At 69.3% G+C, this 225,839-nt stretch carries 200 protein-coding genes, 5 tRNA genes, 1 other RNA gene, 1 pseudogene and 2 riboswitches (2 of these 209 only partly in view); of the genes and pseudogenes, 81 read left to right on the forward strand and 126 right to left on the reverse strand.

The window, feature by feature from the left end:
- The 20 genes from rpoB to AB3X07_RS18010 all read right to left on the reverse strand — a co-directional run.
- Window positions 1–2,747, reverse strand: partial view of a DNA-directed RNA polymerase subunit beta gene (rpoB, locus tag AB3X07_RS17915; protein WP_369940049.1) — the 5' portion only. The gene continues 1,405 nt to the left of window position 1, outside the view; the window shows 2,747 of its 4,152 coding nt (coding positions 1–2,747); the start codon lies at window positions 2,745–2,747; its stop codon lies off the left edge, out of view.
- A gap of 302 nt (window positions 2,748–3,049) precedes the next feature.
- Window positions 3,050–3,418: a 50S ribosomal protein L7/L12 gene (rplL, locus tag AB3X07_RS17920; RefSeq protein WP_010341338.1), complete on the reverse strand. Its 369-nt coding sequence runs from the start codon at window positions 3,416–3,418 to the stop codon at window positions 3,050–3,052.
- Between the two features lie 63 nt (window positions 3,419–3,481).
- On the reverse strand, window positions 3,482–4,024 hold the full coding sequence (gene rplJ / locus AB3X07_RS17925) for a 50S ribosomal protein L10 (RefSeq protein WP_010341340.1): 543 nt from the start codon (window positions 4,022–4,024) through the stop codon (window positions 3,482–3,484).
- A gap of 484 nt (window positions 4,025–4,508) precedes the next feature.
- Window positions 4,509–5,207 carry a 50S ribosomal protein L1 gene (rplA, locus tag AB3X07_RS17930; RefSeq protein ID WP_369940051.1) on the reverse strand — a complete coding sequence of 233 codons (699 nt, stop codon included), beginning with the start codon at window positions 5,205–5,207 and terminating at the stop codon, window positions 4,509–4,511.
- Window positions 5,208–5,210: 3 nt separating this feature from the next.
- Window positions 5,211–5,639 (reverse strand): 50S ribosomal protein L11, encoded by a 429-nt coding sequence (gene rplK, locus AB3X07_RS17935; protein WP_145699993.1) that lies wholly within the window; start codon window positions 5,637–5,639, stop codon window positions 5,211–5,213.
- Between the two features lie 200 nt (window positions 5,640–5,839).
- Complete coding sequence (gene nusG, locus AB3X07_RS17940) at window positions 5,840–6,397, reverse strand: transcription termination/antitermination protein NusG (protein WP_145699991.1); 558 nt, start codon at window positions 6,395–6,397, stop codon at window positions 5,840–5,842.
- A gap of 13 nt (window positions 6,398–6,410) precedes the next feature.
- Window positions 6,411–6,824, reverse strand: a complete 414-nt coding sequence (gene secE, locus AB3X07_RS17945) for a preprotein translocase subunit SecE (protein WP_369940052.1) — start codon at window positions 6,822–6,824, stop codon at window positions 6,411–6,413.
- Window positions 6,825–6,874: 50 nt separating this feature from the next.
- Window positions 6,875–6,950, reverse strand: a tRNA-Trp gene (locus AB3X07_RS17950).
- Window positions 6,951–7,114: 164 nt separating this feature from the next.
- Window positions 7,115–8,305 (reverse strand): elongation factor Tu, encoded by a 1,191-nt coding sequence (gene tuf, locus AB3X07_RS17955; protein ID WP_369940045.1) that lies wholly within the window; start codon window positions 8,303–8,305, stop codon window positions 7,115–7,117.
- A 45-nt stretch (window positions 8,306–8,350) separates the two neighbouring features.
- A tRNA-Thr gene (locus AB3X07_RS17960) sits at window positions 8,351–8,426 on the reverse strand.
- Window positions 8,427–8,456: 30 nt separating this feature from the next.
- Window positions 8,457–8,530 (reverse strand) — tRNA-Gly (locus AB3X07_RS17965).
- A 32-nt stretch (window positions 8,531–8,562) separates the two neighbouring features.
- Window positions 8,563–8,648, reverse strand: a tRNA-Tyr gene (locus AB3X07_RS17970).
- Between the two features lie 156 nt (window positions 8,649–8,804).
- Window positions 8,805–9,896, reverse strand: coding sequence for a redox-regulated ATPase YchF (gene ychF / locus AB3X07_RS17975; protein WP_369940053.1), 1,092 nt, complete (start codon window positions 9,894–9,896; stop codon window positions 8,805–8,807).
- An 80-nt stretch (window positions 9,897–9,976) separates the two neighbouring features.
- Window positions 9,977–10,558, reverse strand: a complete 582-nt coding sequence (gene pth, locus AB3X07_RS17980; protein ID WP_369940055.1) for an aminoacyl-tRNA hydrolase — start codon at window positions 10,556–10,558, stop codon at window positions 9,977–9,979.
- Between the two features lie 54 nt (window positions 10,559–10,612).
- On the reverse strand, window positions 10,613–11,260 hold the full coding sequence (locus AB3X07_RS17985) for a 50S ribosomal protein L25/general stress protein Ctc (protein ID WP_369940056.1): 648 nt from the start codon (window positions 11,258–11,260) through the stop codon (window positions 10,613–10,615).
- 169 nt (window positions 11,261–11,429) lie between these two features.
- Window positions 11,430–12,389 (reverse strand): ribose-phosphate diphosphokinase, encoded by a 960-nt coding sequence (locus AB3X07_RS17990; protein ID WP_369940057.1) that lies wholly within the window; start codon window positions 12,387–12,389, stop codon window positions 11,430–11,432.
- Window positions 12,390–12,528: 139 nt separating this feature from the next.
- Window positions 12,529–12,605 (reverse strand) — tRNA-Gln (locus tag AB3X07_RS17995).
- 14 nt (window positions 12,606–12,619) lie between these two features.
- Window positions 12,620–13,486, reverse strand: coding sequence for a 4-(cytidine 5'-diphospho)-2-C-methyl-D-erythritol kinase (gene ispE, locus AB3X07_RS18000; protein ID WP_369940059.1), 867 nt, complete (start codon window positions 13,484–13,486; stop codon window positions 12,620–12,622).
- Window positions 13,483–14,136 carry a lipoprotein insertase outer membrane protein LolB gene (gene lolB, locus AB3X07_RS18005; RefSeq protein WP_369940060.1) on the reverse strand — a complete coding sequence of 218 codons (654 nt, stop codon included), beginning with the start codon at window positions 14,134–14,136 and terminating at the stop codon, window positions 13,483–13,485. The genes ispE and lolB overlap by 4 nt, the downstream gene beginning before the upstream one ends.
- Complete coding sequence (locus tag AB3X07_RS18010) at window positions 14,133–15,830, reverse strand: tetratricopeptide repeat protein (RefSeq protein WP_369940061.1); 1,698 nt, start codon at window positions 15,828–15,830, stop codon at window positions 14,133–14,135. Before AB3X07_RS18010 ends, lolB begins: the two co-directional genes overlap by 4 nt.
- Window positions 15,831–15,896: 66 nt before the next feature.
- Between AB3X07_RS18010 and hemA the strand changes: the two genes are divergently transcribed.
- From hemA to ppk2, 7 genes are all read left to right on the forward strand, one after another.
- Window positions 15,897–17,180, forward strand: a complete 1,284-nt coding sequence (gene hemA / locus AB3X07_RS18015; protein WP_369940063.1) for a glutamyl-tRNA reductase — start codon at window positions 15,897–15,899, stop codon at window positions 17,178–17,180.
- Window positions 17,158–18,243 carry a peptide chain release factor 1 gene (gene prfA / locus AB3X07_RS18020; protein ID WP_369940064.1) on the forward strand — a complete coding sequence of 362 codons (1,086 nt, stop codon included), beginning with the start codon at window positions 17,158–17,160 and terminating at the stop codon, window positions 18,241–18,243. Before hemA ends, prfA begins: the two co-directional genes overlap by 23 nt.
- Window positions 18,244–18,268: 25 nt before the next feature.
- Window positions 18,269–19,978, forward strand: a complete 1,710-nt coding sequence (locus AB3X07_RS18025; protein WP_369940065.1) for a tetratricopeptide repeat protein — start codon at window positions 18,269–18,271, stop codon at window positions 19,976–19,978.
- A gap of 434 nt (window positions 19,979–20,412) precedes the next feature.
- Window positions 20,413–21,024: a hypothetical protein gene (locus tag AB3X07_RS18030; protein ID WP_369940066.1), complete on the forward strand. Its 612-nt coding sequence runs from the start codon at window positions 20,413–20,415 to the stop codon at window positions 21,022–21,024.
- Between the two features lie 210 nt (window positions 21,025–21,234).
- Window positions 21,235–21,753, forward strand: coding sequence for a molybdenum cofactor biosynthesis protein B (moaB, locus tag AB3X07_RS18035; RefSeq protein WP_369940068.1), 519 nt, complete (start codon window positions 21,235–21,237; stop codon window positions 21,751–21,753).
- A 13-nt stretch (window positions 21,754–21,766) separates the two neighbouring features.
- Window positions 21,767–22,105, forward strand: coding sequence for a helix-turn-helix domain-containing protein (locus AB3X07_RS18040; protein ID WP_369940069.1), 339 nt, complete (start codon window positions 21,767–21,769; stop codon window positions 22,103–22,105).
- Window positions 22,102–22,878: a polyphosphate kinase 2 gene (gene ppk2, locus AB3X07_RS18045; protein ID WP_369940070.1), complete on the forward strand. Its 777-nt coding sequence runs from the start codon at window positions 22,102–22,104 to the stop codon at window positions 22,876–22,878. The genes AB3X07_RS18040 and ppk2 overlap by 4 nt, the downstream gene beginning before the upstream one ends.
- A 74-nt stretch (window positions 22,879–22,952) precedes the next feature.
- Here ppk2 and AB3X07_RS18050 read toward each other — a convergent pair whose 3' ends face one another.
- From AB3X07_RS18050 to AB3X07_RS18065, 4 genes are all read right to left on the reverse strand, one after another.
- On the reverse strand, window positions 22,953–23,876 hold the full coding sequence (locus AB3X07_RS18050; RefSeq protein ID WP_369938742.1) for an IS110 family transposase: 924 nt from the start codon (window positions 23,874–23,876) through the stop codon (window positions 22,953–22,955).
- 377 nt (window positions 23,877–24,253) lie between these two features.
- The gene (locus AB3X07_RS18055; RefSeq protein ID WP_369940072.1) at window positions 24,254–24,520 is read right to left on the reverse strand and encodes an acylphosphatase; all 267 of its coding nucleotides are present in this window, start codon (window positions 24,518–24,520) and stop codon (window positions 24,254–24,256) included.
- Complete coding sequence (locus tag AB3X07_RS18060; RefSeq protein WP_369940073.1) at window positions 24,520–25,143, reverse strand: TlpA family protein disulfide reductase; 624 nt, start codon at window positions 25,141–25,143, stop codon at window positions 24,520–24,522. Before AB3X07_RS18060 ends, AB3X07_RS18055 begins: the two co-directional genes overlap by 1 nt.
- Window positions 25,140–26,414 carry a YihY family inner membrane protein gene (locus AB3X07_RS18065; protein WP_369940074.1) on the reverse strand — a complete coding sequence of 425 codons (1,275 nt, stop codon included), beginning with the start codon at window positions 26,412–26,414 and terminating at the stop codon, window positions 25,140–25,142. Before AB3X07_RS18065 ends, AB3X07_RS18060 begins: the two co-directional genes overlap by 4 nt.
- Before the next feature lie 80 nt (window positions 26,415–26,494).
- Here AB3X07_RS18065 and wrbA point away from each other — a divergent pair, with 80 nt between their 5' ends.
- The 4 genes from wrbA (at window position 26,495) to ybaK (ending at window position 28,484) form a co-directional block, all read left to right on the forward strand.
- Window positions 26,495–27,091 (forward strand): NAD(P)H:quinone oxidoreductase, encoded by a 597-nt coding sequence (gene wrbA, locus AB3X07_RS18070; RefSeq protein ID WP_369940075.1) that lies wholly within the window; start codon window positions 26,495–26,497, stop codon window positions 27,089–27,091.
- Window positions 27,088–27,444, forward strand: coding sequence for a DUF2069 domain-containing protein (locus AB3X07_RS18075; RefSeq protein ID WP_369940077.1), 357 nt, complete (start codon window positions 27,088–27,090; stop codon window positions 27,442–27,444). Before wrbA ends, AB3X07_RS18075 begins: the two co-directional genes overlap by 4 nt.
- 74 nt (window positions 27,445–27,518) lie before the next feature.
- Entirely contained in the window at window positions 27,519–28,004 is a 486-nt protein-coding gene (locus tag AB3X07_RS18080) for an asparaginase domain-containing protein (RefSeq protein ID WP_369940078.1), read from the forward strand.
- A 6-nt stretch (window positions 28,005–28,010) separates the two neighbouring features.
- Complete coding sequence (gene ybaK, locus AB3X07_RS18085) at window positions 28,011–28,484, forward strand: Cys-tRNA(Pro) deacylase (RefSeq protein ID WP_369940079.1); 474 nt, start codon at window positions 28,011–28,013, stop codon at window positions 28,482–28,484.
- A 382-nt stretch (window positions 28,485–28,866) separates the two neighbouring features.
- On the opposite strand, the gene AB3X07_RS18090 is transcribed toward ybaK, so the two are convergent.
- From AB3X07_RS18090 to sufT, 3 genes are all read right to left on the reverse strand, one after another.
- Window positions 28,867–30,627 (reverse strand): S8 family peptidase, encoded by a 1,761-nt coding sequence (locus AB3X07_RS18090; protein WP_369940081.1) that lies wholly within the window; start codon window positions 30,625–30,627, stop codon window positions 28,867–28,869.
- A gap of 693 nt (window positions 30,628–31,320) precedes the next feature.
- Window positions 31,321–32,421: a branched-chain amino acid aminotransferase gene (locus AB3X07_RS18095; RefSeq protein ID WP_369940082.1), complete on the reverse strand. Its 1,101-nt coding sequence runs from the start codon at window positions 32,419–32,421 to the stop codon at window positions 31,321–31,323.
- Window positions 32,422–32,521: 100 nt separating this feature from the next.
- Window positions 32,522–33,073 carry a putative Fe-S cluster assembly protein SufT gene (gene sufT, locus AB3X07_RS18100; RefSeq protein WP_369940083.1) on the reverse strand — a complete coding sequence of 184 codons (552 nt, stop codon included), beginning with the start codon at window positions 33,071–33,073 and terminating at the stop codon, window positions 32,522–32,524.
- A 106-nt stretch (window positions 33,074–33,179) separates the two neighbouring features.
- Between sufT and AB3X07_RS18105 the strand changes: the two genes are divergently transcribed.
- A complete protein-coding gene (locus tag AB3X07_RS18105; RefSeq protein ID WP_369940084.1) occupies window positions 33,180–33,599 on the forward strand; it encodes a hypothetical protein in 420 nt (139 codons plus the stop codon).
- 94 nt (window positions 33,600–33,693) lie between these two features.
- Here the strand turns inward: AB3X07_RS18105 and AB3X07_RS18110 are convergent, their stop codons facing one another.
- The 3 genes from AB3X07_RS18110 to AB3X07_RS18120 are packed head-to-tail and all read right to left on the reverse strand — an operon-like array spanning window position 33,694 to window position 35,911.
- Window positions 33,694–35,142 (reverse strand): NAD(P)(+) transhydrogenase (Re/Si-specific) subunit beta, encoded by a 1,449-nt coding sequence (locus tag AB3X07_RS18110; protein ID WP_369940086.1) that lies wholly within the window; start codon window positions 35,140–35,142, stop codon window positions 33,694–33,696.
- Window positions 35,139–35,615 (reverse strand): hypothetical protein, encoded by a 477-nt coding sequence (locus AB3X07_RS18115; RefSeq protein ID WP_369940087.1) that lies wholly within the window; start codon window positions 35,613–35,615, stop codon window positions 35,139–35,141. Before AB3X07_RS18115 ends, AB3X07_RS18110 begins: the two co-directional genes overlap by 4 nt.
- Window positions 35,612–35,911: an NAD(P) transhydrogenase subunit alpha gene (locus AB3X07_RS18120; RefSeq protein WP_145705660.1), complete on the reverse strand. Its 300-nt coding sequence runs from the start codon at window positions 35,909–35,911 to the stop codon at window positions 35,612–35,614. The genes AB3X07_RS18115 and AB3X07_RS18120 overlap by 4 nt, the downstream gene beginning before the upstream one ends.
- A gap of 229 nt (window positions 35,912–36,140) precedes the next feature.
- On the opposite strand from AB3X07_RS18120, the gene AB3X07_RS18125 reads away from it, so the two are divergent.
- Genes AB3X07_RS18125 through AB3X07_RS18135 form a run of 3 tightly spaced genes read left to right on the forward strand, consistent with a single transcriptional unit; the run spans window position 36,141 to window position 37,602 of the window.
- The gene (locus AB3X07_RS18125; protein WP_369940088.1) at window positions 36,141–36,722 is read left to right on the forward strand and encodes an RNA polymerase sigma factor; all 582 of its coding nucleotides are present in this window, start codon (window positions 36,141–36,143) and stop codon (window positions 36,720–36,722) included.
- 38 nt (window positions 36,723–36,760) lie between these two features.
- Window positions 36,761–37,114, forward strand: a complete 354-nt coding sequence (locus tag AB3X07_RS18130; protein ID WP_369944801.1) for a hypothetical protein — start codon at window positions 36,761–36,763, stop codon at window positions 37,112–37,114.
- A gap of 5 nt (window positions 37,115–37,119) precedes the next feature.
- Window positions 37,120–37,602: a DUF3106 domain-containing protein gene (locus AB3X07_RS18135; protein ID WP_369940089.1), complete on the forward strand. Its 483-nt coding sequence runs from the start codon at window positions 37,120–37,122 to the stop codon at window positions 37,600–37,602.
- A 132-nt stretch (window positions 37,603–37,734) separates the two neighbouring features.
- Here the strand turns inward: AB3X07_RS18135 and AB3X07_RS18140 are convergent, their stop codons facing one another.
- The 4 genes from AB3X07_RS18140 to AB3X07_RS18155 form a co-directional block, all read right to left on the reverse strand.
- Window positions 37,735–38,814 (reverse strand): NAD(P) transhydrogenase subunit alpha, encoded by a 1,080-nt coding sequence (locus tag AB3X07_RS18140; RefSeq protein ID WP_369940091.1) that lies wholly within the window; start codon window positions 38,812–38,814, stop codon window positions 37,735–37,737.
- Between the two features lie 235 nt (window positions 38,815–39,049).
- Window positions 39,050–39,529, reverse strand: a complete 480-nt coding sequence (locus AB3X07_RS18145) for a hypothetical protein (protein ID WP_369940092.1) — start codon at window positions 39,527–39,529, stop codon at window positions 39,050–39,052.
- A 294-nt stretch (window positions 39,530–39,823) separates the two neighbouring features.
- Window positions 39,824–42,148, reverse strand: a complete 2,325-nt coding sequence (locus tag AB3X07_RS18150; protein ID WP_369940093.1) for a DUF1631 domain-containing protein — start codon at window positions 42,146–42,148, stop codon at window positions 39,824–39,826.
- Between the two features lie 222 nt (window positions 42,149–42,370).
- A complete protein-coding gene (locus AB3X07_RS18155) occupies window positions 42,371–44,614 on the reverse strand; it encodes a DUF1631 family protein (RefSeq protein ID WP_369940094.1) in 2,244 nt (747 codons plus the stop codon).
- 155 nt (window positions 44,615–44,769) lie between these two features.
- Between AB3X07_RS18155 and AB3X07_RS18160 the strand changes: the two genes are divergently transcribed.
- Window positions 44,770–45,345, forward strand: a complete 576-nt coding sequence (locus tag AB3X07_RS18160; protein ID WP_369940096.1) for a nitroreductase family protein — start codon at window positions 44,770–44,772, stop codon at window positions 45,343–45,345.
- On the forward strand, window positions 45,342–46,265 hold the full coding sequence (locus tag AB3X07_RS18165; RefSeq protein WP_369940097.1) for a 5'-3' exonuclease: 924 nt from the start codon (window positions 45,342–45,344) through the stop codon (window positions 46,263–46,265). Before AB3X07_RS18160 ends, AB3X07_RS18165 begins: the two co-directional genes overlap by 4 nt.
- A gap of 19 nt (window positions 46,266–46,284) precedes the next feature.
- Here AB3X07_RS18165 and AB3X07_RS18170 read toward each other — a convergent pair whose 3' ends face one another.
- Entirely contained in the window at window positions 46,285–47,118 is an 834-nt protein-coding gene (locus AB3X07_RS18170) for an SDR family oxidoreductase (protein ID WP_369940098.1), read from the reverse strand.
- Window positions 47,119–47,217: 99 nt separating this feature from the next.
- Here AB3X07_RS18170 and AB3X07_RS18175 point away from each other — a divergent pair, with 99 nt between their 5' ends.
- The 4 genes from AB3X07_RS18175 (at window position 47,218) to AB3X07_RS18190 (ending at window position 50,600) form a co-directional block, all read left to right on the forward strand.
- A complete protein-coding gene (locus tag AB3X07_RS18175) occupies window positions 47,218–48,135 on the forward strand; it encodes a LysR family transcriptional regulator (RefSeq protein ID WP_369940099.1) in 918 nt (305 codons plus the stop codon).
- Between the two features lie 163 nt (window positions 48,136–48,298).
- Window positions 48,299–48,850 carry an NUDIX hydrolase gene (locus AB3X07_RS18180; protein ID WP_369940100.1) on the forward strand — a complete coding sequence of 184 codons (552 nt, stop codon included), beginning with the start codon at window positions 48,299–48,301 and terminating at the stop codon, window positions 48,848–48,850.
- A complete protein-coding gene (locus tag AB3X07_RS18185; RefSeq protein ID WP_369940101.1) occupies window positions 48,843–49,637 on the forward strand; it encodes an N-formylglutamate amidohydrolase in 795 nt (264 codons plus the stop codon). Before AB3X07_RS18180 ends, AB3X07_RS18185 begins: the two co-directional genes overlap by 8 nt.
- 75 nt (window positions 49,638–49,712) lie before the next feature.
- Window positions 49,713–50,600 (forward strand): transglutaminase domain-containing protein, encoded by an 888-nt coding sequence (locus AB3X07_RS18190; protein ID WP_369940102.1) that lies wholly within the window; start codon window positions 49,713–49,715, stop codon window positions 50,598–50,600.
- 60 nt (window positions 50,601–50,660) lie between these two features.
- On the opposite strand, the gene pip is transcribed toward AB3X07_RS18190, so the two are convergent.
- The 5 genes from pip to prmC all read right to left on the reverse strand — a co-directional run bounded on the left by pip (window position 50,661) and on the right by prmC (window position 56,481).
- A complete protein-coding gene (gene pip / locus AB3X07_RS18195) occupies window positions 50,661–51,602 on the reverse strand; it encodes a prolyl aminopeptidase (RefSeq protein WP_369940103.1) in 942 nt (313 codons plus the stop codon).
- A 120-nt stretch (window positions 51,603–51,722) separates the two neighbouring features.
- Window positions 51,723–54,017, reverse strand: a complete 2,295-nt coding sequence (locus AB3X07_RS18200) for a lipase family protein (protein ID WP_369940104.1) — start codon at window positions 54,015–54,017, stop codon at window positions 51,723–51,725.
- Between the two features lie 24 nt (window positions 54,018–54,041).
- Window positions 54,042–54,896, reverse strand: coding sequence for a hypothetical protein (locus tag AB3X07_RS18205; RefSeq protein ID WP_369940105.1), 855 nt, complete (start codon window positions 54,894–54,896; stop codon window positions 54,042–54,044).
- A 204-nt stretch (window positions 54,897–55,100) separates the two neighbouring features.
- The gene (locus AB3X07_RS18210; RefSeq protein ID WP_369940106.1) at window positions 55,101–55,511 is read right to left on the reverse strand and encodes a hypothetical protein; all 411 of its coding nucleotides are present in this window, start codon (window positions 55,509–55,511) and stop codon (window positions 55,101–55,103) included.
- A 136-nt stretch (window positions 55,512–55,647) separates the two neighbouring features.
- Window positions 55,648–56,481, reverse strand: a complete 834-nt coding sequence (prmC, locus tag AB3X07_RS18215) for a peptide chain release factor N(5)-glutamine methyltransferase (protein WP_369940107.1) — start codon at window positions 56,479–56,481, stop codon at window positions 55,648–55,650.
- Between the two features lie 316 nt (window positions 56,482–56,797).
- On the opposite strand from prmC, the gene ahpC reads away from it, so the two are divergent.
- From ahpC to AB3X07_RS18245, 6 genes are all read left to right on the forward strand, one after another.
- A complete protein-coding gene (ahpC, locus tag AB3X07_RS18220; protein WP_369940108.1) occupies window positions 56,798–57,361 on the forward strand; it encodes an alkyl hydroperoxide reductase subunit C in 564 nt (187 codons plus the stop codon).
- A gap of 193 nt (window positions 57,362–57,554) precedes the next feature.
- Window positions 57,555–59,144 (forward strand): alkyl hydroperoxide reductase subunit F, encoded by a 1,590-nt coding sequence (ahpF, locus tag AB3X07_RS18225; RefSeq protein ID WP_369940111.1) that lies wholly within the window; start codon window positions 57,555–57,557, stop codon window positions 59,142–59,144.
- 98 nt (window positions 59,145–59,242) lie between these two features.
- Window positions 59,243–60,211, forward strand: coding sequence for a LysR substrate-binding domain-containing protein (locus AB3X07_RS18230; RefSeq protein WP_369940113.1), 969 nt, complete (start codon window positions 59,243–59,245; stop codon window positions 60,209–60,211).
- 196 nt (window positions 60,212–60,407) lie between these two features.
- Window positions 60,408–60,836 (forward strand): nucleoside diphosphate kinase regulator, encoded by a 429-nt coding sequence (gene rnk / locus AB3X07_RS18235; RefSeq protein ID WP_369940115.1) that lies wholly within the window; start codon window positions 60,408–60,410, stop codon window positions 60,834–60,836.
- A 45-nt stretch (window positions 60,837–60,881) separates the two neighbouring features.
- Window positions 60,882–61,850 (forward strand): transaldolase, encoded by a 969-nt coding sequence (locus tag AB3X07_RS18240; protein ID WP_369940117.1) that lies wholly within the window; start codon window positions 60,882–60,884, stop codon window positions 61,848–61,850.
- Between the two features lie 291 nt (window positions 61,851–62,141).
- The gene (locus tag AB3X07_RS18245) at window positions 62,142–62,726 is read left to right on the forward strand and encodes a type 1 glutamine amidotransferase family protein (RefSeq protein WP_369940119.1); all 585 of its coding nucleotides are present in this window, start codon (window positions 62,142–62,144) and stop codon (window positions 62,724–62,726) included.
- Between the two features lie 100 nt (window positions 62,727–62,826).
- On the opposite strand, the gene AB3X07_RS18250 is transcribed toward AB3X07_RS18245, so the two are convergent.
- From AB3X07_RS18250 to AB3X07_RS18270, 5 genes are all read right to left on the reverse strand, one after another.
- The gene (locus AB3X07_RS18250) at window positions 62,827–63,732 is read right to left on the reverse strand and encodes a hypothetical protein (RefSeq protein ID WP_369940120.1); all 906 of its coding nucleotides are present in this window, start codon (window positions 63,730–63,732) and stop codon (window positions 62,827–62,829) included.
- 100 nt (window positions 63,733–63,832) lie between these two features.
- Window positions 63,833–64,741 (reverse strand): WD40/YVTN/BNR-like repeat-containing protein, encoded by a 909-nt coding sequence (locus AB3X07_RS18255; protein WP_369940122.1) that lies wholly within the window; start codon window positions 64,739–64,741, stop codon window positions 63,833–63,835.
- Window positions 64,742–64,898: 157 nt separating this feature from the next.
- Window positions 64,899–65,549, reverse strand: coding sequence for a peptide-methionine (S)-S-oxide reductase MsrA (gene msrA / locus AB3X07_RS18260; RefSeq protein WP_369940124.1), 651 nt, complete (start codon window positions 65,547–65,549; stop codon window positions 64,899–64,901).
- 155 nt (window positions 65,550–65,704) lie between these two features.
- Window positions 65,705–65,932 carry a DUF2007 domain-containing protein gene (locus AB3X07_RS18265; RefSeq protein ID WP_369940125.1) on the reverse strand — a complete coding sequence of 76 codons (228 nt, stop codon included), beginning with the start codon at window positions 65,930–65,932 and terminating at the stop codon, window positions 65,705–65,707.
- Window positions 65,933–65,941: 9 nt separating this feature from the next.
- Window positions 65,942–66,583 carry a glutathione S-transferase family protein gene (locus AB3X07_RS18270; protein WP_369940126.1) on the reverse strand — a complete coding sequence of 214 codons (642 nt, stop codon included), beginning with the start codon at window positions 66,581–66,583 and terminating at the stop codon, window positions 65,942–65,944.
- 98 nt (window positions 66,584–66,681) lie between these two features.
- Between AB3X07_RS18270 and AB3X07_RS18275 the strand changes: the two genes are divergently transcribed.
- The 7 genes from AB3X07_RS18275 (at window position 66,682) to rlmM (ending at window position 72,679) form a co-directional block, all read left to right on the forward strand.
- Window positions 66,682–68,436 carry a glutamine--tRNA ligase/YqeY domain fusion protein gene (locus AB3X07_RS18275; protein WP_369940128.1) on the forward strand — a complete coding sequence of 585 codons (1,755 nt, stop codon included), beginning with the start codon at window positions 66,682–66,684 and terminating at the stop codon, window positions 68,434–68,436.
- Between the two features lie 119 nt (window positions 68,437–68,555).
- Entirely contained in the window at window positions 68,556–69,107 is a 552-nt protein-coding gene (locus AB3X07_RS18280) for a CPBP family intramembrane glutamic endopeptidase (RefSeq protein WP_369944802.1), read from the forward strand.
- 92 nt (window positions 69,108–69,199) lie between these two features.
- Complete coding sequence (locus AB3X07_RS18285; RefSeq protein ID WP_369940129.1) at window positions 69,200–70,159, forward strand: DMT family transporter; 960 nt, start codon at window positions 69,200–69,202, stop codon at window positions 70,157–70,159.
- A gap of 46 nt (window positions 70,160–70,205) precedes the next feature.
- Window positions 70,206–70,583 (forward strand): STN domain-containing protein, encoded by a 378-nt coding sequence (locus AB3X07_RS18290; RefSeq protein ID WP_369940131.1) that lies wholly within the window; start codon window positions 70,206–70,208, stop codon window positions 70,581–70,583.
- A gap of 59 nt (window positions 70,584–70,642) precedes the next feature.
- A complete protein-coding gene (locus AB3X07_RS18295; protein ID WP_369940132.1) occupies window positions 70,643–71,044 on the forward strand; it encodes a hypothetical protein in 402 nt (133 codons plus the stop codon).
- The gene (locus tag AB3X07_RS18300) at window positions 71,044–71,604 is read left to right on the forward strand and encodes a nucleoside deaminase (RefSeq protein WP_369940133.1); all 561 of its coding nucleotides are present in this window, start codon (window positions 71,044–71,046) and stop codon (window positions 71,602–71,604) included. Before AB3X07_RS18295 ends, AB3X07_RS18300 begins: the two co-directional genes overlap by 1 nt.
- A gap of 34 nt (window positions 71,605–71,638) precedes the next feature.
- Window positions 71,639–72,679 (forward strand): 23S rRNA (cytidine(2498)-2'-O)-methyltransferase RlmM, encoded by a 1,041-nt coding sequence (gene rlmM, locus AB3X07_RS18305; protein ID WP_369944803.1) that lies wholly within the window; start codon window positions 71,639–71,641, stop codon window positions 72,677–72,679.
- Window positions 72,680–72,821: 142 nt separating this feature from the next.
- On the opposite strand, the gene AB3X07_RS18310 is transcribed toward rlmM, so the two are convergent.
- Window positions 72,822–73,937 carry a Gfo/Idh/MocA family protein gene (locus AB3X07_RS18310; protein ID WP_369940135.1) on the reverse strand — a complete coding sequence of 372 codons (1,116 nt, stop codon included), beginning with the start codon at window positions 73,935–73,937 and terminating at the stop codon, window positions 72,822–72,824.
- A 397-nt stretch (window positions 73,938–74,334) separates the two neighbouring features.
- On the opposite strand from AB3X07_RS18310, the gene AB3X07_RS18315 reads away from it, so the two are divergent.
- The 3 genes from AB3X07_RS18315 to AB3X07_RS18325 all read left to right on the forward strand — a co-directional run bounded on the left by AB3X07_RS18315 (window position 74,335) and on the right by AB3X07_RS18325 (window position 76,277).
- Window positions 74,335–75,057: a hypothetical protein gene (locus tag AB3X07_RS18315; RefSeq protein WP_369940136.1), complete on the forward strand. Its 723-nt coding sequence runs from the start codon at window positions 74,335–74,337 to the stop codon at window positions 75,055–75,057.
- A gap of 42 nt (window positions 75,058–75,099) precedes the next feature.
- On the forward strand, window positions 75,100–75,498 hold the full coding sequence (locus AB3X07_RS18320) for an EF-hand domain-containing protein (RefSeq protein ID WP_369940138.1): 399 nt from the start codon (window positions 75,100–75,102) through the stop codon (window positions 75,496–75,498).
- Window positions 75,499–75,956: 458 nt separating this feature from the next.
- On the forward strand, window positions 75,957–76,277 hold the full coding sequence (locus AB3X07_RS18325; protein WP_369940140.1) for a hypothetical protein: 321 nt from the start codon (window positions 75,957–75,959) through the stop codon (window positions 76,275–76,277).
- A 237-nt stretch (window positions 76,278–76,514) separates the two neighbouring features.
- Here the strand turns inward: AB3X07_RS18325 and comJ are convergent, their stop codons facing one another.
- From comJ to ubiH, 3 genes are all read right to left on the reverse strand, one after another.
- Window positions 76,515–76,994 (reverse strand): competence protein ComJ, encoded by a 480-nt coding sequence (gene comJ / locus AB3X07_RS18330; protein WP_369940143.1) that lies wholly within the window; start codon window positions 76,992–76,994, stop codon window positions 76,515–76,517.
- Window positions 76,995–77,068: 74 nt separating this feature from the next.
- Window positions 77,069–78,247 (reverse strand): UbiH/UbiF family hydroxylase, encoded by a 1,179-nt coding sequence (locus tag AB3X07_RS18335; protein WP_369940144.1) that lies wholly within the window; start codon window positions 78,245–78,247, stop codon window positions 77,069–77,071.
- On the reverse strand, window positions 78,244–79,458 hold the full coding sequence (gene ubiH, locus AB3X07_RS18340) for a 2-octaprenyl-6-methoxyphenyl hydroxylase (protein WP_369940146.1): 1,215 nt from the start codon (window positions 79,456–79,458) through the stop codon (window positions 78,244–78,246). The genes AB3X07_RS18335 and ubiH overlap by 4 nt, the downstream gene beginning before the upstream one ends.
- Before the next feature lie 177 nt (window positions 79,459–79,635).
- Here ubiH and AB3X07_RS18345 point away from each other — a divergent pair, with 177 nt between their 5' ends.
- The 9 genes from AB3X07_RS18345 (at window position 79,636) to AB3X07_RS18385 (ending at window position 89,092) form a co-directional block, all read left to right on the forward strand.
- Entirely contained in the window at window positions 79,636–80,220 is a 585-nt protein-coding gene (locus AB3X07_RS18345) for a hypothetical protein (protein WP_369940147.1), read from the forward strand.
- Window positions 80,221–80,242: 22 nt separating this feature from the next.
- Entirely contained in the window at window positions 80,243–80,797 is a 555-nt protein-coding gene (locus AB3X07_RS18350) for a cob(I)yrinic acid a,c-diamide adenosyltransferase (RefSeq protein WP_369940148.1), read from the forward strand.
- Window positions 80,798–80,834: 37 nt separating this feature from the next.
- Window positions 80,835–81,740, forward strand: coding sequence for a histone deacetylase family protein (locus AB3X07_RS18355; protein WP_369940149.1), 906 nt, complete (start codon window positions 80,835–80,837; stop codon window positions 81,738–81,740).
- Between the two features lie 112 nt (window positions 81,741–81,852).
- A complete protein-coding gene (gene lptD, locus AB3X07_RS18360; RefSeq protein ID WP_369940150.1) occupies window positions 81,853–84,210 on the forward strand; it encodes an LPS-assembly protein LptD in 2,358 nt (785 codons plus the stop codon).
- Window positions 84,207–85,571, forward strand: a complete 1,365-nt coding sequence (locus tag AB3X07_RS18365) for a peptidylprolyl isomerase (protein WP_369940151.1) — start codon at window positions 84,207–84,209, stop codon at window positions 85,569–85,571. Before lptD ends, AB3X07_RS18365 begins: the two co-directional genes overlap by 4 nt.
- Before the next feature lie 3 nt (window positions 85,572–85,574).
- Window positions 85,575–86,549 (forward strand): 4-hydroxythreonine-4-phosphate dehydrogenase PdxA, encoded by a 975-nt coding sequence (pdxA, locus tag AB3X07_RS18370; protein WP_369940152.1) that lies wholly within the window; start codon window positions 85,575–85,577, stop codon window positions 86,547–86,549.
- Window positions 86,550–86,663: 114 nt separating this feature from the next.
- A complete protein-coding gene (gene rsmA, locus AB3X07_RS18375) occupies window positions 86,664–87,464 on the forward strand; it encodes a 16S rRNA (adenine(1518)-N(6)/adenine(1519)-N(6))-dimethyltransferase RsmA (RefSeq protein ID WP_369940153.1) in 801 nt (266 codons plus the stop codon).
- Between the two features lie 301 nt (window positions 87,465–87,765).
- Complete coding sequence (gene apaG / locus AB3X07_RS18380; RefSeq protein ID WP_369940155.1) at window positions 87,766–88,149, forward strand: Co2+/Mg2+ efflux protein ApaG; 384 nt, start codon at window positions 87,766–87,768, stop codon at window positions 88,147–88,149.
- Window positions 88,150–88,159: 10 nt separating this feature from the next.
- Window positions 88,160–89,092: a symmetrical bis(5'-nucleosyl)-tetraphosphatase gene (locus AB3X07_RS18385; RefSeq protein ID WP_369940156.1), complete on the forward strand. Its 933-nt coding sequence runs from the start codon at window positions 88,160–88,162 to the stop codon at window positions 89,090–89,092.
- 293 nt (window positions 89,093–89,385) lie between these two features.
- On the opposite strand, the gene AB3X07_RS18390 is transcribed toward AB3X07_RS18385, so the two are convergent.
- The 8 genes from AB3X07_RS18390 to AB3X07_RS18425 form a co-directional block, all read right to left on the reverse strand.
- Complete coding sequence (locus AB3X07_RS18390) at window positions 89,386–89,880, reverse strand: dihydrofolate reductase (RefSeq protein WP_369944804.1); 495 nt, start codon at window positions 89,878–89,880, stop codon at window positions 89,386–89,388.
- 92 nt (window positions 89,881–89,972) lie between these two features.
- Entirely contained in the window at window positions 89,973–90,767 is a 795-nt protein-coding gene (locus tag AB3X07_RS18395; RefSeq protein ID WP_369940158.1) for a thymidylate synthase, read from the reverse strand.
- Window positions 90,764–91,672, reverse strand: coding sequence for a prolipoprotein diacylglyceryl transferase (gene lgt, locus AB3X07_RS18400; RefSeq protein ID WP_369940159.1), 909 nt, complete (start codon window positions 91,670–91,672; stop codon window positions 90,764–90,766). Before lgt ends, AB3X07_RS18395 begins: the two co-directional genes overlap by 4 nt.
- A gap of 450 nt (window positions 91,673–92,122) precedes the next feature.
- Window positions 92,123–92,614, reverse strand: coding sequence for a TPM domain-containing protein (locus AB3X07_RS18405; protein ID WP_369940160.1), 492 nt, complete (start codon window positions 92,612–92,614; stop codon window positions 92,123–92,125).
- On the reverse strand, window positions 92,614–93,579 hold the full coding sequence (locus tag AB3X07_RS18410; protein WP_369940162.1) for a TPM domain-containing protein: 966 nt from the start codon (window positions 93,577–93,579) through the stop codon (window positions 92,614–92,616). The genes AB3X07_RS18405 and AB3X07_RS18410 overlap by 1 nt, the downstream gene beginning before the upstream one ends.
- Before the next feature lie 175 nt (window positions 93,580–93,754).
- On the reverse strand, window positions 93,755–94,405 hold the full coding sequence (locus AB3X07_RS18415; protein ID WP_369940163.1) for a LemA family protein: 651 nt from the start codon (window positions 94,403–94,405) through the stop codon (window positions 93,755–93,757).
- A gap of 75 nt (window positions 94,406–94,480) precedes the next feature.
- The gene (locus AB3X07_RS18420; RefSeq protein ID WP_369940164.1) at window positions 94,481–95,230 is read right to left on the reverse strand and encodes a TerC family protein; all 750 of its coding nucleotides are present in this window, start codon (window positions 95,228–95,230) and stop codon (window positions 94,481–94,483) included.
- 40 nt (window positions 95,231–95,270) lie between these two features.
- Entirely contained in the window at window positions 95,271–95,651 is a 381-nt protein-coding gene (locus tag AB3X07_RS18425) for a diacylglycerol kinase (RefSeq protein ID WP_369940165.1), read from the reverse strand.
- A 202-nt stretch (window positions 95,652–95,853) separates the two neighbouring features.
- Here AB3X07_RS18425 and AB3X07_RS18430 point away from each other — a divergent pair, with 202 nt between their 5' ends.
- Entirely contained in the window at window positions 95,854–96,561 is a 708-nt protein-coding gene (locus AB3X07_RS18430) for an SGNH/GDSL hydrolase family protein (protein WP_369940166.1), read from the forward strand.
- A 31-nt stretch (window positions 96,562–96,592) separates the two neighbouring features.
- Here AB3X07_RS18430 and AB3X07_RS18435 read toward each other — a convergent pair whose 3' ends face one another.
- From AB3X07_RS18435 to AB3X07_RS18445, 3 genes are all read right to left on the reverse strand, one after another.
- A complete protein-coding gene (locus AB3X07_RS18435; protein ID WP_369940167.1) occupies window positions 96,593–97,876 on the reverse strand; it encodes a sensor histidine kinase in 1,284 nt (427 codons plus the stop codon).
- Between the two features lie 109 nt (window positions 97,877–97,985).
- Window positions 97,986–98,699 carry a response regulator transcription factor gene (locus AB3X07_RS18440; RefSeq protein ID WP_003481607.1) on the reverse strand — a complete coding sequence of 238 codons (714 nt, stop codon included), beginning with the start codon at window positions 98,697–98,699 and terminating at the stop codon, window positions 97,986–97,988.
- Between the two features lie 92 nt (window positions 98,700–98,791).
- Window positions 98,792–99,457 (reverse strand): arylesterase, encoded by a 666-nt coding sequence (locus AB3X07_RS18445; protein WP_369940169.1) that lies wholly within the window; start codon window positions 99,455–99,457, stop codon window positions 98,792–98,794.
- A gap of 125 nt (window positions 99,458–99,582) precedes the next feature.
- Here AB3X07_RS18445 and AB3X07_RS18450 point away from each other — a divergent pair, with 125 nt between their 5' ends.
- From AB3X07_RS18450 to AB3X07_RS18460, 3 genes are all read left to right on the forward strand, one after another.
- The gene (locus AB3X07_RS18450) at window positions 99,583–100,185 is read left to right on the forward strand and encodes an ABC transporter ATP-binding protein (protein ID WP_369940171.1); all 603 of its coding nucleotides are present in this window, start codon (window positions 99,583–99,585) and stop codon (window positions 100,183–100,185) included.
- Window positions 100,182–102,665: an ABC transporter permease gene (locus AB3X07_RS18455; protein WP_369940174.1), complete on the forward strand. Its 2,484-nt coding sequence runs from the start codon at window positions 100,182–100,184 to the stop codon at window positions 102,663–102,665. The genes AB3X07_RS18450 and AB3X07_RS18455 overlap by 4 nt, the downstream gene beginning before the upstream one ends.
- Window positions 102,666–102,828: 163 nt before the next feature.
- Entirely contained in the window at window positions 102,829–103,737 is a 909-nt protein-coding gene (locus tag AB3X07_RS18460) for a S1 family peptidase (RefSeq protein ID WP_369940175.1), read from the forward strand.
- A 282-nt stretch (window positions 103,738–104,019) separates the two neighbouring features.
- On the opposite strand, the gene AB3X07_RS18465 is transcribed toward AB3X07_RS18460, so the two are convergent.
- The 5 genes from AB3X07_RS18465 to AB3X07_RS18485 form a co-directional block, all read right to left on the reverse strand.
- Window positions 104,020–104,955: a DUF6607 family protein gene (locus tag AB3X07_RS18465; protein WP_369940176.1), complete on the reverse strand. Its 936-nt coding sequence runs from the start codon at window positions 104,953–104,955 to the stop codon at window positions 104,020–104,022.
- A 46-nt stretch (window positions 104,956–105,001) separates the two neighbouring features.
- A complete protein-coding gene (locus AB3X07_RS18470) occupies window positions 105,002–105,595 on the reverse strand; it encodes a Hemin transport protein (RefSeq protein ID WP_369940178.1) in 594 nt (197 codons plus the stop codon).
- 6 nt (window positions 105,596–105,601) lie between these two features.
- Window positions 105,602–107,821, reverse strand: coding sequence for a TonB-dependent hemoglobin/transferrin/lactoferrin family receptor (locus AB3X07_RS18475; RefSeq protein ID WP_369940179.1), 2,220 nt, complete (start codon window positions 107,819–107,821; stop codon window positions 105,602–105,604).
- A gap of 166 nt (window positions 107,822–107,987) precedes the next feature.
- Window positions 107,988–108,188, reverse strand: a complete 201-nt coding sequence (hemP, locus tag AB3X07_RS18480) for a hemin uptake protein HemP (protein WP_009577197.1) — start codon at window positions 108,186–108,188, stop codon at window positions 107,988–107,990.
- 182 nt (window positions 108,189–108,370) lie between these two features.
- Window positions 108,371–109,342: an aldo/keto reductase gene (locus AB3X07_RS18485; RefSeq protein ID WP_369940180.1), complete on the reverse strand. Its 972-nt coding sequence runs from the start codon at window positions 109,340–109,342 to the stop codon at window positions 108,371–108,373.
- A gap of 257 nt (window positions 109,343–109,599) precedes the next feature.
- On the opposite strand from AB3X07_RS18485, the gene AB3X07_RS18490 reads away from it, so the two are divergent.
- The 5 genes from AB3X07_RS18490 (at window position 109,600) to AB3X07_RS18510 (ending at window position 114,682) form a co-directional block, all read left to right on the forward strand.
- Window positions 109,600–110,898 carry a NupC/NupG family nucleoside CNT transporter gene (locus AB3X07_RS18490; RefSeq protein ID WP_369940181.1) on the forward strand — a complete coding sequence of 433 codons (1,299 nt, stop codon included), beginning with the start codon at window positions 109,600–109,602 and terminating at the stop codon, window positions 110,896–110,898.
- 43 nt (window positions 110,899–110,941) lie between these two features.
- Window positions 110,942–111,895 carry a ribokinase gene (locus AB3X07_RS18495; RefSeq protein ID WP_369944805.1) on the forward strand — a complete coding sequence of 318 codons (954 nt, stop codon included), beginning with the start codon at window positions 110,942–110,944 and terminating at the stop codon, window positions 111,893–111,895.
- A 93-nt stretch (window positions 111,896–111,988) separates the two neighbouring features.
- On the forward strand, window positions 111,989–112,594 hold the full coding sequence (locus AB3X07_RS18500) for a DUF4893 domain-containing protein (RefSeq protein WP_369940182.1): 606 nt from the start codon (window positions 111,989–111,991) through the stop codon (window positions 112,592–112,594).
- Window positions 112,595–112,830: 236 nt separating this feature from the next.
- Entirely contained in the window at window positions 112,831–113,829 is a 999-nt protein-coding gene (dusB, locus tag AB3X07_RS18505) for a tRNA dihydrouridine synthase DusB (RefSeq protein WP_369940184.1), read from the forward strand.
- Between the two features lie 25 nt (window positions 113,830–113,854).
- The gene (locus AB3X07_RS18510; protein ID WP_369940185.1) at window positions 113,855–114,682 is read left to right on the forward strand and encodes a class I SAM-dependent methyltransferase; all 828 of its coding nucleotides are present in this window, start codon (window positions 113,855–113,857) and stop codon (window positions 114,680–114,682) included.
- A gap of 382 nt (window positions 114,683–115,064) precedes the next feature.
- Here the strand turns inward: AB3X07_RS18510 and AB3X07_RS18515 are convergent, their stop codons facing one another.
- Together AB3X07_RS18515 and AB3X07_RS18520 are read right to left on the reverse strand one after the other, a co-directional pair.
- A complete protein-coding gene (locus AB3X07_RS18515) occupies window positions 115,065–115,745 on the reverse strand; it encodes a hypothetical protein (RefSeq protein ID WP_369940186.1) in 681 nt (226 codons plus the stop codon).
- A gap of 471 nt (window positions 115,746–116,216) precedes the next feature.
- Complete coding sequence (locus AB3X07_RS18520) at window positions 116,217–117,290, reverse strand: metal-dependent hydrolase (RefSeq protein WP_369940187.1); 1,074 nt, start codon at window positions 117,288–117,290, stop codon at window positions 116,217–116,219.
- A gap of 420 nt (window positions 117,291–117,710) precedes the next feature.
- On the opposite strand from AB3X07_RS18520, the pseudogene AB3X07_RS18525 reads away from it, so the two are divergent.
- Window positions 117,711–118,353 (forward strand): annotated as a pseudogene (locus tag AB3X07_RS18525) (DUF1629 domain-containing protein).
- Between the two features lie 111 nt (window positions 118,354–118,464).
- On the opposite strand, the gene AB3X07_RS18530 reads toward AB3X07_RS18525, so the two are convergent.
- Window positions 118,465–119,139, reverse strand: a complete 675-nt coding sequence (locus AB3X07_RS18530; protein WP_369940189.1) for a hypothetical protein — start codon at window positions 119,137–119,139, stop codon at window positions 118,465–118,467.
- A gap of 377 nt (window positions 119,140–119,516) precedes the next feature.
- On the opposite strand from AB3X07_RS18530, the gene AB3X07_RS18535 reads away from it, so the two are divergent.
- The gene (locus AB3X07_RS18535; protein ID WP_369940191.1) at window positions 119,517–119,903 is read left to right on the forward strand and encodes a hypothetical protein; all 387 of its coding nucleotides are present in this window, start codon (window positions 119,517–119,519) and stop codon (window positions 119,901–119,903) included.
- A gap of 24 nt (window positions 119,904–119,927) precedes the next feature.
- On the opposite strand, the gene AB3X07_RS18540 is transcribed toward AB3X07_RS18535, so the two are convergent.
- The 3 genes from AB3X07_RS18540 to AB3X07_RS18550 all read right to left on the reverse strand — a co-directional run bounded on the left by AB3X07_RS18540 (window position 119,928) and on the right by AB3X07_RS18550 (window position 125,041).
- Entirely contained in the window at window positions 119,928–121,985 is a 2,058-nt protein-coding gene (locus AB3X07_RS18540; RefSeq protein WP_369940193.1) for a tetratricopeptide repeat protein, read from the reverse strand.
- A 525-nt stretch (window positions 121,986–122,510) separates the two neighbouring features.
- The gene (locus tag AB3X07_RS18545) at window positions 122,511–123,329 is read right to left on the reverse strand and encodes a UDP-2,3-diacylglucosamine diphosphatase (protein WP_369940194.1); all 819 of its coding nucleotides are present in this window, start codon (window positions 123,327–123,329) and stop codon (window positions 122,511–122,513) included.
- The gene (locus AB3X07_RS18550; protein WP_369940196.1) at window positions 123,326–125,041 is read right to left on the reverse strand and encodes a lysophospholipid acyltransferase family protein; all 1,716 of its coding nucleotides are present in this window, start codon (window positions 125,039–125,041) and stop codon (window positions 123,326–123,328) included. The genes AB3X07_RS18545 and AB3X07_RS18550 overlap by 4 nt, the downstream gene beginning before the upstream one ends.
- Window positions 125,042–125,246: 205 nt before the next feature.
- Here AB3X07_RS18550 and metK point away from each other — a divergent pair, with 205 nt between their 5' ends.
- Entirely contained in the window at window positions 125,247–126,458 is a 1,212-nt protein-coding gene (metK, locus tag AB3X07_RS18555; RefSeq protein WP_369940198.1) for a methionine adenosyltransferase, read from the forward strand.
- A 393-nt stretch (window positions 126,459–126,851) separates the two neighbouring features.
- On the opposite strand, the gene AB3X07_RS18560 is transcribed toward metK, so the two are convergent.
- From AB3X07_RS18560 to ppc, 7 genes are all read right to left on the reverse strand, one after another.
- A complete protein-coding gene (locus AB3X07_RS18560) occupies window positions 126,852–128,135 on the reverse strand; it encodes a histidine-type phosphatase (RefSeq protein WP_369940200.1) in 1,284 nt (427 codons plus the stop codon).
- Complete coding sequence (locus AB3X07_RS18565) at window positions 128,114–129,205, reverse strand: Ca2+-dependent phosphoinositide-specific phospholipase C (protein WP_369940202.1); 1,092 nt, start codon at window positions 129,203–129,205, stop codon at window positions 128,114–128,116. Before AB3X07_RS18565 ends, AB3X07_RS18560 begins: the two co-directional genes overlap by 22 nt.
- A 71-nt stretch (window positions 129,206–129,276) precedes the next feature.
- A complete protein-coding gene (locus AB3X07_RS18570; protein ID WP_369940204.1) occupies window positions 129,277–132,060 on the reverse strand; it encodes a TonB-dependent receptor in 2,784 nt (927 codons plus the stop codon).
- A gap of 388 nt (window positions 132,061–132,448) precedes the next feature.
- Window positions 132,449–134,323: an esterase/lipase family protein gene (locus AB3X07_RS18575; RefSeq protein WP_369944806.1), complete on the reverse strand. Its 1,875-nt coding sequence runs from the start codon at window positions 134,321–134,323 to the stop codon at window positions 132,449–132,451.
- 80 nt (window positions 134,324–134,403) lie between these two features.
- Window positions 134,404–135,429 (reverse strand): DUF4105 domain-containing protein, encoded by a 1,026-nt coding sequence (locus AB3X07_RS18580; protein ID WP_369940206.1) that lies wholly within the window; start codon window positions 135,427–135,429, stop codon window positions 134,404–134,406.
- 59 nt (window positions 135,430–135,488) lie between these two features.
- A complete protein-coding gene (locus tag AB3X07_RS18585; RefSeq protein WP_369940207.1) occupies window positions 135,489–136,055 on the reverse strand; it encodes a TetR/AcrR family transcriptional regulator in 567 nt (188 codons plus the stop codon).
- A gap of 115 nt (window positions 136,056–136,170) precedes the next feature.
- Window positions 136,171–138,888 (reverse strand): phosphoenolpyruvate carboxylase, encoded by a 2,718-nt coding sequence (gene ppc, locus AB3X07_RS18590; protein ID WP_369940209.1) that lies wholly within the window; start codon window positions 138,886–138,888, stop codon window positions 136,171–136,173.
- 355 nt (window positions 138,889–139,243) lie between these two features.
- Window positions 139,244–139,342: riboswitch (S-adenosyl-L-homocysteine riboswitch) on the forward strand.
- Between the two features lie 33 nt (window positions 139,343–139,375).
- On the opposite strand from ppc, the gene ahcY reads away from it, so the two are divergent.
- The 5 genes from ahcY (at window position 139,376) to AB3X07_RS18615 (ending at window position 143,404) form a co-directional block, all read left to right on the forward strand.
- Window positions 139,376–140,821 carry an adenosylhomocysteinase gene (gene ahcY, locus AB3X07_RS18595; RefSeq protein ID WP_369940211.1) on the forward strand — a complete coding sequence of 482 codons (1,446 nt, stop codon included), beginning with the start codon at window positions 139,376–139,378 and terminating at the stop codon, window positions 140,819–140,821.
- Window positions 140,822–141,049: 228 nt separating this feature from the next.
- A complete protein-coding gene (locus AB3X07_RS18600; RefSeq protein WP_369940212.1) occupies window positions 141,050–141,460 on the forward strand; it encodes an MAPEG family protein in 411 nt (136 codons plus the stop codon).
- A gap of 300 nt (window positions 141,461–141,760) precedes the next feature.
- The gene (locus AB3X07_RS18605; protein ID WP_369940213.1) at window positions 141,761–142,423 is read left to right on the forward strand and encodes a hypothetical protein; all 663 of its coding nucleotides are present in this window, start codon (window positions 141,761–141,763) and stop codon (window positions 142,421–142,423) included.
- A 265-nt stretch (window positions 142,424–142,688) separates the two neighbouring features.
- Entirely contained in the window at window positions 142,689–143,108 is a 420-nt protein-coding gene (locus AB3X07_RS18610) for a hypothetical protein (RefSeq protein WP_369940214.1), read from the forward strand.
- Between the two features lie 8 nt (window positions 143,109–143,116).
- Window positions 143,117–143,404: a hypothetical protein gene (locus AB3X07_RS18615; protein WP_369940216.1), complete on the forward strand. Its 288-nt coding sequence runs from the start codon at window positions 143,117–143,119 to the stop codon at window positions 143,402–143,404.
- A 336-nt stretch (window positions 143,405–143,740) separates the two neighbouring features.
- Here the strand turns inward: AB3X07_RS18615 and AB3X07_RS18620 are convergent, their stop codons facing one another.
- A complete protein-coding gene (locus AB3X07_RS18620) occupies window positions 143,741–144,523 on the reverse strand; it encodes a TorF family putative porin (RefSeq protein ID WP_369940217.1) in 783 nt (260 codons plus the stop codon).
- The gene (locus AB3X07_RS18625) at window positions 144,520–147,063 is read right to left on the reverse strand and encodes a methyl-accepting chemotaxis protein (protein WP_369940218.1); all 2,544 of its coding nucleotides are present in this window, start codon (window positions 147,061–147,063) and stop codon (window positions 144,520–144,522) included. Before AB3X07_RS18625 ends, AB3X07_RS18620 begins: the two co-directional genes overlap by 4 nt.
- Window positions 147,064–147,634: 571 nt before the next feature.
- Between AB3X07_RS18625 and AB3X07_RS18630 the strand changes: the two genes are divergently transcribed.
- Entirely contained in the window at window positions 147,635–148,189 is a 555-nt protein-coding gene (locus tag AB3X07_RS18630) for a transglycosylase domain-containing protein (protein WP_369940219.1), read from the forward strand.
- 119 nt (window positions 148,190–148,308) lie between these two features.
- Here the strand turns inward: AB3X07_RS18630 and AB3X07_RS18635 are convergent, their stop codons facing one another.
- On the reverse strand, window positions 148,309–151,146 hold the full coding sequence (locus tag AB3X07_RS18635; RefSeq protein WP_369940220.1) for a TonB-dependent receptor: 2,838 nt from the start codon (window positions 151,144–151,146) through the stop codon (window positions 148,309–148,311).
- Between the two features lie 147 nt (window positions 151,147–151,293).
- Between AB3X07_RS18635 and AB3X07_RS18640 the strand changes: the two genes are divergently transcribed.
- Complete coding sequence (locus AB3X07_RS18640; protein ID WP_369940221.1) at window positions 151,294–152,073, forward strand: DeoR/GlpR family DNA-binding transcription regulator; 780 nt, start codon at window positions 151,294–151,296, stop codon at window positions 152,071–152,073.
- A 7-nt stretch (window positions 152,074–152,080) separates the two neighbouring features.
- On the opposite strand, the gene AB3X07_RS18645 is transcribed toward AB3X07_RS18640, so the two are convergent.
- The gene (locus tag AB3X07_RS18645; protein WP_369940223.1) at window positions 152,081–153,205 is read right to left on the reverse strand and encodes an amidohydrolase family protein; all 1,125 of its coding nucleotides are present in this window, start codon (window positions 153,203–153,205) and stop codon (window positions 152,081–152,083) included.
- A 134-nt stretch (window positions 153,206–153,339) separates the two neighbouring features.
- On the opposite strand from AB3X07_RS18645, the gene AB3X07_RS18650 reads away from it, so the two are divergent.
- The 5 genes from AB3X07_RS18650 to AB3X07_RS18670 are packed head-to-tail and all read left to right on the forward strand — an operon-like array spanning window position 153,340 to window position 159,730.
- Window positions 153,340–155,424, forward strand: coding sequence for a glycoside hydrolase family 36 protein (locus AB3X07_RS18650; RefSeq protein ID WP_369940224.1), 2,085 nt, complete (start codon window positions 153,340–153,342; stop codon window positions 155,422–155,424).
- Window positions 155,421–156,338 (forward strand): EamA family transporter, encoded by a 918-nt coding sequence (locus tag AB3X07_RS18655; RefSeq protein WP_369940225.1) that lies wholly within the window; start codon window positions 155,421–155,423, stop codon window positions 156,336–156,338. The genes AB3X07_RS18650 and AB3X07_RS18655 overlap by 4 nt, the downstream gene beginning before the upstream one ends.
- Before the next feature lie 11 nt (window positions 156,339–156,349).
- Window positions 156,350–157,639, forward strand: a complete 1,290-nt coding sequence (locus tag AB3X07_RS18660) for a D-tagatose-bisphosphate aldolase, class II, non-catalytic subunit (RefSeq protein ID WP_369940227.1) — start codon at window positions 156,350–156,352, stop codon at window positions 157,637–157,639.
- Complete coding sequence (locus AB3X07_RS18665; protein WP_369940228.1) at window positions 157,626–158,786, forward strand: SIS domain-containing protein; 1,161 nt, start codon at window positions 157,626–157,628, stop codon at window positions 158,784–158,786. Before AB3X07_RS18660 ends, AB3X07_RS18665 begins: the two co-directional genes overlap by 14 nt.
- Entirely contained in the window at window positions 158,783–159,730 is a 948-nt protein-coding gene (locus AB3X07_RS18670; protein ID WP_369940229.1) for an N-acetylglucosamine kinase, read from the forward strand. Before AB3X07_RS18665 ends, AB3X07_RS18670 begins: the two co-directional genes overlap by 4 nt.
- A gap of 155 nt (window positions 159,731–159,885) precedes the next feature.
- Here AB3X07_RS18670 and AB3X07_RS18675 read toward each other — a convergent pair whose 3' ends face one another.
- Window positions 159,886–160,443, reverse strand: a complete 558-nt coding sequence (locus AB3X07_RS18675) for a DUF3228 family protein (RefSeq protein WP_369940230.1) — start codon at window positions 160,441–160,443, stop codon at window positions 159,886–159,888.
- Between the two features lie 443 nt (window positions 160,444–160,886).
- Window positions 160,887–161,825, reverse strand: a complete 939-nt coding sequence (locus AB3X07_RS18680) for a M14 family metallopeptidase (protein ID WP_369940231.1) — start codon at window positions 161,823–161,825, stop codon at window positions 160,887–160,889.
- A 432-nt stretch (window positions 161,826–162,257) separates the two neighbouring features.
- On the opposite strand from AB3X07_RS18680, the gene AB3X07_RS18685 reads away from it, so the two are divergent.
- The 3 genes from AB3X07_RS18685 (at window position 162,258) to AB3X07_RS18695 (ending at window position 165,960) form a co-directional block, all read left to right on the forward strand.
- Window positions 162,258–163,631, forward strand: a complete 1,374-nt coding sequence (locus AB3X07_RS18685; RefSeq protein ID WP_369944807.1) for an alpha-amylase family protein — start codon at window positions 162,258–162,260, stop codon at window positions 163,629–163,631.
- A gap of 382 nt (window positions 163,632–164,013) precedes the next feature.
- Entirely contained in the window at window positions 164,014–164,838 is an 825-nt protein-coding gene (gene metF / locus AB3X07_RS18690) for a methylenetetrahydrofolate reductase [NAD(P)H] (RefSeq protein WP_369940232.1), read from the forward strand.
- Between the two features lie 501 nt (window positions 164,839–165,339).
- Complete coding sequence (locus tag AB3X07_RS18695) at window positions 165,340–165,960, forward strand: DUF4124 domain-containing protein (protein WP_369940234.1); 621 nt, start codon at window positions 165,340–165,342, stop codon at window positions 165,958–165,960.
- 212 nt (window positions 165,961–166,172) lie between these two features.
- On the opposite strand, the gene AB3X07_RS18700 is transcribed toward AB3X07_RS18695, so the two are convergent.
- From AB3X07_RS18700 to AB3X07_RS18715, 4 genes are all read right to left on the reverse strand, one after another.
- On the reverse strand, window positions 166,173–167,135 hold the full coding sequence (locus AB3X07_RS18700) for a Nudix family hydrolase (RefSeq protein WP_369940236.1): 963 nt from the start codon (window positions 167,133–167,135) through the stop codon (window positions 166,173–166,175).
- A gap of 468 nt (window positions 167,136–167,603) precedes the next feature.
- On the reverse strand, window positions 167,604–167,978 hold the full coding sequence (locus tag AB3X07_RS18705; protein WP_369940237.1) for a VOC family protein: 375 nt from the start codon (window positions 167,976–167,978) through the stop codon (window positions 167,604–167,606).
- A 303-nt stretch (window positions 167,979–168,281) separates the two neighbouring features.
- The gene (gene secA, locus AB3X07_RS18710; RefSeq protein WP_369940238.1) at window positions 168,282–171,020 is read right to left on the reverse strand and encodes a preprotein translocase subunit SecA; all 2,739 of its coding nucleotides are present in this window, start codon (window positions 171,018–171,020) and stop codon (window positions 168,282–168,284) included.
- Window positions 171,021–171,182: 162 nt separating this feature from the next.
- Window positions 171,183–172,130, reverse strand: a complete 948-nt coding sequence (locus tag AB3X07_RS18715) for a peptidoglycan DD-metalloendopeptidase family protein (protein WP_369940240.1) — start codon at window positions 172,128–172,130, stop codon at window positions 171,183–171,185.
- Window positions 172,131–172,140: 10 nt separating this feature from the next.
- On the opposite strand from AB3X07_RS18715, the gene AB3X07_RS18720 reads away from it, so the two are divergent.
- Entirely contained in the window at window positions 172,141–172,617 is a 477-nt protein-coding gene (locus tag AB3X07_RS18720) for a DciA family protein (RefSeq protein ID WP_369940242.1), read from the forward strand.
- A 149-nt stretch (window positions 172,618–172,766) separates the two neighbouring features.
- Here AB3X07_RS18720 and lpxC read toward each other — a convergent pair whose 3' ends face one another.
- The 15 genes from lpxC to AB3X07_RS18795 form a co-directional block, all read right to left on the reverse strand.
- Window positions 172,767–173,678 carry a UDP-3-O-acyl-N-acetylglucosamine deacetylase gene (lpxC, locus tag AB3X07_RS18725; RefSeq protein ID WP_369940243.1) on the reverse strand — a complete coding sequence of 304 codons (912 nt, stop codon included), beginning with the start codon at window positions 173,676–173,678 and terminating at the stop codon, window positions 172,767–172,769.
- A 368-nt stretch (window positions 173,679–174,046) separates the two neighbouring features.
- The gene (ftsZ, locus tag AB3X07_RS18730; RefSeq protein WP_369940245.1) at window positions 174,047–175,267 is read right to left on the reverse strand and encodes a cell division protein FtsZ; all 1,221 of its coding nucleotides are present in this window, start codon (window positions 175,265–175,267) and stop codon (window positions 174,047–174,049) included.
- A 293-nt stretch (window positions 175,268–175,560) separates the two neighbouring features.
- Complete coding sequence (gene ftsA, locus AB3X07_RS18735; protein ID WP_184413574.1) at window positions 175,561–176,796, reverse strand: cell division protein FtsA; 1,236 nt, start codon at window positions 176,794–176,796, stop codon at window positions 175,561–175,563.
- Window positions 176,793–177,635: a cell division protein FtsQ/DivIB gene (locus AB3X07_RS18740; protein WP_369940246.1), complete on the reverse strand. Its 843-nt coding sequence runs from the start codon at window positions 177,633–177,635 to the stop codon at window positions 176,793–176,795. Before AB3X07_RS18740 ends, ftsA begins: the two co-directional genes overlap by 4 nt.
- Before the next feature lie 121 nt (window positions 177,636–177,756).
- Window positions 177,757–178,698: a D-alanine--D-alanine ligase gene (locus AB3X07_RS18745; protein ID WP_369940248.1), complete on the reverse strand. Its 942-nt coding sequence runs from the start codon at window positions 178,696–178,698 to the stop codon at window positions 177,757–177,759.
- Window positions 178,695–180,131 carry a UDP-N-acetylmuramate--L-alanine ligase gene (gene murC / locus AB3X07_RS18750; protein WP_369940249.1) on the reverse strand — a complete coding sequence of 479 codons (1,437 nt, stop codon included), beginning with the start codon at window positions 180,129–180,131 and terminating at the stop codon, window positions 178,695–178,697. The genes AB3X07_RS18745 and murC overlap by 4 nt, the downstream gene beginning before the upstream one ends.
- The gene (murG, locus tag AB3X07_RS18755) at window positions 180,128–181,393 is read right to left on the reverse strand and encodes an undecaprenyldiphospho-muramoylpentapeptide beta-N-acetylglucosaminyltransferase (RefSeq protein WP_369940250.1); all 1,266 of its coding nucleotides are present in this window, start codon (window positions 181,391–181,393) and stop codon (window positions 180,128–180,130) included. Before murG ends, murC begins: the two co-directional genes overlap by 4 nt.
- Complete coding sequence (gene ftsW, locus AB3X07_RS18760; protein WP_369940252.1) at window positions 181,390–182,712, reverse strand: putative lipid II flippase FtsW; 1,323 nt, start codon at window positions 182,710–182,712, stop codon at window positions 181,390–181,392. Before ftsW ends, murG begins: the two co-directional genes overlap by 4 nt.
- A complete protein-coding gene (gene mraY / locus AB3X07_RS18765; protein ID WP_369940253.1) occupies window positions 182,712–183,797 on the reverse strand; it encodes a phospho-N-acetylmuramoyl-pentapeptide-transferase in 1,086 nt (361 codons plus the stop codon). Before mraY ends, ftsW begins: the two co-directional genes overlap by 1 nt.
- Complete coding sequence (locus AB3X07_RS18770; RefSeq protein ID WP_369940254.1) at window positions 183,787–185,277, reverse strand: UDP-N-acetylmuramoyl-tripeptide--D-alanyl-D-alanine ligase; 1,491 nt, start codon at window positions 185,275–185,277, stop codon at window positions 183,787–183,789. The genes mraY and AB3X07_RS18770 overlap by 11 nt, the downstream gene beginning before the upstream one ends.
- The gene (locus AB3X07_RS18775) at window positions 185,274–186,770 is read right to left on the reverse strand and encodes a UDP-N-acetylmuramoyl-L-alanyl-D-glutamate--2,6-diaminopimelate ligase (protein ID WP_369940256.1); all 1,497 of its coding nucleotides are present in this window, start codon (window positions 186,768–186,770) and stop codon (window positions 185,274–185,276) included. Before AB3X07_RS18775 ends, AB3X07_RS18770 begins: the two co-directional genes overlap by 4 nt.
- Window positions 186,767–188,638 (reverse strand): peptidoglycan D,D-transpeptidase FtsI family protein, encoded by a 1,872-nt coding sequence (locus AB3X07_RS18780; RefSeq protein ID WP_369940257.1) that lies wholly within the window; start codon window positions 188,636–188,638, stop codon window positions 186,767–186,769. Before AB3X07_RS18780 ends, AB3X07_RS18775 begins: the two co-directional genes overlap by 4 nt.
- Entirely contained in the window at window positions 188,635–188,898 is a 264-nt protein-coding gene (gene ftsL, locus AB3X07_RS18785) for a cell division protein FtsL (RefSeq protein WP_369940258.1), read from the reverse strand. Before ftsL ends, AB3X07_RS18780 begins: the two co-directional genes overlap by 4 nt.
- Window positions 188,895–190,007 carry a 16S rRNA (cytosine(1402)-N(4))-methyltransferase RsmH gene (gene rsmH / locus AB3X07_RS18790; RefSeq protein ID WP_369944809.1) on the reverse strand — a complete coding sequence of 371 codons (1,113 nt, stop codon included), beginning with the start codon at window positions 190,005–190,007 and terminating at the stop codon, window positions 188,895–188,897. Before rsmH ends, ftsL begins: the two co-directional genes overlap by 4 nt.
- 14 nt (window positions 190,008–190,021) lie before the next feature.
- Window positions 190,022–190,423, reverse strand: coding sequence for a division/cell wall cluster transcriptional repressor MraZ (locus tag AB3X07_RS18795; protein WP_010344444.1), 402 nt, complete (start codon window positions 190,421–190,423; stop codon window positions 190,022–190,024).
- A 370-nt stretch (window positions 190,424–190,793) separates the two neighbouring features.
- Here AB3X07_RS18795 and AB3X07_RS18800 point away from each other — a divergent pair, with 370 nt between their 5' ends.
- Together AB3X07_RS18800 and rnpB are read left to right on the forward strand one after the other, a co-directional pair.
- Entirely contained in the window at window positions 190,794–191,600 is an 807-nt protein-coding gene (locus AB3X07_RS18800) for an NRDE family protein (RefSeq protein WP_369940260.1), read from the forward strand.
- Window positions 191,601–191,639: 39 nt separating this feature from the next.
- Window positions 191,640–192,005: RNase P RNA component class A (gene rnpB / locus AB3X07_RS18805), an RNA gene on the forward strand.
- Window positions 192,006–192,057: 52 nt separating this feature from the next.
- Here the strand turns inward: rnpB and AB3X07_RS18810 are convergent.
- Both AB3X07_RS18810 and rsmI read right to left on the reverse strand, forming a co-directional pair.
- Complete coding sequence (locus AB3X07_RS18810) at window positions 192,058–192,432, reverse strand: hypothetical protein (protein ID WP_369940261.1); 375 nt, start codon at window positions 192,430–192,432, stop codon at window positions 192,058–192,060.
- Between the two features lie 168 nt (window positions 192,433–192,600).
- Window positions 192,601–193,425 (reverse strand): 16S rRNA (cytidine(1402)-2'-O)-methyltransferase, encoded by an 825-nt coding sequence (gene rsmI / locus AB3X07_RS18815; protein WP_369940262.1) that lies wholly within the window; start codon window positions 193,423–193,425, stop codon window positions 192,601–192,603.
- A gap of 80 nt (window positions 193,426–193,505) precedes the next feature.
- Between rsmI and AB3X07_RS18820 the strand changes: the two genes are divergently transcribed.
- The 4 genes from AB3X07_RS18820 to AB3X07_RS18835 are packed head-to-tail and all read left to right on the forward strand — an operon-like array spanning window position 193,506 to window position 197,523.
- Window positions 193,506–195,230, forward strand: a complete 1,725-nt coding sequence (locus AB3X07_RS18820; protein WP_369940263.1) for a penicillin-binding protein activator — start codon at window positions 193,506–193,508, stop codon at window positions 195,228–195,230.
- A complete protein-coding gene (locus AB3X07_RS18825; RefSeq protein WP_369940265.1) occupies window positions 195,220–195,588 on the forward strand; it encodes a YraN family protein in 369 nt (122 codons plus the stop codon). The genes AB3X07_RS18820 and AB3X07_RS18825 overlap by 11 nt, the downstream gene beginning before the upstream one ends.
- Before the next feature lies 1 nt (window position 195,589).
- Window positions 195,590–196,141, forward strand: coding sequence for a metal-dependent hydrolase (locus AB3X07_RS18830; protein WP_369940266.1), 552 nt, complete (start codon window positions 195,590–195,592; stop codon window positions 196,139–196,141).
- Window positions 196,138–197,523 carry an FAD-binding oxidoreductase gene (locus AB3X07_RS18835; protein ID WP_369940267.1) on the forward strand — a complete coding sequence of 462 codons (1,386 nt, stop codon included), beginning with the start codon at window positions 196,138–196,140 and terminating at the stop codon, window positions 197,521–197,523. Before AB3X07_RS18830 ends, AB3X07_RS18835 begins: the two co-directional genes overlap by 4 nt.
- Before the next feature lie 764 nt (window positions 197,524–198,287).
- Here the strand turns inward: AB3X07_RS18835 and AB3X07_RS18840 are convergent.
- The 21 genes from AB3X07_RS18840 to AB3X07_RS18940 form a co-directional block, all read right to left on the reverse strand.
- Window positions 198,288–199,084, reverse strand: a protein-coding gene (locus AB3X07_RS18840; RefSeq protein ID WP_369940269.1) for an IS5 family transposase whose coding sequence is annotated in 2 segments (ribosomal slippage) — window positions 198,288–198,754 and window positions 198,754–199,084 — 798 coding nt in all. Because the reading frame shifts where the segments join, the coding sequence is not laid out codon by codon here.
- Window positions 199,085–199,129: 45 nt separating this feature from the next.
- On the reverse strand, window positions 199,130–199,525 hold the full coding sequence (locus tag AB3X07_RS18845) for a hypothetical protein (protein ID WP_369940270.1): 396 nt from the start codon (window positions 199,523–199,525) through the stop codon (window positions 199,130–199,132).
- Window positions 199,513–204,294 (reverse strand): RHS repeat-associated core domain-containing protein, encoded by a 4,782-nt coding sequence (locus AB3X07_RS18850; protein ID WP_369940271.1) that lies wholly within the window; start codon window positions 204,292–204,294, stop codon window positions 199,513–199,515. The genes AB3X07_RS18845 and AB3X07_RS18850 overlap by 13 nt, the downstream gene beginning before the upstream one ends.
- A 638-nt stretch (window positions 204,295–204,932) precedes the next feature.
- Window positions 204,933–205,661 carry a response regulator gene (locus AB3X07_RS18855; protein ID WP_369940273.1) on the reverse strand — a complete coding sequence of 243 codons (729 nt, stop codon included), beginning with the start codon at window positions 205,659–205,661 and terminating at the stop codon, window positions 204,933–204,935.
- Window positions 205,651–208,329 (reverse strand): ATP-binding protein, encoded by a 2,679-nt coding sequence (locus tag AB3X07_RS18860; protein ID WP_369940274.1) that lies wholly within the window; start codon window positions 208,327–208,329, stop codon window positions 205,651–205,653. Before AB3X07_RS18860 ends, AB3X07_RS18855 begins: the two co-directional genes overlap by 11 nt.
- Before the next feature lie 66 nt (window positions 208,330–208,395).
- On the reverse strand, window positions 208,396–209,019 hold the full coding sequence (gene kdpC / locus AB3X07_RS18865) for a potassium-transporting ATPase subunit KdpC (protein WP_369940275.1): 624 nt from the start codon (window positions 209,017–209,019) through the stop codon (window positions 208,396–208,398).
- A gap of 40 nt (window positions 209,020–209,059) precedes the next feature.
- Window positions 209,060–211,129, reverse strand: coding sequence for a potassium-transporting ATPase subunit KdpB (kdpB, locus tag AB3X07_RS18870; protein ID WP_369940277.1), 2,070 nt, complete (start codon window positions 211,127–211,129; stop codon window positions 209,060–209,062).
- 10 nt (window positions 211,130–211,139) lie between these two features.
- Window positions 211,140–212,858: a potassium-transporting ATPase subunit KdpA gene (gene kdpA, locus AB3X07_RS18875; protein WP_369940278.1), complete on the reverse strand. Its 1,719-nt coding sequence runs from the start codon at window positions 212,856–212,858 to the stop codon at window positions 211,140–211,142.
- A gap of 16 nt (window positions 212,859–212,874) precedes the next feature.
- Window positions 212,875–212,967: a potassium-transporting ATPase subunit F gene (locus AB3X07_RS18880; RefSeq protein ID WP_369940279.1), complete on the reverse strand. Its 93-nt coding sequence runs from the start codon at window positions 212,965–212,967 to the stop codon at window positions 212,875–212,877.
- An 18-nt stretch (window positions 212,968–212,985) separates the two neighbouring features.
- The gene (locus AB3X07_RS18885; RefSeq protein WP_369940281.1) at window positions 212,986–213,714 is read right to left on the reverse strand and encodes a TorF family putative porin; all 729 of its coding nucleotides are present in this window, start codon (window positions 213,712–213,714) and stop codon (window positions 212,986–212,988) included.
- A gap of 179 nt (window positions 213,715–213,893) precedes the next feature.
- Window positions 213,894–215,474, reverse strand: a complete 1,581-nt coding sequence (locus AB3X07_RS18890; RefSeq protein ID WP_369940282.1) for a CocE/NonD family hydrolase — start codon at window positions 215,472–215,474, stop codon at window positions 213,894–213,896.
- A 408-nt stretch (window positions 215,475–215,882) separates the two neighbouring features.
- Window positions 215,883–216,857 (reverse strand): thiamine-phosphate kinase, encoded by a 975-nt coding sequence (gene thiL, locus AB3X07_RS18895; RefSeq protein ID WP_369940283.1) that lies wholly within the window; start codon window positions 216,855–216,857, stop codon window positions 215,883–215,885.
- 130 nt (window positions 216,858–216,987) lie between these two features.
- On the reverse strand, window positions 216,988–217,455 hold the full coding sequence (nusB, locus tag AB3X07_RS18900; RefSeq protein ID WP_369940285.1) for a transcription antitermination factor NusB: 468 nt from the start codon (window positions 217,453–217,455) through the stop codon (window positions 216,988–216,990).
- Window positions 217,452–217,919: a 6,7-dimethyl-8-ribityllumazine synthase gene (gene ribH, locus AB3X07_RS18905; protein ID WP_369940287.1), complete on the reverse strand. Its 468-nt coding sequence runs from the start codon at window positions 217,917–217,919 to the stop codon at window positions 217,452–217,454. The genes nusB and ribH overlap by 4 nt, the downstream gene beginning before the upstream one ends.
- A gap of 120 nt (window positions 217,920–218,039) precedes the next feature.
- Window positions 218,040–219,167 carry a 3,4-dihydroxy-2-butanone-4-phosphate synthase gene (gene ribB / locus AB3X07_RS18910; protein ID WP_369944811.1) on the reverse strand — a complete coding sequence of 376 codons (1,128 nt, stop codon included), beginning with the start codon at window positions 219,165–219,167 and terminating at the stop codon, window positions 218,040–218,042.
- Between the two features lie 106 nt (window positions 219,168–219,273).
- Entirely contained in the window at window positions 219,274–219,873 is a 600-nt protein-coding gene (locus AB3X07_RS18915; RefSeq protein ID WP_369940289.1) for a riboflavin synthase, read from the reverse strand.
- A gap of 79 nt (window positions 219,874–219,952) precedes the next feature.
- Window positions 219,953–220,116: riboswitch (FMN riboswitch) on the reverse strand.
- Between the two features lie 344 nt (window positions 220,117–220,460).
- A complete protein-coding gene (gene ribD / locus AB3X07_RS18920) occupies window positions 220,461–221,564 on the reverse strand; it encodes a bifunctional diaminohydroxyphosphoribosylaminopyrimidine deaminase/5-amino-6-(5-phosphoribosylamino)uracil reductase RibD (protein ID WP_369940291.1) in 1,104 nt (367 codons plus the stop codon).
- Window positions 221,561–222,061 carry a GNAT family N-acetyltransferase gene (locus AB3X07_RS18925; protein ID WP_369940293.1) on the reverse strand — a complete coding sequence of 167 codons (501 nt, stop codon included), beginning with the start codon at window positions 222,059–222,061 and terminating at the stop codon, window positions 221,561–221,563. Before AB3X07_RS18925 ends, ribD begins: the two co-directional genes overlap by 4 nt.
- Window positions 222,058–222,588, reverse strand: coding sequence for a transcriptional regulator NrdR (gene nrdR, locus AB3X07_RS18930; protein ID WP_003466200.1), 531 nt, complete (start codon window positions 222,586–222,588; stop codon window positions 222,058–222,060). Before nrdR ends, AB3X07_RS18925 begins: the two co-directional genes overlap by 4 nt.
- Before the next feature lie 207 nt (window positions 222,589–222,795).
- A complete protein-coding gene (gene glyA, locus AB3X07_RS18935) occupies window positions 222,796–224,064 on the reverse strand; it encodes a serine hydroxymethyltransferase (protein ID WP_369940296.1) in 1,269 nt (422 codons plus the stop codon).
- A gap of 122 nt (window positions 224,065–224,186) precedes the next feature.
- On the reverse strand, window positions 224,187–224,696 hold the full coding sequence (locus AB3X07_RS18940; protein WP_369940298.1) for an RcnB family protein: 510 nt from the start codon (window positions 224,694–224,696) through the stop codon (window positions 224,187–224,189).
- 225 nt (window positions 224,697–224,921) lie between these two features.
- Between AB3X07_RS18940 and ettA the strand changes: the two genes are divergently transcribed.
- A protein-coding gene (gene ettA, locus AB3X07_RS18945) for an energy-dependent translational throttle protein EttA (RefSeq protein ID WP_369940300.1) crosses the window boundary here: on the forward strand, window positions 224,922–225,839 show its 5' portion. 744 nt of this gene lie beyond the right edge of the window; only the first 918 of its 1,662 coding nucleotides appear in the window; it begins with the start codon at window positions 224,922–224,924; its stop codon lies beyond the right edge, outside the window.

A 225,839-nucleotide genomic window follows, 5' to 3' on the forward strand; every position in this document is an offset into this window, starting at 1 on the left:
ACCTTGCCGACCATGATGTCGCCGGCGCGCACTTCCGCACCGATGTACACCACGCCGCTCTCGTCCAGACGGTTCAGCGCCTGCTCGGACACGTTGGGGATGTCGGCGGAGATTTCCTCCGGCCCCAGCTTGGTGTCGCGCGCCACACAGGTCAGCTCTTCGATGTGGATCGTGGTGTAGCGATCCTCTTCCACCACGCGCTCGGAGAGCAGGATGGAGTCTTCGAAGTTGTAGCCGTTCCACGGCATGAACGCGATCAGCATGTTCTGGCCCAGGGCCAGCTCGCCGATGTCGGTCGAGGGGCCGTCGGCCAGCACGTCGCCGCGCGCGATCACGTCGCCCACGTTCACCAGCGGACGCTGGTTGATGCAGGTGTTCTGGTTGGAACGCGTGTACTTGATCAGGTTGTAGATGTCGACGCCGGCGTCGGTGCCGCCGCCGATCTCGGCCTCGTTGACCTTGACCACGATGCGGCCGGCGTCGATCTGCTCGATCACGCCGCCACGGCGCGCGTTCACGGTCACGCCCGAGTCGCGCGCCACCGCGCGCTCGATGCCGGTACCGACCAGCGGCTTCTGCGCACGCAGCGTCGGCACGGCCTGGCGCTGCATGTTCGCGCCCATCAGCGCGCGGTTGGCGTCGTCGTGCTCAAGGAACGGCACCAGCGCGGCCGCGATCGACACGGTCTGCATCGGCGACACGTCCATGAAGTGCACTTCCGCCGGCGGCTTCAGCAGCGACTCGCCCTGGTAGCGGCACGGCACGAACTGCTCGGTCAGGCGGCTCTTGGCGTCGTGCAGCGCGTTGGCCTGGGCGATGACGTACTCGTTCTCTTCGATCGCCGACAGGTATTCGACCTCGTCGGTGATCTGGCCGTCCACGACCTTACGGTACGGCGTCTCCAGGAAGCCGTACTGGTTGGTGCGGGCGTACACCGCCAGCGAGTTGATCAGGCCGATGTTCGGGCCTTCCGGGGTTTCGATGGTGCAGACGCGGCCGTAGTGGGTCGGATGCACGTCGCGCACTTCGAAGCCGGCGCGCTCGCGGGTCAGACCGCCCGGGCCCAGCGCGGAGACGCGACGCTTGTGCGTCACTTCCGACAGAGGGTTGTTCTGGTCCATGAACTGCGACAGCTGCGAGGAGCCGAAGAACTCCTTGATCGCGGCGGCCACCGGCTTGGCGTTGATCAGCTCCTGCGGGGTCAGGCCTTCGGACTCGGCCATCGACAGGCGCTCCTTGACCGCGCGCTCGACGCGGACCAGGCCCACGCGGAACACGTTCTCGGCCATTTCGCCGACCGAACGCACGCGACGGTTGCCCAGGTGGTCGATGTCGTCGACCACGCCGCGGCCGTTGCGGATCTCGGTCAGGACCTTGATCACGTCCAGGATGTCGGAGCTGTCGGCGTGCTCGGCGACCAGGCGCTTGGACTCCTCGTCGTTGCGCTCGCCGAAGTACTTCTTGTCGTACAGCACCGACTCGCCGGTGACTTCCTTGCGGCCGACACGGCGGTTGAACTTCATGCGGCCGACCGTGGACAGGTCGTAGCGCTCGAAGGTGAAGAACAGGTTGTGGAACAGGTTCTGCGCGGCGTCCTTGGTCGGCGGCTCGCCCGGACGCATCATGCGGTAGATCTCGACCAGCGCTTCCAGCTGCGTCTTGGTCGGATCGATGCGCAGGGTGTTGGACAGGTACGGACCGCGATCCAGATCGTTCACCCACAGCGTGCCCACGGCGTCGACGCCGGCCTTGCGGAACGCGGTCAGCTGGTCTTCGCTGATCTCGTCGTTGGCGCTGGCCAGCAGTTCGCCGGTCGCCGCATCGACCACGTCGTGCGACAGGATGCGACCGACCAGATACTCGTCGGGCACGGCCAGCGCGGCGACGCCGGCGGCTTCGAGCTGCTTGACGTGGCGCGCGGTGATGCGCTTGCCGGCTTCGACGATGACCTTGTCGCCATCGGCCAGATCGAAGTTCAGGGTCTCGCCGCGCAGGCGCTCGGGCACCAGCTCCAGCTGCACGCCTTCCTTCGGGTCGATGTGGAAGGTGTTGATCTCGAAGAACTCCGAGAGCATCTCCTCGTTCGAGTAGCCGAGCGCGCGCAGCAGGATCGACACCGGCAGCTTGCGGCGGCGGTCGATACGGGTGAACAGCGCGTCCTTCGGGTCGAACTCGAAGTCCAGCCAGGAGCCGCGGTACGGAATGATGCGGGCGCTGTACAGCAGCTTGCCCGAACTGTGGGTCTTGCCGCGGTCGTGGTCGAAGAACACGCCCGGCGAGCGGTGCAGCTGCGAGACGATGACGCGCTCGGTGCCGTTGACGATGAAGGTGCCGTTGTCGGTCATCAGCGGGATTTCGCCGAGGTAGACCTCCTGCTCCTTGACGTACTTGATCGCCTTGGTCGAGGACTCGCGGTCGTAGATCACCAGGCGCACGGTCACGCGCAGCGGCGCGCCGTAGCTCATGCCGCGCTGGCGGCATTCACGCTCGTCGAACACCGGTTCGCCGAGCTTGTAGCCGACGTACTCCAGGGCCGCGTTGCCGCTGTAGCTGGAGATCGGGAACACCGATTTCAGGGCCGCGTGCAGGCCGTGGTCCGAACGCTTGTTCGGGTCGGTGTTCTCCTGCAGGAACTCGCGGTAGGAATCCACCTGGATGGCGAGCAGGAACGGCACTTCGAGGATCGAGCGCTGCTTGCCGAAGTCCTTGCGGATACGCTTCTTTTCGGTGAACGAATAAGACGTCATGAGGTATCACCTTGGCTGATGCGGGCCACGCGTCCGCGGCCCTGAGTGAACATAAATTGTCAGTTGGAAGTCGCTGGTATTGCCGGCACCAGCACGCCTTCTCCCGCTACTTCCAACTACCAACTCGGTGGTGAAGCGGGGAATGGGGAATGGGGAAAGGGGAATCGTGGAGCGCACGCGACGCGGCTTTCCGATTCTCCATTCCCTATTCCCGATTCCCGCCTGAAACGGCCAAAGGCCGGGGGCTTTCGCCCCCAGCCTTCAGTGCATCGCCTTGTACGGCTGGCGATGCAAGGGACTGCTTACTTGACTTCGACCTTCGCGCCAGCGGCTTCCAGGTCCTTCTTGAACTTGTCGGCGTCTTCCTTCGACACGGCTTCCTTCAGCACGCCGCCGGCCTCGGTGAGGTCCTTGGCTTCCTTCAGGCCCAGGCCGGTGATGGCGCGGACGGCCTTGATGACGTCGACCTTCTTGGCGCCGGCGTCGATCAGGATGACGTTGAACTCGGTCTGCTCTTCGACCGGCGCGGCGGCCACGGCCGGACCGGCAGCGGCGACCGGGGCGGCGGCGGAGACGCCGAACTTGTCTTCGATGGCCTTGACCAGCTCCATCACTTCCATGAGGGTCTTTTCGGCGATTGCGTCGACGATCTGCTCGTTAGACAGGGACATTGTGATTACCTTTGGAATTTTTTCTGGATGAGGTTCTAGTGAACCGTTTCAGGTGTCGCGAACTTAAGCCGTTTCGGCCGGGGCTTCCGCTTCGGCGTCGGCGGGAGCGGCGTCGCCGCCACCCTGCTTGTCGCCCACGGCCTTGACCGCGCGGGCGAACATGCTCGCCGGCTCGGCCAGCACGCGTGCCAGCATGGCCAGCGCCTGCTCGCGGGTCGGCAGCGACGCCAACACCTCGAGGTGAGCGGCCGGATACAGCTGGCCACCCAGCGACACGACCTTGGCCTGCAGCTTGTCGTTACCCTTGGCGAATTCCTTGATCAGACGACCGGCAGCGCCGGGTTCTTCCGTCGAGAACGCATACAGCAGCGGACCGACCAGCGCGTCCTGGACGCACTCGTATTCGGTACCGGCAACGGCACGCGCGGCCAGGGTGTTCTTGACAACACGCAAGTACACACCGGTTTCGCGCGCCTTCTTGCGCATCGCGGTCATTTGCGAGACCGTGATGCCGGCGTACTCGGCAGCAACCAAGGAGTGGGCCTTCGCGGCGACGTCGGCCAGTTCGGCGACGACTTCTTGCTTCTGGGACAGATTGAGAGCCATTGCACTCCTCCGTTAAAGCTGGGAGTTGGGATTGGTGATTCGGGATTCGTCAGGAGCCGCAACGCCGCTCTTGCCAATCCCCAATCTCTAATCTCGTATCCCCGCTTCAAACTTACTCCGCTCGCGGCTCCTGCCGCTTGCGGTCCTGGGCGGCCTCCATCCTGGATGCCGGGGATGCCGCATGGCATCCCAGTTGGTGGCCGTTCCAGACCTGGCCTGAGCGCGCCCGGGACACCGGACTGGCCTGCACCAGAAAAACTCCAGAAAGGCGGCACCATCTACGCCGGCGCGTCCCCGAGGGGACTGGATTAAGCGATCCCGCTGGACCGACGGCGACTCCTTGCCGTGTCGAGCTTCCGTGCCCGTCGTCGGTATGCGCAGACCGCGCCTGCGGTCTTTGACGGCTTCGCTTCGGGTTGCCCCTCGGCGACGCCTTCAAAAGGTGACACCGGCGCCGCACCTTGCGGGCGGCGCCGTGTTGCGATTACTTCAGGGACAGCGAGGCCTGATCGACGGTGACGCCCGGACCCATGGTCGAGCTCACCGAGATCTTCTGCAGGTAGGTGCCCTTCGAGGTCGCCGGCTTGGCCTTGACCAGGTCCAGCAACAGCGCCTGCAGGTTGTTCTTCAGCGCTTCGTCTTCGAAGCTGGCCTTGCCGATGGTGCAGTGGATGATGCCGGCCTTGTCGGTACGGTAACGCACCTGACCCGACTTGGCGTTCTTCACCGCCTCGGCCGGGTTCGCGGACACGGTACCGACCTTGGGGTTCGGCATCAGGCCGCGCGGGCCCAGCAGGGTGCCCAGCTTACCGACGACGCGCATCGCGTCCGGGGTGGCGATGACCACGTCGTAGTTCAAGTCGCCGCCCTGCATCTTCTCGGCCAGGTCGTCCATGCCCACCGCCTCGGCACCCGCGGCCAGGGCTTCGTCAGCCTTGGCGCCGGCCGGGGCGAACACCGCCACACGCACGCTCTTGCCGGTACCGGCCGGCAGCACGGTGGAACCGCGCACCTGCTGGTCGGACTTCTTGGCATCCACGCCCAGGCGCACGGCCACGTCGACGGCTTCGACGAACTTGGCCTTGCTGGTGGACTTGACGATCTTCAGCGCTTCGTCGATCGAATACGCCTTGCCCGGCTGCACGGCAGCACGGATTGCTTTCTGTCGCTTGGTCTGTGCCATCGCTTAACCCTCCACCGTCAGGCCCATGCTGCGGGCGGAGCCCGCAATCGTCCGCACCGCCGCTTCCAGCTCGGCCGCCGTCAGGTCGGCTTCCTTCGCCTTGGCGATCTCTTCCAGCTGCTTGCGGGTGACCTTGCCCACCTTCTCGGTGTTCGGGCGCTTGGAACCGGAGGTGACGCCTGCGGCCTTCTTCAACAGCACGCTCGCGGGGGTGCTCTTGGTGATGAAGGTGAAGGTACGGTCCGAATAGGCCGTGATGATGACCGGAGTGGGCAGGCCCGGCTCCAGCTTCTGCGTGGCGGCATTGAACGCCTTGCAGAATTCCATGATGTTCAGGCCGCGCTGACCCAGCGCAGGACCGACCGGCGGCGAGGGGTTGGCCTGACCGGCCTTCACCTGCAGCTTGATGTAACCGACGACTTTCTTTGCCATTTTAGTGTCTCCGGGTGCTAGCGCCCAAACCGCAGGCTCCCCATCGCGACGGGAAAATCACGTGTCCCGCCATCACGTTTTTGAAGTGCGCAGAAAGCCGCCTCGCGGCGGCTTCCGTTCTGCCCGGCGGCTTGCCTGGACAGGGAGCCGCGCAGTATAGCAGAGATTTTGGCGCCCGGCGCAGCCGCGCCGGGGCGGGCTCAGGCCTTCTCGACCTGGCCGAACTCCAGCTCCACCGGGGTGGAACGGCCGAAGATCAGCACCGCCACGCGCAGGCGGCTCTTCTCGTAGTTGACTTCCTCGACCACGCCGTTGAAGTCGTTGAACGGGCCATCGGTGACGCGAACCATTTGGCCCGGCTCGAACAGCACCTTCGGACGCGGCTTCTCCACGCCATCCTGCACGCGCTGCAGGATCGCATCGGCCTCTTCGTCGCGGATCGGCAACGGACGGTCGGCGGTGCCGCCGATGAAGCCCATCACCTTCGGGGTTTCCTTGACCAGGTGCCAGCTTTCGTTGTCGATGCGCGGGATGCCGCCTTCCTCGTGGGTCTCGATCTGCACCAGCACGTAGCCCGGGAAGAACTTGCGCTCGGAACGGCGCTTCTGGCCGGAGCGCATCTCGATCACTTCCTCGGTGGGCACCAGCACGTCGCCGAAGCGCTCCTGCATCTCGTCACGCACAATACGGTCGCGCAGCGCTTGCGCCACGGACTTCTCGAAGCCTGAATAGGCGTGAACGACATACCAACGCTTCACTGCTGCACTCTCCTCAACGACTCACGAACCACTGCATCAGCTTCTGGATCAGGAAATCGAACCCGCCCAGCAGCAGACTCAGAATGATCACCACCACGATCACGACCCAGGTGGTGCGGATCGCTTCCTGGCGGGTCGGCCACACCACCTTGCGCAACTCGAAGCGGGACTCGGAGATGAACTCGCGGGCCTCGCGCCCCTTGGCGGTCAGCAGGAACACCGCGGCCGCTGCGACCAGCCCGACGATGACCGCCAGACCACGCAACGGACCGGACCAACTCCCCAGCTGTGCCGCGCGACTCGGCTCGCCGAACCAGAACCAGACAAACAGGCCAGCGACCACCAGCAGCGCAGCGATGACGTACTTGACGATATCGCCACCCGAGGAAGCGGTGGTGCCTTTGGAATGCTCGATCTTGCTGTTCATCCGACTCTTGCGGCTATGCGACCAAGGTCACTGGATAGGGAGCGGCAGATTGGCACGCCAGGAGGGACTCGAACCCCCAACCTGCGGTTTTGGAGACCGCTGCTCTGCCAATTGAGCTACTGGCGTGTACTAAGAACGCTGCACTTCCCTTAGACGGCGAAGGCGGACCGAAGGTTCCGGCCCGCCCTTCGCTGAACCCGACGGCCGAAGCCGCCTGTACTTCGCCACACTTCGGCGACCGAAGTCGCCGTCATATGGACGCATCCGGCGGCCAAGGCCGCCGGAGGGCATTACTTGATGATCTTGGCCACCACGCCGGCGCCGACGGTGCGGCCGCCTTCGCGGATCGCGAAACGCAGGCCTTCGTCCATCGCCACCGGGTTGATCAGCGTCACCACCATCTTGACGTTGTCGCCCGGCATCACCATCTCCACGCCTTCCGGCAGCTGGCACGCGCCGGTGATGTCGGTGGTACGGAAGTAGAACTGCGGACGGTAGCCCTTGAAGAACGGGGTGTGACGGCCGCCCTCGTCCTTCGACAGCACGTACACCTCGGCTTCGAACTCGGTGTGCGGCTTGATCGAACCCGGCTTGCACAGCACCTGGCCGCGCTCCACGTCGTCACGCTTGGTGCCGCGCAGCAGCAGGCCCGCGTTGTCGCCCGCCTGGCCCTGGTCCAGCAGCTTGCGGAACATTTCCACGCCGGTCACGGTGGTCTTCTGCGTCGCACGGATGCCGACGATTTCGATTTCGTCGCCCACCTTGATGATGCCGCGCTCGATACGGCCGGTCACCACGGTGCCGCGGCCCGAGATCGAGAACACGTCTTCCACCGGCATCAGGAACGGCTTGTCCACGTCGCGCTGCGGCTCCGGGATGAACGAGTCCAGCGCCTCGACCAGCTTCAGGATCGACGGCACGCCGATCTCGCTCTGGTCGCCTTCCAGCGCCAGACGCGCCGAACCGTGGATGATCGGGGTGTCGTCGCCCGGGAAGTCGTACTTGCTCAGCAGCTCGCGCACTTCCATCTCGACCAGCTCGAGCAGCTCGGCGTCGTCGACCATGTCGGCCTTGTTCAGGAACACCACGATGTGCGGCACGCCGACCTGGCGCGACAGCAGGATGTGCTCACGGGTCTGCGGCATCGGGCCGTCCGCGGCCGAGCACACCAGGATCGCGCCGTCCATCTGCGCCGCACCGGTGATCATGTTCTTGACGTAGTCGGCGTGACCCGGGCAATCCACGTGCGCGTAGTGGCGCGTCGGGGATTCGTACTCGACGTGCGCGGTCGAGATCGTGATGCCGCGCGCCTTCTCTTCCGGCGCCGCGTCGATCGCGTCGTACGCCTTGAACTCGCCGCCGAAGCGCTCTGCGCCGATCTTGGTCAGCGCCGCCGTCAGCGTGGTCTTGCCGTGGTCGACGTGACCGATGGTGCCGACGTTGACGTGCGGCTTGGTGCGCTCGAACTTACCCTTGGCCATGGCTGCTTCTTCTCGGTGATCGTAGAAAGATGTGACGACTGAATATGGTGCTCACGAAAGGAATCGAACCTTCGACCTCCTCCTTACCAAGGAGGTGCTCTACCGACTGAGCTACGTGAGCGTTGTTCTATTGTGACACAAGCGCGTTCAATGGAGCGGGAGACGGGAATCGAACCCGCACCATCAGCTTGGAAGGCTGAGGTTCTACCGTTGAACTACTCCCGCTACGGGATGCCGCACTGCCACAACAAAAAAACTGGTGGAGGGAGGTGGATTCGAACCACCGAAGGCGTAAGCCAGCAGATTTACAGTCTGCCCCCGTTGGCCGCTTGGGTATCCCTCCAACTGCCCACTCGGACCCGGCTGCGAAGCCGAAATCAGAGAGGGGTGAAACAGCCCGCTATTCTTCCCTGACATCCCCGCCTTGTCAACAGTATTTTGACGCGATGTCGCAGGAAATCGTCGTTGCCCGCACGCGCCCGGCCAGGGCGCGCGCGCATCAGACGTTGAAGCGGAAATGCAGGATATCGCCTTCCTGCACGCGGTACTCCTTGCCCTCCAGGCGCAGGCGCCCGGCTTCCTTGGCGCCGGCCTCGCCCTTGTACTTGATGAAGTCGTCGTAGGCGATGGTTTCGGCGCGGATGAAGCCCTTCTCGAAGTCGGTGTGGATCACCGCCGCGGCCTGCGGCGCGGTCGAGCCGGCCTTCACCGTCCAGGCGCGCACTTCCTTCACCCCGGCGGTGAAATAGGTCTGCAGCCCCAGCAGCGTGTAGCCGGCGCGGATCACGCGGTTCAAGCCCGGCTCGCTCAGGCCCAGGTCGGCCAGGAACGCGTCGCGGTCGGCGTCGTCCAGTTGCGACAACTCTTCCTCGATCGCCGCCGACACCGGCACCACCTCGGCGCCCTCGGCGGCGGCATGCGCGCGCACCGCGTCCAGGTGCGGGTTGTTCTCGAACCCGTCCTCGAGCACGTTGGCGATGTACATCACCGGCTTGAGGGTCAGCAGGAACAGGTCGCGCACCAGCGCCTTCTCTTCCTCGTCCAGGCCGGCGTTGCGCCCGGCCTTGCCTTCGGCCAGCGCGGCCTGCAGCTTGGCCAGCACCGGCTTGCGCGCGGCCGCGTCCTTGTCGCCACCCTTGGCGCTACGCTCGGCGCGGTTCAGCGCCTTCTCGACGCTGTCCAGGTCCGCCAGAGCCAACTCGGTGTCGATGGTCTCGATGTCGGAGATCGGATCGACCTTGTTGTTGACGTGGATGATGTCGCCATGCTCGAAGCAGCGCACCACGTGGGTGATCGCATCGACCTCGCGGATGTGCGCCAGGAACTTGTTGCCCAGGCCCTCGCCGCTGGCCGCGCCGGCGACCAGGCCGGCGATGTCGACGAACTCCACCGCGGTCGGCACGACCTTCTGCGGATTGATGATCTTGGCCAGCTCGTTCAAGCGCGGATCCGGCACCGGCACCACGCCCACGTTCGGCTCGATGGTGCAGAAGGGGAAGTTGGCCGCGGCGATGCCCGCCTTGGTCAGCGCATTGAACAGGGTCGACTTGCCGACGTTGGGCAGGCCGACGATGCCGCATTTGATGCCCATGTTTGTAATCCGGGAATGGAGAATCGGGAATGGGGAATCGGAAAGCATAGCCGCCTTTCCCATTCCCCATTCCCCATTCCCTATTTCCCCTGCGTATGCAACCGCTTCATCGCCTCGTTGAAATCGCCCTGCACCGCCAGCGGCAGCACCGCGATGGCGTCGTCGATGGCGCGGTCGATGAGAATCTGGTCGTCCTTGCTGGCGCGTCCCAGCACCCACGGCACCACCTTGTCCTTGTGCCCGGGATGGCCGATGCCGATGCGCAGCCGGTGGAACCCGGCATGCCCGAGCAGACGGATGGTATCGCGCAGACCGTTCTGGCCGCCGTGGCCGCCGTCGAACTTGAGCCGCGCCGTGCCCGGCGCAAGATCCAGTTCGTCGTGCGCCAGCAGCGCCTGCGCCGGCTCGATCTTCCAGAAGCGCAATGCGGCCGTGACCGACTTGCCGCTGAGGTTCATGAAGGTGGCCGGCTTCAGCAGCCACAGCGCCTGCCCCGCCACCTCGACCCTGGCGGTCTCGCCGAACAGCTTGGCGTCCACGCTCCAGCGCGCGCCGGCCCGCTCGGCCAGGTGTTCGACAAAACGAAACCCGGCGTTGTGCCGGGTGTTCGCGTGTTCGGCGCCGGGATTGCCCAGACCGACGATCAGACGCAGACCAGTCATGCCGCAGCATCGCCGCAGCGCCCGAACCGGAAGGTCCGGGCGCTGCGCAGGCGATTACTTGCCGTCCTTCTTGGCCGGCTCGGCCGCCGCCGGGGCTTCGGCCGCTTCCGGCTCGGCTTCGACACGGCCGTGCTTGGCGATGACCACCGCCACGTCATGCTCCTTGCCCAGCTTCAGCTCCGGCAGTTCGACGCCGGCCGGCAGCTTCAGGTCGGACAGGTGGATCACGTCGCCGACCGACAGCGAGGACAGGTCGACTTCGACGAATTCCGGCAGGTCCTTCGGCAGGCACACGACCTGGATTTCGTTCAGCTCGTGGGTGACGACGACTTCGGCCGACTTGCCGGCCGGCGAGGTGTCCTCGTTGAGGAAGTGCAGCGGCACCGAGGCGTGCAGCGCCTCGTTGTCGTTCACGCGCTGGAAGTCGATGTGCATGATCAGCTGCTTGAACGGGTGACGCTGCATATCGCGCAGCAGCACCTTCTGCACGTCGCCGTTGAGGCTCAGGCTGAGGATGGACGAGTAGAACCAGTCGTTCTGGCTGGCCAGCCAGACTTCGTTGTGGTCGAGCTGGATGTTGACCGGCTTCAGGTCGCCACCGTAGACGATGGCCGGGATCAGGCCGTCGCGACGAAGGCGGCGGCTCGCACCCTTACCTTCGACTTCGCGGCGCTGAACCTTGATTTCATGCGTGGTTGCCATTTGCGTTCACTACCTTGGTTGAATGAACCGCCTCGCGGCGGTTTTGATGACTCTTCCGCGACCAGAAGAGTCTGGAGGGCCGGGAGTGGGGAATCGGGAATGGAGAATCGGTCAAAGCGCGACACTGCGCCGTTGCGATTCCCTATTCCCGATTCCCCATTCCCAGCCTTTAATCGACGTACAACGAACTCACCGACTCGCCGAAGGCGATGCGGCGGATGGTTTCGGCCAGCAGCTCGGCCACGCTGAGCTGACGGATCTTGCCGCAGGCGCGCGCGGCGTCCGACAGCGGGATGGTGTCGGTGACGACCAACTCGTCGAGCTGCGAGTTGGTGATGTTGCTCACCGCCGGGCCGGACAACACCGGATGCGTACAGTACGCGGCGACCTTCAGCGCCCCCCGCTCCTTCAGCGCGGCCGCGGCGGCGCACAGGGTGCCGGCGGTGTCGACGATGTCGTCGACCAGCACACAGGTCTTGCCTTCGACGTCGCCGATGATGTTCATCACCGTGGACACGTTGGCGCGCGGACGGCGCTTGTCGATGATCGCCAGGTCCGCATCGTCCAAACGCTTGGCCACGGCGCGCGCGCGCACCACGCCGCCCACGTCCGGCGACACCACGATCAGGTTGTCGGTGCCGTAGGCGCGCCAGATGTCGGCCAGCAGCAGCGGCGAGGCGTAGACGTTGTCGACCGGGATGTCGAAGAAGCCCTGGATCTGGTCGGCGTGCAGGTCGACGGTCAGCACGCGGTCGGCGTTGACCGCGCTGAACATCTTGGCCGCGACCTTGGCGGTGATCGGCACGCGCGAGGAGCGCATGCGCCGGTCCTGCCGCGAGTAGCCGAAGTACGGCACCACCGCGGTGACGCTGGCGGCGCTGGCGCGCTTGAGCGCGTCGATGATCACCAGCAGCTCCATCAGGTTCTCCGCGCTGGGCGCGCAGGTCGGCTGGATCACGAACACTTCCTGCCGGCGCACGTTCTCCTCGATCTCCACCTGCACTTCGCCGTCGGAGAAGCTGGAGACCATCGCCTTGCCCGGGCGCACGCCCAGCTCGCGGCAGATGCTCTTGGACAGGGGCTTGTTGGCGTTGCCGGAGAACACCAGCAGGTTGCGTTGATCTTGCATGAGGGGCGTCTCGGGCGGCGGCGAAGAACGTGGAGCGAAGTGACAGCGTGAATCGAAAAGCCAGGCGGAGCGACGCTCTTACCTGTTGAATCCCCGCACATGGATGTGCGGGCTCTTGCAGAAGGATCTGCATACACAATGGCAGGGGCGGTAGGATTCGAACCTACGAATGCCAGGATCAAAACCTGGTGCCTTGGGCCTCTTGGCGACGCCCCTGCGTAAAACGGTTGCTATGCCTCCAGCGCGTCGAGCAGCGGCGAGCGGGTCACGCCGCCAGCCACCCAGGCGCGCAACCCGTCCGGCAAGTCCGCCAGCGCGCGCTCAGCGGCGGCGCGATCGGCGAACTCGACGAAACATCCGCTCCCCGATCCGGTCAAACGCGGCGTACCGATCCGAGCGAGCGCCTGGAACGTGGCCTGGACGGCCGGTTCGCGGCGAAGCAGGACCGGCTCGAACGCGTTGCCGAGCAGGAAACCTGAAACGAAGTCCGCTATTTTCGCGGGCGCGGCATCCCGCGTCAAATCGGGGGACTGGAACAGCGCCGCGGTGGGCACGTGCACCCCCGGATCGGCCAGCACGTACCAGGCCGGCGGCAGCGCGAGCGGGGTCAACTGCTCGCCCACGCCTTCGGCCCAGGCGTCGCGCCCGCGCACGAACACCGGCACGTCCGCGCCCAGCGACAGGCCCAGGCGCGCCAGGGCCTCCTCGTCCAGACCGGCGCCCCACAACGCGTTCAGCGCCACCAGCGCGGTGGCCGCATCGGACGACCCGCCACCGAAGCCACCACCGGCCGGAATGCGCTTTTCGACGCGAATATCCGCACCTTGCGCGACATTCGCCTCTTTTTTCAGCAGCCGCGCGGCCCGCACCAGCAGGTCGTCGGCCTCGGCGACGCCGGCCACGGACGGACCGACGCGTGCCACCACGCCATCGGCGCGTGGCCGCAGGTACACCGTATCGCCCCAATCCAGCAGGCGAAACACGGTCTGCAATCGGTGATAGCCGTCCAGCCGGCGGCCGGTGATCTGCAGGAACAGATTCAGCTTCGCCGGGGCCGGCCAGCGCGACCAGCCCGCCTCCCAAACCTCCGCGCTCATTGCGCAGGAATGTCCCAGCGGTCCACCAGCAGGCGCACCTTCGCGTCGCCGCTGCGCGCCTCGATGCGCCGCGGCAACGCCGGCCGGCCATCGCCAGGCGGGTACCAGTCCTGGAACTCGATGTCCCAGCCCATCTGCCGCAGCGTGTGCGGCCGCCCCTGCGCGTCGTAGTCGACGCGCTCGGGTTCTTCGGTATCGAACGCCACCTGCCCGCGCACCCACTGCGGCAGCAGGTTGACCGGGATCTCCCAGCCGGTCGCCTCCCGCAGCAACTCCTCGGCGTTCTCGCCTTCGCGCGGGCCGCCTTCCAGGCCTTCCAGGCGCCCGGCCTCGTAGTGCGTGTCGCCGAACAGGCGCCAGCTCTGCCGGGTCACCGGCGCACTGAGTTCGACCTCGTACTGCCGGTGCTGCTGCTTCCAGTCGATGCGGCCGCTGCCACCGTTGCGGCCGCTGCTGATCGCGACCCGGCCCTGGAACGCCCAGTCCGGATGCGCCTGCAGCCACTGCGCGCGCTCCGCCTCGGCCTGCTGCGCGGCGGCATCCGGCGCCGTCGCTGGCGCTGGTGCCGGCGCGCGCGTCGGCAGCGCACTGCAGCCGGCCAGCGCCAGTCCCGCCAGCAACGCCCAGCCGCCGCGCAGCGACCGGATCATCGCTGCAGCTCCTGCATCGCCCGCTGCAGCGCGCGGTTCTTCGGATCCAGCTTGCGCGCCTCGTCGAAGTACTTGTTGGCCTCTTCGCGCTTGCCCTGCTGCCACAGCACCTGGCCCAGGTGCGCGGCGATCTCCGGGTCCTTGAACAGGGTCCAGGCGCGGCGCAACTGCACCAGCGCTTCCTGGGTCTTGCCCAGCCGGTACAGGACCCAGCCATAGCTGTCGATGATCGCCGGGTTGTCCGGATCGGCGGTGCGCGCGCGGTCGATCAGCTGCAGCGCCTCGCGGTAACGCTGGGTGCGGTCGGCCAGGGTGTAGCCGAGCGCGTTCAGCGCGGCCACGTTCTCCGGCTCGGTCACCAGGATCTTGCGCAGGTCGGCCTCGGCGCGGTCGATGCGGTCGCGCCGCTCCCAGGCCAGGCCGCGCGCGTACAACAAGGCGTTGTCGTCCGGATACGCGGCCAGGCCGCGCGCGAACACGCCCAGTTCGCCGTCGTCGTCGCCGTTGCGCTGGCGCAGCTCGGCCTCCAGCACGTAGGCGTCGCGGCGCGCGGCGTCGTCGGCCTCGGCATCGTCCTGCAGCGCGCGCGCCTCGGCGAAGGCGGCATCCTTCTGCCCCAGTTCGTACAGCGCCCCGGCGGTGCGCAGCCGCGCCTCGCTGCGCTGCGGGCCGCCCGGCACGCCGTGGTACCAGTCCACCGCCTCCTGGTAGCGCTTCAGGAACTCGGCGATCTTGCCGAGCAACAGCCGCCGTTCCGGATCGGGCTTGGCCGCGCCCTTGCGCAGTTCCTCGTACAGCGCGGTCAGCGCCGTGTTGTCCTGCAGCTTGGCCAGCATCGAGGCGCGCAGGCCGTAGTTCTGGGTGTCCTGCGGGCCCAGCGCCAGCACCCGCGCCGCGGCGGCGGTGTCGCCGATCGCGTCGTAGGCGTACGCCAGCGCGCCGCGCAGTTCCGGGTCGCCCGGCGCCTTCGGCTCCACGCCCTGCAGCAGGGTGCGGGCCTGCTCGACCTTGCCGGCCTGTTGCAGTTGGGTGGCGTGCAGCAGGGCCACCCGGGGCTCCTCCGGGAACCGCTTGACCAGTTGATCGACGATGCGCTCGGCCAGCTTGGGCTGGTCCAGGCGCAGCGCCAGACGCCCGAACTCCTGCCAGGCCTCGAGCTGGTCGGGGATGGCATTGGCGTCGAGCAACTGATCCAGCACCTTCGCCGCCACCTCCGGATCGCGGTTGCCGCCGACCAGCGCCACCAGCGCATAGCGCCAGCCGCGCGTGTCCGGGTCGCGCAGCAGCGCCACCAGCAGGCTGCGGGCCTGGCGCAGATTGCCGTTGCGCAGCGCCAGCGAGGCCTCGGCGCCGCGCATCGCCAGCGACTCGGGGGCGCGCTCGCGCCACAGCGCCAGGGCCTTGGCGGCGGCCTCGGTGTCGTTGGCCAGCATCGCGATGCGGGTCGCGCGCTCGGCCAGGCCGGCATCGCCGGGCGTCGCGCTGGCCGCCTCCAGGTACCAGTGCGAGGCATCGGCCAGCTGCCCGGCCTGCAGCGCGAATTCGCCGGCCAGCACCGGGGTCAGCGAGGACGCGGCGGCGCGCGGCGGCAGCTTGGCGGTGGCCGTCGGCGCGGCCGCGGCGGCGGCGAAGGCCGGCAGCGCGACGAACGTGGACAGCAATAGAAAGGTACGGATGCGAATCAATGCGGGCATCGGGGGCAACCGGGCCGTAAAATGGGGCCCTGAATGGCCAGCAGCTTATCGCAAGCAACTGAACAGATGACGTTGTGGGTGCTCGGATTGAACCACCAGACCGCGCCGGTCGACCTGCGCGAACGGGTGGCGTTCGCCGGCGATGCGCTGCCGCACGCGCTGCAATCGCTGCGCGCCTTGCCCCAGGTCGCCGAGGCGGCACTGCTGTCCACCTGCAACCGCACCGAGCTGTATGCGATCACCGACGACGCCCAGCGCCTGGCCGACTGGCTGGAGACGCATGCGGCCGGCCTGCATGGGTATCTGTACCAGCACCAGGACGCCGATGCGGTGCGGCATCTGTTCCGGGTCGCCACCGGGCTGGATTCGATGGTGCTCGGCGAGCCGCAGATCCTCGGCCAGGTGAAGGACGCCTGGGCGCTGGCGCGCGAACACGGCGCACTGGGCAGCCGCCTGGACCGGCTGTTCCAGCAGACCTTCTCGGTGGCCAAGCGCGCGCGCACCGACACCCGGGTCGGCGCCAATCCGGTCTCGGTCGCCTCCACCGCGGTCCGCCTGGCGCAGAACTCCTTCGCCCGGCTCAGCGAATCGACGGTGCTGCTGGTCGGCGCCGGCGAGACCATCGAACTGGCCGCCAAGCATCTGAGCGAAGGCCGGGTGCGGCGCCTGCTGATCGCCAACCGGACCCTCGCCCATGCCCAGGAACTGGCCAGCCGCCACGGCGGCGTGGCGCTGCCGCTGAGCGAGCTGGAACGCCACCTGCACGAGGCCGACGTGGTGTTCTCGGCCACCGCCGCGCGCGAGCCGGTGGTGACCCGGGCGCAGGTCGAGCAGGCGCTGCGCGCGCGCAAGCACAAGCCGATGCTGCTGTTCGACCTGGCGGTGCCGCGCGACATCGAGGCCGGCGTCGCCGACCTGGCCGACGCCTACCTGTACACCGTCGACGACCTGGAGCGCGCGGTCGAGGACAACCGGCGCGGCCGCCGCGAAGCCGCCGAAGCCGCCGAGGCGATCATCGACCTGCAGGTGCTGCGCTATATCGAGACGCTGCAGGCCAGCACCCGCCAGGCGCCGCTCAAGCGCCTGCGCGCGCACGGCGACAGCACCCGCGACGACGTGCTGGCCAAGGCGCGGCAGCAACTGGCCAACGGCAAGCCGGCCGACGAGGTGCTGGAGTTCCTCGCCAATACCCTGACCAATCGCCTGCTGCATCCGCCCACCGCCGCGCTGCGCGAGGCGGCGCTGAGCGGCGACGCCGAGCTGGCGCGCGCCGCCGAGCGCCTGTTCCCGGAAAAGCCGGGCTATTCCCATCCGATCCTGAAGACCGATGACACCGACCCTGCGCCGTAAGCTGGAGGCGCTGGCCGAGCGTCGCGAAGAACTCGAACGCCTGCTGTCCTCCCCCGAAGTGGTCGGCGACAACGCCCGCTTCCGCGACTACTCGCGCGAATTCGCGCAACTGGAACCGGTCGCCACCGCGCTGGCCGACGAAGCCGCGGCCAAGGCCGACCTCGCCGCGGCCGAGGCGATGCGCGCCGATCCCGAACTGCGCGAACTGGCCGACGAGGAAATCGCCGCCGCGCAGGCGCGCCTGGCCGCGCTCGACGAACAACTGGCGCTGCTGCTGGTGCCGCGCGACCCGCGCGACGACGGCAACCTGTTCCTGGAGGTGCGCGCCGGCACCGGCGGCGACGAGGCGGCGATCTTCGCCGGCGACCTGTTCCGCATGTACGCGCGCTACGCCGAGCGCCAGGGCTGGAAGGTGGAAGTGGAATCGGACAGCCCCGGGGAGCACGGCGGCTACAAGGAGATCGTGGCGCGCATCGTCGGCCGCGGCGCCTACTCCAAGCTCAAGTTCGAGTCCGGCACGCACCGCGTGCAGCGGGTGCCGGCGACCGAGTCGCAGGGCCGCATCCACACCTCCGCGGCGACGGTGGCGATCATCCCCGAGGCCGACGACGTGGAGGAAATCGCGATCAACCCGGCCGACCTGAAGGTGGACACGTTCCGCTCCTCCGGCGCCGGCGGCCAGCACGTCAACAAGACCGAATCGGCGATCCGCATCACCCACGTGCCGACCGGCGTGGTGGTCGAATGCCAGACCGAGCGCAGCCAGCACGCCAACCGCGACAAGGCGATGAAGCGGCTCAAGGCGCAATTGCTGGACGCCGAGCGCAGCAGGCAGGCCGCGGCCGAGGCGCAGGATCGCAAGCTGCAGGTCGGCAGTGGCGACCGCAGCCAGCGCATCCGCACCTACAGCTTCCCGCAGGGGCGTATCACCGACCATCGGGTCGAAGGCCTGACCCTGTACGACCTGCCGAACGTGATCGAAGGCGATCTCGACGCGCTGATCGAACGCCTCAGCCACGAGCACCAGGTGGACGAACTGGCGCGACTGAGCGCCAGCCCGTGAGCGCCGGCGCGCGCCACGCCCGCGCGTGAGCGGCCGCAGCGCGGCGGACGAATTGCGCCAACTGCAGGACGCGGTGCGCCGCGACCCGCAGCACTTCATCGCCTGGGTGATGCTGGCCGACGCCGAACTCGGTGCCGGCGCGGTCGCCGCCGGCGAGGCCGCGGCGTTGCGCGCCCTGCACCTGCGCCCGGCGCATCCCGAAGCGCTGGCGCGGCTGGGGCGGGTGCGCTGGACCCAGGGCCGCCACGCCGAGGCCGCCGCCGCGCTGCGCCAGGCGCTGCAGGGCGCGCCACAGCATCCGGGCATCGCGCTGTGGCTGGGCCATGCACTGGAGGACAACGGCGAAGCCGAAGCCGCCGCACAGGCCTATGCGCATGCGCACACGCTGCTGCCGCAGGAGCCGTCGATCGCCGCGCACCTGCTGAACTGGCGGCGCAAGCTGTGCGACTGGCGTGACCTGGACGCGTTGTCGGATCAGGTCCGCGCCGCCGTGCGCCAGGGCCATCCGGCGATCGAGCCGTTCGCCTTCCTCAACGAGGAGGCCGAGGCCGCCGAACAACTGCACTGCGCGCGCAACCGCGCCCGCGCTCTGGCACAGACGCTGACATCCTTGCCGGCGACGGCGCTGCGCCGGCATGGACCGCTGCGGGTCGGCTTCCTGTCCAACGGCTTCGGCGCGCATCCCACCGGACTGCTGACCGTGGCCCTGTTCGAAAGGTTGCGCGCACACGCCGAGCTGCAGGCGCACCTGTTCGCCCTGAACCGCGACGACCGCAGCGCGATCCGCGCGCGCCTGCGGGGCGCGGCGCACGCCTGGCACGAGGTGGCCGGGCAGCCGCACCGGGCGATCGCGCAGCGCATCCGCGACGCCGGCATCGACGTGTTGTTCGACCTGCGCGGCTGGGGCGGCGGCGGCACGCCGGAAGTGCTGGCGCTGCGCCCGGCGCCGCTGCAGATCAACTGGCTGGCCTACCCCGGCACGTCGGGCGCGCCATGGATCGACTACGTCGTCGGCGATGCGTTCGCGCTGCCCGATGCGCTGGCCGCGCACTACAGCGAGCGGGTGCTGCGCCTGCCGCGCGCGTTCCAGCCCTCGGACGACAGCCGCCACGTGCCGGCGCCGCCCTCGCGCCAGGCCTGCGGGCTGCCCGAGCAGGGCACCGTGTTCTGCTGCTTCAACAACAGCTACAAACTGAGCCCGCGCAGCGTGGCGCGGATGCTGGCGGTGCTGCGCCAGGTGCCGGACAGCGTGCTGTGGCTGCTGTCCGGTCCCGGCCAGGCCGATGCGCGGCTGCGCCAGGCCGCGGCGGACGCCGCGCTGGATCCGGCGCGGCTGCGCTTCATGCCCAAGCTCGCGCATGCCGACTACCTGGCCCGCTACCGGCATGCCGCCCTGTTCCTGGACACCCATCCCTACAACGCGCACACCACCGCCTCCGATGCCCTGTGGGCTGGCTGCCCGGTGCTGACCTGTCCCGGCACGACCTTCGCCGCGCGGGTGGCCGGCAGCCTCAACCATCACCTGGGCATGGACGCGATGAACGTGGCCGACGACGCCGCCTTCGTCGCCAAGGCGGTGCAACTGGGCCGCGATCCGGCGGCGCTGCGCGCGCTGCGCGACACGCTGCGGCAACGCCGCGCCAGCGCCGGCCTGTTCGATATGCAGGGCTTCGCCGCGGACTTCGCCGCGCTGGTCTGCGACACGGCGCGGCGGCATGGCTGGGACGGGCCGTAGCGGGACGGCGCGTCGCCCGCACGACGCCACTGCAAAGTGCATGTGTGGGGCCGCACGCAACGTGTCCGCTCTAGCCATTAAAAACTGACCGCGATGCAGGCCCAGGCTGGCCGCGTGCTGTTCGGTGCGCCGCGACAGGTCATCGTTGCCGGCGGTGATCTCGCTGGCAACGGTGTTTGATCGCGTCGGAGGCGCCCTGGATCTGGCGCACGATCGCCGCCAGTTGTCCGGCGGTGGTTGGCGTGGACCTTCATGCGGCCGTAGACACCTTGCAGGCCGGCGTCGCCACGGACTCGGCCGACAGTCGCTGAGAACGCGAGCAGCGCCACGCGCGCGCCGCTCGTTCTACTGTTCGGTCCATGTGGAAGCGCGGCGCTTGACCTCAAGCAAGGTCGAGGTTCGACACTGCGCACATCCCTCCCGCGCACGCCCCGATGTCCGCACGCCTGTCGCCCGATCTCACTTCCCCGCACGCGCGCAGCGTGCTGGTCGCCCATGCCCCCGCACACCTTTGCGCGGCGCTGCTCGCGCGCTCGCGCGACCGCCACGACGCGGCGTGCGCCGTGTGCTGGCTGGAATCGCTGAGCGCAGCGCCGGACCTGCTGTACGCGCACGACTGCGCCGCCGCGCTGTTCGACCGCGGCGCGCATCCGCGCGCGCCGGCATTGGCGTTGCGCCGCTACCGGCGCATCCGCAGCGGGGTCTCCGATCCGCAGCGCCAGCCCGGCTGCGTCGTGGTGACGCTGTTGCCGACCCGCGACGCGGCGCAGGCGCAGGCGCTCGCCGACGCCGCGTTCGCCGCATTGCAGGATGGCGCGCATGCGCTGCGCGGCCTGATCGCCTCGCATCTGCACCTGTCCGACGATGGCCGCAGCCTGCTGGACTATGCCGAATGGAACAGTGCCCAGGCGCAGCGGCGCGCCCTGCGGTGCGAACCGGAGCGACTGCCGCTGGCCTCGCATCCCGCCGCCCACGTACGCCACTACCGGCCACGCGCGCCGGCCTGGCCCGACGCGTTGGCGTCGCCTGCGCGCGCTTGGGCCTGAGGCGTCCGCGCGGCATGCGCGCAGGCGCCGAGCACACCCACGTCGATCGCCGTGGCGCAGCGAAGCAAGAGCAGCGTCCGCTTGGCCGGCCCTGGCACGAGCCGTTCCTGCCCTGCATCGTGGCGCGCTCCCCCAACCTACGCTGCACGGACCGCGCCGATCCGCCACCGCAGGCTGTACGCCGGCCGGGCGAGCCGCTAGGCTGCCGCCATGAGCGCCAACGCCGATTTCATCGCATTGAACCTGTGCGTGCTGACCGTGTCGGACACCCGCAGCCTGGCCGAGGACAGCTCCGGCGACTATCTGGTCGCTGCGCTCGGCGAGGCCGGCCACCGCCTGTACGCGCGCGAGTTGCTGCCCGACGACCGCTACCGGCTGCGCGCGGTGGTCTCGGCGTGGATCGCCGACCCGCAGGTCGACGGCATCCTGGTCACCGGCGGCACCGGCTTCACCGGCCGCGACTCCACTCCCGAAGCGCTGCTGCCCCTGCTGGACAAGCAGATGCCCGGCTTCGGCGAACTGTTCCGCGCGATCAGCGTCGAGGAGATCGGCACGTCCTCGCTGCAGTCGCGCGCCTTCGCCGGCCTGGCCAACGCCACCTTCCTGTTCTGCCTGCCCGGCTCGACCTCGGCCTGCCGCACCGCCTGGGAGAAGATCGTCGCCGCGCAACTCGATGCACGCACCAGACCGTGCAACCTGGCCACCCTGCGCCCCCGCCTGAAGGAATGACCTGGAACCGCGCATGCCCCTGGACACCACCCTGCGCCTGCTGGCCAAGGCCAGCGGCATGACCGCCGCGGACATCGCCGCCGCCATCCCGCGCGCCGGCGCGGCCACGGTGAAGGCCTGGCTGGCCGGCGAGAAAATGCCCGGCCGCGACCAGCTCAACGCGCTGGCGCGCGCCTTCGGCGTCCCCGCCGGCGCCCTGCTCGGCGAACTGGCCAGCCAGCTCGACCCGGCCCGCACCCGCGGCGAACACGACCTGTTGCAGGCCTATCGCGCCCTCGACGCGCGCCAGCAGGGCGCGTTGCTGGAAGTGGCGCGCAGCATGGCCGGCACCCGCGCCAGGCGCGGCAAATGAGCAAGCTCAGGCGCAAGCAGTACAAGACGCTGATGCAACCGCTGCAACTGGAGCTGGCGGCGCTGGCGCAGGCGCTGCAGCACAGCGGCGAACGCGTGCTGGTGCTGTTCGAGGGCCGCGATACCGCCGGCAAGGGCGGCGCGATCCAGGCCATCGCCGAGCACCTCAATCCACGCCAGTGCCGGGTGGTGGCGCTGCCCAAGCCGACCGATCGCGAAAGCACCCAGTGGTATTTCCAGCGCCATGTCGCGCACCTGCCGGCCGCCGGCGAGATGGTGCTGATGGACCGCAGTTGGTACAACCGCGCCGGCGTGGAGCGGGTGATGGGGTACTGCAGCGATGCGCAGTACGCCGCGTTCCTGCGCCAGGCGCCGCTGTTCGAACGCCTGCTGGTCGACGACGGCATCCGCCTGTTCAAGTACTGGCTGTGCGTGGACCAGGACCAGCAGGAGAAGCGCTTCGCCGAACGCCTGCACGACCCGCTGAAAGGCTGGAAGCTGTCGCCGGTGGACCTGCAGTCGCGCGCGCAGTACGCCCACTACACCCAGACCCGCGAGGCGATGCTGGAAGCCACCCACAGCGAGCACGCGCCGTGGACCCTGGTCGACTTCAACGACCAGAAGCGCGGCCGCCTGACCCTGATCCGGCACCTGCTCGACCAGTTACCCGACGCCCCGCTGCAGGAGCCGGACCTGGACCTGCCGCCGCTCAAGCACAAGCCGCGCAAGGAGACGTTCGGCGTATTGCAGCCGATCGCCTCGTATCCGGGGTGAAGCGGGATTGGGGATTGGCAGCGATGCTGCGGCCCGCGACTGGCGGCGAACTAACATCCTGTAGGAGTCAACTGTCATGCAGCAGCGATGACGGGAGGCGCGTAAGAAGCCTGATCGCGCGCGATGGCATTGAGCCAGCGTAGGTACTTGTGCATGCAGGCGACGATGGCGACCTTGGCCGGTTTGCCGGCCGCTTGCAGGCGCGCATAGGTTTGGGCCAAGGGGGATTTGGCGCGGATGCTGGCCCAGGTGGCCATGTACAGCGCGCGGCGCACGTCGCTGCGCCCGCCTTTGATGCGGCGCTGGCCTTGCCAGCGGCCGCTGTCGTGATTGAACGGCGCCAGCCCGACCAGGGCGGCCAGCTTGCGCGGCGGCAGCGTTCCCAGTTCCGGCAGGCGTGCGGCCAGGGTGGCGCGCAGGATCGGCCCCAGCCCCGGCACCTTGGGCAGGGTCGAACACGCGTCGGCCTGCTGCTGAAGGTCTCGCTTCAGCGCATCGCTCTGCCGCTTCAGTAGGTCGATCGCTTCCTGGCAGTGGCGCCGCACCTCCGGGCTGGTGATGTGCTCCAGACGCCGCCGCAGGGCGTCGTGCTGGCCGACCAGAGCATTGCGCAGATCCAGCAGTTCGCGCAGGTGCTGCAGGTGCTCGGGCAACACGTCCGTCGGGGGGGCCACAATGGCTTGGGCTGTCACGGCCAACAGACGCGCGTCCAGGGCGTCGGTCTTGGCCTTGATGCCCAGCGCCTTGGCCAACGCACGTGGGCGCTGCGCACACATCCGCACCGCCGGCAGGTTGGCCTGCCGCAGCGTCCGCAGCACCTCATGTTCGTAGCCGCCGCTGGCTTCCAGCACGATCCGTTCGCACTCCAGCCTCGCCAGACGCTGGACCAGCTCAACGCGCCCTTGCGGCGTGTTGGGCTGGGTCCAGGCCAGTCCGTCCGGCAGCACATGAATGACCAGTTCGGCCTTGGCAACATCGATCCCGACAAAGCGCCGCATAGACGTTCTCCGCAGTAGACTTAGGGTCGAGAGCGCTCCTGCCAATGCCCAGGCTTGTGATGTTCGAGCTCCCGGCTCAGGCAACTGTTCGGGCTTGTCAGGCAGGAGAACCGGGGTGCGGCGGCGCTGACTCCTACTCGTGCTCGCTTGGCACTGCGGCTTAACGGCCTGCCGCACCCCGCTCTCACCTTCAACGATAGACCCTCTTTTGACACAAGCGGCTTCAGCCGCGACAGACCGCATCCGTAGAAGACGGACCAACACCTCGCCATCCCCCAGCGGCACCCACCTGTGGGAGGCGCTTCGCTCCCGACGCGCGACGGGCAACGCCTCGCCAGCACCGACCTCGCGCTCAGCGCATCAAGGCGCCTAGTCAGTCACCCGATCGAGAAACCCGCCGCCACCGGCTCCGGCCACGGTTCGCGCAGCACCTGCTCCACCCGCGCCGCTGGCGGGCCATGCTGCAGCCAGCCGGCCAGCGTCTCCAGCGCCGCGGCCGCGCCGGCGGCGACGACCTCGACCCGGCCGTCGGCCAGATTGCGGGCATGGCCATCCAGTCCCAGCGCCTGCGCGCGCTCACGGGTGGAGGCGCGGAAATACACGCCCTGCACCCGGCCGGAGACCAGGAAGCGCGCCGCCGCCATCAGCGCGCGGCCTGCACCTTGCCCGGCGCCGGACCGCCGGCCGCGGCGATCGCCGCCTCGATATCGTGCGCGTTCACCGGCCCCAGGAACTGCTTGGCGAGCTTGCCGTCCGGCGCGATCAGGTAAGTCATCGGCAATCCGCGCGGGGTGGCGAAATCCGGCGGCGGCGCGTAGGTGTCGACGATGACCACCGGGTAGGCCACCGGATGCGCCTTCAGGAACGCCTGCATCTCCGCCGGCTCGATGTCCTCGTAGGCCAGGCCCACCACTTCGATGTTGTCGCGCATCACGTGCAGCGCCGACAGCTCCGGCATTTCCTTCAGGCACGGCGCGCACCAGGTCGCCCAGAAATTCACCACCACCCATTTGCCGCGATGCGCGGCCAGGTCGTAATCGCTGCCGTCCACCGCCTTCATCTTCAGCGTCGGCTGCTGGCGGGTTTCCTGCACCACCTGCGGCGTGGTGCCGGCCGCCGGTGCGGTGGGCGCCGGCGGTGGCGCGGCAGGAGCCGCCGGTGCATCGGCCGCGGGGCGCGCCGCGCCATCGGCGGGCGCGGTCTGCCGATCGCAGCCGGCGAGCAACGCGGCGGCGGCGAGCAACGGGAACAGGATGCGCGGGGTCATGCGGAGTCTCCGAGAGCGGTGTAAAGATCGCCGACGCGCCGTTTCAGCACGTCGCGCAGCGGCAGGCGCAGTTCGTCCAGGGCCCGGCACGCCGCCTGGCCCAGCGCGTCGTCGCGGCACGGCAGGTAGGTTTCGTCGATGGGAATGCGCAACTGGCAGTTTTCGTACAGCTCGGTCAGCGGCACGTCGGCCAGGTCGCGCGCCAGCAGCCACTCGCCGTGCTCGACCCGGCTGAGCAGGCGGATGCGCTCCAGCTCGCATAGCAGTTCCTGCACCAGCGAATCGGTCAGCATCGGCTCCAGTTGCAGGATCTGGTCTTCGTGCAGGCCCCTCCCCTCCTTGCGCGCCTGCGCGAAGCGCCCGAGCAGGCGCAGCAGCCCGTAGATCTCGTAGCCGGCCGGCAGCCGCATCGACGCCGGCTGGTAGCGGAATGCGGCGATCGAGGACGCCAGCGAGGCGCCGAGCAGGATCCCGATCCAGCTCAGGTAGATCCACAGCAGGAAGATCGGCACGAACGCGACCGTGCCGTAGATGCGCTGGTAGGACTGGAAGCTGCCCAGGTACAGGCTCAGCCCCCACTTCACCAGTTCCAACAGGGCCACCGCCAGCAGCGCGCCCGGCACCGCGTGGCGCAGCTTGACGGTGTGGTGCGGCACCACCCGGTACACCAGCACGATGCACACGAACTCGATCAGCACCGGCGCCAGCGACAGCACCAGTTGCGCCAGCAGGCGGCCCTCGCTGGTCTTGAACAGCGGCAGCGCGAAGAACTGCGCCGATGCGGCCAGCGACGCGGCGGCCAGCAACGCGCCCAGGGTCAGCACCGTCCAGTACACCAGGAAGCGGGTCAGCCGCGGCCGCGCCGAGACCACCCGCCAGATCCGGTTGAAGGTCTGCTCGACGCTGTTCAAGGTGATCAGCAGCGACACCATCAGCGCGATCGTGCCGGCGCTGGTCAGTTGCCCGGCGCTGGCCGAGAACTGGCGCAGATAGGCCTCCACCGAACGCGCCGCGGCCGGCACGAAGTTGGAGAAGATGTAGTCGCTGAGCCGGTCGCTCCACTCGTTGAACACCGGGAACGCGGACAGCACGCCGAACACCACCATCGCCAGCGGCACCAGCGCGAAGATGGTGGTGTAGGCCAGCGAGGCGGCGGCCTGGAACAGGCGGTCGTCGAGGAAGCGGTGCCACAGGAACCCCGCGAAGCTGCGCATCCGCGCGCGGTCGCGTACCCGCTCCGTCCAGAGATTGACCGTGTCCAAAGGCTGCATCGGGCAAGGGTACCCGATGCGCGCGGATGCCGGCATCGCCGATACTGGCGGCCGTTCTGGTGCAAGCAAGCGAGGGCCCCGTGGCCGAGATCCTGGTCCTGTACTACAGCCGTGGCGGTTCGGTGGCGCGCCTGGCGCGGCAGATCGCGCGCGGCGTCGGCGAGGTGCCGGGCATGGCCGCGCGCCTGCGCACCGTGCCGCCGGTGGCCGCGGTGACCCAGGCCAGCGCGCCGCCGGTCCCCGACAGCGGCGCGCCCTACGTGGACGCCAGCGACCTGCGCGCGTGCGCGGGCCTGGCGCTGGGCAGCCCGACCCGGTTCGGCAACATGGCCGCGCCGGTCAAGCACTTCATCGATGGCCTCGGCGCCGACTGGGCCAGCGCCACCCTGGCCGGCAAGCCGGCCGCGGTGTTCACCTCCACCGCCTCGCTGCACGGCGGCCAGGAGGCCACGCTGCTGTCGATGCACCTGCCGCTGCTGCACCACGGCTGCCTGATCGTGGGCATTCCCTACACCGAACCGCTGCTCAGCAGCACCCGCAGCGGCGGCACGCCCTACGGCGCCAGCCACGTCGCCGGCGCCGACGACGACCCGCAGCCCAGCGAGGAAGAGGCGCAACTGGCGCGCGCGCTGGGCAAGCGCCTGGCGGGCATCGCGCAGCGGCTGGCGACGCCGTGAGCGCGGCGCGCCTGGCGCTGGGAGCGACGCTGCTGGCGCTGGCGGCGCTGTATGCGGCCTGGTTCCACGCCGACCGCGATCGCGTCGCCGCGCTGCTGGTGTTCGCGCTGCCGCCGCTGCTGTTGGGTATCGGCGCATTGCGCGGGTCGGCGGTGGCGCGCTTCTGGGCCGGCGTGTTCGGGCTGTTCTGGTTCAGCCACGGGGTGATGGCCGCCTGGAGCTATCCGCCGCAGCGCGGCTACGCCTGGGCCGAACTGCTGCTGGCCTTGCTGACGATCGGCCTGGCCAGTGCGCCGGGCCTGCGCGCGCGCTTCGCCGGCAAGCGCGGCGCCAAGGGCCGCGACGCGTCCTGAGCCGCCGCCACGCAGCCGGTATCATGGCGCCCTGCGCGGCCTCGGCGGCGCCCCGTCATGTCTAGGAACCGGCAATGGAAGAACTCCTGATCGTCACCACCGGCGGCACGATCGACAAGATCTACTTCGACGACAAGTCCGACTACCAGATCGGCGACCCGCAGATCGGCCAGATCCTCAAGGAACTGGGCGTGACCTTCCGCTTCAGCGTGATCCCGATCATCCGCAAGGACTCGCTGCACATCACCGACGAAGACCGCGAACTGATCCGCGCCACCGTCGCCGCGCAAGCCGCGCGCCACGTGCTGATCACCCACGGCACCGATTCGATGGTGCAGACCGGCAAGGTGCTGCAGAGCATCGCCGACAAGACCATCGTGATGACCGGCGCGCTGAACCCGGCGCGCTTCCGCGGCTCCGATGCGGAATTCAACATCGGCTGCGCGGTCGGCGCGGTGCAGTCGCTGCCGGCCGGGGTCTACATCGCCATGAACGGGCAGATCTGGGATCCGCAGAAGGTGCGCAAGAACGTGGCCGCCAACCGCTTCGAGCCGGCCTGAGCCGGCATGTCCAAGGCCACCCGCGCGACCCGCGCGCTGGATGCGGCCGGCGTCGCCTACCGGCTGCATCCCTACGACTACGAGGCCGAAGCCGGCGCCAAGGGCTTGCAGGCGGCGCAGGCGCTCGGCCTGCCGCCGGCGCGGGTGCTGAAGAGCCTGATGGCCTGGGTCGACCAGCGCGCGGTGTGCGTGGTGGTGCCGTCGGACCGCCGCGTGCAATTGAAGAAGCTGGCGGCGGCCGGCGCCGGCAAGGCGGCGCGGATGATGGAAGTGGCCGACGCCGAGCGGCTGACCGGCTACAAGGTCGGCGGCATCAGTCCGCTGGGCCAGCAACGGCAGGCGCCGGTGCTGGTCGAACAGGCGGCGCTCGCGCCGGGCAGCGTGTGGTTCAACGCCGGGCAGCGTGGCCTGCTGCTGGAACTGGATGCGACGCAGTTGCTGGACGTCTTGAAGGCACGTGCCTGCGACCTGTGCGAGTGAGCCGCGTGACGCGTGACGTCCCGCTGCTGCAAGCGCATTATCGCGACACGATGCGAACATCGGGCCGACACCCGCGAGCGCTGCGGCAGGGCGGCCCCCATCCTCGTCTCCGATCTTTGCCTGCGCTCTCCAGCCTCCAGTAGCTGTTTCGCTGCTTGCTGCTTGCTGCTTGCTGCTTGCTGACAGCATGAGACCCGGGACGCGGTAGCTGAGCCCGTAACGCGCTGGATCGCCGGCGCGTGCCGGAGTACCGGCATAAAAAAACCCGCGTCGGAACGCGGGCAATCGCATTTCAGCTGCGGGCGCTGCGGCCCCGCCGACTGCGCTGGAGGGAAAGCGGCGCTGACGCGGCGGCCACGACGGCCGCCGCGCAGCAGGCGGATCAGTAGCTCGCGGTCAGGGTGACGCCCGAGAACGTGCTGTACGCCTTGACCCGCACGTAGTACGTGCCGCTCGGCGCGCTGAAGGTGCAGGTCTCGTTGTTGCCGTTGAGGTAGGGCCGGCAGTTGTAGCTGCTGTCGGTCGGCGCGCTGCCCTGGCGCACGTACAGATCGGCATCGCCGCTGCCGCCGGAGATGCTCACGCTCAGCGAGCTGCTGCCGGACGGGACCGTCACCGTGTAGTTCAGCGACGCGCCGGAGCTGGCGTTGAGGCCGGTGACCGGCACGCCGTTCTGCAACGTGTTGCCGCTCGGCGGCGGCGTGGTGGTGCCACCGCCGGCGGCGGCGGTCACCGCCGCGTTGGCGTCGAGCAGGCCGGCGCCGCAGCCCTGCGAGCAGGAGAAGCTGGCGGCGGTGCTCTTGATGGTGCTCTCCACCTGCGCCGGGGTCAGCGGGGTCGAGGCCACCGATTGCATCAGCGCGACCACGCCGGCCACGTGCGGGGTCGCCATCGAAGTGCCGTTGTACGAGGCATAGCTCGGGTTGCCCGGGGTGGTGGTGCCGTCGTTGAGCGTGGACAGGATGTTCGAACCCGGCGCGGAAATGTCGATGCCGCTGCCGTAGTTCGAGTAGCTGGCCTTGGCCCGCGACGAGGTGGTGGCCGCCACCGCGATCACGTTGCTGCAGTTCGCCGGCACCGAGCTGGACACGTTGGTCGAGCTGTTGCCGGCCGCCACCACCACGGTGGTGCCGCGGTTGACGGCGCCATTGATCGCGTTCTGGTAGGTGGTCGAGCAGGTGCCGCTGCCGCCCAGCGACATGTTGATCACTTCGGCCGGGGTGGTGTTGGTCGGAATGCCGCTGACGGTGCCGCCCGAGGCCCAGGTGATCGCGTCGGCGATGTCGGAGGTGTAGCCGCCGCACTTGCCGAGCACGCGCACCGGCAGGATCTTGGCCTTGAACGCGGTGCCGGCGACGCCGGTGCTGTTGTTGGTCACCGCGGCGATGGTGCCGGCCACGTGGGTGCCGTGCCAGCTGGAGTTGGACGCCGGCGAACCGGAATAGCATTCGTTGGCCGCCGACCAGTCGCCTTCGTCGGCCGGATTGCTGTCGCGACCGTCGCCGTCGCGCGCGTCGGTCCCGTCGCTGATGAAATCGTAGCCGGGCAGGACATTGGCGTTGAGGTCCGGATGGCTGGTGATGCCGGTGTCGATCACCGCCACGACCACGCCGTCGCCGGTGGCCTGGTCCCAGGCCGGGCGCACGTTGATGCCGGCGGTGCTGGTGCCGAAGGCCCACTGGTTGGACAGGCTGGGATCGTTCGGGGTCAGCGCGATGGTCATGCGCTGGTCGACCTCGACGTATTCGACGTTCGGATCGGCGGCCAGGCGGCGCATCAGCGTCTCGGCTTCGGCGCGGTCCAGCGGCCGGTCGGCCTTGACCACTTCCGGACCGACCGCCAGGCGGCGCAGGCTGGTCAGCCCCAGCGCGCGGCCATTCTTGGCCGGCATCGCCGCGGCCACCGATTGCAGCGTCGAACGCAGCGTCGGCGAGGTGGCGGCGGACGCGCTGGCGACGCCGACGGGAGCGGCGTCGCGGGTCTTGACGATGAAGCGTTGCACGGTGGGTTCGGCGGACAGGCCGGAAAGGTTGACATCGCCTGCGAACGCAGGCGTCGCCAGCAGCAGAGACGTCACAGCGGACGCTCCCAGCACCACCAGCCAAGGACGCTGGCGCGAACCACGTTGCGAAATTTCGGTCATTCGGAACTTCCTTTCGTTGATTGCCGCCTGATGGCGATATACCCACGCTGCGGACACCCGAAACGGCCATTGCGTCTGGCGCAGCGCGGTCCCTGGCCGGCCCCCTGTTGCCGGCCGTTCATCCGACGCTATCTCAGTACAGACGCGTATGGAGTAGAAATGTGTCGTCCAAAGCCAATATTTGCGACATTCGTCACTCTATGACACCCCGTGTCTTCAACTTTTCTCGACACGCAAGGGCATCCGCTGTCTTGAGAAGACAGTCTCAGGACATTTTTGCGCGGCGCGACGCGACCGAGCGCGGATCGCGGGCGTCATCGACAGGGTCCCGTGCGACACCATTGATGTGCGGCACTGACGCGCTGCGGGGCGCATGGGCGGGAAGCAACCGCCTGGAGGCGACATGCACGCCCAGGGGTGTCCAGGCGGCAGCTGACGCAACGTCTGCCGCGTCCGAGGTCGCGATGCCGTCGGCACGTCGAATGGGATCGCGCATGGATCGCACACCTGATGCCTGTGCGCGGGAGCGCACGCGGACGATGACGTCCGCAACGCGTATTGGATCGTGAGCCGCACAAGGCACCGCGGATCCCGAAGACATCCTCGGAGACTTGCCGGCTACGCACTCATCCGCGCGACGCCGTGGCGTGCGCCGCCTCGCGCCGCGGAGCGGCGCAAGGCGGCGACGCGGGCTCAGCCCAGCCGCACCAGCCAGCCGTGGCGATCGGCGACGCGGCCGTACTGGATGTCGGTCAGTTCCTGACGCAGCGACAGGGTCACCGGGCCGGCCGGGGCGGTCAGGTCGCCGACCGCGAAGTCCTTGCCCTTGAGCTGCCCGATCGGGGTCACCACCGCGGCGGTGCCGCAGGCGAACACCTCGGCGATCTCGCCCGAGGCCACGCCGTCGCGCCACTCGTCGATGCTCACCTGCCGCTCCACCACCTGCATGCCGCGGTCGCGGGCCAGTTGCAGGATGCTGTCGCGGGTGATGCCTTCCAGGATGCTGCCCGACAGCGCCGGGGTGACCAGGCTGCCATCGCGCATCACCAGGAACACGTTCATGCCACCCAGTTCCTCGATGTACTTGCCCTCGACCGGATCGAGGAACAGCACCTGCGAGCAGCCCTGCGCCTGCGCCTGCTGCTGCGGCAGCAGCGAGGCGGCGTAGTTGCCGCCGCACTTGGCCGCGCCGGTGCCGCCCTTGGCGGCGCGCGCGTAGTCGGTGGACAGCCAGATCGCCACCGGCGCCACGCCCTTGGCGAAATACGCGCCGGCCGGGCTGGCGATGACGTAGTAGCCGGCCTTCTGCGCGGCGCGCACGCCCAGGAACGCCTCGTTGGCGATCATGAACGGACGGAAATACAGGCTGGTCTCCGGCGCCGACGGCACCCACGCCGCATCCACCGCGATCAGCTGCCGCAGCGACTCCACGAACAGTTCCACCGGCAGCTCCGGCAGCGCCAGGCGCTGCGCCGAGCGCTGCAGGCGCTTGCCGTTGGCCTCCGGGCGGAAGGTCCAGATCGAGCCGTCGGCATGGCGGTAGGCCTTGATGCCTTCGAAGATTTCCTGACCGTAGTGCAGCACCGAGGCGGCCGGGTCCAGCGCCAGCGGGCCGTAGGCACGCACTTGCGCGTCGTGCCAGCCCTGCTCGCGGCTCCATTCGATGGCGACCATGTGGTCGGTGAAGTAGTTGCCGAAGCCCGGCGCGGCGAGGATCTGCGCGCGCGCCTCGGCGCTGCGCGCGGCGGTGGACGGGGTCAGGCGGAACTGCGAAGACGGCTCGGTAGCGGACACCGGGGATTCCTGTGGTAGTCGAGGGACGGCCGTGCCGCCGCGGCATTGCGGCGCAACGGCGGCGCCTCGTCCCGGCCCCAGGTCGGCGCAGTCGCGCGGCTCAGAGCATGCCGGTTTCGAGGCGGGCGGCCTCGGACATCATATGCCGGCCCCACGGCGGATCGAACACCAGCTCGACATCGGCCTCGGCGATGGTCGGGATCAGCTCCAGCTTGCTGCGCACGTCGTCGACCAGGATGTCGCCCATGCCGCAGCCCGGCGCGGTCAGGGTCATCTTCACCTCGACGTTGCGCTGCCCGTCCTCGCGCGGCTGCACGTCGACCTCGTAGACCAGGCCCAGATCGACAATGTTGAACGGGATCTCCGGATCGAAGCAGGTGCGCAGCTGCTGCCAGATCAACGCCTCGACCTGCTCGTCGCTGGCGCCGTCGGGCAGGTCCAGGCCCGGCGGCGGCTCCTTGCCGATCGCGTCGCCGTCCTTGCCGGCGATGCGGAACAGGTTGCCCTCCACGAACACCGTGTAGCTGCCGCCCAGCGCCTGGGTGATGTAGCCGTAGCTGCCGGCCGGCAGGGTCACCGCGTCGCCCTGCGGCACCATCACCGCGGCGCAATCGCGTTCGAATTGGACAGGTTCGCTGCTGCGTGAGTACATGGGGGCGATATGGGGGCAGGCCGCCCCGGTGCAAGTCGCCCAGTTTATCCGAGTGCGCGGGACGCGTGCCGGAGGGTATCCTGTGCGGATTCTTCGAGACCTCCGCATGCCCCCCTCCTCCCCGCCGGCCAGGACCGCGCACTGGCTATGGCCCTCGCTGCTGTGCCTGGGCTGTTTCACCGCGCTGATCGCCTGGATGCTGGTCGCCTTGAGCCTGGGCCACCAGGCCGGCTGGATGGCGGTGCCGGTGGCGCTGGAGATCGCCTGGATGCTGCGCCTGGGCACGCTGCCGCGCGGCAAGCTGCGCATCGCCGTGGCGGTGCTCGCCACCGCGCTGGTCATCGTCGCCGCCAACTGGGGCATCGCTGCCGCGCAGATGGGCGCGGGGATGGGGCTGGACCCGTGGGATTCGTCGCTGAAGATGGGCGCGCGCTACGCCTGGACCCTGAGCGTGCTGGCCAACCGCCCCAGCGACCTGCTGTGGCTGGGCATCGGCCTGGTCGTGGCCTACTTCAGCGCGCGCTGAGGGGACATGGTCGCGGCTGAAGCCGCTCCTACAACAGCCCCGCACCCCCTGTAGGAGCGGCTTCAGCCGCGACAGATTCCACGCCGGTGCCGCCTCAATGCCCGCCGTCGAGCGCCTTCAGTTCGCTGACCAGCGCACCGGCCGCCTCGGCGCCATCGCCGTACAACATGCGCGTGTTGTCGGCGTAGAACAGCGCATTCTCGATGCCGGCGAAGCCGGTGCCCTTGCCGCGCTTGATGACGATGACGTTCTTCGAATTGACCACGTCCAGGATCGGCATGCCGTAGATCGGGCTGGCCGGGTCGGTCTTGGCCACCGGATTGACCACGTCGTTGGCGCCGATCACCAGCGACACGTCGGTGCTGGGAAACTCGGGATTGATGTCGTCCATGTCCGCGATCAGGTCGTAGGGCACGCCAGCCTCGGCCAGCAGTACGTTCATGTGCCCCGGCATGCGCCCGGCCACCGGGTGGATCGCGAACTTGACCTTGACCCCGCGCTCGATCAAGCGCTGCGCCAGCTCCCAGATCTTGTGCTGCGCCTGCGCCACCGCCATGCCGTAGCCGGGCACGATCACCACGCGCTCGGCGTAGGCCATCATCGCCGCCACGTCGCCGGCCTCGATCGGCTTCTGCGCGCCGCTGATCGCCTGCGCCTGGCCGCCGCCGCCGAAGTTGGAGAACAGCACGCCGCTGATCGGCCGGTTCATCGCCTTGGCCATCAGCCGGGTCAGCAGGATGCCGGCCGCGCCGACCATCATGCCGGCGATGATCAGCGCCTCGTTGCCGAGCACGTAGCCCTCGAACGCCACCGCCAGGCCGGTGAAGGCGTTGTACAGCGAGATCACCACCGGCATGTCGGCGCCGCCGATCGGCAGCGTCATCAGCACGCCCAGCGCCAGCGCCACCGCGAAGAACGCCACGATCGCCACCGGGCTGAGGGTGGTCGCGGCCCAGGCGCCCAGGCCCAGCATCGCCACGAACACCAGCAGGTTGAACACCTGCTGGCCGGGGAAGGTCACGCGCTTGTCCAGCCGCCCATCGAGCTTGGCCCAGGCGATGATCGAGCCGGACAGCGAGACCGCGCCGATCGCCGAGCCGACGATGGCCAGCGCCAGCGTGGTCGCATCGGGCTGGCGCGCGGCCAGCGCGGCGATCGCGCTCTCGCTCCAGTGCGAGGTGTCTCGGTTGGCCAGGAACGAGAAGCGCAGCAGCTCCACCGCGCCGATCGCCGCGGCCGAACCGCCGCCCATACCGTTGTACAGGGCCACCATCTGCGGCATATCGGTGATGGCGACCTTCTTGGCCGAGATCCAGGCCGCGCCGGTGCCGATCACGATCGCCAGCAGGATCAGGGGCAGGTTGTGCAGGCCCGGCAGCAGGAACGTCGCCGCCGTCGCCAGCAGCATGCCGCAGCCGGCCCAGTGAATGCCGCTGCGCGCCGTCTTGGGCGAGGCCATGCGCTGCAGGCCGAGCAGGAACAGGGTGGCGGCCACCAGGTAGCTGGCCTTGACCAGCCAGGACAGTGCTTCGGCGGTGCTCATACGGGTTCCCCTGCCAGCGGCGCCGCGGCAACCGGCTGACGATCCAGGCGATGATGCTCGAACATCTCGATGGCGGTCTTCAGCAGCCCGACCATACCAAGCCCGAACGCGACCAGGCCCAGCGACAACTGGTTCAGTGCGGTGGAACTGGCCAGGTAGACGCCGACCAGGCCGATCACGATCGGCAACAGCGCCTCGATCGAAAGCAGCATCAGCATCAGCCGCCCCTTGCGCGGGTCCTGCCACACCTTGCGCGACATCTTGTTCTGGGTCCGGGCGGGATCCTGCAGCGAGGACAGGCCCACGCCCACGCCGGCATACAGCAGCGCATAGTTCCAGTCGTCGAGCGCGCCAGCCATGCCATTGAACAGCGGCCGGGCGGCGTAGACCGCGGTCACGACCATCGCCGGATACTGCAGGTAGCTGAGGATCTGGAACCATGCCCTGGGGCCCAGCGACCGCGCACCGCTCATGGCTTGTCTCCGGGCTTCTTCGAACTCTTGAACATTTCCAGCATGCGCTCGGTCACCACGTAGCCGCCGGCGGCGTTGCCGGCGCCGAGCAGCACGGCGAGGAAGCCCACCGCCTTCTCCAGCGTGGTGTCGGCGTGGCCGAGCACCACCATCGCGCCGATCAGCACGATGCCGTGGATGAAGTTGGAACCGGACATCAGCGGGGTGTGCAGGATCACCGGCACCCGCGAGATGATCACATGGCCGGCGATCGCCGCCAGCATGAAGATGTACAACGCCACGAAACCGTCGCTCATTCTTGCTTCTCCCGGGGCGCGCGCCCGACCCTCGCAATCATAACCGCGTGCTGAATCCGTGGGCGACACGCGGCGCCGGGGCCGCACGGCGTCCGCGGTGTGGCCCGGGCGGCGCGGCGACCGACGGCGCTCTGTGCCCCGTGGCGGCGCGCGCATCGGTGGCGCGGCCAGGTCAACCGCGACGGCGGCGCTGCGTTATCCACGGCATGTCCCGTCCGGAAGCTAAGCTGTGCTGGTGAGCACGCCCGCCCTCGACCCCGCATCGACCGAGCCCGACACCGGCGACGCCGCGCGTCCGCCGCCGGCGTCGCTGGATGCGTTCCTGGCCGAGATCGGCCCGCGCGCGTTCCGCTTCGCCGAGGCCGGCCTGCGCCAGCGCGAAGACGCGCTGGATGCGGTGCAGGACGCGATGATCAAGCTGCTGGCCTACCGCGAGCGCCCGGCGCAGGAATGGACGCCGCTGTTCTGGAGCATCCTGCGCCGGCGCATCATCGACCTGCAGCGCCGCCGCGGCTTCCGCCTGCGCTTCTGGGCGCCGGCCAGCGAGCGCAGCGAGGACAGCCAGCCGGACTGGGCCGACGAGGGCCCGACCCCGGCGCAGCGCCACGAACAGCGCCAGACCCATGCGCGGCTTGTGGCTGCGTTGCGCGCGCTGCCGGCACGGCAGCGCGAGGCGTTCACCCTGCGCGTGCTCGAGGAGCTGGATGTGGCCACCACGGCGCGCGCCATGGGCTGCTCCGAAGGCTCGGTCAAGACTCACCTGTCGCGCGCCCGCGAGGCATTGCAGAAACATCTGGAGGACGTCCGGTGAAACCCGACACCACCCAAGCCGTCGCGTTCGACGCGCAAATGCGCCAGGCCCATCAGGCCTCGCTGCAGGCGCTGCCGGCGCAGACCCTGGCGCGCCTGCGCGCCGCCCGCCACAGTGCCGGCCACGCGCGTACCGCGCCACGCCGGGGCTGGCTGTTGGCGGCAGCGGCGCCGGCCGTGCTTGGCGCCGTGTTCGGCGTGCACCTGTTGCTCGGCCCGGCACCCTCGCCGGCGCCGCCGGCCACGCACATCGCCAACGCGTCCGTGGTGACTGCGCCGTCCGCCGGCATCGCCGCCCGGGACGACGGCGACGACGCCTCGGTCGACCTGCTCGACGAAAATCCCGACCTGTACCTGTGGCTGGGCTCCGATACCTCGCTGGCGATGGAATGAACCCGATGAACCGCCTGATCCGCCTCTCCCTCGCGCTGGCGCTTCTGGCCGGCGCTCCGCTCGCGGCTTCGGCCGCCCCGCCACCGCCGCCACCGCCCCCGACGGACGCCGATGCCGGGCCACCGCCGCCGGACTGGGAGCACCTGAGCGCGCAGCAGCGCGAGTTGCTGATCGCGCCGCTGCGCCAACGCTGGAACGACGCGCCGCAGCAGCGGCGCCGCATGCTCGAGCATGCGCAGCGCTGGCAGGCGATGACGCCCGAGCAACGCGCCAAGGCGCGCAAGGGCGCGCGCCGCTACGAGGACATGACCCCGCAACAGCGCGAACAGGCGCGTGTGCTGTTCGAGCGCATGCGTGCATTGCCGCCGGACCAGCGCCGCGCGCTACGCGATCGCTGGGACGCGATGACGCCGGCGCAGCGCGACGCCTGGATCAAGGCCAACGCCGGCCCGGCGGCGCAACCGACGCCCGGGGCGGATGTCAGATAGGTCTTCCGCGCGAACGCCGGGACCGCCTGCCGCACTGACGCGGCTGCCGACCGCGCGCAACATGGCCGGCGCGCCCGCATGCCGCGGCGGCGGCCGCTCGGCACGCGGCCTGCCCGCCGCGCGGGCCGCCGCTCACGCGCTCCAGCGTGTCTTCGCCAGCAACTCGTCGTCCCAGTCGTAGGCGATCGCCCCGTCCTTCAGGAACAGCGCGACGAAGTTGTAGACGTTGCGCGCGTACATCTCGCTGGCGTGCACCGCGCCCATGCTGGCCAGGTCGAGCGGGCCGGCGATGGTCACGCCGGCATGCTCGATGGTCTCGCCGGGCCGGGTCAGTTCGCAGTTGCCGCCGGTCTCGGCGGCCAGGTCCACCACCACGCTGCCCGGCTTCATGCCCTCCACCATCGCCGTGCTGAGGATCTTCGGCGCCGGGCGCCCTGGCACCGCGGCGGTGCAGACCACCACGTCGATGCCTTTCAGGTGCTCGGCCAGGCGCCGCTGCTGCTCGGCACGCTCCTCCTCGGTCAGTTGCCGCGCGTAGCCGCCCTCGCCCGCGGCGCTGACGCCGAGGTCGAGGAACTTGCCGCCCAGCGACTCGATCTGCTCGCGCGTCTCCGGACGCACGTCGAAACCTTCGACCTGCGCGCCCAGGCGCTTGGCGGTGGCGATGGCCTGCAGGCCGGAGACGCCGGCGCCGACGATCAGCACCTTGGACGGGCGGATGGTGCCGGCGGCGGTGGTCAGCATCGGGAAGAAGCGCGGCGCCAATTGCGCGGCGATCAGGGTGGCCTTGTAGCCGGCCATGCCGGCCTGCGAGCTGAGCACGTCCATCGCCTGCGCGCGGGTGGTGCGCGGCAGCCGCTCCAGCGGGAACGCGACCAGCTCGCGCGCCTGCATCGCCTCGGCGCGCGCCGGATCGGCCTGCGGCTGCAGGATGCCGACCACCCCGGCGGCGGGCTTGAGCTGCAGCAGCGCCGCCACCGGCAGCGGTTGCACGCACAGCACCAGGTCGGCCTGGGCCGGAGTCGCGGCATCGGCGAGCTGCGCGCCGGCCGCCAGATAGGCCGCATCGACGAAGCCGGCCGACGTGCCGGCGCCGGGCTCGACGTGGACCTGCGCGCCGAGCGCGCCGAGCTTCTTCACCGTCTCCGGCGTCGCCGCCACGCGGCGCTCGCCCTGCGCCGACTCCTTCACCACCAGCACCTGCACTGCCATGCGATTCCCCGTGCGTTGCCTGCCTCAGTCGGCGCCGATGCTACAGGGTCCGCGCGGAGATGACAGCGCTGGGCCGTCCGGCCACGCGTCCTGGCCGATCAGGCCACGCGGCGCGGGCACGCGTAGGGAGCGAATCGCCTGTGAGAGCGCCCACTGACATGAAGGCCTCTCACGGGACCGCCCGTGCCGACGCGCGATGGTGCTCCCAGCGAACTGTGGATCGCTGCAACCAGCATTACGGTGAAGCGCGAACGCCCTGCTCGATCATCTTCTTCATCAGCTTCTCGGAGTTGACGTCGTACCGAAACAGCAGGGGCTTGCCGTCCGCGTTTTCCAGGTAGAAGGATTCGGTGCCCTCACCTTGCGCGAAGCGAGTGGTGTACAGCAGCAGGGTAAGCGGCTGCCCGGTATCGGCCTTCACGGAAGACCGGCCCACCAGCCGGGTTTCTTCCACGTCACCCAGCCCGCGCTTCACCACCGTCAGAAGATCGACGAATTCCTGCTCGCTGGCATTGGACTTCAGCCCGGGCGAGGACGCCTGGTAGATCGCCGCGTAGCGGCCTTGCCGCACATCCTGGTGGAACTGCTCCACGTATCCACTGCCTGCGCTGACGAAGGCATCGTCGCGTCCCGAGCAACTCATCAACAGCACACAGCTCAGTGCCGCAAGCGCTTTACCGATTCCAGTCATATCAATCTCTTCGAACGCATCCAATTCTCTCCATAGACCCTCACCGCGCCGGAGACAACTGCTCCGACACTGGCTCGATGGGTTTGCCTATTCTGGACTTCACGCTGACGCCGATTCGCCGAGGCGCCGCTGCCAGACACCCAAATGTTCCAGGTGGTTTCCACTGGTTGAGGGGCATTGCCGACATGTTTCCGGCAACGCCGAAGGAGGCCAGGACCCTGCGACCCACACGTCGTGCAATGCATGCACAGCGTCAATCATCGGCCTTTCTTTTGCAAAACGGACGTCTCGCAACAACGCGTGGATCGCAGCGGAACCTCAATGCAGCGTCGCGTTCTGCGGGTCGAGGCGGTCGATGACGCCCTGCATCGCACTGTCGAAGGCGCCGTCGTTGACGTGGCTGCGCAGCCGGCCCAGCCGCACCATCACCGCCAGTTCCTCCGGCGAGGCCACGCAGAAGCGCACGCCGCGGCGGTTGACGAACAGCAGCCGCGCCGAGATCGGGCTCACCCACGACAGCTTGCCGGTCTGCACCTTGCCGTCGCGATCGATGAAATCCAGCCAGGTGCCGATTGGCATGGCGCGGAAACGGTCGGCGTCGGCGTTGTCGTAGTCCTCGACCTTCTCCGCGGCGGCGACCTCCACCGACTGCGCCTCCTGCACCGGCGGCTGCGGCAAGGCCACCTGCGGCAGCTCGGGCAGCGGGCGCTCCAGTTCCGGGCGCAGTTCGGCCACGGCCTGCAGCGTGTCGTGCAGCACGTTGATCGCCGCCGCCGCGGCTTCGGCATGCAGGCCGACGCTGGCGAAGACCTTCTGCAGCGGCTCCTGCCAGGCCTGCAGCCAGGGCTTGCCGACGATGTGCCGACGCGCCTCGGCCGCTTCCTCGAGCACGCCGTCGGCCAGCGCCAGCGCGTCGCGCACGCCGGGGCCCTCCTCGCCTTCGCGCAGCATCGCCATGGTCAGGTGGTGCTGCCACGGCTGGCGCAGGAAGTCCTCCAGCGCCTGCGGCAGCGGCTGGCCGTGCAGGCGCGCCTGCAGTTCGGCCTCGGCGCGCTGCCGCGCCAGTTCCAGCTTCTCCTGGCCGCGCTGGGTCTCGGCGGCGCGGCGCTCGGCGATCTCGATGCGGCGCCGGTGCTGGGCCAGGAAATCGCGGAACTCCTCCTCCAGGGTCAGGAAGATCGCCAGGTTCTCGTTGAACTCGGCGACCAGGCGCTCGATGATCTCCTCGACCTTGCCCATCAGCACGCGCTCAGCCGGGCTCTCGCCGGTATTGCCCTCGCACGCCTCGGCCAGCGAATTGAGCAGGCGCCGCGCCGGATGGGTCTTCTGCACGAACATGCGCCGGTCCAGCAGCGCGACCTTGACGAACGGCACCACCAGCCGGCCGATCAGTTCGCGCGAGCGGCCTTCCAGGTCGCGCTCGTCGAGCATCACGTCGAACAGCATGCCGACCAGGTCGATCGCGTCCTCGTCGACCGGGTCCAGCCGCGCGTGCGCCGGGTCCACGCCGAACTGGGTGGCGTTGGACAGCACCTCGCTCTTGAGCCGCTGCGCCAGCGATTCGCCGTCGTCGCCGATCGCCGCGCGCAGGGTGGCGCTGGGCGTGGCCTGCAGCAACGACAGCACCGACAGCATCTCGCGCTGGCTCAACGGCCGCTGCTGGCCGACCGCGGCGGTGGCCGCGGAGGTGGCGCTCTCGCGCACGCTGCGGGTCTGCTGCAGCAGTTCGTGCAACGCCTCCAGCAACACGCCCTGGCTGCCGCCGGGCAGGTTGGCGCCGGCCTCGGCGTAGCCTTCGCCGGCCTGCAGGCGGCCGCGGCTCTCGGCCCAGCGGTTGACGAAGCGGCTGGCCCAGGCCGGTGCGTAGTGCTCGTCGTACTCGCCCGCCTCGCCGCCGGCACCGCCGTCCTCGCCGAAGCCGGCGGTGTCGCCGCGCGCCTGGCGCTCCTCCGCGGCCGGCGCGCGCCGCGCCGGCGGCGGCCGCGGCCGCGAGATTTCCGGCATCACCCCGGCCTGCGCCAGGCTGTCGTCCAGTTGCTGGTAGAGCTTGCCGATCCCGGCGGTAAGGTCGCGTTCGCACAGTTTGATCAGCACCAGCCGCACTTCCGGGGCCAGGTCGCTGGTGGAGAACGCAGCGTGTACCGCCACGCCGATGTGTTCGGGGCCGACCGGATTGGTGTCGGCGTCCAGTTCCAGGCCGCCGGCGATCCAGCCCAGGCGGCGATCGATGCGGGTCAGCACCGGCTTCCACTCGCGCAGCAGCACGCTGGCCAGGTTGCGCACGGCCAGCCGCGATTCCAGTTCGTGCTCGGACACCAGGCTCAGGCCCTGGCCGTAGCCGGCCAGCGCCACTTCCGCCGACAGCGGCGTGCCGGCTTCCAGCGCCTGCCAGGCCTGCTCCAGTTGCGCGCGGAAGCGCGCGGCGATTTCCTCGCGGCGGCGGCGCAGTTCGCGCATGCCGTCCAGGAACAGCAGTTGCGAGGCGCCGGCGCTCTCGGCGCGGTCGAACAGCACGTCGTCGAAATGCGCCAGTGCCCCGGCGAACGCCTGCCCCAGGACCGGCAGCATGCCGTCGCGCGCCTGCATCAGCAGATGCGGAGCGCGCGCGGGATGTGCGTGCGGCGAGCTGGGGCTGAAACTCATGCGCGAAGGCTCCGCGCCGCGAACGGCGCAAGGAAAAAAACTAAAGGAAGTGGAACGGACGCGGCCCCTGTTTCCGCCTCTGCATGGTAGGCAAGGTACCTGAACAGCAACCGTGATGCATAGCGCATTTCGTACTCCGGAGTGTGACCGCGCCCCTCATCCTAGGCCGCTCAGGCGTAACCCCGCCTGCAGCGGCCTGCGACCGGGTGCGGTCGCCGGCGTTCAGGCCGCGGCAGCGACCCGTTCCAACCGGTCCACCGCGCCCTGCATCGCGCTATAGAACGCATCGTCGTCGCGATGCAGCCGCAGCCGATCCAGCCGCACCAGCATCGCCAGCGCCTCCGGCGAGGCCACGCACAGACGCCCGCCGCGCCGGTTCACGAACATCAGCCGGGCCGAGATCGGACTCACCCAGGACAGCTTGCCCGGCTGCACCCGGCCTTCGCGATCGACGAAGTCCAGCCAGGTGCCCAGCGCCAGGGTGCGGAAGTAGTCGGCGGTGACATGGTCGAAATCGGCAGGCTGCGCCGGCTCGGGCAGCGCCGGCACCGGCTCGGCCGGCGGGGTCTCCGACGCGACGACCGGAGCGGGCGTCGGCACCGGCGTCGGCAGAGGCCGCGCATGCGCCAGGTCGTCCAGCGTCGCGTGCAGCGCCTGCCAGGCGCCCTCGGCGGCGGCCGCGTCCAGGCCGACGCTGGCCCACAGCCGCAACAACTCGGCGCGCTGCGGTTGCAGCCAGCCCGCCGGGGGCGCGGCGCCGCCGGCCTGCGCCTGGCGGCACTGCGCCAGCACCGCGTCGCCGAGGGCGAGCGTCGCGGTCACCGCCGCGCCGTGCCCGTCGTCGCGCAGCGCCGACTGCTGCAGGTATTGGCACCACGGCTCGCGCAGGAAGCGTTCGATCGGCGCCGGCAATGGCGCGACGTGCGCGTCGTCCTGCAGACGCTCGTCCAGCGCCTGCGCGGCCAGACGCCGCGCGCGCTCGCGGCGCTCCTCGGCGCGCTGCAGCTCGGCCGCGCGGCGCTCGGCGATCTCGACCCGGCGCCGGTACTGCTCGTAGGCGCTGCCGAATTCCGCTTCCAGGCTCAGGAACACCGCCAGGTGTTCGTCGAAGTCGCGCACCACCCGCTCCACCACCGCCTGCGCCTGCGCCAGCAGCGCCTGCTCGGCGGCGGTGTCGCCGGCGTTGCCGTCGCAGGCGTCGGCGAGCAGGTTGAGCAGGCGCCGCGCCGGATGCGCGTCGCGCACGAACAGGCGGCCGTCGATCAGCGCCACCTTGGCCAGCGGCACCAGCATCTGCCCGAGCAGGTCGCGCTGCGCCGGCTGCAGCACGCACTCCTCGAGCATGACCTCGAACAGCAGCCCGACCAGTTCCAAGGTATCGGCATCGGCCGGTTCCAGCCGGGTCGTGCCCGGATCCAGTCCCAGCGAGGTGCCCACCGCCACCACTTCGCGGTGCAGCGCCTGCGACAGCGGCGCGCGGTGCTCGCCGATCGCGGCGAAGCCGGCCAGCGGCGTGGTCTGCAGCAGCGACAGGATCGACAGCAGTTCGCGCGGCGACAGGCTGCGCCGCGCGTCGTCGTCAACGTCGGGCGCATCCGGATGCGCGTCGTGCAGCAAGCGGCGCAACGCCGGCGGCAGCACCTCGTGGTCGTCGCGCGCGTGCGCGTCCAGCGCGCGCGCGGCGCGGCGCTGCGCGGCCGACAGCGGCGCGGCGGCGTGCCAGGTCTCGAAGAACCGGCTGATCCAGTCCGGCGCCGAGTCGTCGCCGCTGGCGCCATTGCGCGGAATCGCGCGGCGCCGCGCGCGCCCGGTCGGCAGCGCGCGCGCCCGCGCGACCTGATCCAGACGCTGTTCCAGCCGCGCGTACAGTTCGCCGACGCGCTCCTGCAGTTCCTGTTCGCAGATCTTGACGATCGCCAGTTGCACCTGCGGCGCCAGCACCAGGCCGTGCAGCGCCGCGTAGACCGCCGCGCCGACATGTTCGGGACCGAACGGGTTGTTGTCGGCATCGATGCGCTGGCCGCCGGCGATGAAACCGAGGAAGCGGTTCAGCCGCATCAGTTCCGGACGCCAGCGGTGCTGGATCGCGCCGGCCAGGTTGCGCACCGCCAGACGCACGTCCAGTTCCTGCTCGGACACCAGGCTCAGATCGCCGCGCTCGCGCGCCAGGGTGCGCTCCACCGACAGCGGCCGGCCGGCTTCCAGCGCCTGCCAGGCCTGCGCCAGATGGGCGCGGAAGCGCGCGGCGATCGGTTCGCGCTGCTGGCGCAGCAACTGGATCGCCTCGAAATAGTCGTTCTGCGCCGGCCCCGCGCGTTCGGCCATGCGGAACAGCGCATCGGCGAGCACGTCCAGCACCTCGCCGAACGCCCCGGCCAGCGGCACCGAGACCACGTCCCGGACCTGATCCAGCAGGTCCGAGTTGCGGCTGGGCAGCAACTCCTCGGCATATTCGGCGATTGTCATGGCAGTGTGATACGCAAGCGCAAGTGAGATCGACGTCAATTCGGAAGCTAGCGGCAGATCGAGAATGAAACGTGACGCTGCGTGTAACCGCGGCATCCGCTGCCGCTGTCGGACGCCCGACTATAATTCGGCGCCCGCCCCACGGAATCGAGACTATGCGCACACTTCACTCGCTGCAAGCGCTGGATGAACGCCGCTCGGTGCCGTCCAAGCAATTGGGCGAACCCGGACCCGACGAGGCCACCTTGCTGGCGATGCTGCGCTCGGCGGTGCGGGTGCCCGACCACGGCAAGCTGGTGCCGTTCCGGTTCCTGCGCATCGCCGGTCAGGCACGGCTGGCGCTAGGCGACGTCCTCGCCGAGCGCACGCTGCAGCGCGACCCGGCGGCGCCGCCGGCCGCGGTGGAGAAGGACCGCGGCCGCTTCGCGCATGCGCCACTGGCGATCGCGGTGATCGTGCGCCTGCAGCGCGAGGCCAAGGTGCCGGAAATCGAGCAGTGGCTCACCGCCGGCTCGGTCTGCTTCGCCTTGCTGCAGGCCGCGCAGGCCTACGGCTTCGGCGCGCAATGGCTGACCGCGTGGATGGCGTACGACGCCGCGGTGGCGGCGCGATTGGGCCTGGCCGAGAACGAGCGCATCGCCGGCTTCATCCATATCGGCACCCCGCGCATGCAGGTGCCGGAACGCGAGCGCCCGGATCCGCGCGAGCTGCTCAGCGACTGGACGCCGTGAACGCACCCGTGCCGACCTCGCGGCCGCTGTACCTGGTCGATGCCAGCCTGTACGTGTTCCGCGCCTGGCACTCGATCCCGGACGAGTTCCAGGACGCGCAGGGCTGGCCGACCAACGCGGTGCACGGCTTCGCCCGCTTCCTGCTCGACCTGCTCGAGCGCGAGCGCCCGCAGCACATCGTGATCGCCTTCGACGAGGCGCTGGACACCTGTTTCCGGCACCGCCTGTACGCGGCCTACAAGGCCAACCGCGCGCCGGCGCCGGAAGCGCTGCGGCGCCAGTTCGCGCACTGCAAGGCGCTGTGCGCGGCGCTCGGCCTGGGCGTGCTGGCGCATCACGACTACGAGGCCGACGACCTGATCGGCAGCGCCCTGCACAGCATGCGCGGCGCCGGCTTCCACGGCGTGATCGTGTCCGCCGACAAGGACCTGTCGCAGCTGCTGCTGGAGTGCGACGAACAGTGGGACTACGGCCGCGGCCAGCGCTGGGGCGCGGCCGGGGTCAAGGCGCGGCACGGCGTGCACGCGCACCAGATCGCCGACTATCTGGCGCTGGCCGGCGATGCGATCGACAACATCCCCGGCGTGACCGGCATCGGCGCCAAGTCGGCGGCGATCCTGTTGGCGCACTTCGGCGACCTGGATACGCTGCTGGCGCGGGTCGACGAGGTGGCGTTCCTGCGCTTGCGCGGCGCGGCGCAGATGGCGGTGCGCCTGCGCGAGCAGCGCGAGCACGCGCTGCTGTGGCGGCAACTGGCGACGATCGCGCTGGACGCGCCGCTGCACTCGGCCGCGCCCGGCTTCGCCCGCGGCCAGGCCGACGCCGACATGCTGCACGGCCTGTGCGAGGCCTTGCGCTTCGGCCCGCTGACCCGGCGCCGCTTGCTGCAGGCGGCTGGGCTGACGACCGTCGGCGAGTAGAGCGCGGCGCCGCTGCCGCTCACTGCGCCGGATCGAACTGCGCGCGCATGAACGCCATGTAGCGTTCCTCGGAGGTCTCGCGGCGCGCCGTCACCAGCGGGAGGATGTCCTGGGTCGCCACGTAGCGCAGGCGCGGGCCGGTATCGGTCGTGGCCTGGAAGATCACTTCCGCGACCTGCTGCGAGGTCGAAGCACGCGTTGCGCGCAGGCCTTCGAACACCTTCAGGCTGTGCGCCATGAAGTCGGCATAAGCGTCCGGCGGCGCGTCGCCGGATGTGGCTTCCTGCGCCGAGCGCCGGCCGAAGCCGGTCTCCAGCACGCCGCCCGGCTCGACGATGCGCACCGCGATGCCCAGCGCCCGCAGTTCGTAGGACAGGGATTCGGAGAAGCCTTCCAGCGCGAACTTGCTGGCGTTGTACAACGAGATCATCGGCAGGCCGAACACGCCCGCGCCGGAACTGACGTTGACGAGGGTGCCGGCGCGGCGCGCGCGGAAATGCGGCAGGATCGCCCGCGTCGTCTCCATCACGCCGAACACGTTGACGTCGAACTGCTCCTGGATCTTCGCGCGCGAGGTGGACTCGAACACACCGAACAGGCCGAAGCCGGCGTTGTTGATCAGCGCATCGATGGCGCCGAACCGCGCGATGCCGGCATCGATCGCCGCGGCGATGCTGTCGCGGTCCCGCACGTCCAGGCGCGTGACCAGCACCGCCGCGCCGGTCAGGGCGGCGCCGGCCGCCGGATCGCGCATCGTGGCGACGACGTTCCAGCCGCGCGCGGCGAACAGGTGCGCGCTGGCCAGCCCGAAGCCGGAAGACGCGCCGGTGATCAGGACGGTGGGAGTGCGCATGGCGGTGGTCCTTTCGGTGGGAGATCGCCAATGGTTGGCCCCGCCGACTCATGAGACAATCCGCTCAATCCCGCATGCGGTGCTGAGCAAGATCGCACAATGATCCGTCCCGCCCTGAGCGAATTGCAGGCGGTCGTCGCCGTCGCCAAGCAGCGCAGCTTCCGCCGTGCCGCCACCGAACTGGGCGTCTCCGCGTCCGCCCTGAGTCACGCGGTCGCGGCGCTGGAGCAACGCCTGGGCGTGCGCCTGTTCCACCGCACCACCCGCAGCGTGTCGCTGTCCGACGCCGGCGAACGCGTTCTCTCCCGCATCGCGCCCGCGCTGCGCGAGATCGATGCGGCGCTGGAAGACGCCAATGCGTTCCGCGACAGCCCCGCGGGGACCTTGCGCCTGAACACCTCCGAAGGCGCCGCGCGCCTGCTGATGCCGGCGATCCTGGCGTTCCTGGCGCACTACCCCGAGGTGCGGCTGGACATCGTCACCGACGGCCGCCTGGTGGACATCGTGGCGGAGGGCTTCGATGCCGGCATCCGCCTCGGGGAGTTGGTACCGCAGGACATGGTCGCCATCCCCTGTTCGCCGCCGCTGCGCTTCATCGTCGCCGGCGCACCGGACTACTTCGCCAGGCACGGCACGCCGCGCACGCCGGCCGATCTGCGCGGGCAAGTCTGCATCCGCAGCCGCCATCCCCAGGGCGGCTCGGTCTACCGCTGGGAATTCGCCAAGCGCGAACAGCAGCAGTGGGTCGATGTGGAAGGCAGATTGACCCTGGACAATTCCAAGCTGCTGATCGACGCCGCGCTGGCGGGCGTCGGCCTCATCTGGACCCATGAGGCCTCGATCGCCCACCACCTCGCCCACGGCGACCTGGTCGCTGCGCTGGAAGACTGGTGCCCCCGGTTCCCGGGCCTGTGCCTCTACTACCCCGGCCATCGCCACGTCCCCGCCGCGCTGCGCGCCTTCGTCCAGACGCTGCGCGAGCACGACGCCGCGCACGTCTTCCTGGTGGGACAGTGACGCGAGGCGTCCAGATGACGGGATCTTCCGCCGTATCGAGCACCGGGCACGGCGCGATGCGCCATGGCATCGTCGCGACGGCGATGGTTCTACACTTCGGCCATCCGGCGATCGCGTTCCGCGGCGCCAATCCCCCTTCTCCTCAGCAGAGCGAACGCCCGCCATGACCCGTCCCGATTCCCCGCCCCGCGTCGTCTACGAAGGCAAGTACCAGCGCATGGTGGTGCGCGGCACCTGGGAATACTCCGAACGCGTGCACGCCGGCGGCCTGGCCGCGATCATCGTCGCGGTGACCCCGGACGACGACGTGCTGTTCGTCGAGCAGTTCCGCGTGCCGCTGCAGGCGCGCACCATCGAGATGCCGGCCGGTCTGGTCGGCGACATCGACGCCGGCGAGTCGATCGAGGTCTCGGCGATCCGCGAACTGGAAGAAGAAACCGGCTGGACCGCCGACCACGCCGAGGTGCTGCTGATCGGCCCGACCTCGTCCGGCGCCAGCAGCGAGAAGATCGCCTTCGTCCGCGCCAGCGGCCTGCGCAAGGTCGGCAGCGGCGGCGGCGACGCCAGCGAGGACATCACCGTGCACGCGGTGCCGCGTACGCGCGCGGCGGCCTGGCTGGTGCAGAAGATGGGCGAAGGCTACGAACTGGACGCCAAGCTGTGGGCCGGGCTGTGGATGATCGAGCACCAGTTGGACGGCACCCCGCGTGGCTGACCCGGCCACGCCCGGCGGATCCGTGTTGCTCGGCCCGGCCGATCCGCCGCCGTATCGCGTCTACCAGCCGCAGGGACGGTCGCCGTACCTGCTGATCGCCGACCATGCCGGGCAACGGGTTCCGCAGACGCTGGCCGACCTCGGCCTGCCGCAGCACGAACTGGACCGGCACATCGGCTGGGACATCGGCATCGACGGCGTCACCCGCGCACTGGCGTTGGCGCTGGACGCCTGCGCGATCGTGCAGACCTATTCGCGGCTGGTGATCGACTGCAACCGGTCGCTGACCGCGCCGGGCTCAATCGTCGACACCAGCGACGGCACCGTGGTGCCGGGCAACCAGGGCCTGGACGCCGCGGCGCGCACCGCTCGCGCCAGCGAGATCTTCGCGCCCTACCACGCGCGCATCGGCGCCGAACTGGACCGGCGCCGCGATGCCGGCATCGCCACCATCCTCATCGCCATGCACAGCTTCACCCCGGTGATGGGCGGCATCGCCCGGCCCTGGCATGCCGGCGTGCTGTACCAGCGCGACGCGCGCTTCGCGCAGGCGCTGCTGGCGGAACTGCGCGCCGAGCCAGGCATGGTGGTGGGCGACAACCAGCCATACGCGGTCAGCGACGCCACCGACTACGCGATCCCGGTGCATGCCGAGGCGCGCGGCCTGGCGCACGTGGAGCTGGAGATCCGCCAGGACCTGATCGCCGACGCCGCTGGGCAGGACGAATGGGCGCGGCGCCTGCTCAGCATGCTGAATCGGCTGCAGGCCGCCTTCACATCGAGCTGAGTGCGCGCTGCGCACTCTCAGGGCGACGCCGTCCGCCCGGAGGGCCTTCGCTGCACGCACCGGATCCCGCCCCCCATGCTCATCCGTCTCGGCTACGAGATCCGCTACCGCTTCCCGCAGCCGACCCCGCTGCTGGCCATGCTCGACATCCACGACATCCGCCGCACCGACATCGTCGTGGCCACCGCGCTGCAGACCGAGCCGGCGATCGCGCTGCGCGGCTACCGCGACCAGTTCGGCAACAGCTGCACGCGCATGCTGGCCCCGGCCGGCATGCTGACCCTGCGCGCCGACGCGGTGGTGCGCGACAGCGGCCTGCCCGACCAGTACCGCTACGACGCGTCGCAGACGCCGGTGGAGCAGTTGCCCGACGACACCCTGGTGTACCTGCTCGGCAGCCGCTACTGCGAAACCGACCTGCTCAGCGGGATGGCCTGGGACCTGTTCGGCAACGCGCCGAGCGGCTGGGCGCGGGTCCAGGCGATCTGCGACTACGTGCATGCGCAGATCGAATTCGGCTACGCCCACGCGCGACCGACCAAGAGCGCCGCGCAGGCGCTGCAGGAAGGCCGCGGCGTGTGCCGCGATTTCGCCCATGCGGCGATCGCGCTGTGCCGCTGCATGAACATTCCGGCGCGCTACTGCACCGGCTACCTGGGCGACATCGGCGTGCCGGCCTCGCCGGCGCCGATGGACTTCTCCGGCTGGTTCGAGGCGTTCCTGGACGGACACTGGTACACCTTCGACGCGCGCCACAATCTGCCGCGCATCGGTCGGGTGCTGATCGCGCGCGGCCGCGACGCGGCCGACGTGGCGATCAGCAACACCTTCGGCGCCAACACGCTGGAATCGTTCGTGGTGTGGACCGAGGAAACCGACCAGGCGCAGTTGGGTCCGCGCCCCGTCCCCGACGGCAGCGCCGACGCCCAGGCGCCGCGCGCCGAAGCGATCTCCCTCTCCTAGCGCGCCACGCGCGGGCGATGGCGGCGCGTGCCGCCGTGGACGGCGGCACGCGGCTGTGGGTCAGGCGAACGCGTCGGTGGCGCGCACCAGGGCATCGACGTTCTCCGCCTCGAACGCGGAGTGGCCAGCGCTGGGCGTGATCGTCAACGTCGCCTTCGGCCAGGCCTTGTGCAGTTCCCACGCGCTCTGCACCGGGCACACCACGTCGTAGCGGCCCTGCACGATCACGCCGGGGATGTCGGCGATCTTCGGCGCATCGCGCAACAACTGATCCTCGACCTCGAAGAAGCCGCCATTGACGAAGTAGTGGTTCTCGATGCGCGCGAAGGCGAGCGCGAACTGCGCGTCCTCGTGACCGTCGACGAAGTCCGTATCCACGTGCAGGAAGCTGGTGGCGCCTTCCCACACGCTCCAGGCGCGCGCCGCGGCCAGACGCACGGCCGCGTCGTCGCCGGTGAGACGGCGGTGGAACGCGGAGATCAGGTCGGCGCGCTCCACCGGCGGAATCGCGGCCACGTAGTGCTCCCAGGCGTCGGGGAACAGCCGGCTGGCGCCTTCCTGATAGAACCACTCCAGTTCCCAGCGCCGCAGCATGAAGATGCCGCGCAGCACCAGTTCGGTGACCCGCTGCGGATGGGTCTGCGCATAGGCTAGCGCCAACGTCGAGCCCCAACTGCCGCCGAACACCTGCCAGCGCGCGATGCCCAGCGCCTCGCGCAGCTTCTCGATATCGGCCACCAGGTCCCAGGTGGTGTTGTCCACCAGGTCGGCGTGCGGCGTGGAGCGGCCGGAGCCGCGCTGGTCGAACAGCACGATGCGGTACTTGGCCGGATCGTGGAAGCGACGCATCTTGGCGTTGCAGCCGCCACCCGGGCCGCCGTGCAGCAGCACCACCGGCTTGCCTTGCGGATTGCCGCACTGTTCGTAGTACAGCGTGTGGCGCCCGTCCACCGGCAGCATGCCGCTGTCGAACGGTTCGATCTCGGGATATAGCGTGCGCATGGCCGCTCCTGCGGAAAATCCCGATTCTACCCATGCGCGCCACAGACAGTGGCGGTGCCCAGCGCCGCCCAGCCGCGAACTGGCCTGGCGCCAGCGCGGAGCGGCCGACCGGGGGCCGGACTAACCGAGCGCCGGCGCGCCTCTGCCTTGAGTCTCCTGCAGCCGCTGCGCGTCCATCGCCAGGCGCTGCTCCCGCTGCTGGTTGAACGCCTGCGCCTGCTGCACCGTCTCCTGCATCGGCGCGCCGGCTTGCGACACATCGGTCGCGGCGCGAAACCCCGGCGTGGTACCGGACACCCACAGCTTGTCGCCGGCCATCTGTACCCGGTCGATCTTGTCCGCATCGGCGATGCCGGCCTGCTTGGCGCCGAGCATCGCCTGCGCGACGTGCGCATCGTCGATATGCGCCGGCACGTCCTTGCGGATGCGCGCGAACATCGCCTGATCGGAGGCCGACAGCGCGGCGATGCCGTGGGCCTGATCGCCAGTGCGCGCCGCCTGCGGCGAGGATTGGGTGGACGCTGGCGTGTGCACGTGGCCGGCATTGGCATGCGGCGCGCGGTGGACGTCGGACGCCGGCGCTTGCCGATGTGGCGTGGCAGGCGCGGGCGCCTGGGCCGGCGTGTCGTGCCGGAACCACTGGCCAGGATGGGTCAACGTATCGTAGGCCTGCCCCGCCGCGTGTTTGGCCGCGTCGACGCCCTGTGTGACGGTTTGCTTCGAAGTTTCGAACAGTTGCGTGCCGGCGCGCGCGGCGCCGTCGGCCGCTTGCGAAACCGCATGCCTGGAGGCGTCGTAGGTCTGCGTGGCCACACGTTCGGCCCGCTCCACGCCATCGGCGACCGCGTGCTTGGTCGCGTCGTAGGTCTTGGCGGCGGCACGCTCGGCGTGCTGCACGCCTTCGGCGACGGCATGCTTGGTCGCGTCGTAGGCCGCGCTGGCCGCGCGCTCGGCCCGGTCCATGCCGTCAGCGACCGCATGCTTGGTCGCATCGTAGGTCTGCGCCACCGCGCGTTCGGCCCGATCGACCCCATCCACGATCGCATGCTTGCCGTCCTGGTACGTCTGCGCGGCGGTTTGCGCCACGACCCGCGCGCCGTCGTAGGTATCGACGATGTGGTTGACGACGTTGGCCGCGCCCGCCTGGACGCGAGGATCATGGATACGCTCCACCACGGCATCGGCGGCCGCATGCACGCCCCGCTCCACGACGCCCTTGGCCGCTTCGAAGCCATCGCCGACGATGCGGCCTGCGGCGTCGACGCCCTGCCCGTGCAGATGCATCGCGTCACCCACGAGGCCGCCCAGCGGCGCGGCCGCCGGGAAGACCGGAGCCCCCAAGACACCAGCCGCGCGCGCCGACGCCGCCACGCGTTCGTCCAGGCCCTGCGCGGTACGCCCGGCCGCACGGGCGACATCGGCGCCCTGTTGCAGGTGGTCCTGGGCACCGAGCACAGGCCCATTGCGCTCGATGGAGTTGCGGATGGCGGGGTCGGCATTCAGTGCCAGATATTCGTTCAATTGCCGCTGGAGATTGGGCGACAGGTCGCCCCGGCCGCCGTTGCCGCGCATCTGCCGCAGCGACTCGGAAAGCTCGGCGCGCGCGCGGAACACGTCGTTGCCGAACTGGTCGATGGCACCCTTGTGCTCGGCGTAGCGTTGCGAGGCTTCCTGGAAGCGATGCGGCTCCAGGATGTTGTCCGGACTCTTGCTGTGGAAGTGCTGCTGGCCACCGTGATCGCCCAGCCGCATCGCGATCAGCGCGTTGGGCGGCGCCGACCCGGCCGGCGCATCCACATAGCGGCCGGCCCTCAGGCTCTGGATATCCTCCTCGCTGGCCAGCGACACCACCTCGCCGACGTGCGGACTGGCCGCGCTCACCACGTCGCCGGCCATGCGGTAATTGGTCATCTGAAAGCCCGGCTGCGGCGGGCCATCGATCATTTCTGCCGCGCCGAAGCCGTTGTAGGTGGCACCGCGCAAGCCGTACTTGGCGGCCTCGATTTCCGCCACTGCGCCGCCCAGCGAGTGGCCGGCGACATATATTTGGCTATGGGGGATTCCAAGTGCCTCCGCCTTGGCGATCATCTGGGCGGTAAACGCATCGGCTGCGGATTTTTGCGCATTGACAGTGTCCCGCACCATCTTGGCATCGACGGCGATATCCTGCAGCGTCGTGAGCGCGTGATCGGCTTTTTCTGCACTGGTTTCGCCGGAGAACAGACCAGGATCGGTTCCGCGATAGGCGATAATAATATCGTTTGTTTGCCTATCTCGATACGCCGTGGCATGGAGTCCAGTCGTCGGATCGCTCACATAGCCGAATACCTCACATTTTTTTCCATCGAGCTCGACGATCTTCTGCGTATCAACGTCACTCCGAGGACGGTTGACATATGAATCATTTAGCCGCATCGGCGAGCACTTGATTAATCATCCTCATGGCTTGACTTCCTTGACAGCGATGATGGCAGAGAAATAGGCATCCGGATGCTGGAGCACCTCAGGATCGGCGGGATCCAAATCCAGCGTGCCATATTGGAATAAAGATTGATCTCCATATGCACTTTTCTTTAAATACCTTTCTGTATCTCCATCACGCAGAAGTGAATCAAGCATGTCCCCCCAATTGAATCGCACCCCCTTGGCAACCGCGGCGACGCCTACGCTCGTGACATCCCAGTGGCATACGCCAAGCTTGAAGTAGTCCTCATCCTGCAGGGCATCACGATAGAAGTACCCCTTCCATGTATGCTCATCCACGCGAGCCATGGAAACATCCAGCCCAGCATCTGGCAGATGCTGTGTACCAAGGAGCCGGATCATCGGCACGCACTCTTTATTGACAACTTCGTAGCTGATGTACGCCTTAATAGAATCCCAAGGCCCTGGCGCATGAGACGTAGCGATGACCTCATAACGCTTGACCGGGTGTGGATTCAAATGACCGGTTGCGTCATCGTTTCCAATATCGATGCCTTTCGAACAACCGGCGGTGGTCGCGGCCAGAGGCATGATGGCGGCAGCGGCCAGGTGGTGCAGTTTCATCGGATCGTCCTCGGGGGGATGGGCCGCGGGTACCGCGACCGTGGGGGCTGGAGGTAGTGGCAGTGTCGGCTTGCGCCGGGGCTTTACCGACAATCCGCCATGCGGCAGAGCACCGAGCCTGGCGTGGACGTCCGCGTTGATGCTGCCCATGTCACGCAGGAGTTGCGCGTCGTGAAGTGGATCGTGCATCGCGCGCGCTCGCGGACGATAGGGATTGTCGGGGTACTCGTTCTTTTCATGGCTCATCGCGCGTCACCTCTCCTTTTTCCCATTCTTCCAAGTTGCGCTTTAGATATTACTAACACGGAATCACACCATCAGTGTCGGCGGTGCAGTTGCGCCGACATAGCCACCGATGACAGCCGCGACCGGGTCGATCTGCGGAATAAACTCAGCTGCGGCGCACCTGCCGGCTCACTACAGACGATTTTATGCAAGCTCATGACCAGATCAGCGAGGTTTAGAGAATAGACTTGAAAGCACACTTTCCTTGATAGAGATGGTGACGGGAAAGAAGTCGCCTGGTTCACGCTTGTATTCCGGCCGAAGATGGGAGCAGTCAGGCGCACCATAGGGAGCAAAAGACCTGTCCCCATACGCGCTCTTCTTGAAATAGCTCGTTTGTGTGCCGTCACGAAGAAGCTCTTCAAAAGAACCACTCCAAGCGAAACGTACACTTTGGAACATCGCGCTGGCACTAACGCTGGTGACATCCCACTGACACATGCCAAGTTTGAAGTAGTTCTCGTCTCGCAAGGCATCACGATAGAAATAGCCCTTCCAAGTGTGATCGTCCACTTGCACCATGGGCACATTGAGCCCGGTATTCGGCACATGTTGCGTGCCAAGGAATGGGATCATCGGCACGCATTTCGTATTGACGACGTCATAGCCGATGTAGGCGCCTTCGAACGAATCCCATGGCCCCGGCGCATGCGACGTGGCGATGACCTCGTAGCGCTTGACCGGGTGCCGATTACGCCAGGCGGCGCCCGGTTCAGGCGAGCGGCCAGCGCCCCAACGTGACCCGATCGCGCGCTTCCAGGTCCTGGTGGGTGGTCACGTCGGTGAAGCCCGCCGCCGCCAGCACGGCGCGCACCGCGTCGCCCTGGTCCCAGCCGTGCTCCAGCAGCAGCCAGCCGCCCGGCAACAGGTGGGCCGGCGCGGCGGCGGCGATCTGGCGGATGTCGTCCAGGCCGTCGGCGCCGGAGGCCAGGGCACTGGCCGGTTCGTAGCGCAGGTCGCCCTGCGCCAGGTGCGGGTCGTCGGCGGCGATGTAGGGCGGGTTGCTCGCGATCAGGTCGAAGCGCTGCCCGGCCAGGGGCGCCAGCCAGGCGCCATGGGCGAAGGCGACGTTGTCCAGGCGGTGCGCCCGCGCGTTGGCCTGCGCCACCGCCAGCGCCGCCTCGCTCAGGTCGGTCGCCAGCACCTGCGCCCGCGGCCGCTCGCTGGCCAGCGCCAAGGCGATCGCGCCGCTGCCGGTGCCCAGGTCGGCGATGCGCCGGCCCGGTGCGGTGTCGACCCGTTCCAGGGCCAGTTCGACCAAGCGCTCGGTCTCCGCACGCGGGATCAGCGTCGCCGGCCCCACCGCCAGGTCGAGCGTCCAGAAACCGCGGCGGCCGGTCAGGTAGGCCACCGGCTCGCCGTGCACGCGTCGCGCCAGCAGGTCGGCGAAGCGGTGTGCCACCGGCGCCGGCAACGGGTCGCGGGCATGCGCGAACAGCCAGGCGCGGTCGCGCTGCAAGGCGTGGATCAGCAAGGCTTCGGCATCGGCGCGCTCGACCTGCTGGCAGGCCGAGCGCAACAGGGATTCGGGGGTGTGCGCATTCATCGGCGTCACGATGACGCAGTGGTCCGGAAAAGCCAACGTGGTAGAACGAAGCCGGCATGTCGCGCGGCACCACCGCATTGCCGATGGGCAGGCCCGGCATACCAACCAGACAGCGGGCCGCCTACCCCGCGGACTTGGCACACGCGGAAGCGCTCCCGCACGGGCTTCCCGCAGCGCAGCAAAGAGCCAGGCTTGAATAACGATAGACGAAATCTATCTATTCAATTCCATCAATCGATTTGAGATATCTATCGCCCCCTCCTATGATGAGCCTCGTTCCATCCCCCGCCCCCTTTTCCAACCACGAGGAAACTCCATGTCTTTGATCAACACCCCGGTCGCGCCATTCAAGGCCAACGCCTACAAGAACGGCGAATTCATCGAAGTCACCGACGCGGACCTGAAGGGCAAGTGGTCGGTGCTGATCTTCATGCCGGCCGCCTTTACCTTCAACTGCCCGACCGAAGTGGAAGACGCCGCCGACAACTACGCCGAGTTCCAGAAGATCGGCGCCGAGGTCTACATCGTCACCACCGACACGCACTTCTCGCACAAGGTGTGGCACGAGACCTCGCCGGCGGTGGGCAAGGCGCAGTTCGCGCTGGTCGGCGACCCGACCCACCAGCTGACCCGCGCGTTCGGCGTGCACATCGACGAGGAAGGCCTGGCCCTGCGCGGCACCTTCGTGATCAATCCGGAAGGCGTGATCAAGACCCTCGAGATCCACGACAACGCCATCGCCCGCGACGTCACCGAGACCCTGCGCAAGCTCAAGGCCGCGCAGTTCGTCGCCGCGCATCCGGGCGAAGTGTGCCCGGCCAAGTGGAAGGAAGGCGAAAAGACCCTGAAGCCGTCGCTGGACCTGGTCGGCAAGATCTAAGTCGCGCCACGCTCCCATCTCCGCCGTCCCGGCGGGGGTGGGGGTGAACCGCAGCCCGCGCCGCCCACGCCCGCCTCGCGCCAGCCACCGGCCGCGTCGGCTGCGGTTCACCCCTCCTCCCAATTCTTCACGGCGGTCTGCCCCTGTGGCAGCAACGCCTCCCCTTCGCTTTGCCCATCGTCAGGAGTCCGCCATGTTGGATGCCGATCTGAAAACCCAGTTGAAGGCTTACCTGGAGCGGGTCGTCCGGCCCATCCACATCACCGCGTCGGTGGACGACGGCGCCAAATCGCGCGAGATGCTCGATCTGCTCGAGGATCTGGTGCTGCTGTCGGACAAGATCACGCTGGACGTGCACCGCGACAGCGGCGAGCGTACGCCGTCGTTCGCGCTGACCAGCCCCGGCCACGATATCCACCTGCGCTTCGCCGGGCTGCCGCTGGGCCACGAGTTCACCTCGCTGGTGCTGGCCTTGCTGCAGGTCGGCGGGCACCCGTCCAAAGCCACCGCCGAGTTGATCGAGCAGGTGCGCAACCTGCCCGGCGAGTACCGCTTCGAAACCTATTTCTCGCTGTCCTGTCAGAACTGCCCGGACGTGGTGCAGGCGCTGAATCTGGCCGCGGTGCTGAACCCGAACATCCAGCACGTGGCGATCGACGGCGCGCTGTTCCAGGACGAAGTGGAAGCGCGGCAGATCATGTCGGTGCCCACCGTGTACCTCAACGGCGAAGTGTTCGACCAGGGCCGCATGAGCCTGGAGCAGATCGTGGCCAAGCTCGACACCGGCGCGGCCAAGCGCGATGCGGCCAACCTCGCGGCCAAGGCGCCGTTCGACGTGCTGGTGATCGGCGGCGGCCCGGCCGGCGCGGCGGCGGCGATCTATGCCGCGCGCAAGGGCATCCGCACCGGCGTGGCGGCCGAGCGCTTCGGCGGCCAGGTGCTGGACACCATGGCGATCGAGAACTTCATCTCGGTGCAGGAGACCGAAGGCCCGAAGATGGCCGCGGCGCTGGAGCAGCACGTGCGCCAGTACGACGTGGACATCATGAACCTGCAGCGCGCCGAACAGCTGATTCCGGCCGGCGCCGACGGCCTGGTCGAGGTCAAGCTGGCCAATGGCGCCTCGCTGAAGAGCCGCAGCGTGATCCTGTCCACCGGCGCGCGCTGGCGGCAGATGAACGTGCCCGGCGAAGACCAGTACCGCAACAAGGGCGTGGCCTACTGCCCGCACTGCGACGGCCCGCTGTTCAAGGGCAAGCGCGTGGCGGTGATCGGCGGCGGCAACTCCGGCGTGGAAGCGGCGATCGACCTGGCCGGCATCGTCAGCCACGTCACCCTGGTCGAGTTCGACAGCAAGCTACGCGCCGACGAAGTGCTGCAGCGCAAGCTGCGCAGCCTGGGCAACGTGGACATCCTGGTCAACGCGCAGAGCACCGAGGTGCTGGGCGACGGCAGCAAGGTCACCGGCCTGGTCTACAAGGACCGCGTCGGCGGCGACGTCCACCGCGTGGCGCTGGAAGGCATCTTCGTGCAGATCGGGCTGTTGCCGAACACCGAGTGGCTACAGGGCACGGTGGCGCTGTCGCCGCGCGGCGAGATCGTGGTCGACGACCGCGGCCAGACGTCGCTGCCGGGCGTGTTCGCCGCCGGCGATGCGACCACGGTGCCGTACAAGCAGATCATCATCGCCATGGGCGAAGGCTCCAAGGCGGCGCTGAGCGCGTTCGACCACCTGATCCGCAGCAGCGCGCCGGTCAACGGCGCGGTCGCCGAAGCGGCCTGATCCGCGACCGCCCCGCGCCGCGACCCGGCGCGGGGCCTATGCTGTCCCGGGGCGATCGGCCCCACGCCGCGCCGAGTACACCGCCAAGGAGCCTGCCGATGAACCTGCGTGATCTGAAGTACCTGGTGGCGCTGGCCGATCACAAGCATTTCGGGCGTGCCGCGGCGGCCTGCTTCGTCAGCCAGCCGACGCTGTCCACGCAGATCAAGAAGCTCGAGGACGAACTCGGCGTGCCGCTGGTCGAGCGTGCGCCGCGCAAGGTCATGCTGACCCCGGCCGGACGCGAGGCGGCCAGCCGCGCGCGCGGCATCGTCGCCGAGATCGAGCAGATGAAGGAAGCGGCGCGGCGCAGCCAGGACCCGGAAGCGGGCACGGTGCGCCTGGGCATCTTCCCGACGCTGGGCCCGTACCTGCTGCCGCACGTGATCCCGGGCATCCGCGAACGCTTCCCGCACCTGGAGCTGCTGCTGATCGAGGAAAAGAGCGACGTGCTGCTGACCCGATTGCGCGAAGGCCGGCTGGATGCGGCGCTGCTCGCACTGCCGCTGCACGACGACCAGCTGCATACCGAATTCCTGTTCGAGGAACCGTTCGTGCTGGCGGTGCCCGATACCCATCCGCTGGCCAAGCGCGATTCCCTGAGCCTGAGCGAACTGCACCAGCAACGGCTGCTGCTGCTGGAGGATGGCCATTGCCTGCGCGAGCAGGCCCTGGACGTGTGCCACCTGTCCGGCGCGCTGGAAAAAGCCGAATTCCAGGCCACCAGCCTGGAAACGCTGCGGCAGATGGTGGCCGCCAATGTCGGCGTGACCCTGCTGCCGCTGCTGGCGGTGCAACCGCCGGTGACCAATTCGTCCAACATCCATCTGCTGCGCTTCGACGATGCCTCCGGCCCGAGCCGGCGCATCGCGATGCTGTGGCGCCGCAGTTCGGCGATGAGCGATTTCCTGGAGCAGCTGGCGACGCTGTTCAAGGCGCTGCCCGAGACGCTGCTGTCGGCCAGGGCCGCGCCGAGCGCAGTAGCAGCCCCCGTCGTCGACACGCTGCCGCGCGTCGCCGCGCGTTGAGCGCGGCACGGCGGGCGTCGCCGCCACTGGCGCTGGCGGCGCTAACGCCGGTTTACGGCCGGACGATGCGACAATCCTGGGTCAGCGCTGCCTGTAGCGCCGCGTTCGTGCCCCCGTGGCCGACCGCGTGCGACCGCCAGCGCCCTCCCGGCGGCGCCTCGCAGCGCCGCCTTTTTCATGACCCAAGGAGTTTGCCATGTCCTCTCACCCGCAAAGCGGCCTACCCCCTTCGCTGATCGTGTCCAGCCACGACCTGGCCCGTCTGGAGGCCTTGCTCGAATCGCCCGCATTGAAGCAACACCCGGCCGCGCTCGCGCTGGGCGAAGAACTGGGCCGCGCCACCGTGGTGCCGCCCGAACAGATTCCCGCCGGCATCGTCGCCATGCACGCGCGCGTGGAATGCGAAGACGAACTGCACGGCGAACGCCACCAACTCACCCTGGTCTACCCGCACGAAGCCGATGCCGCGCAAGGCCGCGTCTCGGTGCTGGCGCCGGTCGGCAGCGCCCTGCTCGGCCTGGCCGTGGGCCAGTCGATCGACTGGCAGGCCCCGGGCGGCCGCGCGCTGCGGCTGCGCGTGCTGGCGGTGCAGCCGGCCGGCGACTTCGCGCACGCGACGGGTTAACGTGCGCGGGCTTATCCTCCATTCCATCCGTTCCGAGAACTATCGATGACGTCTTCCGCTCCTTCCAAACTGGCTCAGCTGCGCGAGTTGTCCGTGGTCGTGGCCGATACCGGCGACTACGATGCGATCAAGCGGCTCAAGCCGGTCGATTGCACCACCAATCCGACCCTGGTGAAGAAAGCGCTCGACCTGCCGGTCTACGCCGACCTGATCGACGAAGCGCTGGCCTGGGCGCGCGGTCAGGACGGCGACCATGCCGCCCTGGTCGACGAGATCGCCGACCGCCTGACCATCGGCGTGGGCACCAAGCTCAGCGCGCTGGTGCCCGGGCGCGTATCCACCGAAGTGGATGCCGACCTGGCGCACGACACCGCCGCCACCATCGCCAAGGCGCACAAGTTCATCGCCATGTACGCCGAGCACGGCGTGTCCAAGGACAAGGTGCTGATCAAGGTCGCCGCGACCTGGGAAGGCATCGAGGCCGCGCGCCAGCTGCAGAAGGACGGCATCGACTGCAACCTGACGCTGATCTTCAACCGCACCCAGGCGCTGGCCTGCGCCGAGGCCGGCGTGTTCCTGATCTCGCCGTTCGTCGGCCGCATCCTCGACTGGTACGTGGCCCAGGGCCAGACCCCGGCGACGATCGACGACGACCCGGGCGTGCAGTTCGTGCGCGGCGTCTACGACGAGTTCAAGCGCCGCGGCTCGCCGACGGTGGTGATGGGCGCCTCGTTCCGCTCCACCGCGCAGATCGAAGCGCTGGCCGGCTGCGATCGCCTGACCATCTCGCCGGACCTGCTGGAGAAGCTCGACGCCGACCATGGCGAACTGCCGCGCAAGCTCTCGCCCGGGCAGGCCGATGGCGCCAAGGTGGAGCCGATCGACGCGCAGCGTTTCGCCGCCGACCTGGCCGCCGATCCGATGGCGACCGAGAAACTGGCCAGCGGCATCGACACCTTCGCCAAGGACCTGCAGGCGCTGCGCGAGACGATCCGGCACAAGCTGGCGGCCTGACCGCTGTGCAGCACCACAAGAGCGGTGAGGCCGCTCTTGTGGTGGGGGGAATAGGGAAACGGGAATAGGGAATCGGCGAAGCGGGTGCCCGTCGCGAAGCCGGCTCCCCGATCGAATCAGATGCCGTCGGTGCAGGCCGTTGTATCGCGCGAGCACAAACGCCTCTACACACGGAAAGCGGGAAACAAGCCTGGCTAAATCGCACATCGCCGGCGGCGTTCGCGACACCGCGTTGGCGCCGCCGCAACTTTTCGCCGGCTATGCTGCGCTTTCCACAGCAGAGGAACGGCAATGGCGACGATCGCGGTAGTGATGGTGGACGGCGTGGCGGACTGGGAAATCGGCATCGTCCTGCCGGCGGCGCGGGCCTGGTTCGGCGACGCGGGCCAGGGCGACACGATCCAGATCGCCAGCATCGACGGCAAGCCGGTCACCTCGATCGGCGGTCTGGCCATCCATCCTGCCTACGCCTTGTCGGATCTGGCGCCACTGGACGCCGACCTGTGGCTGCTGCCCGGCAGCGACCGTTGGCAGGCCGGCGAGATTCCAGGGCTGAGCGCGCTGCTGCAGCAGCGTCTGGAGGCCGGCCGCGGCGTCGCCGCGATCTGCGGCGCGACCCTGGCGCTGGCCTATGCCGGCCTGCTCGACACGCGGCCGCACACCAGCAACTCCGAAGCCTTTCTGCGCGAGCACGTCGGTGTCTATGCCGGCAGCGCGCACTACCAGGCGCGCCGCGTGGTCAGCGCCGGCGGCCTGATCACCGCGCCGGGCACCAGCCCGGTCGGCTTCGCCGAGGAATGCCTGCGCCTGCTGCATCCCGAGCGCGAGGCGCAGATCGCGCAACTGCGGCAGATGTTCGCCGCCGAGTTCGACTAGGGCGTGTCCCCACTCCCCGAGCATGCCGCGCTCGGGGACTGGGGACGCGCCCCAGGGGCTGCGCCGCCGGCGCAAGGACGCCGGCCGAGGCGCATCGCGATCAGCCGGCCACGCGCGTCCAGGCCTGGCCGTCGAATGCGGAGATCGCCTGGTCGCCAATGGACCAGAGCACCCCATCGGCGCTGCTGAGGCGATGACAGCTGTCAGGAGCCAGGCCGCCGCCGACCGGCTCGAGCCGATCGCCACGCAATGCGTAGACGGCATCGCGCGTGGACACATGCAGCGTGTCCGCGAACCACGCCAGATCCCAGAAGTCCGCATCGGTGGCGTGATGGCCGATGATCTGCCATTGCGCGCCGCGGCCTCTGAGGAGCACCCCACCCATGCCGCAGGCATAGACCCAGCCGTCGCCGGCGCAGCAGACACGTGTGAGATGCGCTTCGGTGGGACTGGCACAGCGGCTCCAGGCGGCGCCGTCGAAGCACCAGATCTCGCCATGCCACCCCACCGCGTAGAGACTACGCTCGCTGTCGCCGTGGATGGATTCGAAGCCGAACACCAGGTCCTTCGCCGGCTGTTCCGGCATGTCGCCATGCAGCGCCAGCCAGGTGCTGGGGGCCGTGCGCCTGAACACCTGGCGATCCATGCCGCAGACGTAGGCGTAGCCGGCGACGTTGCGGATTTCGCGCAGGATGCCCGGCGCCACGCCCTCGCAGGCGATCCGCTCGTCGTAGTCGTCGCCGTTGCCCATCACGCGCACGTCGCCGTGTTCGCCCAGGGCGATGGCCTGCTCTTTGGGATATTGCACGATGCAGACCGAGTGGGCATTCCAGCGGCCGATCTCGAACATGCACCAATCGCCCGCATCCAGGGCGTAGAACGCGGTATGCGGCAATTGCGCTTCGGCCAGGCCAGGATCGATGCACAGCACGTACACCAGGTCGTGGTAGCGCACGGCAGCGCTGCGGAAGCGGTATCCGATGCGCTCGAAGTCGAAGTCGGTCATTGCATGCTCTCCATGTGCCGGCGGCCAAGCGAATACGCCGTTTGCCCAGGGACTACCCTGCGCCCATACCGACGCCGCACGTCACACTCCCCTGGACGCGTCATAGCGTCACGTCGATCCAACGTTGGCCGTCTTCCGTCCATACCACATGCTTGGGCCCGCACGACCACAGCACGCCGTCGCTGGCGTGAAGGTGCCGGCAACTGGGCGTCGGCGACAGTTGCATGTCCACCGCCACTAGGTGGTCCTGGCTGTCGAGCTTGAACAGTCCGCTGTCGCACGCCAGATACAGTTCGCCGTTGAACCATTCCATGCCCCAGAAATCGTCGCGGGTCGCATCGTGCTCGATGCGCTGCCAACGCATGCCGTCGCTGCGCAGCAATGTTCCCATCTGGCCGCAGGCATAGACCAGGTCGTCACGGATCACGCGAACCCGGTGCAGTACGAGCGGGGTCGGACTGTCCTGTTGCTGCCACTGCCCGCGATGGCGCAGCCAGATCTCGCCGTTGAAGCCAACGGCATAGAGGCGCTCCTCGCTCAGGCCGTCGATCGCGTTGAAGCCGCATAGCGCGGGCTCACCGCGCGGCAGGACCGTCCCGTGATCCTGGCGCGTCCACTGGCCATCCGCTTCCCGACGGTAGACCTGGCGCCCCATGCCGACGACATAGGCGACACCCGCGATCACACGCAGGTCCCGAATGGGACCTCGCCGCGAAGGGCCGTCGGCAGAAGCATCGATGACTTCCTCGCTGGCGCCGTCCGCCGTGCTGACCGAAACGAGCCCATCGGGACCAACGGCGAGCAGGGTGGGTTCGGTATGCTCGACGAAGCAGACGCGCGTGGCGTGCCAGCCCAGTTCGAAGTAGAACCACGCGCACTGGGCTCGGTCCCACTTGAGCAGGAGCGTCTCGGTCGCACCGTGATCCTTCAACGCATCGATTTGCGCAATGACACGACCGATGCCACGGCCTTGCATGAAACCGGAGAGAAAAGAGAGTTCGTTGGACATGCGTGCTTCTACTGACCCCGGGAACCAGGGTGCCGGATGCGGCTAGCGCAGGCAACCACGCCCACGCTGGCGGCCTCGCCCACTAGGGCGTGTCCCCACTCCCGGAGCATGCCGCGGGGAGTGGGGACACGCCCTAGCGCTCGGGGGGCCTGACCGCTCAGGCCTCCAGCCCGATCGGGCAACTCACGCCGGTGCCGCCCAGGCCGCAGTAGCCGCCCGGGTTCTTGGCCAGGTACTGCTGATGCTCGTCCTCGGCGTAGTAGAACGGCGGGGCGGGAAACCGGATCTCGGTGGTGATGGGACCGTAGCCGGCGGCATCCAGACGCTGCTGGTAGGCATCGCGGCTGGCGATCGCCGCGTCGTACTGTTCCTGCGTGCTGCAGTAGATCGCCGAACGGTACTGAGTGCCGGTATCGTTGCCCTGGCGCATGCCCTGGGTTGGGTCGTGACTTTCCCAGAAGGTCTGCAGCAACTGCGCAAAGCTCACCTCACGCGAGTCGTACGCGACCAACACCGCCTCGGTATGACCGGTCTGGCCGGAACACACCTCGCGATAGGTGGCATTGGGCGTCTCGCCGCCGGCGTAGCCGACCGCCGTGCTGAACACCCCCGGCAACGACCAGAACTTGCGCTCGGCGCCCCAGAAGCAGCCCAGGCCGAACTGCACCTGCTCCAGGCCGGCGAACGCGTCGCGCAGCGGGTTCCCGTTGACGAAGTGGCGGTTGTGCAGCGGCAGCGGTTCGCTACGGCCGGGCAGGCTTTCGCCCGGACGCGGCAGGCGCTGCTTGAAGGCACCGATTCCCAACATGGCGCGAACTCCTGGCATCGAAAGGGATGCCTTGTGGATGGCGCTGCTGAACCGCCTTTTCAAGGCGGAGATTGGGGAGTCGGGAGTGGGGGATTGGCAAAAGCGGCGCGCTTTTTCGAATCCCCACTCCCGACTCCCCAGTCCCGGCCCCTCCCCTACATCGCCCGCGTCACCTGGCCGCCAAGGCCCAGTGTCATCAGCACTTCCTGGGCCTTTTCCAGCAGTTCGTCGGCCACGCAGACCTGGACCACGCCGAACGGCAGTTCGCCGGTGCCGCCAAGCAGCGCTTCGCCGAACACGAAGGCGGTGATGCCGGCGTCCTCCAGCGCATGCTTGGCCAGGTGCGCATCGATCAGGTGCTGGGCGCGATAGGCGATCTGCATAGTCCGCCCTCAACCGCGCGCGGCGACTTCGGCGACCGCGCCGGCGCGCCATTCGCGCATCGCCGGCAGCGCCTCCAACGCGGTCAGGTAGGCCGCGGCCTCCGCCGGCACCTCCACCCCATATCCGGCGAAGCGCACCGCAATGGGCGCGAACATCGCATCGACGATGCCGAAGTCGCCGCACAGGAAGGCGCCGCCGGCGCCATGGGCGGCGCGCAGCGTGGCCCACAGCTGCACGATGCGCGCGATGTCGTCCTGCGCCTCGGCATCCCAATGGCGCCCGTCGGGCCGGCGACAGGCCTGCATCGGCAACTGCCGGCGCAGGGCGGCGAACCCCGCATGCATTTCGCAGGCCGCCGCACGCGCCTGCGCCCGCGCCTCCGGCGCCGCCGGCCAACCACGCCCGTCCAACCAGCGCTCGTTGGCGTATTCGCAGATCGCCAGGGAATCCCAGACCTGCAGGTCGCCATCCCACAGCACCGGCACCCGCCCGGTCGGCGAGTACGCGCCGATGCGTTCGGCGAACTCGGGCGTGTTCAGCGGCAGCGCCAGTTCCTCGAACGGCACCGCGAAGTGCCGCAGCAGCAGCCACGGCCGCAGCGACCAGGAAGACAGGTTCTTGTCGCCGATGACCAGACGGGGAAGCGGCATGACGGATCTCGCGCTTGGACGGACCCGCAGCGTACGCGGCGGGGCGGGCAGCGGCCAGCTCGGCTAAACTGGCTGTCTACCAATTTGCTGACGCGCGCATGTCCGACACCCCCGCCACCGACGCCTCCGCCCCGGCCGAGAAGAAAGACTTCATCCGCCAGATCGTCCGCGAGGACCTGGCCAGCGGCAAGCACGCGGCCATCCGCACCCGCTTCCCGCCCGAGCCCAACGGTTACCTGCACATCGGCCACGCCAAGGCGATCTGCCTGGACTTCGGCATCGCCGCCGAGTTCGCCGGGCGCTGCAACCTGCGTTTCGACGACACCAACCCGGCCAAGGAAGACCCCGAGTTCGTCGCCGCGATCCAGGACGACGTGCGCTGGCTGGGCTTCGACTGGGCCGAGCTGCGCCACGCCTCGGACTATTTCGAGGTCTATTACCTGGCCGCCGAGAAGCTGATCCGCGACGGCCACGCCTTCGTCTGCGATCTCTCCGCCGAGCAGGTGCGCGAATACCGCGGCACGCTCACCGAGCCGGGCCGCAATTCGCCGTACCGCGAGCGCAGCGTCGAGGAGAACCTGGACCTGTTCCGGCGCATGCGCGCCGGCGAGTTCCCCGATGGCGCGCGCACCCTGCGCGCCAAGATCGACATGGCCAGCGGCAACATCAACCTGCGCGACCCGGCGCTGTACCGGATCAAGCACGTCGAGCACCAGAACACCGGCAACGCCTGGCCGATCTACCCGATGTACGACTTCGCGCATTCGCTGGGCGACGCCGTGGAGGGCATCACCCATTCGCTGTGCACGCTGGAGTTCGAGGACCACCGCCCGCTGTACGACTGGTGCGTGGACAAGGTCGACCTGGCCGGCCACCCGGAACTGCTGCAGCCGCTGCTGGACAAGGGCCTGCCGCGCGAGGCGGCCAAGCCGCGGCAGATCGAGTTCTCGCGGCTCAACATCAACTACACGGTGATGAGCAAGCGCAAGCTGACCCAACTGGTGACCGAAGGCCTGGTCGACGGCTGGGACGACCCGCGCATGTACACCCTGCAGGGCCTGCGCCGCCGCGGCTACACGCCGGCCGCGCTGCGTCTGCTGGTCGACCGCGTCGGCATCAGCAAACAGAACTCGGTGATCGATTTCTCGGTGCTGGAAGGCTGCCTGCGCGAAGACCTCGACGCGCACGCGGCGCGGCGCATGGTGGTGATCGACCCGCTCAAGCTGGTGCTGAGCAACCTGCCGGAAGGCCACAGCGAAACTTTGACCTTCTCCAACCATCCCAAGGACGAGAGTTTCGGCACCCGCGAGGTACCGTTCTCGCGCGAACTGTGGATCGAGCGCGAGGACTTCGCCGAAGTCCCGCCCAAGGGCTGGAAGCGGCTGGTGCCGGGCGGCGAAGTGCGCCTGCGCGGCGCCGGCATCGCCCGCGTCGACGAGGTGATCAAGAACGCCGCCGGCGAGATCGTGGAGCTGCGCGGCTGGCTCGACCCGGAATCGCGTCCGGGCATGGAAGGCGCCAACCGCAAGATCAAGGGCACCATCCACTGGGTTAGCGCCGCGCATGCGGTGGCCGCGGAAATCCGTCTGTACGACCGCCTGTTCTCGGTGGAGAAGCCCGACGACGAATCCGACGGCAAGACCTACCGCGACCACCTCAACCCCGACTCCAAGCGCAGCGTGCGCGGCTACGTCGAACCGGCCGCCGCGCAGGCCGCACCGGAGCAGGCGTTCCAGTTCGAGCGCACCGGCTACTTCGTCGCCGACCGCTACGACCACAGCGCGACCACGCCGGTGTTCAACCGCAGCGTGACCTTGCGCGACACCTGGAGCGGCGGCCAGGGCGCGGCGTGAGCACGGCGGTACCGCACGCGGCGACAGCGCGCGCGCTGTCGCATCCGCTGCTGCGGCTGGCGCTGATCGCCGCGATCCTGGCGCTGGCGCATTTCCACTGGCTGCCGTTCCCCTGGCGGATGCCGGCGGTCGGCGCGATCGGCCTGGGCCTGGTGTGGCTGGAAACGCGTTCGCTGCAGGCCTGCGGCCTGCGGCGGCGCTCGCCGCAGGCATGGCTGGGCTGGACGCTGCTGCTGGTCGCGCTGGTGGTGGGCCTGGTCGATCCATGGCTGGAACCGCTGATCACCCAGCTCACCGGCAGCGCCACCGACTACAGCGGCTACGGCGCGCTGCGCGGCAATCTGCCGGCAGCCGCGAAGCTGATCGCCCTGGCCTGGCTCAGCGCCGCGATCGGCGAGGAACTGGTGTTCCGCGGCTTCCTGATGCACCAGCTGAGCGCGCTGCTGCGCGGCGTCCGCGGCGCCAACCTCATCGCCGCGCTGCTCGGCGGTGTCGCCTTCGGAGTGATGCACGCCGGCCAGGGTGTCTCCGGCATCGTGTTGACCGGGATCGTGGGCAGCCTGTTCGGCTATGTCTATCTGCGCTCGGGCCGTCACCTGTGGGCGATGATGCTGGCGCACGGGCTGATCGACAGCTGGGGCGTCACCAGCCTGTACCTGGGCTGGTACTGAGCGCCGGCGGATCCGCCACGGGGCCGCGCCATGCGCGCCGTCGCCACGGCGGCGCCGATGCGGCGGCGACACCAACGGAAACGGGACACGGCATGCGCGAGCGTTTGTGGGCGGGAGTGGGCAACGGCATGGCCGCCGGCGCGCTGTGGGGACTGGTGTTCCTGGCCCCGCAACTGCTGTCCGGGTTCTCGCCGCTGCAGTTGTCGGTGTCGCGCTACCTGGCCTACGGCGCGATCGCCGCGCTTGTGCTCGCGCCGCGCTGGCGCGCCGCCACCGGCGCACTCGGCGCCGCCGAATGGTGGGCGCTGCTGCGCCTGAGCCTGCTCGGCAACATCGTCTACTACGTGCTGCTGGGCAGCGCGGTGCAGTGGGCCGGCGGTGCCGCCACCGCGTTGATCATCGGCCTGCTGCCGGCGGCGGTCACCGTGATCGGCTCGCGCGCGGCCAGCGCGGTGCGGCTGCGCCGGCTGGCCGCGCCCTGCGCGCTGTGCGTGCTCGGGGTGGCGCTGGTCGCGGTGCAGACCCTGGCCGTCGCACGCCCGCACATCCCCGCCAGCGTCGGCCTGCGCGCGGCGGGACTGGCCTGCGCGGTTGGCGCGCTCGCGTGCTGGACCGCCTACTCGATCAAGAACGCGCGCTGGCTGCGGCGGCGCCCGGACCTGTCCGGCCGCGACTGGTCGCTGCTCACCGGCGTGGTCACCGGCGCGCTGGCCCTGGCGTTGGCGTTGCCGGCCTTCGCGCTGACCGGCAACGCGCATGCCGGCGCCGACTGGGCACGCTTCTGGGGGATGGCGCTGGTGCTGGCGCTGTTCGCCTCGGTGATCGGCAACGCCTGCTGGAACCGCGCCAGCCGACTGCTGCCGCTGACCCTGGTCGGGCAGATGATCGTGTTCGAGACGGTGTTCGCCTTGCTGTACGGCTTCCTGTGGGAACAGCGCTGGCCGACCGCGCTGGAACTGCTGGCGATCGCCTGCCTGCTCGGCGGCGTGCTGTGGTGCACGCTGGTGCACGCGCAGAAGCCGCCGCCGGGGCGCGAAGCCAAGTCCGGTTAAGCCCCGCCGCCTAGACTGCGCATTTCCACCCCACGGAAATCGCGCCATGCGCCTCGCCCTGCTCCAGCGCTGCACCGCGTTTGCCCTGACCGCCGCGCTCGCCGGCTGCGGCGCCAGCTCGACCGCCCCTTCCGACCGCACGTCCGGGTCGGCCTCCGCCACCGTGGCGACCACCGGCAAGTGCGATGCGCTCCCCGACCAGGCCTACGCCCTGCCGGCGGGGCGCTTCGACGAAACCGCCCAGCAATTGGCCCATGCCACCGGCTGCATGGTCGTGTACCGCGATCCCGCCCTTGCGCCACTGCAGGTCAAGGCAGTGAACGGGCGAATCAGCATCCGCCAGGCGCTGCATCAGGCGCTGGACGGCACTGCGCTGCGGATCGCGCAGGAGAACCCGGACACGCTGACCGTCGTACGCCGCTGACCCGGCGGCGGCGTGGTGGATTGCTACCATGGCCGCAGTCCACCGCACGGAAGGTCGCCATGCCCCGCCATCTCGCGTCGTTGCTGTGTTCCCTGTGCCTGGTCGCCGGCATGCTGCTGTCCAGCGCCTGCGCGCGCAGCGAAACCGCCAAGCCGGCGGTACCGGCAGCGGCCGCGGCCGCGCCGGGCCTGCCAGTGAAGGTCGATACCAGTTGCCGCACCGATGCCGATTGCACGGTCAAGAACGTCGGCAACTGTTGTGGCGCGATGCCGGCCTGCGTCAACCGCGATAGCCCCACCGACCCGCAGGGCGTGATGGCGCAATGCCAGGCCAGCGGCCGCATGAGCGTGTGCGGCTCGCGCGCGATCGCCGGCTGCCAGTGCGTGGCCGGACAGTGCACCGCGCAGGGCGCCCAAGCCGATACACTGCGCGCCCCCACGCCTGCCGAACCCGTCCGCTGATGCTCTACGCACAAGTCCACCTCACCCTGCCCGCCTGGATCCACGAGGCGGTCGATCCGCAGGCGGTCCACGCCAGCGACGCCGACAAGGTCGCGCTGGCGGTGGAACTGTCGCGCCTGAACGTGGAGGCGGGCAGCGGCGGGCCGTTCGGTGCCGCCGTGTTCGGCCCGGACCACCGCATCATCGCGGTCGGCGTGAACCGGGTGGTGCCGCAGACCACCTCGCTGGCGCATGCCGAGAACATGGCCTACATGCTGGCCCAGCAGCGCCTGCAGACCCCGCGCCTGAACGCGGTGCTGTCGCCGGTGACCCTGGCCACTTCCTCGCAGCCGTGCTGCCAGTGCTACGGCGCGACCATCTGGGCCGGCATCGACCGCCTGCTGATCGGCGCCAGCGCCGAGGACGTGATGGCGCTGACCCCATTCGACGAAGGCCCGCTGCCGGCGGACTGGGTCGGCGAACTGCAGCGCCGCGGCATCGAGGTGGTGCAGGGCCTGCATCGCGACGCCGCCCGCGCGGTGCTGCGTCGCTACGGCGAGCTCGACAGCCCCCGCTACTGACCGCCGTCCGGCGAAGGCCTCCTCCATGTCCTCCCTGAACGGCCTGCTGTGCTATTGCCGGCAAGGCTTCGAGCCCGAGCTGGCGGCCGAGCTCAAGGACCGCGCCGCGCGCGCCGAACTGCCTGCCTATGCGCGCACCGAGCGCAACAGCGGCTACGCGCTGCTGCTGTGCGAGGAGGCGTTGCCGCCGCGCGCGCTGCCCTGGCGCGGCCTGATCTTCGCGCGGCAGAAACTGCGCCTGCTTGCCGAACTGCGCGACCTGGATCCGGCCGACCGCATCGGTCCGATGCTGCAGGCGCTGGCCGGCCGCGGCCGCTTCGGCGATCTGTGGGTCGAGCACCCCGATTCGGACGAAGGCAAGCAGCTGTCCGGTCTGGCGCGCAGCTTCGGCAATGCGCTGCGCCCGGCGCTGCGCAAGGCCGGGCTGCTCAGCGACAAGCCGCAAGCGGCGCTGCCGCGCCTGCACGTGTGCTTCCTGGCCGGCACCCACGCCTTGCTGGCGATCGCCGACAGCGACGACAGCGCGCCGTGGCCGCTGGGCATCCCGCGGCTGAAACTGCTGTCCGACGCGCCATCGCGCTCGGCGTTGAAGCTGGAGGAAGCACTGCTGGCGCTGCTGGCGCCGGACGAGCGCGAGGCACTGCTCAAGCCCGGCATGCGCGCCGCCGACCTGGGCGCCGCACCCGGGGGCTGGACCTGGGTGCTGACCCGCCAGCACCTGCACGTGACCAGCGTGGACAACGGCCCCCTGCGCCAGCACGTGCTCGACAGCGGCCTGGTCGAGCACCTGCGCGCCGACGGCTTCCACTGGAAGCCGCCGCAGCCGCTGGACTGGATGGTCTGCGACATGGTCGAACAGCCGCGCCGCGTGGCCGAGCGCATGGGCACCTGGTTCCGCGAGGGCTGGTGCCGGCATGCGATCTTCAATCTCAAACTGCCGATGAAGAAGCGTTGGGACGAGACCCAGTTGTGCCTGGACCTGTTCGCCGAACGCGCCGAGCGTCCGCTGCAGATCCGCGCCAAGCAGCTGTACCACGACCGCGAAGAGATCACCGTGCTGGCGATGTCGGCCTGAGGGGCGCGCCACGCTGCCCCTGTGGGAGCGGCTTCAGCCGCGACAGCATCTCGCCGGACACATCCTGTCGCGGCTGAAGCCGCTCCTACAGGAAGCGAAGCAGCCGCGAAAGAACCGCCAGGCATCGCACGACGCGCATCCGCTACAGCACGATCCGCTTGCCGCCCTCGCGCGCCGAACGCTGGATCGCGTCGACCACGCGCATGTCGCGCAAGCCCTCCTCGCCCGGCACGCGCAGGGGCGTGCCCTCGAGAATCGCCAACGCGTCCTCGTCCATCTGCAGCGCCTGCTGGTGGCGCACCTTCGCGTCGAACACGCGCCCGTCGCTGGCGCTGCCGCGGATGCCGTCGTAGCTCTGGAACGGCGCCAGTTCGTACCAGCCGCGCTCGCACTCGGCGCGTAGCCGGTTCATGGTGCGGCCGAAGCTGGTGGCGCACTCGGCGATCACCTCGTGCGGAAACTCCAGCTTGAACTGCATGTGCTCGTCGACCTCGTCGAACAGCGCCGGGCGCTCGGTGCTGCGGGTGGCGCTGACCGCCAGCGGCTCGGCGCCGGTGGTGTAGCGCGCCGCGTTGAGCGCGTACACGCCCATGTCGTACATCGCGCCGCCGCCGAACTGCGCGCGCAGCCGCCACGGCCGCTGCGCCGGATCGGTGTCGTGGTAGCCGTTGTAGCCGGCCTCGGCGCGCACCGTGCGCATCGCCCCGAACGGGCGCTCGCCGGCCAGGGCGATGATCCGCCGCGTGTTCGGCTCGTGCTGCATCCGATAGCCGATGCTCAACCGCACCTTGTTGCGCGCGCAGGCGGCGATCATCGATTGCGCCTCGTCGGCATGCATCGCCATCGGTTTCTCGCACCACACGTGCTTGCCGGCGGCCGCGGCGCGGATGCTCAGCGGCGCATGCAGCGAGGTGGGCGTGACCACGTAGACCACGTCGATGTCCGGGTTGTCGGCGATACGCTCCAGCTCGTCGTAGCCGTACACGTTGCGATCGGGAATGCGGTAGCGCGCCTGCCACTGCGGAATCTTGTGCGGGGAGCCGGTCACGATGCCGGCCAGCCGGCAGTGCCTGGTCAGCGCCAGCCCCGGCGCCAGGCGCTCGCTGGCATAGCTGCCCAATCCGACCAGAGCCACCCCAAGCGGTTTCTTCGGCTTGCCGCGCGGGGCCGCCAACAGCGGCGATCCCAACAGGCCGGCGCCCGCCGCAGACACTCCGGCGAGCAGCAAACGGCGACGATTCGGCGATGACAGCGACATGCGGATCTCCCTGGCGGCCGGACACGGACCGCCCGACCTTAACGCATCCCGCGTGCGCCGTTGTGAGCGCTATCCCGGCCGCACCGGCGCTCCGGCACACTGCCTGGCCGTGCATCGCGCCGATCGCTCCATGCAGGACCGCGGCGCGATCGAGACCTTCCGCAGCGATCGCCCCGGACGCGAAACCGGCCGCCCAGGCATGGCATCGCCTTCCAGATAGCGCGCCATGCGTGCCAGCGCGCCCCCTTGCCTGTGTCGACGAGCCGCGCACGCACGGTGCAGGATTCGATGCGCCGCCCAAGGCCCTACAATGCCGATGGGATGCGCATCGCATCGCGGTCTCAGCCCGCGCAATCGGCATCGGGCATCCTGCCTGCACTGACTGGAGACCGCACACATGCAGCCGATCGAACTGAAGGACCCGGCCGGCTTCGCCGACGAGTTCCTGCGCCTGACCCTGTTGCAGGGCTTCCAGTCGCTGACCAAGCGCGACCTGGAGTTGCTGATCTTCGTGTTGCTGGAACGCGATGGCGCGATCTCGCGCAGCGACTCCAACAACGCGGTGGCGCTGCGCCTGCGCGTGACCCCGGCCAAGGTGAAGGGCCTGCGCCGCGACGGCTACGCGCGCTGGCGCGCGCTGGTGCCCGAGGACGGCGACGCGGCGCTGGAGCGCATCGTGGCCACCGTGCTGACCGAGGACAACCTGCGCGCCGGGGCCAAGCACGTCAGCGAACGCAGCAAGAAGGACGGCTTCCTGGCCATCCGCATCGAGCATCCGGACGACCAGCAGCGCTTCGAGCAGGCCATCGTCGAGGTCGGCGCGATGCCGGTGTACGAGCGCAACCGCGACGTGGTCGCGGTGCGCTTCGACACCCTGCTGAAGATCGCCGAGCGCTGGGGCTACCTGCAGCCGGAGCCGGAAAAGGTGGCCCGCGAACTGGAAAAGCTCACCCCGACCGCCGAGGAAGTGGCCGACCTGTTGAAGAAGGACGTCGGCAAGCTACGCTGGGAGGACGTGCGCCGCGCGCTCAACAGCCTCGGCGCCAAGGCCATCGCCAGCACCGCCGAGGGTGGGCTGAAGGGACTGCTAAAACTGGCGTTCCCGTTCATCCCCGGCTGAGCCCACCCTATCCCGTTTCCATCATCGGAGTCCGTCGTGTCCATGCAGCACCGTTTGTCCTTCCTCGCCGCCGGCCTGCTCGCCGCCGCCCTGGCCCCGGCCGCCGCGCAGAACCTGCAGGCCACCTCCAGCGCGGTCACCGAGCCGCTGCGCGACGTGCCCGCGCTGGTGCAGGCGCAGCCGCTGAGCAGCGGCGAGGTGACCCATCAGGTACGACTGGAGGTACCGCAGGGCGCCGCGCCGGTCACCGTGCGCACCATCCAGCCCGACCGCGTCGCCGGCAACTACCGCATCGACTTCGATGCGATGGACAGCGATCACGACGGCTACATCAGCCGCAGCGAGGCGCAGGCCAACCCGTCGCTGGCCGACGAATTCGATGCGCTGGACACGAATCGCAGCGGGCGCCTCAGCCGCGCGCAACTGGCCGGCTGGCTGTAGGGCACCTCTACCCCCCCCAGCATGTCGATGCATTTCGAGCCGCCGATGCGCCCACCCGGCGCCGAGGCGCTCGGGGTGTCCAGGCGCATTGGCGATGGGACTCGGTGGCGTTGAGACCGTGTTTCCCATGGATGCCTCGGCATCACGGCCACTTCGTTCTCCTGTCGCGGCTGAAGCCGCTCCTACAGGGGCACTGCGCGCGGTTGTAGGAGCGGCTTCAGCCGCGACAGGAAAACGACATGCCATCGGCACACGCAGCGTGCAGCTTCCGGACTGAAGTTGTTCGAGGCGCCCTGTGCCGCGGCACGCCGCGCGTGAGCTTCGCCAACCGCGCCGCCGCATTGGAAACGCTTGCTAAACAGCACCGGCGCGCGCGTGCGCAAGCCCGATTTTTTTAGTCCCGATTAATTCGATCGGGCCTATGTTCTTGACTCCTTCCCAGCAACAGGAGTCGCGCCATGAACCGCAACGTTCCTCGTCTCGTCCCGTTCGCATTGGCCTTGCTCGCCGCACCGGCGCTGGCGATGGCGCAGTCCGCGCCGGATGCCGTGACCCTGCATCAGAACGGGCAGATCGTCCATGTCACCTCGGTCGAGCCGGACTCGATCGTCGGCGGCTACCGCATCGATTTCGCCAAGCTCGACCGCAACCATGACGGCTACATCAGCCGCGCCGAGGCCAAGGCCGATCCGACGCTGTACGCCGAATTCGATGCGGTCGACGTGCACCACCACGGCCGCCTGAGCAAGACCGATCTGCAAGGCTGGATGTCGACGTGACGCGTCGCACGCGTCCGCCCATCCGCGTCCTTTCACCCCCATGCGCCGCCTGCGGCCTCTCCGCCGCGGGCGGCGCGATTGTTTTCTGAAGCAGCAGCACCGCGGACACCGGCAACGCGACAACCGGAGCGTCGCGCACCGCTTCATCGCATCTGCCACCGCCGGCCGCACCGATCGCCGCGCCACGCGTGTCATCCGCGCTCCGCCGCCGGCCTTCGCCCGCTGCGCTGACGCCTGCTACAGCGCCCCTTCCAGCAATGGCGCATCCTGCGTCCCGCCCCAGGGATCGTCCAACAGATAGCGCGCCGCCACCGGCTGCGCCGCCGGCACCAGGGTGAACCGGTAATACACCTCGTCGCCTTCGCAGATCTCGTAGTACAGCGCGTAGTCGCAGGCCTGCAGCGCCAGGGTCACCTCGAACGCCTCGGCCGCTGACGCGACCTGCACAACGTCGCCCGCGCGCACCCGGAATGGCACCTGCATGCGCCGCTGCGCGCACGGATCGGATGCGAATGCCGCAGCCAGCGTCACGTGCACCTGCGCACCGAACGCGTCCTCGGGCAGCGGATCGAACACCACGTAGTCGCGGTGCAGGATCGCGCCCTGCTGCAGATTCCGAGGCCCCCAGCGGCAGGCGGCCTCGTCGAAGCCGCGCGCACGCAGCTGTAGTTGGCTGTGCGAGATCAGCAGGTCCACGGTTTGCGTTGCGGTTTGCATCGTTGTCTCTCTGCCAGGATGGCGGCGCGTGGCGAACACGCTGCGCGCGTGGCGCAGCGCCGGTCGGCGCGCGCTCACACGCCGGAGGCGCGCTTCCAGAACCCGTGCATCAGCATCGGGAGTTTGCCGGCCAGGCCCAGCAATGGGCCGCGCAGTAGGGTCAGGGGCATGTCGTCGTTGGAGAACAGGCGATTGATCGCATCGAAGCCGTAGGCGGCGAAGGTGTTGTCGCTGCGCCGTCCGCGCGCCCAGCGTGCCAGCCGGTGCGACGCCGACCAATCGACCCGCCGCGCTTGCGCCTGGCGCACCTGCGCGGCCAGCGCGGCGACGTCGCGCAGGCCCAGGTTGACGCCCTGCCCGGCCAGCGGATGCACCACGTGCGCGGCGTCGCCCAGCACCAGCAGGCGGCCGCGGTGATAGTCCTCCACCAGTTGCCGGCGCAGCGGAAAGCCGACCCGCGGCGACAGTGCGCGCACCGCGCCCAGGCGCGCGCCGAAGGCCTGGGTCAGCTCGGCGCCGAACGCGGCGTCGTCCAGGGTCAGCACCCGCGCCGCCTCGGCCTCGGGCAGCGTCCACACGATCGAGCTGCGGCCGTCGGCGAACGGCAGGAACGCCAGCGGCCCGCCGGGCAGGAAGCGCTGCCAGGCGGTGTCCTGGTGCGGCTGCTCGCTCTGCACGAAGGCGACCACGCCGCGCTGGCCGTAGTCGTGCGCCGGCGCGTCCAGCCCGGCCAGGCCGCGCAGGGTGGAGTCGGCGCCGTCGGCGGCGATCGCCAGGCGCGCGTCCAGGCGGCTGCCGTCGTCCAGGCGCAGGCGGACGCGTTCCTCGGCCATCTCCACCGCCTCCACCCGCGCCGGACAGTGCAACTGCACCCCGGCCGCCGGCAGCGCCGCCCACAGTTGTTCGACCAGCAACGCATGCTCGACGATCCAGCCCAACTGGTCGCGCCCCAGCGCGTCGGCATCGAACTCCAGTTCGCCGCCGCCACCGGCGTCCCACACGCGCATGCGCCGATAGGCCTGCGCGCGCCGCGCCAGCACCTGCGGCCACACGCCCAGCGCCTGCAGCAGCGCGGCGTTGTCCGGGGCGAACGCGTACACCCGCAAGTCCGGCTCGGCCGCCGACCAGCGCGACGGCTCGCGGCCCTCGACCAGCGCCACCGCCAGGCCTTCGGCGGCCAGCGCCAACGCGCAGGCGGCGCCGACCACGCCGCCGCCGACCACCACCACGTCTAGCACGCCGCGCCGGCTCATGCCGTCGTCTCCCGGCACAGCTGCGGCACGTCGCCGCGGAACCCCATCGCGCCGCCGACCAGGAACGACTGCAGCGGCGCCGCCTGCGCGGCCGCCAGCAGGCCCAGGCTGCGCAACGGGCGCAGCAGCGGCGCCGGGTTGGCGGTCAGCCGCGCCAAGCCGCCGGAGAAGGCGACGGTCCGTTGCCGGTCCTGCTCGCGGCGCTGGGCGTATTGCTGCAGCAGCGCCGGCGCGCCCGGATCGGTGCGGTCGCGCTCGATCAGCTCGGCCAGGGTCAGCGCGTCGCGCAGGCCCAGGTTGAAGCCCTGCGCGCCCAGCGGGTGCAGCGTCTGCGCGGCATTGCCGAGCAGCACCGCGCGCGCATCGGTCAGCCGCCCGGCCAGCACCTGCACGATCGGGTAGGCGCTGCGCTCGCCGCTGCCCAGCAGGCGGCCGACGCGCCAGCCCAGCGCTTGCTGCAGGCGTTGCAGCCAGGCGGCCTCGTCGAGCACGGCCACCGCGTCGGCCTGCTCGGCGGCGACCGCGTGGATCGCGCCGTAGTGGCGGTCGCCGCGCGGCAGCAGTGCGGTCGGGCCTTCGTCGCGGAAGCGCTCGTAGGCGCTGCCGTCGGGCTGGCGGCTGCCGCGTACCCGCGCCACGAACAGGGTCTGCTGGAAATCGTGGCGCTCGGCGGCGATGCCGAGCGCCTCGCGCACCGCGCTGGCGCTGCCGTCGGCACCGACCAGCAGGCGCGCCTGCAGCACCTCGGTGGCGCCGTCCAGGGCGATGCGCAGCCGCCGCGACGACGCGTCGTCGCCGGCCTCCAGCCCCAGGAACTGCGCCGGCCGGTAGCGGCGAACGTGCGCGGCGGCGGCCAAGCCCGCTTCCAGCGCCTCGCCGAAGTCGCGCGCCACCACCACCTGCCCGAACGCCTCGCGCCCGTAGTCGGCCGCGTCCAGCCGCACCCGTCCGAAATCGCCCTCGCGGCTGACATGGATGCGCCGGATCGGCCCGGTCGGCGCGCGCAGCCGCTGCATCACACCGAGCGCGCGCAGCGCATTGACCGTGGCCGCGGCGAAGCTGAGGTTGCGCTGGTCGAACACCGGCGGCAGCGCGCCCGGCGGCGCGGCCTCGACCAGGCCCACGTCCACGCCCAGGCGGTCCAGGGCGATGGCCAGGCTGGCGCCGACCAGGCCGCCGCCTACGATCACTACGTCATGTCGTTTGCTCATCCGGCCATGATACGGCCGGCACCGGAATCGGCGGTGATCCGCACGCGGTGCGGCGCTGCGCCCGCAGCATCCCCGTGCGGTTCCCGGCGTCCACGCCGCACCGTCGGCGCGGGGCCTCACTCGCCGGCCCGCCGCTTCCAGTAGAATCGGCGTTCTCCGTACCGGTGCCCGCCCGCCATGACGCCTTCCACCCACCGCCTGCCCGTCCTGCTCCTGCTGGTGTCGCTGCTGGCCGCGACCCGCATCAACCACTTCGGCGCGATCCCGGACGCGTCATGGGCGGTGTTCTTCATCGGCGGCTTCTACCTGCGCGGCTGGACCCGCTGGGCGTTCCCGCTGCTGATGGGGCTGGCGGTGCTGATCGACTACCTGGTGATCCGCGGCCAGGGCCTGGACTTCTGGCAGCACTATTGCGTGTCGCCGGCCTACTGGTGCCTGATTCCGGCCTACCTGGCGCTGTGGACCGGTGGCGCCCTGGCGGCGCTGGGCTACCGCGGCGCCGACTGGCGCGCGCTGCGCAGCACCGCGGGCAATTTCGTGGTCGCGGTGGCGCTGTGCCACCTGATCGCGCAGGGCAGCTTCTACTGGATCAGCCGCAGCGTGCCGAACCCGACCGTGGCCGGCTGGTGGCAGAACTACGGCGACTGGCTGCTGCCGTACATGGGCAGCGCGGCGCTGTACGTCGGCCTGGCCGCGGCGATCCAGGTCGGCATCGAGCAGTGGGCGCGGCTGGGCCGGCGCGGCCAGTCGGTCAACCCCTGAGGCCGGCGGACGCCGCGCGGCGATGGGCAACCGCCTCTCCAAGATCTACACCCGCACCGGCGACGACGGCAGCACCGGGCTGGGCGACGGCAACCGGGTCGGCAAGGACTCCGCGCGGGTGGCCGCCTACGGCACCGTGGACGAGGCCAACTCGGCGATCGGCGTGATCCTGGCCTGTCCGCTGACCGAGGACGTGCGCACCCTGCTGACCGCGATCCAGCACCAGTTGTTCGACCTCGGCGGCGAACTGTGCATTCCCGGCCATGCGGCGATCCACGATGCCGACATCGACGCACTTGAGCGGCATCTGGACCGCTACAACGACACCCTGCCGGCACTGAAGGACTTCATCCTGCCGGCCGGCGGCGAGGCCGCGGCACGCTGCCACCTGGCCCGCACCATCGTGCGCCGCGCCGAGCGCGAGACCGTGGCGCTGTCGCGCCAGGACGCGGTGCGGCCGGAAGCGGTGCGCTATCTCAACCGCCTGTCCGACCTGCTGTTCGTGCTGGCGCGGGTGCTGGCGCGGGCCGACGGCCACGGCGAAGTGCTGTGGCGCCACGAACGCCGCCAGGCCTGAGCCAGGCTCGCGGCGGCGCGCAGGCGGCAGGGCTCGCATGCTGATCTACACCCATCCCGCGTGCCTGGGCCATGCCCCGGGACCCGAGCATCCGGAACGGCCGGAACGGCTGCAATCGGTCACCGACGCGCTGCGCGCGGCCTTCCCCGCGCTGGAATGGCGCGAGGCGCCGCTGGCCAAGCTCGGCGACCTGGCCCGGGTCCACGACCGCGAGCTGATCGACACGGTCCTGGCCGACATCGACGGCCGGCGCATGCTCGACGTGGACACGGTGATCGCGCCGGGCTCGCGGGCCGCGGCGCTGCGCGCGGCCGGCGCCGGCGTGGCCGCGGTGGACGCGGTGATGCACGGCGAGAGCGACACCGCCTTCTGCGCCGTGCGCCCGCCCGGGCACCACGCCACCGCCGGCACCGCGATGGGCTTCTGCCTGTTCAACAACGTCGCCGTGGCCGCCGCCCATGCCCGCGACAGCCACGGCCTGGAGCGCATCGCCATCGTCGATTTCGATGTGCATCACGGCAACGGCACGCAGGCGATCTTCGAGCGCGATCCGCATGTGCAGTATCTCAGTACCCACCAGTCCGGGCTATTCCCGAACTCGGGCGGGGTCCACGACCGCGGCGTGGGCAACCTGCACAACGCGCTGCTGCCGCCGGGCAGCGGCGGCTTCCGCTTCCGCAACACCTGGGCCGACCAGATGCTGCCGCTGCTGGACGCCTTCAAGCCGCAACTGCTGCTGGTCTCGGCCGGCTTCGACGCGCACATGCGCGACCCGCTGGCCGACCTGATGCTGGACGCCGAGGACTTCGCCTGGCTCACCGCGGAACTGCGCGCGCTGGCCGAACGGCACGCGCGCGGCCGCGTGGTGTCGCTGCTGGAAGGCGGCTACGACCTGCAGGCGCTGGGCGAATGCAGCGTGGCCCACGTCGACGCCCTGCGCTGACGTCCCGACCCTGGGCGGATGAACCCCGCCCCCGCGCCCCGGAACGCCTTCATTGCCCCCATGCACCGGATGGGGCAAGCTAGCGACCGTTTTAGCCCGATACCTGACGCGCGTGCGCCGAGCCCTCCGCCTGCTACCCCTTCCGTTCAGTATCGCCCTCTGTCTGCCGGCGATGGCGGCCGAGAAGCCACCCAATTGGGGACTGTGCCCGACCCCGGACGTGCTGCCCAAGTTCGATGACGCGCCCAAGGTCGATCCCAAGCTGGCGGCGATCCGCGACCAGCAGCCGACCGACATCGAAGGCGACCAGCTGTCGGGCACCACCACCGTCCCGAACTACACCGGCAACGTCGCGCTCAAGCGCGGCGACCAGTTCATGGGGACCGACAGCCTGCGGGTGGACACCGAGACCGGCAACTACATCGCCGAGGGCCACGTGCGCTACCAGGATTCGTCGATCCGCATGATCGCCGACCGCGCCGAAGGCAACCAGGACACCGACACCCACAAGATCTCCAACATCCGCTACCAGCTGATCGAACGCCGCGGCAACGGCAAGGCCGATTCGGTCGACCTTCAGGGCGCACTGGGACAGATGCACCGCTCCACCTACACCACCTGCGATCCCTCGCAACAGGTGTGGGAACTGCACGCGCCGGAGATCGACGTCGACAACGACGAGGGCTTCGGCACCGCGCGCAACGCGATCCTGAAGATCTACAACGTGCCGATCCTGTACGCGCCTTGGTTCAAGTTCCCGATCGACGATCGGCGCAGCAGCGGCTTCCTGTTCCCGGCGATCGGCATGTCCAGCCGTAACGGCTTCGACTACATGCAGCCGTACTACCTGAACCTGGCGCCGAACTACGATGCCACCCTGTATCCGCGCTACATGAGCTCGCGCGGCTTCATGCTCGGCAGCGAGTTCCGCTATCTGTACGAAGGCGGCAAGGGCGAGATCGAGGCCACGTACATGCCCTCGGACCAGTTGCGCGACAAGGACCGCGGCAAGTTCGAGTACCAGGGCTACCACAACATCAATCCGCAATGGCAGGCGCGCGCCTCCATTGCCTGGGTCAGCGACGAGCGTTACACCGAGGATTTCTCCAACCGCCTGCTTGGCAATGCGGTCTCCAACCTGCAGAGCACGATCGGCGTCTACGGCACCGGCGAGACCTGGACCGCCGGGTTGATGGCCGATCGCTGGCAGTTGACCGATTACACCCTGACCGAGGCCGCGCTGCCGTACAGCCGCCAGCCGCGCGCCTTCTTCACCTGGGACCAGTCGTTCGGCAGATGGTTCGAGGCCGGCGTCTACTCCGAGGCCGTGCGCTTCGTGCACGACGACATCCACGTCAAGGGCCCCACGTTCGAACGCACTGGCGATGTGATCGAGCAGCCCGGCGGCAGCCGACTGGACGTCAAACCCTACATCTCGATGCCGCTGGCCGGCGCCGCATGGTTCCTGAAACCCACCCTGGCCTGGCGTTATACCGCCTACCAACTGGACAAGGACCTGGCCGCGCCCCTGGGCGGGGACACCTCGCCCTCGCGCAGCCTGCCGATCACCACCGTCGACGCCGGGCTGTACTTCGATCGCGACGCCAAGTTCGGCGGCACCAACTATCTGCAGACCCTGGAACCGCGGCTGTTCTATCTGTACACGCCGTACCGCGACCAGAACGACCTGCCGATCTTCGACACGCGCGAATTCACCTTCAGCTGGGGCCAGTTGTTCCGCGACTCGCGCTACACCGGCGCGGATCGCCAGAACGACGCCAACCAACTGACCATGGCGCTGAGCTCGCGCCTGCTGCGCCAGGACGACGGCAAGGAGAAGCTGGCCGTCAGCTTCGGCCAGATTCTTTACTTCAGCGACTCCAGGGTCAGCCTGCCGACAACGAATGGCGCGCCCAGCACATCCATCGAGCAAGGCAAGTCGGCCTGGATCGCCGACGCCAATTACATGCTCAACGACCGCTGGACGATGGGCGCCACCTACCAGTGGGATCCCAAGTACCGGCGCAAGGACCTGGCCAGTTTCCGCACCCGCTACCTGCTGCCGGGCGACGGCATCATCAACGTCAGCTACCGCTTCCGCCGCGACCTGCTGGAGCAGACCGACGTGTCGGTGCTGTATCCGATCAATCCCACCTGGAGCCTGGTCGGGCGCCATTACTACTCGCTGGAAGACAGCAAGCCGCTGGAAATCATCGCCGGCGTGCAGTGGGACAGTTGCTGCCTGGCCGTGCGCGCGTTGGCGCGGCGCTACGTGCGCAATCGCGAAGGCGACCTGGACACCGCGTTCCAGGTCGAGTTCGTGCTCAAGGGCCTGTCCTCGCTGGGCCAGGACACGGACCGCGTTCTGCGCCGTGCTATTCTCGGCTACAACCGCGACGACCTGTACTTGGTCCCGCCCAGCAATACCACGACCGATCCGGACGCTTACGATCCGAACCTGATTCCATGACCAAGACCCTCTCCGTTTTCCTCGCCACCTTGCTGGCGATCGCCGGTGTGTCCGCTCCGGCCGCCGCGCAACAAACCCAACCGCTGGACCGCATCGCTGCGGTGGTCGACGAGGATGTCGTGCTGCAGAGCGAACTGGATCGTGCCGTGCGCAACGTGAAGGCGCAGTATGCCGGCCGCGAGGGGCAATTGCCGCCGGACAACGTGCTGCAGCGGCAGGTGCTCGAGCGCCTGGTGCTGGTCAAGTTGCAGGTCGCGCGCGCCAACAGCACCGGCATCCGCGTCGGCGACGACGAACTGAACCGCGCCATCGCCAGCATCGCCCAGCAGAACGGCACCGACGTGGACGGCCTGCGCCAGAAGCTGGCCGCCGACGGCATGGCCTTCGACGACTTCCGCAACTCGGTGCGCGACGAAATCACCGTGCAGCGCCTGCGCCAGAGCTTCGCGCAGAGCCGCATCAACGTCAGCGAGAGCGAAGTGGACGCGGCGCTGGCGCAGCAGGCCGCCACCGGCGCCCAGTACCACCTGGCGCACATCCTGATCGGCCTGCCGGAAGGCGCCACCGCCGAGCAGATCAAGACCGGCCAGAGCAAGATCGACGGGGTCAAGAGCCTGATCGACAAGGGCGAGATCGACTTCAGCGCGGCCGCGGTGCGCTATTCCGACAGCCCCAACGCGCTGGAAGGCGGCGATCTGGGCTGGCGCAGCCTGGACGAGATCCCGAACGCGTTCGCGCAGCTGATCCGCGACATGAAGCCGGGCCAGGTCGCCGGCCCGCTGCGCGGCCCCAGCGGCTTCCAGCTGCTGAAACTGGTCGAAGTGCGCGATGCCTCGGCCAACCCGGAAAAGAAGACCGTCACCGAGTACCACGCCCGGCACATCCTGATCCGGGTCAACGAGGCGCAGCCGGATGCGGCCGCCAAGGCCAAGATCGAGACCCTGCGCGCGCGCATCGCCGGCGGCGCGGACTTCCAGGCCGTGGCCAAGGAATCCTCCGACGATGCCAACAGCCGCGGCCAGGGCGGCGATCTGGGCTGGTTCCCGGCCGACGCGTTCGGCCCGGACTTCGGCCGCCAGGTCGAAGGCCTGAGCGACGACCAGGTCTCGCAGCCGTTCCGCACCGAAGCCGGCTGGCACATCGTGCAGCGCGTCGCCTCGCGTCAGACCGACGTGACCAGCGACAGCCAGCGCGCCCAGGTCCGCGAGACCATCGGCCGCCGCAAGCTGGAAGAGGAATACAACCGCTTCCTGCAGGAAATGCGCGGCGAAGCCTATGTGAACCTGCGCGTCGGCGGCGACAGCGCCGCCGCCCCGGCCGCCGACGCCAGCACTCCGGCACCGGCCGCCACCAAGCCGTAAGCCGTGCTGCCCGCGCTCGCGCTGGTGCCGGGCGAGCCGGCCGGGATCGGCCCGGAGCTGTGCGTCAGGCTGGCGCAACAGCCGCGCCACGATTGCCAACTGCTGGCCTTCGCCGATCCGGACACCCTACGCGCCGCCGCCGCGGCGCTGTCGCTGCCGCTGCAACTGCTCCCCGAATCCGCCGTCGCGCAGGCGCCTGGCGACCTGCGCCTGCGCGCGGTCGCCAACGCCGTGCCCAGCCGCTTCGGCCGCACCGACGCGGCCAATGCCGGCGCGGTGATCGGCGCCCTGACCCAGGCCGCGGACGCCTGCCTGCGCGGCGAACTCGCCGGCCTGGTCACCGGCCCGGTGCACAAGGCCGCGATCAACGACGGCGGCATCGCCTACACCGGCACCACCGAACTGCTGGCCCGTCACGCCGGCCGCGAGGTGGTGATGATGCTGGCCAACGCCATCGTACGCGTCGCCCTGGTCACCACCCACCTGCCGCTGCGCGCCGTCGCCGACGCACTGACCCCGGCGCTGCTGGAGCGCAGCCTGCACATCGTCCACACCGCGTTGCGCAGCGAATTCGGCATCGCCGCGCCGACCATCGCGGTGCTCGGGCTGAATCCGCATGCGGGCGAGGACGGACATCTGGGGCGCGAGGAAATCGAGGTCATGCAGCCGGTGCTGGATGCCCTGCGCGGCGAAGGCATGCGCCTGCTGGGTCCGCTGCCGGCCGACACCGCGTTCCTGCCGCAGAAGCTGGCCGGGGTCGACACGGTGCTGGCGATGTACCACGACCAGGGCCTGCCGGTGCTCAAGTACAGCGGCTTCGAGCAGGCGGTGAACCTGACCCTGGGCCTGCCCTACCCGCGCGTGGCGGTCGACCACGGCACCGCGCTGGAACTGGCCGGCCGCGGCAGCGCCGATCCCTCCAGCCTGTTCGCCGCGGTCGCGCTGTGCGCGCGCCTGGCCGCGCGCGGCGCCCTGTAGAAGCGGCTTCGGCCGCGACCGGGCTTTCCCGATAACGCCGGGTCGCGGCTGAAGCCGCTCCTACCCAAGCGCCCGCGCGCGCCTTCCCGCCCCCATCCCGATAAGATTGCCCGCATGACTTCCCATCCCGGCTTCAGCGCCCCGGCCAAGAAATCGCTTGGCCAGCATTTCCTCAGCGACCGCCACTACATCGACAGCATCGTGCGCGCGGTGAATCCCAAGCCGGACGACCTGCTGGTCGAGATCGGCCCCGGCCAGGGCGCCATCACTTTCCCGCTGCTGCGCCGCCACGGCCGCCTGACCGTGATCGAATTCGACCGCGACCTGATCGCGCCGCTGACCGCCGCGGCGGAAGGGGTCGGCGCGCTGACCATCCTCAACCGCGACGTGCTGTCGGTGGACTTCACCGCGCTGGCCGGCGCCGCCGGCAAACTGCGCCTGGTCGGCAACCTGCCCTACAACATCTCCTCGCCGATCCTGTTCCATGCGCTGGACCACGCCGCCGCGATCGCCGACATGCACTTCATGCTGCAGAAGGAAGTGGTCGATCGCATGGCCGCCGCGCCGGGCAGCAAGGTCTATGGCCGGCTCAGCGTGATGCTGCAGGCGTACTGCGAGGTGACCTCGCTGTTCGTGGTGCCGCCGGGCGCGTTCCGGCCGCCGCCGAAGGTGGATTCGGCGGTGGTGCGGCTGGTGCCGCATGCGCCGCAGCGCGTCGGCATCGCCGATCCGCGGCGCTTCGCCGACGTGGTCCGCGCCGCGTTCGGGCAGCGCCGCAAGACCCTGCGCAATGCCCTGAACGGGGTCTGCGATGCCGCGCAGTTCGAGGCCGCGGACGTGCGCCCGGACGCGCGCGCCGAGCAACTCGAGGTCGCCGACTTCGTGCGCCTGGCCAACGTCGCTCAGGCCACCTGACGCCTGCGCCGCGGCGAGCGGCGCGCGCCGCGGTGCGCTCGCGCACTCCGACACTGCCTCCCAGCGCGCCTCCCTGCACGCGGCGACGACTGCGAAGCGCGCCGGACTGCCTCGCGGCACGCGCATCGCGCAGAACGATGCGCCGAGACCGCCGTCCCGCCGCCTGTTGCCCGCTGCACGCTGCACGCCCATGCGATCCGCCTGGGCGGCCGACGCGAGTCCGCCACGCGATAGCCACGCCGTATCGCGAACCTCCGCCATATCTCGCCTCAAACGGCAAAACACGCTCTAAACTGTCGACATGAACAATGACGCCCCCTACCGGATCGAGGTCGAAGTATCGCCCCGCTTCCTCGACGACCAATCGGCGCCGGAGGACGGACGCTACGCGTTCGCCTACACGATCCGCATCCGTAACCGCGGCCGCGTCGCCGCGCGGCTGATCGCCCGGCACTGGGAGATCACCGACGGCAACGGCCGCGTCGAACGCGTGGACGGCGACGGCGTGGTCGGCGAACAGCCGCGGCTGCGTCCCGGCGAGGATTTCCGCTACACCTCCGGGCTGATGCTGGAGACCGAGCACGGCACGATGCGCGGCCACTACGACATGGAAGCCGACGACGGCACCCAGTTCGTCGCGCCGGTCGCCCCGTTCGTGCTGACCGTGCCGCGGACCCTGCACTGATGGCGGCGGCATGAGCGTCTGGGCCATCGGCGACCTGCAGGGCTGCTACGACGTCACCCAGCGGCTGCTGGAGAAGATCCGTTTCGACCCGGCCGTGGACCGGCTGTGGTTCTGCGGCGACCTGGTCAACCGCGGCGGCCAGTCGCTGGAGACCCTGCGCCTGGTGCACTCGCTGCGCGCGCACAGCGAGGTGGTGCTGGGCAACCACGACCTGTCGCTGCTGGCGATCGGCGAGCGCAGCCCGGACGAACAGCGCAAGGTCAATCCGGACCTGCAACGCATCGTGCTGGCCGAGGACCGCGACGAACTGCTCACCTGGCTGCGCATGCAGAAGCTGCTGCACGCCGACCGCCAACTTGGCTGGATGATGATCCACGCCGGCCTGGCGCCGAAGTGGACCACCACCCTGGCGGAGAAGCATGCGCGCGAGGTCGAGCAGCAGTTGCACGGCAGCGGCTACCGCAAGCTGTTCCGCAACATGTACGGCGATCGCCCGGCGTGGTCGCCGGGCCTGACCGGCTACGACCGTTCGCGCGCGATCATCAACCTGTTCACCCGCGCCCGCTATTGCACCCCGCGCGGGCGCATCGCGATCGAGGAGAAGGGCACGCCGGGAACCCAGGCGCAGGGCCTGTATCCGTGGTTCGAGGTGCCGGGCCGCGCCGAGCGCGACCTCAAGATCGTGTGCGGCCACTGGTCGACGCTGGGCCTGACCATCACCCAGGGCGTGCACGCGATCGACACCGGCGCGGTCTGGGGCGGCAAGCTCACCGCGCTGCGGCTGGACAGCGAGGACCTGCAGGTCGTGCAAGTGCCCGGGCGCCCGGTCGAGGGTCCGCCGCCGGCACCGCGCGCGCGGCCGCCACGGCGGCGTTCGGGCGGCGGGCGTGGTGCGGGTACGGCGGCCGGCGCAGCGCCGGCGCCGGCGCCGGCACAAGACTGACGGCACGCCATCGAGGAAGGGCGCGGTGGCCACCGCGCCTTGCCGACCAGAACCCTCGCACTGTAGGCGGCTTCAGCCGCGACAGGCACCATCCATCGCCGATCGTCTGCATCACATGCATGGCTTCTGTCGCGGCTGAAGCCGCTCCTACAAAAGCGCCAGCCAAGCCAGGAATGCGGCAGCCAAGGGCATCACGCCTGCAACGCGTGCTGCAGGAGAATGCCCGCTCGCCTCATGCCAGCAATACCTTCGGCGCCGCATCCGATCGCTCGCCCGGCTGCGCTACGCACGCCTCACCTGCGCCGGTAATCGACAAACTCGAAGGCCAGCGCATGCCTGGCATCGGCCGCGTGCGCCTGCCGCGCCACGACTTCCCACTGCGCCGGATCGAACGCCGGGAAATGCGCATCGGCGCCTTCGACCAGCGTGTCCACGTGGGTCAGGTACAGCATGTCGGCATGCGGCAGGGCCAGGGCGAAAATGTCGCCGCCGCCGATCACCGACAGTTCCTCGGCGCCGCCGGCCTGCGCGATCCCGAGCGCCGCCTGCAGCGAGGCGACGGCCTGCATGCCCTCGAACGGCACCTGCCCCGAGCGGGTCATCACCAGGTTCATCCGCCCCGGCAACGCGCGGCCCAGCGACTGCGCGGTCCTGCGTCCCATCAGCACCGGCTTGCCCAGGGTCAGCGCCTTGAAGCGCTTCAGATCGTCGGGCAGGCGCCACGGCAGGTCATTGTCGCGACCGATCGCATTGGCACGGTCGAGCGCGGCGATCAGGGTCAACCGCAATCCAGAGCGCGTGGCCGAGGCATCCGCATCCGTCAGCGCCACTGCCGTTGTCTTTGCCGATTCCCCATTCCCCATTCCCGACTCCCCGCCCCTCACACCGCCACCGGCGCCTTGATCGCCGGATGCGGGTCGTAGCCCTCGATGGCGATGTCGTCGTAGGTGAAGGCGAACAGGTCGGTGACCGCCGGGTTCAGCCGCAACCGCGGCAACGGCCGCGGCGTGCGCGCCAGTTGCTCGCGCGCCTGATCAAAGTGATTGGAGTACAGGTGCGCATCGCCCAGCGTGTGCACGAAATCGCCCACGCCCAGGCCGGTGGCCTGCGCCACCATGTGGGTCAGCAGCGCGTAGCTGGCGATGTTGAACGGCACGCCGAGGAAGATGTCGCCACTGCGCTGGTACAGCTGGCAGCTGAGCTTGCCGTCGACCACGTAGAACTGGAACAGGCTGTGGCACGGCATCAGCGCCATCTGCGGCAGCTCGGCCACGTTCCAGGCGCTGATCAGCAGCCGCCGCGAATCCGGGTTGCGCTTGATCTCCTCCACCAGCCACTGCATCTGATCGATCTCGCGGCCGTCGGCGCCGGTCCAGCGCCGCCACTGCTTGCCGTAGACCGGGCCCAGTTCGCCCTGCGCGTCGGCCCACTCGTCCCAGATGCTGACCTTGTTGTCCTTGAGATAGGCGATGTTGGTCTCGCCCTTCAGGAACCACAGCAGCTCGTGCACGATCGAGCGCAGGTGCAGCTTCTTGGTGGTGACCAGGGGAAAACCATCATCGAGGTTGAAGCGCATCTGCCAGCCGAACACGCTGCGCGTGCCGGTGCCGGTGCGGTCGGATTTCTCCGCGCCGTGTTCCAGCACGTGCTGCAGCAGTTCCAGATACTGCTTCACTTGGCCACCTCCGGCGGCGGCACCGGCTGCAGCACCGGCGCGCGGCGCGAGCGCCACAGCAGGTACAGGCCGAGCACGATCAGCGGCACGCTCAACTGCTGGCCGCGGGTCAGCCAATGGAAGGCGAGATAGCCGAGCTGCGCATCGGGCACGCGCACGAACTCCACCGCGAAGCGGAACACGCCATACAGCAGCGCGAACAGGCCGGACACCGCATAGCGCGCGCGCGGCTTCATCGAGAACGTCCACAGCACCACGAACATGACCAGGCCTTCCAGCACCGCCTCGTACAGCTGCGAGGGATGGCGGGCGTAGCGGTCCAGCAGCCCGGCGGCATACTGCCGCTGCAGTTCCGTGGCGCTCATCAGGCTGTCCAGCGCCTGCGCGCCGGCGACCTGGTCCTGCATCGGCGCGCGCGGGAAGATCACGCCCCAGCCGGCGTTGGTCAACTTGCCCCACAACTCGCCGCCGACGAAATTACCGACGCGGCCGAAGCCCAGCCCCAGCGGCACCAGCGGGGCGACGAAATCCATGGTGTCGAAGAAGTGCAGGCGCGCCTTGCGCGACCACCAGGCCGCGGCGACCAGCACGCCGATCAGGCCGCCGTGGAAGCTCATGCCGCCGTCCCACACCTTGAAGATCAGCAGCGGATCGGCCAGGAAATCGGACAAGGCGTAGAACACCATGTAGCCCACGCGCCCGCCCAGCACCACGCCCAGCATCGCGTAGAACAGCAGGTCGGAGAATCCCTCCATGTCCACGCCGGGCAGGCGCCCGGCGCGGATGCGCAGGCGGCCCAGCCACCAGGCCGAGGCGAAGGCGGCCAGGTACATCAGCCCGTACCAATGCACCTTCACCGGGCCGAGCGAGAAGGCGATGGGGTCGATCTGGTGGAGATAGGTCATGCGCGAGCGTCGGCCGGGGGGCGAAGGTCGCCTATTCTGCCACCGACTCCGCTGGTTGCCTCGACTGGGAGACCGTGTAATGGGGGTGGTCCTTCATCTGCTGGCAGGCGCACGCGTCTGCCACCGGCGCCGCTGGTTGCCTCGATTGGGGACGGCGTAACGGGGAAGCCCTTCATCTGCTCGCAGGCGCACATGCGCCACCGCGGCGACGTTGGAACGGCGGCGCCATCGATACCTCCCGAGCCAGACGCGCGCGCCCTGTAGGAGCGGCTTTAGCCGCGACAGGCGTTCCCAGGAATGCCTGTCGCGGCTAAAGCCGCTCCTACAGCGGATCTCGGAGGCGGCCGCGTCAGCGCATGGAACAGGCCAAGGCTGCCTGGGGAGCCGACCGGCGCCAGGCGCAGCGGGCGCCTCATCTGCCGTCAGCACAAACCCACCATCGCCGCAGGCTCAGTCCAGCACCCGCGGCAAGTTCGGCAACTCGTCCTCGCCGTCCTGGCCCGGCTGCGCCGGGAAGTGCGTAGCTAGCAACGCCGACACCGCGCCAACGCCGGCGATCACCGCCTGCTCGGGCTGGCCCGCGCGCATATCGCGCTCGATCACCGCGCAGACCTCGCGCCATTGCGCCGCGTCCACGCGCCCGCGCAGACCGCGGTCGGCGACGATCTCGATGTGGTGATCGGCCAGCAACAGATAGATCAGCACGCCGTTGTTGGCGTCGGTATCCCAGGTGCGCAACTGGGCGAAGGCGTGCTCGGCGCGCAGCCGTGGCGCCATGCCGCGCAGCACCTGCGCCGGCGCCAGGCCCGCCTCCACCGCGAACATCACCTGCCCGCGGTGCAACCGCTCTCCCTCGGCGATCGCCGCGCCGATGCGCTGCAGGCTGGCGTCGGGGAACACGGCACGCGCCGAGGGCGCGAACAGATGGCGGAGTATGCGCATCACCAACTCCCCGAGGCGCCACCGCCTCCCGAACTGCCGCCGCCTCCGCCCCAACTACCACCGCCACCACCACCGCCGCCGAAGCCACCGCCACCGCCACCGCCGAATCCGCCGAACCCGCCACCGAAACCACCACCACCCCAGCCGCCCCCGCCCCAGCCGCCGCCACCGGCCGACCGGCCAGGCGACAGGCCAGACAGCAACCCCAGCACCAGCCCGATCGCACCGGTCAGGGCGCCGACGAACAGCGACAGGCTCAACAGCAGGCCCACGCCACCGCCAGCCGCCCCCACCAGCACGGCACGCAAGGGCCGCGGCGCGCGCGCGAAGATCAATTGCGCGACGAAGGCGGCGAACAGCCCTGCGAAAAAGCCCAGCGGCAGCCTGCCGCCGGAACGCGATTCGCTCGCATGGGTACTCACCGGTGCCGGCAACTGTTCGCCGTCGATCAGCTTGACCAGCATCGCGGTGGCCTCGGCGATCCCGCCGCTGTAGTCGCCAGCGCGGAAGCGCGGCACCAGGTACTCCTGGATGATGCGGTTGGCGGTGGCGTCGGGAATCGCGCCCTCCAGGCCGTAGCCGGGCTGGATGCGTACCCGGCGGTCGTCCTTGGCCACCACCAGCAGCACGCCATCGTCCACGCCCTTGCGGCCGAGTTTCCACTGGTCGAACACGCGCTGGGTGTACTGCTCGATGCTCTCCGGCGCGGTGCTCGGCACCACCAGCACCTGCAGCTGGCTGCCCTTGCGCTGCTGCAGCTGCACCGCCTGACGGTCCAGCTCCAGGCGCTGCTCGGGCGTCAGCGTGCCGGTGGTGTCGATGACCGGCGCGTCCAGCGGCGGAATCGGCGCCTCGCTACCGGCCTGCGCCCAGGCCAGCAGCGGCAGCAGCGCGAGCAGCAGCACGCCGATCCAAGTCGCCCGGCCCAGCCGCGCGCGCCACGGGCGGATCGTCGCATCGCTCATTGCAGACTCCTGCCGGCGCGATCGCGCGGCAGCATCGAAGGAAGGAAAGCGCGGCGGTCCTGCCGCCGAACACGCCAGGCCGGGCGGCGGCCGACGCGGTGCGGATGCCGCTGCCGCACACCGCGACCCGGTCGGCACGCAGCGACGCCGACGCCGCTGCGCACCGGCGCCGCGCCTACTGCGCCGGCGCTGGCTGCGGCGCCTGTTGCGGCTGCGGCTGCGGCTGCGGTTGCGGCGCCGGTTGGCCGCCGAAGTTCACCGCCGGCGCCTCGGAAATCTGCGCCTCGTTGGCCACCGAGAAGTTGGGCTTTTCCTTGTAGCCGAAGATCTTCGAGGTGATCACCTGCGGGAACGAGCGGATGTAGGTGTTGTAGTCCTGCACCGCCTGGATGTAGCGGCCGCGGGCCACGGTGATGCGGTTCTCGGTGCCTTCCAGTTGCGCCTGCAGGTCGCGGAAGGATTGGTCGGACTTGAGGTTGGGATAGTTCTCGGTGACCACCAGCAGCCGCGACAGCGCGCTGGACAGCTCGCCCTGCGCCTGCTGGAACTGCTGCAGCGAGGCGGCGTCGTCGGCGTTGACCTGCACCTGGCCGACCCGCGCGCGCGCATTGGTCACGTCGGTCAGCACCTGTCGCTCCTGGTCGGCATAGCCCTTGACCGTGTTGACCAGGTTCGGGATCAGGTCGGCGCGGCGCTTGTACTGGTTCAGCACCTCGGACCAGCCGGCCTTGACCGCCTCGTCCTTCTGCTGGATCGCGTTGTAGCCGCAGCCCGACAACAGCGCCACCACTGCGGCGAGGAACAAAGAACGGGACAACAGGCGCATGGCGCTCTCCGGCATGAAGACTGGGCGCAGCTTGCCACGCCCTCCGTGAAAACGCAGCCGCGGCCCGTCAGCCGTTCACCATTGCCCGGCCCCCGGCACGTTGTGCGCGGCGGCGCGGCGGCGCATCAGCAGGTTCAGCCATTCCACCAGCACCGAGAAGCCCATCGCGGCGTAGATGTAGGGCTTGGGCACGTGCACGTCCAGGCCATCCAGGATCAGCACCACGCCGATCATCAGGATGAACGCCAGCGCCAGCATCTTCACCGTCGGGTTGGCGTCGATGAAGCGGCCCAGCGGGTTCGCCGCCAGCAGCATCACCGCCACCGCCAGCAGCACCGCCGCGACCATCACCGGGATGTGCTGGGCCATGCCGACCGCGGTGATCACCGAGTCCAGCGAGAACACGATGTCGATCACCGCGATCTGCGCGATCACCATCCAGAACACGCCCGAGGCCTTGCTGGTGGTGGGGTCTGAGTCCTCGCCGCCGGTGATCAGCTCGCGGATCTCCATGGTGCCCTTCACCAGCAGGAACAGGCCGCCGATGATCAGCACCAGGTCGCGGATCGAAATGCCCATGCCGGCGACGCTGAACAGCTCGCCCTGCATCCGCGCCAGGAACGCCAGCGAGACCAACAGCGCGATGCGGGTCAGGCACGCCACCGCGATGCCGAACTTGCGCGCCGCCGGGCGCTGCGCCTCGGGCAGCTTGCCGACCGCGATGGAGATGAACACCAGGTTGTCGATGCCCAGCACGATTTCCAATGCGCTCAGCGTCAGCAGCGTCAGCCAGGTGTTGGGATCGGCGAGAAACTCGAAAGCCATGGGGTGGAATCCTTTGACGATAAGAAAGACGAAGCGGGCCTCACAGCACGCGCGGCAGCAGGATCAGCCCCCAGCACAGCACCACGTTGGCCAGCATCAGCAACACCGCGGCCGAGCCCATGTCCTTGGCGCGTCCGGCCAGTTCGTGATGCTCCGGCCCGTAACGCTCGATCACCGCCTCGATCGCGGAATTGAGCAGTTCCACCGCCAGTACCAGCAACAGCGAGCCGATCATCAGCGCCTGCTGCACCGGCCCCTGCCCCAGCCACAGCGCCAGCGGCGCCAACGCCACGAACAGGCACACTTCCAGCCGGAACGAGGATTCGTGCAGCCAGGCGGCGCGCAGGCCCTGGTACGACCAGCGCAGCGCCATCAGCATGCGCCGCGGTCCGCGCGGCAGGTGCCCGAATTGGTCGGCCATGGCTCAGGCCCGGCCTGGGGAACGGGGACGCGACAGCGACGGCCGGAAGGGAACGGTCATGGGTGATGGCGAAGCGGGCTAGGCGCCGATTTTGCCACAAGCCCCCCTTCCCCGCCGAAGCGCGCCGCCGCCGGCCGCGGATTTGCCTGCGGCGCACCGCCTGCGGCACCATCGCCGCTCCCCTGTCCCAGGAGGCGCCACCATGCCCCGTTCGCCGCTGCGCGCCGCGCTGCTCGCCCTTTCCCTGTCCCTGCTCGGCCTGCAATCGGCCCTGGCGCTGACCCCGCCGCCGCCACCACAGATCCCGCAGCAGGTCTCCAACGCGGAGTGGGAACAGGACATGCAGCGCTTCGCCCAGGCCGACGCCGCACACCCGCCCAAGCCCGGCGGCGTGCTGTTCGTCGGCAGTTCCTCGATCCGCTTCTGGACCTCGCTGGCCAAGGACTTCCCGGGCGTGAACACGCTCAACCGCGGCTTCGGCGGCTCGGAGATCCGCGACAGCACCTGGTACGCCGACCGCATCGTGGTGCCATACAAGCCGCGCCTGATCGTGTTCTACGCCGGCGACAACGACCTCAACAGCGGGCGCAGCCCACAGCAGTTGCGCGAGGACTTCCTCGCCTTCGTGACCCGGGTGCGCCGCGACCTGCCGAACGTGCGCATCGCCTACATCGCGATCAAGCCCAGTCCGGCGCGGGCGGCGCTGCTGCCGCAGGTGGCCGAGGCCAACGGACTGATCCGCGCGGCGGCGGCGTCGCTGAAGCAGGTGGACTTCATCGACGTGTACACGCCGATGTTGGCCGCCGACGGGCAACCGCGCGCCGACCTGTTCGGCCCAGACCACCTGCATATGAACGCCGCCGGCTATGCGTTGTGGCGCGACATCGTGCGGCCGTACCTGAAGCGCTGAACGCGCCTTTCGCTGTCCCCGCCCCGGCCGCTTACTTGGCCGGGTCGAAGCGGATCGTGGCGGTGGTACCGCCGCCTTCCGCGCTCTCCAGTCCGATCCGCCAGCCGAAGCGCTCGCACAGCCGCAGCACGATCGACAGGCCCAGCCCGGTGCCCTGCGGGCGGTCCGGCTCGGCGCGGAAGAACGGTTCGAACGCGCGCTGCAAGGCCTCGGCGGACATGCCGATGCCGGTGTCGCGGATGCTGATCCGGTCGGTGTCGACCTCGACCTCGATGCCGCCGGCATCGGTGTAGCTGCAGGCGTTGCGCAGCAGGTTGCTGACCACCACGTGCAGCACCCGTGGCGGCGCATGCAGGCGCGCGACGGTGCGCACGGTGACGGTCAGCGTCACCGGCTTGCCGGTCAACAGTTCGCGCGCGTTTTCCGCCTCGTACTCGACCACGTCGGCGACCTCGAAGGTCTCGCTCTGCGGGATCACGTCGGCTTCGCGCGCCAGGATCAGGAAGGCATCGATCACCGCCTCCATGTCGCGGCCGGCGCGCTGGATCCGCTGCAGGCTGCGGCCCAGCCGCGGCGGCAGGTCCGGATCGGTCATGGCGATGTCGCTGGCGACGCGGATCACGGTCAGCGGCGTGCGCAGTTCGTGGCTGGCGTCGCGGGTGAAGTTGCGTTCGCGCGCGACGTGATCGGTGACGCGCAGCGCCAGCGCATGCAGCGCGGCGGCCAGTTGCCGCGATTCGCCCTGCACGTCGGCCGGCAGGTTTTCCGGCGCCAGGTCGGCGGTGGACGGATGCCGCGGATCCCATTGCGACACGCGCCGCGCCAGCCAGTTGACCGGCGACAGCAGCCGGCGCGAGGCGCGGTAGGTCAGCCAGCCCACCACCACCACCGCGACCAGGGTCAACAGCGCCGGCACGATGCCGAACCAGAACGCCAGGCGCTGCGCCTGCGCGCGCAGGAACACCAGGTACAGGCGCCCGGCCTTGGTCTCGTCGACCAGCACCATCTCGCCGCCCGGGAGGTGTTCGTGCAGGCCCGGCCGCAGGTCACGCAACGCCACCGGCACCGCCGTGGGCGATTGCCCGGCCGGCACCAGATAACCATGCAGGGTATGGCTGTTGGGCGGCGGTGGCGGCGAAGGCGATTGCGCGTACAGGCGCCAGTAGTGCGCGGCTTCCTCGCGCATCACCGAACCCACCAGCGAATGCTGCACCACCGCCACGACCAGGTAACTGCCCAACGCGACGATGCAGCCCGCGAACAGGATGCGGGCGACGAGCGCGAGGCGGATTTTGCGCGGTAACCCGTGCGGCATACAGCTTCCGTGTCGTTTCGCCGCCGATTATAGAAGCGCGGATCGTGAATCCGCCGTGCAAGCAGGCGCCGTTCCTCGGCACCTGCCCGCACGGCAAACGCGGGATCGCTCAGCTCATCGGCTGGGCGATGTCGGCGATGCGGTAGCCGGCGCTCTGCACCGTGTGCAGCAGCGGGCGGTCGAACGGCTTGTCGATGATCTTGCGCAGGTTGTACAGATGGCTGCGCAAGGTGTCCGAGTCCGGCAGGCCGTTGCCCCAGATCTCGCGCTCGATCTCCTGGCGGGTGACCACGCGCGGCGATTCGCGCATCAGGATGGTCAGCAGGCGCAGGCCGATCGGCGACAGCTGCAGCTCGGTGCCGGCGCGGGTGGCGCGCATGCTCACCGGATCCAGCACCAGGTCGGCCACCTTCAGCACTTCCGATCCGACCTGGCGGCGTTCGCGGCGGATCAGCGCGCGCAGCCGCGCTTCCAGTTCCTGGATCGCGAACGGCTTGGTCAGGTAGTCGTCGGCGCCGAAGCCCAGACCGGTGAGCTTGTCGTCGAGCGTGTCGCGCGCGGTCAGCATCAGCACCGGGGTGGACTTGCGCGCGTCGTTGCGCAGGCGGCGGCACACTTCGATGCCGTCCAGGCGCGGCAGCATCAGGTCCAGCACCACCACGTCGTAGCTGTTTTCCGCCGCCAGGCGGTAGCCGTCCAGGCCATCGCAGGCGTAATCCACTTCGAATCCGCGGCCTTCCAGGTATTCGCCGATCATCTCGGAAATGTTGCGGTTGTCCTCGACGACCAGGACGAGTCCGGAGGTTTCCTTGGTCTGACGCATAGAGCTTCCTCAGTCTTCAGCTTTGTGAAACATGCCGCAAGCGCGGTGGTGACGGCGTGAAGATCGCTTCATGTGTCTGACCGTTGCGGAAATCACCCGCCGATCAAGGGTTTGAGCTTGGGCCAGACGTTGTCCAGCACCTTCGGCTGGCCGGCCGCGGTGGGGTGCAGGCCGTCCTCCTGCATCAGCGCCGGGTTCAGCGCCACGCCCTCGAGCAGGAACGGCAGCAGTCCGGTCTGGTACTGCTTGGCCAGATCGGCATAGACCGCGCGCAAGCGTTGCCGATAGGCTGGGCCGTAGTTGGGCGGCACGTCGATGCCCAGCAGCAGCACCTTGGCGCCGGCGGCGCGGCTGAGCACGATCATCTTCTCCAGGTTGCCGCGCAGTTCCGCCGGGGTCAGCCCGCGCAGCGCATCGTTGCCGCCCAGTTCGATCACCACCACCGCCGGGCGGTGCTTCTGCAGCAGCGCCGGCAGCCGGGTCAGCGCACCGGAGGAGGTCTCGCCGCTGATGCTGGCATTGACTACCGCCGGCGGCGCCTGCATCTGTTGGTGCAGGCGGCGCTCCAGCAGCGCCACCCAGCCGGACTGGACCGGGATGTTGTGCGCGGCGCTGAGGCTGTCGCCGACCACCAGCACCGGCCCCGTCGCACCTTTGGCACAGGCGATGGCGGGCAGCAGCAGACACCATGCCAGACAGGCCAGGAGCCAGGCGCTGCGCGTCCAGGCAGGCGTTCCTTTCGTATCGTTGCCACGCATCCGGAGATTTCCTCATCGACAGTCTGGCCCCCACTCCCCGCACCGGCATCGCGATCGACGTACGCGATGTCGGCAAATCCGTCAGCGGACCGGAGGGCACGGTCCACATTCTCGACAAGGTCGGATTGACCATCGGTGAAGGCGACAGCGTCGCCATCGTCGGCGCCTCCGGCTCCGGCAAGACCACCCTGCTCGGCCTGCTTGCCGGCCTGGACCTGCCGACCCAGGGCGAGATCGTGCTCGCCGGGCAGTCGCTCAACGCGCTGGACGAGGAGGCGCGGGCCGCGTTGCGCGCGCGCGCGGTCGGCTTCGTGTTCCAGAGTTTCCACCTGCTGCCGTCGCTGACCGCGGCGGAGAACGTCGCGCTGCCGCTGGAACTGGCCGGGCGCGAGGACCCGGCGCGGGTGCGCGAGGTGCTGGAGGCGGTCGGACTGAGCGCGCGTGCGCGGCACTACCCGCGGCAACTGTCCGGCGGCGAGCAGCAGCGCGTGGCGCTGGCGCGCGCGTTCGTGGCGCGGCCGCGGATCCTGTTCGCCGACGAACCGACCGGCAGCCTCGACCAGGCCACCGGGCAACAGATCAGCGACCTGCTGTTCGCGCTCAACGCCGGCAGCGACACCACCCTGGTGCTGGTCACCCACGACATGCGCCTGGCGCAGCGCTGCGAGCACCGCTACCGGCTCGACGGCGGCCGCCTGCGCCAGGCCGACGCGGCGGCCGACGCATGAACGTGCTGCGCCACGCCGTGCGCGCGCTGCGCCGCGAGCTGTTCGCCGGCGACCTGCTGACCGTGTTCGCCGCGCTGGTGCTGGGCGTGGCGGTGATGACCGCGGTCGGCACCCTGGTCGATCGCGTCACCCTGGCGCTGACCGGCAGCGCCGCCGAGGTGATCGGCGGCGATCTCGGCGTGACCGGGCGCCAGGACATTCCCGCCGCGTTCGCCGCGGAAGCGCAGCGCCGCGGCCTGCGCCACACGCGCCTGGTCAGCTTCCCGAGCGTGCTGTTCCACGGCGACGCGAGCCAGATGGCCAACATCAAGGCAGTCGCCGACGGCTATCCGCTGCGCGGCGAACTACTGGTCGCGCGCGACACCGCGGGCGCGGGCGGCGAGCGTGCCGGCGCGCCGCCGCGCGGCCAGGCCTATGCCGACCCGCGCCTGCTCGAGGCGCTGGGGCTGAAGCTCGGCGACGACCTGGAATTCGGTGCCGGCACGTTGCGCGTGACCCGCGTGCTGCGCGCCGAGCCGGACGCCTCCGGCGAACTGATGCAACTGTCGCCGCCACTGCTGGTCAACCGCGCCGACGTCGATGCCGCCGGCCTGCTCGGCCCCGGCAGCCGCGCCTCCTACCGCTTGATGTTCGCCGGTGCGCCGGAGGAGATCGCCGCATTGCGCGCATGGCTGCAGCCGCGCGCCAAGGCGTTCCGTCTGGTCGGCATCGAGGACACCCAGCGCGGCGTGCGCGGCGCCTTCGACCGCGCCGGGCGCTTCCTGGCCCTGGCCGCGTTGCTGGCGGTGCTGCTGGCCGGCGTCGCCACCGCGCTGGCCGCCAACCGCTTCGCCTTGCGCCGCATCGACAACGTGGCGGTGCTGCGCTGCCTGGGCGCGCGCCAGCGCGACATCCTCGGCGCGCTGGCGCTGCAGTTGCTGCTGCTGGCGATCCCCGCCTGCGCGCTGGGCGTGGGCCTGGGCATGCTGGCTCAGATCGGCCTGGTCGAGGCGCTGGGCAGCCTGATCCCGAACCGGCTGCCGCTGCCGCAGGCGACCCCGGCGCTGGCCGGCGCCGGCATAGGCCTGTTGCTGCTGCTCGGCTTCGGCCTGCCGCCGCTGCTGCGGCTGCGCAACGTGCCGCCGATGCGCGTGCTCAACCGCAGCTTCGCCGCGCTGCCGCCGACCTCGCTGCTGGTCTATGCCGCCGCCCTGGTCGCCACCGTGGTGCTGGCGGTGTACGCCACCGGCGACGGCGTGCTGGCGGCCTGGGTGCTGGGCGGCCTGACCCTGCTCGCCGCGCTCGCCGCGGCGGTCGGCGGCCTGCTGCTGGCCGTGCTGCGGCGGCTGCAGTCGCGGCTGCGCGGGCCATGGAAGCTGGGCCTGGCGGCGCTGACCCGGCGCCGCGCGCTGAGCGTGGTGCAACTGGTCGGGCTGTCGCTGTCTCTGTGCGCGTTGCTGCTGCTGGCGGTGATCGGCCCGGGCCTGCTCGGCCAATGGCGCGACCGGCTGCCAGCGGACACGCCGAACTACTTCCTGATGAACATCCAGCCCGACCAGGCCGAGCACGTGCTCGGCACGCTGCGCGGACTCGGCGTCGCCGACGCGACGGTGGAACCGTTCAGCACCGGCAAGCTGGTGGCGATCAACGGCAAGCCGCCGCAGCGCCAGGACCAGGGTCCGGAAGACGACGGCGACGGCGTCGATCGGCCGATCAACTTCTCCTGGCGGCACCAGTTCCCGGCCGCCAACCGGCTGCTGTCCGGCCGCTTCTGGGCCGCCGACAGCACCGCGGCGGAGGCCTCGGTGGAGGAAGGCTGGGCGCAGCGCTACGGGCTCAAGCTGGGCGATCGCATCACCCTGCTGCTCGGCGAGCAGCAACGCAGCTTCACCGTGACCAGCGTGCGCAAGGCGGACTGGGACTCGTTCCGGGTCAACTTCTTCCTGCTGCTCAACGCCGGTGCGGTGCAGGACGCGCCGTACAACCTGATCTCGGCCTTCCATTTGCCGCGCGGATCGGCCACGCAGTTGAGCGGGCTCAGCCGCACCTATCCGAACGTGTCGCTGCTGGACATCGACGCGATCCTGCAACGGGTGCGCGAGGTGATCGACCGCGTGGCGCAGGCGGTGCAACTGGTGATGGGCTTCAGCCTGCTGGCCGGCGCGCTGGTGTTGCTGGCGGCGCTGCAGGCCACCGCCGGCGAGCGCCGCTACGACAGCGCGGTACTGCGCACCCTGGGCGCGCGCCGTGGGCAACTGCGCGGCGCGGTGCTGGTGGAGTTCGGTGTGCTCGGCCTGCTCGCCGCGATCCTCGCGGTCGGTGCCGCGGCGATCATTGGCGTGGTGGTGGCCAAACAGGCCTTCGAGCTGACACTTTCGCCGCCATGGCCGGCGCTGCTGCTGGGCGGCCTCGGCGGCGTGGCGCTGAGCCTGCTCGCCGGCTGGTCGGGCACGCGTCGCATCCTGCGCACGCCGCCGGCGCTGGCGTTGCGCGAGCCGTGAGGGGGCCGGGATTGGGGATTCGGGATTGGGGATTTGGAAAAGCGTCGCGGTTGCGCGGACGTGGCGCGTTCGCCGCCGGCGCTCGGCGGTGGTCTTTCGCGACGATGGGAGCGATGCGTGCCGCGCCATGGATAAATCGCAGTGCATCGATAAGGAGACCCGCATGAAGTGGTTTGTCGCGTGTTGCCTGCTGGCCGTCGCCAACGCGGCCGGCGCGGTGGTGGTCAGGGCGGACGTGGACGACGCCCGCTACCGGATTCCGGAGGCGGCATTTCCGGCACTGGCCGACCTGCCCGGCGAAGGGCACGGCGTGCTGATCGCGCCGCAGTGGGTGGTCACCGCCGCGCACGCGGCGCCGATGCAGATGCCGGGCATGGAGCAGGACGTGACCATCGGCGGCGTGGCGCACAGGATCAAACGGATCGTCGTTTATCCCGGCTACGAGAAGCTGCCCGACCCACTGGTGAAGGAGGCCCTGGCCTCGCGCGACTTCTCCAGGCTCTACGCGTTCCTCGACGCATCCGACGATATCGCGCTGATCGAACTGGCGGCGCCGGTGGCGGAGGTGGCGCCGGTGACGCTGTACCGCGGCGACCGGGAAGCGGGCATGACCGCCGAGCTGCTCGGCAAGGGCGCCAGTGGCGACGGCAACGTGGGCCAGGATCCGCATGGCGCGCATCGCGGCGTGTTGCGCCACGCCTTCAACACGATCGCCGGCGCCGACGCGCGTTACCTCTGGTATCGCTTCGACCCTCCCGCCTCGGCGTTGCCGCTCGAAGGCATCACCGGCAGCGGCGACAGCGGTGGTCCGTTGCTGATCGGCGACGGCCATGCGCGGCAACTGGTCGGCCTGGCATCGTGGGGCCAGTATCCGCCGGAGCATCCGTTCTGGAAGACCTGGACCGCGGATCGCCCGTTCGTGCAGGGCCTCTACGGCCAGATCGTGCATGCGGTGCGCATCTCGCACTACGTCCCGTGGATCGAGCAGGTGATGGCTGCATCCGCGCGCACCGAGCCACCGCCCGCGCCAGCGCAGGCCGCGCCCCAGCCAGCGCGCGAGGCGACGCCCTGATCTCCGGTGGCCGGCGCTCCGGCGGATGGCAGGTCGTTGCACTGGCGCGAACGCCCACACTGCCGCGTTGCGTGGGGCCGGCGCTGCGCCGTCGCTGGCGCGCGGAGCTGGCGCGCGGAGAGTGCACATGATCGCTGCATGTGGCTGAGCGCGCGCGATAGCCGCGGGATCGCGCGCGATCGCCAACTGATGGCCGCCGCCGACCGATCCACTCCATGAAAAAAAAGGGAAGGCGCCATACCGGCCGCCTTCCCCACCCTGGCTGTGTTGTCGGCGCTGTGCTCAGCGCGCGGCCGGCGCCGGCTCCGTCCATTGCGCGAACACCGCATCGATCTGCGCGTCGGTCACCGGTTTGCCCTGCTGTACCGCCTCGGCCTGCTCGAACAGCGGCACGATCATCGCCATGCCGTCGAGCTTGGTCTTCAAGTGCACGCCCGGCGGCTTGCCGAGCCACCCGTCCCAGCGCGCGCGCACCTTGGCCCAGTAGCCCTGCGTCGCCTTCCAATAGGCATACGCGGGCGCGAAATCGACCTCGCCGGTTTTGACGTAGTCGTTGAAGCCGAACTCGCGCGCGATCGACTGCTGGCTGCCGTCGGGCTTGCGCAGCACCTTGGTGTTGAATTGCTCATGGGTCCAACCGGCCGGGGTGAGGGTGTGCCGGTTGATCACCGCCAGCGCGTTGTAATCGCTGCGCCTGGTGTACTCACGCCGCGGCAGCGGCCGCCAGCTCAGGTCGCTGGTCCAGGTCGCATGGCCGTCGGCATAGTCCCAACGGCCGGTGCCGCAATAGCGCGGCGCGTCGCTGACCTCGAACACGCACTGGGTCCAGGCACCGCGCGTGGTCGCGGCGGCGAGCGGACGCACCTGCCAGGTCTGGTCTGCGCTGAACTCGAAGCGCTGCGCCGCCTCGTAGGTCCAGTCCTGGCGCCAGTGCTTGGTCACATGGCCACTCTTGGTATCGACCAGCAGATGTTGCAGTACCACCTTGCGCGGGCTGTCCTCGACCACGATCACCACTTCGTTGGCGCCGCTGCGCATCGCCGGCGCGCGCTCGTAGCCCGGCTTGAGCAGTACCGTCTCGTCGAAGGCGAAGTCCACCAGGTATTCGCCCTGCATCGCCAGGATGCTGGCGCGATCGCGTGCCGGATCGGCGCCCTCGGCGTGGACGGGGAGACTGCCGGCGAGCAGCAGGACGTAGAGCAGGGAAAGTGGTTTCATCATCGAAAGGTAGAGTGGTGGAAGCGAGAAAGACGCCATGCGCCGGTCATAGCCGGATCAGCGGCCATGACCGATCCGGATCCGGACGCGGCGCAAGTCGAGCGGCACGGGCGCAGCAGCAGTCGTCGACCAGCACGTCGCCCTCGGCCGCTTCCAGGCGGGCGATGCGCCGGGCGATGCTGGCGCCGAGCGGCGACACGCTGGCGACGCTGGCCGCCAGCGCGCCGTCGGCCGCATGCAGGCGCAGCGCCCCTGCGTGCCAGCCATCGCCGCGCAGGCGCCCGGCGACGCGCCGCCACAGCCGTTCGGCGACACCGCCGTCGGTGGCGTCCTGCGCCGTCGGCAGCGCCGACAGCAGCATGTCCCAGGCGACGAAGTCGCTGTCGGGCAACAGATACAGGCGCCAGCAGCAGTGCTGCTGGCGGTCGTAGAAGCGCAGGCTCTCCAGCACGCCATCGCTGTCCACGTCCAGATGCGCGGCGACACTGCGTGCGTGCCGCCAGCCGACCAACTCGGCGCCGGCACGTGCGCGGTACAGGCACAGCACGGTGCCCAACGCGGCCAGCTGCGCCGGGCGCGGCAGCGCCGCGGAGGCGGCGCTCCGCTCCGGACCGTGCTGCGCTGGCGCCGCCTTGCGCATGCGCCGCTACCAGTCCAGCGCCAGGCTGACCGACACGTTGCGGCCGGCGCCGGTATAGCGATCGAGCACCGTGCTGCTGGCCAGCGTCGCCCCGGGCAGCGCGTTCCAATCGATGTAGCGGCGATCGGCGAGGTTGAACACGCCGACGTTGAGTCGGGCGCCAGGGGTGAAGTTCCAGTGCGCGAGCAGGTCCAGCGTCGCGTAGCCCGGTGGCGTGTAGTAGCTCGCCGACGCCGGGCGCTGCTTCTTCGCCACGAACGTGCCGACCAGTTGCGCGCCCCACAGGTCGCGGTCGTAGGCCAGCCCGAGCACGCCGCGCAGCGGGTCGACCGCGTTCAGCGGCGCTGCATCGGTCTTGTTGTCGCCGTGCGCATAGGCGGCGCTGGCATGCAGCGACCATCCCGCCCAGCGCGCCGACAGCGCGCCAAAGTCCACCCCGGCCTTGGCCTCCACGCCCTTGATCACCACGTGGTCGACGTTGCGCGACTGGTACAGCATCAAACCGTCGGCGTTGAAGCCGACGAAGCTGTAGGACTCGATGAAGTCGCGATAGTCGTTGTAGTAGCCGCTGAGGCCGGCATAGCCGGCCGCGCCGACGTAACGCAGGCCGAGCTCGGCGCCCTTGCTGGTCTCCGGCTTCAGATCCGGATTGGCGATCGCGGTGTAGCCGACCACCAGATTGGTGAAGCCGATATTGACGTCGTTGTACGGCGGCGCGCGGAATCCGTACGCGTAGTTGGCGTACAGCGACCACGCCTCGTCGATGCGCCAGAGCGCGCCGAGCTTGGGCGAGACGTTGTGGTCGGTGATCTTCTTCGCCGCCACGCCCGGATTGTCGCCGGCGAAGATGGCGTCCACCTCCGGCGAGAGCCGGTAGTAGTCCACGCGCACGCCCGGAATCAGGCTGACGCGGCCGTCGGCCAGGCGCATCTCGTCCTGCAGGTAGAGGCCGGCCTTGGTGGTCTCGGTGACCGGGAAATCGCGCACCGGGAAGGTCTCCAGGCCCACCGTCTTGCTGATCGCGCCGGTGCGCAGGTTCTGCGTGTGGCCGTCGCGCTTCTCGTGGGTGTCGCTCCACGACAGGTCGAGCCCGTAGCTGATGTCGTGGACCACGCGGCCCTGGTCCACCCGCTTGTGCAGGTTCGCCTGCAGCCCGTACAGGCGCTGGTCGAAGTTGTGCTCGTTGTGGCGCAGGGTGTTGTTGCTGCGGCGTTCGTCGGTCCGCTGCAGGCTCTCGCTGTCCTGCCGGTACAGTTGCCACTGCAGGTCGTCGGCGAACGGCGTGTCCCACTGGTCGATCTCGTGCGCCAACGACACGCGCGCCCGGGTCTTATGATCGCGGCCGCGCTGCGACAGGATCGCCGCGGTGACGTTGCTCAGCGCATCGATGCGGCCGTAGTCCTCGTTGCCCTCGACGGTGAGCTTGAAGCGCTGATTCGCGCTCGGCGCGTAGACCAGCTTGCTGAGCAGGCTGCGGCCGTCGCTGCTGAGCGGGTTGGGCGCGGTACGCGTCGCGCCGGTGCTGCGGTTGTCGCCCTGGGTTTCGCTTTCCTGGCCCTGGCGATGGCTGAGCGCGGCCATGCCGCTCCAGCGCGCGCCGCCGAAGGCGACCAGCGCGCCGGCGAACAGACCGTCCCAGTCGCCCTCGTACCCGAACTTCAGTCCGACGTAGCGGTCCTTGCCCGGTGCCAGGTAGTCGGCCGGATCCTTGGTGACGTAGGCGACCACGCCACCGAGCGCATCCGAGCCGTACAGCGAACTGGCCGGGCCGCGCACGATCTCGACCCGCTTGAGCGTTTCCATGTCGACGAGATTGCGGTTGGCGTTGAGATAGCTGCCGAAGCTGAAGCCATCCGCGACCGGAATGCCGTCGGTCTGGATCAGCACGCGATTGCCGTCCAGGCCGCGGATGCGGATCCCGCCGACGCCGCTGAAACGGCCGCTGTTGCCGGTGACCGAAACGCCCGGCGTGTAGCGCAGCAGATCCTTCAGGTCGTGCACCAGTTCCTGATCCATCTGTTCGCGGTCGATCACGTCCACGCTGGCCGGGACGTCGACGATGGCGCGCTGGGTGCGGGTGGCGGTGACCTGCAGGCGGTCGAAATCGCGCGGCGTGGCGGCATCGGCGGCGGCGCCGGTCGCAGTGTCGGGGGCGGCGTGCGCGCAGGCGGCCAGGGCCAGCCACAGCGCGCCGGCGAGCGGAGCGGGACGAAGAAGGAAGGTCATCGGTAGGTCGCGAAAGATCCCGGCCCACGCCGGCACGCAGGCCGGCGCAAGGGCCGAGAGGAGAGACGGTCGCGACTGCGAGCGGCCGCGGCGGACGCGTGCGGTCCGGCCAGGTGGCGGCAGTGTCGAGCGGTGGGCCGTGCCGCGCGCTGCGCGGCCAGGCGGTTTACTTGGTCAGGATCAGCTTGTCGTTGCTGGTGTGGCGCAGGCGATAGACGCGGTCGCCATGCTGGATCAGCACCTCGCGGCGCCCTTTCAGCAGCGCCTCGCTGCTGATCGTTTCCTCGACCGGAACGGCGCGCGGCAACGCGCGCTCGCGCAGGCTCAGGGTTTCCGGGTGACGCAACAGCACGGGTTGGGCGGTCATGGTCGAGCTCCGTACACAGGGGTCGATACGGATGATAATGATTCTCAATAATTTCGCAAGAGGCATTCTCGTTTGCAGCCATTGAAGGTGCGAATGAAATGCAAGCCTTCGACAGCCAGGATGAATCGGCGACGCATCCCTACCTGATCGCGTTCAACCACTCCCCTGCCCCCAGGCCCGACTCAGGCGACCGCCGCCTCGACCTGCGCCCACCACGCCGGGTCGTCGCGGGTGGCCAACTGCAGCGCCTCGAGGTTCTGCAGCAACTGGGCGACGCGGCTGGCGCCGAGGATCACCGTGGACACGTGCGGGTTGCGCAGGCACCAGGCGATCGCCAGCGCCGCCGGCGCCACGCACTGCGCGGCGGCCAGCGTGGTGAAGCGCCGCGCGCGCTCGATCCGGCGCTGCGCCGGCGGCCCGATCACGTCGTCCTGCAGCCAGGCGTTGCGCGCCTGGCCCAGGCGCGACGCCGGATCGATGCCGTCGTTGTACTTGCCGGTCAACAGGCCCGAGGCCAGCGGCGACCAGATCGTGGTGCCCAGGCCGAGCTCTGCGTACAGCGGCGCGTATTCCTGCTCCACGCGCTGGCGGTGCAGCAGGTTGTATTGCGGCTGCTCCATCGACGGTCCGTGCAGGCCCTGCGCCTGCGCCACCTGCGCCGCTTCGCGGATGCGCTCGGCCGGCCACTCGGAGGTGCCCCAGTACAGCACCTTGCCCTGGCGGATCAGCGCATCCATCGCGCACACGGTTTCCTCCACCGGCGTGTCGGCATCGGGACGGTGGCAGTAGTACAGGTCCAGATAGTCCACGCGCAGGCGCTTGAGCGCGGCGTGGCAGGCATCGGTGACGTGCTTGCGCGACAGCCCGCGCTGGGTGGGGCGCGGCGCTTCGACCGCGCCGAAGTAGACCTTGCTGGACACGCAGTAGCCATCGCGCGGCAGGCGCAGGTCGGCGATCACGTCGCCCATCACCTGCTCGGCGCGGCCGTGCGCGTAGACCTCGGCGTTGTCGAAGAAGTTGATGCCGTGGTCCCAGGCGGCGGCGATCAGGTTGCGCGCTTCGTCGCGGCCGATCTGCCCGCCGAAGTTGATCCAGGCGCCGAACGACAGCGCCGACAGCTGCAGCCCGGTGGCACCGAGGCGACGGTAATGCATGGCAACTCTCCTGCTGAGCGGACCCGCGGCACGGCCGGCGGGCGGCCGCACAGTGTAGCGGCGGCGCTGGCGAGGCTTCGCCCACGACGCCCTCCGCCCGCGCCGGTCCGCTACCGGCGACGCGACCGATCCAAGGCGCCAGGCCGTTCCCAATCCCCAATCCCGCCTCCCGAATCCCCGACTGAACACGGCTCGCCTTGCCGCCCGTCACCCCCTGCACTAGGCTTCCTCTCTTTGGCCGGAACCCGGGGACGCAGATGGTCGAAGGATTGGGAAGGATCGGCTTCGGCCTGTTCGGGTTGGCGGTGTTGATCGGGATCACCTGGCTGTTCTCGAACAACAAGCGCGCGGTCGATTGGAAGCTGGTCGCCACCGGCCTGATCCTGCAGATCGGCTTCGCCTCGCTGGTGCTGCTGGTACCGGGCGGCCGCGAAGTGTTCGACTGGCTGGGAAAACTGTTCGTCAAGGTGCTGAGCTTCGTCAACGAAGGCTCCAGCTTCATCTTCGGCAGCCTGCTGGACACCAAGACCTACGGCTTCATCTTCGCCTTCCAGGTGCTGCCGACCATCATCTTCTTCTCCGCGCTGATGGGCGTGCTCTATCACCTGGGGGTGATGCAGGCGGTGGTGCGGGTGATGGCCTGGGCGATCACCAAGGTGATGCGCGTGTCCGGCGCCGAGACCACCAGCGTCTGCGCCAGCGTGTTCATCGGCCAGACCGAAGCGCCGCTGACGGTGCGCCCGTACATCCCCAAGATGACCGAATCGGAACTGCTGACGATGATGATCGGCGGCATGGCGCACATCGCCGGCGGCGTGCTGGCCGCCTACGTGGGCATGCTCGGCGGCACCGATCCGGTGGAGCAGGCGTTCTACGCCAAGCATCTGCTGGCGGCCAGCATCATGGCCGCGCCGGCGACGCTGGTGGTGGCCAAGCTGCTGATCCCGGAAACCGGCACGCCACTGACCCGCGGCACGGTCAAGATGGAAGTGGAGAAGACCACCAGCAACGTCATCGACGCCGCCGCCGCCGGTGCCGGCGACGGCCTGCGCCTGGCGCTGAACATCGGCGCGATGCTGCTGGCCTTCATCGCCCTGATCGCGCTGGTCAACGCGCCGCTGACCTGGATCGGCGACGTCACCGGCCTGGCCGCGGCGATCGGTCGCCCGACCAACCTGTCCACCATCTTCGGCTATGTGCTGGCGCCGATCGCCTGGGTGATCGGCACCCCGTGGGCGGATGCGACCACGGTCGGTTCGCTGATCGGGCAGAAGGTGGTCATCAACGAATTCGTCGCCTACAGCGAACTGGCGCAGATCGTCAAAGGCCAGGTGCCTGGCATGAGCCTGAGCGCCGAGGGCCGGCTGATCGCCACCTACGCGCTGTGCGGCTTCGCCAACTTCAGTTCGATCGCGATCCAGATCGGCGGCATCGGCGGCCTGGCCCCGGAGCGCCGCCACGACCTGGCGCGGTTCGGCCTGCGCGCCGTGCTGGGCGGCTCGATCGCCACCTTCATGACCGCCACCATCGCCGGCGTGCTGTCGCACTTCAGCTGATGCAGTCCCTTTCCAGTCCCCCGTCGAGAAGCAGCACATGTCCATGAGTTCCGTCATCGTCGTCGGTTCGTTCAATGTCGACCACGTCTGGCGCTGCGACACCCTGCCCGCCGCGGGCGCCACCATCGCCGGCCGCTACAGCACCGGCCCCGGCGGCAAGGGCTTCAACCAGGCGGTGGCGGCGGCCCGCGCCGGCGCCCGCACCACCTTCGTGTGCGCGCTCGGCGACGATGCCGGCGGCGCGATGGCGCGCGCGCTGGCCGCGCAGGACGGCATCGCCCTGGCCGCCGAGGCCAGCAGCGAACCGACCGGCACCGGCGGCATCTACGTCGATGGCCATGGCCGCAACACCATCGTCATCGGCGCCGGCGCCAACGCCGCGCTGAGCCTGGGCTTCGTGCAGGCGCAGCGCGCGCTGCTGGGATCGGCGCGGGTGCTGCTGGCGCAGTTGGAGTCGCCGATCGAGACCATCGAGGGCACCCTGGCGCTGGCCCGCGAAAACGGCGTCACGACCGTGCTCAACGCCGCGCCGGCCAATGCGCAGACCAGCATCGGCCTGCTCAAGCTGGCCGACGTGCTGACCCCGAACGAGACCGAGTTCGCCGCGCTGCTGGCGCGCCACGTCGGCGAACGCGTGGAGGCCGACGACGTCGCCGCCACCGACGGCGGCAGCCTGCACGCGCTGTGCCGCAAGCTGCTGCCCGGCGGCACCGTGGTGGTGACGCTGGGCGCGGTGGGCGCGTTCATCTCGCACCCGGAGGAGCGCCAGCGCGGCGATGCGCAGCCGTACTACCGCATCGGCGCGGAAGCGGCGCACACCGTGGACACCACCGGCGCCGGCGATGCCTTCAACGGCGCGCTGGTGGCCTCGCTGGCGCAGTCGCCGAATGCGACCTTCGCCACCCACGTGCGCTTCGCCAACCATTACGCGGCGCGCTCGACCGAGCACGAAGGCGCCGCCGCGTCGATGCCGCGGTTGGTGCCGGAGGCCAGCTGAGCCATCCGCCGCCGACGGCATCCGCCACCATCCACACCACCGTTCCCCATCGCCCGTCGCCGTGACGGGCCGCATCCCGACAAGGAGTTTTCGATGCCCCGTGTTTCCCTGACCTCGTTCGGCGCGCTGTGCGCGCTGCTCGCCCCGCTGTCGCTCGCCGCCGCGCCGCGCTGCGACTGGAACAGCATTGCCAACGACGCCGACCGCGCCGCGGTGACCGTCTCCGCGGACAACCTGCAACAGGCGATCGCGCCGCAGTACGACGAGGCCGACTTCCAGGAAAGCGCGGCGCTGGCGCGCACCCTGCTGCAGCGCGCGCAGTCGCCGCAGGTGCCGGGCAAGCTGGAAGGCCACTGGAAGGTGCGTTCGATCCAGGTCGACCAGCGCTTCGCCTACGCCTACCCCTATTTCAAGGCCGAGATCAGCCGCGATGCCTGCGGCTACCATTTCAGCAAGACCAGCGGCTCGCAGCGCCGCAGCGGCACGCTGTATCCGCTGGCCAAGGACAGCCGCGAGTTCGCGTTCCTCGGCGCCAGCACGGTCAACGACGATCCGGAAGGCCAGTACATCCCCGGCAAGGTCTCCGACGGCACCCGGGGCAGCAGCGTCGGCCGCCTGGTCGCACTGGGGCCGAACGAGCTGCTGCTGATCCTGGACGGCAGTGCCAAGGGCTTCGAGCTGTACCAGCTGATTCGCTGAGCCGGGAATCGGGAATCGGGAATCGGGAATCGGGAATCGGGAATCGGGAATCGGCCAGGATCGCCCAGGTGCGGCCCTGGTGTGAACCCGACAGGCGTTGGCCGGCCCGCGACATGCCGCGCTCGCGCGATCCGGGCGGCGGTCGCCTGGCGCTCTCGGACCGCGTTCCCATGGCGCCGCGTCTCTCGGCCGCGCGCCGAGTTGGCAGCGTCCGCGGCGGCGGCGACAATGGCCGCATGCGTATCGGCCCCTACACGATCGAACCGAAGGTAATCCTGGCGCCGATGGCCGGCGTCACCGACAAGCCGTTCCGGCTGCTGTGCAAGCGCCTGGGCGCCGGCCTGGCGGTGTCGGAGATGACCATCTCCGACCCGCGCTTCTGGCAGACCCGCAAGTCGCTGCAGCGCATGGACCACGCCGGCGAGCCGGACCCGGTCAGCGTGCAGATCGCCGGCACCGAACCGCAGCAACTGGCCGAGGCCGCGCGCTACAACGCCGACCACGGCGCGCAGCTGATCGACATCAACATGGGCTGCCCGGCGAAGAAGGTGTGCAACGCCTGGGCCGGCTCGGCGCTGATGCGCGACGAGGCGCTGGTGGCGCGCATCCTCAGCGCGGTGGTGAAGGCTGCGCCGGTGCCGGTGACGCTGAAGATCCGCACCGGCTGGGACTGCGACCACCGCAACGGCCCCATCATCGCGCGCATCGCCGAGGACTGCGGCATCGCCGCGCTGGCGGTGCACGGGCGCACCCGCGACCAGCACTACAGCGGCCAGGCCGAGTACGCGACGATCGGCGAGATCAAGGCGATGCTGCGCATCCCGGTGATCGCAAACGGCGACATCGATTCGCCGCAGAAGGCGGCGCAGGTGCTGGCCGCGACCGGCGCCGACGCGGTGATGGTCGGGCGCGCGGCGCAGGGCCGGCCGTGGATCTTCGGCGAGATCGCGCACTACCTGGCCACCGGCGAACTGCAGCCCGCGCCGTCGCTGACGTTCGTGCGCGACACCCTGCTCGGCCACCTGCAGGCGCTGCACGATTTCTACGGCGAGGCGCAGGGCGTACGCATCGCGCGCAAGCACCTGGGCTGGTACGCCAAGGACCGCCCCGAGAACGCCGCGTTCCGCGCCGTGGTCAACCGCGCCGAGAGCGCGCCGGCGCAACTGGCGCTGACCGCCGAGTATTTCGATGCGCTGATCGCCGGCGTGCCACCGACGCTTTCCGCTGCGGCCTGACGTTTTCTTCTCCTGGAGCACCGCCATGCGCTCGCCTGCCGAGACTCCGACCTATCTGCACGGCTATTCCGACACCGAACAGGCGCGCCTGCTGAAACAGGCGCGTTTGCTGGAAGCCACCCTGTTCAACCAGATCGACTACACCGGCGCGCGGCGGCTGCTGGAAGTGGGCAGCGGCGTCGGCGCGCAGACCGAAGTGCTGCTGCGACGCTTCCCGGAACTGCACGTCACCGGCATCGACCTGAGCGAAGCGCAGCTGCATGCCGCGCGCGACAACCTGCAGCGCATGCCCTGGTGCCAGGACCGCTACACCCTGCAGCAGGCCGACGCCGGCGACCTGCCGTTCCAACCGCGCAGCTTCGATGCGGCGTTCCTGTGCTGGGTGCTGGAGCACGTGCCGTCGCCGGCGCGCGTGCTCAGCGAAGTGCGGCGGGTGCTGGCGCCGGGATCGCCGGTATATGTGACCGAGGTGATGAACGCCTCGTTCCTGCTGCACCCGTACTCGCCGAACGTGTGGCGCTACTGGATGGCGTTCAACGACTTCCAGTACGACCATGGCGGCGATCCCTTCGTCGGTGCCAAGCTCGGCAACCTGCTGCTGGCCGGCGGCTATCGCGACGTCAGCACCGAGATCAAGACCGTGCACCTGGACAACCGCGAACCGGCGCGGCGCAAGACCATGATCGGGTTCTGGGAGGAACTGCTGCTGTCGGCCGCCGAGCGCTTGCTGCAGGCCGGCGCGGTGGACGAGGAAACCGTGGCCGGCATGCGCCGGGAGATGGCGCAGGTGCAGAGCGATCCGGATGCGGTGTTCTTCTACTCGTTCGTGCAGGCGCACGCCACGGTCTATTGAGCCGTTTTCAAAGCGACGCTGATGCCTGCGCGCTGACGACGCAGGTTCGGCCAGGATCCGCCACACATCCGTGCCGGCGCTACGCCGCGTTGCCCACGCGCACAGGCGCGCGGTAGACGGCCTGCAACTGCCGTGGCGCAATCGTCTCCCCGGCCATCGCCGTGCTGCCGTACCACCACAACGTTGAAATCAAAGTCACTTTGCAGGCGCTTCGAAGCACGGCTTGGCTCAGCTCCCTCCGGAAACGCGGGTCAGCGCCGCGCCCGCACACAGAAGCGGCGACATCCCCGCATGCTCATTTGCCTGATAGAGAAAGGCGTCCCCGTCGGGAACGCCTTTCTCTATTTCATCTGCACTGCCTGGAGCACGATGATGGGGAAGATCATCGGTCTGCGTAGAGTGGGAAATATCCTTCTGAAACGAGGATGTTGAAGGCTGCATAGGAGGTGGAGGCCGCCAATTCGCTGTTGCCAAAGGCGAGGTAGCCCACCGCATCGCACGCTGCGACAATCAACCAGCCCGAGCCTGGAGACGCGGTTTTTTTCGCTGTGCTGCCGGCAGCATGGGTGGACCAGTAACGCGCGGAATGTCTGACCACGCTCAGCGCGCCCAGAACCAGCGCGCCATTCTTCGACTTGGGATCGAGCCGCGCGATGCCTTCCCGCTCCAGTTCCTCGAACTGCATCGCGGCCGCGTCCATATCCTTGGCGCCCTCAACGATCTGGTCCATGCGCACGATGAACGAGAACTCGTAGGCACTGAGCTGCTGGCGCAGTCCGGCCAGGTTCTCGGTCATCGGCCGGATCGGGTCGACCGCGTCGACGATGGGCTGGTGTGTGGCGATGAAGCGCTCCAGCGGCATGCCGGGGTTGTAGCCACACTTCTGGACCAGGACGGCGAGGGCCTCGTCGGGCGAGGCCTTCGCCTCCATCAGGCAGCCCAGGTACATGTTGTGCCGGATGCCCGCCTGATCGATCGGGTTCTCGGCCGCCAGCGTGGGGGCGGCACCGAAGGCACTGCCGACCAGGAGAGCGACAGTCGCGGCGAAGAGCTTTTTGTTCATACGCGTTCTCATGCAATGGGTGGATGGAGGGTGGGCCAGGTCTCGCGACTTTCCGGCGGAGGACCCCTGCGAGCGGCCACCACCGCAGCGGCACATGGCGCGATGCGGCGGTTTCAGGCTAGGCGGGTCTGCGGCGACGCACGAGGGCGAAACCGGGTCGCTACGGGAGCAAACAGGGTGGAATTGGCAAGCCCGATGGCACAGCCGGCACATCGCGGCGACGCGATCCTGGGGCTGCGACAGGGCGACCATGATCGAAGAATCAAAGCGTTACGCCGATTCGTTCCCGATCCATACCCGCGGAGGCGCTGGAATCCGCTGCGCCGTTGCAACTAGGCTGATGCCATCCGAGGCTTGCGCGGCAGCTTGAACACCGCCAGGCAAGGCGTCATCGCCCTTGCGCGCAGGCAGCCGTCGCTGGATCGGCGTCGGCAATGAAGGCGCATCACGCCACGATCCATTGCGATGTGCTCAACGCGCCGCTGCAGGCACCTGCGCACCGACCGGCGCGGGCGACGCCGGTTCGATCCAGATCCGTTGCCACATCCGCGCCAGCGCCGCGCGGATCTGTCCACGCGCCACCGGCGCCCGGTACGCGGCCTGCAACTGCCGCGGCGCGATCGCTTCCCAGCCATCGCCGCGCTGCCGCGCTACCGCGAAGTTGAAGTTGTAGTCCGGCTCAAGGCCCATGCGCAGGTCGCTGAGCACCAGTTCGCCGTCCTTGACCTGCGCGCGCATGAAGCCGCGGTTGAACCAGGTCAGCCGCTGCACCGCCGGCAGGTCGCGCACCTGCGCCAACGCCTGGGTGTTGGACGGATAGCCCTGAAAGCGCATCGGCCCGTGATCGGCGACCAGCGAGCGCTCGCCGATCACGTAGCCGTTCGGGGTCATCGCCACAACCCGCCACAGCAGCGTGTTGAACGGCATCGGCACCGAGAAGCGCGGCGCGTGCTGCAGCCCCATCGCCGCCAGCGCGCGATCGGCCTGGCGGTCGACCAGGTGCTTGGCCAGCAGCGACCAGCCCAGGTAGGCGCTGCTCAGGATCACCCCCGCCAGCAGCGCCTGCTGCGCCACGCGGCGTGCGCGCGCCCACCAGGCGATGACGCAGGCCAGGATCAGCCACAGCGTGTAGGCGGGATCGATGATGAACACGCTCGACCACATCGCCGGCGGCGGCCGCAGCGGCCACCACAGCTGCGTGCCGTAGACGGTGAACGCGTCCAGCAGCGGGTGGGTGATCAGCCCCAACTGGATCGCCCAGAACCAGCGCCGTGGCGCTTCGGCCACCCGTCCGTGGCCGAAGCGGCGGAACAGCCACCAGAGCAGCCAGCCGAGCAAGGGCAGCACGAACAGCGAATGGCTGAAGCTGCGGTGCACCGTCATCAGCGTGACCGGGTCGCGGGTCAGCGGCAGCAGGAGCAGCGAGTCGAGGTCGGGCACGGTGCCGAGCGCGGCGCCGGCGAGCAATGCGGCGCGGCGATGCGCGGCGGGGGCGATGGCGGCAGCGATGGCGCCGCCGAGCACGATCTGGGAGAGGGAATCCATCGGGCGATGCTAGCAGCGATGCGACGGCGGCTGCGCGGCCTACCGGCGCACCACGCGTGAGCCGGCGGCGCGCCAGGTGCCGGTGGCCGCATCGCCGGTGCCGGGCGGATGCCGCAGTACGGGCGATCTCGCCCGCCATGCAGTACGGGCGATCTCGCCCGCCATAGCGAGACGATGACGCTCACGTGCCAGGCCAGCGGGATCACGCGCACACACCGGCATCGGCCAGGCATGTGTCGAGCGTCTGCGCCGCCGCCGTGAGGAGGCGGTTGGGCAGGGTCGCACCCCAGCAACGCGCCACTTCCCCCGGGCGCACGAAAGCCGCAGCGCACATCGGCCCTGCCTACCCAGTCGGCAACCGTGGCGGTAGACTCCGGCCGCCAAGGTGGAAGCCAGCCCCAACTGGACGGGACCCGACGCATGCAAACAACGACGTCCCATCCACCCGAGAAGGGAACATTCTTCCAACTGCGTCCGGACGTTCGGCGTGGGGGCAAAGGTCACGGGGTCGTCTTTCAGAACGAGAACGCCCTACGCACGCCGCCGCGTCTCATGGTGAAGCCACCGAAATGGCGGGTTCCCGCCATTGCGCGAAATCCCACGCTTGCTCTACCGCCCCAGCGAGGGCGTGCCCCCGCAGGACCTGGAGGGTGGCTTCAGCGGCTACTGGCTGGTGTCCGAGCGGCTGCGCCGGGTGATGGAGTCGGTGGACGCGGCGGCCTTCGCCTTCGCCGATGCGGACTATCGCCTGACCGACGGTTCCCAGGGGCCGAGCGTGTTCCTCTGCGATGTGGTCCGCACCCTGGACGCGCTGGACGAGGACGCCTCCCTGCTCCACATCGAGATCAGCGACGACTTCGAAGCGGGAAAGCACTACGACCTCACCGGCGACATCCGGCTGGCCTTCAGGCGCGACGTGTTGGGGCCGGCGCATGTCTTCAGGTTGCCGTTCCATGGAGGCGTCTTCTGCGACAACGTGTTCAAGGAGGCAGTCGAGTCGGCGGGCATCGTCAAACCGTACAGGTCCAATGGGCTCTGGTTCTCCGACATGGTGAACTGCTGAGCAGGTGAGGCAGCCGGCAAAGCGACGCCCAGCGTGGAAAAGGCGCCCGTCAGGGCGCCCTTCCCGTTCGGCGCACAGCGCCGGACCACCGGCCTCAGAACGTAGACCGATTCAGTTCGCCGGCGGAGGGGTGGTACCCGTGCCGAAGATCATGCCGTGGGCGGAGTTGGAGAAGGAGGATGCCCCGCCGACATCGTTATCCGCGGCGAAAAAGCCCGCCACGTCCGCCGCGACGACGAGCAGCCATTTCCAGAAGCGCCCTTTCGCAGCGACACCGCTCTCGGCTGCCTGCTCGGCCCAGTAGCGGTTGGAGTGCCTGGCCACGCTCAGCCCGCCCAGGATCAGCGCGCCGTTCTCGGACTTGGGATCGAGCCGCGCGATGGCCTCGCGCTCCAGCGCCTCGAACTGCGCCGCCGCGGCGTCCATGTCCGCGGCGTTCTCGACGATCTGGTCGATGCGGACCACGAACGAGTACTCGTAGGCGGTGAGCCTTTGACGCAGTCCGGGCAGGTTTTCGGTCATGGGCCGCGTCGGATCGTAGGCGTCGAGGAGCGGCTGCAGCGTGGCGACGTACCGCTCCAGCGGCACGCCGGGGGCATAGCCGCACTTCTTGACCAGAAGGCTCAGCACATCGTCGGGCGAGGCGTTCAGATCCATCAGGCACCCCAGGTACATGTTGTGCTGGATGCCGGCCTGGTCCATGGGGTTCTCCGCCGCCAGCGCGGGGGCCGCGAAGGCGCTGCCGGCCAGAAGGGCGAGCGTTGCGACAAAGAGCTTGTTCTTCATGAAACGTTCTCCTGCAATGGATGGGTTGAGGGTGGCCAGGTTTCCCGAGGTCTCGCGTCCCGGCAGGCCATCGGGCGATGCGGCCACCGCGGCATCGGCACGCGGTGCACCGCGGCGGGATCAGGCTAGGCAGGCCTGCGCCGTGGGACGAGGGCGAAGCCGGGCCGCCGCGGGCGCGAACCGGGTCGAATTGGCCCAGTCAGGTCGGCACCACCGCGCCGCGGCCACACGCCGACCGGGCGATGCCGCGAATGCCTCCATCGATAAATCAACGGTTTATGTTGATTTATTCCCGATCTATTCCCGTGGACGCGCTGGAATCGGTGGCATGGCCGCTCTTACCCTGCCGATCCCGTATCCGCCCTTGCGAGGCTCCCATGCTTGCCTGCCGCCCCCACGTCGCCACCGCCCTCGCCGCGCTCCTCGCGGCCCTGCCCCTCGCCGCCCACGGCCACGACACGCTGCCGCCGGACTGGTGCCTGGAGGAGGACCAGGACCCGGAGATCGTGGTGAAGTTCGATTTCGACGGCGGGCAATTGCGCCAGGTGATGGACAAATGCGGCGTGGTCGACAGTCACGAGCCGTATACGAATGCACTGAACACCATCGGTGCCTATTGCGAGGTCGTGGCCCCTTCGCGATCGGCCAAGCCCGTCGTCCTCGGCCCCAGCACCTTCCTATCCCGCGACCACCACAGCGCGTACCGCATGGAACATGGCCTCAAGGGCGCCTGCGTGGTGTGCCCCGCCAAGCGCGGCCGCTAACGGTTCGCGATGCCGCGTTCGCCGTCAGACGAGCGCGTCGCGGCGGGTGTAGGCCAGTACCGCATCGACCCGCGCCTGCAGCGCGGCGCGCGCATCGGCCTGCAGCCCGTCGCACTGGGCGAGCACGAAGTAGGCCGAGCGCAGCACGTCGCGCCAGCGCGGGTTGCGCGGCAATTTGGAGACCGCCAGGTAGCGCTCCATCGCCCGCGCGCGCAGGCGCCCGTCGTCGATGTTCACGCGCCAGATCCGGCTGCGCTCGGCCAGTTCCAGGCGGCCGGTGCCGGTGGCCCGCTCCCAACTGTCGATGACCGCCAACATCAGTTCCACCAGCGTGCGCCGGAACGCGTCGCGGGCCGGCGGTGCGGCCGCAGCGTCAGGCGGGTCCGCGGCCTGTCCGGTGTCGGCCACGGCATCGCCCTCGCGTTGCCGCAGCGCGAGGATGACCAGGCCGTCGCCGCCTGGCCACGGCGCGAAGGTGGCCACCAGCGCGACGCCGTGCTGGGCAACGACATCGACCTGCTGCGCCGCGCTGTCCTCCATCCGCTCCAGCGCGCCCTGCAACGCGCCACGGTCTGCAGCGCGCACGAAACCGGCAATGGGCTGCCCCACCGGTTCGGCGTCCTCGGCGCCGGCCAGCCACAGGCGGCCGGCACGATTGGCGACCAGGACCTGGCCTTCGGCATCGAGCAGGCAGACCGCATCCTCGCGGCTGTCGAGCAGGGTCTGCAACAGGCTGCGGTCCTCGGCCAAGGCGTCGGCCTCGCGCCGGTAGCGGGCCAGTTCCTCCTCGTGGCGGACCCGCCGCGCTTCCTCCAGCAGGCGCGCGCGCTGCCGGCGCCGCTGCAGCAGCAGCCAGCCGCCGAGCACCGCCGCAAGCGCGGACACCAGCACCAGCCACAGCAGCAGCGTGCGTTGGCGCAGTTGCGCCTTGCGCAGGCTGTTCTCGCTTGCCAAGCGATCGATGGTGCGCTGCTGCTCGGCGCTCTCGAAGCGGATCCGCAACCAGTCCAGTTGGCGATCGTGCTGCGCGCGCAGCAGCGCGGCGGCTTCCGTGTTCGCGCGCCGCAGCGTGGCATTGGCCGCCACCGCGTCGCCCGCGCTTTCCTGCAGCCGCGCCAGTTCCTCCAGCAACGGCACCCGCGCCGGATCGCCGCTGACGGCGGCCGCCAGCGCCTGGCGCAGGCGGATCGCCGCGGCGGCGGTGTCGCCGTGGAGCCGCGCGGTCCGCGCCAACTGCAGTTGCAGCGCCGACGGCAGCGGCAGCGTCCATGCCTCGGCCAGCGCCAGCGCGCTGGAACTCCAGCGCCGCGCCTGCGCCACATCGCCCAGCGCCAGTGCCGCGCGGATCAGGCCGTCATGGACCCGCAACTGGTAGACGCGGTTGCCCTGCGCGCGATAGACGCCCAGGGCCTCCTGCAGCCAGGCCAGCGCCTGCCGCGTGTCGCCGTTGTCGAGCGCCAACTCGGCCATGGTTTCCTGCACGTGCGCCGCCTCGATGGCGTCGCCCTTGGCGCGGTTGGCGGCGAGCGCATCGCGGTAGTAGCGCAGCGCGGTGTCGGGTTCGCGCAATTCGCGGTACACGTCGGCGATGTTGGTGAGCACGGACGCCGAGGCCTCGCCCTGCGCGCGCTGGAGGTCGAGGCTGAGCGTCAGGTGGCGCAGCGCGCCGCGGAAGTCGCCGAGCCGGCGCAGCGCGGCGCCGACGTTGTTCAGATCGCGCGCCTCCGCGCCGCGATCGCCCAGCGCCCGGGACAGGGTGGCCGCGCATTCGAAGCGCTCCAGCGCCTGCGCGATGCGTTCGCGGCGAAACTCCAGAATGCCGCGGCGACGCGTGAGCTCGTAGCGCAGGCGCGCATCGTCGCGATCGACGATGTTGGCCTCGGCGCAGTCCAGTGCCTGTTCGGCGGCGGCGAAGCGCCCGGCATCCTGGCGCGCCCTGGCCTGGGCGAACAGCGCCTCCACCCGTGCCTCGCCCGCGGTCGCCGATGGCGCAAGTCGCGCGTGCTGGACGCACAGCGCCGCGTCCGGCAGCGGGCGCGGCGGCTTGGCCTCCGCACAGCCGTAGGCCGCATCGCGTGCCATCGCCGGCGCGCTCGCCGCGAGCAGGAGGCATAGCCACGCCAGGGCGTGACGTGCAGGCGAGCGGGTGCTGGCAGGGGTGGAAGGCGCATGGACGAGGAAGCCGGCGAGCGCTGACACGGCCCGGAACATCCCGTTGCATGCGGGGTGCCGCGACCGGCCGGACACCTGCGTCCCTGCTTCCACCGTCTCCATGACTCCCGGATCGATCGAGATGCGAAATGCGTGCGCCACGACGTTCGGCGCGCCAGTCACGCCCGGCGGTGGAGCCTGACCTGCGCTTGCCGCTACGACGGAACGCAGTAGAGCCGATGGGAGAGGTGTCGATCAAGCGAATGCCACATTTGCGCACGTGGCGCGTCGATCGCGGAATGCGTGTCACAGCGCGATGTGCTGCTGCATTCCAGCGGACGGCGGGAGGTCGCTGGCAGTGGCACACGTGCGTGCCCATGCGGCGCGCATCGGCAGGACGCAAGCGTTTGGTCAGGCGTCCCGCGCCGTGGATCGTCGACGCGAACGCCGTCGGTTTCAGGCCGCGCGCGGCCAGGTGCTGTCCTGCAGCAGGCGCGGGCGCGGCGGCAACTCGCGCAGCACCTCGCCGCGATGCGACAGCAGGCGCAGCGTGCCGTCGGCCTCTTCCGCGAGCGCGGTGAGGCTCTCGACCCAGTCGCCGTCGTTGGCGTAGACCAGGTCGTCGCGCTCGAACAGCCCGGCGCGGTGCACGTGGCCGCAGATCACCCCGTCCAGGCCGCGACGGCGTGCGTCGTCCAGTCCGGCGGCGACGAAGCGCTCGATGTAGCGTTCGGCCGCTCCGCTCTGCCGCTTCAGGTAATCGGCCAACGACCAGTAGCGCATGCCGAAGCGGCGACGCACGCGGTTGGTCAGTTGGTTGCCGGTGAGAATGCGGTAGTACAGCCAGTCGCCGAACTTCTCCTGCAGGCCGCCGAACTGGGTCACGCTGTCGTAGTCGTCGCCGTGCACCACCAGCAGGCGGCGGCCGTCGGCGGTGGCGTGCACCGCGCGCCGGCGCACCTGCATCGCCGGCAGCGCCAGCCCGCAGAAGCGGCGGATCGGCCGGTCGTGGTTGCCGGGCACGTAGATCAGTTCGGTGCCGCCACGGGCCAGCGCGTGCAGCGCATCGATCACGCGCTGGTGCGCCGCGCTCCACACCGCGCGGCGCTGCGCCATCCACCAGAAGTCGACGATGTCGCCGACCAGATACAGCTGTTCGCAGCGCAGGCCGCCGAGGAAATCGGCCAGTTCGCGCGCGTGGCAATGCGGCGCGCCCAGGTGCACGTCGGAAACGAACACCGCGCGGCGCGGCGACGGACTGCTGACCGGCTTCATGCCACCACCTCTGCTTCGTTGCGGGGACGTTCGAGGTAGCGCGCGCGCTTCTTGCTGCGGATGCGCTGCAGGTCCAGCTCGATCAGGCCGTCGACGGCGTCGTTGAACGCGGGATCCACGCCGAAGGCGAGGAAGCGCGCGCCGCCGGGCTCGCACAGATCGGTGTACTGCTTGTAGAGCATCGGCACCGCCGCGCCCAGCGCGTCGAGGTTGCCCTTGAGCACCTTGAAGGCGGTGTCGGCGTCCAGCTCGTCGAACGCCGGCGGCGCCTCCGGATAAGGGAACGGCCGCGCCGAGGCCGCTTCGCCGCTGGCGTCGCCGAAGTAGCGGGCGTAGTAGGCGACGATCTGCTCGCGCGCTTCATACGGCAGCGCGGCGCTGATCGACACCGCGCCGAACAGATAATGCACCTGCGGGTGGTCGCGCAAATAGGCGCCGATGCCCTGCCACAGGTAGTCGATGCTGCGGCTGCCCCAGTAATCCGGGACCACGAAGCTGCGGCCCAGTTCCATGCCGGCGGCGATGCGCGGCAGCATGGCCTCGCCGTAGCGGAACAGGGCGGCGGTGTAGAAGCCGGCCAGGCCGCGCTCGGCCAGCACCGGCGCGCCGCGCGCGACCCGGTAGGCGCCGACCACGCGCGTGGCGGCGCCGTCCCACAGCACGATGTGCTCGTACCAGGTGTCGTAGTCGTCCAGGTCCAGGCGCCGACCGGTGCCCTCGCCCACCGCGCGGAAGGTCAGCTCGCGCAGACGGCCGATCTCGCGCAGCAGCGCCGAGCCGGCGCGCAGCCGGCCGACGCGGATCTGCTTGCCGTCCAGGGTGTGGCCGAGGCTGCGCAACGCCGCCACTTCCATCGCCAGTTGCGCCGGCTCCTCGGCGGCGACCAGCGCCTCCTCGCTCGGCGCGGCCTGCCCGCCACTGCGGCCCAGCGCGTACAGCTCGCTGCGCAGGCGCCGCATCAGTTCGGTTTCGGGCAGGTCCTGCGGCAAGGCCCGGGCACGGCCCAGGCTGAGCGCGATGCGGCGCTCGCGGCGGGCGAACATCTCCCGCGCCAGCAGCGCGGTGCCGGCCGGCTTGAACAGCGCCGAGGCGCCATAGAACAGTGCCGAGTTGCGCGCGTGGATGCGCACCGGCAGCACCGGCGCGGCGGTGCGCAGGGCGAAGCGCAGGAAGCCGCGGCGCCAGCGCCCGTCGGCGACGCCGCCCCAGCCCAGCCGCGAGACCTCGCCGGCCGGGAACACGATCACGCATTGCTCCTGCGCCAGCGCCTGCTCGATCGCCCGCACGCTGGCCGGCGACGGCGCGCCGCCGAGGATGCGCACCGGCAGCAGCAGCTCGCGCAGCCCTTCCAGCGCCCACAGGAAATCGTTGGCGACGATCTTCACGTCGCGCCGCACCTGGCCGACGCAGTCCAGCAGCGCCAGCGCGTCCAGCGCGCCGGAGGGGTGGTTGGCGACGATCAGCAGGCGCCCGCGCGCCGGGATGCACTCGGCCGGGGTCGGCCCGACCACGTAGCGGGCCTGCAGGAAATCCAATCCGGCCTGGACCAGGGCGAACCCGCGGAGGTCGCGATTGGCCTCCAGGAACGCGTCCAGCGCGTCCAGTCCCGACCATTTTTGCAGGCCGCGCAGCAACGGCCGGACCAGCCGCGAGCGGCGTCCGGCAAACCAGTGCGGGTAGCGGTCCTGAAGACGGCGTTCGAGTGCGAGCACGGCAAGTCCCCTTGCTGACTGCGCACAGCTTCGGCCGTGGCGGCGACACCGATCTTGCAATATGGCTACGGCAACATGACGGCCACCGCCGCGCCGGCTGACCGGTTAACCTTGCCCAACGCGGCGACGGGCACAATGCACGGCGCCGCGCGCCCGTGTATCATGCGCGTCCATCTTTTCATCCGAATACAAGGATATAGCCGCGATGTCCAGCTATCTCTTCACCTCCGAGTCGGTCTCCGAAGGCCACCCGGACAAGATCGCCGATCAGATCTCCGATGCCGTGCTCGACGCGATCCTGGCCCAGGACAAGCGCGCGCGCGTGGCCTGCGAAACGCTGGTCAAGACCGGCGTGGCGATCGTCGCCGGCGAGATCACCACCAGCGCCTGGATCGACCTGGAAGCGCTGACCCGCAAGGTGATCCTGGACATCGGCTACAACAGCTCCGACGTCGGCTTCGACGGCGAAACCTGCGGCGTGCTGAATCTGATCGGCAAGCAGTCGCCGGACATCAACCAGGGCGTGGACCGCAAGAAGCCGGAAGAACAGGGCGCCGGCGACCAGGGCCTGATGTTCGGCTACGCCACCCGCGAGACCGACAGCTTCATGCCGGCCGCCATCCACCTGTCGCACCGCCTGGTCGAACAGCAGGCCAAGGTGCGCAAGAAGAAGAACTCGCCGCTGGCGTGGCTGCGCCCGGACGCCAAGAGCCAGGTCACCCTGCGCTACGAAGACGGCGTGGCGACCGCGATCGACGCGGTGGTGCTGTCCACCCAGCACGATCCGGACATCAAGCAGAAGCACCTGGTCGAAGCCGTGCGCGAGGAGATCCTCAAGCCGGTGCTGCCGGCCAAGTGGCTGCACAAGGGCACCAAGTTCCACATCAACCCGACCGGCAAGTTCGTGATCGGCGGGCCGGTGGGCGACTGCGGCCTGACCGGGCGCAAGATCATCGTCGACACCTACGGCGGCTGGGCGCGCCACGGCGGCGGCGCGTTCTCCGGCAAGGACCCGTCCAAGGTCGACCGTTCGGCCGCCTACGCCGCGCGCTACGTCGCCAAGAACGTCGTCGCCGCCGGCCTGGCCGACCGTTGCGAAGTGCAGGTCTCCTACGCCATCGGCGTGGCCGAGCCGACCTCGATCTCGGTCACCACCTTCGGTACCGGCAAGATCGCCGACGACCAGATCGAGAAGCTGATCCGCAAGCACTTCGACCTGCGTCCGTACGGCATCCTGCAGATGCTCGACCTGATCCACCCGATGTACCAGCAGACCGCCTCGTACGGCCATTTCGGCCGTACCCCGAAGGCCTTCACCTACACCGACGGCACCGGCGCCCAGCACCAGGCCACCGCGTTCTCGTGGGAGAAGACCGACCGCGCCGAGGCGCTGCGCGCGGACGCCAAGCTGAAGTAAGCCGGGTTCGCCCGCGCTTGCACGAAGAACGGGCCGCACTGCGGCCCGTTCTTCGTTTGGGGCATGGAACGTGGCCGGTAGCTGGAGTTGGCGGAGGCCACGCAGCGATGGCATCCCTGCTGCCAGAATGCTTTCGCGCAGGAGCGGCTTCAGCCGCGATGGGCTTTCATGGGAACGCGCGTCGCGACGGAAGTCGCTCCTACAAGGGCAGTCGTGTCTGTCGGGAGACTGGGAAAGTGAACTGCTGGCGCAGACCGCTGCGCGGCATGAACCGCCCCACCCCCGAGGACTCCTGTAGGAGCGGCTTCAGCCGCGACAGCCTTCCTGGGAACGCCTGTCGCGGCTGAAGCCGCTCCTACGAAGGGCAGAAGAGCGGAAAAGCAGCGAGCCGCCTCAACCGCGTCGTTGCAGCGCCGCCTGCAGCAGCGACTGGAACTGCGGCAGCGGGCACAGCCCGGTCCGTGCGTCGCTGCAACCAGGGATCTGCAGGGTTTGCAGCAGCGGCGGGTGGCGCAGGCTCAACGGGGTCAGTGCGCGCAACTGGTCCAGCGACTGCGCCTGGTAGCGCGCGCGCACGTAGCGCCGGCCGCTACGGGGATCGCGCAGTTGCTCCAGCACCAGCGCGCCGCCCGGGGGCGCGTCGTCGCGGCCGAAGCCGGGCAGATGGAAGTGCAGGTCGAGCAGGCCGCTAAGTGCGGCGATGTGGGTGTCGCTGGCGACCAGCACGCTCAGCCGCGGTGCGTCGGCGGCGCCCAGCGTGTCCAGCAGGCGGTGCGCCAGCGGCGCACCGGCGCGCGCGGCCATGTACTGCGGCCGCGCGTAGATCTCGAACAGCAAGGCGTGCAGCCGCGACACGGCGGCGATGCGTGTCGGCGTCGCGCGGCCCCAGCCGACCTGATCCAGCGGCAGGCCCTCGGCGTATTGCAGGATGAACACCTCGGCGGTGCCCGAGGTCAGGTCCAGCGGTCCGGGCAAGGCCAGGCTGCGCCCGTTCTCACCCGCGGTCAGCGACGAAGGCATGTGCGCGAAGTCGCAGGTCTCGCTGCAGCCAAGGATCTCCTGCATGGTCCGCAGTTCGCGCGCATACGGCGCCAGCACCGCGCCCGGGCCGCCGGTCTGGCGCTGGATCGATGCCACCGCGGCGGCGGCATCGAAGTCCACCGCACCGGCTTCCACCGGGCGGAACAGCGGGTCGTCGCTGCCCTCGGGCTGGTGGCCGGCCTGCAGATGGCAGCCGGGCGCCAGCGTGTCGGCAAGCACCTGCGCGCTGACGATGGTGCGCTGGTCGGTGTTGGCGTAGATGCTGACCGTGCCGTCGGCGGGGCAGCCCTGCGCCGGCAGCACGCCGTCGCGCTGCAGCCATTGCCGCGTGTAGTCGCCGCTGCGCTCCACCGCGGTGCGGCCGTGCGCGGTGAGCAGGCTCGGCGGCGTGTCCCACACCGGCCAGGGCTGCGGCGCCAAGGCGGCGGCTGCGGCCTCGCCCGGCAATGGCGCGCGCACACCGTGGCGGAACAGAATCCAGACCTTTTCCACCTGCAACGCGGGCGCGGCCTTGGGCGCCGGCCGCGCCTGCGCGCCCAATGCGGCAACCAGCAGCACGACCCACAGCATCCAACGCGTACCTGTTTTCATCATCGTCCCCAACATGGAAAGTCTCACGGTGCGGTCGTGCCGCACGCGGCCGTGACCGGGTCGCAGCGCAGCCCCGTGGCGATGCCGAGCCAGTAGCGCAGCCGCTGCGGATCCGGCGCGCCGGCGTAGTAATCGGTGCTGATCCATTGTGCGCCGGCCTCCAGTGCCGCCTGCGCGCGGTGGCGGTCATGCGCGCGCGCCTCGCGGCCGTCGGCGTCGGCACGGGTGCGCACCACGAACCCCTGCGCGACCAGCGCGCGGATCCGCGGCGCCTGCGCCAGCGGATCCTCGATCGACAGCACCGCGGCCTCCGGCTGGTCCGGCGCGTACCAGCCGAACATCATGCGGCCACGCAGCGATGGATGCTCCTGCCGATACAGCGCCTCGTGCCGCGGATTGCCATCGAGCACGAACAGCAGGCGGCCACGCGCCTGCGCCACGCGCGGCCAGGCATGCGCCAGCACCGCCTCGCGCAGCGTTGGCGCATCGCCGCGCACGTCGTCGGGCACGATCAGGCGCGCGCGTCCGACGACCGCGACGATGTCGCGGTCCAGCGTGTCCAGGTCGTTGGCGTCGAAAGCGGCACGGTGCGGCCACAGGCCCGGCACTGGATCGAAATCCACCGCGTTGACCAGCACCACCAGCGGCGTGTGCCGCGGGTGCGCGCGCGACCAGGCGGCGAGGACCGCCAGGCAGTCGCGAAAGCGCAGGCAATGGCTGGCGTAGTCCAGGCCCGGCTGGTGCAGGACCTTGGCGCCGGGTGCCTGCATGCGGGCCCGGGTCGTTGCATCGGCCCGCGCATAAGGCGCGGCGTACAGGCCGCCGTGCGGATCGGCGGCCACGTCGAGTTCGAGTTGCCGCAGCCCCAACGCGAGTTGCGCCTGCAGCGATGGATGGCCATAGGCCAGTGCCGGCCATTCGGCGGCATCGTGCGCCTGCAGGCGCCGCCGCACCTGCGCGGTCGGCACCGGGCGATAGCTGTTGTGCGAACCGAGCAATTGCACCTGATCCAGGCGCAGGTCGTCGATCGGCACCGTCACCGGTGCCTCTGTCGCCCTCGCCTCTCCCGGCAGGCCGATCAGCGCCAGCCAGGCGAGCAGTGGCGCGATGCCCACAACGCGCCACCCACCGCGCGACACGAGGCCGCGCGGCGGACGGCGACGCCTGGTATGCGCCGATGCCCGGTTCAGAACGTGTACTTCACGTTCAACAGCGCGGTGCGGCCGGCATCGACGATGTCGGAGATCGCAGTGCTGTTGTGGCCCACGTGCGCCCAGTAGCTCAGGCGGTTGGTGAGGTTGGCCACCGACAGGTCGGCGCGCAGGCGCGCGTTGAAGGTGTAGCCCACGTGCAGGTCCACGCGGGTGATCGGCTTGACCCACAGGTCGTCCCAGGTCGCGCCGCGGTTGTAGTAGTCGTACACCGAGACGTATTCGCCGGAATAGTGATAGGCCAGGTTCACCGACAGCGGGCCCTTCTCGTAGAACAGTTCGGCGTTGGCCATCAGGTCCGGCGCGTTCTGGATGCGCTCGTCGTGGAAGCCGTCCATGCCCAGGTCGACGCGGGTGGTCTGGCGGGTGAGGTTGGCGCCGATGCCGAAGCCGTCCAGCGGTGCCGGCAGGCCCTGCAGGGTCTGCCGTACCGTGGCTTCCACGCCGAGCACCTTGCCGTCGCCGCCGTTCTGCGGACGCACGTAGCGCACGTTGCCGGTGCCGGCGCTGCTGCCGGCGTTGGCCGGATCCGAGCCGCTCTCGTAGATGTAGTCGGTCAGGCGCTTGTAGTAGCCGGCCAGCATGGCGTGGCCGCCATGGCCGTTGTCCCACTCGCCGGACAGATCGACGTTGAGCGACTTGATCGGCTTCAGGTCCGGGTTGCCCTCGGTGATGACCGTGGTGCCGTCGCTGGAGACGTCGTAGTTGGCGCCGCCGCCGAGCTGCACCAGCGCCGGCCGGGTGTAGCTGGTCCACACCGAGGCGCGGTACACCGAGTTGCCGGCGCCCGGGCGGTAGTTCAGGAACACGCTCGGCAGCGGCATGTCGTAGCGGGTGCGGTTGCTGCTGAAAAAGCCGGGCAGCTCGTTGCCGCTGGCGTCTTCGGGCATGGTCCAGAAGGTGTTGCGGATGCTGGTGTGCTCGAAGCGCACGCCCGGGATCACTTCCAGGTCGCCGCTGCGGAACGTGGCCATCGCATACGCCGAGGTCACCGCTTCGTCGCCGCGCATGGTCGCGCAGTTCTGGTTGTTGATCGCCAGGCTGCCGCAGGTGTCGAAGCTGGCCGCGGTCAGGTGCTGAGCGATCATCGCCTTCAGCCCGCCGTTGCTGAGCTTAACCGTCGGCCACGCGTACTTGCCCGGGTAGACCGAATCGTACTGGCCGACCACCAAGCCGGTGTCGCGCAGCAGGGTGCCTTCGGTGAACTTGCTGTTGGTCCAGTCGCGCGAGGTGAAGTCGCGGGAGCTGTCGACGTACTTCACGCCGAACTGGATGTTGCTCAGCGCGCCTTGGTCGAGGTCGTAGCGCACGTCGAACTTGGCGCCGCCCTTGGTCTGGCCGCTGTAGGACTTGGTCAACTGGCCGTAGCGGCGCGCGTACAGGCCGCCGATGTCGCTGGCCTGGGCCTGGATCGCCGGGGTCAGCAGCGGCTTGGGGAAGCCTTCGCTGTCGTAGCCGGAGAAGGTCGTGGCGCCGTACGGGAACTGGGTGGAGGTGTACTGGTCCACGCGCGCGGAGATTTCCACGTGGTCCGGGCGATCGTTGTCGCCATAGCTGTAGAACAGGTTCGGCGACAGTGTCCAATTGCCGAGCTGCTTGTCGGCGCCGAACTGGAAGGTGGCCAGGTCGGCCACTTCCGGGTTGGTTTCGTACCAGTAGCGCACCGCCACGCGGTCGATCCGCGGCTGGTACACGCCGGTGCTGCCGATCTGCACCAGGCTCACGTTGGCCGGCACCAACTGCGTGTAGCCGGTGTTCTGCTCGGTCTTGGCGTAGGCGTAGGTGGCGCGCGCGTACAACTGCAGGCTCGGGTCGACATGCCAGTCGAAGGACACGTTGCCGCCGTAGCGCTTGGTGTCGCCGGCGGAGTAGCCGATGTTGGCGCCGGTGGCCATCAGCAAGTCCTGCGGATCGTAGCCAGTCGCAGGCTGGCCGCTGGCGGTGGTGCGCGAGAAGTACTTGCCCGACCAGTCGCCGCGCGAGGCGGCGGCGTTGGCCACTTCGCTGTTCACGTAGTGGCGCTCGTCGTAGTAGGCGCTGGCGTAAACGCCGAACTGGTGGTCTGCGCCGAACTTGGCGTGGAATTCGCCTGCCGCGCCTTCACCCAGGCCGTCGTCGCCGTAGTCGCGGGCGCGGCTTTCCATGCGCCCGCTGGCGGTGACGCTGCCGCCCGTCGCCTCGCTGTAGTCGAAGCCGCTGGGGGTGCGGTAGTCGATGGTGCCGCCGATCGCGTCGCCGTCCATCGCCGCGGTGGAGGTCTTGTTCAACACGATGGTCTGCAGGCCCGACGGCGGCAGCAGGCTCAGCTGCACGCTGCGGCTGTACGGCAGGCCCTGGGCGACGTTGACGCCATTGATCAGGTTGACGTTGTACTCGGCGTTGAGGCCGCGCACCGAGGCGAACATGCCCTCGCCGCGCGCGGCGCCGTCGACGCCGCCGAAGTACGACTGCCCGGTGTTCACCACGTTGACGCCGGGCAGCAAGCCCAACGCCTCGGCGATGTTGTGCACGGCGGTGTACTTCAGGTCGTCGGCGGACAGCACGTTGGCCGTGTTGGTCGCCGCCATCTGCATGTCCGCGGCGTTGTAGCGGGTGGCGGCGACGGTGACCTTGTCCAGGGTCTTGGCGCTGGCGTCGGACGCGGCGCCGCGCGTGTCCTGCGCATCCTGCGCCTGGGCCAAGGCCATCGGCGCGACACCGAGCAACGCCGCGGCGATCGCCCATGACAGGCGTTTGGGAAGATGGATCGAGTGCGACATGGAAAGTCCGGACGGAGGCGCGGCCGACGGAAGGCTCCGCAGGCCGGGCGATGGAGGGAGAGGCGCCGCGATCGCATTCACGGCGGCGCGCATTGTTGGCGCCGGCCGCTGCAATTTGATGACAACGATGTCATCAAGAAGCAAGGCCGCACAATTCCCTCGGTTTCATGCGCAACTCCGCATGATCGTGATGGCCGGCGGCGTCCGGAGGAGCGCGTCGCGCGGTGAGCAAGGGCGCATGCAGAACGCCACATCGGCCACCTGCGGCAGGCGCAGGATCACAACGGGGATCTCTGGCGACCTCAGCTACAACAGCGCGCCGCGTTACGGCGACAGCGCGGGCGTCGCGATGCGCGCAGGCCCAGCCCAGGCCGCGGCGCGCCCCCCGTCAGTGCGCCACGTCGCCTTCGGCCTGCAACTGCGCATGCAGGATGCGGCGGATCTCCAGGATCGCCTGCGGCGTCTCCTGCACGCTGTGCCCGGAGGTGATGACCAGTTCCGAGGCGGCACCCTCCAGATGCGCGCTGCGGTACGGCACCAGGCCGTCGTCGGAGTCGGCCAGCGGCACCGCCGGATCGCGGCGGGCGATGATCGAGTGGTAGCGCACCGCCGGCGAGATCGGCAGATCGGCCGCCGCGCGCACGAACGGGTCGGTGTCGCGCAGGTTGTCGATGCCGTTGGGCACGCGCGCCGGCACGCCGTCGTCGCCGCCGATATCGCGCATCACGTCGGCGAAGCGCGCCAGCAAGGCACCGGGCAGGCGGATCAGCCCGCCGACCAGGCGGCCGATGCCGCCTTCGGCGAACGCGGTGCCGCGGTGCGGCGCGGCGATGAAGATGGCGCGATCCACCTGCGGCTGCGGCGCGAAGCGCAGCAGCGGCTGCAGGCGCTCGCGGATCCGCGCACCACGTTCGCCGCTCAGGTCGCGGTTGGCCAGCAAGTCGTTCCAGATGCGGTCGCCGGTATCGCTGACCAGCAGCCGTGCGATGACGCCGCCCATGCTGTGGCCGATCAGCACCATGTGCTGCGAGGCCGGCGCCTGCCCCTGCGGATCGAAGTTGCGCAGGGTCCGCTGCAGCAGCGTCTCGATCTGCGCGCGGTTCCAGGCGATGGGCATGTTGGTCGGGTAGTAGACCTGCCAGATCTGGTAATGGCGGCGCAACTGCTCGTCGCCCATGATCTCGTTGGCGACGTTGACCCAGGCTTCCGGGCTGCTGGCCAGGCCATGCAGCATCACCACGATGCGCCGGTTCGGATCGTAGGGCTGCATCAGGTACAGATGCGGCTGCTCGAGGCCGTACTGGCGCCCGAGCGCCGAGCGCAGCGACTGCTTGGCGAACCCGGAGCGCGCCAGCCACAGCCCGTAGGCGGCGGTGAAGTTGGCCGCCAGCGGCAGCCGCTGGCCGTGCACCACGACCTCGTTGTCGCGGTAGGGATCGTAGGGCGCGATCACCACGCTGTGCGTGTCCAGCACCTGCGCCAGATCGTCGCCCTCGAAGCGTAGCAGTACCGTGGTCGGCGCGTAGGACAGTTCGCTGTAACCGGGGGTATCGGCGGCGGCCTGGCCAGGATGCGCGGCGGCCAGCACCGCGGTCGGATCGCCGACCTGCGCCGGCGACACTTCCGCCACCAGCTCCGCGCCGAAGCCGTCGCGGCGATAGGTGCTGCGCAGGCCGTCGAACCGCAGCGAGGCGGCCGGCACCATCGCGTTGGGCCGCGCCACGCCGCCCGGCAGGCGGAAGCTGTCCAGTTCCGCGCGTGCCTGCCAGCCGGCCGCGGCCAGCGTGTCGTCGTCGTGCAGGTCGCCGTTGGCGCTGCGCGCGCGCCAGCGCTCGAACAGACTGCCGACCACGTACTGCACCGCGTAGTTGTAGTAGTCGCGCACCTGCGTCTGCCGGTCCTCGAAGGCGCGCGCGCTGGCCGGGCGCTCGCTGTAGAACAGGTAGGCGTAGGCGTAGCGCGCGGTTTCCAGCCATGCCTGCAACGCCGCGTCGTCGAGCGCGGCGGCGCGCTTGGGCGAGCGCGTCATCGCCGCGCGCAGCCACAGTTCCGACAGCGTCGCCAGGCGTCGCTCCTCGTCCGGGCCCTGCACCGTGCGCAGTTGCGCGGCGCAGGCGGGAACGTCCGCTTCGCAGGTCTTGCGCTCGATCGCGACCACGCGCAGCGTCTCCTGGCTGGCGTCGCTGAGTTGGCCGGTACTGAGCACGTCGCCGCGCTTGGTCGCGATGTAGTCGTCGGCCGGACGCGATTGCACGGTGACCATGGCGCAACCGGAGCCGGCCAGCAGGCCCGTCGCCAGCAGCGCGCGCGCCGCCAGTTGCAGCACTGCGCGCGCGGCGCGGCTCACGGCGCCGCTCCGGCGGCATCGGCGCCGGGGATGCCGACGCGGATGCGTTGCGAGAAATCGGCGCCGGCGCCGGCCTGCCGCGCGCGCGCGGTGATGCGTCCGCGCGCCTGCAGCGTGGCCAGCGTGTAGCCGGGCACGAAGCCGTGCTGCGCGTAGACATACGACGGCAGATAGCCGGACAGCAGCAGCCGGTAGTCCAGCGGCAGCTGCGGCTCGAACTTGCGCACCAGCTCGAACACGATGGTGGTGCAGTTGCTGGTGGCGGTGTTGTAGAACCTGGGCGTGCGTTGCAACTGCTGCGCCCGCGCCACGTAGCCCATGAACAGCTGGCGCAGCTGCGCGCGCGGGATGTTGAGCCGGTACAGGTAGACGTCCTCGCCGCGCACGTTGCTGCGCACCGCGAGGATGTCGCGCTCGTCGGCGGCGACCATGATCTGTTCGAAATTGCGGAAGAAGCCGGCCAGCGCCGAGAACGCCTCGCCGCGCTCCTTGCGGATCTCCAGCGAGAACACCACCCGGCGCCCGTCGTCGAAGCCGAACGAGACCAGGGTGTGGGCGATCGCCGGCCCCATCCAGTAGGACAGCGCCAGATCCGCCGAGACCAGCCGGTCCAGGTCGTACTGGCGGGTCTCCCAGCGCGGGGTGTAGTCGCTGTCGCTGCGCCAGGCGAAGTTGCGTACGTTGTGCAGGGTGACCAGGTGGCCGTCGACCTGCGGCTGCAGGGTCCGCGCCACGTCGTCGGCCCAGTCGCGGTCCTGCTCGGGACGGATCTGCGACCAGCCGTACAGCAGCCCGGCGCAGCCGATGGCGAAGATCAAGGGCAGCACGCGGAACTCGCGCGAGTGGCGCAGGCCCCACAGCGCGGCGCCGCCCATCGCCAGCCACAACAGCGCCGAGGCGTAGCGCACCCCCGTGCCGGTATGCGGCAGGTAGGCCAGGAACAGCCCGCCCCAGACGCTGGCCAGCACGATCGCCAGCGCCGCGGCGGCGCGCAGCAGGCGCAGCGGCCAGCGCCGGCGCACGGGCGCGCGCGCATCTTCGCCGCGGGCCTGGCCACGGCGCTCTCGCCCGCGACGCGCGCTCACAGGGCGGCCGCCGCGGCGGGGGTGGCCAGCGCATGGCTCAACATCCGGCACGCGCGCAGCGCCAAGGCCTTGCGTTCAGCCTCGTTGGCACCGCGCTGGCAGGCGCCGAGCATGTCCAGCAACAGGCTCAGGTCCTCGCGTCCCAGGTCGGGACGGCACAGGCCCGCCTCGGTGGCGCGCTGCAGGAACGGCAGCAGGATGCCCATCACCCGCTCGTGCGCCAGCTCGACCGCCGGATGCTCGCGTGGCATCGAGCGCCAATAGTCGGCCAGCGGCGCGGACATCGCGATGTGCTCGGCCAGGTCGCGCAGCAGCAGGAACAGGCCGTCGGGGCGCTCGCCGATCTCGCGTGCGCAGCCCTCCAGCCCGTCCAGGGCGCGATGTAGCAGCGCCAGCATCAACTCGGTGCGATCGGCGAAATTGCGGTACAGGGTGGCGCGGCCCAGGCCGGCGCGCTCGACCACCAGTTCCAGGGGCGCCAGGACGCCGTGTTCGCAGAAGATATCGTCGGCCGCGTCGAGCAGCAGGCGGCGGCGGTGGGCGGCATCGGCACGGAGTTCCATGCCGCGAATTATCGGACAATTTTGTCCGCTTGCAAGCGCAGCGACGCGACGGGCGCGGCGCGCGGCCCGCCGGCGGCCTCGCCACGGGCCGTTCCGGCGCACGCGGGCCGCAACGTCAGCCGGTGTTCTGCACGCCCTGCGCGACCCCGTTGACGCAGGCCACCAGCGCCCGCAGCAGATCCTCGTCCTCGCCGTCGGTGGCGCGCCAGCGCTGCAGCAGGTCCACCTGCAGCACGCTGATCGGATCGATGTAGGGATTGCGCAGGCGGATCGACAGGGCCAGCCGCGGATCGTGCTGCAGCAGCGCGGCCTGCCCGGTCAGCGTCTTCACCCAGCCCTTGGTCAACGCCAGTTCGTCGCGGATACGCGGGAAGAAGCGCGCATGCAGCGGCCCGGCCAGGCGCGAGAACATCTCGGCGATGTTGAGGTCGCCCTTGGACAGGACCATGGCGATGTCGTCGAGGAAGGTACGGAAGAACGGCCAGTGCGCGGCCATCTCGCGCAGCGTGTCCTCATGGCCGGCCTCGACCGCCGCGCGCAGGCCGCTGCCGACGCCGTACCAGCCCGGAATCACCGCGCGCGCCTGGCTCCAGGCGAACACCCAGGGGATCGCGCGCAGGTTGCCCAGCGCCGCGTCCTGGCCCAGCCGCCGCGACGGCCGCGAGCCCAGGGTCATGCGCTCGATCACGTCGATGGGCGTGGCCAGGCGGAAATAGCGCATGAACTCGGCGTCGCCGACGAAATCGCGATACGCGGCGGTGCTGTGCTCGGCGACGATGTCCATCACCGGCCGCCATGCGTCCTCGCGCGCGTCCGCCGCGCGCGGGCGCAGGCTCGACAGCAGCACCGCGCCGGTCATCTGCTCCAGCGAGCGCAGCGCCAGCGCGCGGATGCCGTACTTGCGGTGGATCACCTCGCCCTGCTCGGTCACGCGCAGGCGGCCGTCGACGCTGCCGCGCGGCGCCGCCTCCAGCGCGCGCGTGGTCTTGCCGCCGCCGCGCACGATCGAGCCGCCGCGGCCGTGGAAGAAGGTCAGGCGGATGCCGAGGTCGGCCGCCGCCTCCAGCAGTTCCACCTGCGCGCGCTGCAGGCCCCAGCGCGAGGCGGCGATGCCGCCGTCCTTGCCGCTGTCCGAATAACCCAGCATCACCATCTGCACGTCGTCGCGCGCGGCCAGGTGGCGGCGGTAGACCGGGTCGGCGAGCAGATCGCGCAGGGTCGCGGTGCCGCCGCGCAGGTCGTCCACGGTCTCGAACAGCGGCACGATGTCCAGCGGCACCGCGCCGGCGGCGTCGGTCAGGCCGCCGCGCCGCGCCAGCGCCAGCACGGTCAATACGTCGGCGCGGTTGTGCGCCATGCTGATGATGTAGCTGCCCAGCGCGTCGGCGCCGTGGCGCGCGCGCGCGTCGGCGAGCGCGGCGAACACCGCGTCCAGGCGCGCGTTGCCGGCATCGTCGGGCGCCGTCTGCAGGGTCTGCTCGCCGCCGGCGTAGGCGCCGAGCACGCTGGCGCGCTCCTCGGGCGTCTTCGCCTCCCAGTCGTCCTCGCCCAGCGCCGCGGCCACCGCGCGCGCATGCACGCTCGATTCCTGGCGCACGTCCAGCCGCGCCAGGTGGAAACCGAAGCTGCGCACCCGCCACAGCAGCCGGCGCACCGCGAACCAGCCGGCGTGCAGGCCCTTGTTGGCCTGCAGGCTGTCCAGGATCAGTTGCAGGTCCTGCTCCAGTTCGGCCGGCGCGGTGTAGGCGCCGGGCGCATCGTCCAGCGTGGCCTGCAGCCGCGCCCGCATCAGGTCGTTGAGCAGGCGGTACGGCATGTCGGCGTGGCGCGGCCGCGACCGCGCGGCGGCCTCGGGCAGCAGTTGCCGGTAGCGCTGCAATTGCGCCAGCAGCGCGTCGCTGACCGCGACCAGGGTGGTCGACTGGCTGAGCAGGCTGGCCAGTTGCCACAGTTCCTTCAGATAGCGGTCCAGCACCGCGCGCCGCTGCGCGTCGAGCGTGGCGGTGATGGTGCCGGCATCCACGTTCGGGTTGCCGTCCATGTCGCCGCCGACCCAGGTGCCGAAGCGCAGCAGCCGCGGCAGCGGCAGCGCCGTGCCGTAGGTTTCCTGGATCGCGTGCTCCAGGGTTTCGTACATCACCGGGATCACCCGGTACAGCACCTGGGTCAGGTAGAAGCCGACGTGCTCGCGCTCGTCGTCCACGGTCGGCCGCACCGGCGAGGAATCGGCGGTCTGCCACGAGGCGGTCAGGGCCATGCGGAAGCGCGCCGCGTCGGTGGCGCGCTCGCCGGGCGTGCGCATGCCGTCGAGGTTGTCGACCAGGCTGGCCACCATCAACTGCTCTTTTTCCAGCAGCGCGCGGCGCACCGCCTCGGTCGGGTGCGCGGTGAACACCGGCTCCACGTCGATGCGCGGCAGCCAGTCGCCCAGTTCCTGCACGCTCACGCCCTGCGCCTTGAGCCGGCGCAAGGCGTCGTGCAGGCCGTCCGGCTGCGGCGTATCGGCGCTGCTGCGCTGGTAGTCGCGGCGGCGGCGGATGCGGTGCACGCGCTCGGCGATGTTGACCACCTGGAAGTAGGTGCTGAAGGCGCGCACCAGCGCCTCGGCGTCGCGCGGGGCACGGCCGGACAACTGCTCGCTCAGCGAGGACGGCGGCGCGTCGCTTTCGCGGCGCGCGATCGCGGTGGTGCGGATGGATTCGATCTCGTCGAGGAACTGCGCAGACACCTGTTCGGCGAGCAGGTCGCCGACCAGGGCCCCCAATCGGCGCACGTCGTCGCGCAGGGGAATGTCGGGTGTGGCGAACACGATGCTGCTGCGGTACTCGTTCATCGGAAAACGCATGGCTCGGCGAGGGGGGCGCCGCAAGCCTAACCCAAAAGTATTAGACGCTCGCCCGGAGCGGCGACGGTTTCAAAGCGAACCATCGTGGCCAGCGCCCTTGGCACGACGGTGTGGCGAGGGGCAGCGCAGCGGTAGCGTGCCGAGCACTCGCGACACGATCGCCGCAAGGACGCGAGCAGCACGCCGGGCGATGCCCGGGGAGCCTGTGCACCGACACCCGCCCGGCCACCGGGGCCGGCCGACGGTGCGGCCTGCCGCGCCGGACCGATGGTGAGCACCGCGTCCCAGCCCGCCCGCCCGCGTTCAAGCGCCGCGCACAGCAGCCGCTATAATCGACCACCCCTCCGCCGAGGGGCGCTGCGACCGTGTCGATGCGGGGCTCTCGCCCCCCGACCCGGCCAGGCTCGGCGGCAGGCTTGAGCGACAACGGCGCCCGGACTTCGCGAGTTTCTCGCCATTGACCGGAGCTTTATCGATGAACGCTGCACTCAAGAGCTTTTCCACCGAGGGCGACTACAAGGTCGCCGACATTTCCCTGGCCGATTGGGGCCGCAAGGAACTGGACATCGCCGAGCACGAGATGCCGGGCCTGATGTCGATCCGCCGCCAGTACGCCGCCGCCAAGCCGCTGGCCGGCGTGCGCGTCACCGGCTCGCTGCACATGACCATCCAGACCGCGGTGCTGATCGAGACGCTGAAGGACATCGGCGCGGACGTGCGCTGGGCCTCGTGCAACATCTTCTCCACCCAGGACCACGCCGCCGCGGCCATCGCCGCCACCGGCACCCCGGTGTTCGCCTGGAAGGGCGAGACCCTGGAGGAATACTGGGATTGCACCCTGGACGCGCTGACCTTCACCCTGGCCGACGGCACCCAGACCGGCCCGGAGCTGGTGGTGGACGACGGCGGCGACGTCACCCTGCTGATCCACAAGGGCTACGAGCTGGAGAACGGCTCCAAGTGGGTGGACGAGCCGGCTTCCTCGCACGAGGAGCAGGTCATCAAGAACCTGCTCAAGCGCGTGGCGGTGGAGCGCCCGGGCTACTGGACCCGCGTGGTCAAGGACTGGAAGGGCGTCTCCGAGGAGACCACCACCGGCGTGCACCGCCTGTACCAGTTGGCTGAGGCCGGCACCCTGCTGGTGCCGTCGATCAACGTCAACGACTCGGTGACCAAGAGCAAGTTCGACAACCTGTACGGCTGCCGCGAGTCGCTGGCCGACGGCCTCAAGCGCGCGATGGACGTGATGCTGGCCGGCAAGGTCGCGGTGGTCTGCGGCTACGGCGACGTCGGCAAGGGCTCGGCGCACAGCCTGCGCGCCTACGGCGCCCGCGTCATCGTCACCGAGATCGACCCGATCTGCGCGCTGCAGGCGGCGATGGAAGGCTTCGAGGTCAACACCGTCGAGGACAGCCTGGGTCTGGCCGACATCTACGTCACCACCACCGGCAACAAGGACATCATCCGCATCGAGCACCTGACGCAGATGAAGGACCAGGCCATCGTCTGCAACATCGGCCACTTCGACAACGAGATCCAGGTCGAGGCGCTGTACAAGTACCCGGGCGTGCAGAAGATCAACATCAAGCCGCAGGTGGACAAGTTCGTGTTCCCCAACGGCAACGCGATCTTCCTGCTGGCCGAGGGCCGCCTGGTCAACCTGGGCTGCGCCACCGGCCACCCGAGCTTCGTGATGTCCAACAGCTTCGCCAACCAGACCCTGGCGCAGATCGACCTGTGGCAGAACAAGGACAGCTACGAGAAGCAGGTCTACCGCCTGCCGAAGAAGCTGGACGAGGAAGTGGCGCGCCTGCACCTGGAAAAGATCGGCGTGAAGCTGACCAAGCTCAGCGACGACCAGGCCGCCTACCTCGGCGTGTCGGTCGACGGGCCGTACAAGCCGGAGCATTACCGCTACTGAGTGTGCGGCGGTTGGTTCGCCGAACACGAAGAGCCAGCGAACGGGCGCCGAAAGGCGCCCGTTTTCCATTGGTGGCGGATTCCCCATGGCCGTGCGCGGCACAGGCGGCAGGCAGGCGGCGCGGCGTGTCATCGCTCACGCACATCGCTCTTTCGCTGCTGCCACCACCCGCGAAGATCCGCTAGAGTCCGGCCACAGCCGTCCGCTGCGGCAATGAGATGACCACTAATGCCGCACTCGCTCATACTCCCGATGGCTGCGCATGTCGCACTCGTTGCCTGTCTCTACGTCCTGCTGACGGTTGCCCGCGCCCCGGTGGCCTGGGGCATCGGCTGGCGAGCGGATGGGGGCAGCCCCTGGGCTTCCGTCGAGCCACGGATCGGTGCGAACCTGTCCAATCAGTTCGAGTGGCCGTTGTTCTTCCATGTCGCCTGTCTGATCCTCCTGCAGTTGCAAGCCGCGACGGCGACCGCGGTGATGCTGGCCTGGATCTTCGTGTGCGGTCGCTTGCTGCATAGCGCGGTGCAGATCCTCACCGCCAATGTGAGGCTCCGGGGTGTCGTGTTCACCATCAACTTTCTCGCGGCGCTCGGTCTTTGGACCCAAGTCGTGCGCGCAGCGGCCACGGCGGCGCCCTGACGATGCAACTGGCGCGCCATCGGCCGACCATGTGCGATCGGATCCCGGTCTTCGGCGCCTGCAGATCGCGCGCGGTGGCGGCAGACATGCCACGGCGCCGACGCTGACGACGATCGCGGAACGTGCGCTGGTGCTGGCCGCGGCAGTGCGACGACCAGGCCGCCTATCTCGGCGCGTCGGTCGACGGGCCATACAAGCCGGAGCATTGACGCGATCGATCGGCCGATTGGATGGACCGGCATGGTGTAATGCAAAGGCGCGACCGATCGGTCGCGCTTTTTTCATGGAGGAGAGATCCAGTTGAACACCCCTCACGACGCCGTCAGCCGACACCACAACACCGCTGCGAGCACCACCACTGCCCATGCCTTGCAACTGCTGGACATCGGCAGCGACTGGCAGCTCCTCCGAGGCCCGCAGCACGTCACCGGTGGCGCCTGGCGCCTACCTGCGGCCTTCGTGGTGATCGACGGCGACCTGCGGATCGACGGCAACCTCATCGTGGCAACCGGCCGGCATGATCAGGGCGCGCTGATCGTGCTGGGCAATGTCCACTGCCGCAACCTGATCACCGGCCACGACCACCATCTTGCGATCAGCGGCGATCTGGTGGCGACCGAAGCCGTCCTCGCCTGCCTTGGCGACAGCACCACGCACGTCGGCGGCAGCGTCCGCGCCGATACCGTGATCTCCGGCGCCGGAGCGTGGCTCACCCTGGCATCCGCCGACGCGTTCCAGGCCTCGCGTTGCGACGACTACGTCATGATCGGGCAGACGCCATCGAAGCTGGTCACGCCCACCCCCTTGGCCGACCTCGTGGTCGACGCAGTCCTCGATCGCGACGACTGGGACGCGATGGACGCCGACGAGCGCGACGACGAGGACATCGGCGACTACGTGGTACTGGACGAAGCGGCTGCACTTTCGGCCCTCGCAAAGGGCCAAGGAATCCTGCGCGGCTGAGTCCCGTGGGTGGCGCACCGCAGATGCCCTTCCACATCCCCGGTTCCGCTCAGGCTTGCGTGCATCCCGCGCTGGCGGCGCGCGACACTGCGCGGCGCCGGCTTGGGTGACGCCGGGACCGATCACGCGCCCTTCTTGTTGCCGAAGCGTGGTGCGTTGGCTGCGACGCGACGGCGGCAGCAGCCAACGCCCGCATCGGCACAGTGCTTGTTCGCAGCGCGGGCGAATGCTAGCGTCGCGTCGGCCTACAACCAGGGACGGCAGCATGAGCGAACATGACAGTTCAGCAGGCGGATCGTCGCGACGGCTTGTGCGCGATCTTCGCCATCCACAGGGCTCCTGGAGGACGCCGCGATCGCCCTCGATCCTGTGGCGTAGCTTGTCGTGCCTTACTGCGCTCGTGCTGCTCGCCGGCTGCGCCAAGAATCTGCAGCACGCACAACTGAACAACATTCCGTTGGCCGAGAAGCCGGCGATCCCCGCGACGCAGTCCGCCTGCGAGGCGGCGGGGCAGTTCTGGACGCAGCAAGGCCTGTCTGGCGGTCCGAAGTCGTGCGCGTTCAAGACCACGAACGACCTTCCCGAAGGCGCCCAGGCGATCGGCAGTTGCTCGGAATGGGTAACGACCTTCGGCTGCTACAAGTTCATCGACGGCGGACGGGTCAGCATGATCTGCGCCGACTGAGCTCGGGCATGACGCACTCGCCAGGCAGTTCAACCGTCGCCCGCCGCTCATCGGCCATCTGGAACAGCACGAGACCGGGCACGCCCAGAACGTCGTGGCGAGATCGTCAGCGCATCGAATGTGCTCACGGACAATCCGCTGATCGGGCACAGAAGCACAACGATTCACGCGAACTGGTCATTGGCCAAAGCGCTCGCGGATATACTTCCCTCTACCGGCATCTGATCGCGCTGGATACCGTGTTTGTTCTGGCGATCCGCGCGCAACGCGATGCAGGCGATGCACGCGATGCGTGAAACCGGGGGCCGGCACCCGCGCCAACCGCATCGACCCCGTGCTTCGCGATGCGACCTGAAGCGCGGCCCTCACGTCCTGTAATCGGCCGCGAACCTGTGCCAGGGCTTGTCGTTGTGGGACGCGCCGATCGACAGGGAGGCAAACCTGGAAACGCTGTTCGCCGGTTATGTCGCCACCGTCGCCCCTCCCGGCTACTCCTTCCAGGACGAGTTGATCGCGCGCTATCCGCAGGCCACGGGTAATCCCCGGCGCAACTGGAAAGCCTGCGCACCTCGCCGGGTGGCGCGCCTTGGCGGCGCCCGCGTCCACCCGCCGACGCCTGAGCGCGCGTCCCGCTACAGCGAGAAGCTACGCTTGATGGTGAACGACCAGGCGCCGTCGATCGGATTGGAAACATGCACCCGCCCATCGCCGTCCGCCACGCCGGTGGTGTAGCGGCGATAGACGCCAGCGCTGTTCCAGGCCCGTGCGTAACTCAGGCCGAACTCGGTGCCGCGCCAGGTGCGGGTCACGCCCACGCGCGCGTCAGTCCACCCGTAATCGGCGAAGTTGCGCACATGCTGGTGACCGGCATGCACGCTGGCCTGCCAGTCCGATGCCAGCGGCAGCGTGGCGTCCAGCGCCAGATAGCCGGAACCGCGCGAGTGCCGGCCCTGGCCGACGCCCAGCGTGGCGCTGTTGTAGCCGAAGTAGTCGCGCGTCCAGGTGCTGGCGTAGGACAGCTCCACTGTGCGCCAATGGCCGGCGACGATGGCCTCGCCGTAGTCGTAGCGGGTGTCGCTGGCGCTCATGCGCGCGCCGGGATAGGCGTAGTGGTAGACGCCGGCGCGCCAGCCCCAGTCGCCGTGGCTGGCCGCGTAGCCGGCGTACACATCCCATTCCAGGTGCCCGCCTTCGATGAAGTACGGGCTCACTCCCGAGGCCCAGGTGCCGGCATACCAGCCGCTGTCCGCGGCCACATCCAGCCCGCCCTGCAGCACCGGCCGGCCCCAGCTCTGCTCGAATCCGCGCGAGACGTAGTTCGAGGTCGCCGCCAGGTTGGCGCTGGCGGTGCCGGCCCAGGCCGGCGCGGCGACACCCAGCGCCAGCAGCAGCGCAACAGCGCGCACGGCCCTCACGACACCAGCTCCAGCCGCGCGCGGCCCGGCGTGGCCGTGCCGCCCGACGATGACGCGGCGAGTTTGAACAATGCCACCGCGTGCTGCAGTTCCTCGGCCTGATCCTCCATCGCCCGCGCCGCCGCGGTGGCCTCCTCGACCAGTGCGGCGTTCTGCTGGGTGACCTCGTCCATCTGCACGATGGCCTTGCCGACCTGTTCGATGCCGGCGCTCTGTTCCTGCGAAGCGGCGGCGATCTCGCTCATGATGTCGGTGACCCGACGCACGCTGGTCACCACCTCGCGCATGGTGTCGCCGGCGCCGTTGACCAGCGCGGTGCCGTCGTCGATCTTGCCGACCGAGGCGTCGATCAGGCTCTTGATCTCGTGCGCGGCGGTCGCCGACCGCTGCGCCAGCGCGCGCACCTCGCTCGCCACCACCGCGAAACCGCGACCCTGTTCGCCGGCGCGCGCCGCCTCCACCGCGGCGTTGAGCGCCAGAATGTTGGTCTGGAAGGCGATGCCGTCGATGACGCCGATGATCTCGGCCATCTTCTTCGAGGCCGCGGCGATACCGGACATGGTGTCCACCACCTGCTCCACCACCGCGCCGCCGCGCGAGGCCACACTGGCGGTGTCCTGCGCCAGGCGGTTGGCCTGATGCGCGTGCTCGGCGTTCTGCTTCACCGTGGCGGTCAGTTCCTCCATCGAGGCTGCGGTCTCTTCCAGGCTGGCCGCCTGTTGTTCGGTGCGGCGCGACAGGTCGTCGTTGCCGGCGGCGATCTCGCCGGCGGCGGTGTTGATCGCGGTGGTGGCCTGCTGGATGCGGCCGACGATGCCGGTCAGCTGTTCCACCGTGGCGTTGGCGTCGTCGCGCATCTGCGCGAACACGCCATGGAACTCACCGTGCATGCGCGCGGTGAGATCGCCCTGGGCCACCGCGCGCAACAGCGACGACAAGGCCGACAGGTTGCCCTCGGTCAGTTCCATCAGGCGGTTCAGCCCGACCACCATGCCGCGGAAGTCGTACTGGAAGCGGTCGGCATCGCCGCGCCGCGCGAAGTCGCCGGAGGCCGCGGCCTGCGCCAGTTCGGTGATGGCGTGGTTGATCGCCTGCAGGCTGCCCTTCGTGGTGCGCATCGCTTCGGTGATCGCCGCCTTCTCGCCGGGCAGCGGTTCCATGTCCACCTGCATGTTGCCGATCGCGTACTGCGACATCACCTCGACCAGGCGCCGCTGCACGTCCACATGCGCGGCGACCAGCGCGTTGGTGCCGTGGACCATGCGCCCGTACTCGCCAGGGAAACGCTCGGCATCCATCCGGTAGCTCATCTCGCCGGCGTCGTGGCGCTGCGCCATCTCCGCCTGCGCCTGCATCACCGCCTGCAACTGGGTCTGCATGCCGCCCATGGCGTCCAGCAACTGGCCCAGTTCGTCGTCGCGGCGGTGGCGGACCTGGCTGTCCAGGCGCCCGGCAGCGACGGCGGAGGACACGCGCACCGCCTCGGCCAGCGGGTCGAGCACCTGCCTGCGCAGCAACAGATACAGCGCGCCGCTCAGCAGCAGCGCCGAGAGCAGGCCGACCCCGGCGATGGCCCACAGCAGCGCACGCGCCTTGGCCATCACCAGCGCGTACGGCACCGAGACGCCCAGCGCGAACGCCTGCGGCGCATTGCCGATCTTCAGCGGCACGAACACGCTCAGCGCGTCCTCGCCGTCTGCGCGGCGATGGTCGACCACCACCTGTCCCTTGGCCACGCGCGCGAGCATGTCCCTGGACCAGGGATCGGTGCGGGTCTTGCCGATCTGCCGCGGATCTCGGCTGGCCATCACCACGCCCAGCGGCGACAGCAGGCTGGCGTGGCCCTCGCCCATCGGGCGCAGCGCGGCGATGCGCTGCTGCAGGGTGTCGAGGGTGAAGTCGACGGTGACCACGCCGAGGAAACGGCCGTTCTCCAGGATCGGCGTGGCCAAGGTGGTCATCAACGTGTCCTTGCCGGCCACCGGGTAGTAGTACGGCTCGATCACCACCGGCTTGTGGGTGTTGCGCGCCAGCAGGTACCAGTCGCCGTCGCCGGGTTTCTCGTAGTCGCGCAGCGCCTCGCGTACCAGCTTGCCGTTCTGCCGCGACCACCAGGTCATGTAGCGGCCGGTGGCGTCGTGGCCCTCGGCGCCGACGAAGGCCTTGTCGTTGCCGTCGAAGGCATCGGGTTCCCACATCGTGCTGATGCCCAGCCACGTCGGATGCGCGTCGAGCTGGCTGCGCAACACCGCGGTGGCGGTATCGCGCGACAGGCCGCCGGCGGCGTGCTGCACGCGGAAGCTGTTGGCCAGCGCCTCGCTGGCGTCGAAGGCGACGCCGATCTCGCGCGAGACGCGCTGCGCTTCCAGTTGCGCCAGGTTCTCGATACTGGCGCGCGAGGTGGACAGCAGCGCGTCGCTGCTGCGCCAGTAGATGATCAGCGCGGTCAGGCCGAAGCAGGCCAGCGCGAGCAGGCCGGTCCCCAGCATGAGGCGCTTGGCGACGCTACCTCGGCGGCGGTACGGCGACGGAGTGGACATGCGGATTCCTTGGCGGGAGGGAGGGACTGACGCGGCCAGACGCCACGTGCAGGTCGCCATGGACGCGGCGCGAGCGCCGTGTCCGTAACCGATGACCTGCCCGCGACATTCCCCGCGGGGCCACGGCGCGGTACCGGAACGCGCGTCCCGGCACGCCGCATCACGGCCCACTCCCTCGCTATCGTCACGGCACCCGTGAACTTGATGGCCATTCCACAACGGGCCGACGAACGGCCGGGTGTCCGCAGCGTAGGAATTCGGTAACACATCCGAGCCGAACGCGTTGCCGACGTAGCCGGCGGGTGCCGCTGGCGGCCTCGCTTGTGCGGCACGCAGGCGAATGCTAGCGTCGCGACGGCATGCGACCACGGACGGGCACCATGAGCGGACACGACAGCGGGAAAAGCGGACGGTCGCGACGGCCTGCCCACGCGCGCGCACTGCGCCAACTACCGGCCTTCTCCGCAACGCGTCGGTCACTGGCAGTTCGGTTTCGCAGACAGCTCGGCGTTGCGGTGCTCTTGCGTCCGACGTACTGCAGCGGCAGCCCGCAACACACGCGTGGCGTTCCATGAGGCGTATCGCAACGTCGGGGCTGGCAGCGATCGCGGCCCTGCTGCTGGTGGCGTTCGCCGCGTTCGTGTCCTACGACATGCGGGTGTTCCAGCCGCGCCAGGCGCAGATCCAGGCGCTGCTACAACGCGCGCCGGCGGAGGAGCGCGTCCCGCCGGCGTTGATTCGCCGCTACATTCTTGCCACGTACGCGACCGGCGCGTCTCCCTCCAGCAGCGTCGCGCGCATGTTGCTGGGACGCCTGGAGGTCACGCGCGAGCAGAGCATGCTCGGCTGGCACACGCACGAAGTGCTCTGGGACCTACTGGTCAGGCTGCACCTGTCGCAGGACGAGATCCTGGGGCTGTACGCCACCTTGTCCTACAACGGCGCCGGCTATGGCCTCAGCCAACTGTCGCAGCGGCTGTACGCCAAGCCCTTGAGTGCGCTGTCCGAGCCGGAAGCGGCCACCGTCGTGGCGGTGCTCTGGTGGCCGCAGGCCTACCTGCGCGACCGCGCGCGCCTGGAGCGGCGCCGCGATCTGCTGATGGCGAGAGCGCGCGAGGCGCGCTGATGTTGCGATGGGTGTTCGCTTCGGGTGCGGATGGCGCCGAGTGGTTCAGCCACGTGCTTGCGGCCGGACCCTCACCCCAACCCCTCTCCCGATGGGAGAGGGGCTAAGCTCTGGTTGTTTCAGAACCGCAGGCTCACGCCCAGGGTGAACGCGCGGCCATAGCGCGAGTAGCCCTGGGACAGCAGCGGATTGCCGTTGATGCTGTAGGTCTGTTCGTCGTCCAGCAGGTTCTGGCCTTCCAGGCTGAGGCTCAGCATGTCGTTGACCTGGTAGGACACGTGCGCGGTCAGCCAGGTGATCTTGTCGGCCTGTTCGTTGTAGCCGGCGCCCAGCACGTTGACCGCGCTGACGAAGCCGTCGGTGTGGTCGGCGGTGGCGCCGATCGACCACGGCCCCTTCTCGTACATCAGGCCCAGCGAGTACACCGCCGGGGCGATGCCTTCCAGCGGCCGCTCCTCGCCGTTGACCCAACTGCGCGACCAGTTGCGCGTGTACTGCGCGCGGAAGCCCAGGCCGTTCTCCCAGAAGTGCTGCAGGCCGGCCTCGATGCCGCGGACCTTGGCGTAGTCGCCGTTGATCGGACGCATCACGTTGAACAGGTGGCCAGGCACGCCGATGTCCTGGCCCGGTTCCCAACTGGTGGTGATCTGGTTTTCGATGCGCTTGTAGAACACCGCCACGTTGGCGATGGACTGTTCGGCGAAATACCACTCCAGCGACAGGTCGCCCTGCTTGGCGCTGTAGGGTTTCAGGTTCACGTTGCCGCCGTAGACCTGGGTGAAGTCGCCCCAGGACACGCTGGCGGTGGTGTTGGTCGGCGCCAGCTTGTCCACCGAGGGCCGTGCCATGGTCTTGGCCGCGCCCACGCGCAACAGCAGATCCTCGCTGAAGCGCCAGGTGAAGTTGCCCGACGGCAACACGAAGGTGTAATCGCCGTCCTGCACGATCGGCGTCGGTTCGGCGTACTCGGCGGTGTAGTTGAACGCACCGTTCTCGGTGATGCTGAGGATCTTCGCGTCCCAGGCCTGGGCGCGGGTGCGGGTCTTGACCAGGCGCACGCCGACGTCGGCGTTCCAGCGCTCGCCGGACAGGTCGGCCTGCACGTAGAAGGCGTTGGTCTTCTCCTCCACGCGGTAGCTTTCCAGCGGATTCCATTGCGGCGCGGCCAGCGCGTAGTCGTAGGTCCCGCCGTCCGGGCGCGGCTGGCCGTTGTAGGCGCGCAAGCGGGCCAGGTAGTTGGGCACGTCGAAGGCCAGGAAGGTGCGCGGGAAGGTCGAGCCGACCTTGTCCATGAAGTGGGTCAGGGCGAAGGTGTGGTCCAGCACCTCGCCGCCCAGCGCGCCGACATTGATCGCGTTGGCGCCGGAGTAGTAGTCGGCGCCGCCGTTGAGCGTGTTGTTGACCAGATCGCGGCGCTTGCTGCGCTCGGTGCGGGTCACGCCGAAGTGCAGGTTGTCCACGCCCCACTGGCCCACGTACAGCTTGCCGCCGATGGTGCCGCCGGTGATCTCGTCGGCGATGTTGTCGCCGCGCAGTTCCATGTAGTGGGTGTTGAAGTCGCTGTCGCCGAACTGCCCGTTGGCCAGGCCGCTGGCCAGGTCGCGGCCGTCGTCGAAGGTGGTGACGACGTTGGGCACGGCGTTGCGGCCGACGGTGATGCGGGTGGTGTTGGGCTGGTTCATGCGCAGCACCACGTAGGTGTCCTGCCCGCCGGAATAGCGCTTGGAGGTGGAGCGGTACAGGTCGCCGGTCAGGGTCAGGTCCTCGCTGGCCTTCCATTGCCCGTTGATGCCGTACAGGTCGGTGTCCACCACCCGGTGCTCGGTCTGGTTGAGCAGTTCCGGGTTCATCCGCAGCTCCGGATCCGGGTTGTCCAGGGTCAGGCCGGTGACGATGCCGTTCTGCACGGTGATGTCCGACCAGCGCCCCGGCGCGAAGAGCGGGTAGTAGGACTGCTGGTAGGACACCTGCGGCGAATCGAGGCGGGTCTTGAGGCCGTCGACGACGATGCGCACGTCCTCGTTCGGCCGCCACTCGAGCTTGCCGGAAAAGGCACGGCGCTTCTTGTCTTCCAGCGTCGAGCCGACCCGGAACTGGCCCGGCGCGATCAGCCCGTACTCGTCCGGATCCAGCTGGCCGTTGCCGTTGGGATCGATGTTGCCGCCCCAGGCGTTGCCGCTCCAGCTCGGATCGTTCGGGTCGGGATTGCGGGTCCAGCCGCCGTCGTTGCCGGCGATGTCGGTGCGGTCCTTGCGCGCGGCGTAGACCACGCCCAGCAGCACGCCGACGGTGTCGTCGAGGAAGGTGTTGCTGTAGGCGGCCGAGAACTTGCGCCCGTTGAGTTCGGACATCTGGTTGCGGTCGCCTTCGGCGCGCACGATCGCGTGCTGGCCCTTCTGGTCGAACGGGCTGGCCGAGCGCAGGTTGATCAGGCCGCCGATCGCGCCTTCGCTCAGCACCGCCTGCGCGCCCTTGACCACGTCGGCGCCGCTGATCACGTCCGCCGGCAGCACGTCGTAGGCGAAGTCGCGGCCGGCGCCGTCGGTGGCCAGGAGGCGACCGTTGAAGGTGGTGAGCGTGTACTCCGGGCCCAGGCCGCGCACGCTCACCTTCTGCCCCTCGCCGCCGGCGGTGCGGCTGATCGACACGCCGGTGATGTGGCTGAGCGAATCGGCCACGTTGTCGTCGGGGAAGCGGCCCAGTTCCAGCGCGCTGATCGAGTCCTGCACCGTCGCCGCATCACGCTTGAGTTCGGTGGCGCGCGCCAGGCTGGCGCGCACGCCGGTGACCTGGATCGCCTCCAGGTCGACCGGATTCTGGGTGGCCTCGGCGGTGCCCGCCGGCTGCGCCTGCGGCGAGACCGGCACGGCCTCCTGGGACCACGCGGTGGCCGGCATCAACAGGGCGAGGGCGATGGCGTGGAACAGGCTGTGGCGATGCGGGCGAACGGCATTCACGGGCGGTCTCCTGGGGCTGGCGAGCGTAGGACGGCGGTGCGGGGGCCAGATAAGCAACGAAACCGAGCCTATATTAGGTTTCGTTTTGTATCAATAGCGAAATGTAACGAACTGTCGCATACTCTGGGCCGTTTGCAAGGAGCCTCCATGTCCGTCACCCGCGACACCAGCCAGCGCCGCCTCCAGATCAGCGAATTGGTCCGCCAGCACGGCAGCGTGCAGGTGTCCGCGCTGGCGCAGCAGTTCGGGGTGAGCCTGCAGACCGTGCGCAAGGACCTGCGCTACCTCGCCGAACGCGGGGTGATGGCGCGCGCCTACGGCGGCGGCATCGACAGCAGCGCGGTCAACGCCGCGCCGGTCGAGCCGCATTACGACGCCAAGCGCACCGTGCACCTGGAGGAGAAGCGCCGCATCGGCCTGCGCGCGGCGGCGCTGGTGCAGCCGGGCAATACCATCGCCATCGATTCGGGCACCACCGCGATCCAGTTGGCCGAGGCGCTGCCGGACATCGACATGACCGTGGTCACCAACGACTTCGGCGTGCTCACCGCGCTCAGCCCCAAGACCCACATCAACCTGGTGATGCTGGGCGGCGAACTGCGGCGCAAGAACATGGCCTTCTACGGCGGACTCACCGTCGAGGCGCTGGACGCGCTGCACGTGGACCTGCTGTTCCTGGGCGTGGACGGCTTCGACCTGGAACGCGGCATCACCACCCACTACGAGCCCGAGGCGATGCTCAACCGCAAGATGGTGGAGGCGGCACGCGCGGTGATCGCCATCACCGACAGCTCCAAGTTCGGCAAGATCTGCCTGCACCGGATCATCCCGGTGTCCGAGCTGGACGCGCTGATCACCGACACCGGCGCGCCCGAGGACGTGGTCCACGCCTGCCAGGCGCTGGGCGTGGACCTGGTGCGCGCCTGAGCCCGGCTCACCGCGCCGCGGTGGCGGGCGCGGCGAACTCGCGCGCCGCATTGCGATAGTAGATCTTGTCGATCACCGCGCGCGGCAACGCGAGGCCGCGCACGTCGGCCTCCAGCACCTCGATGCGCTGCGTTTCATCGGTGGCCAGGTAGCGCCAGTCGGATCGCCAGACGCCGTGCGCCTCGGCGCGGAACTGCGCCGGGTCGGTGTTCGGCGCGTAGGTCAGGTCGGTGCCGTAGAGCAGCCTGTCCTGGTAGCGGATGAAGAACGCGCGCACCTTGCGCCAGTCGCGATTGGACTGGTACTGCACCTGGCTCATGCGCGCGGCCAGGTCGACCGTGGCGTTGGGAAAGCGGTCGAGGAACTCGGCCAGGCGATCGACGTCGTACTCCAGGCTGGCCATGTGCGCGCCGACCACGCGCAACTGCGGATGCGCGGCGACGAAGCGGTCGCGCGCGGCCATCAGGGTGGCGTGCGAGGGCATCTCCGGATGCAGGTACATGTGGTACTGCGGATGCTTGGCGAAGTATTCGCGGTCGTTGTTGGTGGTCATCTGCTGCAGCGGCAGCCAGCAGTTGTAGGGCTCGCCCTGGTGCGCGATCAACGGCACGCCCAGCGCGCGGATGTGCTCGGCCACCGGCGCCAGGCCCGGATCGTCGAGCATGATCAGCCGGCCCTGCGCATCCTTCTCCACCATGCCGATGTTCTTCCACACCTTCACCGCGCGCGCGCCTTCGCGCACCGCCTGGTCGAGGCCGGCGTCGACGCGCGCGGCCCAGCCGGGCGTGGCATAGCCCTGCATCGAGAACGTGGTCGCCCAGTGGAAGCGCGCCGGATCGGCCTTGGCCAGGCGCAGCGCGGCGCGATGCTGCGCGGCGACGCTGGGGAAATCCGGGTAGTCGACGTTGATCGACAGCAGTTCGAAGTTGTCGGCGCGCGCCAGGTCGAGGAAGGCGCGATCGGCACTGTTGGCGTGGACATGCGCGTCGTACTTGCGGACCTTCGCGAAATCCTCCATGGCATAAGGCGCGTCGGCCGCGCCATCGTCGGGGACCGGCTGCGCGCGTGCGGGCGCGACGCCCGCGGGGATGACGGCCAGCAGCACCACGAATCGGAACAGAATAGCCTTCATCACCCACCTCGGCGTTATCGAAACAAGTAGCAACATAACGAAACAAAACGCTTGCATCAATCCCGGCGCCGTGCGCAGAATGCCGCAACGCCACCGGACCTGTTGCCATGCCCCCGATTGGACGCCGCAGTCTCTTGAAATACGTCGCCGGCAGCGTGGCCGGCGCCGCCGCCTGGAGCGTGGCGCCGTGGGCGCGCGCCGCGGCCACCGACACCGCGGTGGCCGCCGATGGTGCGCCGGCGATCGCCGATGCGGTGCTGTCCATCGCCTTCGATCGGCGCATGCACACGCAACTGTCGGCGCGCGGCAAGCGCCTGACCGGCTACCAGCCCAGCGAAGCGCTGCTGCTCGCCGACGGCAGCGCGCTTGCCGACTTCGCCCTGAGCGGGCAGCGCACGCACGCCCTGGACGACCCACGCCATGGCCGCGGCCGCCAGACCGTGTTCAGCGGCCGCGCGGCCAAGGCGGGGATCGAGAAGCAGGTGGCGGTGAGCATGTTCGACGCCCTGCCCGGCCTGGCCCTGCTGCAGGTGCGCTACCGCAACCTGGGCGACACCGCGCTGGCGGTGGCCGGCTGGCGCAACGCCGCGCACGAACTGCCGCCGATCGACGGCGGATTCTGGAGCTTCTCCGGCGCCACCCACACCGACCGCCGCGACTGGGTGCAGCCGCTGGGCGACGGCTTCGCGCAACGCAACACGCTGGCGATGGACTCCTCCGACTACGGCGGCGGCACGCCGGTGGCCAACCTCTGGCGCCGCGACGTCGGCCTGGCCGTGGGCCACGTCGAACCGGTGCCGCGGCCGCTGGACATGCCGGTGCGGCGCACCGCCGGCGGCGCCGCCATCGCCATCGAATCGCAGCAGGCGACGACGCTGGCGCCCGGCCAGGAACTGGTCACCGAGCGCACCCTGCTGGCCGTGCATCGCGGCGATTTCTTCGCCCCGCTGCAGCAGTACCGGGAGTTCATGCGCGCCGAAGGCATCGAGGGTCCGCTTCCGCCGGAGTCCGCGTTCGCGCCGATCTGGTGCGCCTGGGGCTACGAGCGCGACTTCACCGTCGCGCAGATCCTCGCCACCTTGTCCAAGGCGCGCGCGCTGGGCTTCGAGTGGGCGGTGCTGGACGACGGCTGGCAGACCAACGAAGGCGACTGGAAGATCGATCCGCGCAAGTTCCCGCGCGGCGACGCCGACATGCGCGCGTTCACCGCCGCGGTGCGCAAGCACGGCATGCGCCCGCGCCTGTGGCTGGCGCCACTGGCCGCCGATCCCGGCAGCGACGTGCTGCACGATCACGTTGACATGCTGCTGCTGGACAAGGAGGGCGCCTTCCAGACCGTGACCTGGTGGAACGCGCTGACCCAGTGCCCGGCCTACCAGCCGACCATCGACTTCTACGTCGCGCTGGTGAAAAAGGCCATCGGCGACTGGGGCTTCGAGGGACTCAAGCTCGACGGCCAACACCTCAACGCCGTCGCCCCCTGCTACAACCCCGCGCACCATCACGCCAGCCCGAACGATTCGGTCGAGGGCCTGGCCAGGTTCTGGGACGCGATCTACCGCGCCGCGCACCAGGCCAATCCGCAGGCGGTGGTGGAGCTGTGCCCATGCGGCACCGCGTTCGCGTTCCACAACCTGCCGGCCACCGACCAGTACCCCTCCTCCGATCCGCTGTCCTCGTGGCAGGTGCGCAGCAAGGGCAAGTCGATCAAGGCGTTGATCGGCGCGCGCAGCAGCTACGCCGGCGACCACGTGGAACTGTCGGACAACCACGACGATTTCGCCTCCAGCGTCGGCATCGGCGCGGTGATCTCCAGCAAGTTCACCTGGCCCAAGGACACCGAGCATCCGTCGGTGCCGTTGCCGCCGGGCGGGTTCGTGCTGACGCCCGAGCGCGAAGCGCTGTGGCGCAAGTGGGTGGAGCTGTACACCACGCACATGCTGCCCAAGGGCGAATACCTGGGCACGCTGTACGACATCGGTTTCGACAAGCCCGAAGCGCATGTGGTGCGCAAGGACGGCGCGCAGTACTACACCTTCTATGCGCCGCAGTGGGACGGCAGGATCGAACTGCGCGGCCTGGCACCCGGCCGCTGGCGGCTGCGCGACCTGTTCAACGCGCGCGACCTGGGCGTGGTCGATGCCGCGCACGCGGTACTGCCGGCGCGCTTCGAGCGCTTCCTGTTCCTGCAGGCGACGCCGGCCGGGAGCCAGGCGTGAGCGCGCCGCCGGTGTCCGCCGCGCAGCGCCGCCCGTGGCTGGTCTTCGCCCTGACCACGGTGCTGCTGTGGGGCCTGTGGGGCGCGCTGTCGCCCCTGTCGGCCGCACACGGCTTCCCGGACACGCTGGTGTATTGCGTGTGGGCGCTGACCATGCTGCCGCCCGCGCTCTACGTACTGTGGCGCAACGGCTGGCGACTGGAACGCTCGCCGCGCGCGATCGGCTATGGCCTCACCATCGGCCTGCTCGGCGCCGGCGGGCAGATGCTGCTGTTCCACACGCTGACCATCGGCCCGGCCTACTTCGTGTTCCCGATCATCTCGCTGTCGCCGGTGGTGACCATCGCGCTGTCGTTCCTGCTGCTGCGCGAGCGCACCGGCTGGCAGGGCACGCTGGGCATTGTGCTGGCGCTGCTGGCGCTGCCGCTGCTGGACCTGTCGTTCGGCCGCGGCAGCGGCGGCCTGGGCTGGTTCCTGCAATCGCTGCTGATCATGCTGGCCTGGGGCGTGCAGGCCTTCTTCATGAAGCTGGCCAACGACAGCGTGCGCGCGGAAAGCATCTTCGCCTACATGGCGCTGGGCGCGCTGCTGCTGGCGCCGGTGGCGCTGGCGATGACCGACTGGCGACAACCGATCAACACCGGGCTGGACGGGCCGTGGATGGCCGCCGCCATCCAGTTGCTCAACGCGGTGGGCGCGGCGACCCTGGTCTACGCCTTCCGCTACGGCAAGGCGATCGTGGTCGCGCCGCTGAGCAACGCCGGCGCGCCACTGGTCACCGCGGTGCTGGCCTTGCTGTTCGCCAGCGTCGTGCCGGGTCCGCTGAAGACGGTCGGCCTGGCGCTGGCGCTGATCGCCTCGCTGCTGCTGGTGCTCGAACCCGAGCGCGCGCCGCCACCGCCCTCCTCCCCCTGACTGGATTTTCCATGCACGCTCTGCTCGACCTGATCGCGCGGCATCGGCAAGGCCACGCCCGCGGCGTGACCTCGATCTGCTCGGCCCATCCCCTCGTCGTCGAAGCCGGATTGCGCCACGCGCAGCGCAGCGGCCAGGCGCTGGTGCTGTTCGAGGCGACCTGCAACCAGGTCAACCAGGACGGCGGCTACACCGGCATGCGCCCGGCCGACTTCGTCGCCTTCGTCCATGCCATCGCCGACCGCGTCGGCGTCGCCCGCGCGCGCGTGGCGCTGGGCGGCGATCATCTCGGCCCCAACCCGTGGACCGCGCTGGACGCGGACGCGGCGATGGACAAGGCCGAGGCGATGGTGGCCACCTACGTCGCCGCCGGTTTCCGCAAGATCCACCTGGATTGCTCGATGGCTTGCCACGGCGATCCCGAGCCGCTGCCCGAAGCGGAGATCGTGCGCCGCGCGGTGCGCCTGTGCCGCGCCGCCGAAAGCGCCTGGGCGCAGGCCGGCGGCGAAGCGCCGGTGTACGTGATCGGCACCGAAGTGCCGGTCCCCGGCGGCGCCACCGAAAGCATCGAGGGCCTGGCGCTGACCACGCCGCAAGCCGCGCTGGCCACCATCGATGCGCACCGCCGCGCCTTCGCCGAGGCCGGGCTGGACGCCGCCTGGGAGCGGGTCATCGCCTCGGTGGTGCAACCGGGCGTGGAGTTCGACCACCACGCGGTCGTCGACTACGACAGCGGCAAGGCGCGCGCGTTGAGCCAGGCGCTGGACGCGGTGCCGGGCATGGTGTTCGAAGCGCACTCCACCGACTACCAGACGCGTGCCGCACTGGACGCGCTGGTGCGCGACCACTTCGCCATCCTCAAGGTCGGCCCCGGCCTGACCTTCGCCCTGCGCGAAGCGCTGTGGGCGCTGGACGCGATCGAGCGCGAATGGATCGACGCCGCGCAACGCGCCGACCTGCGCGCGGTCACCCTGCGCCGCATGCAGGCCGCGCCTGGTCACTGGCAGCGCTACTACCACGGCCAGGGTCGCGCCCTCGCCATCGACCTGCAATACAGCCTCAGCGACCGCATCCGCTACTACTGGCCGGATGCGCAGATCGACCAGGCGTGCATGCGCCTGTTCAACAACCTGCGCGCCGATCCGCCGCCGCTGCCGCTCATCGGCCAATACCTGCCCCACGCCTTGCACGCCATCCGCGCCGGGACCGCCACGCGCGATCCGCAGGCCCTGGTCATGGCCCACATCAGCGCCGTACTCGACGACTATCACCATGCATGCCATGCCCATGACCCCGCCTGATGCCCTCGGCATCGCCGAATCCGACCTGCACGCCAGCGGCGCCCTGTGGACCGCGCGCGAAATCGCGCAGCAACCGCGCCTGCTCGAGCGCACCCACGCGCTGGTGGCCGAGCTGCATGCGCAACTGCAGGCCTTCGCCGCGCCGATCGCCGACGATCCGCGGGCGCGGGTGATCCTCACCGGCGCCGGGACCTCGGCCTACATCGGCCAGTGCCTGGCGCCGCTGCTGGACCGCGCGCTGGCCGCGCGCGTGGACGCGGTGCCCACCACCGACATCGTCTGCGCGCCGCAGCTGTACCTGGATCCGGCGCAGCCGCTGCTGCTGGTGTCCTTCGGCCGCTCCGGCAACAGCCCCGAGAGCCTGGCCGCGGTGGAACTGGCCGAAGCGCTGGTGGCCGACGTGCGCCACCTGGTGGTGACCTGCAACCGCGACGGCGCGCTGGCACGGGCGCCGGTGGCCGCGGCGATGACCCTGCTGCTGCCGCCGGAAACCCACGACGTCAGCTTCGCGATGACCTCCAGCTTCAGCTGCATGATGTACGCCACGCTCGCCGCGCTGCTGCCGGCCGGCGCGCTGGACGACCGCATCGGGCCGATCGCGCGCGCCGTGGATGCCGTGCTGCTGCATGCGCGGCCGCTGCTGGAGACGCTGGCGCACGGCGGTTTCGAGCGTGTCGTATACCTGGGCAGCGGCCTGCTGCAGGGCCTGGCGCGCGAAGCCACGCTCAAGCTCGGCGAACTCACCAACGGCGCGGTGGCCACCTGCTACGACTCGCCGCTGGGCTTCCGCCACGGGCCCAAGACCTTCGTCAATGCGCGCACCCTGGTGCTGGTGTTCGTGTCCAACGATCCCTACACCCGCCGCTACGATCACGACCTGCTCGACGAACTGCGCCGCGACGGCTGCGCGGCGCGGGTGATCGAGATCACCGCGCAACCGCGCCTGGGCCTGGACGCGGACACGCTGGCGGTGCCCGGCCTGCGTACCGCCGCGGACGCGGACCTGCTGTGGCCGTACATCGCCGCCGCGCAACTGTTCGCCTTCTTCAGCGCGCGCGCGCGGGGCGTGACGCCGGACAATCCCAATCCGTCCGGCATGGTCAACCGCGTCGTGCAGGGCGTGCGTCTGTACGCGCTGGACGCATGAGCGCAGCGCTCTATCTCGGCGTCGACGGCGGCGGCAGCAAGACCCGCTTCGCCGCGATCGACGCCAGCGGCGCGCTGCTGGCCGAGGCGCAACTGGGCACCACCTATCATCCGCAGGTGGGCCTGGACGGCGTCCGCGCCACCCTGGCCGCAGGCATCGGCCAACTGCTCGCGCCGTTGCGGCGCACGCCGGCCGACGTCGCCCAGGCCTTCTTCGGCCTGCCCGCCTACGGCGAGGACAGCCGCGCCACCGCCGCGCTGCAGGGCATTCCGGCGCAGGTGCTCGGCCACCACCGCTACGCCTGCGACAACGACATGGTGTGCGGCTGGGCCGGCTCGCTGGCCTGCGCCGATGGCATCAACATCATCGCCGGGACCGGCTCGATGGGCTACGGCCGCCGCGCCGCCGCCGCCGCGCGCTGCGGCGGCTGGGGCGAGGCGTTCTCCGACGAAGGCTCCGCCTACTGGATCGCGATCCAAGGCCTGAACGCGTTCTCGCGGATGAGCGACGGGCGTCTGCCGCGCGGTCCGCTGCACGCGCTGCTGCGCGCCCATTTCCAGTTGGGCGCGCACGACCTGGACCTCTGCGCGCACGTCTATGGCGAAGGCGTCGGCAGCCGCGGCGACCTGGCCGCCCTGTCGCCGCTGGTCGCGCGTGCCGCGCAGGCCGGCGACGCGGTGGCCGCGGCGATCTTCGAACGCGCCGGCCAGGAGCTGGCGGCGATCGCCGCCGCGTTGCGCGTCGCGCTTGGATTCGAGGCCGGCGAGCCGGTGCCGGTGTCCTACTCCGGTGGCGCGTTCAGCGCGGGCGAGCTGCTGATGCATCCGTTCCGGCAGGCGCTGGCGGCGGCCGACCACGGCTTCGACCTGCGCGCGCCATTGCACGCCCCGCACTACGGCGCCGCGCTCTACGCACGGCAACTGGCCACCGCGGCAGCGCACTGACCTGCGCTGCGCATCCCGGTCGCGCCCGCTGTCGTGGGCACGCCGGTCGCAACGCTGCACATGGGGCCTGCGTGCCCGTTCCCGTTGAAGGATGCGACAACAGGTGGCGCGACCACCGGGCGCGGGGTATTGCTGTCGGGCCAGCGGGCGGCCACCTACGGCCGCCAATTCGCATTGCATTCCCAGAACGCCACACTGCGCCGGTAGGCCTCGCGGTCCAGCGCCACGCCAGAGCCGCCCTCCTCCACGCCCAGCGCATTGCGCAGCATGGTGATCGGCGCCATCGGGATCTCCTGCGGCTCGGCGGTGTAGAGACAGCCGACCACGCCCCAGTCGGCCTCGATCGGCGTTCCTTCCTGCGCCAGTTGCGCGCGACTGTAGAGGATCGGCAACAGATACGCGGCGACCGGCGGTTCGACGCCCTCGAACCAGCGCACCAGTACCGGCAGTTCCTGCCTGCTGCGCGCTTCGTAGCCCGAGCGCAACAGATGCCGATTGGCCTCGGTGATCGGCACGGTCAGGCAGCGGGTCGAGGTCCAGTTGCGATGCACGTGCAGCTTGCAGAATGGCGCGTAGCCGTCGAGCACCTGTAACGGCGCGGTTTCGTTGAGATGCTGTTCGAACTGCTCGGGCGTGCAGTCCTGGATCGCGTTGCGGCGACGGTCGCGCGGAAACAGGCGGATGCGGGCGAAGGCGGTGAGGACGATGGACATGGCGGAATCAGGCGCAGGAAGCGGGCAAGCGTAACGCGCCCGGCGGATGCTGGACACTGCGGGCGGCCATGGCCGCGCAGCGATGGCAGGGTATTGCGCAACGCGCCGATCCCAGCGCTTGCTGCAGGAGGGGTGTCGACTCCGACGCATTACCGGTAGAGCGTCGAAGTTGAAGTCCCTCTCACCAACGGCCGGCGTGGCGTTGCGGCACCCGCCATCGCAAACACGGAAACGCGCTCCATCCGCCGCATGCGGCGTCTATGGCAGGCCCTTCTGTGGGAGCGACTTCAGGGCACCTCCAATAGCCTCGGAAAGTGCCCTGTAGGAGCGGCTTTAGCCGCGACGAGGCGTTCCGGGTAAAGCCTGTCGCGGCTAAAGCCACTCCTACAGGGCAAACTGCATCTGACTTGATTGTGGCGAAAGCAGGTTGTTGGAGGTGCCCTTCAGTCGCGACGCGACTGCGCTGGATGCGCCAACGCATAGTCGATCGCCGCGCGCACCGCCGCCACCTGCGCCGCATTGCATTGCGCAGGCGTGGCGGTGGCGCTGTCCGGATACACCTCGGTGGTGGTGACATAGCGCGCGCCGCTGATACCCGCGCACAAGCCGAGCTGTTTCACCGGGTAGTTGATCACGCCAGGCGCCACCAGCGGCGCGCCGATGATGTTGCCGTCGGCATCGGCCGGCGCGATATGCGTGACCTGCGCCACCGCCGCGATCACCGCCTGCTGGAACGCCGGCTGCGGATTCTCGCTGTCGCCGACCAGATAGAACCCATCCGGAATGCCATCGGGTTCGTAGATCGCGCCGTCGCGTGCGGCCAGCGCCGGGCGGAACTCCGATTCGTCGCTGTCGGTGGTTTCGTGCAGGTCGATATGCATCGCGATCCGCCCACGCAGCGGCGCGACCAGCCGCCACAGCGCGGCCGACTCCTGCGCCGGGCTGTTCTCTCGAAACGAGCGGTTGGGATCGATCGCCTCCGCGTTCCAGCGGTGGATCCGCTCGTAGGCCCACGGACTCACGCACGGCGCGACCAGCACATTGGCGCGGCCCGCATAGGCGTCCATGTGCTGCTCGGCGAACTGCAACGCGCCGTGCACGCCACTGGTCTCGTAGCCGTGCACGCCTCCGGTCACCAGCATGCACGGCAACGCGTCATGCCAGTCGCGGCTGCGCAGCGCCAGCAGCCGGTATGCGTCCGGCGCATAGCGCAGCACGCCATAGTCCACCACGTCGCAGTGTCCGCGCAGGCGTTCGACCACGGCCTCCACGTCCTCCTGATAGCTGCGCTGGCGCCGCTGCCGGGCCAGCCAGGCGGCCTTTTCCGCCGCGCCCCAGGGCGTGCCGGGCGTGCCGATCGGATAGAAGGCGTCGGGTGTCATCGTGCGGCTCCGCATCTGCAATGAAGCCAATGACTTTAGCACCGCGCACCGGAAGCACGTGGCGCGCGCGCGGCCGGCGGCACGCGGGACCGGCACCCCGCGCCCAGGCGATGTCACCGTTGCCGCGGCGCGGCGGTCCGCGTGCGATCACGGCGCGCCGGTAGGCCGATGGGCAACGGGCACCGTCACCAGAACCGGATACCGATCCCGCTTTCGCACGGCACTGCAATGAATACGTATGTGGCGCACGCATGTTGCGCCGCGATGCGCGCTTAGCATCGCCGCTCGCCGCATCGCCTGCGCCGCCCTCGCGGCCAGGCGAGACGGTGCCGCCCCGCAGGCGCGTTCGCCTGCGCACATTCCATGAGGAGACCTGTGATGCGCGACACGACCGCCGCTCCGATCGTCCCGCTGCGCCTGCCCCGCTGGCGCATGTTCCTGGTCGGCCTGCTGCTGGCGCTGACCACCGCCAGTGCCCAGGCCGACGTCATCCTGCATGCCTTCAACTGGCCCTACGCGACCGTGGAAGCGCGCGCGGCGCAGATCGCCGCGGCCGGCTACCGCAAGGTGCTGGTGGCGCCCGCCTACCGCTCGCAAGGCAGCGCGTGGTGGGCGCGCTATCAACCGCAGGACATGCGCGTGATCGACAACCCGCTGGGCGACACCGAGGACTTCGCCAGCATGGTGCACGCGCTGGCCGACGTCGGCGTGGAAACCTATGCCGACGTCGTGCTCAACCACATGGCCAACGAAGCGGCAACACGCCCGGATCTCAACTACCCGGGCAGCGCGGTGTTGGCGCAGTACGCCGCCGACCCGTCGCGCTACGCCGCGCTGCGGCTGTTCGGCGACCTCTCGGTGAACGTGCTCGGCGCCGGCGATTTCGGCCCGGCGCAGTGCATCACCGACTACAGCGACGCCTACCAGGTGCGTACCTACCGCATCTGCGGCGGCGGTAGCGATCCTGGCCTGCCCGATCTGGTCGGCAACGACTGGGTGGTGCAGCAGGAGCGCAACTATCTGCAGGCCTTGAAGACGCTCGGCGTCACCGGTTTCCGCATCGACGCCGCCAAGCACATGACCTTCGACCACCTCAATCGCGTGCTGGACGCCGGCATCCGCTCCGGCGTGCACGTGTTCGGCGAGGTCATCACCAGCGGCGGCGCCGGCAGCGCCGACTACGACCAGTTCCTGGCCCCGTACCTGCAGGCCACGCCGCATGCCGCCTACGACTTCCCACTGTTCAACAGCATCCGCAACGCCTTCGCGTTCGGCGGCAGCATGGACGGCCTGGTCGATCCGGGCGCCTACGGCCAGGCATTGCCGGGCAGCCGCGCGGTGACCTTCGCGGTGACCCACGACATTCCGAACAACGCCGGCTTCCGCTACGCGATCCTGGACCCAGTCGACGAAACCCTGGCCTACGCCTACCTGCTCGGCCGCGACGGCGGCGTGCCGATGGTGTACTCGGACAACAACGAAAGCGGCGACAACCGCTGGGTGAACGCGTACCAGCGCGACGACCTCAAGCGCATGATCGGCTTCCACAACGCCGCGCAAGGCAGCGAGATGCAGGTGCTGTCGCATGGCGCCTGCTACGTGCTGTTCCGCCGCGGCGACCTCGGCATCGTCGGCATCAACAAGTGCGGCAACGCCGTCACCGCCACGGTGGCGATGAACGGCAGCGTCCTGCGCTGGAACGTGGACTACACGGACGCGCTCGGTTCCGGCAACGTGGTCCGCATTTCCAGCGGCAGCTACACCTTCACCCTGCCGCCGCGACAGGCGCGGATGTGGAAGCGTTGATGCCGGCACGCGTGCGCCGCGCGAGCCAACGGGAGGATCGCCCTCTCGTCGAAAGCGTGAGGCGGCGCGCGACGCTGCCCGGCAATGCCCGGCAATGCCCGGCAATGCCCGGCAGTGCCCGGCAGTGCCCGGCGATGCCGGCGCATTCCCGGAATGAAGAGCGGTAGGGGCTGCCACTGACAACCCGCAACCCGCGACCGATGAGCGTTGCAGGCGCTGTTGCGCCTGCAACGCTCAAGCCACTGCGGGAGTGGCCACCGAGAAAGCACTGCCCCGGCATGGTCGACTCGCAACACAACTATGCGCCGACAGGGCAAGCGCTGATTGCACATCCATCCGGATGGAGAGATATACTCCACCCACTATCTGACGCGCACCGCCCATGACCGCCATCAGCTTCGAGTTCTACCCGCCCAAGACCGACGAACAGCGCGCGCAACTGGACCGCACCGCCGCACGCCTGGCGGCCTACGCGCCGGACTACGTCTCGTGCACCTTCGGCGCCGGCGGCTCGACCCTGAGCTACACCTCCGAGACCGTGCGCCACCTCAAGCAGCAGCACGGCTTCGAGGCGGCGCCACACCTGTCGTGCGTCGGCGGCAGCCGCGAGGAGATCCGCGAACTGCTCAAGCTGTATCGCGCGATCGGCTGCAGGCGCCTGGTCGCGCTGCGCGGCGACCTGCCCTCGGGCATGGGCCATCCCGGCGACCTGCGCTACGCCGCCGACCTGATCGCCTTCATCCGTGCCGAGCATGGCGACGCCTTCCATCTGGAGGTCGGCGCCTATCCGGAGACGCACCCGCAGGCCAGCGACGCGCTGAGCGACCTGCGCCACTTCAAGGCCAAGGTCGACGCCGGCGCCGACGGCGCGATCACCCAGTACTTCTACAACGCCGACGCGTATTTCCATTTCGTCGATGCGGTGCGCAAGCTCGGCGTGCAGATCCCGATCGTGCCGGGGATCATGCCGATCTCCAACTTCAGCCAGCTGCGGCGGTTCTCCGAACAGTGCGGCGCGGAGATTCCGCGCTGGATCGGCAAGCACATGCAGGCCCTGGGCGACGATGCCGACGCGATCCGCGAATTCGGCGCCGACCTGGTCGCGGCCCTGTGCGAGCGCCTGCTGGCCGGCGGCGCGCCGTCGCTGCACTTCTACACGCTCAACCTGGCCAAGCCCACGGTCAGCGTGCTGTCGCGCCTGGCGTGAGCATCGTGGCACCCGTTGCGCACGCAATGGGGCGGCAACGGTAGCCGACGCACAGGCAAACGCCTGATCGCCCAATGGGTCGGGACAGAGAAGTCCCTCCCACCGGAGTTCGTACATCGCCCCGCTTTCCTGTAGGAGCGGCTTCAGCCGCGACAAGCGAAGCAGGGCATCGTCACTGCCGGACATCGGTCTGGTGCAAGCCGCTCGCTCACAGCACATGGCCGCCCATCTCGCCGCTCCACTGTAGGAGCGGCTTCAGCCGCGACGAACGAAGTGGGAAGCCATCACCGCCAGGCGCGGATCAGCACCAGGCGCCCCCCACAAGATTCTGCCACCTCACTTCGCCCCCTGCGCAGCGATTCCGATCGCGACAAGCCCCTGCCTTCACCCGGTCCGGCGAAAACGCCGAAGCTCCCCCATCCTGCAACCCAGCCGCGCGAGGCCGCCCACCGAGCATTCCGAATGCTTCCCAGCCAAGGTCCCTGCGACTAGGCTGACGCCATGCAGATACCGCCGTCGATCCTCCTGCTGCTGTGCCTGTGTGCCGCGCCCGCAGCCGCGCAGAAGATCAACCGGTGCACCGGCGCCGACGGCTCCACCGTGTTCAGCGACCGCCGTTGCGAGGACCTCGGCGCGATCGATCGGCTGCCGCCGCGCGCCGCGCCCAGCGCCGGCAGCGAGGGCGCGAGCGGCCTGTACCGGCCGCAGTGCGTGCGTCGTCTCAGCGAACTGGCGCAGCAGATCCGCGGCGCGGTGGACGCACGCGACGTCAATCGCCTGTCCACGCTGTACTGGTGGAACGGCGTCTCGGACGAGGCGGCCCGGCGCATCCTCGACCGCCTCGACGCCATCACCCAGCGGCCGCTGGTCGCGATCGTGCCGGTCGTCCCGGAGCCGGCGGCCTGGCCACCGCCCATGCCCGATGCACTGGCCCAGACCCACCCAGGCACGTCCGACACAGCGCCTGCACGGACGCCAGCCGACCCCGGCGCTAGCGACGCGCCACCACGTGCGCGCGCGACCGGGCTGCGACTGGAGCAGACCCTCGGCGGCAGCGCGACGCCGACCTCGACCGTGCTGAGTCTGCGCCGGCAATACAACTGCTTCTGGATCAGCTTCTAGCGCACGGCAAACAGACGGTCCGAGGCCCGCCATCGTCGCGACCGCCCCATGAAGTCGGTGCAACCCGGATCATCTCCAAACGTCCGAAAATCCGGCGGATGGCCAGCGACCGCTCGCCGCATGTCAGCGGCACACGATGCGCGCGCCTGCAATCAAGATCCGCTTCGATGCTGCCCGATCCACGGTGGTGGCCCACGCCACCACACAGCCCGCTAGACAGCGCCCACGTCCTCGGGCCACAGCCCACGGATCGCGGCGATGCCCTGACCGCCGTGGCGGCGCGCTTCGGCGACCTGCGACGGCAGCAGGCCGCCGATCGGATACAGCGGCAGCGCTACGTTCTCGCGCAGGCGTTCGAAGGCGTCCCAGCCCATGCCCACCGCGCCCGGATGGCTGGCGGTGGCCGCCAGCGGACCGACCACCGCGAAGTCGCAACCGAGCCGCTGCGCCGCCTGCAATTCCTCCACGCTGTGGCATGACGCACCGATGCACACCCCCGGCGGCAACGGGCGCGCGTCGAACTGCGGCAACTGCTCCGCCCCCAGGTGCACGCCGACGCCAAGTTCCTGCGCCAGGCTCACGTCGCGATTGACCAGCACCTGCACGCCGCGCGCCACGCACAGCGCCGCGGCGGCCTGCGCCAGCGGCCGCCATTGCGCCGCCGACAGGCTGCGCGCGCGCAACTGCACGCGGCGCACTCCACCGTGCAGCGCCCGCTCCAGCGCCGCCAGCCAGCGCTCGGGCGCAGTCGGCTCCGGCGTCACCAGGTAGCGATCGGGTTGCCGCAGCATCGCCACCACCGGCTGGTCGGCCGGCGGCATCGCGTAACGCTCCAGCTTGTCCGGCGCCACCCAGGTCAGCGCCTGACCCTCGCGGCCGCGCGCGGTGCCCTTCCACGCCAGCACCTGGCGCATTTCCAGGCGCAGCCGCTTGTCCGGGTAACGCTGCGGCACCTCCATCAGCTGCGCGCCGACCGTCGCCTCGATGCCAAGTTCCTCCTGCAGCTCGCGCACCAGCGCCTGCTCCGAGGTCTCGCCCGGCTCGCGCTTGCCGCCCGGGAATTCCCACAGCCCGGCCAGATCGCGCCCCTCGGTGCGCCGGGCCAACAGAATGCGGCCGCGGGCATCGGTGATGACCCCGGCGACGACGTGGATGGATCTGAGCGGTTCGGACATGGCGCAAGCTTGCCGTCTCCGGCGGTGCCAGCGCAATCAGCCAGAGTCACATCGCCGCCGAGCGGCGCGCAACGGCGGCGAACCGAGTGAATGCGAGCGGCGCCAAGCCGGGCGGAAACGCGGCGGCCATCGCTACAGCCGCTCCTGACAGCAGCCACTCAGCCGCACGCACAGTGGCGATTGAGCGGCACATCTAACACCTTCGGGAAATGTCCTTGTAGGAGCGGCTTTAGCCGCGACGGGCTGTCCCGGGAACGCCTCGTCGCGGCTAAAGCCGCTCCTACAGGGCAAACCGCATCTGACTTGATTGTGGCGAAGCGGGCTATTGAGAAGTGCCCTGAAGCCGCAGCCCGCTCGGATCGGCCGATGCGGACATCCCGCGCCAGCCAGGCGCGATCAGCGTCAGAGTCAGGCACAACACAAGCGCAGCGGCAGATGGCACTACGACAGTGAACGCCGATGCCTCCCTCACCCAAGCAAATCGTGCCCGATCCGCCACAGCACCCCGCCCGGGTCGTGCAGGGTGAAGTCGCGCATGCCCCACTGCCGATCCTCCGGCTCGCCGAGCCGCGCGCCGTAGCGGCCGGCCAGATCGGCCGCCTGCAGCCGCCGCCACCATGCATCGGCATCCTCCACCCACAGGTGCAGCATCAGGTTATGTGCCAGCTCCTGCGCGTAGGAATCCTGCAACAGGAACGCGCAGCGCTCGCCATGGCGAAAACAGGTCAATCCGTCGCCAAGCGGCTCCGGCACGAAGCCCACCTCGCGATAGAAATCCACGGACAGCGCAAAGTCGCGCGCCGGCACGAACACCTTCAACTCAAGACTGGCGGAAAGCTCCACGGCATGCACCCATCGGCAATGGCGATACCAGACACCCTACTCGCAGAACACCCGACGCACCACGCCGGCAAGCACCGCATCCGGACCTTTCCGGAAAACAAAACGCCCCGCACAGGGCGGGGCAGCAGATACAAGGCTTTAATCGATCACCGCCCCCTGTCTATCGATCACCGCCCCCTGTCTGGAGCCACACCTCCTTTAGTAAAGGGGGCGCGCCGACAGGCGCGGGGATTTGGGGGTTGATGAGCCGGGGCCCACGTTTTGCGGAGCCAAACGTGGGGCTGGTGCGCGAATGCGCAACAGCTAGCTCAACTGCCCATGGCAATGCTTGTACTTCTTGCCGCTGCCGCACGGGCACGGGTCGTTGCGGCCGACCTTGGGCGCCTCGCGGGTGACCTGCGCCACCTGCGGCGGGTTGGCGCCCAGCGCCACCTGCTCGGCTTCCTCGTCGGCGCTGTAGCCGCCGGCGTCCTGGTGCTGGAACTGCGCCTGGCGCAGTTGCGCTTCCATCTGCTGGCGTTCCTGCGCTTCCAGCGCCGCCACCTCTTCCTCGCTGCGGATGCGCACGCGCGCCAGCAGGGTCACCACTTCGCGCTTGGCGTGTTCGAGCATCTCCGAGAACAGCTCGAACGCTTCTTTCTTGTATTCCTGCTTGGGCTGCTTCTGCGCATAGCCGCGCAGGTGGATGCCCTGGCGCAGGTAGTCCATGCGCGCCAGATGCTCCTTCCAGCTCTGGTCGAGCACGGTCAGCATCACGTGCTTCTCCAGCGCGCGCATGGTCTCGCTGCCGATCGCCGATTCCTTGTGCTGGAAGTGCCGGTCGACTTCCTCGCGCACCTTCTCGGCGATGCCGGCCGCGTCCAGTTCCTCGTGGCGCTTGACCAGGTCGGTCAACGACAGCGGCAGGCCCAGGTCGCTGGCCAGGGTCGCTTCCAGGCCGGCCAGGTCCCACTGCTCGTCCACCGAGTTCGGCGGCACGAAGCGCGCGACCAGGTCGTAGATCACGTCGTCGCGGATGCCGTCGACGTTCTCCTTCACCGACTCGGCATCGAGCAATTCGTCGCGCTGCGCGTAGATCACCTTGCGCTGGTCGTTGTTGACGTCGTCGAAGTCGAGCAGGTTCTTGCGGATATCGAAGTTGTGCGCCTCGACCTTGCGCTGCGCCTTCTCGATCTGGCGGCTGACCATGCGGTCCTCGATGACGTCGTCTTCCTTCATGCCCATCATGCGCATCGCCTTCTGCACCCAGTCGGAGGCGAAGATGCGCATCAGGTTGTCTTCCAGCGACAGGTAGAACCGCGAGGAACCCGGATCGCCCTGACGGCCGGAACGGCCGCGCAGCTGGTTGTCGATACGCCGCGACTCGTGGCGCTCGGTGCCGATGATGTGCAGGCCGCCGGCGGCCTTGACCGCGTCGTGGCGCTCCTGCCAGGCCGCCTTCAGGCGCGCGCGCTCGGCGTCGCTCAGGTCATCGCCCAGCGCATGCAGTTCCGCTTCCAGCGAGCCGCCGAGCACGATGTCGGTACCGCGGCCGGCCATGTTGGTGGCGATGGTCACCGCGCCCGGCTGGCCGGCGTTGGCGACGATCTGCGCCTCGCGCTCGTGCTGCTTGGCGTTGAGCACCTCGTGCTTCACGCCCGCCTTGCGCAGGTGCTCGGAGAGCATCTCCGAGGTCTCGATCGAGGTGGTGCCGACCAGCACCGGCTGGCCGCGCTTGGCGCAGTCCTCGATGTCGGCCAGCACCGCGTTGAACTTGCCCTGCCGGTTGAGGAACACCTGGTCGGGCCAGTCCTTGCGGATGGTCGGTCGGTTGGTCGGGATCACCACCACTTCCAGGCCGTAGATGCTCTGGAATTCGTAGGCTTCGGTATCGGCCGTACCGGTCATGCCGGACAGCTTCTTGTACATGCGGAACAGGTTCTGGAAGGTGATGCTGGCCAGCGTCTGGTTCTCGCGCTGCACCGGCACGCCTTCCTTCGCCTCCACCGCCTGGTGCAGGCCGTCGGACCAGCGCCGGCCCGGCAGGGTGCGGCCGGTGAATTCGTCGACGATCACCACCTCGCCGTCGCGCACGATGTAGTCCACGTCGCGCTGGTAGATCGCGTGCGCGCGCAGCGCGGCGTTGAGGTGATGCACCACGCTGAGGTTCTGCGCGCCGTACAGGCGGTCCTCCTCGTTGGCCAGGATCCCGGCCGCGCGCAGCAGCTCTTCGGCGTGCTCCATGCCCGCCTCGGACAGATGCACCTGCTTGCCCTTCTCGTCGACCCAGAAGTCGCCCTCGCCTTCCTCTGACTCCTGCTTGGTCAGCTGCGGCACGATGCGGTTGACGCGGATGTACAGCTCCGGCGAATCGTCGGCCGGTCCGGAAATGATCAGCGGGGTGCGCGCCTCGTCGATCAGGATCGAGTCGACCTCGTCGACAATGGCGTAGTTCAGGCCGCGCTGGTAGCGGTCGGCCTTGGACAGCGCCATGTTGTCGCGCAGGTAGTCGAAACCGAATTCGTTGTTGGTGCCGTAGGTGATGTCGGCGGCGTAGGCGGCGTGCTTGTCGCTGTGCGGCATGCCCGGATAGACCACGCCCACGCTCAGGCCCAGCCAGTTGTACAGCTTGCCCATCTGCGCGGCGTCGCGGCGTGCCAGGTAGTCGTTGACGGTGACCACGTGCACGCCCTTGTCCTCCAGCGCGTTGAGGTACACCGGCAGCGTCGCCACCAGGGTCTTGCCTTCGCCGGTGCGCATTTCCGCGATCTTGCCCAGGTGCAGCACCATGCCGCCGATCAGCTGCACGTCGTAGTGGCGCATGCCCAGCACGCGGCGGCTGGCCTCGCGGCACACCGCGAACGCTTCCGGCAGCACCCTGTCCAGGGTCTCGCCGCCGGCGATGCGCCCGCGCAGTTCCGGGGTCTTGGCCTGCAGCTGCGCATCGGAGAGCTGCTCCATCTCCGGTTCCAGCGCGTTGATCTTGGCGACGATACGGTGGAGCTGGCGCAGCTGGCGCTCGTTGCGGCTACCGAAAACGCGAGTAAGCAGACTGTTGATCATTGAAGGAACCGGTTGGAAAGGAACGCCAGCACGGCCCGTTCCCCCAGGGAATCGAGGGGCCGCAAACGAAACAGGGCGCGAGGCGCCCTGTCGTGGCAAAGCGTATTGTAGCTTGGGGCGGCCGTCGGCGATTCAAGCGCCGCCGATGCCGCCCCGCGCCGCTCAGCCGCGCCCGCGGCGGCCCACCGGGGTGGCGCCGTCGCCGAGGAACTTGGCCGGGTTCATCACCACGCCGTCCTTCCACACCTCGAAATGCACGTGCGCGCCGGTGGAGCGGCCGGTGGAGCCGGCCTTGGCCACTTCCTGGCCGACCCGCACCAGGTCGCCGACCTTCACCGACAGCCGCGAATTGTGCGCGTAGCGGGTGACATAGCCGTTGCCATGGTCGACCTCGACCACGTTGCCGTAGCCGCCGCGCACGCCCGAGTAGCTGACCACGCCGTCGGCCACGGCCAGCACCGGGTCGCCGACATTGGCGTGGAAGTCGATGCCCTTGTGGTTGCCGGCGCCACGGCCGAACGGATCGGCGCGGCCGCCGAAACCGGAGGTGATGTAGCTGTTGCGGATCGGCGTCCGCGACGGCACCGCGTTCTGGTCGAGCTGGTGGTCGAACAGCAGCGATTCGAGCACCGACAGCTGCTGGCCGGAGGTGGCGAACTGCTGTTGCAGCCCGTCCAGCTCCTTGCCCAGTTGCTGCGCCGGCATGTCCTGGCTGGGTTCGTCGTCGCCGCCACCGACGCCGACCGGCTGGTCGAAGTCGAACTCGCCGTCCTGCAGCTTGCCCATGCGGGTCAGGCGCTCGCCGAGCGCGTTCAGGCGCGTGGCCTGCGCCTGCAGTTCGCCCAGCCGCGCGGCCAGCGCGTTGACCTGGGTCTGTGCGTCGCGGCGCACCTGCGCCAGTTCCGCGTCCTGCTTCTGCACCTTGGCCCGCAACTGCGCCGAACCGGCCCAGCCGGTCGCGGCGCTGACGCCGATGCCGAGTACCATGCCCACGCCGAGGACCGTGCCCAGCACGGCCAGGGGACGCCGGTCCGCGAACTCGCGGAGCCGCCACGGCAGATCCTTGATCCCCTTTTCACGCGAATTGATTACGATCTTCTTAAACGCCATATGAGTTTTCATGTCTAAGCGAAAGTCCGGCGAGGGCCATACCACCGCGCCGATGCCGGCGTTGGACGCGGCACTGGCGGACAAGGTGGGCGACCCGTTGCGACGTGCCTTGTGGCTCGATGCGCTGGACCGACAGTTGCGCCCCCATCTGTCGCCGAACCTCGCCTCCCGTTGCCGGTTGGCCAATGTGAACGGCGAACAGCTCGTTTTTCTCGTTGACTCTCCGGTCTGGCACGCCCGTGTGAGGCTGGCCGAGGCCGACATCCTTGCTGCTGCCCGATCCCTCGGACTGAAAGCCACCCGGGTGACCGTCAAGATTGCGACTGCACCTGCGCACTCCCCAATGCATCAGGCAAGAAACAAGCCAGCACCGGTCTCCGCGGCGACGCACAAGGGGTTGCGCGACGCGCTGGCATCCTTGCAGGACGTCGATTCCACTACGCCCGCAACAACCGCGGCCTCCGGCCGCGGCGGTCTGCGTACGTAGACAGACACGACGCCACCCGACGCATCCTAACGGGCGCCGGGCGCGAGGTCGTTACCGATTCGTTAAATAGAAGTTAAGGAAAGTGCGCCATCGGCGATGGCGTCCCGGTTCCGTGACCGGAGGCGGCCCCGGCAACGGGGCGCCGAACTTTAGGCGTAAGCCACGGCCCCGTAGGCCACCGGCGCCGGCTGCGCGCCGGCATCGAAGCTCACCCACTCCCACGCGGCCTGCTCGGCGAGCAGTGCGCGGACCAGCTTGTTGTTCAGCGCATGGCCGGATTTGTAGCCTTCGTAGGCGCCCAGGATGGCGCCGCCGGCCAGGTACAGATCGCCGATCGCGTCCAGGATCTTGTGCCGCACGAACTCGTCGGCATAACGCAGGCCGTCGTCGTTGAGCACGCGGAACTCGTCGAGCACGATGGCGTTGTCCATCGACCCGCCCAGGCCGAGATTGCGCTCGCGCATGTACTCCAGATCGCGCATGAAACCGAAGGTGCGCGCGCGGGAGATTTCCTTGATGTAGGCCATGGTCGAGAACTCGATTTCCTGGCGCGACTGCTTGGCCGGGATCATCGGGTGGTCGAACTGGATGGTGAAGCCGAGCTTGTAGCCGTCGTACGGCTCGAAGCGCGCGATCTTGTCGCCGTCGCGCACTTCCACCGGCCGCTTGATGCGGATGAAGCGCTTGGGCTTGCCCTGTTCGACGATGCCCGCTGACTGCAGCAGGAACACGAACGGACCCGAGGAACCGTCCATGATCGGCAGTTCGGCCGAGGACAGTTCGACGATGGCGTTGTCGACGCCGAGGCCGGCCATCGCCGACATCAGGTGTTCCACCGTCTGGATCTTGGCCTCGCCGCGGCTCAGCCCGGTGCACAGCGTGGTCTCGGTGACCAGTTCGGCATCGGCCGGCACTTCCACCGCCGGTTCCAGGTCGACCCGGCGGAACACGATGCCATGGTCGGCCGGTGCCGGGCGCAGCGTCATGTACACCTTGTCGCCGCTATGCAGGCCAACGCCGGTGGCGCGGATCGTGTTCTTGAGAGTGCGTTGCTGGGTCATGGGAGACAGTCTGGGAACGTCCGCTCAGACGGGAACTGAACGGAATCGAGAATATCACGCGTTTAGCCAAATTTTAACAATCCGGTCACAGTGTCCTATCCACGCAACGCTGGTCCAGCCGGCGTTGCGGGCGCAAAAACCTGCCGGGTCGGCGCGACCCGGCAGCAAGGGCACGGCACGCCGCGCAAGCGGACTCCCGCGCGACGGTAGGACGGCCGGCACCGGGCCGGCCCGGCGCGGTCAGGCGGCGTCGAGGCGCAGGGCGGACGGTGTGCTGGCGACGCAGCGCGTCGCCCACCGGTTCGCACCTGGCCACGGATGGCCAGGCTGGGCCATCCGCACGCCGGACTGTCGCGCCAGGAACGCCATCAGTCGGCCTGGCGGCGCAGGAACGCCGGGATATCCAGGTAGTCGTTGGGCAGGTCGGCCGCCGCCGGCGCCGGCGCGGATGCGCCCATCGCCTCGCCGCTCGGACGGCGCAGGCCCAGGCCCATCGCACCGCCGACCGCCTTGGACACCGCGTCGCCGCCGTGGTCGAAGTCGCCGAACTCCGGCTGCCCGGTGGTGGCGTTGCGCACCAGCTTGATCGGTGCGCGCTGCTCCGGTCGCTGCGCCTGGCGCGACACCGCGCGGTTCAGGCCGGTGGCGACCACGGTCACGCGCACTTCGTCCTGCATGTCCTGGTCCAGCACGGTGCCGACCACCACGGTCGCGTCCTCGGAGGCGAAGCCTTCGATGGTGCGGCCGATCTCGTCGAACTCGGACATGGTGAAGTCCGGGCCGGCGGTGATGTTGACCAGGATGCCGTTGGCGCCGGCCAGGTTGACGTCGTCCAGCAGCGGGTTCTGGATCGCCGCTTCGGCGGCGGCCTGCGCGCGGTCGTCGCCGCGCGCCGAGCCGGTGCCCATCATCGCCAGGCCCATTTCCGACATCACGGTGCGCACGTCGGCGAAGTCGACGTTGATCAGGCCCGGACGCACGATCAGGTCGGCGATGCCCTGCACCGCGCCCTGCAGCACATCGTTGGCGGCGCGGAACGCCTGGATCATGGTGGCGTTGCGGCCGAGCACGGTGATCAGCTTTTCATTCGGAATGGTGATCAGCGAGTCGCAGTGCTGGCTCAGTTCCTCGATGCCCTTCAGCGCCACCTGCATGCGGCGGCGGCCTTCGAACGGGAACGGCTTGGTGACCACGGCCACGGTCAGGATGCCCATTTCCTTGGCCAGTTGCGCCACCACCGGCGCGGCGCCGGTACCGGTGCCGCCGCCCATGCCGGCGGTGATGAACACCATGTCCGCGCCCTGCAGCGCGTCCATGATGCGCTCGCGGTCTTCCAGCGCGGCCTGGCGGCCGACTTCCGGATTCGCGCCCGCGCCCAGGCCCTTGGTGACGTTGGTGCCGAGCTGCAGCTGCAGCTTGGCGCCGCAGTTCTTGATCGCCTGCGAGTCGGTGTTGGCGGTGATGAACTCCACGCCGTCCACGCTGCTGCTGACCATGTGCGCGACCGCGTTGCCGCCGCCGCCGCCCACGCCAACGACCTTGATCACTGCATTGGGTGCCATCTTTTCAATCAGTTCGAAATGCGCCATGTCCGTTTCCTCTTTGAGCTGTGAATGGGGAATCGGGAATGGGGAATCGGATCGCTCCGTTCGCCTGCCCGACACCCGCATTTCAGCGAGTGTTGTTGTTTGGAAGCCGGGAGTGGGGAATCGGGAATGGGGAATCGCAGCAGCGATCTCCACTCCCCCATCCGCTCCTCGGCGGAAGTACAAAAAAACTACGCCCTACCTGCCCTACCGCTCTCCACTCTCTCTCTCAACCACCGCTCTTCGCTTTTCGCTCTTACCTATTCCCAATTCCCGATTCCCTGTTCCCGGCTCCATCAGAACTCGCCGCGATACCAGTTCTTCAATTTCTTGAACAAGCTGCCGGCGCGGCCAGTCGGCAGCGACGGGCGGCGCGGGTGTTCGATCTGGCTGCCCATCAACAGCAGGCCCACGCCGGTGGCGTGCACCGGGTTGCCGACGACTTCGCCCAGGCCGGTGACGTGCTGGGGAATGCCCACGCGCACCGGCATCTGCACCATTTCCTCGGCCAGTTCGACCACGCCTTCCATCTTCGAGGCGCCACCAGTGAGCACCATGCCGGCGCGCACCAGTTCCTCGAAGCCGGAGCGGCGCAGTTCCGCCTGCACCATCTCGAAGATCTCCTCGTAGCGGCCCTGCACCGCCTGCGCCAGCGAATGGCGCGGCATGCGCCGCGGCGGACGGTCGCCGACGCTGGGCACCTGGATGCTTTCTTCCGCGGTGGCCAGCTGCGCCAGGGCGCAGGCGTAGCGCACCTTGATCTGCTCGGCTTCCGGCGTCGGCGTGCGCAGCATGTGCGCGATGTCGTTGGTGACGTGGTCGCCGGCGATCGGCAGCGAGGCGGTGTGGCAGATCGCGCCCTGCACGAACACCGCCAGGTCGGTGGTGCCGGCGCCCATGTCCACCAGCACCACGCCCAGCTCGCGCTCGTCGGCGGTCAGCACCGCCACCGAGGATGCCAGCGAGGACAGGATCAGGTCGTCCACCTGCAGGCCGCAGCGCTGCACGCACTTGCTGATGTTGGCCGCGGCCGACTGCGCGCACACCACCAGGTGCGCGTGCACCTCCAGGCGCACGCCGGTCATGCCGACCGGGTTGCGGATGCCTTCCTGCGAATCGTCCAGCACGTACTCGCGCGGGATCGCGTGCAGGATGCGCTGGTCGGCCGGGATCGCCACCGCCTTGGCCGCTTCCAGCACGCGGTCCAGGTCGGTCCAGGTCACTTCGCCGTCGCGGATCGGCACGATCCCGGGCGAGTTCTTGCACTGCACGTGGTTGCCGGAGATCGAGGCGTAGACCGAACGGATCTCGCAGCCGGCCATCAGCTCCGCTTCCTCGACCGCGCGCTGGATCGACTGCACGGTGGATTCGATGTCCACGACCACGCCGCGCTTGAGCCCGCGCGATTCGTGCGAACCGATGCCGATCACCTCGATCGGGTTGCCGGGCGAGTACTCGCCGACCAGCGCGACGACCTTGGAGGTGCCGATGTCCAGTCCAACGATGAGGGATTTGTCGCCTTTGCGGTTCATGTCTTGGAGCCGGGAATGGGGAATCGGGAATCGGGAATGGTGAGGAGCGGGTTCGTGCGCGCGGATGGAGGATCGGCGATCGCCGCATGGCGCGCGGTTTGGGTCGGTGCCGGCGGCTTTTTCTCCATTCCCGGTTCCCGATTCACGATTCCCCGCTCCACCGTAAAGCCATTGGTGTAGCGCAGGTCGGCGCGCGCCACGGGGCCTTGATCGCCTTGCAACAGTTGCGGCAGCACGCGGGCGAAACGGGCCAGGCGGGTGCGCGCGTCGTCGCGGCCGACCACCACCTGCACGTTGTCGCCCAGTTGCAGCGACCAGCTGCCGCGTGCGTCCATCGCCACGCCGTTGACCGACAACCCGGCCGGCGCGAAAAGCGCGCGCGATTCGTTGTACAGCGCCACCACTTCCTGCGCCTTTGCATCCGGCCCGGCCAACTGCGGCAGGGCTGTGCCGCGCAGTTCGGCGGGCAGGGCGAAGATGCGGCCCTGCTCGGACAGCATGCGGTCCGCGCCCCAGCGCGCGAACGGGCGATGTTCGGTGACGCGCACTTCCAGCACGTCCGGCCAGCGCTTGCGCACGCGCGCGCTCTCCACCCACGGCAGGCGCTCGATCGCGTCCTGCGCATCCTGCAGGCGCACCGCGAAGAAGCCGCGGCGCGCGTACGGCAGCACCACCTGCCGCAACTGCTCGGCCGGCACGCGCTTGAAATCGCCGCTGACCTGCAACCGGCTCAACGGCCAGCGCTCGGCGCCGACCCAGCCGTTGAGCACCGCCACCACCGGCAGCGCGACCAGGGCCAGCGCCAGCAGCCAGGCGAGGATGCGCAGCAGGGCGCTCATTGGCGCACCTTTGGGTGCGCGGGAATGGAGAATCGGGAATAGGGAATGGACACGGCAAAAGCCGGCGCGCACGCGGCACCGCTCTTCCCCATTCCCGATTCCCGACTCCCCATTCCCGGCTTCACAGCGTCTGCTCCAGGATCCGCCAGCACAGGCCTGCGAAATCCACGCCCAGCTGCGCCGCGGCCTTGGGCACCAGCGAATGGCTGGTCATGCCGGGCGCGGTGTTGACCTCGATCAACTGCAGGCCGCGCACGCGGTCGCGCATCACGTCGACGCGGCCCCAGCCGCTGCAACCGGCCGCGGCGAAGGCCTGCAGCGCGAGCTGGCGGATCCGGGTCTCGTCCTCGCCGCTCATGCCCGGGCACAGGTACTGGGTGTCCTCGGCGATGTACTTGGCGTGGTAGTCGTACCAGTCGCCGGCGGGGACGATGCGGATCGAGGGCAGCGCGACGTCGCCGAGGATGCCGACGGTGTATTCCTCGCCCTGCACCATCTGCTCCATCAGCAGTTCGCCGCGGTAGTCGGCGGCGAAGGCGCGCACCGGCGCCAGGTCGGCCTCGGACAGCACCCGGAACACGCCGACGCTGGACCCTTCGCAGGCCGGCTTGACGAACAGCGGATAGCCCAGCGCGGCGGCCGCGGCGGCCAGGTCGGCCGCGGCGTCGATGCGGGCAAAGCCCGGCGTCGGCAGGCCGGCGGCGATCCACACCTGCTTGGTGCGGATCTTGTCCAGGGTCAGCGCGCTGCCGAGCACGTCGGGACCGGTGAACGGCACCTGCAGCGCGCGCAGCAGGCCCTGCAGCACGCCGTTCTCGCCGTCGCCGCCGTGCAGGATGTTGAACACACGGTCGACCTCGCCGGCGCGGATGCGCTCGAGCAGGGCGGGAATGCCGTCCACCGGCTGCGCGTCGACGCCAAGGCTGCGCAGCGCCTCGAGCACGTTGGCGCCGGAGTTCAGCGACACCTCGCGCTCGCTGGAGCTGCCGCCGAGCAGCACGGCGACGCGGCCGAACGCGGCCGCGTCGGTGACGCGCGTCGGCGGCAGGGTCGGCGCGCTCATGCGTCCGCTCCCGCGGCGAAGCCGTCCTGGGCGATGTGCTGGGCGACGTAGCCGATGTCGCCGGCGCCCATCATCAGCAGCAGGTCGCCGTCCTGCAGCACGTCCGGCAACACATTGCCCAACTCGGCGACCTGGCCCACCACCACCGGCTCGCTGCGGCCGCGCGCCCGGATCGCGCGTGCCAGCGAACGCGCGTCGGCGCCGGGGATCGGCGCCTCGCCGGCCGGATAGACCTCGCTGAGGACCAGCGCGTCCACTTCCGACAGCACCGCGGCGAAGGCGTCGAACTGGTCGCGGGTGCGGCTGTAGCGATGCGGCTGGAACGCGACCACCAGGCGCTTGTCTGGCCAGCCGCCACGCGCGGCGGCGAACACCGCGGCCAGTTCGCGCGGATGGTGGCCGTAGTCGTCGACCAGGCGCACGCGCGCGCCGCTGGCGGTGGTCACTTCGCCCAGGTCGTTGAAGCGGCGGCCGATGCCGGCGAAGCTCTGCAGTGCGCTGGCGATCGCCTCCGGCGCCACGCCGAGCTGCCAGCCGATGGCGGCGGCGGCCAGCGCATTGAGGACGTTGTGGCGACCCGGCAGTGCGAGGGTCACCGGGATGCTGCTGCCTTCGGGCAGGCGCAGGGTGAAGCGCATGCGCGGACCGTCCTGGACCACGTCCTCGGCGCGCACGTCGGCGTTCTCGCTGAGGCCATAGCTCATCACGTGGCGCGGCGTCTTCGCCGCCAGCGCGGCCACTTCCGGATCGTCGATGCACAGCACCGCCAGGCCGTAGAACGGCAGGCGCTGCAGGAACTCGGCGAAGGCGGCCTGGACCCGGGCGAAGTCGTTGCCGTAGTTCTCCAGGTGATCGGCATCGATGTTGGTGATGACCGAGATCAGCGGATTCAGGCGCAGGAAGCTGCCGTCGCTCTCGTCGGCCTCGGCCACCAGCCACTGGCCGCCGCCGAGCTTGGCGTTGGCGCCGGCGGCGAGCAGTTGCCCGCCGATCACGAAGGTCGGGTCCAGCCCGCCTTCGCTGAGCACCGCCGCAGCCAGGCTGGTGGTGGTGGTCTTGCCGTGGGTGCCGGCCACCGCGATGCCGCGGCGGAAGCGCATCAGCTCGGCCAGCATCGCCGCGCGCGGCATGATCGGAATGCGCTGGCTGCGCGCCTCCATCAGTTCCGGGTTGTCCTCGCGGATCGCGCTGGACACCACCACGCAGTCGGTGCCCAGCACGTTGGCCGCCGAGTGCCCGCGCATCACCCGCGCGCCGAGCTTGACCAGCCGCCGCGTGGCCGCATTGTCGGCGTTGTCGGAGCCGGAGACCTCATAGCCCAGGGTCAGCATGACCTCGGCGATGCCGCTCATGCCGGTGCCGCCGATGCCGACGAAGTGCACGCGCGGAAACGCGCGGACCAGATCGCCGGTGTCGTGGAGACGGCGGATCATTGGTGGCCTCCTGCGGAGGCGGGAATGGGGAATCGGGAATCGGGAATCGGGAAAGGCGCGGCGGCCGTGGCGATCCGTGCCTGTCGCGTGTTCGTGTCTGCGTGTGTCACTGCGTGGTTCTGCCCTTGATTGTGCTTGTACCCATTCCCCATTCCCGATTCACCACTCCCGTCTTCTTCGAGCACGATGTCCGCGATCCGCTCGGCCGCGTCCGGCTTGGCCAGGGTGCGCGCCGCTTCGGCCATCGCCAGGCGCTTGCCGGGGTTGCCGAGCAGGTCGCGCAGCACGCCCTGCAGGTTGCTCGCCAGGGCGTCGTCCTGCTTGAGCAGCACCGCGGCGCCACGTTCGACCAGGTATTCGGCGTTGCGGGTCTGGTGGTCGTCGACCGCGGCGGCGAACGGCACCAGCACGCTGCCGATGCCCACCGCGCACAGTTCGGCCAGGGTCGAGGCGCCGGCGCGGCACACCACCAGGTCGGCCCAGGCGTAGGCCGCGGCCATGTCGCCGATGAAGGCTTCGACGCTGGCGGCGACACCGGCCTCGGCATAGGCCTGCGCCGCTTCGTCGCGCAGCTTCTCGCCGCACTGATGGCGCACCTCGACCTGCGCGCCGAGCGCGGCCAGCGCGCGCGGCAGCGCCTGGTTCAGCACCCGCGCGCCCTGGCTGCCGCCGAGCACCAGCAGGCGCACCGCGCCATCGCGCGCGGCGAACCGCTGCACCGGCGCGGCCAGCGCGGCGATCTCGGCGCGCACCGGGTTGCCCACCGCTTCCTCGCGCGTGGCGAAGCTGCCGGGGAAGCCGGTCAGCACGCGCCGCGCCAGCCGTGCCAGCACCTTGTTGGTCAGGCCCGGCGCGCGGTTCTGTTCGTGCACCAGCAGCGGCACCTTGAGCAGGCGCGCGGCCAGGCCACCGGGACCGGCGGCGAACCCGCCGAAACTGATCACCGCGCGCGGCGCGCGCCGGCGCAGCACGAAGCCGGCGGCGCGCACCGCGCGCAGCACCCGCACCGGCGCGCCAAGCAACGCCAGCGCGCCCTTGCCGCGCAGGCCGCCGATGGCGATGGTGTCGATCTCGATGCCGTGCTGCGGCACCAGTTGCGTCTCCATGCGCCCGGCCGCGCCCAGCCACACCACCGGCACGCCGCGCGCGCGCAGCACCTTGGCCACGGCCAGCGCGGGGAAGATGTGCCCGCCGGTGCCGCCGGCGAGGATCATCACCGGCGCCGCGGAGGCGGCAGCGGAGACGGACGCCGTCGCGCTCATCCCAGCCTCCCGAAGGTCGGCTCGACGCGCGGCTGCATGCGGCTGGTGCCGCGGCCCGGCGCGCCGGCCTGGATCGCCGCGGCGACCGCGCTGGCGCTGGCCTCGCGCGCGGCGTGCAGGTCCTCGGCGTTGTCCACGGTCTGCTTGACCGGCATCGCCGCATCGCTGCGCACCAACGCCACCTGGCGCTCGGCGCGGTTGAGTTCGTAGGACACGCGCAGCAGCAGGCCCATCGCCACGCAGGTCATCAGCACGCTGGAGCCGCCGGCGGAGATCAGCGGCAGGGTCAGGCCCTTGGTCGGCAGGATGCCCAGGTTCACGCCAACCGAGACGAAGCTCTGCAGGCTGATCAACAGGCCGATGCCGAAGGCGATGTAGCCGGAGAAGTGGCGCTTCATCTCCACGCAGCGCATGCCCAACCAGAAGGCGCGCCCGACCAGCAGCGCATACAGCGCCACGATCAGGCACACGCCGACGAAGCCCAGTTCCTCGGCGATCACCGAGAAGATGAAGTCGGTATGCGCTTCGGGCAGGTAGTTGAGCTTCTGCACCGAGCCGCCCAGGCCGACCCCGAACAGTTCGCCGCGCCCCACCGCCATCAGCGCGTTGGACAGCTGGTAGCCGGAGCCGAGCTGGTCGGCCCACGGATCCAGGAACGAGGTGATGCGGCGCAGCCGGTACGGCTCCAGGATCGCGATGAAGGCGAACACCGGCAGGCCGATCACGATCGGCATCGACATGCGCGGCAGGTTCACCCCGCCCAGCACCAGCATGCCGGCGGTGATCGCCAGCAGCAGCGTGGAGGAGCCGAAGTCCGGCTGCAGCAGCAGCAGGCCGACCAGCGCCACCGCCACGCCCAGCGGCTTGAGCATCGCCGGCCAGGTCGCGTTGACCTCGTCGCGGAAGCGCACCAGGTAGCTGGACAGCCACACGATGTACAGCACCTTCACCGCTTCCACGGTCTGGAAGCGGGAGATGCCCAGGTTGATCCAGCGCCGCGCGCCGTTGACGGTGCTGCCCAGGCCGGGCACGAAAACCACCAGCAACAGGGCGAAGCAGGCCAGCAGCAGCAACTGGTTGTACTGCTCGATGTTCTTCAGCTCGGTGCGCATCGCCCAGATCGCCAGCCCGACGCCACCGGCCAGGAACAGCAGATGCCGGCTCAGGTAGTAGAACGGGCTGGTGGTCAGTTCGATCGAACTGGAGCCGACCATCACCACGCCCAGCGCGGCCAGCGCCACGGCGGCGCCGAGCAGCCATGGGTCGTAGCGGCCGCCGATGGCCTCCAGCCGGGTCGCTTGGCGGGCAGTGTCGTTCATCAGCGCACCTTCAACGTGGCCAGGCCGACCAGCACCAGCACCACCGAGATGATCCAGAAGCGCACGATCACCCGCGGCTCCGGCCAGCCCTTCAATTCGAAGTGGTGGTGGATCGGCGCCATGCGGAACACGCGTTTGCCGGTGAGCTTGAACGAGGCGACCTGGATCATCACCGACAGGGTCTCGATGACGAACACGCCGCCCATGATCACCAGCACCAGTTCCTGGCGCACGATCACCGCGATGGTGCCCAGCACCGCGCCCAGCGCCAGCGCGCCGATGTCGCCCATGAACACCATCGCCGGGTAGGTGTTGAACCACAAGAAGCCCAGGCCCGCGCCGGCAATCGCCGCGCAGATGATGATCAGCTCGCCGGCGCCGGGGATCGACGGGATCTTCAGGTAGGCCGAGAACACCGCGTTGCCCGAGGCGTAGGCGAACACGCCCAGCGCGCAGGCGACCAGCACCGTGGGCATGATCGCCAGCCCATCGAGGCCGTCGGTGAGGTTGACCGCGTTGGAGAAGCCGACGATCCAGAAGTAGGCGATGGCGACGAAGCTGACCCCGGCCAGCGGCAGCGCGATCGACTTGAACATCGGGATGTAGAAGGTGATCGCCGCCGGCACGTCGGCGGTGTAGTACAGGAACAGGCCGGCGGCCAGGCCGAAGATCGACTGCAGCAGGTACTTCCAGCGCGACTTCAGCCCGTTCGGGTCGCGGCGCACGATCTTGATCCAGTCGTCGTACCAGCCGATCACGCCGAACGCCAGCATCACCGCCAGCACCAGCCACACGTAGCGGTTGCGCAGGTCGCCCCACAGCAGCACCGACAGCAGCACGGTGAGCAGGATCAGCGAGCCGCCCATGGTCGGCGTGCCGGCCTTGGAGAAATGGGTCTGCGGACCATCCTGGCGGATCGGCTGGCCACCCTTGAACTGCGCCAGCTTGCGGATCACCGCCGGGCCCAGCCACAGCGACAGGAACAGCGAGGTCAGCGCCGCGAGGATGCCGCGGAAGGTCAAATAGCCGAACAGCCCGAACATGCTTTCGAGCTGCTGCAGCCAGCGCGCGAGTTCAAGCAGCATGCGGCGCCTCCTCTGCCTGCGCCAGCAGCGCGCTCACGATCCGGTCCATGGCGCTGCCGCGCGATCCCTTGACGAGGAGCGTGGCCGGGACCCGCGAGAGCGCGCCATCGGACGGCACGCCGGTGTTCTCATGCATGTGCTTCGATTCCTGCTCTTGATCCTGCTCTTGCCGATTCCCGGCCAGCGCCGCCAGATCGCGCCGCAACGCCTCGATCAGCGCCGCATGGCTGTCGAACACCCGGCCGTTCTCGCCGAACGCCTGCGCGGCGACGGCGCTGAGCGGGCCCAGCGCGTACAGCCGAGTCAGCCCCGCGTCGCGCGCGCGGCGGCCGCCGCTGGCGTGCAGCGCCTCGGCGTCCTCGCCCAGTTCGCGCATGTCGCCCAGCACCAGCCAGCGCTCGCCGCCGACCGCGGCCAGGGCGTCGATCGCCGCGGCCAGCGAGCCGGGGTTGGCGTTGTAGCTGTCGTCGATCAGCACCGCGCCACCGGGCAGCGTGTGCGCGATCTGCCGGCCCGGCACGGGCTGTACCTGCGCCAGGCCGGCGGCGATCAGCGCCGGCGCGATGTCCAGCGCCAGCGCCAGCGACGCGGCGGCCAGCGCGTTCATCAGATTGTGGCGACCCGGCAGCGGCATGGTCGCGGCGACCTCGCCGTGCGGGGTGACCAGCACGAACTGCGAGCGATCCGCGTGCAGGCGCAGTTGCGTGGCGGTGACCTCGGCGCTGGCCTGCAGGCCGAAGCGCAGCACGCGCGGGGCCGGCGCCGTCGGCAGGCGTTGCTCGAACCACCGTCCGAACGCGTCGTCGGCGTTGATCACCGCGGTGCCGTCGGCCGGCAGCGTGGCGTAGATCGCGCCCTTGGTCTGCGCCACGCCAAGCAGGCTGCCCAGGCGTTCCAGATGCGCCGCGGCGACGTTGTTGACCAGCGCCACGTGCGGCGGCGCGATCTCGGTCAGGTAGGCGATGTCGCCCGGCTTGCCCGCGCCCATCTCGTAGATCGCGTAGTCGGCGTCGTCCGGCGCCTCGATCACCGCCAGCGGCAGGCCGATCTCGTTGTTGCGGTTGCCGGGGTTGGCGTAGACGCTGCCGCCGTCGATGCGGCAGGCGTGCTGCAGAATCGCCAGCAGCAGCGCCTTGACGCTGGTCTTGCCGTTGCTGCCGGTGAGCGCGGCCACGCGGGTGGCGCGGCCGCGCTGCATGCCGGCGGCGATCCGCGCCAGCGCGACTTGCGTGTCGGCGGCGACGATCTGCGGCAGCTCGACCTGCGGCTGCAGCGTCTCCACCAGCAGCGCGCTGGCGCCGCGCGCGGCGGCATCGGCGGCGAAGGCATGGCCGTCGAAGCGCTCGCCGCGCAGCGCCACGTACAGGCTGCCCGGCGCCAGCGTGCGGGTGTCGTGGGCGATCGCATCGATCGCCACGTCGTCGCCATGCAGGTCGGCGCCGGCCCAGTGCGCGAGCATCGACAGCGGCAGACGCTTCATCGCACGCCCTCCCCGGCCTGGACCTGGACGCGCGCCTGCAACGCCTGCGCGGCGACCTCGGTATCGTCGAACGGATGCTTGATGCCGGCGATCTCCTGGTAGGGCTCGTGGCCCTTGCCGGCGATCAGCACGATGTCGTCGGCACCGGCCTCGGCCACGGCCTGGGCGATGGCCTGTGCGCGGTCGCGCTGCACGCGCACCGCGTGCGGGTCGGTGAAGCCGGCCAGGATGTCGGCGACGATGCGGTCGCCGTCCTCGCCGCGCGGATTGTCGTCGGTGACGATCACCGCGTCGGCCAGGCGCTGCGCGATCGCCGCCATCTGCGGGCGCTTGCCGGTATCGCGCTCGCCGCCGCAGCCGAACACGCACAGCAGGCGGCCATGCGCGTGGCCGCGCAGGCTGCCCAGCGCCTGCTCCAGCGCGTCCGGGGTGTGCGCGTAATCGACCACCAGCAACGGCTGCGCGTCGTGCCCGCCGAGGCGGTTCATGCGCCCGCGGATCGGTTGCAGCTGCGACAGCGTGGCGGCGATGCGCACCGGTGCCACGTCCAGCGCATGCAGCGCGCCGGCCACGGCCAGCAGGTTGTCCACGTTGAAGCGACCGAGCAACGCCGACTGCACCGGGTGGCGCGCCTCGCCGATCAGCAGGTCGAAGCCGATGCCGCGCGCATCCAGGCGCAGGCCCTCGGCACGCACCGTGGCGCCGGCCTGGCCGCGCGAGCTGACGCCGATGCGGCGCAGCGCCGGGTCCAGCGTCTCCAGCAATGCACGGCCGAACGCGTCGTCCAGGTTGACCACCGCCGACTTCAACCCCGGCGTGGCGAACAGGCGCGCCTTGGCCGCGCCATAGCGGGCCATGTCGCCGTGGTAGTCCAGGTGATCGCGGGTGAGGTTGGTGAACACCGCCACGTCGAAATGCACCGCGTCCACGCGGCCCTGGTCGAGCGCGTGGGAACTGACCTCCATTGCCACCGCCTGCGCGCCGGCGTCGCGCAACTGCGCCAGCAGCGCATGCGTCTGCAGCACCAGCGGGGTGGTGAAGCCGGTCGGCACCACGTCGCCGTATAGGCCCACGCCGAGCGTGCCGATGCTGCCGCTGCGCGTGCCCAGGCGCTGCCAGGCCTGCGCCAGCAACTGCACGGTGGAGGTCTTGCCGTTGGTGCCGGTGACCCCGACCATGGTCATGGTCTGCGACGGATGGCCGTGGAACTGGTCGGCCATCGCGCCCATGCGCGCGCGCAGGCCCGGCACCGCGATCGCATCGGCCGGGGCCGGCAGCTCGGCCGGCGCCGGCGGCTCGAACAGGATCGCCGCGGCGCCGTTGGCGCGCGCCTGTTCGACGAAGCCCAGCCCGTGCGCGCCGAACCCGGCGATCGCCACGAAGGCATCGCCCGGGCGCACCGCGCGGCTGTCCATGACCAGCCCGGACACCTGCACATCGCGCGCCAGCGCCACGCCCGGCAGCAGTTGCGACAGCGGCAGCACGCGGCTCACTGGTGGCTCTCCGGCAAGGGCGCCGGCAATCCGGCCGGCGCCGGGGCGACGGCGCGCGCGCTCGGCAGCGCCGCTTCCACCTCGGCCGCGGCGTCGGGTACGACCGCCGGATCCGGTTCCACCACCGCCGGCGGCGGCGCATGGCCGCTCTTGCCGGCGGCCTGCGCCGCCAGCCATGCCTGGATGTCGTCCGGCGGCACGTCCATCAGGCGCAGCGCGCCTTCCATCACGTTGTGGAACACCGGCGCCGAGACCAGGCCGCCGTAGTACTTGGCGCCCTGCGGGTCGTTGATCACGATGACCGTGGCGAAGCGCGGATTGGTCGCCGGCACCAGGCCGGCGAACAGCGCGTTGTAGTGGCCGCGGATATAGCCGCCGGGGCCGTTCAGGCGCGCGGTGCCGGTCTTGCCGGCGACGTGGTAGCCGAGCACCGCCGCGCCCTTGGCGCCGCCCTGGGTGACCACGGTTTCCATCATCGCCACCACTTCCTTGGCCACTTCCGGGCTGATCACCTCGCGCGGTTCCTGGTGCTGGCCCTTGACGAAGGTGGGCTGCATCAACTTGCCGTGGTTGCCCAGCGCGGTGTAGGCGGTGGCGATCTGCAGCGGCGTCACCGACAGGCCGTAGCCGTAGGACATCGTGGTCTTGGTGGTGCCGTACCAGCTCGGGCTGCCCGGATGCGAGACCACGCCCGACGATTCGCCGGGGAAGCCGCTGTGCGGCGCCGAGCCGTAGCCGAACTTGCGCACCGACTGATAGAACGCCTGGTCGTCCAGCTTGGCGGCGATCTTGGCCGCGCCGATGTTGGAGCTGCGGGTGATCACGCCGGTGACGTTGAGCACGCCGTTGTTCCGCGGCACGTCGCGGATGGTGTAGCGCCCCAGGGTCATGAACCCGGGGTTGGTGTCGATGACGGTGTTCGGAGTGACGACCCCGGCCTGCAAGGCGGTGGCGATCGTCAGCGGCTTCATCGTCGAGCCCGGCTCGACCAGGTCGGTGACCGCGCGATTGCGGCGCGCATCGGAGTTGACCCCGCTGACCGCGTTCGGGTTGTAGGTCGGCAGGTTGACCATCGCCAACACCTCGCCGGTGTTCACGTCCACGATCACGATCGAGCCGGCGGCGGCCTTGTTCTCTTCCAGCGCCTTGCGCAGTTCCTTGTAGGCCAGGAACTGGATGCGGCGGTCGATGCTCAGGGTCAGATCCTTGCCCGGCTCGGCGGCCTTGACCAGATCGATGCTCTCCACGATCGCGCCCTTGCGGTCGCGGATCACGCGCTTGGCGCCGGGCTTGCCGCGCAGCCATTCGTCGAACGCCAGCTCCAGCCCTTCCTGGCCGCGGTCGTCGATGTTGGTGAAGCCGAGCACATGCGCCATCGCTTCGCCCTGCGGGTAGAAGCGACGGAATTCGCGCTGCGAGAACACGCCCGGGATGCCCAGCGCGACCACCGCATGCGCCTTGTCCGGATTGATCCGGCGCTTGAGGTACATGAACTCCTTGTCCGCCTTCTGCGACAGCTTGGCGGTCAGTTCGTCGCTGGGCAGCTCCAGCGCCTTCGCCAATTGCGGGATGCGGTCCGGGTTGCGCAGCAGTTCCTGCGGATTGACCCAGATCGACTCCACCGGCGTGGACACCGCCAGCGGCTCGCCGTTGCGGTCGGTGATCATGCCGCGCGAGGTGGCGATCGGCAGTTCGCGCAGATAGCGCGCCTCGCCCTGGCGCTGGTAGAAATCGGCGTTGATCAGCTGCACGTAGGCGGCGCGACCGATCAACGTGACCGAGCACAGGCCCAGCGCGGCGCCGACCAGCAGTAGCCGGCCACGGAGATTGAAGTTGCTGCGCGGGCGATTGCGGCCGGTCTTGCTCATGGCCGCACCACCACGATGTCGCCGGTTTCCGGGAACTTCATGCCCAGCCGCTCGCGTGCGACCTGATCGACGCGATTGCTCTCGGCCCAGGTCGCCTGCTCCAGCTGCAGCCGGCCGAACTCGATGTTCAGCTCGTCGCGATCGTGCTCCAGCCGCGACAGCTCGACGAACAACTGCCGATGGCGATGGCGCATGTAGACGACGCCGATCGCCGAGGCGACGGTGCAGGCGAGCAGGACGACGAGCAGTAGCCGGCTCACGGCGCGCTCCTTTGGAGCACGCCATGAGCCGGCGGGAATGGGGAAACGGGAATGGGGAATGGGGAAGAGCCGGTGGCCTGCACCCGGAAACCGTCCGCACCCGGAAGCGCGCTCTTGCTCTCGCTCTTACCGATTCCCGATTCCCGATTCCCGATTCCCAGCTTCTCCGCCACTCGCAACACCGCGCTGCGCGCACGCGGGTTCACCGCCAGTTCGTCGGTCTCGGCCTTGATCGCGCCACCGTGCAGGCGCAGGGTCGGCACGAAGGCGGCGGCCTCCGGCAGGCGGCGGTTGCTCGGCGGCGCCTTGGCGTGGCGCTGCATGAATTGTTTGACGATGCGGTCTTCCAGCGAGTGGAAGCTGATCACCGCCAGCCGGCCGCCCGGCTTGAGCGCGGCCAGCGCCGCGTCCAGCCCGGTTTCGAGGTCGGCCAGTTCGCGGTTGATGTGGATGCGGATCGCCTGGAAGCTGCGCGTGGCCGGGTGGGTCTTGCTGTCGCCGCGCGGCATCACGCTGGCGATCAGGTCGGCCAGTTGCGCGGTGCGGATCAGCGGCTGCTCGGCGCGGCGCGCCACGATCGCGCGGGCGATGCGCCGGCTCTGCCGCTCCTCTCCGTAGGTCCACAGCACGTCGGCGATGGCGCGCTCGTCGGCGCGCGCCAGCCACTGCGCCGCGCTCTCGCCGGCGTCGGGGTCCATGCGCATGTCCAGCGGGCCGTCCTTGCCGAAGGAGAAGCCGCGCTCGGCCACGTCCAGTTGCGGCGAGGACACGCCCAGGTCGAACAGCACGCCGTCCAGATCGACGGCCGCGTCCCACTGGCCCAGGTCGGCGAAGCTGCCGCGGCGGATGCCCACGCGCGCATCGTCGCCGAACGCATGTTCGGCTACGGCGATCGCCTCGGGATCCTTGTCCATCACCAGCAGCCGGCCTCCCGGGCCGAGTTTGTGCAGCACCCCGCGCGCGTGTCCGCCACGCCCGAACGTGCCATCCAGATAGATTCCGTTTTCGATCACCTGCAGCCCGTCCAGGACCTGCGCGAACAACACCGGCACATGCGCCGCCGATGGTTGCGACACCGGGAGGTGACCGGCCTGCGCCTGTCCGCGCATCCGGACACCCCGACTCACAACTTCAGATCGAGCAATCCATCGCCCAGATCCTCGTCAGACAACGTCTGCTGGATCAGTGCGCGATGAGCCTGCTCGCTCCACAGTTCGAACTTGTCGCCCATGCCCAGGAGCACGGCACGCTTTTCAATGCCCACCGCGGCGCGATGGCTCGGCGGAATGGTGATGCGGGCGTTGGCATCCAGCTCCAGCGCGGCCGACGAACCCACCAGCTTCTGCTGCAGGACCCGCACCACGCGCTGGGTGTTGGGCTTGGCCATGACGTCGTCACGGACCCGCTCCCACTCCTTCTCCGCGTACAGCCACAGGCAGCCGGCCTCGAACGGGTTGTAGGTCAGCACCAGCCGATTGCCGCTCACGCGCGCGACGAGGTCGCGGTACGCGGTGGGAACCGCCATACGCCCCTTGTCGTCCACAGTGATTGCGGTCTCGCCCTGAAACACGACGCCTGCACCTTTCCGAATCCGCCTGGGCGGTCATTGAACCACGAAAAACCACAAAAAACCCGGTTTCCCCTCAAGTGCCCACCTTAGCAGCGCGCAAAGGGTTGTCAACAACTTTGCGAGCGATAAATCGCTAGCCACATCAATGGCTTGCGCCATTCTTTAGAGACTTGTTCAAGGCTTATCCACAAGTTGCTGTTTCGTCTCATATTTTGAGATTGAACGGAAATTCAGCCCTGTGCACGGGGCGTTAAGACGGGAGCCAGCCGCGACGCGGACAAGGGCGCGCCTCGCGCCCCGCTGCGCAAGACCGCACAATTGGGCCATGTGCCTGGTCGTTCTCGCCCTGCAATCGCATCCGCGCTGGCGCCTGCTGCTGGTCGGCAACCGCGACGAGTTCCACGCCCGCCCGACCGCGCCATTGCAGCGCTGGCCGGCCCCGGCGCAACGGGTGCTGGCCGGGCGCGATCTGCGTTCCGGCGGCAGTTGGGTCGGGCTGGACGATGCCGGCCGCTGCACCGTGGTCACCAATGTGCGCGACCCGCTGGCGTCGATGTCCGGCGCGTCGCGCGGCGCCCTGGTCGCCGACTACCTGGCCGGCGCCGCCCCGGCGTCGGCCTTCGCCGAGGCCCTGGCGCTGCGCGCCGACACCTATCCGCCGTTCAACCTGCTGCTGGCCGACGCCGAGGGCGCCCACTATCTGGGCAACCACCCGCCGGCCCGGCAGCGGCTGGCGCCCGGCGTGCACGGCATGTCCAACGGCGCCCTCGACGCGCCATGGCCGAAGACCGTGCGCCTGCAGGCGGCGGTGGCGGACTGGATCGCGGCGGGCGACGAGGATCTGGCCCCGCTATGGCGGGCCCTGGCCGACGAGACCGTCGCCGACGACGCGCGGCTGCCCGACACCGGCGTCGGCCTGGAGCTGGAGCGGCGGCTGTCGCCGGCCTTCATTCGCGGCCACGACTACGGCACCCGCGCGAGCACCATCGTCGCGGTGGACGGCGACGGACGCGTCTGGATCCATGAGCGCCGGTTCGGTCCGGACGGGGTATTCCTGGGGGAGACGCGGCTGGAAAACCTGGCCCCAGGGCAAGGGGCCCGGGCTTCCGCGGAGCACCGGCCGACAGGCTGAATGCCGTGGCCAGGCGCAACGTGCGACAATGCGCGCGGCGGAGTCGGCCAGACAGTCGCGTCATCCCCTCGCATTTCGGTGCGGCGGGATGCCGAGGAAAGTCCGGGCTCCATAGGGCAAGGTGCCAGGTAACGCCTGGGCGGCGCGAGCCGACGGAAAGTGCAACAGAAAGATACCGCCTACGTCTGCGCAAGCAGGCCGGTAAGGGTGAAATGGTGCGGTAAGAGCGCACCGCGAGTCCGGCAACGGACCGGCACGGCAAACCCCACCTGGAGCAAGACCAAATAGGGACCTCATGGCGCGGCCCGCGTCGGGTCCGGGTAGGTTGCTCGAGCGTACCGGTGACGGTGCGCCTAGAAGAATGACTGTCCACGACAGAACCCGGCTTATCGGCCGGCTCCGCCACTTCCTCGCTCAGTCGCGTTGCGCGGACGGCATCAAGCGTGAGCTTTGCCAGCTACGGCTGCTTCTCAAGCAATAAGCGCTCTCGCCGCTTGCCTTCTATAAGTTGAATGATCGAGGCTCGATGCTTTTCGCTGTGGGCCAGGAAGGCTGACCTAGGAAGCAACAGGCGAACCGCAGTAGGCAGAAGCTCGAAGGCTTTTTCCGCCACGAGCGAAAATGACTCGTCATCCGCGATGCGTTCATGCGCAATAGTCAACATGCCATCGACTAGAACGCGCTCGATTTGCGGCCAATGCTTTTCCAAATACTCGGTAGCGGCATTTGTACCACTTGCCACCGATCCAAGCGCGGCCCCCTTAACGGAGACGACCTTCTCGCTCAGAGACTCTGACAAGAGCTTCGCCTTCCCTGCTACAAGTCCAAACATGGCATCACTGCTCTACATGCTCGATGGGCATATATCGACATCGCACAGACATTCTTTAAGTCGAAGCTCTTAGACCAGTAGACAGATCGCAGACGGCCGAAAGGACGCGCTGATGGTGTTTGCTCGCGGAACTGGCATGGAAGAGACTGGGGACAGCGACGCTATAGCTCAACCGCCGTACAAGGCCTTGCGCGAGGCACCGGTCAGTTCGGCGGCCAGCTTGGCCGCGGTGGACGGCGGCAGGTGTTCGCTGAGCTTGGCGTAGACGCGGCGGCCCTCGGCCAGTTGCGCGTCGGCGTCGTCGCCGGCGCCCTGCACGATCAGCACGAACTCGCCCTTGCGCTGGTTGTCGTCGGCTTCGACCCGGGCGTGCAGGTCGGCCAGGGTGCCGTCGAGCACGGTCTCGAACAGCTTGGTCAGTTCCCGCGCCAGCACCGCCGGGCGGGCGTCGCCGAAGGCGGCGCGGCAGTCGGCCAGGGACTCGGCGATGCGGTGCGAGGCCTCGTAGAACACCAGGGTGCGCGGCTCGCCGGCCAGCCGCGTCAGCCGGTCGCGGCGCGCCGCGGCCTTGGCCGGCAGGAAGCCCTCGAAGCTGAAGCGGTCGCTGGGCAGGCCGGCCACGCTGAGCGCGGCGATCGCGGCGCAGGCGCCGGGCACCGGGCTGACCCGCACCCCGGCCGCACGCGCCGCGCGCACCAGGCGATAGCCGGGGTCGCTGACCAGCGGGGTGCCGGCGTCGCTGACCAGGGCCAGCGACTCGCCGCCGGCCAGGCGCGCGACGATGCGCTGCGCCAGCGCGTCCTCGTTGTGCTCGTGCAGCGCCAGCAGCGGCGTGGCGATGCCGAAATGCGACAGCAACTGGCCGCTGCGGCGGGTGTCCTCGGCGCAGATCGCGGCGACCGCGCGCAGCACCTCCTGCGCGCGCGGCGTCAGGTCGGCGAGGTTGCCGATCGGCGTGGCGACGATGTGCAGGGTTCCGGGCTGGGCGCTCATCTACGGCTTTCCATGGTCAAGGGTAGAATCGTAGCGGTTTTCCCCGGCGCGCCCGGCGTGCCCTGCCGAATGGACCAGAAATGAACAAGCGATTCGCAAGGATTTCCGCCCTGTCGCTGCTGGCGCTGCTGTTCGCCGGCTGCGCCACCACCAGCGTCACCCAGAGCGCGTCGCCGGCGCAGTCCGCGGCGCTGGCGCTGCTGGACCAGGGCAAGCCGCGGGAAGCGGCGCAGCAGCTCGAGGCGCAGGCCGCCGGCGCCACTGGCGGCGAGCGCAACCAGTTGCTGGCCGACGCCGCGTTCGCCTGGTACGAGGGCGGCGACGCCGCGCGCGCGCGCAGCCTGGTGGCACAGGTGCAGCCACGCCAGTTGTCGGGCCTGAGCAAGGTGCGCCTGGCCCTGGTCAATGCCGAACTGGCGCTGGCCGACCGCCAGCCGGCGCAGGCGCTGCAGGCGCTGGGCGGCGATCCGCAGGCGGTGCCGCAGAACCTGCGCGCGCGCTGGCACCTGGCCCGCGCGCAGGCGCTGGAAGGCACCGGCGACGCCACCGCGGCGCTGGACGAACGCGCCCGCGCCGACAACGGCCTGACCGGCCAGGCACGCACCGACAACCAGCGCGCGATCGTGCGCCTGCTGGCCGCGCTGGACGACGCCACCCTCAAGGCCCGCGCCGCCGCGCTGCCGGCCGGCGATCCGCTGTACAACTTCGCCGGGCGCGCGCTGATCAGCCGCGGCCTGCCGCTGCCGCGCCCGTTCGACCGTGGCGCGCAGTGGGGCTTCGACACCAGCAAGCGGCCGCCGGCCGAACGCGACGGCTACCGCCCGCCGGCCAAGCTGGCGGTGCTGCTGCCGCTGAGCGGCAGCCTGGCCACCGCGGCCGCGCCGGTGCGCGACGGCCTGCTCGCCGGCTACTACGGCGAGAGCCGGCGCCGGCCGGAGATCAACTTCATCGACACCACCGGCACCGCCGCCGGCGCGCTGGCCGCCTACCAGAAGGCGATCGACGGCGGCGCCGACTTCGTGGTCGGCCCGCTCGGCCGCGACGAGGTCAGCGCGCTGTTCGCGCGCGACGCGCTGCCGGTGCCGCTGCTGGCGCTGAACCGCGGCACCAGCGCGCCACCGGCCGGCAGTGCCGGATTCTCGCTGGCGCCGGAAGACGACGGCATCGCCGCCGCCGAGTACCTGCTGGCGCACGAGCGCCGCAACGCGCTGGTGATCGGCAGCAACGACGACAACGGCCGCCGCGCGGTGGCCGCGTTCCGCGAGCGCTTCAGCGAGCGCGGCGGCAAGGTCGCCGCCAGCGTCAGCGTGGCCGACACCCCAGGCGACATCGGCGCGCAACTGCGCAATGCCGGCGCCGCCGACGCGGTGTTCCTGGCGGTCAAGGGCGGCACCGCGCGCGCGTTGGCGCCGCAGCTGGCGCTGGCCGGCTTCGCCGGCAAGACCCGGGTCGCCACCTCGCAGTTGGTGCTGGGCACCGGCAAGCCGGAAGACGACCTGGTGCTGGACGGCATCGCCTATCCGAGCGAGCTGTGGAACGTGCGCGGCGTCGGCGGCCTGCCGGCGGCGAGCAGCGTCGCCGAGACCCTGCCGACCGCGCGCGGCCCGGCCGGGCGCCTGTTCGCGTTCGGCTACGACGCCTGGCAGATCAGCGCCTACCTGGAGAAGCTCGCCACCGGCGCCGACGCCAACCTGCGCGGCGCCACCGGCGTGCTGCACCTGGACGGCTTCGGCAACATCCTGCGCACCCCGGCCTGGTCCACCTTCAGTGGCGGGCGCGCCACGCCGCTGGCCGATGGGCGCTGACCGCCGGCAACGCGGCAACGACGTGGAAGCGGCGGCGCGCGCCGAACTGGAGCGCGCCGGGCTGCAGCTGATCGCCGCCAACGTCAGCTATCGCGGCGGCGAACTGGACCTGGTGATGCGCCACGCGCAGTGCCTGGTGTTCGTCGAGGTGCGCTACCGGCGCAACGACGCGTTCGGTGGCGGCGCGGCCTCGGTCGACCTGCGCAAGCGGCGCCGGCTGGTGCTGGCCGCGCAGTTGTTCCTGGCCGCGCACCCGCAGTACGCCACCTGGCCATGTCGCTTCGACGTGGTCGAGGCCGACGGCGAGCCGCCGCGGTTGACCTGGCTGCGCGACGCGTTCCGCGCCGACGACTGCTGACATGCCCAGCATCTTCACCCATGCCGCGGTCCCGTTGGCGCTGTGGGCGGCCGCCGACCGTGGCCGCATCTCCCCTCGCCTGCTCGGCGCCGGCATCGTCGCGGCGATGCTGCCCGACGCCGACGTGCTCGGCTTCGCCCTGCACATCCCCTACACCGACGCCTTCGGCCATCGCGGCGCCAGCCACTCGCTGCTGTTCGCCGCGGTGCTGGGCCTGCTCGGCGCGGCGCTGCACCGGCCCTTGCGCGCAGGGGTGCTGCAGGCGGCCACCTGGCTGTTCGTCTGCACCCTCTCGCATCCGCTGCTCGATGCGATGACCTCCGGCGGCCTCGGCGTGGCGCTGGCCTGGCCGTGGAGCGAGCAACGCTGGTTCGCGCCGTGGCGGCCGATCCGGGTCTCGCCGTTCGCCAACGGCTTCTTCAGCGCGCGCGGCATGGCCACCGTGCTGTCGGAGCTGCGCTGGGTGTGGCTGCCGCTGGCGCTGGCGGTGCTGACCTGGAAACTGCTGCAGCCGCCCGCGTCCCCTCCTCCTTCTACGCCACCATCGCGATGACCGCACCGCTGCCCGCCGCACTGCGCGATACCCTCTCCGCCCTGCTCGGCAGCGCCGGCTGGCGCACCGACGAGGCCAGCCGGCGCAGCTACGGCGAGGACGACTCGCGGCGCTGGGCGCTGGCCGACGCGGTGGCGCTGCCGCAGACCCGCGCGCAGGTGCAGGCGATCGTGCGCGCCTGCCGCGCGCACCGCGTGCCGCTGGTGGCGCGCGGCGCCGGCACCGGCACCGCCGGCGCCGCGGTGCCGTTCGACGGCGGCGTGGTGCTGTCGTTCGCGCGCATGAACCGCATCCTGCAAGTGCGGCCTGCCGACCGCTGCGCGGTGGTCGAACCCGGCGTGCTCAACGGCGACCTGCAGCAGGCGCTGATGGCGCACGGCCTGTTCTGGCCGCCGGACCCGTCCAGCGCCGAGATCTGCAGCATCGGCGGCAACCTCTCCACCAACGCCGGCGGGCCGCGCGCGGTGAAGTACGGCGCCACCCGCGACAACGTGCTCGGCCTGGTCGCGGTGACCGGCACAGGCGAGCTGATCCGCTGCGGCGGCGCCTACACCAAGGACGCCACCGGCTACGACCTGACCCACCTGCTGGTCGGCAGCGAAGGCACCCTGGCGCTGATCGTGGAAGCGACGCTGAAGCTGTCGCCGCGGCCGCTGGCGCAGGCCGGCCTGCGCGCGCTGTACCGCGACGCCGCCAGCGCCGCGGCGGCGGTATCGCGGCTGATGGCGCAGCCGAGCACGCCGACCATGCTGGAATTCATGGACCGCAGCGCGATCGCGCTGCTGCGCCGCAACGGCAGCGACGTGCCCGAGGCCGGCGCGATGCTGCTGATCGAGGCCGATGGCGACCACGACACCCTGCCTTACACGCTGCAGGCGCTGGGCGCCGCGGCGGAAGGCGACGGTCTGCTGGCGCTGGACGTGGCCGCCGACGGCGCCGCGCGCGACCGCTTGTGGGCGGCGCGGCGCGCGCTGTCGCCGGCGTTGCGCACGATCAAGCCGGGCAAGATCAACGAGGACGTGGTGGTGCCGGTGTCGCGCATCCCCGACCTGGTGGCCGGCGTGGAAGCGCTGGCGGCCGAGTTCGACATGCCGATCGTCGCCTTCGGCCACGCCGGCAACGGCAACCTGCACGTCAACATCATGTACGCGCCCGACGACGCCGACGAGACCGCGCGCGCGCAGGCCGCGCTGCCGCGGCTGTTCGCGCTGGTGCTGGCGCTGGAAGGCACCCTATCGGGCGAACACGGCATCGGCGTGGCCAAGCGCGATTACATGGCGCAGGCGTTCGATGCCGCGACGTTGGAGGCGATGCGCGCGATCAAGCGGGCGCTGGACCCGGACGGCATTCTCAATCCGGGGAAGGTGTTGCCGGAGCGGTGAGGGCATCCCGGGATCAGGGACCGGCAAATGGGCGCCCTGGGGTATCGATCACAGGCTACGGCCACGGCATCTCACGGCAGAGCCGGGCAACTCCCAGGTTGATTTAGGGGCCATCAATTTGTCTTTGCAGCGAGCCCTCGTGCGCCAGTTGAGTCCGGCGCCCAAGATAGGCTTGACCGGAACCAGACGTTAAGTGGCGCATGAATCTCTTTGCGCATCCTACGGGCGACTTGGACGCCAACTTTTCAGCAGCCTTTTCTGTGGACATCGGAATAAAGTCACGACTCCCAGAGTGATCTTTCTATAACCACCCATTTACCATCACGTCTTCTAAGAAAGGCATCGGCATTTTTCCCCGTTGGCGGAAATCCAAACTCGACGAACGCCGCATCGTGATCGAAGTAAATTTTCTCGACAGTAACAAATCTGGCTTGCCGGCTGCGCCCCAAGGATGACGAACGAATTATCTTAATATCGCCATTCACCACACCGCAAGCCTCTACCTTTTTCGGCATTCCATCCCACAGAAAAACAGCTTTCTGGGAGGGGAAAAGTGTAATTTTGCGTAGCTTTTGATCTCCGGGTCATCTGCTACGGCCCTTAGCACATCGAAGTGAGTGGAATTGCATCCTGTATCTTCCGAGGAACCGGGTGCATCCGAACACCCAAGCAGAGCAAGCGCAACATATGCAACTAAAGAAGGCCGAGCGCTTTTAGCTAGAATGCGGAATCTTCGTGCCATAGACTTAGAGTCGCTAACAAAACTAAGGAAGGATCCGTAGGCAGATGATCGAACAGGCAATCGAGAGCCACGCCAGATGGATATCGATGCGACGTTCGAATCGGATGCGTAGCTTGCCCATGCCTGCGAACCACGCGTGAGTGCGTTCCACGACCCAGCGATGGCGCCCCAGCCGGTCGTTGCGCTCGATCCCCTTGCGAGCGATGCGTGGCGTGATGCCCCGCTTCTTGAGGTGATGGCGGCAACGATCGATGTCGTAGGCCTTGTCAGCGTGCAGTTTGCCTGGCCAACGTCGTGGGCGCCCTGGCTTGCCGGCGATCGGCGGCAAGGCATCGACCAGTTCCTCGAAGACCACCGAGTCGTGCCGGTTGGCTCCGGTCACGCAGAACGCCAAGGGAACGCCATTGCGATCGACGATCAGATGCCGCTTGCTGCCGAGTTTGCCGCGATCGGTCGGGTTCGGTCCGGTGTACGCGCCCCCCGGGGGGAGGCCACACTGGCCGCGTCCAGGCTGGCTCGGCTCAGGTCCAGCTTGTCGGCTCGCCGCAATTCGGCCAGCAGAACCTGATGCAGGCGATGCCAGACGCCGGCGGCCTGCCAGTCGCGCAACCGGCGCCAACAGGTCATGCCGCTGCCGTAGCCCAATTCCAGGGGCAGTTCTTCCCATGGAATGCCGGTCCGCAGGACATAGACGATGCCGTTGAGGGCTTGCTGATCGCTGACGCGAGGCCGCCCTCCTTTGGGCGAGGGCTTGACTGGCGGGATCAGCGGTTCGATGCGCTTCCACAGCGCGGCGGGGATCTCTTTGCGACGGGCCATGTCGCTAATTTTGCCACATGCGAATCTGCGTTCAACTACGTTTTGTTAGCGACTCTTAGATCTTAACCCAGCCCAAGGTTTAAAATATATAAACACCGCTACTATGGCCACAAGCAGTCCATCAAGCACAAGCATCCACATGTCATGCCAAGGCGTTCCTCTCGCATACATTATCTTGGCGATGGCCATTCCGGATAAACACCCGACTAATGGAGGCAAGAGAATCGCGCCATATTTTATCTTCAGAGAAAAATAAAGAGTCGAGATTCCTAAAATTAGAACCAATGGTAAAGAGAAAAAGTACCAAGCACTCAATATAATAGCCGCCTGCAATAAGCTTAACGACTGAATTGGGGTCAAAGCAACAGCAATCAATCCAGGGGCGATTGCTGCAACCAGAAGTGAAAAAAACGCCCTACCTATATTCATCACTTCGGACACCCAGAGCTTGGGGAATTCTCATCGATAAACCGTTGCATCTGATCTCCCCATACAATCTCATTTACTATCCAGTTGACTATTCCGCCCTGCACACTCTTATGGTGCTGAACAGCGCTTGTGCCTTCTCCATAAGTATGCGCAATACCATTGGTAACGGTACGGGCCACATAGCCAGGATCAAAAAAACTGCCTGGAGCAGTAATATCAACCACCAAAGGCTGGCCTGTTTTCAAATCAATTGTTAAATAAGTAGTCACGAAGTTAGAGATGGGCAAATAAGGAACCCCAGCATCGTTCCTTTTAGTTCCAGATGATGTCGCAGGCCTAGCATTGGGTGATGGAGTCGGATGATTTATAAGATCCTGCATTACACCATTGGCATTTGCGTACCCAAGTTTACGTCTGACATCATAATGATGGTACATCAACTCGCTCCCATCAAAATCCTTCCATCCAAGCGGCGTTGGCAAACTAAACGAAGGACCGCCAGGATAATCACAGCGCGTAGTTCCGCCTGCTGATTTGCAAGACAGCCCGATGGGATCGATAGAAACCAGAGGCCTTGAGTTAATGTAGCCATAAGTCGAAATCCCACCACCCAACCCAACAGGATCGCTCTGCACATATCGCCCAGTGCCGGAATCGTAGTCGCGGAAGTAGTTTTGGTTGAATCCAGTCGCCGCATCGTACCGCTGCCCCGGGAAGCGCATATCGAACACGAACGCCGTGCCGTCACCATCCGGATCCTGGTTCGGTGGTGTGTTGCCGAAGGCCTCACCCTTCAGATCCCATTTCCAGATCGCCACGTCGCGGACCGGATCGATCACCGCACGTGGCGTGCCCAGATGGTCCGGCTGCACGTAACGCAGGCTGTTGTTGGCCAGCACGCCCACCGGCAGGTCATCCAGCCAGATCGCTTGCTGCAGCGGGGTGCCGTTGTTGTCGTAGTCGCCGACCCAATGGCCACTTTCGTCGTACAGCGTGTAGGTATTGGTCTTGCCCACCCGCCGCACCTGCTCACCGCGGCCGTTGTAGGCGTAGTTCATCACGACCGTTCCGGCGCGCTTGACCTGCCCGAGCCGGCCGCTCGCGCCGTACACCAACTGCAGCGCGGCGCCACCGATGGAGGTGGTGTTGCCGCTTGCGTCGTAGGTGCGCGCAGTCCCCGCCACCGCGTCCAGCCGGTGGTTGGTGGTCGGATAGGTGTAGGTCTGCGTGACGGTATTGACCTTGGCGCTGAGCCGGTTGCCGGTGGCATCGTAGCTGTAGCCGTCGATCACCGTACCGGTCGGGCCATCTTTGAATGCAGTCAGCCGGCCCATAGGGTCGTAGTCCAATTTGATCACCGGTGCGGTGTTGCCCGGCGCGGTCAGCGCGCTGAGATTGCCTACCGGGTCGAAGGCGAAGCCCACCGCCAGCCCGTTGCTGCGCGTGTCATTGACCGCCAGCGGGCGGTAGTCCTGGTCGAGCACCCGCTGCATCGGTCGGCCGTTGCCGTAGGTCCAGCTCGCCACAGGGCCGAACGGATAGTAGGTGGCATTGCCCAGCAGCACCTGCCGGGTGCCGCCGGCCGGGGTCACACCCACTTCCGTGACCTGGCCCTGCGCATTGCGAACATAATCCACCACCGCGCCATCGGGATAGGTGAGCCGGCTCAGCTGGCCTGCCTTGGTATACGCGTAGCGCAGCACGAACACCTTGCCGTTGGTGGTCTGCACCTTGCGCACCAAGTCGCCGAAGCGGTCGTAGCAGTAGTCGGTGCTGCCGCTGCCGTCCTGCATCCGGGTCAGGCGGCCGACCGCGTAGGTTTCGCCGCTGGCGCAAGTAGCCTGGCTGACGTCGTAGGTGTAGGTGACGTCGAGGCTGCTGGTCGGATAGGTGACCTGCGTCAACCGGTTCAGCGCGTCATAGCCGTAGGTGGTCTGGACGTTGCGCGCATCGGTCTGGGTCGCGCGGTTGCCGGCGCTGTCGTAGGTGTAGGTGGTGACGCCCGTATCCGGGCTGGTGAGCTTGGTCAGGTCGCCCAGTCCGTTGTAGGCATAGGTGGTGTCCAGGCCCTTGGGGTCGGTGACCTGGGTCAGGTTGTCCAGCGCGTCGTAGCCGAACTTGGTCTCCGCCGCGATGCCGCCCACGTCCTGCAGCGTGCGCGCCAGGCGGTTGAGCGGGTCATAGTCGTTCTGGGTGACGTGACCGAGCGCGTCGGTCACGGTTTTGGTGTTGCCGTTGGCGTCGTAACCGAAGTCGGTCGGATCGCCCTGGGCGGTAGCCTGCGTGGCCAGCTGGCCGAGCTGGTTGTACACGCGCGAGAGGGTACGCTTGAGCGTGCCCGATGCGTCCTTGGTGTCTTCCTTGGCACGATTGCCAGCGTTGTCCAGGGTGTAATGGATCATATTGCCAGCGTTGTCGGCGACATCGGTCAGTCGCTGCGCAGCGTCGTAGGTGAAGCGTATGAACGCACCGTCCGGCTGCGTGACCTGCTTGACCAGGCCAGTCGGCCAGTAGTCGATCAGGGTGATGCGGTCGTCACTTTCACCGCCGTCGTCGGCACCGCGGATCTTGCTGGCCGTCAGCCAGCCGCGTGGATGGTAGCTGTAGTCGGTGATCACGCCATTGACGTCCTTCACCGACAGCACGCGTCCGGCGCCGTCATAGGCCAAATATTCGGTGACATGACCCGAGGCGTTGGCGATGCTGTGCAGGTCGCCTTTGCGGAAAGCACAGATCCCGCCGGTGGCACAGCCGGCGTCGTCCGCCGTGTACCAGGCGTACGTAATAGTGTCCGCTACATCCGAGCGCGGTCCGTCAACGCTGCGCAGCAGGCCCACCTGCGGGCAGTCTTGCCCCACAGCTTCGCAGTAGGTCAGCGTGGTGGCACGCGTGTCGCCGGTGGCGTTGTCCCGCACCGTAATGCTGCTGGGCTGGAGACGTGCATTACGGGCGATGCTGGCTTCCCGATTACCTACGGTCCTTTTTACCAAGCGGTTGCTCTCTACCGCCACACGCCTCTCAGTGACATGCTGCCCAGCAGTGCCGGTTGCCTCGGTGGTGCTGGTTATGCTGATAGCACCTGCGATCGGATCGTCGGCCTCGGCATAAGCGTAGTTCGTCACAATGCCGCGACGATCCGTCACCGATTGCAGCCGTCGACGGAAGTCGGTGCCTTCAGGAAGATAGGTCCGGCTGATACTGCCATTGCTTTCGGCGATATCGTTGACCTTGCGTGGAAGACCGCTTGCACCGCTATCGGTCAGCGCATAGGTACTCTGCTTGCCCAACGCATCGGTAACAATCGTCGTACCAGTTTGAGTGTATTCCAGGCGCACGCCATCGACGCCGACATCGGTTTGGGCGCAATCGCCCGAATGGCGACTACAGATCACACGCCCCGCTGCGTCATAACCGAACCAGCTATAGCGGCGATTGTCTTCGGCGGTCACTCCGGTCAGGAAGCCCGGGAATCGCGTGTCCTCATAGTGATAAGTTCTGACGCCACCATCGGCGTAGGTGACGCTAGCAAGTTCTCCGGTCTGCATATAGGCATAGGCCGCTAATGCCTGGCCGCCCACCAGAACTGCCGATATCAGGGAGTCATCACCAGACGCAAGGTATTGGAAGTCCAGTCGGCGACCGGTCGAATGGGCAATACTGAGCAGACGACCGCGGCTATCGTACGCATAAGCCAACGATGTCCCATCCTCGAATTCGCGGCGCTGTATCAGACCCGAAGCGTTGAAGAGAATCCGCTCCTGAGCACGCGACAGCTGCCAACCAGTCTCTTGCTGCACCAACCTGTCGCCACTACCGTCATTTGCTTCGTAGTAGCCACCAATCTTCTCGAAGGCAGTCTGGGTGCCATCCGCCCCAATCAGCCCTACCTTCAGCTCTGTTCCCGGCGAAGAGGATGTACTGTCCACGCCAATGCTCAGACGCAGGTTATGCGAATGCGTCCAGCCAACTCCCAAGGCACCACCAGCCGTACTGGTCAGAGAATGATAGGTGCGGTCGAATCTGATCCATCCCAGATCGAAGTCGGGCTCGGGCTGCAGCTTGTCCCCGGTGGTGGGGTCGCAGGGATTTCCGGCAGTGTCGCACTGCTTTGGCAATACGCTACTGAAGTACTGGTTACCAGTGGATTCAAACCATGACGACATAACACACATGCCCAGATCATCCCGCCACTCCATGGCAATCGGATTCGGGCACTGCGCCTGACGGCTGCGCTGCGCATATAGATTGCCATCATTTCTAGAATGGCACTGGGACGTAGACGGATCGAAGTAAAAATTGACAACCCCGATAAGAATGTCCTCAGCGAGATCGCTCCCATCATCACCAGTTCCTCCGCAGGGTATTCCCGTCCACGGCTGAGTGATCGGAAACTCTGTGGCCGGACAAGGTGGATCCTGTGTGGCCCCAGCCTTCATCGCGGAGAAGAGCACCTCTTCAGAGTCATAGTACTGACCATCGTATTCGTATTCCCAATCCGTCGTGACAAGCTTGGCGGGCTTGAAGGTGTAGTCATAGATCACCTTATCCGGCAGTACTATTGTGTTTCGCACTGCCCACTCGAAAGCACCATACTGCTGATATATGGAAAAGTTCGACTCAATACTCTCCTGCGCCAGGCGTTCGGTGGCAAGCTTCTGAGAGCTGGACGCGACGATAGCCCACTCCTTCTTCACCTCCTGCGCGCCCACAGAGGCAATGCGGCCGAGCGCAAGCATCACCAGCATGCCGCACGATAAGATCTTCAGGAAACGTTCGAACATCCCTGCTCTCCTTTCCAGATAAGCACATAACGCTAGAAGCGAATAAAACGCAGAGCCACCTTAGACTCAGCTTTCAAGTGCAACACCACGATCACATAGGGTGTTAGCATGAAAAACACGACAGTCATCACGAGTTCCGACGAACGCGCGTTTCTGCAGATCGGGCCCGGCAACGATGTGAGTACCCGCCCTATTGCACGCCGACTAGGACGCCGTGCGCTCACGCTGTCGCGTGAAGGGATGCGCTAGAACGGACCTGTGTACACCACCAGTTTCCCGGGTAAGCGCTATCGGCAGTGTCGTAGCGCCTAAGGCCGTAAGCCCAGGCTCGTCGAGGGCAGCACTGTGTTTCAGAGCGTACGTGACGATCTGGTTACGTATCGCTGGCCGCCGCCCCAGCAGTTTGCCGCCAAGCTCATGCGGTTGCGCCTGCAAGTTGAGAGCATTTACCGCAAACGGGAAACGCACCTTGCGCATACGACCATCCTTGTCATCGTTGGATGGGATGCTAGACAAAGATCCTGCCAGTGGCAATCGGGCGAAGTAGACATCGCTCGAGCATGCAATCGCCGGCCATGACGGTTGCGGTTCGCTGTCGGAAAAAGATCCTCGAAAGCTTCGAAAGCTGACCGCGCAACTCAGCCGCCGCGCTCGCCGACGCCGATAAAGCGCAACCCCACACCCGGCTCGGTGGCGATATAGCGCGGCGCCACCGCGCTGTCGCCGAGTTTCTGCCGCAGCTTGCCGACCAGGATGCGCAGGTAGTGGGTGTCCTCCTGATGCGTCGGGCCCCACACTTCGCGCAGCAGCTGCGGCTGAGTGAGGACGCGGCCGCTGTGGCGCAGCAGCAGCGCCAGCAAGGCGTATTCCTTGCGGCTCAGCGGCAGCGGTTCGCCATCCAGGCGTACCTCGCGCAGGCCGAGGTGGATGTACAGGTGGCCGTCGTCGAATACCGGCTCGGCCTCGCCGGCCGCCGGCTGCATGCGCAGCAGCACGCGGATGCGCGCCATCAGTTCCTGCACGCCGAATGGCTTGGTCACGTAGTCGTTGGCGCCGGCATCCAGCGCCTGCACCTTCTCCGCCTCGCCGGCGCGCACGGTCAGCATGATCACCGGCACCGACGACCATTGCCGCAGTTCGCGCAGCACGCTGTGCCCGTCCTGGTCGGGCAGGCCGACGTCCAGCACCACCAGCTCGGCGCCGTGCGCGGCCAGTTGCGCCAGGCCGTCGCCGCCGCTCGCCGCCTGCAGCACGCGGTAGCCCTGCGCGCGCAGGCTGATGTCGAGAAAACGCCGGATCTGCGGCTCGTCGTCGATGACCAGCACGCGCGGTGGCGGAATCGGATCGGCGTGGTGCTCAGTCGGCATCGGGGCGGGGCGGCGGCGCGGCGGGTTCGATGAGCGGCAGGGTAATGCGGATCGTGGTGCCGCGGCCATCGGGACCCGGCAGCGCCTCGACGCTGCCGCCGTGCGCGCCGATCATGCCCTGGCAGATGGTCAGGCCCAGGCCGGTGCCGTGGCGGCCGCGGTCGCCGCGCTCGACGCTGTAGAACATGTCGAAGATGCGCGCGCGCTCGTCCTCGGGAATGCCCGGGCCGCGGTCGCTGATGTCGATGCGCAGGCGGCCGTCGACCATCGCCGCGACGACCCGGATCGCCTCGCCGTCCGGCGAGAATTTCGCCGCGTTCTCCAGCACGTTGAAGATCGCCTGCTCGACCAGCGCCGGGTGCACCCACAGCGTCGGCAGTTCCGCGGCCAGGGCGATATCCAGGCGTACTTCCGGTTGGTAACGCTGCAGGCGCCGCGCGGCCGAGCCGATCAGTTCGTCCACGCCTATCCAGTCGCGATTCAACGTCAGCCCGGTATGGCCGAGCCGGGTCATGTCCAGCAGGTTCTGGATGTAGCGGTCCAGCCGCTCGCCTTCCAACTGGATGGTCTCCAGCAGGCTGCGGCGATCGTCCGCGTCCATCGCCTGGCCGTAGCTGGACAGGCTGCTGGCGGCGCCGATCATCGCCGCCAGCGGCGAGCGCAGGTCGTGCGAGACCGAGGACAGCAGGGCGGAGCGTAGCCGCTCGGTCTCGCCGCTGACCCGCGCGCTTTCCAGGTCGGCGACCAGGCGCGTGCGCAGCGCGGCCTGGCCGATGTCCTCGACCATCGCCTCGGCCAGGCGCTGCTGCTCCAGGCCCGGGCGCTGCACGCCCGCGCCGAAGCGCAGCCCGACCACGCCGATCGCGCCGCGCTCGTGGCGCACCGGCAGGAACCACCAACTGGCGCCGGCCAGGGTGTCGGTGAAGCGGCCGGTGGCCTGGCCGTGGCGCTGCGCCCAGTCGGCGGCGCTGCGGTCCACCGCGGCCATCGACGGCGCATAGTCGTCGGCACCGGCGTGCGCGCGCTCCAGCGGCTGCAGGCGCAGCCAGGCTTCGGCGTCGAGCGTGCCGGCGAGCGCGCGGCGCCCGGCTTCCAGCACCTGGCCGAGGTCGGCAGCGCTGGTCAGCTCGCGGCCCAGCCGCTGCAGCGCGGTGGTCTGCGCGTTGGCCGCGCGCAGCGCCAGCACCTGCATGCGCAGGCGCGAGGCCAGGCGCCCGGCGACCAGCGCCGCGACCAGGAACAGCAGCACCGTGACCAAGCCCTGGCGCGCGCCGATGTGCAGCGTGTAGCGCGGCTCGATGAAGAAGAAGTTGTAGGCGAAGAAGCTCAGCAACGCCGACAGCACCGCCGCGGCCATCCGCGTCTTCGCCGCCACCATCACCACCGCGACGATGAACACCATCGACAGGTCGTCGATGCCGACCCAGCGCTCGGCGATCCAGCCCACCGCCACCGCCAGCAGCGAGGCCACCGTGGCGAAGGCCAGGTCGTCGCGCGACAGCCAGTGGCCGGGGCTGCGCCAGCGCCGCCGCGCGCGGGCGCGCGCTTCGGGCGAGCTGATGATCACCAGTTCGTAGTGCGCGCCGCGTTGCAGCAGTTGCTGGGTCAGGGTGCGGTTGATCATGCGCGCCAGCGGACGCTCGCGGGTGCGGCCCAGCACCAGGGTGGACACGCCGCTGCGCGCGGCGTGGTCGAGCAGGGTGTCGGCGACGTTGGCGCCGTGCAGCAGCGCGGCCTCGCCGCCGAGCCGGCGCGCCAGCGCGAACGCGCGGTCGATCTCCAACTGCCAGTCCGCATCCGGCTGCGCGTGGGTCTGCACGGTGACCACCGTCCACGGCGCGCCGCGGCGCTCGGCCAGGCGCCGCGCCACCCGCACCAGGTAGTCGGACTGGCCGCGCCCGTCGATCGCCACCATCACCGTGCGCCGCAGCGCGACACTGGGACGGCCCTGTGCGGCCTGCACGTCGCGCAGATCGTTGTCGACGCGGTCGGCGGCGGTCTGCATCGCCAGTTCGCGCAGCGCGGCCAGGTTCGACGGCGAGAAGAACGCCTGCAGCGCCTGCCCGGCCTGCTCGGGCAGGTACACCTTGCCTTGCTGCAGGCGTTCGATCAGCTCGCGCGGCGGCAGGTCGACCAGCACGATGTCGCGCAGGCGGTCGAACAGCGCATCGGGCACGGTCTCGCTGACGCGCACGCCGGTGATGCGGTGGACCACATCGTTGAGGCTTTCCAGGTGCTGGATGTTGATCGTGCTGTAGACGTCGATGCCGGCATCGAGCAGCTCCTGCACGTCCTGCCAGCGCCGCTCGTGGCGGCTGCCCGGCGCGTTGCGGTGCGCCAGTTCGTCGACCAGCACCAACGGCGGGCGCCGCGCCAGCAGCGCATCCAGGTCCAGTTCGTCGAGCGTGCGGCCGCGGTACTCCACGCGCCGCCGCGGCTGCACGGTCAAGCCATCGAGCAAGGCCGCGGTCTCGGCGCGGCCGTGGGTCTCGACGATGCCGACGACCACCTCGCTGCCCTGCTGCTGCAGTTGCCGCGCGCGCGACAGCATCGCGTAGGTCTTGCCCACCCCCGGCGCCGCGCCCAGGAACACGGTCAGGCGCCCGCCGCGCTCGCGTTGCAGCGCGCCGATCAGGGCGTCGGCTTGTTGGGTGCGGGGATCGGGCATCGAAGGGCCGGGATTGGGGATTCGAAATTGGGGATTCGCGAAGCGTACAGCGTCAGGCCATGCGCTCTACTGCTTTTGCCCATTCCCGGTTCCCGATTCCCCATTCCCGGCCGCGTCCAAGGCCAAATTCAACGCCAGCACATTCACCCGCGGCTCGCCAAGCACGCCGAACTGGCGCGGCTGGGTCTGTGCGGTGACCAGGGCGGCGACGGTCTGTGGCGGCAGGCCGCGCGCGGCGGCGACGCGCGCCACTTGAATGTGCGCCGCGTCGACGCTGATGTCCGGGTCCATGCCGCTGCCGGACTGGGTGATCAGATCGTCCGGCACCTGCGCCGGGTCGATGCCCTCGCGTGCGGCGACCGCCTGGCGGGTGTCGTCCAGGCGCTTGCGCAGGTCGGGGTTGCTGCGCGCCTGGTTGCTGCCGGCCGCCGACATCGGGTCGTACTTGGCGGCGGACGGACGCGGCTGGAAGTAGCCGGCGGCGGCGAACGGCTGCGCCACCAGCGCCGAGCCGACCACGCGGCCGGCGTGGGTGCGCAGGCTGCCGTTGGCCTGCTCGGGGAACAGCGCGCCGGCCAGCACGGTGGCCAGCAGCGAGTACAGCGCCGCGGAGCCGAGCACCAGCAGCGGCAGCACCAGCACGGCGCGCCAGCGCAGCGGCTCGCGGGGGGAAACGGAAGACACGGTCATGGGAGCGAATCCGGAAGGAGCGGGAGGATCGGCGCCGGGCTCAGCCCAGCGCCACCAGCAGCAGGTCGATCAGCTTGATCCCGACGAACGGCAGCAGCACGCCGCCGACGCCGTAGATCAGCATGTTCCGGCGCAGCAGCGAGGTCGCCGACGCCGGGGTGAAGCGCACGCCGCGCAGCGCCAGCGGGATCAGCGCGGGAATCACCAGCGCGTTGAAGATCAGCGCCGCGAGTACCGCGTTGGTCGGGCTGGACAGGCGCATCACGTTCAACGCGGCCATCTGCGGGATCGCCGCGGCGAACAGCGCCGGCAGGATCGCGAAGTACTTGGACACGTCGTTGGCCAGCGAGAAGGTGGTCAGCGCGCCGCGGGTGATCAGCTGCTGCTTGCCCACTTCCACCACCGCCAGCAGCTTGGCCGGATCCGAATCCAGATCGACCATGTTGCCGGCCTCCTTGGCCGCCTGGGTGCCGGAGTTCATCGCCAGGCCGACGTCGGCCTGGGCCAGCGCCGGGGCGTCGTTGGTGCCGTCGCCGACCATCGCCACCAGGCGTCCGCCGGCCTGTTCCTGGCGGATGCGCGCCAGCTTGTCTTCGGGCGTGGCTTCGGCGATGTAGTCGTCCACGCCGGCCTCGGCGGCGATGGCCGCGGCGGTGAGCGGGTTGTCGCCGGTGATCATCACCGTCTTGACGCCCATCGCGCGCAGCCGCGCGAACTTCTCGCGCACGCCGTGCTTGACCACGTCCGACAGCTCGACCACGCCCAGCACGTGCCGGCCCTCGGCCACCACCAGCGGCGTGGCGCCGCTGCGCGCGACCTGCTCCACGCGCCCCTTCAGCTCCGCCGGCACCTGCCCGCCCAGCGCGGTGACGTGGCGGATCAGCGCATCGGCGGCGCCCTTGCGGATCGAGCGCGGCGGCTGCGTGCCGAACCCCGGCAGGTCGACACCGGACATGCGCGTCTGCGCGGTGAAGGCGACGAACTCGGCGTCCTCCGGATCGGCCGGCGGCAGGCCCTGCTCGCGCGCCAGGCGCACGATCGACTTGCCTTCCGGCGTCGGGTCGGCCAGCGACGACAGCATCGCCGCTTCGCGCAGCTGCGCCACGTCCACGCCGCTGAGCGCATGGAACACGGTGGCCTGGCGGTCGCCGTGGGTGATGGTGCCGGTCTTGTCCAGCAGCAGCACGTCGACGTCGCCGGCCACTTCCACCGCCTTGCCCGACTTGGCCAGCACGTTGGCCGACAGCGCGCGGTTCATGCCGGCGATGCCGATCGCCGGCAGCAGCCCGCCGATGGTGGTCGGGATCAGGCACACCAGCAGCGCGATCAGCAGCAGCGGATCCACATGCACGCCGACGAAGCCGGCGATCGCCGGCAGCGAGGCGACCACGATCAGAAAGGTCAGGGTCATCGCCGCCAGCAGCATGGTCAGCGCGATCTCGTTGGGCGTCTTCTGCCGGTTGGCGCCTTCCACCAGCGCGATCATCCGGTCCAGGAAGCTGTGGCCCGGTTCGGCGGTGACCTTCACCAGGATCTCGTCGGACAGCACCTTGGTGCCGCCGATGACGCCGGAGCGGTCGGTGCCGGCCTCGCGCAGCACCGGCGCGGATTCGCCGGTGACCGCGGCCTCGTTGATCGTGGCCAGGCCGTGCACGATCTCGCCGTCGGCCGGGATCAGTTCGCCGGCCGAGACCACCACCAGGTCGCCCGGGCGCAGTTCGGCGGCCGGCACGCTGGTCTCGCCGTCCAGCCGCACGCTGGCGACCCGGCGCGCCACCAGGTCCTTGCGTGCGCGCCGCAACGAGGCGGCCTGGCCGCGGCCGCGGGCCTCGGCCACCGCTTCGGCGAAGTTGCCGAACAACACGGTGATCAGCAGGATCGCGGTCACCGCCCAGCCGAAGCCGGCCGGGCCCTGGCCGGACACGGTGATCAGCGCCGACAGCAGCGTGCCGGCGAAGACCACGGCCATCACCGGGCTGCCGAGCAGGTGCCGCGGCGACAGCTTCAGCACGCTGTCGCGCAGGGCCGCGCGCAAGGCCGCGGCATCGAACAGCCCAGGCCGGCGCGCCGGCGAAGAAGCCACGGAAGTAGAAGGATGCGGGGTGCTCATCGTCGTCGTCTCAGTGCGCGGCCAGGGTCAGGTGATCGGCGATCGGTCCCAACACCAGGGCCGGCGTGAATTGCAGAACGGTCAGGACCGCGATGACCGCGATCAGGGTCAGCGCGAAGGTCGGGGTTTCCACCTGCAGGCTGCCGCCGGTTTCCGGCGCCACCCGCTTGCGCGCCAGTTGCGCGGCCACGATCAGCGGCACGATCAGCGCCGGGTAGCGGCCCAGCAGCAGCACCGCGGTGCAGCTCAGGTTCCACCACGGAATGCCATCGCCCAGCCCCTCGAAGCCGGAGCCGTTGTTGGCGAACGCCGAGGTGTACTCGTAGAACACCTGGCTGATGCCGTGGAAGCCGGGATTGGAGGTCGCCGAGAGCGACGCCGGCAGGGCCAGGGTGACGGCGGTGAAGCCGAGCAGCACCAGCGGCTGCAGCAGGATCAGCAGCGCCAGCAGGCGCACTTCCGGCGCCTCGATCTTGCGCCCGAACAGCTCCGGCGTGCGCCCGGTCATCAAGCCGGCCAGAAACACGCTCAGCAGCAGGTACACCAGGAACTGCTGCAGGCCGCAGCCGATGCCGCCCCAGATCGCGTTGATCAGCATGTTGACCATGGACACGCCGCCGGTCAGCGGCGCCAGCGAATCGTGCATGGCATTGACCGAGCCGTTGGAGGTCTGCGTGGTCAGCGACGACCAGGCGGCCGACGCGTCGGCGCCGAAGCGCACCTCCTTGCCCTCCATCAGCGCGGCACTGCCGGGCGCGTGGCCTTCGGCCCACAGCGACACCGCGGTGGACGCCAGCGACATCACCAACATGCTGCCGAACACCAGCGCGGTGAACTTGCGGCGCCCGGTGAACGGGCCGACCATGAACGCCACCGCCACCGGGATCAGGATGATGGCCAGCACCTCCAGCAGGTTGGAGAACGGCGTGGGATTCTCCAGCGCCATCGCGCTGTTGGGGCCGTACCAGCCGCCGCCGTTGGTGCCGAGCTGCTTGATCGCCACCATGGCCGCGACCGGGCCGAGCGGGATCTTCTGCGTCGGCTGGCCGGCGCTGGCATCCAGCGGCGTGGCGACCGGACCGGCGGCCAGCGTCGAGGGCACGCCCTGCTGGGTCAGCAGCACGGTCCACAGCAGGCACAGCGGCAGCAGGAAGCGCAGGGTCGGACGGATCACGTCGGCCCAGTAATTGCCGACGTCCACGTCCTGCGGCAACTCGCCACCGGCGACCGCCGCCGCGCGCGCCGCTTCATGGCCGCGCCCGCCGAACAGGCCGCGCAGCGTCGCCGCGACCAGCGCCAGGCCCATCATCGGGGTGATGAACTGCAGACCGACCACGCCCACCGCCTGCGACAGGTACGACAGCTGCGCCTGGCCGGAGTAGTGCTGCTGGTTGGTGTTGGTCAGGAACGAGACCATGGTGTGCAGGGCCACGTCCCAGCGCATGTTGGGCACGCCGTCGGGGTTGAACGGCAGCCAGGCCTGGGTCACGAACAGCGCGAACACCAGCACGCCCAGCACCAGGTTGCTGGCCAGGAACGCGCCGGCATAGGCGCGCCAGTGCATGCCGCGCGCCGGATCGGTGCCGAGCAGGCGGTACAACGGGCGTTCGACCCAGCCGAACAGCGCGTCGCCGCGCATCGGCGCCCCGCGCATCACCTTGGCCAGGTAAAGTCCGAGCGGCCAGCCGAGCAGCAGCGCCAGCGCATAGACAAGCAATGTATCGATCATGGAAGCGGTACTCGGCTCAGAAGTCTTCGGGGCGCAGGATCACGTACAGCAGGTAGCCGGCGGCGACGATCACCGCCACGCCGCAGACCAGCGATAGCCAGGTCGGCATGTCATCTCTCCTTCGGGGTCAGAATGTGGCCTGCAGCGCGACTTCCACGCGCGAGCCGGCCATGTCCGGGAACAGCCGCTTGGCGGCGCTGTCGGTGTCGTGCGCGGTCACGCGCAGTTCCAGCCCCGGGCCGCCCTGACCGCCGTGCGGCAGGGTGAACACCGCGCTGGCCAGGCCATGGGTGTAGCTGTCGGCATAGCTGCGCTGGAGCCAGTAGTGGCCCACTGCCGCCTCGACCCGGAACGTCTCATTGAACGGATAGCGCGCGCCGAGCTGCGCATAGGTGCCGGTGGTGTCGCTGGCCAGCGCATCGTCGGACCAACCCAGCTGCGCCCACACGCGCTGCTTCCAGGTCACGGTGGCGCCCAGCTCGGTCCAGTTCAGCGCCGCGGCCGAGGGGTACTGGTAGCGGGTGAGGTTCGCGTCCCAGGCCCAGTCCGGGGTGAATTGGCCGCGCCAGCCGAGCACACCATCGACTTCGGTGCTGGCGTGCGGGGTGCTGTCGAACTTGATGGACGAGGCCCACAGCGACGCGTACGCGCCGTTATCGGCGGCCAGCGCCAGACCGGCCTGCACGGCGGGGTCGCCATCGCTCTGGGTGCTGCCGCGCCAAACGTAGTCGTTGGTGAGCGTAGCGTTACCGCTGACGCTGGCGGCCTGCGCGGTGGCGGCGCCGGCCAGCAGGAACGAGCAGACCGCGCCGCGCGACAGATGCCGGCGGGCGGCGTGGGAAAACGGGGAGAACATGACAGGCGATCCAGGGCGGAACCATTCCGCCGACCTCGTCATATTCGGGCGCGGGGCCGTAAAGTCGCTATTGGCGCCAACCGTGGGCGGCGTAAATTCCGCGTAACGTCCATCGTCGCGGATCGGCGGTTCGCCGCGGGAAAGGCCGGCCTCGCGCCGGCCTTTCCGTCATGCGCGGCTCAGTGCAGCGGCACGCTCAGGCGCGACGGCGTGGCCGCCGGCGAACTGAAGCTGACACTGCCACCGAAGCGGCTGGCCGAGGTGTAGCGCGGGTCGGTGGTGTCCACCACCAGCACCAGCCGGTTGCCGGCGGGAATCTCGGCGGCGGTCGCCTGCAGCGGCAGGTCGATCGTGGTCGCCGCGCCCGGGGTCGCATTGCGCAGCGAATACGGCGCGTGGCTGAGCAGCTTGCCCACACCGGCGCCATCCATGCTGTACAGGTAGGCGAACAGCGACACGTTGGCCTGGCTCGGGGTCACGGTCACGCGCAGCGAGGGGCTGCCGACCAGGCGCTTGGCGCTGGCATAGACCGGCCCGGTCCAGACCGCGGCGCCGGCCCGCGTCACCAGCGGGATCGAGGTGCTGACCGGCTGGCCGAAGCCCTGCAGCAAACCGCTGACCAGCACCACGCCCGAATCGGCCAGGGTCGGCACGCCGGTGGCGATGCGGTGGCTCCAGCCGCTGCTGGTGCTGCCGGCCAGGGTGCCGGTGGGCGCGAGCAGGCCGCTGGGGCGGGTCAGGCCATAGGTGGTCGCGCCGGCCTGCACGCTGTTCCAGTCGGCATAGGCCAGCCAGGAGCCGCCGAGGGTGGACAGCTGCACCGGCTGCTCGCTGTCCACGCCGTTGGCCTGGCCCTTGAGGTAGTGGTCGAACCAGCGGGTGGCTTCGGTGTAGACCTCGTTGGGCAGGCCGAGCGCGCCCGGCAGTTCGGCGGTGGCGTGGTCGCCCTGGCTGAACATCAGGTGCTTGGGCCCGCTCAGCCGGTTGTACAGATCGATGTACTGGTTCGGCGGGAACAGGCCGTCGTTGAAGGCGTTGGCCAGCAGCACCGCAGGGCGGTTGCGGTTGAGCGCCTGCAGTTCGTTGATCACGCCACGCTCGCCGGCCTTGGGCAGGAAGCCCTGCACCGCGCCGTCGTAATCGCCGACCGCGACCCGCGCGCTGATCTGCGCCAGGTCCGGGCCGGGGCGGCCGGTGATCGCGCCGGAGGCGACCAGCAGCGCCACGCCCTGCTCGCTGACCGTGGCGTTGGCGTACAGCGAGGCCTGCAGGTCGGCCCAGCCGCTGAGCGCGGCGACCGCCTTGATCCGCGGATCGCGCGCGGCGGCGAGCAGGCTGGTGCCGGCGCCGTAGGAGATGCCGGACACGCCGATCGCCTTGGCATTGGCCGGCGTATTGGCCAATGCCCAGTCGATCACCGCGCTGACGTCCTCGATCGTGGCCGCGCCGGCGATGTCGATCTGCCCCTGCGAATCCCAGAACCCGCGCGAGGTGTAGCTGACCACCACGTAGCCGTTGCTGGCCAGTTCGCTGGCGCGGCCGACGTACTCCAGATTGGGCAGCGACCAGCTGGCCGGCATCACCACCAGCGGGAACGGCCCGCCGCCCTGGCCCTGCGGGACCAGCACCAGCGCGCCGAGCTTGGTGCCGTCGAAACTGGAGATGGTCTGGTACTGCTTGCTGAAACCGCCGGCGAACGCCGCGGTGGAGAACAACAGCATCGCGCACAGGGCGATGCAGCGGGACACGGACATGCGCATGGACTGCCTCCAGGAGGCGCTGGACCGGAATGGACCAGCTGCCGGATACGGTGACGGGCACACGACGTGGGGGTCGAGTGCCGCGACCATACCAGCGGGTACGGGCGCTTTCACGCCGCAGTGCGGCACGGTATGGTGGGGCGTTCGTGGGCCCATTGGGGTCCCGGTCGCTTTGCCATTTCTCCTTCGCCGTACCCTCATCCGCCCCTGCGGGGCACCTTCTCCCGAGGGGAGAAGGAAAAGCAGAGCCCCTCTCCCAGCGGGAGAGGGGTTGGGGTGAGGGTCCGGCGCGAAAGCGACGCGCGGAGGCTGGGTACACGAGGCCTGCGCCCGTACCCTCATCCGCCCCTGCGGGGCACCTTCTCCCGAGGGGAGAAGGGAAAGCAGAGGCCGTGTCCCGGATTTCCGCTAGTCGGCAAAATGCGCATAGCCGCGCCTTGGCGGTTGCCAGGACTGACCATCAGCATCGAGGACGGCGATCCCGCTGCCGACGACGATACGGCCGATCGGGGTGGCCGCGACGCCGATCGCCTGCAGCGCCTGCACGATGGCCGCGTGCTGCGCCGGTGCGGCGGTGAAGCACAGTTCGTAGTCGTCGCCGCCGCCCAGTTGCCAGGCGTGCACCTGCGCCGCATCCGCATCGGCCGGCGCCGCGACCGCCGGCAGCGCCGCCAGCGCCAGTTCGGCGCCGACGCCGCTGCGCGCGCAAATGTGCTCCAGGTCGGCCAGCAGCCCGTCGGAGATGTCGACGCAGGCATGCGCCAGCCCGCGCAAGCGCAGTCCGGCCTGCACCCGCGGCGACGGCCGCAGCAGGCGCTGGCGCAGGCGTTCGTGCAGCGGATCGGCGGCGACCCGGGTCACGTCCAGGCGTCCGGCCTGCCACAACGCCAGCGCCGCGGCGGCCTCGCCCGGCTGCCCGGTCACCCAGATGTCGTCGCCGGGCCGCGCGCCACCGCGGCGCAGCGCCTCTCCGGGCGCGACGCTGCCGATCGCGGTGAGCGAGAGCGCCAACGGCCCACGCGTGGTGTCGCCACCGACCAGGGCGATGCCGTGCGCATCGGCCAGCGCGAAGAAGCCATCGGCGAAGGCGTCGATCCAGCCCGCGTCGGCCTGCGGCAACGACAGCGACAGCGTGCACCAGCGCGGCTGCGCGCCCATCGCGGCCAGATCCGACAGGTTCACCGCCAGCGTCTTCCAGCCGATATCGGCGGGCGCGGTTTCTGCCGGGAAATGCACGCCGGCATTGAGCGTATCGGTGGTGATCGCCAACTGCTCGCCGGGCGGCGGCTGCAACAGCGCCGCATCGTCGCCGATCCCCAGCGGCACGTCGTCGCGCGCCCCGATGCGGGCGCGCAGGCGATCGATCAGATCGAATTCAGGCATTGGGGCTGGGAATCGGGAATGGGGAGTGGGGAATGGTGAGAAGCAGCCGCAACAGCCGCGGCGCCGGGAATTTGCACGGGACGTCCTTCGCTTTTGCCATTCCCCATTCCCGCCTCCCCATTCCCAGCTCTCAGCCCCCCGACTCCACCGCCCGCCAGGCCACCGCGGCGCGGTCGAGGACGCCGTTGACGTAGGTGTGGCCGTGTTCGGAGCCGAAGCGCTTGGCGGTCTCGATCGCTTCGTTGATCACCACGCGGTACGGCACGTCCATGCGATGCAGCAGTTCGTAGGCGGCCAGGCGCAGCACCGCGCGCTCGATCGCGTCCACTTCCTCGACCGTGCGGTCCAGGTAGCCGACCAGCGCCGCATCCAGTTCGGCGCGGTGCTTGAGCACGCCTTCCACCAGGTTCTCGAAATACACCAGGTCGGCGATCTCGTGCGCCTGTTCGTGCGCGAACTGCGCGATCACGTGCTGGGCGGTGCCGCCGGCGATCTGCCAGGCGTAGATCGCCTGCAGCGCGCGCCGGCGCGCGCGCGAGCGCAGCACCGGATCGACGCCATCGCGGCGGACGTGCTTGTGGCCGACGGGCTTGTTCACGGCAACAACTCCAGAAGATTGACCATTTCCAACGCGGTCAGCGCCGCTTCCTCCCCCTTGTTGCCATGGCTGCCGCCGGCGCGCGCCTCGGCATCCTCGACCTGCTCCACCGCCAGCACGCCGTTGAGCACCGGCACGCGGAAATCCAGCGACACCCGCAGCAGGCCCTCGGCGCAGCCGTCGGCGACGTGTTCGTAATGGCGGGTGTCGCCGCGGATCACGCAGCCCAGCGCGATGATCGCGGCATGCTTGCCGGCCGCGGCCAGGCGCGCGGCGACCAGCGGCAGTTCCCACGCCCCCGGGACGCGGATCACGTCCACCGCGTCATCGGCGATACCGTTGCCGGACAGGCTCTGCCGCGCACCGGCGACCAGCACGTCGGTGATGCGGGCGTTCCAGCGGCTGGCGATGATCGCGAAGCGCGCGGACGGGTGCGGTCGGAGGTCGCCTTCGTAATGGGACATGGCGGTGGCAGGTTCAGGGGGTGGAAGAGTTTAACAGGCAGCGGGGCCGCGCCCCGGAAAGCGGCCCAGGGGATCCGTGCAGAAGACCGAGCCACCGACAATGGCAGGAATCGCGCGGGATCAGCTTCTCCCGATTCCCGACTCCCGATTCCCCATTCCCGGCTCCACATGCTCCACCACCTCCAGCCCGAACCCGGCCAGGCCGATCTGCCGGCGAGGCGTGCCCAGCACGCGCAGCTTGCCCAGGCCCAGGTCGGCCAGGATCTGGCTGCCGGCGCCGTTGCGCCGCCACTGGCCCACGTCCTTGCCGTGCACCGCCTCCGGCTGCGCGCGCAGCCGCGCCAGCAGCGCCTCGCTGTCGCGCGGCGCCGACAGCACCACCATCACCCCGCGCTCGGCGGCGGCGATCGCGCGCAGCGCATCGCTGGCGGCCACGCCGAAATCGTCGCGGCGCCAGTGCAGCAGGTCGGCCAGCGGGTTTTCCACCTGCACCCGCACCAGGGTCGGGGTGGCCGCGTCGGGGGTGCCGCGGACCAGGGCGAAGTGCAGGTCGTGGGCGATGCGGTCGCGGTAGGTAACCAGGGTGAAGCCGCCGAACTCGGTGTCGATGGGCCGTTCGTCGATGCGCTCGACGGTGTGCTCGGTGGCCAGGCGGTAGGCGATCAGGTCGGCGATCGAGCCCATCTTCAGGCCATGGCTGCGGGCGAACTCCTCCAACTGCGGGCGCCGCGCCATGCTGCCGTCGGGGTTGAGCACTTCCACCAGCACGCCGGCCGGCTCCAGCCCGGCCAGCATCGGCAGGTCGCTGGCGGCCTCGGTGTGGCCGGCGCGGGTCAACACCCCGCCCGGCTGGGCGATCAGCGGGAAGATGTGGCCGGGCTGGCTGAGGTCGTGCGGCTTGGCGTCCGGCTTGACCGCGGTGCGCACGGTGTGGGCGCGGTCGTAGGCGGAGATGCCGGTGGTCACGCCCTCGGCGGCCTCGATGCTGACGGTGAAGTTGGTATGGAACTGCGCGGTGTTGCGCTGGACCATCGGCGCCAGGCCCAACTGCGCGCAGCGCTCGCGGGTCAGCGACAGGCACACCAGGCCGCGCGCGTGGGTGACCATGAAGTTGATGTCCGAGGGCTTGACCAGCTCGGCGGCCATGATCAGGTCGCCCTCGTTCTCGCGGTCCTCGTCGTCGACGATGACCACCATGCGGCCGGCGCGGAGTTCTTCCAGCAGCTCGGGGACGGAGGCGAAATTCAGGCTCGGGGTGACGGAAGGCGACATGCGGGGACTCGCGAAAGGCGGAAGATGCCATGCGCGCCGCAGGCCGCGGCGCCGCATGGCGGAAGGAGGGACGCGGCCAGGCTCAGGCCTGGCGGCCCTGCAGCAGGCGTTCGACGTAGCGCGCGACCAGGTCGATCTCCAGGTTCACCGCCGCGCCGACGGCGGTGTGCGCGAACGCGGTGTGCGCCACGGTGTGCGGGATCAGCGCGACCTCGAAGCCTTCCGCGTCGACTTCGTTGACGGTAAGGCTCACCCCGTCCACGCAGATCGAACCCTTCTTGGCGATGTAGCGCAGCAACGCCGGCGGCGCGGCGAAGCGCCAGCGCTGCGCGCGCGCGTCGTCGTGGATCGACAGCACCGTGCCGAGCCCATCGACATGGCCGCTGACCAGGTGTCCGCCGAGCCGGTCGGTCGGGCGCATCGCCCGCTCCAGGTTCAGCGCCGCGCCTTCGGCGAGGGCGCCGAGCGTGGTCAGGGCCAGGGTTTCGGTGGAAGCGTCGGCCTGGAACGCCGCCGCGTCGAAGGCGATCACGGTCAGGCACACGCCGTTGACCGCGATGCTCTCGCCGAGCTGCACGTCGGCGAACGGCAGGCTGCCGGTGGCGAAGGTGAAGCGGACATCGCCGCCCTGCGGTTGGCGAGCGGCAAGGCGGCCGACGCCTTCGATGATTCCGGTGAACATGGCTACGTTTCTCGCAATGGGGTGAGCGAAAAACGCCACAAGGCAAACAGGCGCGCGCACAGCCGCGAGGCTGCGCGAAGGCCGTCTTCTTTCATCCGGACTATACCGTCGGCTCCGGCATCGCACCGGATCTGCTGACCTTCCCGATTCGGCGCGTCGCGCCTGCGCCGGGAAGCGCTCGCGGGCTCGTGCGCGAACGCACCTACCGCCGGTGGGGAATCGCACCCCGCCCTGAAGACGTTTGTGGTCGCCGGCGAACCGGCCCGCGCATTCTAGCAGGGCGGGCCTGCCCCCAGCCGGCGCCGACGGCGCACGGGTGGGACATAGCGTCGCGGCGAACACGGCAACCTTGCGTGCGGCGACGTGCGGACGCGGCGCGGCGCGCGCACCGGCCGGCTGCATGAAGGTTCGCAAGGGTCGGCAGGCCGATGCCGGCCGTCCTCGCACGGAGTGGGCGGATCAGGCGGCGCCCTCCCCCGTCGATCGGTGTCACTGGATCGGCATGCGCTGCGTGCCGCATGGTCCAAACGCGCTGCGTATGCAATACCGTCGCGCCTCGCGCACGCGGCAAGCGCGCCGCGCGGGGCTTACGCGGCGTCCTCCGCCGTCGGTTGCAGCAGCAGGCGCAGGTCGTCGCCGATCTGGCGCGTCTCCAGCAGGCGCAGCGGCACGCGCTGCGCCATCGTGTCGATGCCCAGCCCGGCCAGCAGCGGGCGCGCGTCGCCGCCGAGCAGCAGCGGCGCCAGGTAGACCAGCAGTTCGTCGACCAGGCCGGCGCGCAGCAGCGCGCCGCTCAGCGTCGCGCCAGCCTCGACCTGCACCTCGTTGACGCCGCGTTCGGCGAGCAGGCGCAACACCGCCTCCAGATCGAAGCGGCCCGCCTGCAGCGGCACCGCGGCGAATTCGGCCTCCGCCAGCGATGGCGGCAGCCGATCCGGCGCGTGCAGAAACAGCGTCGGCGCGGCGCCGTCGCGCACCTTGGCCTGACCCAGCGTGCGCAACCGCGCATCCAGCACCACGCGCAGCGGCGGCACGACGTCGGCCGCATCGTCCAGGCGCACGGTCAGCGATGGATCGTCGGCCAGCACGGTGCCGGCGCCGGTCAGGATCGCCCCGGCGCGCGCGCGCCAGTGCTGCACGTCGTGGCGCGCGGCCGCGCCGGTGATCCACTTCGACTCGCCGCTGGCCAGCGCGGTGCGCCCGTCCAGGCTGGCGCCGAGCTTGACCCGCAGCCACGGCCGGCCGCGCTGCACCCGCGACAGGAAACCGCGGTTGAGCGCCCGCGCCTGCGCTTCCATCAGGCCCGCCTGCACCGCGATCCCGGCCTCGCGCAGCAGCGCGAAGCCGCCGCCGTTGACCTGCGGGAACGGGTCGGCCATCGCCGCGACCACCCGGGTCACGCCCGCCTCGATCAAGGCCAATGCGCACGGCGGGGTGCGCCCGTAATGCGCGCACGGTTCCAGGGTCACGTAGGCGGTGGCGCCACGCGCGCGGTCGCCGGCGGCGCGCAGCGCGACCACCTCCGCATGCGGGCCGCCGGCGCGCTGGTGGAAGCCCTCGCCGACCACCTCGCCGTCGCGCACGAGCACGCAGCCGACCATCGGATTGGGCCGCGCGGTGTAGGCGCCACGTTCGGCCAGGCGCAAGGCCTGCGCCATGTGGCGATGATCGTCGGCGGAAAACGCGCTCATGCCGCGGACGCTCCCGCCGCCGGCGCACCGGTCTCGATCCGCATCACGATCACCTGCAACGGCCCCAGCGGCAATTCCACATGCGGCTGCCATCCCAGGCGCTGATAGAACGGCACCAACTGTGACTGGCAGTACAGGTAAAGATAGCCGCCGTGCAGCCGCGCCGCGGCCTGCACGCAATGCGCGACCAGGCGCTCGCCGACCCCGCGTCCGCGCGCGTGCGGACGCACGTACAGGGTCGCCAGCCACGGCGAGAACTGGCGGATGCGCGCATCGTCGTTCTGCAGCAGGCTGACCGAACCGAGCCAGTCCGCGCCGTCCAGCGCGATCCAGGTGGTGGGAATGCGGGTGTCGCAGCGATGGCTGCGCAGATCGGCCTCGGCCTCGTCCAGCGCCCATTCCGGCAACAACGGGCCGAACGCTTGCAGGTGCTCGCCGGCCAGCGCCGGGATGTGCTGCGGCGCCTCGCCCAGGCAGGCGATCCGCATGCCGCTCACCGCTTGCCGGACTTGTCGCCCGGCTTGTCTGCGCGAACCAGGTCCAGCAGCGGCAGTTGCTCGCTGCCCACCGGCAATTCGCGTTCGAGCTTCTCGATCTCCTCGCGAAAATCGGCCACGTCCTGGAAGCTGCGGTACACCGAGGCGAAACGCACGTAGCCGACGTGGTCGAGCTTGCGCAGCTCGGCCATGACGTACTCGCCGACCCGGATCGACGGCAGTTCGCGCTCGCCGGACATGCGCAACTGGTGCACCACCGCGCGTACCGCCGCCTCGATCTGCTCCTCGGCCACCGGCCGCTTCTGCAGCGCGCGGTCGAAACTGGTGCGCAACTTGCGCGCATCGAACGCCTCGCGGCCGCCGTCGCTCTTGATCACCGTCGGCAGCTTGAGCTCGATCGTCTCCAGCGTGCTGAAGCGCTCGCCGCACGCCTCGCACTCGCGCCGCCGGCGGATCGTCGCGCCGTCCTCGGACACCCGCGAATCGATCACCCGGGTATCGGTGTGCTGGCAGAAGGGGCAGTGCATTCAGAGCGCCGGGAGTGGGGAAACGGGAATGGGGAATGGGAACGTCAAAGGCGCCAGCTTAGCGCTTTCAACCATTCCCGATTCTCCATTCCCCATTCCCCCATCAGCCATACAGGTGCCGGGAGTGGGGAAACGGGACTGGGAACGCCAAAGGCGCCAGCTAGCGCTCTCAACCATTCCCGATTCTCCATTCCCCATTCCCGTTTTTCAGCCATACACCGGATACTTGCGGCACTGCGCGGTCACCGCGTCGCGCACGCGGGCCAGCACCGCGTCGTCGGTCGGGGCGTCGAGCACGTCGGCGATCCAGTTGGCCAGGTCGATGCTGTCCTGCTCCAGGTAGCCACGGGTGGTGATCGCCGGGGTGCCCAGGCGCAGGCCCGAGGTCACGAACGGCGAACGCGGGTCGTTGGGCACCGAGTTCTTGTTGACGGTGATGTGGGCCTTGCCCAGCGCCGCTTCCGCGTCCTTGCCGGAGACATCGCGGCCGATCATGTCGACCAGCATCAGGTGGTTCTCGGTGCCGCCGGAGACGATCTTGTAGCCGCGCGCGATCAGGGTCTTGGCCATGGCCTGGGCGTTCTTCACCACCTGCTGCTGGTAGGTCGCGAATTCCGGCTCCAGCGCTTCCTTGAACGCCACCGCCTTGGCCGCGATCACGTGCATCAGCGGGCCGCCCTGGATGCCGGGGAACACGATCGACTGCAGCTTCTTGGACAGGTCCTCGAGCTTGTCGCCGGCACCGGCGGCGCTGGCCACGATGATGCCGCCGCGCGGGCCGCGCAGGGTCTTGTGGGTGGTGGAGGTGACCACGTGCGCATGCGGCAGCGGGGTCGGATAGACGCCGGCGGCGACCAGGCCGGCCACGTGCGCCATGTCCACGAAGAAATATGCGCCGACCTTGTCGGCGATGGCGCGGAAGCGCGCCCAGTCGATGACCTGCGAGTAGGCGGAGAAGCCCGCCACCACCATCTTCGGCTTGTGCTCCACGGCCAGCCGCTCGACTTCGTCGTAGTCGATCAGACCCTGGTCGTTCACCCCGTACTGCACGGCGTTGAACAGCTTGCCGGAGGCGTTGACCTTGGCGCCGTGGGTCAGGTGGCCGCCGTGCGCCAGCGACATGCCCAGGATGGTGTCGCCCGGCTGCAGCAGCGCGAAGTACACCGCCTGGTTGGCCTGCGAGCCGCTGTGCGGCTGCACGTTGGCGTAGTCGGCGCCGAACAGTCGCTTGACCCGGTCGATGGCCAGTTGCTCGGCCACGTCGACGAATTCGCAGCCGCCGTAGTAGCGCTTGCCCGGGTAGCCCTCGGCGTACTTGTTGGTCAACTGGCTGCCCTGCGCTTCCATCACCCGCGGGCTGCAGTAGTTCTCGCTGGCGATCAGCTCGACATGGTCTTCCTGGCGACCGGCTTCGGCGGCGATGGCCTGGGCCAGTTCGGGATCGTAGGTTTCGATGCGGGCGTCGCGCGGGAACATCGGGTCTCCGGGGGCATGGACAGAAGGCAGACCGCTAGTTTAAGCCCCGCGCAGGGCCGGCGGCGAACCAAAACGACGACGGCCTCCCGAAGGAGGCCGTCGCGGCGCGCCATGCGGCCCGATCAGCGGCCGCTGAGCACCAGATCGGCGATGATGCCGGTGGCGATCGCCACCATCAGCAGGTTGCCGCCGTCGTCGCGGACCCAGCGATAGCCGTACGGCGGGCGCCGCACCTGGTAGCGGTCGTAGTCGTAGACCACGTAGTTCGGGCCGTAGTAGCGCTGGCCGCGCGCCCAGCGCGGCGGGCCCGGGCGGTAGTAGACGACATCCGGCCGGCGGCGGTAGCCGTCGCGATAGCCATGCTCGTAGGCGTGCCGCGCATCGCGACGGTCACGCTCGCGATCGCGCCAGTCGCGCTCGCGGTCGGCGTCGCGGTAGCCGCGGTCGTACCAGCCGCGGTCCCCATGCGGGCCGCGGCCCGGCGGCGGCCCCGGCGGACCCCAGCCCGGCCCGTTGGCCGGTCCCGGACCCGGGCCCGGGCCGCCCGGACCCCAGGCGAAGGCGGGCGGCGCCATGAAACCCAGCGCCAGCGCGGACGAGAGGGCAAGGGTGGCAAAACGTTTCGCGTTCATGGCAACTCCGTCACAGGGTGTGGCGATTGCATTTACGCCGGAACCGTCTGAACCGCTTCCTGCTGGAACCGGTTACGTATTCAGCTTGTCCGAATCGAGTAAGGAAGCGTTAACCCGCTCGCCGCCGAAGGCGGCTGAATGGCCTTGCCGCTATACTGTCGCCATCCCTTTTCTGCCGCTGTCCGGCCGCCCCGGCCGGGCGTCGGCATGCGCTACGGAGCCGCCATGTCGCAATACATCTACACCATGAACCGGGTCAGCAAGACCGTGCCGCCCAAGCGCCAGATCATCAAGGACATCTCGCTGTCGTTCTTCCCCGGCGCCAAGATCGGCCTGCTCGGCCTCAACGGCGCCGGCAAGTCCACCGTGCTGAAGATCATGGCCGGCGTGGACACCGATTTCGAGGGCGAGGCGCGTCCGCAGCCCGGCACCAAGGTCGGCTACCTGGCGCAGGAGCCGGAGCTGGACCCGAACAAGACCGTGCGCGAGTCGGTCGAGGAAGGCGTGGGCGAAGTGCTGCAGGCGCAGGCCGCGCTGGAAGCGGTGTACGCCGCCTATGCCGAGGAAGGCGCCGACTTCGACGCGCTGGCCAAGGAACAGGAGCGCCTGGAGGCGATCCTCGCCGCCGGCGACGCACACACCCTGGAGAACCAGCTCGACGTGGCCGCCGACGCGCTGCGGCTGCCGCCGTGGGACGCCAAGATCGCCAACCTGTCCGGCGGCGAGAAGCGCCGCGTGGCGCTGTGCCGGCTGCTGCTGCAGAAGCCGGACATGCTGCTGCTCGACGAACCGACCAACCACCTCGACGCCGAATCGGTGGAGTGGCTGGAGCAGTTCCTGGCGCGTTACGCCGGCACCGTGGTCGCCGTGACCCACGATCGCTACTTCCTCGACAACGCCGCCGAATGGATTCTGGAACTGGACCGCGGCCGCGGCATTCCGTGGAAGGGCAACTACACCGAATGGCTGATGCAGAAGGACGAGCGCCTGAAGCAGGAAGACAATCAGGAAAAGGCCCGGCAGAAGGCGATCCAGAAGGAACTGGAGTGGTCGCGGCAGAACGCGAAGGGCGGCCGCACCAAGGGCAAGGCGCGCCTGGCGCGCCTGGAAGAACTGCAGTCGGTCGATTACCAGAAGCGCAAC

The sequence above is a fragment of the Xanthomonas sp. DAR 35659 genome (assembly GCF_041242975.1).
Classification (GTDB): Bacteria; Pseudomonadota; Gammaproteobacteria; order Xanthomonadales; family Xanthomonadaceae; genus Xanthomonas_A; species Xanthomonas_A medicagonis.

Excerpts from the sequence above, each read along its gene's own strand:
- AB3X07_RS18510 (WP_369940185.1), top strand. The coding sequence starts at position 113,855 with ATGCGCTCGCCTGCCGAGACTCCGACCTATCTGCACGGCTATTCCGAC.
- AB3X07_RS18575 (WP_369944806.1), bottom strand. The coding sequence starts at position 134,323 with ATGGTCACCGTGCAATCGCGTCCGGCCGACGACTACATCGCGACCAAG.
- ychF (WP_369940053.1), bottom strand. The coding sequence starts at position 9,896 with ATGGGCATCAAATGCGGCATCGTCGGCCTGCCCAACGTCGGCAAGTCG.
- rsmH (WP_369944809.1), bottom strand. The coding sequence starts at position 190,007 with ATGCGCGGACAGGCGCAGGCCGGTCACCTCCCGGTGTCGCAACCATCG.
- sufT (WP_369940083.1), bottom strand. The coding sequence starts at position 33,073 with ATGTACTCACGCAGCAGCGAACCTGTCCAATTCGAACGCGATTGCGCC.
- AB3X07_RS18275 (WP_369940128.1), top strand. The coding sequence starts at position 66,682 with ATGTCCGACACCCCCGCCACCGACGCCTCCGCCCCGGCCGAGAAGAAA.
- AB3X07_RS18010 (WP_369940061.1), bottom strand. The coding sequence starts at position 15,830 with ATGCCCGCATTGATTCGCATCCGTACCTTTCTATTGCTGTCCACGTTC.
- AB3X07_RS18810 (WP_369940261.1), bottom strand. The coding sequence starts at position 192,432 with ATGTTTGGACTTGTAGCAGGGAAGGCGAAGCTCTTGTCAGAGTCTCTG.
- AB3X07_RS18520 (WP_369940187.1), bottom strand. The coding sequence starts at position 117,290 with ATGGATTCCCTCTCCCAGATCGTGCTCGGCGGCGCCATCGCTGCCGCC.
- AB3X07_RS18455 (WP_369940174.1), top strand. The coding sequence starts at position 100,182 with ATGAACGTGCTGCGCCACGCCGTGCGCGCGCTGCGCCGCGAGCTGTTC.
- AB3X07_RS18890 (WP_369940282.1), bottom strand. The coding sequence starts at position 215,474 with ATGCGCATGTCCGTGTCCCGCTGCATCGCCCTGTGCGCGATGCTGTTG.
- AB3X07_RS18600 (WP_369940212.1), top strand. The coding sequence starts at position 141,050 with ATGCCGCACTCGCTCATACTCCCGATGGCTGCGCATGTCGCACTCGTT.
- AB3X07_RS18660 (WP_369940227.1), top strand. The coding sequence starts at position 156,350 with ATGCACGCTCTGCTCGACCTGATCGCGCGGCATCGGCAAGGCCACGCC.
- ftsZ (WP_369940245.1), bottom strand. The coding sequence starts at position 175,267 with ATGGCGCATTTCGAACTGATTGAAAAGATGGCACCCAATGCAGTGATC.
- ppk2 (WP_369940070.1), top strand. The coding sequence starts at position 22,102 with ATGAGCAAGCTCAGGCGCAAGCAGTACAAGACGCTGATGCAACCGCTG.
- AB3X07_RS18835 (WP_369940267.1), top strand. The coding sequence starts at position 196,138 with ATGACCGCACCGCTGCCCGCCGCACTGCGCGATACCCTCTCCGCCCTG.
- AB3X07_RS18120 (WP_145705660.1), bottom strand. The coding sequence starts at position 35,911 with ATGAGCGACGGTTTCGTGGCGTTGTACATCTTCATGCTGGCGGCGATC.
- AB3X07_RS18335 (WP_369940144.1), bottom strand. The coding sequence starts at position 78,247 with ATGAGCCGGCGCGGCGTGCTAGACGTGGTGGTGGTCGGCGGCGGCGTG.
- AB3X07_RS18470 (WP_369940178.1), bottom strand. The coding sequence starts at position 105,595 with ATGCGCAAGGCGGCGCCAGCGCAGCACGGTCCGGAGCGGAGCGCCGCC.
- AB3X07_RS18850 (WP_369940271.1), bottom strand. The coding sequence starts at position 204,294 with ATGTTCGAACGTTTCCTGAAGATCTTATCGTGCGGCATGCTGGTGATG.
- AB3X07_RS18430 (WP_369940166.1), top strand. The coding sequence starts at position 95,854 with ATGCCCCGTTCGCCGCTGCGCGCCGCGCTGCTCGCCCTTTCCCTGTCC.
- AB3X07_RS18665 (WP_369940228.1), top strand. The coding sequence starts at position 157,626 with ATGACCCCGCCTGATGCCCTCGGCATCGCCGAATCCGACCTGCACGCC.
- kdpC (WP_369940275.1), bottom strand. The coding sequence starts at position 209,019 with ATGACCGTGTCTTCCGTTTCCCCCCGCGAGCCGCTGCGCTGGCGCGCC.
- nrdR (WP_003466200.1), bottom strand. The coding sequence starts at position 222,588 with ATGCACTGCCCCTTCTGCCAGCACACCGATACCCGGGTGATCGATTCG.
- AB3X07_RS18310 (WP_369940135.1), bottom strand. The coding sequence starts at position 73,937 with ATGTCGCTGTCATCGCCGAATCGTCGCCGTTTGCTGCTCGCCGGAGTG.
- AB3X07_RS18140 (WP_369940091.1), bottom strand. The coding sequence starts at position 38,814 with ATGGCAGTGCAGGTGCTGGTGGTGAAGGAGTCGGCGCAGGGCGAGCGC.
- apaG (WP_369940155.1), top strand. The coding sequence starts at position 87,766 with ATGAACAATGACGCCCCCTACCGGATCGAGGTCGAAGTATCGCCCCGC.
- lpxC (WP_369940243.1), bottom strand. The coding sequence starts at position 173,678 with ATGACCCAGCAACGCACTCTCAAGAACACGATCCGCGCCACCGGCGTT.
- AB3X07_RS18160 (WP_369940096.1), top strand. The coding sequence starts at position 44,770 with ATGCGCACACTTCACTCGCTGCAAGCGCTGGATGAACGCCGCTCGGTG.
- AB3X07_RS18485 (WP_369940180.1), bottom strand. The coding sequence starts at position 109,342 with ATGCATTACCGTCGCCTCGGTGCCACCGGGCTGCAGCTGTCGGCGCTG.
- ahcY (WP_369940211.1), top strand. The coding sequence starts at position 139,376 with ATGAACGCTGCACTCAAGAGCTTTTCCACCGAGGGCGACTACAAGGTC.
- comJ (WP_369940143.1), bottom strand. The coding sequence starts at position 76,994 with ATGCAAACCGCAACGCAAACCGTGGACCTGCTGATCTCGCACAGCCAA.
- AB3X07_RS18545 (WP_369940194.1), bottom strand. The coding sequence starts at position 123,329 with ATGAAGCCGGTCAGCAGTCCGTCGCCGCGCCGCGCGGTGTTCGTTTCC.
- AB3X07_RS18210 (WP_369940106.1), bottom strand. The coding sequence starts at position 55,511 with ATGATCCCATTCCTTGGCACGCAACATGTGCCGAATACCGGGCTCAAT.
- AB3X07_RS17985 (WP_369940056.1), bottom strand. The coding sequence starts at position 11,260 with ATGGCAACCACGCATGAAATCAAGGTTCAGCGCCGCGAAGTCGAAGGT.
- AB3X07_RS18885 (WP_369940281.1), bottom strand. The coding sequence starts at position 213,714 with ATGTTCTCCCCGTTTTCCCACGCCGCCCGCCGGCATCTGTCGCGCGGC.
- AB3X07_RS18240 (WP_369940117.1), top strand. The coding sequence starts at position 60,882 with ATGACGTCTTCCGCTCCTTCCAAACTGGCTCAGCTGCGCGAGTTGTCC.
- rsmI (WP_369940262.1), bottom strand. The coding sequence starts at position 193,425 with ATGAGCGCCCAGCCCGGAACCCTGCACATCGTCGCCACGCCGATCGGC.
- AB3X07_RS18300 (WP_369940133.1), top strand. The coding sequence starts at position 71,044 with ATGCTCTACGCACAAGTCCACCTCACCCTGCCCGCCTGGATCCACGAG.
- hemP (WP_009577197.1), bottom strand. The coding sequence starts at position 108,188 with ATGACCGCCCAACCCGTGCTGTTGCGTCACCCGGAAACCCTGAGCCTG.
- AB3X07_RS18350 (WP_369940148.1), top strand. The coding sequence starts at position 80,243 with ATGGGCAACCGCCTCTCCAAGATCTACACCCGCACCGGCGACGACGGC.
- AB3X07_RS18065 (WP_369940074.1), bottom strand. The coding sequence starts at position 26,414 with ATGCAGCCTTTGGACACGGTCAATCTCTGGACGGAGCGGGTACGCGAC.
- metF (WP_369940232.1), top strand. The coding sequence starts at position 164,014 with ATGACCGCCATCAGCTTCGAGTTCTACCCGCCCAAGACCGACGAACAG.
- AB3X07_RS18440 (WP_003481607.1), bottom strand. The coding sequence starts at position 98,699 with ATGCGTCAGACCAAGGAAACCTCCGGACTCGTCCTGGTCGTCGAGGAC.
- glyA (WP_369940296.1), bottom strand. The coding sequence starts at position 224,064 with ATGTTCCCGCGCGACGCCCGCATCGAAACCTACGATCCCGAACTGGCC.
- rplJ (WP_010341340.1), bottom strand. The coding sequence starts at position 4,024 with ATGGCTCTCAATCTGTCCCAGAAGCAAGAAGTCGTCGCCGAACTGGCC.
- AB3X07_RS18860 (WP_369940274.1), bottom strand. The coding sequence starts at position 208,329 with ATGCCCGATCCCCGCACCCAACAAGCCGACGCCCTGATCGGCGCGCTG.
- AB3X07_RS18180 (WP_369940100.1), top strand. The coding sequence starts at position 48,299 with ATGACCCGTCCCGATTCCCCGCCCCGCGTCGTCTACGAAGGCAAGTAC.
- AB3X07_RS18150 (WP_369940093.1), bottom strand. The coding sequence starts at position 42,148 with ATGAGTTTCAGCCCCAGCTCGCCGCACGCACATCCCGCGCGCGCTCCG.
- AB3X07_RS18500 (WP_369940182.1), top strand. The coding sequence starts at position 111,989 with ATGCCCCGTGTTTCCCTGACCTCGTTCGGCGCGCTGTGCGCGCTGCTC.
- AB3X07_RS18135 (WP_369940089.1), top strand. The coding sequence starts at position 37,120 with ATGAACCGCCTGATCCGCCTCTCCCTCGCGCTGGCGCTTCTGGCCGGC.
- AB3X07_RS18050 (WP_369938742.1), bottom strand. The coding sequence starts at position 23,876 with ATGCGGCGCTTTGTCGGGATCGATGTTGCCAAGGCCGAACTGGTCATT.
- AB3X07_RS18630 (WP_369940219.1), top strand. The coding sequence starts at position 147,635 with ATGAGGCGTATCGCAACGTCGGGGCTGGCAGCGATCGCGGCCCTGCTG.
- thiL (WP_369940283.1), bottom strand. The coding sequence starts at position 216,857 with ATGCCTGAATTCGATCTGATCGATCGCCTGCGCGCCCGCATCGGGGCG.
- AB3X07_RS18200 (WP_369940104.1), bottom strand. The coding sequence starts at position 54,017 with ATGCGGCTAAATGATTCATATGTCAACCGTCCTCGGAGTGACGTTGAT.
- AB3X07_RS18740 (WP_369940246.1), bottom strand. The coding sequence starts at position 177,635 with ATGAGCGCCCTGCTGCGCATCCTCGCCTGGCTGCTGGCGCTGGCCCTG.
- AB3X07_RS18855 (WP_369940273.1), bottom strand. The coding sequence starts at position 205,661 with ATGCCGACTGAGCACCACGCCGATCCGATTCCGCCACCGCGCGTGCTG.
- AB3X07_RS18475 (WP_369940179.1), bottom strand. The coding sequence starts at position 107,821 with ATGACCTTCCTTCTTCGTCCCGCTCCGCTCGCCGGCGCGCTGTGGCTG.
- AB3X07_RS18325 (WP_369940140.1), top strand. The coding sequence starts at position 75,957 with ATGAACCGCAACGTTCCTCGTCTCGTCCCGTTCGCATTGGCCTTGCTC.
- AB3X07_RS18570 (WP_369940204.1), bottom strand. The coding sequence starts at position 132,060 with ATGTCGCACTCGATCCATCTTCCCAAACGCCTGTCATGGGCGATCGCC.
- AB3X07_RS18245 (WP_369940119.1), top strand. The coding sequence starts at position 62,142 with ATGGCGACGATCGCGGTAGTGATGGTGGACGGCGTGGCGGACTGGGAA.
- AB3X07_RS18745 (WP_369940248.1), bottom strand. The coding sequence starts at position 178,698 with ATGAGCGCGCCGACCCTGCCGCCGACGCGCGTCACCGACGCGGCCGCG.
- AB3X07_RS18490 (WP_369940181.1), top strand. The coding sequence starts at position 109,600 with ATGGTCGAAGGATTGGGAAGGATCGGCTTCGGCCTGTTCGGGTTGGCG.
- AB3X07_RS18795 (WP_010344444.1), bottom strand. The coding sequence starts at position 190,423 with ATGGCGGTTCCCACCGCGTACCGCGACCTCGTCGCGCGCGTGAGCGGC.
- ahpF (WP_369940111.1), top strand. The coding sequence starts at position 57,555 with ATGTTGGATGCCGATCTGAAAACCCAGTTGAAGGCTTACCTGGAGCGG.
- AB3X07_RS18700 (WP_369940236.1), bottom strand. The coding sequence starts at position 167,135 with ATGTCCGAACCGCTCAGATCCATCCACGTCGTCGCCGGGGTCATCACC.
- AB3X07_RS18720 (WP_369940242.1), top strand. The coding sequence starts at position 172,141 with ATGTCTAAGCGAAAGTCCGGCGAGGGCCATACCACCGCGCCGATGCCG.
- pth (WP_369940055.1), bottom strand. The coding sequence starts at position 10,558 with ATGACTGGTCTGCGTCTGATCGTCGGTCTGGGCAATCCCGGCGCCGAA.
- ftsA (WP_184413574.1), bottom strand. The coding sequence starts at position 176,796 with ATGAACCGCAAAGGCGACAAATCCCTCATCGTTGGACTGGACATCGGC.
- AB3X07_RS18880 (WP_369940279.1), bottom strand. The coding sequence starts at position 212,967 with ATGCCGACCTGGCTATCGCTGGTCTGCGGCGTGGCGGTGATCGTCGCC.
- pip (WP_369940103.1), bottom strand. The coding sequence starts at position 51,602 with ATGCGCACGCTATATCCCGAGATCGAACCGTTCGACAGCGGCATGCTG.
- AB3X07_RS18265 (WP_369940125.1), bottom strand. The coding sequence starts at position 65,932 with ATGCAGATCGCCTATCGCGCCCAGCACCTGATCGATGCGCACCTGGCC.
- AB3X07_RS18915 (WP_369940289.1), bottom strand. The coding sequence starts at position 219,873 with ATGTTCACCGGAATCATCGAAGGCGTCGGCCGCCTTGCCGCTCGCCAA.
- secA (WP_369940238.1), bottom strand. The coding sequence starts at position 171,020 with ATGATCAACAGTCTGCTTACTCGCGTTTTCGGTAGCCGCAACGAGCGC.
- AB3X07_RS18435 (WP_369940167.1), bottom strand. The coding sequence starts at position 97,876 with ATGCCGCACGGGTTACCGCGCAAAATCCGCCTCGCGCTCGTCGCCCGC.
- ispE (WP_369940059.1), bottom strand. The coding sequence starts at position 13,486 with ATGAGCGCGGAGGTTTGGGAGGCGGGCTGGTCGCGCTGGCCGGCCCCG.
- AB3X07_RS18385 (WP_369940156.1), top strand. The coding sequence starts at position 88,160 with ATGAGCGTCTGGGCCATCGGCGACCTGCAGGGCTGCTACGACGTCACC.
- AB3X07_RS18425 (WP_369940165.1), bottom strand. The coding sequence starts at position 95,651 with ATGGCCGACCAATTCGGGCACCTGCCGCGCGGACCGCGGCGCATGCTG.
- lgt (WP_369940159.1), bottom strand. The coding sequence starts at position 91,672 with ATGACCTATCTCCACCAGATCGACCCCATCGCCTTCTCGCTCGGCCCG.
- AB3X07_RS18820 (WP_369940263.1), top strand. The coding sequence starts at position 193,506 with ATGAACAAGCGATTCGCAAGGATTTCCGCCCTGTCGCTGCTGGCGCTG.
- mraY (WP_369940253.1), bottom strand. The coding sequence starts at position 183,797 with ATGCTGCTTGAACTCGCGCGCTGGCTGCAGCAGCTCGAAAGCATGTTC.
- AB3X07_RS17990 (WP_369940057.1), bottom strand. The coding sequence starts at position 12,389 with ATGCAAGATCAACGCAACCTGCTGGTGTTCTCCGGCAACGCCAACAAG.
- AB3X07_RS18535 (WP_369940191.1), top strand. The coding sequence starts at position 119,517 with ATGCTTGCCTGCCGCCCCCACGTCGCCACCGCCCTCGCCGCGCTCCTC.
- rplL (WP_010341338.1), bottom strand. The coding sequence starts at position 3,418 with ATGTCCCTGTCTAACGAGCAGATCGTCGACGCAATCGCCGAAAAGACC.
- murC (WP_369940249.1), bottom strand. The coding sequence starts at position 180,131 with ATGATCCGCCGTCTCCACGACACCGGCGATCTGGTCCGCGCGTTTCCG.
- ybaK (WP_369940079.1), top strand. The coding sequence starts at position 28,011 with ATGTCCAAGGCCACCCGCGCGACCCGCGCGCTGGATGCGGCCGGCGTC.
- AB3X07_RS18030 (WP_369940066.1), top strand. The coding sequence starts at position 20,413 with ATGTCCGCACGCCTGTCGCCCGATCTCACTTCCCCGCACGCGCGCAGC.
- AB3X07_RS18345 (WP_369940147.1), top strand. The coding sequence starts at position 79,636 with ATGACGCCTTCCACCCACCGCCTGCCCGTCCTGCTCCTGCTGGTGTCG.
- AB3X07_RS18585 (WP_369940207.1), bottom strand. The coding sequence starts at position 136,055 with ATGGAACTCCGTGCCGATGCCGCCCACCGCCGCCGCCTGCTGCTCGAC.
- AB3X07_RS18675 (WP_369940230.1), bottom strand. The coding sequence starts at position 160,443 with ATGTCCATCGTCCTCACCGCCTTCGCCCGCATCCGCCTGTTTCCGCGC.
- AB3X07_RS18495 (WP_369944805.1), top strand. The coding sequence starts at position 110,942 with ATGAGTTCCGTCATCGTCGTCGGTTCGTTCAATGTCGACCACGTCTGG.
- AB3X07_RS18540 (WP_369940193.1), bottom strand. The coding sequence starts at position 121,985 with ATGGCACGCGATGCGGCCTACGGCTGTGCGGAGGCCAAGCCGCCGCGC.
- AB3X07_RS18640 (WP_369940221.1), top strand. The coding sequence starts at position 151,294 with ATGTCCGTCACCCGCGACACCAGCCAGCGCCGCCTCCAGATCAGCGAA.
- AB3X07_RS18530 (WP_369940189.1), bottom strand. The coding sequence starts at position 119,139 with ATGAAGAACAAGCTCTTTGTCGCAACGCTCGCCCTTCTGGCCGGCAGC.
- AB3X07_RS18315 (WP_369940136.1), top strand. The coding sequence starts at position 74,335 with ATGCAGCCGATCGAACTGAAGGACCCGGCCGGCTTCGCCGACGAGTTC.
- AB3X07_RS18355 (WP_369940149.1), top strand. The coding sequence starts at position 80,835 with ATGCTGATCTACACCCATCCCGCGTGCCTGGGCCATGCCCCGGGACCC.
- hemA (WP_369940063.1), top strand. The coding sequence starts at position 15,897 with ATGACGTTGTGGGTGCTCGGATTGAACCACCAGACCGCGCCGGTCGAC.
- AB3X07_RS18410 (WP_369940162.1), bottom strand. The coding sequence starts at position 93,579 with ATGAGCGATGCGACGATCCGCCCGTGGCGCGCGCGGCTGGGCCGGGCG.
- lolB (WP_369940060.1), bottom strand. The coding sequence starts at position 14,136 with ATGATCCGGTCGCTGCGCGGCGGCTGGGCGTTGCTGGCGGGACTGGCG.
- AB3X07_RS18825 (WP_369940265.1), top strand. The coding sequence starts at position 195,220 with ATGGGCGCTGACCGCCGGCAACGCGGCAACGACGTGGAAGCGGCGGCG.
- AB3X07_RS18405 (WP_369940160.1), bottom strand. The coding sequence starts at position 92,614 with ATGCGCATACTCCGCCATCTGTTCGCGCCCTCGGCGCGTGCCGTGTTC.
- AB3X07_RS18680 (WP_369940231.1), bottom strand. The coding sequence starts at position 161,825 with ATGACACCCGACGCCTTCTATCCGATCGGCACGCCCGGCACGCCCTGG.
- AB3X07_RS18645 (WP_369940223.1), bottom strand. The coding sequence starts at position 153,205 with ATGAAGGCTATTCTGTTCCGATTCGTGGTGCTGCTGGCCGTCATCCCC.
- AB3X07_RS18615 (WP_369940216.1), top strand. The coding sequence starts at position 143,117 with ATGACGCACTCGCCAGGCAGTTCAACCGTCGCCCGCCGCTCATCGGCC.
- murG (WP_369940250.1), bottom strand. The coding sequence starts at position 181,393 with ATGAGCGCGACGGCGTCCGTCTCCGCTGCCGCCTCCGCGGCGCCGGTG.
- AB3X07_RS18115 (WP_369940087.1), bottom strand. The coding sequence starts at position 35,615 with ATGAGCGGTGCGCGGTCGCTGGGCCCCAGGGCATGGTTCCAGATCCTC.
- msrA (WP_369940124.1), bottom strand. The coding sequence starts at position 65,549 with ATGTTGGGAATCGGTGCCTTCAAGCAGCGCCTGCCGCGTCCGGGCGAA.
- secE (WP_369940052.1), bottom strand. The coding sequence starts at position 6,824 with ATGAACAGCAAGATCGAGCATTCCAAAGGCACCACCGCTTCCTCGGGT.
- AB3X07_RS18420 (WP_369940164.1), bottom strand. The coding sequence starts at position 95,230 with ATGGCTTTCGAGTTTCTCGCCGATCCCAACACCTGGCTGACGCTGCTG.
- AB3X07_RS18670 (WP_369940229.1), top strand. The coding sequence starts at position 158,783 with ATGAGCGCAGCGCTCTATCTCGGCGTCGACGGCGGCGGCAGCAAGACC.
- AB3X07_RS18230 (WP_369940113.1), top strand. The coding sequence starts at position 59,243 with ATGAACCTGCGTGATCTGAAGTACCTGGTGGCGCTGGCCGATCACAAG.
- AB3X07_RS18110 (WP_369940086.1), bottom strand. The coding sequence starts at position 35,142 with ATGAGCACCGCCGAAGCACTGTCCTGGCTGGTCAAGGCCAGCTACCTG.
- rsmA (WP_369940153.1), top strand. The coding sequence starts at position 86,664 with ATGACTTCCCATCCCGGCTTCAGCGCCCCGGCCAAGAAATCGCTTGGC.
- AB3X07_RS18320 (WP_369940138.1), top strand. The coding sequence starts at position 75,100 with ATGCAGCACCGTTTGTCCTTCCTCGCCGCCGGCCTGCTCGCCGCCGCC.
- tuf (WP_369940045.1), bottom strand. The coding sequence starts at position 8,305 with ATGGCCAAGGGTAAGTTCGAGCGCACCAAGCCGCACGTCAACGTCGGC.
- AB3X07_RS18175 (WP_369940099.1), top strand. The coding sequence starts at position 47,218 with ATGATCCGTCCCGCCCTGAGCGAATTGCAGGCGGTCGTCGCCGTCGCC.
- moaB (WP_369940068.1), top strand. The coding sequence starts at position 21,235 with ATGAGCGCCAACGCCGATTTCATCGCATTGAACCTGTGCGTGCTGACC.
- AB3X07_RS18255 (WP_369940122.1), bottom strand. The coding sequence starts at position 64,741 with ATGTCCAACGAACTCTCTTTTCTCTCCGGTTTCATGCAAGGCCGTGGC.
- prmC (WP_369940107.1), bottom strand. The coding sequence starts at position 56,481 with ATGAATGCGCACACCCCCGAATCCCTGTTGCGCTCGGCCTGCCAGCAG.
- dusB (WP_369940184.1), top strand. The coding sequence starts at position 112,831 with ATGCGTATCGGCCCCTACACGATCGAACCGAAGGTAATCCTGGCGCCG.
- AB3X07_RS18105 (WP_369940084.1), top strand. The coding sequence starts at position 33,180 with ATGCCCCCCTCCTCCCCGCCGGCCAGGACCGCGCACTGGCTATGGCCC.
- AB3X07_RS18780 (WP_369940257.1), bottom strand. The coding sequence starts at position 188,638 with ATGAGCAAGACCGGCCGCAATCGCCCGCGCAGCAACTTCAATCTCCGT.
- AB3X07_RS18830 (WP_369940266.1), top strand. The coding sequence starts at position 195,590 with ATGCCCAGCATCTTCACCCATGCCGCGGTCCCGTTGGCGCTGTGGGCG.
- ahpC (WP_369940108.1), top strand. The coding sequence starts at position 56,798 with ATGTCTTTGATCAACACCCCGGTCGCGCCATTCAAGGCCAACGCCTAC.
- AB3X07_RS18625 (WP_369940218.1), bottom strand. The coding sequence starts at position 147,063 with ATGTCCACTCCGTCGCCGTACCGCCGCCGAGGTAGCGTCGCCAAGCGC.
- AB3X07_RS18610 (WP_369940214.1), top strand. The coding sequence starts at position 142,689 with ATGAGCGAACATGACAGTTCAGCAGGCGGATCGTCGCGACGGCTTGTG.
- AB3X07_RS18040 (WP_369940069.1), top strand. The coding sequence starts at position 21,767 with ATGCCCCTGGACACCACCCTGCGCCTGCTGGCCAAGGCCAGCGGCATG.
- AB3X07_RS18170 (WP_369940098.1), bottom strand. The coding sequence starts at position 47,118 with ATGCGCACTCCCACCGTCCTGATCACCGGCGCGTCTTCCGGCTTCGGG.
- kdpB (WP_369940277.1), bottom strand. The coding sequence starts at position 211,129 with ATGAGCACCCCGCATCCTTCTACTTCCGTGGCTTCTTCGCCGGCGCGC.
- AB3X07_RS18250 (WP_369940120.1), bottom strand. The coding sequence starts at position 63,732 with ATGACCGACTTCGACTTCGAGCGCATCGGATACCGCTTCCGCAGCGCT.
- AB3X07_RS18365 (WP_369940151.1), top strand. The coding sequence starts at position 84,207 with ATGACCAAGACCCTCTCCGTTTTCCTCGCCACCTTGCTGGCGATCGCC.
- ftsW (WP_369940252.1), bottom strand. The coding sequence starts at position 182,712 with ATGAACGACACTGCCCGCCAAGCGACCCGGCTGGAGGCCATCGGCGGC.
- AB3X07_RS18515 (WP_369940186.1), bottom strand. The coding sequence starts at position 115,745 with ATGAACAAAAAGCTCTTCGCCGCGACTGTCGCTCTCCTGGTCGGCAGT.
- AB3X07_RS18460 (WP_369940175.1), top strand. The coding sequence starts at position 102,829 with ATGAAGTGGTTTGTCGCGTGTTGCCTGCTGGCCGTCGCCAACGCGGCC.
- AB3X07_RS18295 (WP_369940132.1), top strand. The coding sequence starts at position 70,643 with ATGCCCCGCCATCTCGCGTCGTTGCTGTGTTCCCTGTGCCTGGTCGCC.
- ribD (WP_369940291.1), bottom strand. The coding sequence starts at position 221,564 with ATGAGCGCGTTTTCCGCCGACGATCATCGCCACATGGCGCAGGCCTTG.
- AB3X07_RS18205 (WP_369940105.1), bottom strand. The coding sequence starts at position 54,896 with ATGAGCCATGAAAAGAACGAGTACCCCGACAATCCCTATCGTCCGCGA.
- rplA (WP_369940051.1), bottom strand. The coding sequence starts at position 5,207 with ATGGCACAGACCAAGCGACAGAAAGCAATCCGTGCTGCCGTGCAGCCG.
- AB3X07_RS18270 (WP_369940126.1), bottom strand. The coding sequence starts at position 66,583 with ATGCCGCTTCCCCGTCTGGTCATCGGCGACAAGAACCTGTCTTCCTGG.
- metK (WP_369940198.1), top strand. The coding sequence starts at position 125,247 with ATGTCCAGCTATCTCTTCACCTCCGAGTCGGTCTCCGAAGGCCACCCG.
- ppc (WP_369940209.1), bottom strand. The coding sequence starts at position 138,888 with ATGAACGAGTACCGCAGCAGCATCGTGTTCGCCACACCCGACATTCCC.
- AB3X07_RS18800 (WP_369940260.1), top strand. The coding sequence starts at position 190,794 with ATGTGCCTGGTCGTTCTCGCCCTGCAATCGCATCCGCGCTGGCGCCTG.
- AB3X07_RS18155 (WP_369940094.1), bottom strand. The coding sequence starts at position 44,614 with ATGACAATCGCCGAATATGCCGAGGAGTTGCTGCCCAGCCGCAACTCG.
- AB3X07_RS18055 (WP_369940072.1), bottom strand. The coding sequence starts at position 24,520 with ATGGCGGCGGCGCGCTTCCTGGTCTCCGGCCGGGTGCAGGGCGTGTAT.
- AB3X07_RS18080 (WP_369940078.1), top strand. The coding sequence starts at position 27,519 with ATGGAAGAACTCCTGATCGTCACCACCGGCGGCACGATCGACAAGATC.
- AB3X07_RS18940 (WP_369940298.1), bottom strand. The coding sequence starts at position 224,696 with ATGAACGCGAAACGTTTTGCCACCCTTGCCCTCTCGTCCGCGCTGGCG.
- AB3X07_RS18090 (WP_369940081.1), bottom strand. The coding sequence starts at position 30,627 with ATGACCGAAATTTCGCAACGTGGTTCGCGCCAGCGTCCTTGGCTGGTG.
- ribH (WP_369940287.1), bottom strand. The coding sequence starts at position 217,919 with ATGTCCCATTACGAAGGCGACCTCCGACCGCACCCGTCCGCGCGCTTC.
- AB3X07_RS18130 (WP_369944801.1), top strand. The coding sequence starts at position 36,761 with ATGCGCCAGGCCCATCAGGCCTCGCTGCAGGCGCTGCCGGCGCAGACC.
- AB3X07_RS18445 (WP_369940169.1), bottom strand. The coding sequence starts at position 99,457 with ATGCGTGGCAACGATACGAAAGGAACGCCTGCCTGGACGCGCAGCGCC.
- AB3X07_RS18715 (WP_369940240.1), bottom strand. The coding sequence starts at position 172,130 with ATGGCGTTTAAGAAGATCGTAATCAATTCGCGTGAAAAGGGGATCAAG.
- AB3X07_RS18190 (WP_369940102.1), top strand. The coding sequence starts at position 49,713 with ATGCTCATCCGTCTCGGCTACGAGATCCGCTACCGCTTCCCGCAGCCG.
- AB3X07_RS18280 (WP_369944802.1), top strand. The coding sequence starts at position 68,556 with ATGCCGGCGGTCGGCGCGATCGGCCTGGGCCTGGTGTGGCTGGAAACG.
- AB3X07_RS18695 (WP_369940234.1), top strand. The coding sequence starts at position 165,340 with ATGCAGATACCGCCGTCGATCCTCCTGCTGCTGTGCCTGTGTGCCGCG.
- AB3X07_RS18415 (WP_369940163.1), bottom strand. The coding sequence starts at position 94,405 with ATGCGCCTGTTGTCCCGTTCTTTGTTCCTCGCCGCAGTGGTGGCGCTG.
- AB3X07_RS18285 (WP_369940129.1), top strand. The coding sequence starts at position 69,200 with ATGCGCGAGCGTTTGTGGGCGGGAGTGGGCAACGGCATGGCCGCCGGC.
- kdpA (WP_369940278.1), bottom strand. The coding sequence starts at position 212,858 with ATGATCGATACATTGCTTGTCTATGCGCTGGCGCTGCTGCTCGGCTGG.
- ubiH (WP_369940146.1), bottom strand. The coding sequence starts at position 79,458 with ATGAGCAAACGACATGACGTAGTGATCGTAGGCGGCGGCCTGGTCGGC.
- rplK (WP_145699993.1), bottom strand. The coding sequence starts at position 5,639 with ATGGCAAAGAAAGTCGTCGGTTACATCAAGCTGCAGGTGAAGGCCGGT.
- AB3X07_RS18685 (WP_369944807.1), top strand. The coding sequence starts at position 162,258 with ATGTTCCTGGTCGGCCTGCTGCTGGCGCTGACCACCGCCAGTGCCCAG.
- prfA (WP_369940064.1), top strand. The coding sequence starts at position 17,158 with ATGACACCGACCCTGCGCCGTAAGCTGGAGGCGCTGGCCGAGCGTCGC.
- AB3X07_RS18465 (WP_369940176.1), bottom strand. The coding sequence starts at position 104,955 with ATGAAACCACTTTCCCTGCTCTACGTCCTGCTGCTCGCCGGCAGTCTC.
- AB3X07_RS18770 (WP_369940254.1), bottom strand. The coding sequence starts at position 185,277 with ATGAAGCGTCTGCCGCTGTCGATGCTCGCGCACTGGGCCGGCGCCGAC.
- AB3X07_RS18290 (WP_369940131.1), top strand. The coding sequence starts at position 70,206 with ATGCGCCTCGCCCTGCTCCAGCGCTGCACCGCGTTTGCCCTGACCGCC.
- AB3X07_RS18060 (WP_369940073.1), bottom strand. The coding sequence starts at position 25,143 with ATGACCCCGCGCATCCTGTTCCCGTTGCTCGCCGCCGCCGCGTTGCTC.
- rnk (WP_369940115.1), top strand. The coding sequence starts at position 60,408 with ATGTCCTCTCACCCGCAAAGCGGCCTACCCCCTTCGCTGATCGTGTCC.